Here is a 230,686-nt window from a genome sequence, read left to right on the forward strand (position 1 = left end):
ATAACCATATTCGTGCAAAAATTCTTTATTCTCCATGAAATGCTGATAAGCTTCTCGATAACAGGAAAGAGCCTTCTCATATTCCTCAAGCTCTGAATAGGCAGTTGCCGTCAGCCAATCAAATTGCGGATCCTCTTCTCCCATTTCACGAACAGAAGATATGAGGTCGATGACTTCTGAATATTGCTCCTCATGTAAATATAACTTGCCAAGGGTTAGTACAGCCTCCAAATAACCCGGGTCAATCGCGATTGCCTCAGACAGCCATTTAACCGCCGTTTGAGGATCTCCCTTTTTGGATGCTAATTCCGCTCCATACAAGAAAATCTCTTTATTGAACGGATCTTCTTTCATTCCCTCCTCAGCTACCTGGATAGCCATTGGGAGCTCCTTATTCTCCTCATAGGCCATAGCCAAATACATGTATAAAGAATGATAGGCAGGGTCCATTTCCTTCAACTCGCTGAACTTAGCAATAGCTGTGGCATATTCACCGGCATGAAAAGCAGAAAATCCATATTCAAACAGAAGGTTGACATCATGATCTTTATCATCCCGTTCAGCCTTATGGAAATAAGGAAGGGATTCTTCAAATTCCCCGAGGGATACGAGAGATAAGGCCAGCCGCTTATTAATGGATACCCCATTAATACTTGAATCATTTTGAGAAATATAAGTATATAATTCTACAGCTTCACGAAAATTTCCTTGTTGATAATAAAGTTCCGCTAAAGCAAATTTCACAATTGGCTCATCCGGCAGGATCTCATTGGCTTCCTTCAGCTTGCGGACGCTCACTTCATCCATGCCCATCGCCTGGTAAAGGTCGCCAAGCAATAACAGGGCTCCTGGGTACATAGGATCATCATTTTCTATCTTCTCCAAATACAGCAGCGCTTCTTCTTCATTTCCGAGTTCAGCTGAAACTTCTGCCAGAGAAAAAAGAATTTCTCCTTCATCTGGGTAGCGCTTCTCAAGTTCCTCATACAGCTCCTTAGCCTCTTCCATGAAACCTAATGAGGCCAGCTCTTCTGCTAATGCAAAAATATCCTCATCATTTTGGGATGCCTTAATGAAATTTATATGTGTTTTTGCTTCTTCCCATTCACCTTGCAAAAGTTTTTTTCTAATTGTTTCAATATTCATTTCCCGATAATTCCTTTCCAATTGCTCATTTCCCACTGTCAAATCGGCCAAATCGCAGCCTCAAAAGGACATTCCTTTTGCCATCTAGCAGCTTGCTTGCGAAAACCTATCTCCTTGTCCATAACCACGGCAAGGAAACTTGCATATGAGAATATTCTATATAGACTTGGTGTTTTCCTGTAGCAGTTCCAAAATCGGATAGCCATATACGAAGTTTTTTGCGGATGATATACATAGAAGGGTTCCTGTATAAACAGTATAGCCAATTTTTAAGGCGGAGAATAGAGCGAATCAATTTAAGAGGCTGTCGAATAAACCTACAATATTCATCACCCTATCAAATATTCACTCGATAGTAAAGGGCATTGGCTTATGCTTATCGGGAATGTCTTATAGACATGCTATGTATAATGAAAGAGATTTAGCACAATAGAAGGGAAAACAAACTCCTTTTTCTCGCTGTCGAAGCAATCACTGACAACAAATGCTGGCTTCCTCTTTTTCTCATCAAAAAAGCATTCAGAACTCATCGATTCTGAATGCTTTTTCCAAATCATTTAACTATTAAACGGGCCAAGTCCTCAAAGAAGCCCGGATAGGAAACAGCAATTGCCTCATCATTAACTAGTTCAACCGGTCCATCTGTCAATAAAGAGGCAATACTCAGCGTCATGCCAATTCGATGGTCTGTCAAACTGTCAACTGTACCGCCGTGGAGAGATTGTTGACCTTCAATAATTAGTCCGTCATCTGTAGGGGTAATTCTCGCTCCAAGACGTCCAAGCTGAGTCGCAATTGCATCAATCCGATTGGTTTCCTTCACCTTTAATTCCTCAGCATCCTTGATGATCGTCTGTCCTTTAGCCTGTGTGGCCATCAGGGCAATAATAGGAATTTCGTCGATTAACCTTGGAATGATATCCCCGCCAATTGTCATCCCTCGCAGTTTGGAATGACGGATGATAATTGACCCGACTTCTTCACCCGCTCCTGTCCCTTCATCCGGGATCACGTCCATATCAGCACCCATTTCCTGTAATACATCAATGATGCCTGTACGTGTTGGATTCAGGCCGACATTCTCAAGTGTGATTTCACTGTTCGGTACAATAGCTCCTGCAACAAGCCAGAAAGCAGCAGATGAAATATCGCCGGGAACAGTGATATGTCCCCCTTTTAACGATTGGCCGCCCTTTACCGTAATTCTCATTCCATCTACAGATACTTCCCCGCCGAAGGATTGAATCATTTTCTCTGTATGGTCTCTTGTCCGTTCCTTTTCAATGACCGTTGTTTCTCCTTCTGCCTGAAGCCCAGCCAGCAGAATGGCCGATTTCACTTGTGCGCTTGCTACAGGCAATTCGTATTCAATCCCCTTAAGGGCAGTGCCTTCCACTGTCAGCGGGACCAAATTGCCGTCATCGCGTCCGCTAATTTGAGCTCCCATTTGCCGAAGCGGGCTGACCACTCGTTTCATCGGTCTCTTGGCAATGGATTCATCCCCTGTGAACGTTAGGCTGAAAGGAAGAGCAGATAATAATCCGAGTAAAAGTCGGATGGATGTACCTGAATTCCCTACATCAAGGACTTCTTTCGGGGCACTTAATCCCGCATACCCTTTACCGTGCACCGTCACATTAGACCCATTTTGTTCGATGACCACTCCGAGCTTCCTGAAACAGTCTATCGTACTCAAGCAATCCTCGCCTTCTAAGAAGCGGCTGATAGTGGTGGTTCCCTCTGCAATCGAACCGAACATAACTGCTCTGTGGGAGATGGATTTATCGCCCGGTACCTCTAATCTTCCTGTCAGTGACGGACGATGTGTAAATTCCAAACTTTTTACCATGAAAATCCTCCTGACGCTTTAGTCAAAATAAGTATCATATGTAGTCTTTTGCTGCAGACATTCTACTGCAAGCACTCTATCCTCATTGCTCTGGAAAGAGATCGCCAGCACTCCGTAAATCTCTTCGCGAGTCTCAAGGATTCGAATATTCGTGATGCTGATGCTTGATTCGGCTAGATATCCGGTAATTTCTGAAATGACACCTGGATAGTCCGGCACATCCACATAAAGATCATAAGAAGAAGGAATAGCCCCCTTCTCATGCACTGGCATTGCATCCCTAAACCGCTTAGCCCCATGGAAGAAGTCATAGATTTTCTGTCCATCCTTGTTAACCATCCATTCCTTGATTTCCCCCATCTCCCGAATCCATGAATCAAGGAGCGGTACCAAAATCTCACCATTATGAAGGAGGATGTCTTTCCACATTTCCGGGCTTGAGGAAGCAATTCTTGTTGTATCCCTGAATCCTCCTGCAGCGAGTCGAGCAATCACCTCATGCTCTTTTTCAGCATCCTCAGCAAAATTAACCATAGAAGCTGCCATGATGTGCGGAAGATGGCTGATAACACCTGTCAAATAATCATGCTCTTCTGCACTGACTTCAAGAAATTTTGCCTTCGTTCCTCGAAGCCACATCTTCAATTGCCCAATTTCCTTCACGCCCGCACATTTTGACGGCGTTAACATATAGAAGGCATTTTCGAACAGCCGCTCTTTAGCAGCGGTTACACCGCTCTTATGGGAACCAGCCATTGGATGGCCTCCAATGAAGACATGCCGACTGCCAAGATGGCGCTCGGCTGCCTCCATAACCTTTTTCTTTGTACTTCCCGCATCTGTAAGGATGACTCTTTCCTTAAGCGGTACGTTTGCCAATGCTTCAATCACCTGTACAGCCGCATTTACAGGCGTACAAATCATAATCAAATCACTGGCTGCAGCCGCAGCCTTGTAATCCTTAACGGGTTCATCGATTATTTTGAGTGCTTTTGCGAGCATAGCCTGCTGCTCATCTGTATCATATCCCTGGATGAATGCATCAGGATGCTCTTTCTTGATTGCTAGTGCAATAGAGCCTCCAATCAGTCCTAAACCTATAATCAATACATTGCCGCGCATGGAGGCACCTCACTTACTTCTTCTATTTAGCTAATTCGCTCCTTTTCGTTTGGAGAAAGCCTTCAAGCTCCTTTAACACAAGAGCATTCTCTACCTCCGAACCAACCGTTACCCTGATTGATGTCGGGAATCCCAACGCCTCACCTGAACGGACAATTACGCCGCGCTCGAGCAAATATTGAAAGACTTCATTTCCCTTATATCCAACCTCCATTAAAATAAAGTTCCCTTGGGAAGGATAATAGGCTAATTGATGCTTCTCACAAAATTGATAGAATGCTTGGAGCCCATCACGGTTTCTTTGTTTACATTCAGCGATGAATGCTTGGTCTGATATAGCCTCAATCGCCGCTCTTTGGGCTACAGCATTGACATTAAACGGTTCTCTTGTCGGTTCAAGCATGCGAATGATGGTTTCATCAGCGATTCCATAACCAACCCTTAATGAGGCAATTCCATAGATTTTCGAAAAGGTATGAAGGATAATGACATTTTTATAGCGTGCAATTAAAGGAATCAGATTAGGATAATCCTCTGCATCCACATATTCATAGTAAGCCGCATCAAATACGACGAGTACATCATCTGGTACTTGGTCCAGGAAAGGAATCAATTCATCTTCTCGAATATATTCCCCAGTCGGATTATTCGGTGAGCACAGCCAGACAACGGCTGTGTTAGAGTCAATTTGCTGAAGCATCCCCGGCAAGTCATGGCGCCCGTTAACATGAGGAACTTCCCGAATCTCCGCCCGCTCTAAGATGGCATTATGACTGTATTGACTGAACGTACCTGTGGCCATGACAGTGTTTACGCCAGGTGCGAGCAAAGCTTTCGTAATCATTTGGATCAAATTGTCAGAACCGTTTCCAAAGATTACTTGATTGCCCTCCACTCCCCAAAAGGAAGAAACAGCCTCACGAAGATTGACGGCCCCTCCGTCAGGGTAAAGCGCAAGCTGCCAATCGGACTCCTTCAAGACTTTCTTAACCTTAGGTGAATAACCATATGGATTTTCATTAGAGGCTAATTTAATAATCTCAGTCAGGCCGTATTCACGCTTCACATCATCAATCGGTTTTCCAGGCTGGTATGGCTTCAGTGTGTATAAATGTTCCTTCCATTTCATCAACAAGCTCCCCCTTTATTCTCATTTCTCCAGCAAATCTGGTCTCAGCTTAATAGCCTCCTCCAAATAAATATGCTTAATCTCCCTTTGACTCTTGTCCGTATTTACATGAACCATAATCCTGATGGCAAGCGGCAGCGATTCCGGTACTGGAATCTCACGCATACACATGACAGGAACATACATAAAACCATCAATACGTCTGATTGAGGCCGCCGGAAATCCAGCATCAAGGTCATCAGTCACCGAGATAAAGACCGAGGCAATACTCTCGCTGTCCAATTCATTTTGTTCAATAATCTCGCGCATCAACCTTTCCGTTTGGCGTTCGATTTCCTCCTTGCGGTTAGCTGATACCGTGATGGCCCCTCTTATGCCTCTTAGCATTCTCTTCTCTCCTAACTTAAACTGTAAAATAGTCTTCAATGAATTCACCGAAATCTGAACGAATCTCACTCTCTTCAAATGTTGCTATGACCGGGTCGCCAAAGTCCTTCAATAGGATGGTGGCAATCTTGCTTCCTTGATTCTTTTTATCTAGCTTCATATAGGGGATAAGAAGATTCATATTCAGCACTTCGTTCGATATCCTTAAGTAGCCGAGATCAATCAGCCATTGATGAAGACTGTCCAATCCCGCATCAAATCCCGTATATTTCCTGCTTAAATATAAATCATAGAATAAGCCGATTGCAACAGCCTCTCCATGAGTCAGCTCCCCATAGCCTGCCGCACCTTCCAATGCATGGGCAAGGGTATGACCTAAGTTCAAGAAAGCTCGCTTACCTGACTCTCTCTCATCTAAAGCGACGATGGAGGCTTTTACCTTTATCCCTGTTTCAATCAGCTCACCAAGCTGCACATGCTTCTTAAGGTCCTCCATTGTTTGAATCTCTTTCTGAAGCTTTTGATAAAAGGTCTCAGAAGAGAGAAAGGCATGCTTAATTAATTCCGCAAAGCCGCTTCTCCACTCCCGTTCTGGCATTGTTCGGAGCAGCTCCGTATCATAGATGACAGCTTCTGGCTGATAAAAGGCCCCGATTAAGTTCTTCCCTAGAGGATGGTTAATCCCTACCTTTCCGCCAACAGCACTATCATGAGCAAGAAGAGTTGTCGGCAGCTGAATGAAGGAAATCCCCCTCATATAAGTAGCTGCAGTAAAACCGGCTAAATCACCGACAACTCCGCCGCCAAAGGCAAGGATAATCCCGTCTCGGCCAATATTGTGCCGGAAGCCTGCTGACAGACACTCCTCATAGCAGGCAATCGATTTAGCTTCCTCTCCTGAAGGGACAATATGAACTAGCGTATCATAACCAGATTCATTCAATAAATCGGTCAATGGTTCCGCATGCAGGGCAGAAACATGTGAATCCGTAATCAAAAATAGCTTCTTCTTCCCTGGAAACCGTTCCTGAAGAAATTCCGGAAGTTTCTTGATGGCTTGATTGCCCACATAGATTGGATAAGATTTTGATGCCGTCTTAATCTCAAAGCTTCTCATTAGAATTCCCTCGCATACCGACGCTGTTCTTCAATAGTCTCAATCAATGTATCAAGGCGGTCTGCATAGAATTGATCGACAATCGCACTTGCAAGCTCCCATGCCACTGCATGCTCGCACACAACTGCTGCTGCTGGAACAGCGCAGGCATCAGAGCGTTCAATAGATGCTGCAAATGGTTCTTTAGTCTCGATATCTACGCTGTTAAGCGGTTTATAAAGTGTAGGAATAGGCTTCATCACTCCACGTACAACGATCGGCATCCCAGTCGTCATGCCGCCTTCAAATCCTCCAAGCCGGTTCGTTTTTCGTGTATAGCCTGTCTCTTCATCCCAAAGAATCTCGTCATGGACCTTACTGCCCGGAACTCGAGCCGCTTCAAAGCCTATACCAAATTCAACACCCTTAAAGGCATTAATGCTAAGGACAGCGCCAGCGATTTTAGCATCAAGCTTACGGTCATAATGCACATAGCTTCCTACACCGCTTGGCATGCCGGTCGCAATCACTTCTACCACTCCGCCAAGTGAATCTCCGTTTTTCTTCGCCTCATCAATCGCAGCCATCATTTTCTCGCCGGCTTCCGCATCTAGACAGCGTACAGGGGATTCTTCAGCTGTCTTCCTTAGTGTCTGGATGTCTGTGCTATCTGCTTGCTTTGCTTTGACCCCGCCAATCTCCACCACATGGGATACGAGCTCGATTCCAAGCAATTGCAAGAGCTTCGTAGCAACAGCACCAGCTGCTACCCTGACCGTCGTCTCTCGCGCCGAAGAGCGCTCAAGCACATTACGTAAATCTCTATGCCCGTACTTAATTCCGCCATTTAAATCAGCATGGCCAGGTCTCGGTCTAGTAATCTTCCTTTTAATTTCTTCTTCATCCTTCTCATCAATCGGCTCTATTCCCATTACATGTGTCCAATGAGTCCAATCTCGATTCTTGACGTTTAAAGCTACAGGAGATCCTAATGTTCTTCCATGCCTTACACCTGAGGTGATCTCAGCGGTATCTTTCTCTATTTGCATCCTTCTTCCTCTGCCATATCCTTTTTGGCGTCTGGCTAAGTGTTTATTTATATCCTCCTCGGATAAAGGCATTCCGCTTGGCAACCCCTCTATGATGGTCGTTAATTGGGGACCGTGGGATTCCCCAGCTGTTAAGTATCTCATTTGGCTCCTCCTTCATCACTTTAAAGCAATTATGTACAAATATATCATAAGAAAGCTTCTTTTGCTAAATTTTCTTGTTTAACTATTGTACATCAGAATAAATTAGAAACTCCACCAATAAATAGATGTATTTTTCTGACAATTAAATGATTCTATGAAAACAAAGCCTCACTTTTCATGCAGCTATTAGACTGAAAAGAAATCAAGTTAAGAATAGGTCTGCATTTTTTCGCTCTTGCACTCCATATGAATGTGAAAGCTATTTTCAGCAGAAAAGCCAACGGACTTAGCGAACTGCATGGTAGTTACTTTCGCCACTCGCCTTCGGCAAAGTTATCTCAGCCTGCTTCCTTATCGTAGCCGAGAGTATCGCCCCTTCTGCTAAAATAGGAACCTGTACTTATAAGATGGGTTTACCTATAAAAAGGATTAAACAGGTCTTTACTACCTTAATAGTAAAGCATGAAAGGCGGTGGACAACAGTTAGGGGGATTTAAAAAAACAGTCTATGCAGGAGCAAAGCACAATTCGCTTCGATGAACCTGAAGAAAATGGGATATCGGAGAGCTATGTCAACGGAGAAAATGTCAAAAAATAAAGGGTTGAGAATATACCCATTCTCAACCCTTTCGTACAGCTGTTTTATTGAATCAGATTAATAAATCCACTCATTTACAAGCTTGCTGTATTCAGATAGTTCTTCTTCTTTAAAGAAAATGCCTAGTTCTCTTTCGGCGCTTTCTGGTGAATCAGAGCCATGAATAATATTTTTGCCGACAGTTACGCCGTAATCGCCGCGAATCGTTCCAGGAGCTGCATCCTTTGGATTAGTGGAGCCCATCATTTGACGTGCTGTAGCAATGACATTTTCCCCTTGCCAAGCCATCGCAAATACAGGACCTGATGTGATGAAATCAACTAACTCGCCAAAGAATGGACGCTCTTTATGTTCAGCATAATGCTTCTCAGCCATTTCAGCTGGAATGATCATTAATTTAGCGCCGATAAGCTGGAAACCTTTTTTCTCGAAACGGCTTACAATTTCCCCGATTAAATTGCGTTGAACACCATCTGGTTTAACCATTAAAAATGTTTTTTCCATCATTACACCTCTGTTTATATGTATCTTTTTAGTTTGTCCAGAAAAAATATACCATTTTCACCATCATTTAGCAAACAATATGAAAACGCTTAATATTTCCGTTTTCCAATAAATTCGGCGATATCATATAAATAACGAGTATTCTTCGTATCCGGCAGTTCCTTCAAGATAGCAAAGGCTTTATCTAAATATCGGTTGCTGACTTCAATTGATTTTTCAATAGCTCCAGAGCCCTTAATCTTCTCCAGGATTGGCTTCAGCTCATCATGGCTCATATTCTCATGAATCGTCCTGATTTCCTGACCAAGCTCAGGCTCTCTTAGGGCGTACAGCACTGGCAGGGTGATATTCCCTTGCCAAAGATCACTTCCTGCCGGCTTTCCAAGTACTTTCTCCGTAGCAGTGAAATCAAGGACATCATCAATAATCTGGAAGGACATTCCTACGTAGTACCCATAAAGGAATAATTTCTTATGTATGGTTTCATTGACACCTGCGCTGATAGCACCCAACTGACAGCTCGCCGCAATCAAAAGCGCAGTCTTTCGTTTAATACGAGTTAAATAGTCACGAAGATTCTGATCATAATTATACTTATCCTTGATTTGCTCAATTTCTCCAATGCTCACTTCCAGAATCGTCTTGGCCAGTACCTTATGCGCCAGAGGTTCCTCTATCCGTGTCATCAGCTCCTGCGCACGGGCAAAGATATAATCCCCAGTATAGGTTGCAATTTTATTATCCCATTTGTGGCTGACTGTAGGTGATCCTCTTCTAAGCTCTGCCTGGTCAATGACATCATCATGTACGAGAGAGGCGGAATGAATCAGCTCGAGGGCTACTGCAGGATATTTAATTCGCTCAATATCATAATCGCCAAATTTTGCCGTCAACAGGACAAAAATAGGGCGGATGCGTTTTCCTCCGGCTTTAAGCGTGTGGACCGAAGCATCCTGCAGAAGCTTCGATCTCGCTTGTATGGATGATTTCAGTTCCTTTTCTATCAACTGAATATCTTGTTTAAAAAGTTTGTATAATACTGGTAATTTCATCATTCCACATCCCGTTTAACAAGGTAGGGCAATCCCTCATTGAGATTTTTTATAACCAAAATGAGAAGCAGCTGCACCGCCTGAATACGGCTTATATTTCACCTTGACGAATCCGGCTTTCTCAAATAATTTCTTTAACTCGGGCGCACCTGGAAAGTCGGTTGCAGATTCCTGAAGCCACGAGTATTCTTCGTAGCTCTTGGCCAGCACCTTTCCCATAAGCGGCATGATATGCTTGAAATAGAAGTAATAAAGCTGTCGGTAGACCGGCATAGTCGGTTGAGACGTATCTAGGCACACGGCCATCCCGCCTGGCTTCAGCACCCGGTTCATTTCCTTCAGCACCGTCAAATAATCCGGCACATTACGGAGACCGAAGCCAATCGTCACATAATCGAAGCTGTTATCCTCAAATGGAAGCTCCATTGCGTTGCCGTGAATGAGTTCAACATTCTTCAACCCATATTTCTGTACCTTTTCTTTCCCGACTTTCAGCATATTCTCACTGAAATCAAGTCCGCACACCTTGCCTTGTGCCCCAACCGCTTCTGCAAGCGCAATTGACCAATCAGCTGTTCCACAGCATACGTCTAAAGCTTTATCGCCGGGTTTGACAGCCATTTTTTTCATTGTGTCAGCACGCCATTTCTTGTGAAGCTGAAAACTGATTACAGAATTCATCGTATCATACTGATCTGAAATCTTTTCAAACACATGATGAACTCGTTCTTCTTTCGATTGTTGTTTCATCCAAATAACCCTTTCCCCATCATGTTGGTAATATGTCCCCTGGATTCATCCAAAGCTCTTTTAACCCGCTGAGCCATATCCGTGCAAATCTCCGCCTCTAGCTCCTGCTCCACCCGATTTTGAAGGTCTTCCACTCTATTCAAAAAAGGCGGCAGCAGCATAGCAGCATAATATCGAGGCTTATTGCCTGCTCCGTATTCAACAAATTCATGCCTGGCAAATTCTCTATTCAACCGTTTCATCAGCAGAAAATCCTTTAAGAGCAGCAGGTTACATGTACTGCCGAAATAGGAACTCACCTTCTCAGCCAGCGCTGTCTCGATGGCTTCAAGATGGGCAAAAAGAAATTCGGCTGAGGTATCCTTGCATTGATAAAGCTCTACCTTCGATTCATTAATCAGTTGAATACCACGTGAAAATTCCCTGATAAAACGAATGTCCTCTGTCTGGGCTAAAATATGATAATATAAACCACTATAGTAATCCCCAGCCAGGATGGTCAATTGTCTTGTTCGCAGCTCGCCGGAATCTTCTGAATTCAATCCATTTGTTACGTTCTCATGTGTATCGAGGGCAATTTGCATGAGCATGATTGATACTATGTAATTAGAAAGTTGTTCTTCTGTTGCATCAGCATGGGATAAGATTAAAAGCATCGCCGCTATCTTATCTTCATCTATGATAGGCTCCTCTATATACCGCCACACAAATGAATCAAATATATGATTCCTAATTTCACGCTCATATTGTAATACCTGTTTCTTTGCTGATTCCACCCTCATCACCTAAACTTCCATTCGTTTCATGACTATTTCAGAATTGACTAGACATCTTTTATTTTACTATCCTTTTTCAACATTGTCGATTCATGCTGAAAAAGGATAGTTAGTCAATGAGACGTTATTCCTTACCGCTCTCCACTTGACCATATGGGGTATACATTATCGCTTTTCCCCTGATCTTGATAGCTGAGGTATGCTCAGTGAATTGGACAAAAAGGACCTCCCCTTTATCTAATTTCTCTGAATGGTGGAAGCGAGTATCTTCCCCTCTCGTAAGGCCGATGACATTTACTCCGTCTTCCTCTGCCTTAACAATCACATAATCATTCTGCGCGGGATTTCCCTCTCTCATCAAATCACTCCTCCTTCATGTGCAGCACAGATCATTTGTTGATAAAGCTCAACACTTCCTGGCGAGTGCGCGCATCTGTTGCAAGCGTTCCGCGGACAGCAGATGTCACTGTCTTAGAGCCCGGCTTCTTAACACCTCTCATAGTCATACACATATGTTCTGCCTCAACCACGACCATAACGCCATGCGGTTCAAGTTTATCCATGATGGCATCCGCTACAGTAGATGTAATTCTTTCCTGCAATTGCGGACGTCTAGAAACAGCTTCGACAGCTCTCGCTAATTTACTTAAGCCTGTGACGCGTCCACCCTTCGGTATATAAGCAACATGTGCAACCCCAAAGAACGGGACAAGATGGTGTTCACACATGGAATAGAATGGGATATCCTTTACAAGCACTAATTCCTCATGGTCTTCTCCAAAGACCGTTTCAAAGTATTCCTTTGGATCTTGGCCGAGACCTGCAAAGACTTCCTCATACATTCTTGCGACACGTTTTGGTGTATCCATAAGACCTTCCCGTGTCGGATCTTCTCCTAATGCTTCGAGAATCATGGTTACAGCTTCTTCTATTTTTCCTTTATTAACTTCATACATGAATGTCTTCCTCCTAGAGCATGCCTAAAATTCAACTATAACCATAGTAGCACATTTTAGGTGCCAGCCAAATTAATATATTCTGCACATAGAAAAAGAGCCGTTGCCCTAACGGCAACGGCTCTTAAGCGAATAGCGCTTATTCAAGTAACACATATGTACAGATTACTTAACAGCGTCTTTTAGCGCTTTACCTGGTTTGAAAGCAGGTACTTTGCTTGCACTGATTTCGATTTCCTCACCAGTTTGTGGGTTGCGTCCTTTACGGGCTGCACGCTCACGAACTTCGAAGTTACCGAAACCGATTAGTTGTACTTTATCACCATTTTTGAGTGCTTCTAAAATGGATTCGAAAACTGCGTCAACAGCTTTAGTAGCGTCTTTTTTGGAAAGTTCGCTAGCTTCTGCAACTGCATTGATCAATTCTGTCTTGTTCATGCCATTCACCTCCTCCCAAAGCAGGTTTTCTATTCTATTTCAATTACTTTTTGTAATTGTAATGAAATATCTGATATTCATCAACTTGTTTTTCACTTTATATTATTTTCGACCATAAAAAGGTATTATAAACATTGATATGTAAGGCTTTTCGCTTAGAAGTTGATTTCTGATAAAAGATTATCATAATCCCTACCCCATATCAAGTAAATTAGCGAAATTACGGGCATTTATTCGAATATTGTAGTTTATTTTTCTCATTTTATTGCGTTATGACTCCATTTGAGTTATTTTGAAATATTGGACTTTGTTCCTAGAACAAAAAAAGAGGGATTAAACGGTCTTAAAGCACCGATTCAACCCCTGATTCCTTATAGAATAATCGCAATCAAGCCACCTGATCCCTCATTAATAATTCTTTCCAACGTTTCCTTTAATTTGTATCTGGCATTTTCCGGCATTAGGCTCAGCTTAGCCTGTATCCCTTCCCTCACAATGGAGGATAGGTTCCTTCCAAAGATATCCGAATTCCAAATGCTGAGCGGATTATCCTCGAAATCCTGCATCAAATAACGGACGAGCTCCTCACTCTGCTTTTCAGTGCCAATGATTGGGGCAAACTCTGATTCGACATCTACCTTGATCATATGGATGCTAGGTGCCACTGCTTTCAGCCTGACTCCAAACCGTGAACCTTGACGGATGATTTCCGGTTCATCCAGACTCATATCCGCCAGTGACGGAGCAGCGACCCCATAACCGGTCTGCTTCACCATCTTAAGAGCATCAGCCACTTGGTCATACTCAGCCTTCGCATAGGCAAAATCCTGCATCAATTCAAGCAAATGATCCTTTCCGCGAATCTCCACGCCGACAATCTCCTTCAGCACCTGGTCATAAAGCTCATCCGGTGCGCTGAGATCCAGCTCTGCCACCCCCTGGCCCATCTCAATGCCAGCAAGACTCGCATGCCCGACAAATTCATATTCCTCGAACAATGCGACTAAACGGTCCACATCTCTCAGCCGCTTTATATCCTGGACAGTTTCCCTAATAGCATCCTGATAGCTTCCACGCAGCCAGTGATCTTCATTCAAGACCATAACCCAGCGAGGAAGATTCACGTTCACTTCCAGCACAGGGAACTCGAACAATGCCTCCCTCAAGACATTGATGACATCCCCTTCTCGCATGCTTTCAATACTCATTGCAAGAACGGGAATGTCATACTTCTCTTGCAGCTTCGAGCGCAGAACCTCTGTATCCGGATGATACGGGCTAACAGTGTTGACAATCATGATAAAGGGCTTTCCGACCTCCTTCAGTTCCTCAACCACTCTCTCCTCCGCTTCGATATAATCCGAACGTGGAATTTCGCCGATGGAACCGTCGGTCGTAACGACTACTCCTAGGGTTGAATGGTCCTGAATGACCTTCCTCGTGCCAATCTCCGCTGCCTCATGGAAAGGAATCGGTTCATCATACCATGGCGTGTGAATCATTCTCGGTCCGTTTTCATCCTCATAGCCCTTTGCTCCAGGAACTGTGTATCCTACACAGTCAACCATGCGGATATTAACCTCGAGCCCTTCATCCACTTGAATTTGCGCTGCCTGATTTGGAACAAATTTTGGCTCTGTTGTCATGATCGTCCTTCCTGCCGCACTTTGAGGCAGCTCATCAATAGCCCTTGATTTCTCCGCTTCACTATGCATGCCAGGCAAGACAACAAGTTCCATGAATTTCTTTATAAACGTTGATTTACCTGTCCGTACGGCTCCTACAACCCCTAGATATATGTCGCCGCCGGTTCTCTCGGCTATATCCTTAAATATATCGATCTTTTCCAAGAGATCCCCTCCCGATCCAAAATATATGAACCCACCTATCGATGCTTTTTTATAACTGGTAAACTTGGACATTATATGTTTATGACTCTCATGGATGTGGTTATGACAAGTTTTTTCTCTCCTCTCTATTTATGTAAACTGGCTGACAGCCGGTAAGGTGCGTATCTTGTTATTAGTTACAGGCTTTTTTTATCACAAATAAAAAAACCTTTCTTTTACAATATATTTCGTAAAAGAAAGGTTATTCCTGATTTGACAGAAAGACAGGCTTATTCTCCTTTGAATCCCATGCATATGGAAGCGAATATGCAGGAACAAATAATGCCTCTTCCATTAAATAGGGCCTAATATCAGTATTTTCTTTCGGAGACTTCTCTCCCTCAGCCAATAGATCATACAAATCCGGAGTATAATCTACGTAAAGCTCTCCTTCACCGCTCATAACAAGATGAAGGTCCTTGCCAGAGAAAGGACTCTTAACGGTTGGATCTTCACGAAAGCCCATCTTTTCATAATCAAGCTTATAGACATTCGGGCCAACTTCCTCGGCTAATGCTGGATAGCCTTGGGCATCAATTTGCAGCCTCACTGAACGAATTGTTTCCGCAATCCTTAAATCGATGAGCTTAACAGTTGGGTTCTCCTCCTCATCAATAAGGGTATACTGATAGACGCCGCCCTCTTCATAGGCATTGCTTGGAATCTCTGCTAAGTATCTCGGGACGATTTTCTTGAAATCAATGATGTATTTTATGTAATAATCCGTATCCTCTTCCTTTGTCACAATCGGCAGCAGGTTCCCATTTTCTTTCCTGAATTGATCAACCGCAGCTTCCACATTCTTAACACTTTCCTCATAGGGAATCTGGTTTTGCTGCATTTGCCCTTCCGGATATAAGCAACCGCTGAGTATCAAGGCCATACAGCCAGCAAGCAAGGCACAGATTCTTTTTTTGACTTTATGATTCATCTTCATCCGTCTGTCGGCCCGCTAATAATGGTGATGAACATGATAATTCCTGCCAGGAATAAGCAGAAATAGGCAATCGTCCCGACCAAATATTTGAAAAATCCATTCAGTTTATACCGACTTACATATATGGCCAAGGCAGCAATCGCCATAAATACCATTCCAGCAATGGAAAACCACATTTTTTGCATCGATAAACTCAAATTGTCATACCCCCTTTTCCGAGAGTATTATACCATATTTTTTCAAATACAAATATTATTTACTATTCCCCCATAAAAATCCTTACATAACAGAGCATACAAAACAAAAACGGAAGGGAAATGGACTTCCATCTCTCTTCCGCTTTGGACTAAATATATCGACTTTAATTGGCTATGTGCCTTGGTTAGTCTTTAACATCATACTATGACCTTATTGTGCTTCAAGTATCAAGCAAATGCCCATGCTGCATGAAAAAACTTTGATTATCTCTCTTCGTTTACGAGGTGAATCAATTCTTCCATTTCATGCTTCTTGCTTCTGCCCATCAAATCCTCTACTTCCTGTTTAATATCTTTCCCGTTAAACAAGACATCATAAAGGGCATTCGTGATTGGCATCTTTACATGGTACTTCTCTGATAATTGGTGGGCCGCTTTTGTCGTGCGTACCCCTTCAACGACCATCCCCATGCTTTCAAGCACTTCATCGAGGTTTTTGCCTTTGCCAAGAAGGTTTCCTGCACGCCAGTTACGGGAATGGACGCTCGTACATGTTACGATTAAATCGCCAATACCTGTTAAACCGAGGAATGTTAATGGATCTGCACCCATTTTAACCCCTAAACGCGTAATTTCCGCCAAGCCTCTTGTCATTAAGGCAGCCTTCGCGTTATCTCCGTAGCCGAGACCATCTGTAATACCTGCAGCAAGCGCAATGATATTTTTCAAGGCTCCACCAATCTCTACACCAACTAAATCCTGATTCGTGTAGACACGGAAGTTCTGATTCATGAATAAATCTTGGATTCGCTGAGCTGCTTTCATGTTTTTGGAGGCAACTGTTACGGTTGTCGGAATTCTTCTGCTCACTTCTTCTGCATGGCTTGGACCAGAAAGAACGATAATGTCATTTGTAATATCAGCAATCTCTTCTTCAAGCATTTCAGAGATTCTCATAAGGCTGTCCGGCTCAATTCCTTTGCTGACATGAACAACAGTAATCTTATGCTTCACAATGGACTTGATTTTACGAGCAACTTCCCGGAATGCTTTCGTTGGTACCGCAAAGACGATGATTTCAACGCCTTCAAGTGCTTCCTCCAGGTCATAATAGGCTCTGATTCCCTTCGGAAGCTCTACACCAGGCAAATAGCGGGTATTTGCCTGCTCGCGATTGATCTCCTCCACATGGTCTTCTTCATGACCCCATAAACGTACTGTATGGCCATTATCCGCTAGTACCATTCCGAGAGCCGTTCCCCAAGAACCTGCCCCTAAAATTGTTACCGTTTCTTTCATAGTTACTCCACTCCTCAAAACCAGTTATTTTCGTAAACGAGAGAATATCTTAATCGGCGTACCTTCAAACCCGAATGCTTCTCTAATTTTATTCTCCAAGAATCGTTCATAGGAGAAGTGCATCAATTCCGGGTCATTGACAAAGACAATGAATGTCGGCGGTTTGACGGCAGCTTGAGTTACATAGAAAATTTTCAGCCTTTTTCCATTATGGGTCGGTGTCGGGTTCATAGCAACGGCATCCATGATGACATCATTCAGCACGTTTGTCGGCACACGTCTCGCATGGTTTTCACTTGCCATATTGATCATAGGTAATAATGTATGAATACGGCGTTTTGTTTTGGCTGATAAGAAGACGATTGGAGCATAATCAAGAAACTGGAATTCTGCCCTGATTTTCTCCTCAAAGCGTTTCATCGTTTTATCGTCTTTCTCTACAGCATCCCATTTATTGACGACAATGACAACCGCTCGTCCCGCCTGATGGGCATAGCCTGCGATTTTCTTATCTTGTTCAATGATGCCCTCTTCCCCGTCAAGCACGACAAGAACAACATCGGAGCGTTCTATCGCTCTCAAGGCACGAAGCACACTGTATTTCTCTGTACTTTCATATACCTTTCCTTTTTTCCTCATCCCAGCTGTATCAATGATAACGTATTCATCACCATTATATTTATAAGGGGAGTCAACCGCATCACGTGTCGTGCCCGCGATATTGCTGACAATGACTCTTTCCTCGCCAAGAATGGCATTCACTAAAGAGGACTTCCCTACATTCGGGCGGCCAATCAAGCTGAATTTGATGACATCATCATCATAATCTGATTCATCACGGGTAGGGAAATTCTTCACGACTTCATCAAGCAAGTCCCCTAGCCCCATCCCATGGGATCCTGAGATAGGAATCGGATCACCGAATCCAAGTGCGTAGAAATCATAAATTTGGTCACGCATCTCAAAGTTATCCACCTTATTGACGGCTACGACAACTGGTTTTTTGGAACGATAGAGAATCTTGGCTACCTCTTCATCAGCAGATGTCAGTCCTTCTCTTCCACTTGTCATCAAGATAATAACATCAGCTTCATCAATCGCAATTTCCGCTTGCTGGCGAATTTGCTCTAAAAATGGCTCATCACCGATATCGATTCCACCTGTGTCAATAATATTAAAATCATGGTTCAGCCAATCACCGGAACTATAAATACGATCTCTTGTCACTCCGGCGACATCTTCTACAATAGAAATCCTCTCTCCAACGATTCGGTTGAAGATGGTTGATTTCCCTACGTTCGGCCTGCCTACTATGGCTACTGTTGGTTTTGGCATGGTCGTTCATCCTTTCAACTATCTAGCTACACTACTGTTTATTCCATAAGCTCCATCTCAATTTGTATCAAACGCCTGATACTCCCTTCTGCGTTCCGCTGCCGGTTATAAGAGGGCCATAAATAAAGCATTATTAGCAAGTTCATGTTTTATGAAAAAAGAACCCTTCTTATTCATTGAAGAAGGGTCTAACTATAATATGATAGCAAACGTTTCAAAAAGGTACAACTGTTCTCACACGACAATCGGGATATTTCTACAAAAATAGTTTCCCAATACCCTCTTTCTACTACCTCATTTCGCTATCACGCGGCTGTACCGTCATTAACGATTTCCTCGTCGACCGTTTAACAAACCATTGCTCCAATCTATATAAAAAGCCATTGAACACGAACATTAAACTCAAAAAATCCATCACTTCAAGCGAGAAAAGCCCATTGATTGGCATTCCGTTCTGCATGAGCAGAGCTGCAAAAACCACTTGACCGCATAATGAGCCGATAATGGCCGCACTTAATCGTTGATTCCAATCCTTCTGAAAAAGAGCCCCTGTCAAAACAACGAGAAGCGAGCACATTATTTTCCAGTCAACAATCAGCCATATAGGATACAGCATGGTAAGAATCTTTAAACAAGCAAAGGAAGCCGTAACTACGAAGATGGTAAAGGCCATTAAGAACAATTTTCGACTCGGGACATTCCGCCACTGACAAAGAGACCACAATAAAACAGGAACAAGGATAAAGTTTACTTGAATCTGGACGATATTCATATATATACCCGCACATACGAGGATAATGAGCACAGTAATCAAATCCCTGCTCCGCTTCCATGCAGGTCCATTCTCCATAAAGAGAATATACCAAATAGCTAACCAACTGATAAGAAAAAAGATTGTACCTTCTTGCATAACTACCTCCATTAGCATTATGCCAATCTCTTTGCCCTTTTAATCACTCTATGGCATAAAGTTACGCATAAGATACTGACATTTCAGTTTTTCATAATGGAAGGCGTAAAAAAGACAGCCCTTCCCGAAGGATGGACTGTCTTATAGATTGTTCTTTATTTCTTAAGGTTCTTTAATTGTTCCCCAATCATTTCACCTAATTGGAAGCCTTTAGTTTCTTCAGGCATTTCATAGCTGTCTGCTTCTGCAGGAGCTTCTTCCTCAAGTTCTTTAATGCTTAAAGATAAACGATGTTCATCTTCATTCACATCAAGCACTTTCACTTTGATGACATCTCCCTCAGCGAGCACCTCATGCGGAGTGCCAATATGCTTATGAGAGATTTGTGAGATATGGACAAGCCCCTCAACACCTGGGAATACTTCTACAAATGCTCCATAAGAGACTAAGCGCTTCACCGTTCCTTCTAGAATGCTGCCTTTATGTGCTTTAGAGGTAATATCAGACCATGGTCCAGGCAATGTTTCTTTAATGGATAAGGAAACACGCTCACTGTCACGATCAATGGAAAGAATCTTAACTTTCACCGTATCGCCCTCTGATACAACATCAGATGGTTTGTCAACATGCTCATGGGAAAGCTGGGATACGTGAACAAGGCCATCAATTCCGCCAATATCAACGAATGCACCGAAATCAGTGATACGTTGTATTTTTCCTTCAAGAACTTCTCCAGCTTGAAGAGTTCCAAGGATATCCATCTTTTTCTTTTCTTTCTCGTCACGAACGACATCGCGATGGGAAAGGATCAATCGATTCTTTTCTTTGTCTAACTCAACAATCTTAAAGGAAAGTGTCTTGCCTTTATAGTCTGAGAAATCCTCTACGAAATAATCTTCAACAAGAGAAGCCGGAACGAATCCGCGAACACCAAGGTCAACAACAAGGCCGCCTTTTACGACATCCTTTACTTCTGTCTCAATGATTGTACCTTCTTCAAAATCGTTTGCAAGCTCTTCCCATGCATTTTCTGCGTCAACTTTACGCTTAGACAGGATTAAGGCTTCATCCTCGATTTTGATGATTTCAAACTCAAGCTTGTCGCCTTCTTTCACGACATCTGATGCTTTTTCTACATGGAGACTGGAAAGCTCGCTGATTGGTACAATTCCATCATGCTTGCTGTTCTCGACTTCCACGACTACCTGCTTTTCTTCTACTTTCGTAACAGTGCCTGAAACATGCTGTCCCACACTGAAATCTGCTACTTCAATATTATTCATATCCTCTGTCATATGTACTCCTCCTAACAATCACGGCTTCATTTCAATTTCATTTCTCAATTTATATTTAATACCACATTTTTTAAGGAACTAAACAATTCTAAATTATTCCTTTTTTCTAACTTCTTACAAATACGGGATTTTGTCAAGCAGTAACCTTATCGATTTTTAACAATTAATTCCTTTATTTCTGCCATTATGACTTTAGTCACCTCTTCAGGAGAGGCTTTTTTACTACGGAGTTCTTCCATATCAATTGGTGTTCCATAAATGACCTTTGTCACGCTGAATGGTTTATAGGATCCGATGACTGCACAAGGAACTACCTTGGCATCTGTACGCAGGGCAAAGAATCCTGCACCAGCCAAGCCTTCCCCCAGTTCACCTGTTTTACTTCGCGTTCCTTCCGGGAACAAACCAAGGACATTTCCTTCCTTCAGTACAGCCAGCCCCTTTCTTAACGCATTCCGGTCGCTCATTCCCCGCTTAATTGGAATCGCATTAATGTGAGGAAGGATAGTTTTTAATACCGGAACCTCAAAGAGCTCCTCCTTGGCGATAAAATGAACGGGTCTAGGGGCTGTCATTCCTACTACAGGAGGATCAAGCTCACTAATGTGATTGCTGCATAACAACACTCCGCCCGTTTTCGGGAAATGCTCTCTCCCATAAACCCGAACTCGATAGAGCGGAGTGAGCACCGTTTTTACAACGCCTCTGGCAAAACCATAAAACGTCATCCACGTACTCCTTTCTCATTAGCAATACGGATAATTGCATCCACTACTTCTTCAATCGTAAGGCTTGTTGTATCAAGCTCGATCGCATCATCCGCTTTTTTCAATGGAGATACCTCCCGCTCGGAATCAAACTTATCCCGTGAAGCAATCTCCTGTTTCAGCTCCTCCAAATTGGAGTCAAATCCTTTTAGAAGATTCTCGTCATGCCGGCGTTTTGCCCGCTCATCAACACTTGCCAGCATAAAGATCTTCACCTCGGCATTGGGCATGACATGTGTACCAATATCGCGCCCATCCATGACCACTCCTCCTTGTTCTGAGAGAAGCTGTTGACGTCTCACCATTTCTTCCCGTACCAGCTTATGCTGTGCCACTGCAGATACGTTCTTTGTCACCTCTGGGGTTCTAACTGCATTGGAGACCACTTCACCGTCTACCAATACGTCTTGTCCAGTTTCATTGTTTTTTAACGTGATATCCGTATCCATCAGCAGGGAATAAAGAGAAGCCTCATCATTTGGATTAACGTTTTGTTTGAGCGCCTTATAGGTTAGTGCCCTGTACATTGCTCCCGTATCAATATATATGTAGGTTAATTTTTTAGCGATAATTTTTGCTACGGTGCTTTTTCCCGCCGCCGCAGGTCCATCGATAGCAATTGACAGTTTCTTTTCCATTTGTTCCTCCTTGTTGTCAAACAAATCTATTACATGCTTATTTTAACACAGCTTTACGAATTATAAAGAACGAACTCCATATTAAAAAAGACAAAGCACATTCACTTTGCCTTCTCTTCCTCTCTTCCGCCGCCTGATAATGCCTCCACAATCGAGGAGTAATTTTCCTTCAATACACCCTCATATTGGACAAGGGCTTTCCATTTATGAAATGTCTCATCTCGATGAAAAAACACTTGAAAAAAAAGTAAAAATATCAATTGAATGAAAATCATTTTCTTGATGATACGCTCTACCGTTTCCATGCCGCACCCCTTTAAGATAAGTGTAACCATGGAAAGGAAGATTAATCAGCAGCAACCTTATTTCTTTCCTCCAGCTGCCGTTCAAAGCAATACTTCAATAATAATTTAACCCTTCCTAACATAAAAGAAAGCCGGATGATTATTTTCATCCGACTCTTCATTGCTCATCACTTATGACACATTATTATAAACCTTGGAGGCTTCATGCATTTTCTCCACTTTTTCCTCCTGACCCGTATCCGCATTAATATAAATCCGGTAGGTATCATTCCCGATTGTGCCCATAAATTCATAGCAAAGGACATCCTCGTAAAGGTCATTGGTGATCATGGCCAGCCTTTGATCTTGAATTTTCACCTTCGAGCTGATGGTTTTTGCCGCTTCTTCCTCGCTTAGTTTCGGTTTGCCAATCGTCCGTTCCTTATGATTTTGCAGGTAATCCTCTGCAACAAGACCGACAATTGAGCCATCATCCAAGCCTACCTTGATTTTGATTGCCTCTGCATATACCGGCACGGTATTTAGCTCAGTCACAAAGGTATAAACACCGACATTTTGATATTGCGTACTTTCAAACAAGCCTAAGTTTTTGTAGCCCATTTTTTCAAGATAGCTTTTCGCTTTCTTGTACCCGTCATTCAGACTGATTGTTGCTTCGCCCACTGAGCGGTCATTAATGATGTAGATAGGATATCCGCCCTTTTTCGTTAAATCCACATCAACATTCTCACCAGTATCGGCGACCTTCATGCTCACATGATAGAAACCATAATTAGATCCGTCTTTATTCTCCGTTACCTTAATCGATTTTGCATCCTTTACATTGGCATATTCCTTCGCATGTTTGATTGCTTCCTTGCGTGTTATGGCTGCATCAGTTAAGTGTTCATAGGTGATTTTCTTAGCAGAGGATGTGAAGGTAGTACCATAATCCTCTTTCTGTCCGTAGGACTTCACATTATTCTCAATCGTCTTCAAGCCATCAATGACGAGATTGTCCTGAGGTTCATCCCCTTCAGCCTGAGCAAGCACCGTCTCTACGTCAGTCCACTTTAGGTTATTGTTCATAATTTCTCCTTGGACCTTCCGCAGCTCCTGTTGAATCTCTGTTGAATTAGCATACAGACGCTCAAGCGTCTTATATTCCTCATCTGTCAGGGGAGATTTATCCAGATCGCGCACCGAGGTTTTATAGGCGAAATCCCCGATTTTGGTCAAGAAAGCCTCAGTCTCATTAAATGGCATTAATGTTAGCGGCAGCTGTCCAACACTGCCATGGGCCGTATTCGTGATTCTCCACACATCCACGAGAGCCGGTGACAGGGATGTGCGCGAATTCATCGCAAGTGTTGTCCCAATCTTGTCATTCAATACATCCATTTCATAGGCAAGGTCATTAAAGGCACGCTGATAATTATTCTCTGCATGAATTAAAATAGCGTTCTTCTCTTGCCTTTCCGTATAGCCCCAATAGGCTGTACCAGCTAGGCCAATGGCCAATACTCCGATAAGTACATTTCTAATCAATTTACTCACCTCTAGCGGCAGAAAATATGCTTGCCGATTTGTTTTATTTGCGGTCTTGTCCATATCCAGGCGCTTGTCGCCGTTTCTGGATTAAAGTAATATTCCGCCTCACCTGTTGGATCCCATCCGTTCATTGCATCCATGACGGCTTGCTTAGCCTGTTCATTAGGTGTCAGCCAAATCTGTCCATCTGACACGGCAGTAAATGCCCCCGGCTGGAAGATAACACCTGATACGGTATTCGGGAATGAGGCGCTTTGAACGCGGTTTAAGATGACAGCTGCTACAGCGACTTGTCCTTCATATGGCTCTCCACGAGATTCTCCATAGACGGCATTAGCCATTAAATTAATATCACTTTCAGAAAATCCTGATGGGATATTCGCCGCTGTCCCGCTCGTGGAAGTGGTTGTTGCCGTTCCAGCAGTTGTGTTTTTGTTCGTTGCGGGCTTATTTGTCGCAGACGTTGTACCTGATGTAGATTTTTTGACCTGATGCTCAAGCGGCATCCCTTGATAGTACGTGAAGGTATTGCCTGAATTAATTTGCTGATGAACCCATGTCTTATTGAAATTTGATACATTAGACAATTTCTGCTTTGTCGCACTTCCAGCCAGGCCATCAATCGGCAGCCCATAGCTTTCCTGGAAGTTGCGGAGCGCCCAATAGGTGCCCCAGCCAAACACCCCGTCTATTTGGCCATGATAATAGCCGATATTCTGCAAACGCGCCTGCAGCTCGACTACATCATCACCGGTCGCCCCCTTTTGAATGACCTGGTTCGAGAATGCGGATACATCTTGGTTATAGATTGGCAGCAATGTGAGAATAACGCCAATCAATAGGCAGGAAAATGATTTTCTTGCTAAGCCTTTCATACGTATGCCCTCCTGAAATAGTAATGACAGTAAGGGTAGTTTTTACAATCTCAGATAAAATATGCAAAAGCCGCCAACTACAAAAAACTCTCCATTCAAGAATGAATGAAGAGTTAGTGACAATTATAACGTTTCAAAGGATTGCTTAAAGGCCTTCTCCGTTAGGATACGGGCTTTTTTCACCTTCCATAATCCAAGTCCCCAAAGGAAGAACATAAAAGGAATCAAGTAAACATACCAATTAACCTCTATCATGAGAATATAATTAAATAATCCATGCAGCAGGAATGGAACGACAAGGGCAATAACCATATATTTCAAGCGCTTTTCTTTTGAAAATTTGGCCTTCCCGAAATAAAAGCCCATGATTACCCCGAACAGCCCGTGACTAGACACCGGGAATAAAGCTCTGCCCCATGCATATTCAACCCCATTTGAGAACAAATAGAGAATATTTTCAAATGTTGCAAATCCAAGAGAAATGGCCACCCCATAGACAATTCCATCATATGGTTCATCAAATTCAACATGACCGAAAATGAGCAGGAGGAAGATTCCCCATTTCAGCGTTTCCTCCAAAAAACCCTTGGCTAAAAAGGAATCAGCCCATGTAGCCTGAAGCAAGCCTTCTGCATCGAGAACATATTGAAAGAACATGACTGGAATAACAATCAATGCTCCATATACAAATGCTTTTAACACAACCGATATCGGCTCTGTATTATATTGGTCTTTTAAATAGAAATAGATAAGCAGGGCTAAACCAGGAGCAACCCCTGCGGTTAATATATTTAACATGGCATACTCCTTCCTCTCCCATACTTACCATCTATCCTACCATGTACATGATAAAAATACATCCAATTCGTGCTGTATTTACGGCTAAAGTCACAGTTGAAAGGCCTGCTCAATATTTTTCTTTCCATTTGCTAATAAGACGGCCAGCTTGATTCGTGCCTTCTTACTATCATAGTCCTCCCCGAGAATGACCCCTCTCGTTCGCAAATCATGGGCACTTCCTACATATCCGTATGCCGGATATACCTTGCCCTCCTCTGCACTTGTTGTCATGACCACCTTCACACCTTGGTCTAAAGCCTTTTGGATGGAATCAACCATATAAGGAGTTACTTGTCCTCTTCCGACCCCTTCAAGAACGATTCCTTGAACACCATTATGTACGGCTGCATCGATGAATAATCCATCCGATCCGGTATAGCATTTAATAATCTCTACCCTTGGAATCTTATTCCCCAAAACCTCATATGATTCATGATAAATCGGCTTTTGGTACACACTGACTACATCATTATCAATAATGCCCAGGTATCCATACCCAAAGGATTCAAACCCTTGTAGATTGGAGGCGTGGACCTTCTTGACATATCTCGCAGAGTATATACGTTCATTAAATACTACAAGCACTCCCACATCATGAAGCATTTCATTCGCGGCAACGAAAATGGAGTTGCGGAGATTGGAATAGACATCTGTACCAACATCTTGCGGTGAGCGCTGAGATCCTGTGACCACAATTGGGCGAGGATCATTGGTTGTTAAATCAAGAAAATAGGCGGTTTCTTCAAGCGAGTCTGTCCCATGGGTAACAACGACCCCTGCCACGCTCTTATCTGCAAGCTCTGTTTCAATCGCCTCTTTAATAGCTGTCATTCGATCAAAATTAATATGCATAGAAGGCTTCTGGAACAAGTCAATGACCTTAATTTCAAATCCGTCCGGTAATTGACACAGCGAAGCGAGTTCATCACCGCTCAGAACACCAGAGTCCAGCAATCCCTTTGACATTTCTTTACTGGCAATGGTTCCGCCAGTCGTAATTAATGATATCTTCTTCATTCTTACACCTCTATCACAATCATCCATTTTATTTACTGCTTCTGTTCTTTCTCTGCGATGGATCGCGCAATTTGCCCCCCGTGAAAACGACCGTTCTCAATGAAAATCTCATTCGCGTTTCTTCCTGCCGCAATAACGCCGGCAATATATAGATTCTCCACGTTCGTCTCCATTGTTTCCACGTCGATAACAGGCTTGCCGCTTTCCTCATCATACTGGATTCCGCATTCTCTTAAAAAATTAAAATCTGGGTGATAGCCAATCATCGCAAACACGAAATCATTCTTAATCTCAAATGATTTCCCTTCTTGCACATAAATAACAGACTCAGGCTTTATTTCTTGAACTTGTGCATTAAATTCCATCTTAATCTTGCCATGACGGACAAGAGACTCAAATTCAGGCAGAATCCATGGTTTGATACTAGATGAATAGACAGATCCCCGGTAAATAACGGTTACTCTTGCGCCTGCCATTGCCAGCTCCATCGCTGCATCAATACTTGAGTTTTTCCCGCCGATGACCACGACATCTTGATTATAATAAGGATGCCCTTCCTTAAAATAATGGTAAACTTTATCAAGCTCCTCACCAGGTATACCCAACATATTCGGCTGGTCATAATACCCAGTCGCCAGAATGACATATGGAGTTTCATATTCGCCTTTTTCCGTAGTTACTTTGAAGAATCCATCTTCCCTTTTCACGGCAGAAAGGACCCGTTCAAATGTGTTAACCCGAAGCTCCTTCCGCTTAGCCACCTCTCGATAATAAGTTAAGGCCTGTAGACGAACAGGTTTGCGGTTTTGCGTAATAAACGCAACATCTCCAATTTCCAGCTTCTCACTCGTTGAAAAGAATGTCTGATGGGTAGGGTAATGATAAATAGCATTCACGATGTTCCCCTTCTCAATGATCAGCGGGCTCTTCCCTATTTCTTGAAGGCTGATAGCCGCTTGCATGCCGCACGGACCACCGCCGATGATAATTGCATCTTCAAATGCCATCTCTTTCTCCTCCTCTATCTATACTGTCTGTATGTGCATGCCATAAACATGACCGTTGTATTAATTGCCATATTAGAATAACACTTCTATTATATTAACGCATAATGCGCATACAAAAAAGCTTTCCATCATTAGACAGAAAACTTTTCTGGTTTATCTTCTATTAAATCCACCCTCTGAAACGGGATGCTTCAGCCATTTTCCGAACCCCGATCATATAGGCAGCCAATCTCATATCTACCTTACGCGTATTCGCTGTATCATAAATGCTATTAAAGGAGCGAACCATGACCCGTTCCAGTTTCTCCTCTACTTCCTCTTCCGTCCAATAATAGCCTTGATTATTCTGCACCCATTCGAAATAGGAAACCGTTACTCCTCCTGCAGATGCCAAGACATCCGGAACGAGCAAGATGCCACGCTCAGTCAGAATTTTTGTCCCTTCAAGCGTTGTCGGCCCATTTGCTGCCTCTACTACAATCTTTGCTTTAATCTCATGGGCATTCTCATCTGTGATTTGATTCTCTATCGCAGCTGGAACAAGCACATCACATTCAAGCTCCAGCAATTCTTTATTCGTAATCGTATTTTGGAACAGATTTGTCACTGTACCAAAGCTGTCGCGTCGATCAAGCAGATAATCAATATCCAATCCTTCAGGGTCGTGAAGCGCGCCATGCGCGTCTGAAATACCAATAACCTTTGCCCCGCTGTCATGCATAAATTTCGCCAAGAAGCTTCCGGCATTACCAAAGCCTTGCACAACAACCCTGGCTCCCTTTAGTTCGATGCCCCGCTTCTTTGCCGCTTCTCGTATACATATCGTTACGCCCTTAGCGGTAGCGGTTTCACGCCCATGTGACCCACCTAGCACTAACGGCTTACCTGTAATAAACCCTGGAGAATTAAATTCATCCATTCGGCTGTACTCATCCATCATCCATGCCATAATTTGCGAATTCGTAAAAACATCCGGCGCAGGAATATCCTTTGTCGGTCCTACCACTTGGCTGATTGCACGGACATACCCGCGGCTCAGTCTTTCTAGTTCACGGAAGGACATATTTCTAGGGTCACAAATAATGCCGCCTTTAGCCCCTCCATACGGCAAGTCCACAATGCCGCACTTTAAACTCATCCAAATCGATAAAGCCTTAATCTCCTTTTCAGTGACATTCGGATGGAACCTGATTCCGCCCTTTGTCGGTCCAATGGCATCATTATGCTGGGCACGAAAGCCAGTAAATACCTTTACTGAACCATCATCCATTTTGACCGGTATCTTTACGGTAAGCATCCGTAACGGCTCTTTCAATAATTCATATACTTCTTCTGGATATCCGAGTTTATCCAATGCCTTATGGATGACAGTTTGTGTAGATTTCAATACATCCAGTCTGTCTTCATTGGTTTGGTGGTCGGCTGACATTCTTAGTACCTCCTAGAGATGAATAGTAATCTATTTGTTTAATCCAGACAAAATCTATACCTCCATAACCATCTGGAAGGAATAACAAATAAATAATCCTAATCCAGCACGGCAACAAAGGCTTTCAATCTTCATATTTACCAATTTGAAATTATCTAAATATAAAAAAAGGGCCTTATCGCACTAAAAGTTTGAACATACAGACTTGTCTCTATTCACATTCAATTACAGTATACTCAAATGACCACAGGAAGTGCAAGAGGACTGTCTCCCATATCCTAACAATACTTCCCAAATCACACCAACAATCATTTTCACTCCGAAAAAAGAACCACTAATGGTTTAGTGGTCTTTAATTATTAAAGTATTCCATCATGATAGGAATAATATTATCATGGTATACCCTTAATCCCTTTTCCAGCAAAAGCTCCTCTGTCAATGTTGACAGCTCCCCATATTCAAGAAGGATGGAGGCAACTGATGCCATATCTGCCGCCATAACATTCTCAATCTTTAAATAATAACTGGAATCCAGATGATATAAGTAACCTTCCGCCTTCCATTTCCCATATAAGATCTTGCAGGCTTCCACGACATCTTCAAAATCGGCAAATTCAAATATAAAATGATCTTGTTCAACAAATTGAATGGACAAAGTATTATCCATCTCGGCATTTTCGCTGAGGATTGTGTCCTCTTCTGTTTGAATCATCATATAAATCCCGTAACCAGGATATGAATAAATATCCATTAGGATATTACTGTCAATGGAGTATTCCATTTCTTCCAACGCTTCGATTACGATTCGATAAAAAAAGAGATGGCTGTCAGGGACCTGAATCTTCAATTTAATCGGAGTCATTTCTTTTTCTTCTAACTCCTCCTGTGAAACAAAGACTTTGACGTTCTTGGCGTTTATTCTCTTCAGCTTCATAAACAAGTCCTCCTGTGAATACATCCTCCCTTGTATGATATGAGGATTGACTAAACAGGTGCCTTGTTTGCTCTTTATTCTATTGGTCCATACGTGAAAGATGAATGATATGCACTTCAGGTCTTGCGCCTAATCGCAGCGGTAATCCGCTCGTCCCATAGCCATTGCTCGTAAACACTGTCGTTTCGCCAACGTGATGAATGCCTCCATGGCGATATGGGCCAAACCCAAACACCCTAATTTGCCCGCCATGTGTATGACCGCTAAGAACAAGACTGATTCTGTCCTCTTTTTGAATTTCTTTATCTATTGAAGGTGTATGGCTCGCCAGGATTCTAAAGGTCCCCTCTTGTGCCTCAAGCATGACGTTCTTAAGACCTTCCTGCCGCTTTTCTGGCTCATAGAAGTCAACCCCAAGCAAATTGATCCTTCCGCCATCTCCCGTCTCAAGAATAACCCCCTCGTCTGTCAAAACCTTAATTCCTAAACCAACGAAAAGGGCATCCAGTTCATGAACATCTGTTTCATAATCATTATTTCCCCATATAAAATAAACCGGACCCAGCTCCTTTAGCTTAACCAGGTTTTCATATACCCGCTCGATAGGAACCCCGCTCTCTGTCAGATCTCCTCCAATCAAGACAAAGTCTACCTTTCCGAACGCAGACTGAATGAGGGCGTCATTGATCTGCCTGCGATGAATATCAGAGATAAAAAACAAACTAATACGTTCACTGCTCGGGAAATCCTCAAATGACAGCTCCACTACATTCAAAAAGTCCTTCTTCGCCAGTCTGTTCATATACACAATAAGTGCTGCGGTACCCAGCAGCATGATGGAAATTAAGATGACCCACATTGGTTTCCTCCAGAGGTTATTATGCTTCTATCCAAAAGGCTATGTTTATCATATGTGTTGATTTTCGTTGCAGGCGGCAAAACCAAAGGAGCGCCTATTTTACTATCAACATTCAACTTTAATGAACCCATCCCAAAAAAAGAGCTGCCTCTGCATAATGCATATAGGAAGCTCTTTTTAGCGTATTACATTTCCTGTATATCTAAAATTCCAAAGCCAGATTCCTCCAGCTTCTTAATGAATTTATCCACATTAGGTGATTTCGCCACCTTAATGACAATCCTTCTGACTAATTTATCGGTCTCATCAAAGGTAATTAATGCGATGATTTGCTGTTGATATTGGCGTGTCAATTCAGTCAGCCTTGCGATCCGCCCTTTCGTTTCTACCGTCTTCAAGGCAATTCTGACACCAGGCACATGAACCCCGAAGGCATGCTGGAATTCCGCCATCACATCATATCGTGTTACAATGCCAAGGAAATCACCATCCTCCTCAACGACAGCCATGAGCGGCATTTCTTTTAAGTCGACAAGGACATTCTCGAAGATTTCTTGACCTGTCAGCGTCTTATTGTGCTCAGCAATATCTGCCGCCTTAATATCCTTTAAGTATATGCTTCGAGGCAGCTCAGACAGAAATGCCTGCTTGTAAATTCGATATCGAGTAATCGTTCCTACATACTTTTCATCCTTTAATACTGGTACAGCTTCAATTTGTTTTTCATCAAGCTTTTTCAATACCAACTCTAGTGAATCATCATAAGAAACAGTATGACAATGATATTTTGATATCATGATACTCTTCACAAACATCTGACAGCACCTCCAATAATTTAGCCAATAAACGTATACTAATCTTTTTCGACACGGACTCCTTGCTTTCCTGCCAAAAGGAAGAAGCAATTATTTATTTTCGTGAAAAAGATTAATATCATACATATCCTTCATTTTCTGAAAGACAATATGCCGGTTTTTCCAGGCAGATTCACTCTTCCACAAATCCTTGCTGCGGTCCACAATCTCACATCTCAGCGCATGAAATTCCTTCTCAGCTTTGTCCATTTTCTTTTTGAAATACAGCATGGACCCATAGACACCCGCCAAGATAATTGTACCGAGTAAATGGACTGGGTTCTGGAAAAACTGCTCATACATTTCATAGAACGAATACGCATACGGTGAGATTACCGTTCGATATATATAGTAAAGAAACACACCTGCCAGCCCGAGTGTAAGATATACACTGATGAAATGCCGGCTCTTATAATGGTCATACTTCTTCTTGCGCTTAACCACATTATTCAAAATGACCTTTGTTGCTTCATCTGTGATATGATCTGCACTGCTCCGTATTGCTTCCATCCGTCCACCCCCATTAAAGCCTATGAAGCTTATCTGGGTTTTATGAGGACCTGTCCGCCCCCTTTTTATTCAAATAAAGGCCGAGAAGCAAATCAATCACAAAGTGCATGATAATGGTCGCCGGAAGGCTTCCGGTACTATCAAAAATTAATCCGATAAAAAGACTCAGCAAACATATATTCAAAAACAAAAACCAATGAGATAAATACCTGACATGAATCACCGCAAAGATGAGACTTGCAGCCCATATCCCCCAATTTGCCTGAATAACCCCGCGGAATAACATTTCTTCACTAATCGCAATCAACGCGGTCAGAAAGACAATCCTTGGCACTGATAATGATTGAAATACCCGCTCATTAATGCCTCCATCATCATAATAGGAGGCAGGCAAGTACTTCATCCCCGCCAAATCTATGGCCACAACCAATAATCCAGCTAAGAAACCATGCCACAACGGCCAACCCTCCAACCGGAGAAGAACGGTAAATTGGCCGAAATCATCAAAGGCAAAGTAACCGATAATGACCGCTGCCGTCAAAAGCAGACCTTGCGTGAGGAGCAGTTGCTTATATAACTCCTCATCCGTTAAATTCTTAATCATTTCTGCCTGTTTATTCTTCATGCTGTCCTGATTCACCCTCCTCACCAAAAAGGCGGGCAAGCTCAGCCCTCCACCCTTGATAGTGATGATCTAATACGTTTTCTTCCGGCAGGGCCTGAACCATCCTTTCAAATGTCAGCCCGCAATTATCACAGCAAAGCTCTCCTCCTCCGCTTGATTCCTGGTCAAAATAGGCGGCAATCGATTCTTTTCGGCACTTGCTTGACCGAATCCACTCCCTGAATTGCCATAGCTTACGGAGCTTATCTGAAAGGCGCTCATCAAAATAAGCAGACAGCCTATTTTTTCGCGAAGCAAGACTTTCCCCCTCGATTCTCTCAAGAATGCGGTCTGCCTCTCTCATTCGTTCAATTTTTTCATCAACTATGATACCTGATTTTGGTTCTAAAAGAGTATCACGATTAGCCAAATACCATTCAATATCCGAGACCTCAGGATAATCCTTCTCAATCATTTTCGCAGAAATCCGTTCATCCCCTTCAGAATAGAAGAGCAAGGCCAAAGATAGAAGACCATCTCTTCCAGCCCGTCCAATCTCCTGGACATACGCCTCCATGCTAGAGGGCATATTATAATGAATGACATAACGCAAGTTCTCTAGATTGATTCCCATCCCAAAAGCATTCGTCGCAACAATCAAATTGAGCTGCCCTTGGGCAAACTGCTGTTGAATTAATATTCGATCATTCGTATCCATGCCTCCATGATAGAAAGCCGCCTTATGATAGCCTGCATTAAGCAAGTCACTGCACAGGCTCTCGGCAAGCTTTCGGCTGGACACATAAATAATGCCCGGTCCCTTCAAGACACTTAAATAAGCATATAGCTTCTGCCGCTTTTCTTCGCTTCCTTCGACCGCTTCTACTAGGATTCCGATATTTTCCCTATTCACCTCATATACCATTACACGAGCGTTCGGAATAGATAAATTATCCAGAATATCCCTCCGCACTTCCTTTGTGGCTGTTGCCGTCAGGGCCAAGGTAACCGGGTTGCCTAATGCACTACGAATATCTCCGAGCCTCAAATAGCTCGGTCTAAAATCATATCCCCATTGCGAAATGCAGTGCGCCTCATCCACAACGAATAAAGAAATCTTCTGCCGGCTGATTTTCTGCAAAACGAACCTGGATTGGAGCATCTCAGGTGACACATAAATAAATTTCAACAGATGAAGCGAACGAAGGACCATCTCGCGTTCTTCCTTATTCACAAATGAGTTCAAGGCAGCCACTCTCTTCTCCCCCTTCGCCTTCATTTGCTCTACCTGATCCTGCATCAAGGAGAGCAGCGGGGAAACGACGACCACCAGTCCATCAAGCAAGTATCCCGGAAGCTGAAAACACAAGGTTTTCCCTGTACCGGTCGGCAGCATCGCCAATGTATCCTGACCACTAAGGACCGCTTCCACTACCTCCTTTTGCCCCATCCTGAAGGAAGGAAATCCAAATAATCTCGTTAATTGCTCCTCAAGCATTCCCATGCTGATCCCCTCTCTTCCATTTCGTCATGACAAGCCTAATCTTGAAATAAGGGAATCCCGGGGGCAGGAGCTCCTTAATGGACCGCAATTGGCCTGTATGAACAGAATTTGCTGCCTCCACAATCTGTCTCTGCTCCTCATCCGTCACATAATCCTCTATACTGAATCCCTCAATAAAGGAAGCAATCTCAACAATATGATCCTCAACCGTATTAATCTTCAACCTTCGAGCCCGGGCAATCTGCTCGATTGTTAACCCTTGCCGAACTAATTTCCATGTCATTTTCGTCGAATTAGTCAACACAGATTCGTTCTGCTCCTCCTGAACGAGAAGACTATTCAGAAGAGGAAATGGTTCTTTTCGCGCAGATTCCATCATATAATGCAGCGTATCCAAGAAAAGAAATTGCGCATAATAATGATCAATCCCAAGCTTTCTTGCTGCTTGTGACAAAGTCATTCCTGCCCTCTCATGCCCCGACAAAAGCATGACAAACAGCTCAGGTGAAGCCCCATGCAGCCTATCCAAGCAATGATGAAGCTCTTCATAAAGCTCCCGAGAGAACTTTCGAAGGTTTTTGCCGTGCTGCTTCAGCCAACTCTTTACAAAGCGCTGATGGTCCAAATTTCTCTGCACAGGAATAAATGAATGATTTTCGTGGACCATATTGGACAACACCTGGACAAGCAACTGAAGTCTTGCCCAAAACAAAGGAGCCGTCTCCTTAAAAAGGAAGCCATTCAAATGACTCATCGCTTCATACTGTTCTCGCCATTCGTCAAGAAACGCCAATCCGGCATCCGAACAAATATAGGTCAAATCACCCACCGGCTCAATCAGCTCTCGTTCCTTCAAAAACCTCAAATGCTCATCCCACTCTTCACGGGAAAGCTTAGGCAACACTGCAAAAAAAGGATCCAACCCATACAATCTGGCATCCTGGATTGGCTGGGAGGAACGTTTCCCATTAAGTATATGTAAAGGCGAATACACCGTCCTTTGACCCTTTAACACTTTTATTAAATACAGTATTAATCCATCGATGTATGTTATAATAAACTCACCCCATTCTACATGATTAGACATCTTTATTTTACCAAATACTTGTCTTAAATGATGCAAGTTTCCATCGGCAATGCGGCAAAAGCCTTACATAACCATGAAATATTGGCTATTGAAAAGTCAGTACTTGAGTTTTACAATAAGGTGAGGGGTTTGATATCCGGAAAGGATATTAAATTATTTATTTGCGGGAGGTATAATAGCATGGCAAAATTCACAATCGTAGACAAAGAAACATGCATTGCTTGCGGAGCATGCGGTGCCGCAGCTCCAGATATTTATGATTACGACGATGAAGGCATTGCATTTGTTACTTTAGATGATAACCAAGGAATCGTCGAAATTCCTGACGTTCTAGAAGATGACATGATGGATGCTTTCGAAGGCTGCCCTACTGACTCAATCAAAGTGGCAGACGAATCCTTTGATGGTGACCCATTGAAATTCGAATAGGTTTGAATAGAAAGAACCTTTGCTCGTGATAAGCAAAGGTTTCTTTTTTTGCGATGGAATATGTAATGATTTCCTGAGTATGGGGTACTGGGGGAGGCTGAGAAGGCCGTTGCCCAGAGGATGTCCACCCTTTCCTCATCCTATATACCCCTTGCCTGGGCATTGGGTGGGCTTTCTCTGACAATGCCCACCCTTTCCCCATCCTATGTACCCTTTGTATGGGCATTGGGTGGGCTTTCTCTGACGATGCCCACCCTTTCCCCATCCTATGTACCCTTTGCCTGGGCATTGGGTGGGCTTTCTCTGACGATGCTCACCCTTTCCCCATCCTATGTACCCATTGTATGGGCATTGGGTGGGAACTGCGTGGCTTCTCCCGCCTCTTTCCCATCCTTCTACCGCCCTATATATCCCTTGCCCGGGGAAAAGGCGGGAACTGCATGGCATCTCCCACCTTTCCACCATCCCTTTCCCCTTTCGTCTACCGCTCCATACGTAGTCAATAGCCGGGAATCCGCACGGCTCCTCTCCTCCCTGCACCAGGAGCAAGCCTTCCTACATCCCTCCGGCCAAATAAAAAAGAGAAGCAGCACAATCCCCTGCTTCTCTTCACTCTATATTATGTGCTTACTCAAGCACTTTTAATGACAGATTCTTTCGTGAGCCATCCTTGCAGCTTGCTGAATAACAATAGGAATACAACTGCGATGATGCTTCCTTTAATTAGGTTGAACGGAATAATTGCAGCGGTGATATAGGCGCGAATTTCCGGACCTGACATGTTCCAGCCAAGCAGCTTGCTGTATACTGGGAGCAAGACATAGTAGTTCATGATACTCATAAACCCTGCAAGAATAATTGTTCCGCCAATTAGACCGAGGATCATGCCTTTTTTATTACCGACTTTCTTATACAGATAGTAGACTGGCAAGATAAAGGAGACGCCTCCGATAAAGTTGGCGAAGTGGCCAACTGGGATACCTGTGTCGCTGCCTGTCATCATGAAGTCTAGAATATTTTTCAATAGTTCGACCATAATGCCGGCCACCGGCCCCATAACGAGTGCTGCAATTAATGCTGGTACATCGCTGAAATCGATTTGCAAGAATGCGGGAAATCCTGGGAACGGGAAGTTCAATATCATTAGAACATACCCGATGGCACCGAGGATGCCGATCTTGACCATTTTTTGAATCTTGCTGTTTTTTCTGTTCATTTTCCTCTCTCCTTAGGTTCTGGTGCTACCTCTTCTAGAAGAAAGGTTCTGCTAATATCCGTTCCAAAAGCATCGTCTCCATGAAAAAACCCTTTATCTTATTAGATAAAGGGAGAATTAGGCAATGTGAAAGAAACGTTTCGAAACTTTGCTTTTCGAACGTTAACAGAGACCTCCATCTTCTCCCATCCAGACTATACTGTCGGCTTTGGAATTTCACCAAATCCTGCCCCGAAAGGCTCGCGGGCTTAGAATGCATACATTCATCACCGCCGGTAGGGAATTTCACCCTGCCCCGAAGATAGACCAATATTTTATTTGGTTTGAATCTTCATTCATTATGAATGAGTCTTCAAAGCAAGAATACCATCAGGTTATGACAAACACAAGAGAAAAGTATCCTATGTCATAATTTACATATACCTTCTTTGTCAAATGTCAATGAGAATCATAGGAATATCTAAGTAAAATTTATTTTTTGAAATATCAAAATAGTAAGCGGTTACATAATTGACACATAGAATGACAGTCTTGTAGAGTGAAAACATAGCAAATTTTCCAACAGGAAGGTGACAATTTTGTTTAAAGTTCTAGTTGCAGATGCAATCAAGCCAGATGGTTTGACCCCTTTCATCGGTAGAGAAGACATTGAAGTTGTTCAAAAGACAGTCGAGAACGCAAAGAATGAGCTGCATGAATTTGATGCCTTGCTGGTTCGAAGCGCCACGAAGGTGACGGAAGCACTCCTTAATGACATGACAAGCTTAAAGATTATTGCACGAGCAGGTGTCGGGGTAGACAATATTGATGTGCCTTCATGCACGAAGCGCGGCGTCATCGTTGTCAATGCACCTGATGGTAATACCATTTCAACAGCGGAGCACACTTTCGCGATGATTGCGTCATTAGCCCGCAATATTCCCCAAGCCCATCAAACCGTTAAAAACAGCTCTTGGGAACGCAATCGATTTGCTGGAACAGAATTAAAGGGCAAGACACTCGGGATTGTTGGGATGGGCCGCATCGGTTCTGAGCTTACGAAAAGGGCGAGAGCCTTTCAAATGGATGTTTTCGCGTTTGATCCATTTTTGACAACTGAACGGGCGAAAGAACTTCATGTCACCACAGGATCCTTTGAGGAATTATTAACCGTATCTGATTTCATTACTGTACATACTCCTTTAACGAAAGACACAAAAGGCCTCCTAAATCGGGAAACGATTCAGAAATGCAAGGACGGCGTTTATCTCATCAACTGTGCACGCGGCGGTATCATTGATGAGGAAGCATTGTATGATGCTGTTGAGTCAGGCAAGGTTGCAGGGGCAGCGCTTGATGTGTTTGTGGAGGAGCCGCCTGTTGGCAATCGACTTCTCAACCTCGACCAAATCATCGTCACACCGCATTTAGGGGCTTCAACAAAAGAGGCCCAGTTAAATGTCGCAAAGCAGGTGGCTAAAGAGGTGGTTTCCTTTGTGGACGGCATACCGGTATCCAATTCTATTAACCTGCCTGCCATTCCAGCTGAACTGTTCAGCCGGATTCAGCCATACTATCAATTGGTTAGGACTCTTGGAAGCTTTCTTTCCCAATTTATTAATGAGGGTATCAAAGAGATCTCCATTACTTATGGAGGAGATTCATTTGATTATGATACGAGTATTCTCACGAAGGCATTGGTTTCCGGCTTCTTTAAAGGACGTGTTGATGTCAATGTCAATGAGGTAAATGCCCTCCTCTATGCGAAGGAGCGCTCCATAACCGTTGGAGAGAAAATTTCCAATGAGGCACATGGATATTCCTCCAGTGTGACTGTTAAAGTAGTTGGAGAAACAAAGAAAATGGAAGTGAAGGCAACCTATATTAAGGAATACGGACCACGTATTTTTGCCATCAATGATTTCAAAATCGATTTCTATCCAGAAGGGCACATCCTCTACATCCAGCATCATGACCGCCCTGGTGTAATTGGAGTTGTCGGCAAGAAACTGGGTGATTTAAATCTCAATATTGCAACCATGCAGGTGGGCCGTAAGGAGGCCGGCGGTGAAGCCATTATGGTGTTAACCTTTGATGATCCGCTCCCTTCAGATATTCCTAATGAACTACTGTCAACACTGGAAATTTCGGAGGCAACCCTGATTGAATTGCCTTTATGTTAAGCCTATAAATAAACAAATGCCCGTTCAGCTGGAACGGGCATTTGTGCTTTTCCCCATTAGATAAAATTCGGGGTATGATTCCCAAGTTACTCCATCCTTTTCTGCTGCCGCTCCATCGCTTTTCTGTGCGGTTTCTGTCTGTCTCCCTGCCAGAAATAGAAGGCTGATGCAGATTGCCAAGAGAAAAACAATAAAGAAACGTTTTGCATAACTGATCATACATAACCCTCCGTCATTTTTTCACCCTTCCATATGTATTTCCAGTCAGAGTTGAATAGAACCGTTTTTCCACCCATTGTTTCACTCTTAACCATAGTCAATGGTATTAGTGTTCGACCCTCCTTCCCCTCCGTTTGATCTTTCTTTCATCAAAGCAACGGCTTTATCAACTCATTTGTATAGAGAAAAAATAAATAATATGGAATAATTAGGGAACCTATTTCTTGAGTAAATCGTCAAACGTATAAGGTGAAAGGAGGTCGAATCATTGAATAGCCCTAAAACATCCGAATCTCGCTCTTCACAAGAAGAACAGTTAATTGAAGTGATGAATACGTATGGCGACATGGTGATCAGGCTGGCCTACACCTATGTTAAGCAGAAACAAATAGCTGAGGATATTTCACAAGAAGTATTTATTAGTTGCTATCAGAATCTTGGGAAATTCAATAATCAATCCTCTTATAAAACGTGGCTTTATCGCATTACCATCAATAAATGTAAAGATTATTTGAAAAGCTGGAATAAGAGAAAGGTCATTCCAGTTGACCATTCGAATATGGAGAATATCATGACCCACTCTGTTGTTGAAAATGTCGATTTAGATAGAGAACTATTCTGGTTGGTTATGAAGCTGCCCATAAAACATAGAGAAGTGATTATCCTTCACTACTATGAGGATCAATCAATCAAGGAGATTAGCGAAATTATTCATATTAATGAAAGTACGGTCAAGACACGAATACATCGTGCTCGACAAAAATTAAAAAAGACTTTAGGCGAGGTGGGATTAAATGAAGAAATCCTTTAAATACCCTGATTCTGACCCAATAGTCTCGGACATCCGTTTTTCTGACGATTTAAAAAAGAGTGTAATAGAGGAAGTGAGAAAAGATACTAACCCAAAAACAGCTCGTCCAAGAAGTTGGCAGAAAAAATGGGGGTATCTTGCTGCTGCTTTCGTTATAGCATTTTGTGCATTCATCGGCTCTACTTATTTCTCACCCACGATGGCTAACATTGCAGCAAAAGTACCATACTTTCAATGGTTTACGAAACAATTGGAAAATGAAGAGAATCTTTCGAAAACAATTGACGAGTTTTTATCAGGAAAGAATGTGTTTTACAGCTCGGCTCGGATAGAAGATAGAGATATTGAAATAACTTTGCTGAAAGGGGAAGATCAATCAATTCCTGATCCCCACCAAATTGAAACCTCTTTAGAAAAACATTTGCAGGATGAAGGCTTTGGTAATTACCATATCAATGTAGCGTTAGGGGAAGATACCGCTGAACAAGAGCTTGCTCCCGAACCTTCAAAGGCATTCACGCACGTATTAGAAATCCAAGACAAAATGGAAAAATATATGGATAACAATGGATATGTATTGGCAAAGCCTATTCAAAATTTCGAATCTCCATCCGGATTGGAATTCACGGTTACTATCCCAACAACGGAGAAGCGTAAGGAAGAGTTAGTCAAGGGCTTGACTGAAATCACATCGGAGTATGGAGACAATCTCAAGGTTGTAGTTGAACAGGTGGATGAAACAGTTCAAGAAGTGGAGAATAGATGGAGGGCAAATGGTATTCCTTCCATATTAGGTAGTGGTTTAATGGAGAATGAAGACTATAAAGTCGATACCTTTTCTTTTTCTTTCGATTCATTGCCAGTAAAACTAATCGTCCGATTATCAATTAATTCCTCAAGCAACGCTGAAGCAATAGCTAATGAAATTGAAGATGAAATCAACCTGTTTTTAAAGCATGACAACCAGACCAAAAATGTACGAAATGATCCTTATGAAATTGTGATTTACAGCAAGGATAAAACACAATTAAACTAAAAAAATGAGGGGTTACGGAACCCCCTCATTTTATCTTTGAGTATATTAATCGTAGAAATAAAGACTAGCATAACGGGTAGGTACAGTCATTTTTTTAACATAAATTTCTGCCTTCTTATTGTCCCCGTCCGCTTTGTCCTAGGTGCTCTTTTTGATAGTGGAATCTCCATCCCTTGGTTATTCTAGGGTAGTTCATTCGTCAGATGAATGTGAGTAGGGGGAACATTCCTTTTGGGTTTTCCACGTAATGGAGCGGGTTCCTCATCGAAACGCTTCCCAAGTTGATAATGTTTTCTCTATAATGTCGATTAACAACCTTTGAACGTAAAAGAAGAGCAAGCTCAGAAGCCTGCTCCCCGTTATCATTGCGACAGCATTCCTTTTCTTTTGACTTCTTTGAGCCAAGAAGGGAATTCATTCAGCAATTTTTCATATAACTGCTCATCGGTAATGCTACTGAGGTCATCAATCTTGAAGAAGTTGGCATTATCAATGTATCGCCCTGGAAGGTCATCCAGTCGGCTCAGGAAAGAGAAACGTTCCCGCCCAATGCCGACAAATTGCCAAAAGATCGGGTACTTAGAAACGGCTTTGATAAACGATTCCGTTTGGTTTTGGTCGAAATTGTCTCCGTCTGTAATGAAGAAGACAAATGTGGGAATATCCTTTGATAAGGAAGAGGTTCGTAATGCCACCCTCTAAATGTACCGCCTTCCTTCTCCCCTGAAGATTAATCGTTATATTAACATAATTAAAATGGTTAAAAATCAAGTAGACGGGTAAAGAATTCCAAAGATATAACTATATAAAAAAACAAAAGAGGAGTGAAGAAGATGCCCAAAATATCTCGAATTGAATTAGTTCAGCAAAACGAGCAGCCCGTACTTGCCATTCGGACGATGACTTCGATTGAAAAGCTTCCGCAATTAATCGGCGAGAGCTATCAAAAGATGGCAGATTATTTAGCGGAGCTTGGGGAATGTTTATCAGATGTTCCTTTCGTTGCGTATCATAATATGGATATGCATCATTTGGATGTGGAAATAGGCTTTCCTGTGATGAAGAAACTGCCCGATAAAGGCGATTTGAAGTCAGGATGTATTCCTGAAAGCAGGTCAATTTTCTGCATGTATCTCGGTCCATATGGCGACATAGAGCCAACTTATAATGAAATGGCTGAATTTATGAAGCAAAATGGCTATGAACCAACCGGGACAGCCTATGAATATTATTACAATGATTCTGATTTTCCGGAGAAGGTACGATTAACGAAAATTGTTATGCCGATTAAATGAGAAGTGCAATAAAAGAGGACCTCAGCGTGCTTGCTGAGGTCCTCTTTGATTTGAATGCGTTACCCATGTAACAAGATTATTCTCCCCGCTTCCCCCATAAAACACGAAATCCTACTTTTTTGTTGGGAGGAAGAAGGTAAATGTCGTACCGTGTCCTAATTTGCTCGATACCTCGATTTTGCCGCCGTGGCCATGAATAATGTTTTTCACGATGGCAAGCCCTAAACCGGTGCCAGCACGGCCTCTCGTTCTAGCCTTATCCACCTTGTAGAAGCGTTCGAATACAAACGGCAGCTCTTCAGCAGATATTCCGACTCCTGTATCCTTGATCTCAAATATGATTCCGTTAGGACCTGTACGCTGAATGATACGCACCTCTCCGTTTTGCGGTGTATGGCGCAGAGCATTATCGACAAGGTTTGTAAATACTTGCTCCATACGGTCAGGATCAAATAATAGAATAGCATCTGGCTGGGTGATTTCGGCCACAATCTTGATTTGTTTTTCCTTTGCCAGTCCTTTGAATTTCTTCACTATTCGCTCGATAAAGCTGCCAATTTCCACCTCAGATTTATTTAAGGAAAGATGACCTGCCTCCATACGGGCGAGGTCCAGCAGTTCATTCACCAATCGGCCCATACGCAAGGATTCATCATAAATGACTTGTGCCATCTCCTTCTTCTCCTCTGGCGTTTCGGCAATATCATCGATGATAGCTTCACTATACCCTTGCATCATAGCAATAGGTGTCCGCAGCTCATGTGAAACATTGGCGATAAAATCCTTCCGCATCTTATCAAGCCTCCGCTCCTCCGTCATATCGCGAAGGACAGCAACCGCACCCCGTACCGCTTGAGCATCATAAAGAGGATTCATCAGAATGACCCAATCATGACCTTGCACGCTTACTTCCGCAATCTTGGTTGTTTCTGTTTCCTTGACCTCTTGGAATAAACTCAGCAGTTTCTCCGGCACTTGATTGCCAGTTTGCAGCTCTGCCAAGTCCGTTTCATCCATTTGGATATAGCTTAGAAAATCCTCAGCAGGCGGATTGGTGACAAGTATCTCCCCGTCACGGTTAAACGTGATGACCCCATCAGCCATACTGCTCAAGATATTGGATAGATTCTCCTTCTCCTCCTGCAAGGCACTCACATTATGCTTCAGCTGCTTGGCCATTCGGTTAAAGGTTCTCGATAAGTCACCAATTTCATCATTTGATATAATCGGGACCTTCATGTCAAATCTCCCTTTTGAGAGCTCCAACGCACCCTCCTTCAGCCTTCTGAGTGGAGCTGTCACTCGAGTCAGCAGGAAGAAGGCGAAGACTGTTGTCAGAATGATTCCCGCCAAGACGGCTATCAGAATGAATTTCGTCGTGGAAGCACTCGTACTTTCACTTGAATCAACGGATTGAAAGGCATAGATGGCTCCTTCAAAATTATTTGTATCCAGCGGAATACCGACAATGGTTGCTTGCGTTACATTGTCCCCTTTCAATACGGATGGCAAGTAGGTCGTTTCCTTCACTTCTTTCTGATCGAACAAAGCGTACTTTAGTTCTTCATCCTTTTGAAAAAGCTGCGCTATCTCATCCTCATCGGCATCCTGTAAGCTCGTATAGACGGTTCCATCCTTTAAGAGAATGACAACGCCGACGCCCTCATCGGTTGTTTCCCAAATAATATCGAGTACGTCTGCGTAATTCTCATGCTCTGTAATAACCGTCTCCACTTGATTAGCTGTCAAAAAGAGTGACTGCTCTGCCTCTTGCATGCTTTGATTGTGAAAGAACTCCAAGAGCAGAACTGTCAGAATGAACAAGACGAAGGAAAAGAGCAGGATAATGGTTAACCATAGCTTGCCAACCACACTTTTCCAAAGCATCAGTCTATCTGCACCTCAAATTTGTACCCGACTCCCCAAACGGTTACAATCATTTTCGCGGCATCCTCAGACACTTTATTTAATTTTTCTCTCAATCTCTTAATATGCGTATCAACGGTTCGCAAATCTCCGAAGAATTCATAATGCCAGACTTCTTTAAGGAGTTGCTCACGTTCAAATACTTTATCTGGTGTTTTCGCCAGGAAGAGGAGAAGCTCGTATTCCTTCGGTGTGAGGGCAACCTCTTTTCCGTCAGCGAGCACACGGTGTGCATCATTATCGATTGTTAAATGATCAAAGACAATAACATCCTTTGTGGAGCCTTCAGCCTGTAAATAAGATGTCTTAGACGCCCTTCTTAAAAGAGCCTTCACTCTTAGCACAACTTCTCTAGGACTGAACGGCTTAACGATGTAATCATCTGTGCCGGCCTCAAAGCCTTGTACACGATTCACTTCCTCGCCTTTTGCTGTCAGCATGATTACAGGCGTGGCCTTCTTTTCGCGCAATTCCTTGCAGACTTCAATCCCATCCTTGCCAGGCATCATTAAATCGAGCAATATTGCATCGTAATCATTTGACAAGGCTAGTTCTATAGCATCATCACCATTTGCAGCCTCATCAATCACGTAATCTTCTCGCTCTAAATACATTTTCAACAATCTTCTAATTCGGTCTTCATCATCAACTACAAGCAATCGGATGGTGCTTTCTTCCATCACCCGAACCCCCTTCATGGAAACTATTCCAGTACTTAACAACTTATTAACCTCAAAATTCATTATACCTTGATAATATTAGTTTAGGAATATAAAACTAAAAATTCTAAGAAATAGGAACTAGAACACACCTTAATAAGATGCCTAATCCTTCATTACTATTATCATAACAATTTTTGTGAACTTTTTAAAAATAATGGCTCCCAAATCTATCTTTTCCACACAAAAAGGTCAAATCTGTTACAGATTTGACCTTTTCACCATTTATCTATTTAAGCATAGGAATGAAGACCGGCGATAACTAGGTTAACGACAATGAGATTAAACATGATGATAGCAAAGCCTGCAACGGCCAGCCAGGCTGATTTCTCACCATGCCATCCTCTTGATATACGCAAATGAAGGAACGCCGCATAAAATAACCATGTAATAAGCGCCCATACTTCTTTCGGGTCCCATCCCCAGAATCTTGACCAGGCAATCTGTGCCCAAATCATGGCAAAGATCAAGGCTCCGAGCGTGAAGACGGGGAAGCCAATGACAATGGAACGATAGCCGATTTCATCCAGTAAATTCAGATTGACTGATTTCACCAATGGCTGCAAAGCGGCTCCAATTCGCTTCCTCAATACTAAACGAAGAAGACCATAAAATACAAAGCCGGCTAAAACAGACCAAATGACTGTATTGAATTTCTTTGCATTGATGAATGCCGGCATATCGATGAGCGGTTCCATTCCTTCTCCTGCTGTCAGCTTCGCTTCATGCGGACCGAATAAAGCCGGCATTGTATAGGAGGCCGTTTCCTCTGCACCATCTTTATTCACCCAAGTATAGTCTGCCTTGTAATCTGCTAATGAGAAACCTGTGGTTACAGCGACAAATCCAACAGTTGAGATCAAGAAAAAGAGAATAGCTTCAAGCCAGAACGTTCTCTTTGAAGCCTTCGTCTGGTCAATAAACTTCAATAAATAAATCAACCCTGCTGCAAAGCTGATAGCAAGAATCGCTTCTCCAGCTGCAGCTGTCGTCACATGAATTTGCAGCCAATGGCTCTTTAATGAAGGGACCAGCGGCGAAATATCGCGCGGGAACATGCTTGCATAAGCAATGATTAAAAGAGCAATCGGCATCGTGAAGACACCTAGAATAGAAGCCTTATAAATAAAGTAAATAATAATGAAGGCACCGACCAGCATCATTCCGAAAAATGTTGTAAATTCGAATAAATTACTGACAGGTGCATGTCCTGAGGCCATCCAGCGTGTGATGAAATAACCTACCTGAGCCGCAAACCCAATAATGGTCACCGTTATTCCGGCTTTTGCCCATCCTTTGTAGTTTCGTGTATCTGCCTTCCCTTTTATGGAGCCGGCAAAAATGAACGTTGATACTAAATAAAGTATAAAAGCTGCAAACAATAAATTACTGCTTAGTTCAGCCACTCACTTCTCCCCCTTTAGTTTGACTGGATTCCTCCTCGGTTTGGTCAACCGGAAGCGGTATTGGAGTTCCCTCCAATATCTCATTTATCTCACGCTTAATTCCATACCAGTTCTTGTTCGTATGAGCTGCAACCAAGATTTCTCCATCCTTTTGCTGAAGCCAGATTCTTCGGTGCTGCCAATAGGCCCCCTGTACAACCCCAATCATGAAAATTAAGCCGCCAAGCCCCAAAACCCATAATGTAAGATCCTTCCTGACAGTCAGGTAGGTTGAGTATTGATAATCAATGCCGCTGAATTTAATGGCGTATTCATTCTCACCCATCGGCTCAAGGTTCTGCTGAATACCAATGAAGGCGACCTCAGGCTCCGAATTGCCCGGCGTATACAGGTTAAAGATGAAGGCTGGATTATTCGGATACCTAGACTTTGTGGTCGGCTGATTATTCTCGTCGAATTCAAAATCTGGGAAATAGCTGGCAAGCTGGACTTTATAGCCATCCCCGAGATCATAGGAATCTTTCGGATTCTTTAAATCAACCGTAAATTCCCCAAAGCTCTTCTCTGATGATTTATTGATGAAAGAAAAATTCATAGATGAAAATGATTCTTCATAAGAGGTTTGATAGAGGGCAAATGATTCAAATTTCAACGGATCATTAACAATGATGGGAAAATCCTTCACCTTCTCAAGCTCTGGTTCTTCACCAGGAATCGTTTCGCCGATATGTTTGTAAAGAGTCGCATTCGTCTGATAATTGCTGACAACTGAGCCTGTCCGCTCAAGCGCCGACTCAAACTTGGCGTCTGCTTCCTTATCATACGTTTCAATGATAAACTGATTATTCTTTACATAATACTCCCCATTGGTTCCAGGGACGGCGACGGTCTCCCCTTCAGGAATACGCATGTACTCATTTACATACATGCCTGGTACAAAGCGGAGCATCCCGCCAATCAAGAAGATGATCAAGCCAATATGGTTGACATAGGGACCCCAGCGCGAGAACCGATTCTTCTCAGCTAGAATATTCCCGTTTTCTTCTCTAATTTTGTACCGTTTTGCGGCAAGTCTTTCTTTAATAAGCTCATAGGTTCCGTCAACCATTTTCGTCGATTGGCCGAAAATCCGCTGTCTTCTCATGAACTGTGGATGCCTGGTGACACGCTGATTCTTCAAAGCGCGGTATAAAGGCACAAATCGATCCAAGCTCGCGATAACGAGCGATACCCCGAGCAAGGACACAAGCAGCAAGAACCACCATGAGCTGTATAAGTTATGTAATCCTAATTCATAATAAATCTTCCCGATGGTTCCGTACTCATTCTCATAAAAAGTATTTGCCGGCTCACCGGCTGGAATGAGGGCCTCCTGTGGGAAGATAGTTCCAATGGAGGCGGCAATGAGCGGAAGGATGATTAAGGTGACCCCTACTTTGACAGAAGAGAAGAAGGTCCATACCTTATCAATCACGGTTTTATTATACGTTTGGGAACGCCTTGCGCTGCCCTCGTATTTCATATCCAGTAATTTCTGCTTTTCTTCCTCTGTCTCCTTCTCTAGCACCTTGCCGCATGCTTCACACAGCACCGTTCCATATGGATTGATGTGACCGCATTCACACTTAATTTCTTTCATGAAACATTACCCCTTGTTATGGCTGAATTTGTTCCATCATCTGCTGGATCTTTTCCTCTGTTAAACTGCCAGTCGTGTAATCTACGACTTTTCCATCCTTATCGATTAAATAAGTGGCTGGCAGGGTATTAATCAAATAATTTTGCTGAACAAGATTATTCTTATCAATAACAATTGGAAATGTCAATTTATGTCTGTCTCTGAATTTCTCAACGACAAAATCCGCCTCATTCACATTGACGGCCACTACATGGACGCCTTTATCCTTGAATTGCTCATATTGGCTTTGGATATAGGGCATTTCATATTCACAAGGCTTGCACCATGTTCCCCAGAAATTAAGGAATACACCCTGCCCCTTGTACTCCTCCAGCACATGCTTCGTTCCCTCTAGGTCAGTCAAAGCAAAATTCGGCGCTTCATCACCTTTATCAAGTGACTTTTCCTTGTCCATCGTTAAGCTGGAATAGACGACATACACGACAGCACTAGCCAAAACAGCCAAAATGATCGTTCTCATCCAAAAACGCTTTTGTTTGTTCATACGTGCCTTTCCCCCATTTGTTCCTGTATGTACCCATTAAGCACCGCCTTTGTCCCCGATTGCATAAAAGCAGTGCCCTGGTTTGCTAGACAAATTATCTATTTTTATTTAGTGCCATATTACGGAGCTGTTTCACCTCATGCGGTGTTAACTCGCGGTAATCGCCTGTATTAACCCCATGCAAGGTCAAGAAGCCGTATGCCTCGCGTTTTAGTTTCATGACAGGCATACCAATTGCCTCAAACATCCTTCTGACCTGTCTATTACGGCCTTCATGGATGGTCAGCTCAATGATGGATGTCTGCTTCCTGCGGTCCATGGAAATCATTTTCGCCTTTGCAGGAGCTGTTTTTCCATCCTCAAGCATAACGCCGCGCTCTAATTGGCGCATCGCTTCACGGCTTGGAATCCCCTTTACTTTTGCCACATAGGTTTTTTCAATCTGATATTTCGGATGCATAAGCGCATTGGCGAAATCACCGTCATTCGTTAATAAAAGCAAGCCAGATGTATCATAATCCAGCCTTCCAACCGGATAGATGCGCTTTTCAACAAACGGGAATAAGTCTACGACCGTTTTGCGTCCCTTATCATCTGATACAGCCGAAATGACTCCGCGCGGTTTATAAAGAAGGTAGTAAACCGGCTCTTCCTTCTCAACTGGCACACCGCTGACCTCAATATGGTCATTCGGTCCTACCTTAACACCAAGCTCCCTGACAACCTTTCCATTCACGGTTACTTTCCCTTCCTGAATCAGTTGTTCAGCCTTGCGTCGTGACGCAATGCCGGCTTGGGCTATCACTTTTTGTATTCTTTCCATTCATAATCACCTGTCTAATTTTACTTTTTCTAGATAGTTTACACAAATCATAGGGTTTCTACCTAATTGTTCATTATACTTTGTTTTTCGCGAAAACGATATGTTCATTCATCGATATTATTTCATTCCTAGCTCGGAAACACAAAAAAATCGGCTTAAATCGCCGATTTCTATCATTTATTCCTATTTTTAACATACAAGGAGATAATTTGTCCAATTTTTGAACATTTATTGAAACATGATTGTTGCCAGTATAATGGCTGCTCCGATTCCTACCAGGTCCGCCCATAAGCCAACCTTAAGTGCATCCCCCATTCTTTTGATCCCGACTGCGCCGAAATAAACCGTCAAGACATACAAGGTCGTATCCGTACTTCCTTGAATCGTTGAAGCTACTCTGCCGATGAACGAGTCAGGACCATAGCTAGCAATCAGATCACTCGCCATTCCTAAAGCGGCATTGCCGGAGATAGGCCTGATTAAGGCAAGCGGAACAACCTCTGAAGGCACCCCCAATACATGCAAGGCAGGCTTTATCCAGGAGATGACCGCATCCATCGCACCGGAAGCGCGAAAGATTGAAATAGCCACCATCATTCCAATTAAAAAAGGGATGATTGAGAAGGTGATTTTAACCCCCTCCTTTCCTCCTTCTACAAAGCTTTCATAGGTTGGAACCTTCTTATAGGTGCCATAGGCTAAAATCAATAGAATCATGACAGGAATCATCCATAGCGACAGGGCTGAAATCCATTGCATATCACTCTATCCCCTTTCGCACCCTCTTATAATAATAGAACCGGTCAATGAAGATTGCCGCAATCGTCGCAATGACAGTAGCCAATAAAGTCGGCCCGACAATTTCTGTCGGATTGGCTGAATGATAATGGATGCGAATGCCGATGACAGTCGTCGGGATAAGTGTTAAGCCTGATGTGTTTAAGGCAAGAAAGGTAATCATTGATCGGCTCGCTGAATCCTTGTTCCCATTCAGAATTTTTAATTGTTCCATTGCCTTGATGCCAAGCGGTGTCGCCGCATTCCCGAGACCTAATGTGTTAGCCATTATATTGGAGACGATATAGCCCATTGCCGGGTGATTCGCCGGCACATCTGGGAAAAGACGGGAGACAATTGGCTTAAACAATAAGGATAGCTTCTCAAGCAAGCCTGAATGCTCAGCAATCTTCATCATCCCGAGCCAGAAGACAAGAATACTCATCAATCCAAAACAAAGGGTGACAGACTCCTTCGCACTCTTGAATATCGCCTCATTGACCTCTGCAATCGTCCCCGTAAACATAGCATAGACAATTCCTATGATACTGAGACCGACCCATATATAGTTAACCATTCCGATCAGCACCTGCAAAAGTCATAAACACATGCATCCATGTTTCCATGACCGTCTTTTTCTCTTTCTTTAAATAGATGGGCTTCTTATAGAGAACCTCCCCATCCAGTATCAGCTCGGCAACCCCAACCTTTTCAGGCCATTTCTTTTCGTTCCTCCATTTTTTCTTTGGCTTTTGCAGCTTATAAACTACTTTGACCTTTTCCTTCTCCTCATCCGTCAGCGGATAGATCAATGACGACCTCAAATGAGCCTTCTTTTTGTAAAAGCCTTTCTTAACGGCATCAATCGGTCCTTCTGGAAGCACCTCGACAAGTGAATACTGGTCAAAACCTGCCTCGTAAAGGGCGATATGGTCTGCCCAATCAGTTGAATCATCAATCGTAACCGTTATGAGGTCAACTCCGTCCTTTGAAGCAGTCGTGACAAGAGTTCGTTTAGCCTTTTTTGTATAACCAGTCTTTCCTCCTGTACAGTATTTATATTTTTCGGTAAGGAGACGGTTTTTGTTTTTCCACACGCGATCCCACGCTTCATTCGGATTCGGGGCTCTATGTATTTTCGTTCCGGCTATTTTACGGTAATTCTTATTCTTCATCGCATATTGAGTCAGGATAGCCATATCGTAAGCAGTGGAGTAATGATTATTGGAGTCATCCAGGCCATGCGGATTCGTGAAATGACTGTTCTCCATCCCAATCCATTCCGCCTTCTGGTTCATCATGGTGGCAAATCCCTCCACACTTCCTCCCACATATTCTGCAATCGCAATAGCCGCGTCATTTCCAGACCGGAGCATAAGGCCATAAACAAGATCGCTTAGTTTAATCTTCTCCCCGACCTTCAAATAGATGGCAGAGCCCTCTGCCTTCAAGATTGATTCACTCACCGTTACGGTTTTGTCCATCTTCCCTGACTCAATCGCCAGGATAGCCGTCATAATTTTAGTGATGCTCGCAATCCTTCTTTTTGTATGAGCATCCTTCTCATATAGAATCCTGCCGGTACTTTGCTCAATCGTAATCGCACTTTTTGCACCGACCTGCATGCTTTTCATTTCCTTTGCCTGCACCTGGTTCTCTTCACCTAGAATGAAGGTCATACTCAATATGCAGACGAGAAGGCTCAACAGAATCTTCTTCCCCCATGAGGAGGATTGACTGCTATCGGACAGGTTCTTTTTCTTCGACCGCGCTAGATATCTTTTCACCACACTCGTCCTCTCCAACGTTTTAGTACAAGTCTATGCAAAGACCCGACTAAACAGAATCTTTTTTCGATAGTGATGTAAACAACACTCTCCTCTTCCTGTTGGCATTTTTCTACCGCTAAAAATGTACATTTGCTGATTTTTAGCTCCAAATAGCTTGGCTTGGCCATTTTGATATACCGGACTATATAGCAGCTTCATTTTCAATTTATTTAAGATTTATCTTTTTATAAGTGTTTGAGGGCGTAATGAAAACGTGAAGAGCGAAATAACCAGACTATGGGTGCTGAATTTAATGTATGGAAGAACTATTCACCGTAAGGCGCAATCAGGACAATCCCATTTAGCGAATAGTAAACACTATGTAAGTTGACAGAAAAATATACGGAATCAAGCAAAATTATACATAAAAAAACTGACCTGAAAGCCTTACTGAACTTTCTACGGTCAGCCTCTATTTCTTACTTCCTATACACCTTCCAGCCGAGCTCCTTCGCCTTCCCAAATCGAGCACTCACATCAAGCCAATTAACGACTTCCCACCATTTGTCTACATATTTTCCCCGTTCCGTCTTGTATTGCAAATAATAGGCATGCTCCCATACATCAATGACAAGCAGCGGGATCGTATCCCATTGGGTCAGAATCATATGGCGCTCAGATTGAAGAATTTCAAGGCGATGTGCCCTTGCCGACCAAACAAGCAAAGCCCAGCCGACACCCTCTACCTTCTTAGCTGCTTCAGTGAAGTGCTTTTGAAACATACGAAAGCTGCCAAAATCCCGGTCAATCCATTCCCGCAATTCACCCTCCGGCCCGCCTCCTCCATTTGGCTTCATATTATGCCAAAAGATTGTATGCAAATAATGCCCAGACCCATGAAAGGCCGCCTCCCTTTCCCAATGCTTCAGGAGGTCAAAGTCATTCTGCTCTCTTGCTTCCTTCATCTTGAGCTCCGCTTTATTCAGGCCGTCTACATAGGCTTGGTGATGGACTGAATGATGAAGCTTCATGATTTCGCCGCTTATGACAGGCTCAAGGGCATTATAGGCATAAGGCAAGGGCGGGAGAGCGTGCTGCCCTGGCGGCACATATCCTCCATTTTGGTGAACCTGCTGAATAGCTCGCTCTAAACTATTTGCGAGAGCTTGCAGCTCAGACACGTCCTTATCGGAAGGAAACTGCTCATTCAAAGTAAATAAATAGGCATTCAGCTTCTCAAGGTTTCCTGATAGGGATTGACGGACGTCTTCCCCTCTTTTCGCCGCCCATATTTCCACCCCTGATACCCAGCGGGCAATTTCATCCACATATGATTGTATAAGTGTCACCTCCAAAGAATCCTTGCCTCATTGTATTCAAAGGAGGGGATGATTTATGATTTCTTTTGCCTTCCATTAAAAAGAGGCTCAGGACGCATCCTGAACCTCTAAAGAGCAACTGATTAGGATATTCTTCCTATTCGTTGTTCATCCTTATTTAATTAGATTGGACCATTTTTGTTTTATAGTCCGTTTCATAGTATTCAAGGTCCTCACGCATTTTCTGAACATCTGATTCAAGGGTCTTAATGACATCCTTCAAACTTTCAGGCGCCTCATCCCTAAATTTAATGCAGTTTCGCCCTGTATAAGCAGAGCGGCTGTCCTCAAACCATAAATCGCTCTTTGGTGCGAAATACTCTTCGATGCATTGGTGATAGACTCTGTATAGAACCCTTTCGGCAGCAGCCTTGTTAAACGGCTCATTTTTCAACACGATTTTGCATGCGTCAAGGCTTTCCTCACAGTATACACAAAGCTTTCGGATAGAGGATAATAACCCTCTGTAATAGTCTTCATTCCCACTCTTTTCACTCATCAAACGATCCATGGTAGTATCATTCAAGTAGGCTTCGAGGATTTGTACAGTCTTTCCTAAATATGATGCTACGTCTTCCAACTGGCTTTTCACTAATGTATTGCCCAACCGGAACCCTCCCCTTAATTTTGAAACGTTGCTTCCTGAATATTCTATTACAGATTAGCACAAAAGTCATGTGTTATTTGCCGAATACAGGAAGGTTTCACAAGGTCATCCTCGTAATCCATCATATTCCATCACCTTCAAGAATTCGTTCTACCCCATGAATATCCAGGTCTTCAAAAATATTAAAAAAATCACTCTCTGTGTTTATATACACTTTTTTCATCGACAGGAAACCTTTATTTTTTAAAACATAGAGCAAGGCTAAACAATCCTTCACTGGGTAGCGTGTGAAAAACTCCACTGTTTGCGGTGCGGCACGCTCCATGAGAAGTTCCTCAAAATAACGTACATACAGCACTTGCAGTTCCTTTATACGACCGCCGTCCCTGTATTTCACGACTGAACGACTAAAAAGATCCTCCGGTGAATTGGACTTTTCTTTCGTCAACTCATAGCCGGCACTAGTAATGATTTTCAATATTTCCCCTCCTGATTCTTAATCAAGCTCCTGGAATTTGTGAAAGAATAGATCTGCTTCTTCATCATTAAAACCATCCTCATGATTCTCATCAATCGGCGGCAGATCTTCAATTGACTTCAAGCCGAAATAATCGAGGAATTCGGATGTTGTTCCATATAAATAAGCTCGTCCAGCCCCCTCTGCCCGGCCAACTTCCTTGATAAGCGCTTTAGCTGAAAGTGTATGAATAGGCCGTTCGGATTTCACCCCTCGAATTGCTTCAATCTCAATACGGGTAATGGGCTGCTTATAGGCAATGATGGCCAATGTTTCGAGTGATGCCTGTGATAAGGTGTGGATTGATGGGGATTCAACCAGTTTCTTTAAATAAGGCGCATGTGCCTTTTTCGTCGCCAGCTGATAAACGCCGGCCATCTCCACTAAATAAATACCTCTATCTTCCTGTTCATAAGCGTGCATCAAGTCGGATACGATATCCCGTGCCTCCTCGACAGTTACCTCGAGCACGCTTGCAATCTGCTGCAAGGATAGTCCTTCATCCCCTGCTGCGAATAGTAATGCTTCCAAAATTGATTTCCAATTAACGATTTCCAACGGTCAAATCCCCCTGCTTCCATGCTATGAAAATATCCTCAAAATTATTAGTTTGTTCTACGACGACCTCATTCTGCTTCATCATTTCCAGAATGGCCAGAAAGGTCACGACGAGCTGCTCTTTATTATCATCAGCGAAAAGGCTGCTGAAAAGAACCTTTTTCCTCCTCCTGCGAAGCGTATCACGCAGTTCTCCAATCCGCTTCTCAATAGACACTTCCTGTCTTGTAATTCGTGTCTGCAGCGGTCTTTGCAGCTTCTTGCGTCTCATAAGCTTTTGGAAGGCGCCGAGCATATCATATATATTCACGTCCAAATCAGCCTTCTCAGCTGAAGTCTCAGTTGAATAAGGTGACAGGTCAATCGGGGGCTTCGTAAAGATAAGCGCCCTTTCTGCTTCAAGGTTTTTGAACTCCCCGGCAGCTTCTTTATATTTCTTATATTCCAATAGCTGCATGACAAGCTCATCACGAGGGTCCTCCTCATAGAGGAATTCCTCTTCCTCTTCATCCCACTCATCCTCATGCTTTGGCAGGAGCATCTTGCTTTTAATGGCCAAAAGGGTTGCCGCCATCACGAGATATTCACTCGCCACATCAAGTTCAAGCTCCTTCATCGTATGTATATAAGCTACATACTGCTCAGTTATCTCAGCGACAGGGATATCATATATATCAATCTCCAGCCGGTTTATTAAATGCAATAATAAGTCTAACGGTCCTTCAAAAGCATCAATCTTGATCTTATAGCTCATAATCTTCAGGCTCTCCTACGTAAATAAACTACCTTTAGTATAGTGGAAGTCCGCCTTCTTTCCAATAGCATGTCTAAGGAGAAATTTTTAAAGAGTTGGGCGTTGGCCCAAACACCTATGTGTAAATGTCATACAATGCAATGTACAGAAAAGCTTAAGAGGAGGATTTAATTATGGGAGAAGGCGGAGGTTTTGTAGGAGCAGGAGCTGGCAGCGGATTCGCTTTGATCGTCGTACTATTTATTTTACTTGTTATCGTAGGTGCGGCTTTCTGGTGCTGACACCCTGAATCATAATCATTCAGGCACGACCACTTGATAAGCTGCCGGTATGAAGCCGGCAGTTTTTATTTCTTTTCTTTCGCCTGCATTATTCTGTATAGTGAAGGTAGTATCTGCCAAGACGATTGGAGAGGAAAAGGATGAGGAATTATCCAAACGAATACATACAATATCTGGTCGAATTTCATGGGCGGAGAGATTACTTTGAATGTCACGAAATTCTCGAGGAATATTGGAAGGAGCATCCGCCGCTTGAGCGTGATTCTGTATGGGTCGGTCTTATTCAGATTGCCGTCGGCCTTTATCACTACCGCAGGGGCAATCATCCAGGAGCTGTTAGAACACTCTCTAAGGCCAGACATATCCTGATGCATCGCCGCGAGGAAACAACCACGCTTGGGCTTGATTTTCCAGCGCTAGATGACCTGCTGGCGAATTACATCCAACGGATTCAAGCCAACACACCTTATGAAAGCCCCATGCTCCCCCTAGCCGACCCAGCACTTGTCTCCATCTGCGAAGTTGAATGCAGAAGCCAAGGATTAACCTGGGGCTGCCAAAGCGACCTTACTGATACCCCATTGATTCACAGACATTCGCACAGAGACCGCACAGACGTGATTGAGGAGAGATTTAAGCAGCTCAAGATCAGACGTAATAAATAGAAGAAGCCCTTGTTTTAAGGGCTTCTTTCTATTTATGAAAGTCTATTAAATTAACAATCCAAGCATTTCGCCAAAAATTGGGCAGTTTCTCTACGCGCATCAAATTCGTAGTCTGGATAAAATCCCTTTACAGTCGTCACCATCTTACGGCCCACTCCTTGACCGCGATGTGATGGATTCACAGAAACATCTGCAAGCACAACAGTATTCCCATGGACTTCTACTCCAATCAGTCCGATGAAGTCTTCATCCTCTTTCCATAGGAATAATTGCTTGCTGTCATCTGTTTCATAATTTTTCATGCTTTGCTGCAATTTTTTTATATCCTTTTCATCCGGCATGAAGGATAATAATCCCATTGCAATTTTTTCAAAGCTTTTTTTGTACCTAATTAGCATAAATGATCCCTCATCAAATGAGAATTATAGAAATAAGTTCTTTTTTTGCAATCTTCATAATCATACTCGTTTTCACACAGGAATTCAACTGGGTCACTTTCCACCATCTAAACACCCGCTCCGCAGCACCATCTGACTCCCTACTATACCGAATGAACATCCATCTGTAAACCATCTAGTTTATGATTTTTTGCAAAAGCATCTTTCAAAATCAGAAGCTTTTGAGTATAGTATTTTTAGAGTTAGACGAAATTACGCATGTGAGAGGCAGCTCAATGCGGGGCAAAAAATCGTTTCATTCAGCTCGGTGAACGTCCAATCGGACAAGAAAATGAAACCTTTTTGGTCATCATACGTCTAATTCATACAGGAGGTTATTAAACATGAAAAAATGGATTGCACAAATGTTGTCTGCTCTCTTAATAGCAGGTTTTCTTATTCCCAGTATTACTCTCGCTGACCTGCAGCGCGGTGACATGGTTGTCACTCTTGGGGAGAATTTAACCGCTGAGCAGAAAAAATTATTGCTTGCAGAAATGGATGCACCAGATAATGTAGATATCGTAACCGTGACAAACGAAGAAGAGCATAATTATCTTGATGGCAAAATAGCCAGCCGCCTAATCGGCACAAAAGCCATCTCCTCTTCATCGATTACGATTGCCAAAAGCGGTTCAGGAATCAATGTCAAAACCAAAAATATTACCTGGGTTACAGATGATATGTACAAAAATGCCTTAGCAACTGCTGGTATCAAGGATGCGGACATTTATGTCACAGCCCCATTTGAAGTATCCGGAACAGCGGCATTAACCGGCTTGATCAAAGCCTATGAAGTATCCACCGATACCAAAATTTCTGAGGAGCAAAAGCAGGCAGCCAACGAGGAAATGGTTGAAACCGCTAAGCTCGGCGATGAAATTGGCACAGAGGAAGCAACAACGCTCGTTGAAACCATTAAAGAAGAGATTGCTGCTAACCCGCCGGAAAATGATGAAGAGCTTCGCACCATCATCATCAAAGCAGCTGACCAAATCAATATCAATTTAACAGATGTCCAGATTCAAAGTTTGATGGACCTATTCAACAAATTGCAGGAATTAGGCATCGACTGGGGTGCCGTGAATGATCAGCTGAATGCTGCCAAAGAAAAAGTAAGCAATTACCTGAAATCTGAAGAAGGCCAATCCTTCCTCGATAAACTGAAGGAAGTATTTGCTTCCCTCATCGATGCAATCAAGTCTCTGTTCTCTTAAAACTATCCAAGAGCAGTCCCATGAGGGGGCTGCTCTTTTGTAGTGCTTCTTATTTTGCTGTGCCCTATTTAAGGGATTTTCCATACAAATGACAAAGTATTTACTGGCAGGCTTTCCAAAATGATTGGTACCTATTCCTTACACAATTCCCACAGTGGGGCATTCAACAAAAAAAAGACGCCCGCAAGCTTCTTGCAGGACATCTCCTCTCATCCTCTATTTATATAAAGATAGGTCATTACGAATCAAATCATCCAGGCTTTCCCGTCTTACAACAAGCCTCGATTCTCCATTTTCCACAAAGACAACGGCCGGGCGCTGGATTCGGTTGTAATTATTAGCCATGGAGTAGCCGTAGGCACCTGTACAGAAGACAGCCAGCAGATCTCCATGCTGAATATGGGGAAGCGGCAGGTCCCAAATGAGCATATCTCCACTTTCACAGCATTTACCGGCGATAGCCACCTCCTCTTCCACCTTATCATTCATCCTGTTAGCGAGTCCCGCCTCATATTTGGCCTGATATAGTGCTGGACGGATATTATCACTCATCCCGCCGTCGACGGCCCAATACGTACGAGTATTCGGCACATGCTTTGTTGAACCGATGCTGTAAATAGTCGTTCCTGCATCACCCACAAGAGAACGTCCCGGCTCAATCCAGATTTCTGGCATGTCCATTCGGTACTGATCAAAATCCTGCTTTACCGCTTTTACAATTTCCTCGACATAGGTGGAAACGGGAATCGGTTGATCCTCCTTCGTATAGCGGATACCGAAGCCTCCGCCCAAGTTAAGCACCTTTGGAGTGAAGCTGTAGCGCTCATGCCAGTTATGAATTTGCTCACTCAGCTTTTGTGCAGCTAATATGAAACCAGTTGTTTCAAAAATTTGCGAGCCAATATGGCAATGCAAGCCCAGCACGTCGAAGCAGTCCTTTGATAAAGCAAGCTGCAAGGCTTCTTCAGCCTGGCCATTCCATAAGTCAAATCCGAATTTTGAATCCTCCTGTCCAGTCAGGATATAGTCATGAGTATGCGCCTCAATTCCCGGTGTTACACGCAGGAGAATCGGACATACCTTGCCTTTCTTTTTACACAGTGCTTCAATAAGGGAAAGCTCATAAAAATTATCCGCCACAATACAGCCGACATTCGCATCAATGGCCATTTCCAGCTCTTCGGGACTCTTATTATTCCCATGTAAATGAATCCGCTCCGGTGGGAATTCGGCCTGTATAGCCGTATAGAGTTCTCCGCTTGAGACAACATCCAGTGATAAACCTTCCTCCCTGGCTAATTGGAACATGGCGATAGAGGAGAATGCTTTGCTAGCGTATGCGACCTGAGCCTTTACACCAGACTTCTTGAATGCTTCCTGAAACATTTTGGCCCGGTCTCTAATCAAGGCAACATCATATATATACAATGGCGTGCCATATTGCTCCGCTAAGGTTACTGTGTCCACTCCGCCAATCTCCAAATGGCCATGCTCATTCACGCGTCCAGTTCCATAATAATGCATCTTCATCTTTCCCTTCTGTGCAGAAAAACGAAACAAATAGACAGCTGTATATGCTGCCTATTTTTTCGAATTGTTTGATAAATCATACTTTACCACACTAGTGCGCCATCTTCCATTAATATTGGCAAGGGTCTATTTCTTCCGATCAAGCGTATGCAAAATTCGCGGCCTTAAATGACTTCCCGGCACCGGTTTTCTGACCACAATCTGCCATAGTGCTTTTGGGGAAAATGGGATAAACGGCCATAAATACGGAGTAGACAGCGTATTTATATGGCTTAAATAAAGGATGAACAGTGTATTACCGATGATAAACCCTGGGACATGAAACGCGCCTGTCAGAATCAAGAGTACATAGCGTACATATTTATTGGCCAGTCCCAGCTCAAGACTCGGTGTTGCAAAGCTTCCAATTGTAGCGATGGAGATATAGAATAATACTTCCGGTACAATCCAGCCGACATCAATCGCAATTTGTCCAATTAACACAGCTGCTATCAAGCCCATGGCCGAGGAGAGCGGTGCAGGTGTGTGTATGGACGCAATGCGCAAGAGCTCAATCCCTATTTCAGCAAAGGCTACCTGCAGCAGAATATGAACATGTATATCATCATTTGGGCCGATGAACTCCAGTGATTTCGGAAGCAATTGCGGCTCTAGTACAAACAGCAGCCATAAGGGAATGAGAAAGAGAGAAGCAAAGATACCGATAAAGCGAAACCACCTGATAATCGTACCGACAGAAGCTGATTGACGATATTCCTCCGCATGCTGCACATGATGGAAAAAGGTCGTCGGTGCAATCATGATGCTCGGGGAAGTATCAACAAAGATAAGAACATGTCCCTCAAATAGATGATTAGCTCCAACGTCGGCTCTTTCTGTATAGCGAACCAATGGATATGGATTATAATTCTCCTTAACCAAATATTCCTCGACTGTTTTCTCTGCCATCGTCAGCCCATCCGTTTTAATGCTTCCAAGCTCTCGTTTGATGATTTCGACTAAATGAGGATTTGCGATTCCCTCAATATAACCAATCGCAATATCCGTTTTCGACCGCTCTCCGACACGCATGATTTCGAAACGGAGCCGTTCATCTCGGATTCTTCTTCTCGTTAAGGCTGTGTTCACTATTATATTCTCAACATAGCCATCACGCGCGCCTCTTGTGATTCTTTCTGTATCCGGCTCTTGCGGCGTCCTCCCCGGATAACTCCGAACATCGACAATCAACGCTTTCTCGCTTCCATCCACGATGACAGCAATCAAGCCAGAGAGAACCTGATCCACCATTTCATCCATCGTCTGCTTCACTTCAACCGATTGCTGAACAAGCCGGTTCTTCACCAGCTCATATATATTCGCATCCTTAGCCTCAATTTTTTCGAATTCATTGATGCCTAATAAGGTTTCCATAATTTCAATAATGTAAGCTGTATCACATAACCCATTCACATAATAGATTTGAACTGGAACATCTCGAAGGGTGATTTCCCTGACTCCAATATCAAAGCTGACGCCAAGTCCGACATAGTTTTCCATATATTTTTTTACTTTGGCTAAATCCCCTGGTACTTTCATCTTCTTATCTGTCAAGATACCCACTCCGTTCCAAAATCAGTTTTACTGCACTCAAGGTGATTGGGCTCCCAATCTTAATATCATCATACTTTGCCATCTTTCCAATATCGCCGATGCCGACGACAATAGGCGCATCAATGGAGTCGATGCAATAAACCGTATCTCCGTTAATGCGGCCTATATCCATCTCAGGAAGACCAAATTTATCCACACCACGCTCCGTCAGATTGCCTTCACGATCGATGCACACATCAACCTTCGTCCACTCCGCCTGCCTTGTTTTCGAGGCAACAGCAACAATGCCAAGAAGCTCGATATCGTCATGCTCGGCTACATATTTCATCATCGTCTCGCCAGCTCCTTCCCCAACGAGCCCGCTGTCATCAAACATAACAAGCACTGGGTCATTGGCAGCAGACTTGATGAGTTTTACGAGCTCAGGACCATCCACCTTTGCTGGATTGCCATAAGAGGCAGAGATACAGCGGCCGCCAATCTCTTTTGCCGCATGCTCCACGGCTCGCTTTGCATATTCGTCCCCATCTGTAATCATGATGATTTTTCGTTTCTGTGCCACTTGCGCACCGCCTTTATTCAAGCGTTATTGTGTATAAATAATCCATTGAAATAACGATCCAAGGATTCTTCCCAGCACCAATGCGATTAGTATGTAAACAAGACTGTCCTGCATCCCGATTCTCTTCGCAAGAATCGGAAATACATTCAACACTTCCGTAAGAGCTGCAGCGAGCATTCCATTAAAGATTCCGCTTAATAACCCGAAGCCCGCCAATAATAAAAAGGAAAGGTTCAGCGTGAAATCCCATAAACTAAAAATCGTCCCAATGACGGCACCAAGAATGACAGCCGCCTCATAGAAGTGCACGTATCTGACTGATTTCGTCAATTGAGTCAAGCGTGGAATAACATTCAACACGGTCAAGAAGGCTACATAGCCTGCTCCGACAGATACACCGCCGGAGAATCCGATCAGGATGGCTAAGAGCTTCTCAATCATCATCAAGGAAGGAGGAATACATCTTGTTCTCTCGCATGATTAAATACTGATCGAGTTCTTGCTGATAGTTGAACATTTCCACTTCCATCGGACTTGGTTCATCATTGAATTTCTTCTTGAATATATGGTTAAAGAATAAAACCATACCGAGCCCAAGCCCGAACGAATATGGGATTTGAAAAATGAACGGGTGCTCTGAATGCTCGCCGGTTATCATAAAATACAATCGTTCATGCATCTGCCTCATACTGACATCCTCATGGAAATTCATGATGGCAAACGCCGCTCCGACGAACAGAATCAGCCAAACCACAATGAAACCAATCTTTGATACTTTCTTTTTCTTTCGAACGACTTCAACAATTGTTTGGGAAGGCCCGTACGTGTCCATGGACATGTTCGGGAAATGACGAAATATCGTCTGCAGCACGACGGTTACATCAAGAATGAATACATCCTTATTCTTTGAGAATTCGCCTAACACCAAATTCCCGACCTTCTCAGTTACCTCGTCGGTTCCAATGATATTGGCAATATCCTTCAGCAGGATGGGCTCATTCGGCTTTATCTTCGCCCGATATTTCAGGCGGATATACACACATTCTTCCATGAAAGATTCCATCCCCATTTCTTGGTCCTTGCCATTACTTTTAGTATGGATAGAAAAATCAGGAACATACCAGAAAATCAAAAATGTCACACCGCACAAAAAAACCGCTGGATCAAAGAATCCATGCGGCCGCTCTTTCTTTTATTCAATCATGTATCCATTCGGCTTTTCATCTGCGATAATATCTTCTTCTCAAGCCGCGAAACCTGTACCTGTGAAATGCCCAGCCTCTCCGCTACCTCCGTTTGAGTTTGGTCCTTATAATACCTGAGATAGACGATTAATCTTTCGCGTTCATCAAGCAGGGCAATTGCCTCCTTCAAGGCAATCTTCTCAAACCATTTATTCTCCGAGTGGTCGGCAATTTGATCGAGCAGCGTAATTGGGTCTCCATCATTTTCATACACGGTCTCGTGGATGGATGAAGGAGTCCTGCTCGCTTCCTGCGCCATGATGACTTCCTCTGGAGTCAGCTCAAGATGAGCACTGATTTCCGATATGGTCGGCGTCCTTCCATATACCTTAGACAATTCATCCTTTGCCCTTCGAATCTTATTGGACATCTCCTTTAAGGAACGACTGACCTTGACCGTCCCATCATCACGGATGAAGCGCTGAATTTCTCCGATAATCATTGGAACAGCATAGGTAGAGAACTTAACATTATAGGAAAGATCAAATTTATCCACTGATTTCAGGAGACCAATAGAGCCAATTTGAAATAAATCTTCCGGCTCATAGCCCCGATTGATAAATCTTTGGACAACTGACCATACAAGCCGCATGTTTTTCTGGATGAGTTCGTCTCTTGCCTCTTGGTCACCTTGCTGGCTTTGACGAATAAGTGCTTTTACCTCTTCATCTTTGAGCTGGGCCGTCTTATTAGTCTTTTTGACTTCCACATCCATCGCATTATCTCCTTACTTGATGAAAGCTTTGCTTTTTGATAGATTTTTCATGAGCCTGATGGTTGTTCCTTCGCCCCTGGAGGATTCAATCATGATCTCATCCATGAAATTCTCCATAATGGTAAAGCCCATTCCAGAACGCTCAAGTTCAGGTTTGGTCGTGTAAAGCGGTTGTCTAGCTTCCTCGACATCACGGATGCCGATTCCTTTGTCCTTAATGGACAGCTCTACGGTTTCTTCCTCTAAGTCCATCGAAACAGCAATATAAATAATTCCTTTTGGATCACTTTCGTATCCATGGATAATGGCATTTGTGACGGCCTCTGAAACCACTGTCTTAATCTCGGTCAATTCATCCATCGTCGGATCAAGCTGAGCCACAAAAGAAGCAACCGTGATGCGCGCAAAGGATTCATTCTGGCTTAATGCTGAAAACTCAAGATTCATTGTATTTTTCATCTTGTGATTACCCCCAATCCATGCATGGCCGCTTCTTCAGAAGGCTCAAGCCGGAGTATTTTAAACAGGCCGGACATTTCAAACAAGCGCTCGACAGCAGGTGAGATTGCACATACCACCATCTCTCCTCCATAAGACTGGATTTGTCTATACCTGCCCAAAATAACCCCAAGACCTGAACTATCCATAAACGTCAACTCACCCAAATTCAGAATGATATGCCTGATTCCTTGCGTTTCGATGATTTGTGATGCTTTATTGCGCAAATCCTCCGCTGTATGATGATCAAGCTCACCGGCTAAACGGATGCATAACACATTTTGATTTGTTGCCATATCTACCGTAAGGCTCACTATACTTCTCCCCCTTTTTCAATCGCATAGTGGTGTTTTCGCTATTTAACAGCCCATTTCCTTCCGGAAGACAAAACTAGTGCTAAAACGCATTCATTCGCTTTATTTCTCTTATTCGCGCCCTGCATGTGTAAACATGCCGAAAGAACGCTTATATAGATCAAACCAAGTCGCCCGTTTGACATCTTCTGACGCTATCAGCGGCGTTTCGGATACCACCTTGTCCCCTAAAAGCATTTGGACCTTCCCTAGCTTCTCGCCCTTTGTCACTGGTGCCTGCACATCTTTATTCAAGATAATTTTTGGACGGATATTCAGCTTCTCTTCTCCTTTTTTGCTAAGAAGGGAAACCGGCTCGCTCGTAACTAAGCTGACCTTTTTCTTCTGCCCCTTCTCAAGCGTCAGCATAGCCAGCGGCATATCCTTCTTATAAATTACCCTTGATTGATACTTTGCAAAGGCATAGTCAAGCATTTGGGTCACCTGAGCGTTCCGCTCCTTCGGGTTGGCTGCCCCAAAGACAACGGCAATGACACGCATATTGTCCTTCTTCGCCGTAGCAGTCAGGCAATATTTCGCCTCATGGGTAAAACCAGTCTTAAGACCATCTACGCCAGGATAGAATTTTACCAGCCGGTTCGTATTCACTAACCAGAACTTCTTGTCTGTGTTCTCACGTAAGTATGACTCATACAGACTCGTAAATTTCGTGATTTCTTCATGCTTTAGAAGTTCCCGTGCCATCACGGACATATCATGGGCCGTTGAATAATGATCCTTTACTGGGAGCCCGGTAGCATTCTGGAATTTGGTATCCTTAAGACCAAGCTCTTTCACCTTCTTATTCATCAACTTCACAAACTCTTCTTCACTGCCTGCTAATTTCTCTGCCATGGCTACCGATGCATCATTACCGGAGCCAATCGCAATTCCACGCAATAATTGCTCCACTGTCATCTCTTCGCCAGGCTCCAAGAAGATTTGCGACCCGCCCATTGATGCAGCATATTCGCTCGTTCGCACCTTCTCGTCCATCGTAATCTGCTTCTTATCCAGCGCCTCCATTATCAAAAGCATGGTCATGATCTTCGTCATGCTCGCCGGGGAAAGCTGTTCATCTTTATTCTTCTCATAAATCACGGAGCCCGTGTTCATTTCAATGAGAATCGCAGACTTGGCATTGGGTGCAAGCTCCGATGTATTTGTTGTTGGTTTCTCTGCGGCCAATGCCGGTCCGGAAACACATAATGTAACTATCCCTATCAATAAAGCTGAAACAAACCGTTTCATGGACAAACCTCCTACTCATGATAAATTCCAGTTTTTCCAAATATTATCCTTTTATACCGGAGCAGAAGGAATTCACATACAGGAATCATCCACCCGCTTTGTGATTACATAGTAGATGAAGGAAATTTAGTGTAGATACCTATTCTTTTGAGAGTTCGAATCATTCGTTTTCTTAAGCTCATTTCGGCATAATAATCTATAAGACTGGAAGAACAGAGGAGACTTGTCATGCATTCAGAATTATTAAAAGAGGAAGCTGCCAGGTTCATTTCCAATTGTTATAAAGAGCTTGGGAAAGAGCAGGAGATCGCGAACCGAATAAAGGAGATTAAGAAGGAAATCAATAAAACGGGTACATATGAGCACACTTTTGAAGAGCTTGTCCATGGAGCGAAGATGGCATGGCGGAATAGCAACCGATGCATTGGCAGATTGTTTTGGAACAGCCTGCATGTCTTTGATGCAAGAGATGCCTTAGACGAAGATATTATTGCGGAAGCCCTCTTCCACCATATCCGCTATGCAACCAATGACGGAAGAATATTGCCGACCATTACCATATTTCACCCCCACCGTGTTCGAATCTTTAATCATCAATTAATTCGGTATGCTGGGTATGAGACAGAATACGGTACCATTGGCGATAAACAATCTATTCCCTTCACGAAGTTTTGCGAACAAATCGGCTGGGAGGGCCAGCAAGGACAGTATGATTTATTGCCTTTAGTATTTTCGATAGATGGATACCCTCCCGTGTGGAAACCAATAAAGAAAGAGCTTGTGAAAGAGGTTGAAATCGAACACCCTGAATTCTCACTCCATCACTTGAACATGAAATGGTACAGTGTTCCAATCATTTCCGATATGCGCTTGGAAATCGGCGGAATCAGCTACCATTGTGCACCATTCAACGGCTGGTATATGGGCACCGAGATTGGCGCACGCAATTTGGCGGATGAAGATCGGTATCATTTTCTGCCTGCAGTAGCAGAATTAATCGGTTTAGATACTTCGATGAACCGATATTTATGGAAGGATAAAGCACTCGTAGAACTGAATATTGCCGTCTTGCATTCTTTCAGGAAAGAAGGTGTTACCATCGTCGACCATCATACGGCCGCCGAACAATTTAAACGATTTGAACAACAGGAAGCAAAGAATGCTCGCAGAGTGACTGGAGATTGGACATGGCTCATTCCGCCATTATCCCCTGCTGCGACACATATTTTCCATCAATCCTATTCGGATGAGATTCAGACACCTAATTATTTTCATCAAGAAGCCCCCTATGAAAAATGGCTTATTGAGGGAATTCATAAATCAGGTGCAGCGAAATCATAAGGAGTCATAGCAAAAGGTCCATCCAATCCGTTTAAATACAAAAAAAGGCGCCTGCCATTAATCCTATTTAGGATTTAGCAGACGCCTTGCTTTTTTAGATTTCCATCTCGGCAACAATTCTCTTCACGAAGGAAAGGAAGGTTGCTTTAACTTTTTCAGTTGTTTCAATAACTTCATCATGAGATAAAGGCTGGTCAAGAATACCAGCTGCCATGTTTGTGATGCAGGAAATACCCAGCACCTTCATGCCGCCATGCGCTGCCACAATTACCTCAGGAACTGTGGACATTCCAACAGCGTCCCCGCCTAGGATACGCGCCATGCGAACTTCTGCAGGCGTTTCATAAGTCGGGCCAGTGAAGCCGATATAGACACCTTTTTTCACGTCAATCTGTTCTTTCTTCGCAATATCCTCCGCTAATGCCACAAGCTCTTTTGTGTAAGCACTGGACATATCCGGGAAGCGCGGTCCGAATTCTTTTTCGTTCGGCCCAATCAGCGGGTGTGCACCCATATAATTGATGTGGTCCGCGATAATCATCAAATCGCCCGGCTTGAAGCTTTCGTTTACTCCGCCTGCTGCATTTGTAACAAGGATATGGGACATCCCCATTGCCTTCATGACACGAACCGGGAAGGTTACTTCCTGCATTGTGTAGCCTTCATAATAGTGGAATCTTCCTTGCATCGCCGCAACAGTCTTTCCGCCAAGTGTTCCGATGACAAGCTGGCCTTTATGACCTTCTACCGTGGATACAGGGAAATGTGGAATTTCATTATAAGGAATGGCTACTGGATTTTCGATTTCATCCGCAAGGATTCCTAGTCCAGACCCGAGAATTAAGCCTAATTCCGGCTTTTGCCCAGATTTCTCCAGAATATAAGATGCAGCTTCATTTACCTTTTTTAACATCATCGTCTCTCCTCTAAATTAATTCAACTCTTTCAGGAAGCTTGTTCCATGCTCAGGCATTTTCACGCCGAAGTTCTCCGCAACCGTTGCACCGATATCGGCAAATGTCATACGAAGCGGAAGTTCTTTGCCTTGCTTGAATTGTTTGGAGTATACCAAGAGCGGTACATACTCTCTCGTGTGGTCTGTACCGGCATGAACTGGGTCATTTCCATGGTCTGCCGTGATGATTAATAAATCGTCATCGCGAAGTTTATCAAGCACTTCCTGCAGGCGGACATCGTATTCTTCCAGTGCTTTACCATAGCCTTCCGGATCGCGTCTGTGACCAAACAGGGCATCGAAATCGACAAGATTCAAGAAGCTTAAGCCTGTGAATTCCATATCAAGCGTCTGCACCTGCTTATCCATTCCGTCCATGTTTGAAGTTGTGCGAAGCGCCTTTGTTACACCTTCCCCATCGTAAATATCAGCGATTTTCCCAATAGAGATGACATCAAAGCCTGCATCCTTCAATTCATTCATAACTGTACGGCCAAATGGTTTCAGCGCATAGTCATGACGGTTAGGTGTACGTTTGAAGTCGCCTGGTTCGCCAACGAATGGACGGGCGATGACACGTCCTACCATGTATTCATCTCGAAGAGTAATCTCTCTTGCGATTTCACAAATTCGGTATAATTCATCAAGCGGCACAATGTCTTCATGCGCAGCAATCTGTAGAACGGAATCAGCAGAAGTGTACACAATCAATGCGCCTGTCTTCACATGCTCTTCCCCAAGCTCAACGAGAATTTCAGTTCCGCTCGCCGGTTTGTTTCCGATAATCTTGCGTCCGCTCTTCTCTTCAAGCTCTTGAATCAATTCAGGCGGGAATCCATCCGGAAATACACGGAAAGGCGTATCAATGCGAAGGCCCATGATCTCCCAGTGACCTGTCATCGTATCTTTTCCATTTGATGCTTCCTGCATTTTTGTATAATAAGCCATTGGCTTTTCAGCTTTTTCAATTCCCTTGATTTCACGAATATTGGAGAGGCCCAATTTCCCCATCACAGGCATATGTAATCCATTCATTCTTTCCGCAATATGACCCAGCGTATCCGCACCTTTATCGCCGAATCTTTCAGCATCCGGTGCTTCGCCAATGCCAACGGAATCCATTACTGTTAAAAACACACGTTTAAACTGCATCGTAATACCTCCAGCTTGCATAATTTCTTCTATTTATAGTTAGGTTACCCCATCTTTCGAGCCATAACCTTCTGTCACCATTTTTTCAATAAGGAACAACGAGGTGTCAGAGGTCTGACATCTTTATTCTACATCAAGTGTCAAGCGTTGCCAATTTAATATTCTGTGTCTATTTCCCATCCATCATTTCTCTCTAAAATAGCCGTTATCTTTACTAAGGAAGGAACTTCCGGCTGATTCCTCGAATCTTTTTCTCCCGCATACACATCCTCCCCATTTCCCCTGTCTGCAGCTCTTTAAAGGGAAAAGAGCTATTTAGCCAACCAAAAAATAAAGCCTGATGCAAGTGCTGCCATCAGACCTTGAAACCTCATCATTTTCTTACGCTCTTGGATGAAATTTGCTGTATACATCCTTCAAACGGACATTTGTGACATGTGTATAAATCTGAGTAGTGGAAATATCAGCGTGTCCCAGCATTTCCTGAACAGCACGGAGATCGGCTCCGTTCATCAGCAAATGGGTCGCAAAGGAATGCCTGAGGGTATGCGGCGTAAGCGGTTTTTGAATATTCGCCGCTTCAGCAAGCCGCTTGATGATCTTCCATAATCCCTGACGCGTGAGACGGCCGCCATGATGGTTTAAGAACAAAGCGTCCGTTTTCTCCTTCTTGTTCATCAGCTCGGGCCGGCCTTCAACTAGGTACATATGTATAGCCTTAAGCGCCAATTGGCCAACAGGAATAATTCGTTCCTTATTCCCTTTCCCAATGCAGCGGACAAAGCCCATTTCCATATGGACATTATCAATATTTAAATCTATCAATTCACTCACCCGCATGCCGGTTGCATAAAGAAGCTCAAGAATGGCCTTATCCCGCTTGCCGAATGCATCATTTGTGTCCGGCGCATCAAGCAGTGCCTCCGTTTCCTCAGGACTCAGCACCTTTGGCAGAGACTTCTGCATCTGCGGACTTTCAATATGAACAGATGGGTCTGTCTCAGCCACATGCTCCCGCAGAAGGAACTGATGAAAGGAACGAATCGATGCCGTATGGCGTGCGAGCGTCTTCGGCGATTTGCCGTCATCCTTCAGCTTAGATAGGAACTGAACAATATGTACGCGTGAAACCTCATTCCAATCAGGTATCCCTTGCTTCTTCAGGAATTTACGGTAAGAATCCAAATCACGCTTATAGGACAGTAATGTATTTTTGGCCAGCCCTTTTTCAATCGTTAAGTAATGCATGAAATCCTGCAATTGATCTTCCATCTTCCATTACTCCCCGTTCAAATAAAATAGAAAGAGCCTGTCTTTCCATCCGGTTTCGCCTGTATCGTGAACCGATTGGAAAACCTTTACGGCAGCTCCTTTTGGCTCTTCATAACGATGATAGCCTTCGTATTCCTCATTAAACCAAACGATGGCAAAGTAGAACAAAAGTGTGAAACCAACAAACATAATGAACACCTTGCCTGTTTGCCAAATGAACCCAAACAGCTTCTTCATAATCTCCTCCGGCCTTTTTTATCAATTTATGCCAGAGAAGACAAGTTTTATACATATTCAGGCCGATTAAAAGGATAAAACCTTTCCAGGTAAGCGGAAAGGCTCATTAAACATGTGATTTAGAGGACTCAGATTCCTCTTCCCCTTTTGCCTTCTTCTCAAGACAGCGATGGCAAATACCATGAAAGGTAAGACGGTGGTCCTTAATTTGAAAATGGTATTTCTCTTCAACAACCGCTTCAACATCCCCAAGTAGATCCTCGAGAATCTCGTCAACGGCTCCACATTCTATACATACAAGATGGTGATGGAAATGGGCTGCCCCTTCCTTACGCAGGTCATAACGGGAAACGCCATCACCGAAATTTATCTTATCCACGATTTTCAATTCAGTTAATAATTCAAGTGTTCTATATACAGTTGCCAAGCCAATCTCAGGAGCCTTCTCTTTTACGAGCAGATAAACATCCTCTGCACTTAAATGATCCTCTTCATTCTCGAGCAAGACTCTGACTGTGGCCTCTCGCTGCGGCGTCAGCTTGTAACTTGAAGAATGCAATTGCTTCTTTATTCTATCTATCCTTGATTCCAATCTATTTCCTCCTCGCCGCTTTAAGTCCCCATGCGGAAACCTGTAAAAAAATTTTGATAAAGCACATAAAGCGAGCTTTCAGTCCTTCTTATAGTATAACAAAAATACTGGTTGATTAAAATATAATAATTATAAACAATAAACAATAATTAGTCTAATTTTATAATCATTCTCAATTAAATCCATCTATCACAAGCTTCATGAATCCTGGCGAAAGGAATGCTTCAATCAATCCCGCCACAATCACTCCGCCCATGACAACAGCCAAAAAGAAGGTATACTGCATAAGCAGCGGCTTTATTGGCTCCCGTCCCGTCTTAAAGAACTGTCTTCTGATCATTTTGATACAAATAATCACCGCACAGGAAGCAAGCAAGATGGTCGATGGAACGAGAATTATATTCTGAGGCAAAACAGAGACAGCCGCAAGCAAAAAGCCGTGCCAACCTGCCTGATTGACAAGAAACCCGACCGTAAACCCGATAACAATCCCCTTAACGAACAGTAAAATGAGAATAATTGGCAGACCGATAATGGAGATTCCAAGAATCCACATGAGGATAAAATACTTTGCATTCTCCTTCACACTGTAGAAGAACATTTCACCGGAAGCGGATACCTTGCCTTGCTTAAGCTCCCCAAAAAACTGTGACAAATAGTAAAAGAGGTCCTCTTTCTGAATGAGTGACAGGCTGTTCACAATAACTGCTCCAAACACAATCCCCATCATAAATAGCACCGTCACAAAGATAAAGATAGACCGATAATCTTTTAATGTAATGAATACCGCTCTCCGGTAATAGCTCTTCTTCACGTAGACCCAGCTCCCTTTCGCTCGATTACTAGATTCTATGTTTTTAGAAGGCTATGTATTCTAGTAAATTTTAAAAGATAGTAGTCAGAATATATGGTATAATCTGTTTACTTTTACGAATGATGCCGGGTAATGCCGGCACGAGCAGGGGGAGAAAAAAATGAATCCAATCTTAGTGGACATTCCAGAAAGAATAGAAGGAGAGCGAATCTATCTTCGCACATGCAAGCCGGGCGACGGCCCTATGATCTATGAGGCCGTGATGGCATCGCTGGAGGAGCTGAAGCCTTGGATGCCATGGGCAAATATGACACAGGCGGAGGAATTGACAGAAGCCAATGTCCGCGAATCATTTGCCAACTTCATCCTGCGTAAGGACCTCAGGCTCAATATTATGCGAAAAGCAGACGACGCCTTCCTTGGCTCAACAGGCCTGCACCGCATTGACTGGGATACGCGGAAGTTTGAAATAGGCTATTGGGTAGATAGCCGCTATGCAAAGAACGGCTATGTAACAGAAGCTGTCAATCTGCTCACCCGCTTTGCCTTTGATGAACTGAACGCCAATCGGATTGAGATTCGAGTGGATACAGAGAACACGGCATCCCGCCGCATTCCAGAAAATAACGGATTTACCCTTGAAGGAATCCTGCGTCATGACAGCTATGATTCGCCAGGCACCGCCCTTAGGAGCACATGCGTTTATTCCAAAATCCGTTAGATCACTGGGCGCTCTCATAGCGCCCATTCTTTATTTAACCTCGTAGGAAAGCTCCACAAATTGATTGAACGGTCTTACTCGCTTCAGGACAAGAGCCGTTTCTACATCACCTTTTCCAAAAAGCGGCGTCCCCTTTCCAAGTATGACAGGAGCAATGGTCAAGATGAGCTCATCCACAAGATTCTCCTTCAAGAAATCATGCAGCAGCTCTCCGCCTCCCATGAGCCAAATGACTTTTCCCTCCTCACCCTTCAGCTTCTTTACCAGCTGAGCAGGCGGTTCATTCACAAAGTTCACGTATTCGGTATTTGCTTTAGCAGAACGCGTAAACACAAAGCAGTCCTTGCCCTTATAAGGAAATTCTTCCTTCTCATACTTCATGATCCAGTCGTACGTTTTCCTGCCCATGAGAATCGTATCCACAGTATCGTAGAATTCACCGATTCCATTATCCCCTTCACCTTCCACCTGAAAGAGCCATTCTAAAGATTCATTCTCTCCTGTAATATAGCCGTCCAAGCTTGTCGCAATAAATACGGTGCATTTTCGTTTTTCTTTCAATTATGTATCCTCCTTGTCATTATGAACTCATCGGCTCAACCACCCAGAGCTTATATCCATCCGGGTCAGCAATCACTGCTTCCTTTACGCCCCATTCACGAATGATCGGCTCTTGTACAATCCTTCCACCTAACCCTCTGATAGCCGCTATAGCTGCCTCAGCATCATCCACCTGAAAATCCAATCCGATTCCATAGTCTGCCGGCTCGGGCTCGGCTGTGCTATGCAGCATCAAGCTTACCCTTTCTTTTCCTGTCCCAATCGAGAAATAGGCCATCCCTTCCTCCTCCTGTTCCAGCGCAAGGCCAAGTACATCCCGGTAGAAACGGATGGAACGCTCCAATTCCTTTACATGCACGACGATCATATTCATCTTTTCAATGACAAATTCCTTCAAAGAAATCCCCTCATTTCATTTCTATCATACTCTTATACTGTTCTACCAATATCGGATATTTCCTCCTCTAAACGACATGCAATCTGATCATAGAAAAATGGTATAATAGTCATAAATTTCGAATCATCGTCATCATTTATAAAGGAGGCGAAATCATGAGAATAGAGACGGAAAGACTCATCCTCAAACCCGTTTCTGTCCAAATGAACGAAACGGCTTTGAAGCAAGGGTACAACAGCGGTTCACATATCGACTTATACTTAGGAGAGCTGGAAAAGGACCAAAGCCAGCAGAATTGGGGGCCATGGTTTGTCATGCTGAAAGAGAACGGCCAAATCATTGGAGATATTGGATTCAAGGGACGCCCAGCTGAAGAACGTATGGCCGAAATTGGCTATGGCTTTGTTGAAGAATACCGGAATCAAGGTTTTGCGACCGAATCTGCCCGTGCCCTGATTGATTGGGCATTCAAAACGAATGAAGTTCAATTTCTCGTTGCCGAAACAGCTAATGACAACCTCGCTTCCATTCGGGTACTTGAAAAGCTTGGGATGGAAAAAATCTATGAGGCAAATGGAATGATTTATTGGCAATTGCTGAAAGAGGGTATACATAAAAGCCTCATCATTCAAGATGATCAAGTTGTGGAAAAGGAGCTGTAGTAAGGCTCCTTTTGCCTATTTTAATAGCAGGCTCTGTGCAAGCAAATCTAGTATAATGACCTTAGAGAATTGAATGGAGGTTTGTTCAATGTCACGCATTCAATTTTTAGCCTCGTCCAGGCCATTAAATATCCTTGAGGAAATAGCGGAATATAATGATAAAGATTCGTATGATTCAGATATGTATTTTTCCGTGCACGATACAGATGAATACTGGTACGATATTCTGAAGCCCATTATCACCATGCCTTATATATACGAGGCTCATGGTCTGGATCAGCCCTATTTCTTTGTTTATTTAGAAAAATACATGGAGCTAGGCGATGTTTTCGAGCTATATGAGATACCTGTTCAGCATTGGTATGAAGAATCTATCCAGCGTGTTCTTGAAAAACCAGAGCCAATATTAATCAACATTGGCCAATACACCTACCAAAATCAATTTGGAACATATCAGCTTACCCCCCAAAAATGGGCAGAAGAACTCAGCCATCGAACAATCGTTTCGGAATTTGGCGTAACTACTATTGTGAAATATGACTAATGCTAGATCCATAAAAACTGAAAAAGTCAGCAGAATCCGCATGAAAAGGTATGTTCATAAATCTAATCATTGAGATTCATGTTTTCTTTATGCTTACGCTGCCTTCTTGATTCTTCTCTTCATCCCAAACAACATGAATTTCAAAGGTTCCATCTTCAAAAAACAAAGGGAATCGCCTTTTGATTGAGGGCTGCATCGGGAGATTGACCGCTTCATCCTTGTGAATCCAAACCGGCTTGCCTTCGCGCGAATCTTCCAGAAGTGTCCCGCTATAGTTCTTCGTTAAATAGTTGAAAATCATGTACCGGTCATTTTTTGCTGGATTCACGTACTCATAGATCCCTTTGTATTGGAGATGGCTCACTTCCAGCCCCGTTTCTTCCTTCACCTCTCGAATGGCTGCTTCTGTTAAGCTTTCAGGAAACTCTACTTTCCCACCCGGAGGGATAAACCCTTTAAAATCATCATGCTGCCTGTCGAGCAGCAACACATAGTCTCCCTTTTGAACCATGCAGACCGTCCAGAATTGAACATTTATCTCCACCCCATACATCCCCTTTACATAAAAAAGGTTCAATCCAAAAGAATTGAACCTCCAAAGCATTCGTTATTCATGAATCACTTTACCGTATATACCGCCACCGCCTTTTTGCAAAGCGAGACGGCCTTCCCTTGCCTGCTGAATCAGTCTGGCTATCTTCTCCGGCACGACCTCTGACAGCTCCTCAAAGGTGGCTTCATGGATGACTGCCATTTCTGACCCAAAGCGGGCAATGAGCTTATCCAGCGTTTTCGGCCCAAGTCCTGGCAGGAATTCAAGCGGGATGTGATGAATATAAGGCGGCCGATTTACTGCAGCCTCCTCCCCATCTCGGTCCGAAAGCTCCTGAATCCGCTCAGCCACCCCTTTTGTCACATGCGTAGAGCCGCAATACGGGCATCTAGCCTGATAGGCTTCAAGCGTTTCCCCGCAATTCTCGCAAACCGTTTCATGGTATTTCCCGAGATAAGGATTCAATCCGTAGTTAGCAACAATCCTGCGGCCATCTTCCCCGCGAAGCGCCTTTACCCATTCGTCAAAGCTTGGCTTTTCCAAGAGCAGCTGCTGGTATTCCCGTGCAAGCTTCGGCAAGGAATGGGCATCACTATTCGTCAAGAAAGGATAGGCATCAAGCTCACTTAAATGGGAGGCCATAGCGGTATCGGCGCTAAGGCCTAATTCAACCGCATCAATAAGTTCAGGACGAAAGATCTCTGTGAGTGATTGATGGACACCTTTTCCGAACATACTTTTATGCGGCGTGAAGATATGAGCTGGGATGAACAGGCCGCCGAGCTCTTTCACCTTCTCCTGCAGGACGGTTCCCTGCTCATAGATTCGCTGTGAGCTGAGCGTAATGTTCTTCACTCTCTCAGAGAACCAGTTCGAGAAAAGCACCATTTGTGCTAGATTCGAGAAGAAGGCAAGCACATGAACCGGCCCCTTGCAATGTTCATCATTGATTTCAATCTCGCTTCCCGGAATTAATACCGTTCCGTCCTTATAGCGCAGGCCTCCTTCTGGAAGCTCAGCCAATTCCCCCTTTTGAATAAGCAGTCTAAGCTCCTCAATGACCTCCGGAACATGGCAATCAATTACCCCGACCATATCAAGCCCCTTCTTGTTAGCCGCATAATCCAAGATGCTTTCAATCGTTAACGAGCGTGCGCCAGTGATTTTAACCGGACGGCCGCTCATCGTTCTCCCCACATGTATGTGAAAATCCCCGTAATAAATGTTCATTACTTCGATAGCGCCTCTTGCAATTGCAAGTATTGAATAGCGTACGCCGTCTTCGCGTCTTGAATTCTCTCTTCCTTAATGAGCTCAAGCGCCTCCTCAAGCGTAACCTCCATCAAGTCTACGAATTCATCTTCATCAAGGCCCTTTGCATTCTCTTTCTTCTTCAAGCCCTTCGCCACATAAATATGTATAATTTCATCCGCAAATCCAGGGGATGTGTACAGGGAAATCAGCTTATCCATGGATTCACACTCATAGCCGGTCTCTTCTTCCATCTCGCGCATCGCACAAGCGAGCGGCTCTTCACCCTCATCTAATTTTCCGGCCGGGATTTCCACAAGCGGTTTTTCCATTGGCTTACGGTATTGCTCTACTAGAACAATTTTATTGTCATCCGTCACCATGATAATCGCCACTGCCCCTGGATGCTTAATTAATTCTCTCGTAGAAGTCTTGCCATTTGGCAAAAGGACCTCATCGACACGGACATCCAAGATGCGTCCCTTGAAGATTGGCTTTGTGCTGACGGTTTTTTCTTCATATTTGTACATACTGATTCTCTCTCCTTTTTGGTCTAACAAGTGCATTTGTTCATATATTCTACCATATAGCATGTCCAAAGGGGTGGGACAATGAGAGTGAAAATTAGTGGAAATCAAATAATTATGAGCGGGAAAGCCTGGGAGGTACGGGCAAAGCTGCGGGAATACAGCCAGAAATATGTCTATGTTCTTGACATGATACGCGATGCTCAACGTATAAAATGACGGATCGCACTCCTTTCGTTACAATAGAAGCAATGACAACGATTGAAGGAGTGATTTCATGAATAAACGGCAATTGGGTCAATCCGGCCTATATGTCTCTGAAATGGGACTTGGCTGCATGTCACTTGGAACAGACGAAAAGAAAGCTGCCTCCATTCTCAGCGAGGCGCTTGATTCAGGCATTAATTATTTCGACACAGCTGACCTGTATGATTTTGGTGTCAACGAGGAAATCGTCGGTAAGGTCTTAAAGCCGCACCGAAATGATATCATTCTCGCCACAAAAGCCGGAAACCGCTGGAACGAGGAAAAAACAAGCTGGAACTGGGATCCTTCAAAAGCCTATATTAAACAAGCGGTCAAGGACAGCCTCCGCCGGCTGCAAACCGATTATATCGATTTGTACCAGCTTCACGGGGGAACATTAGATGACCCAATCGATGAAACGATTGAAGCATTCGAGGAATTAAAGCAGGAGGGACTCATTCGGGCATACGGCATTTCCTCCATTCGTCCGAATGTCATTCACGAATATGTACAACGTTCCGGCATCGTCTCAAACATGATGCAATATAGCCTTCTTGACAGGCGACCGGAGGAATGGTTCTCGCTGCTCGAGGGGCATCATGTCAGCGTGATTGCTAGAGGTCCGCTTGCCAAGGGACTTTTATCCGAGAAAATGCTCGCCAAGGCCTCTTCTAAAGTGCGTGAAGAAGGCTATCTTGATTATTCTTATCAAGAGCTTGAGGAGCTTCTTTCATCCATTAAAGAAACACTGGCAGAGCGCACGATGAACGAGATTGCCTTCCAGTACGTGCTCTCTTCACCAGCGGTCGCAGCCGTCATCCCTGGGGCCAGCAGTCCAGAACAGCTCTGTGAAAATGCGGCCGCCATTAAAAGCAAACCATTGAGCGAGAAAGAAATTGGTCTGCTCCGCTCCCTTACAAAGATGAGCAAATATGAAGCCCATCGCGTCTGATACGCAGAGGCTGGAACATAACTAAATTTGCTGTGTCCAAAACATTAAACCAACTAAAAAAAGCCGAACTATTATGAATCATGCTTAAACAGCACCTATAATAGTTTGGCTTTTTATTGTCCTAGCCTCTTATTTATACATAAAACAGCCAGTCGAAATCCTCCCGATGCAAATCCTGATAGAAATAATCATTTGTCTGCGAATCATACACATATTCCTGCTTCCACTCATCCAAATGATTCATAATCGACCTCATCGCCAGCAGGAATTCATACGCTTCCTTATTCGTCATGACCGGGTGCATGGAAAAGCGAATCCAGCCGGGTTTTACCGATAAATCTCCTGCCTCTACAGCCTCCATAATCTCATTCGATTGTTCCTTAGAAATATTAAGCAGGCAATGTCCGTATGTCCCTGCACAGGAGCAGCCTCCGCGAACCTGGATACCAAAGCGGTCGTTGAGCAGCTTCACGATTAAATTATAATGGACGCCCGGAACCATGAAAGAAATAATACCTAACCGGTCCTCCTCCTGCCCTTCAAGTACATGGATTCCCTTAATTGCCTTTAAGCCAGGCAGAATGACCTTTAGCAATTCCTTCTCCCGAGCGAGCATCTTCTCAACCCCCATCTCTTCCTTGAGTCTAATGCATAATGCGGCTCTGATGCCCTGCAGGATTCCTGGTGTCCCGCCGTCTTCCCTGACCTCAATCTCATCGTAATAGCTATGTTCCCCCCACGGATTCGTCCATTTCACTGTACCCCCGCCAGGATGGTCTGGTATTTGGTTATGATACAAGGATTGATTCAATACCATCACGCCGCTCGTCCCTGGTCCGCCGAGAAATTTATGGGGAGAAAACACAATTGCATCAAGCGCCTCAAGCGGGTCGCCGGGATTCATATCCATCTTTACATATGGAGCGGATGCTGCAAAATCAACCAGACAGATGCCATCATGCTCATGCATGATACGGGCAAGCTGGTGATACGGTGTCATCAAGCCGGTCACGTTCGAGCAAGCGGTGAACGCACCAATCCTCAGCGGCCGCTCTTTGTAGAACGGAAGCAGCTCTTCTAATGCAGCAGGGTCAATCTCTCCGTTCGCCCCCTGCGGAAGGACAACCACATCACAAACCGTCTCAAGCCATGATGTGTGATTAGAATGGTGCTCCCTATGCGTGATAAACACAACCGGCCGGTCCTCACAAGCCAGCTGTATCTGTGGCATCCATGCCTCTGGAATGCGCAGCCCAAGCATCCGCTGCAGCTTATTGATCACAGAGGTCATTCCAAATCCGTCGAAAATAAGTGCATCTGTTTCAGATGCATTGACATGCTGCTTGATAATCTTTTTCGCATGATGATACGCATTCGTCATAAATGAACCCGTCTCATTAGACTCCGTATGTGTATTCGCCATGAAAGGCGCAAACTCTTCAAGGATCTTCGCTTCAATCGGCCGATATAGACGGCCGCTCGCCGTCCAATCCGCATACATAATCGGCATTTCCCCATATGGCGATTGAAACGTCTGATTGATGCCGACAATCCCTTTCCTATACACCGAGAAATGCTGTTCCAGCTCACTAAACCATTCTACTGTCTGATCCCCAATTCGGGCCGAGAGCACCATCTTTTTCACCTTCAATCCACAATCAGTCATTGACAGTATATGTGCGGATGGGGAAAATGACATTGTCATGAAAAGGAGGCGTGCAGAAAGGTTTTTTAGCAAAAACTACGACTAAAACCACGCTCAGCTTGTTTGTTTTGACTCTTGAAGGATGGAGGAGCTCTCATCTTTGATCGGAATTATTGCGAATTCTCGGTTTAAGGGCGAAATCATCTCATTTATGGGCGAACGGCAAAATTTATGGGCGAAAGAAATAGCTTATGGGCGGAATTTCTGCGGTATGGGCGATTCCAGTCTCGCCTTAAAAAACAGTAAAGAGACGAAGAATTCCTTTCCCCGTCTCTTCCTATTGCTCATCCCTTGAACTTCTTCCAGTTCAGATTACTTTCATTTAACAGCTCTTCAAAGCTTTTGTTCTTTTCCCTGCGCTTGCGCTCTTCACGCTTCTGTCGCTCCGCCTCTTCCTGGCGTTTCTTTTCAGCCTCTTCCCATTCGCCCTTCTTCTGACGCAGCTTCCCTAATACATCATCATTGAGCAGGTCGCCAAGATGAAGGCTCGTATCCTCTTGTTTGGCAGCCGGTTTTCGCTGCGATTGTTTTTTTCTTGCCATAATGCTGTTCTTACTCCTTTTTTCTTACAGTATATCATTCTATGCCTTGTTATTTTATCAGATTGGACCGCACGTTAAAACTCCTTATTCATATAGATAATGTATGAATAATTAAAGGAGATGAGCAGCGGATGGGCAGGGAATTTGATCAATTATTTGATGAGTGGGCACCTACCTATGACGAGACAGTTTCAGGCGTTGACCCTGAGTATGCAGAAGTGTTCATGCATTATGAGGATATCTTGAATGCCGTCAGCTCGAGGGCAAGCGGTCATGTTCTTGAGTATGGTGTGGGCACCGGCAATTTGACTGAAAAGCTATTAAAGAAAGCAGAGCTGATTACGGGTGTGGAGCCTTCTGCTGTGATGCGGAAGATTGCCAGCACTAAATTACCTTCTGTTCCTGTCCTAGACGGCGATTTCTTGCATATCCCTCAAACAGACCAGCCAATAGACACCATTGTAAGTACTTATGCCTTTCATCACTTAACAGACGACGAGAAGGAGCAGGCCATCGCCCTTTACTCATCGGTATTGGCACCAGGCGGGAAAATCATCTTCGCCGATACGATGTTCCCATCCAAGGAAGCCCTGCTTAAAACCATTCATAAAGCAGACGCGGTTCATTACGATAGACTGGCCGAGGATTTGCGAACAGAATATTATACGACGATTCCTTTTCTGCAATCTGTGCTGGAAAAGCATCATTTCCGCGCTACCTTCCAGCAGCTCAATCCATTCGTCTGGCTGATGGAAGCGGTCAAACAATCATAAACTGTTCACTTAGATTCCTTTCTTTTCATTCTCATCTTCAGTTTGATTATTTTCTTTCTCTTAAGGAATGATAAACTATTGCTATATAGAAAGAATCGGAGGGATCTCATATGAAGAAAAAGAAAAAGTGGCTCGCTCTTGCGGGAGGAGTCGCTGCTTACATAACCGGGGTTGGTCTCTTCGCCTCCAGCCAAATCATGTACATGAAGAAAAAAGAGATTGATTTCGTTTTAGACCGGGAAGTACAGGCTGGCCGCTATGACCCAGAGACATTCAAAAACATCCCTCAGGAGGAAAAATGGATTCAATCGAAGCATGGCTATCGCCTGCACACCCTCTTCGCCGAACCAAATCCAGGTTCAAAAAAGTGGATGATTTTCGTTCACGGCATCACCGAGAATAAATATAACTCGATTCGCTTCCTTCGCCTATTCACGAAAAGAGGCTTCAATGCCGTGATTTATGACCACCGCCGCCACGGCCAGTCAGAGGGAAAGACGAGCAGCTATGGCTTTTATGAAAAGGATGACCTTCAGTCAGTCATCCAACAGTTAAAGGCAGATAAAGGAGACGATATCCTTATTGGGATTCACGGTGAATCAATGGGTGCCGCCACCCTCCTGCTGTATGGAGGAATGAAACCAAAGGGAGCTGATTTCTACATAGCTGATTGCCCGTTCTCCGAATTCTCCGAACAGGTCGCCCATTTAATTAAACGGAATTATCATCTGCCGAAATGGATGATTCTTCCCTTTGGCGATTGGTGGCTGAAACGGCGGGACGGCTATTCCTTAAAGGAAGTGTCTCCGTTAAAGGCAGTCGAAAACATTGACGAGCCTGTCCTATTTATCCACACCTTAGAGGATACCTTTATTCCGCCCACTATGAGTGAGGAGCTTTACGAGCACAAAAAAGGGCCTAAGCAATTAGTCCTTCTCGAGAAGGGCGCCCATGCTCAAGCCTTCAACATCAATCCAGAGGAATACGAAAAAGCAATAGATTCCTTTTTGGATACGTATGTCCCCCGCGCCTAGTGTGCGGGTTTCTTTATTTCCTTTTTTGCTCCTGTAATCGATAAGAATACAATGAAGAAAATCATGAGCGCTATGCCTGTTAATTGCCACACCCGTATGATTGTTCCGAACCAACAGACAGAGATCAACATCGAGGTTAACGGTTCAACGCTTGATAATACACTCGTTTCCACAGCCGAAATATAATGTAAGCTCATTAAAAACAGGACAAACGCAGTTGTACTAAGAAAGACTAACGCAAGCATCATCAAGAGAATCACCGGCTCCTTTAATAGCTGCCATTCATCCGATGTCCAAATACGACCGATGAAGGCTAGGACCGCACCTCCAATAACCATTCCCCAAGCAACGATTTGCAGTACACCCCATTTCGCCATAAGCCGTTTCGGATATAAGGTGTAAAACGCATAGGCAAGCCCGAGCACAACTCCCCATATCAAAGCTGTTTTACTCACTAGCAGCGATGACAGCGACCCATTCGTTAATAGTAAAAACAATCCGAAAAGCGTTCCCGCAATCCCAATCACCTGATTTTTTTGAGGCCATGCTTTATAAGCAGCCGATAGATAGGCGATGATAAAAATCGGCGCTAAAAATTGCAATAAAGTCGCAACAATAGCGTTACTTTCATCGATTGTACGAACGAAGGAGTAACTGAAAAGAGCCATACCAAGAACAGCAAATAAAAGCAGCTGCAAACGCCACGTTCGTTCCTTCCAGATCGCCAAAACCGATTTCCTTTGAACATGCAATACCGTTAAAATAATTATTCCCGCAGTCATCAATCGAATGGAAAGCATAAATATAACCGTCATTTCGGTATTATGCAGCAGCCATTCCATCATTGGACCCGTCGCTCCCCAAAACACCGAGCCAATGACAATCATCAAAATTCCTTTTAAACGTTCCACCAAAATCATCCTTCACCTATGTACAATCAAACCTATGCTGACAATACTCTCAGCGGAGAATATTATAGCATGATAAAAAAAGACAACCTAGCAGTCTTTTTAATAATTTTGGATGGATGAATGGTGTTTCAAACCAATATATAGCTAAATGCCCCATTCTTTGGTTTCGTGATTACACCCTTATCTATCAGACTATCTGTTATATATGTATAAAGAAAGTGATAATACCAAATGAAATATTCTTCAAAGGTAGTTTTGTTCTCGTACGTCGATAGATTGTGCGCTTCAATAAGCGCCGTCCTTTCCTTTTCCAACACGTGAATTAAATCCTCTGTTAGAATACGAGCCACGTTGATCAATAATTTATAATCTTCATTTGTTATAAGAGGGACCATTACATGATCATTCATCAGATAAATTTTTTCCATTCCCTTTGTCATAATTGAATCAATCTCGACTCCGGTTCTTATCCTCTTGATTAATTGACCTTCGTTTGAGATATGCAGCTCACTTTTTATTTCTTCATCATTCATCGTAATAAAATTCTTCGTACTATACCGGTCATTCCCATACATACATAAAGAAAAGTCACCGAAACCTTCACAATGATTCCCATAGATTCCAAAGGGTTCTTTTACAGCCGATGTTTTTTGCATTAACGAAAAATAATACCTGCTGCCATTTCGGCTTGGACGCTCACTTTGCAAAAAGTATTTCTCTACATAATCAATTTGGATAAAGTCTAGCATAACTCCGCTAATAATAAAGAAAGATAGCTCCTCAAATTGATAGGCGGCCAATGATTCTATTAGGCCTGTCTTTGTCCGAATTTCATCAAGATGATCAACTATTAATTTCTCTATCTTGCTGCCCGCCACTTTGCTGAGTCGATAAAATTCATCGCCTTCTTTTTGGGTAATGCAAGGAAAGGATAATACATATTCTCTCCCCTCTTCCTTAATAAGCCCTTCTCTCACCAGTTCATCTATTTTTAATTCAAACTCTCGCTCACTAATACCTAAATGACTCATTATTTCTTCTTTCTGAATTTGATGATGCAATAAGACACAGAGTTTATTAAGATGACCGTCAGAAAAATCGACCGATGGAAAATGATTGCCTTTAGAAATGATTTTATTTTCAAAATCACCAGCTGATATAAAGTTATACAATACTTTCAGTCCCCTTTAATAAATTCAATCGAACCCGTACACTTCGAAGATTCCGAATATACTGCCTGATAGCCACTCTGAAGACTACTAAACCTTATAAAACATAAATCAATCCAGCCACACCAAAAGAAACCAGCCCAACCAAACCGGAAATCATCGCTGTCTTTAAGCGGAAATTTCGTTCTTCTTTCGTTTCAACATGAAAATTTGCCCTATATTGCCGTCCATCCGTCCACGCTCCTATCGAAATACCCGAAATGAAGAAACCGATGGCACCAATAATCAAGAACACTGTCAATGGTTTTCCCCCTTACCGCTATTAAAGCCGCAAACATCTAATCTTCCTTGTTTGCGGCTTCCAGAGTATCCTATTCCTCTATCTTATTCATCGAGGTCTTCAATGCCCCCTGCTGGTCAAGATAAATATCCAAGAATGTTCCATCTGTAAATTTCATCACGACCGCCATATCTGTCACTACGATTTCTTCGACCGTGCGCCCTTGTATTTTTTCGGGCGTCACCTGGAACCTATTCATTTCCATGATTATAATCCCTTTCTCTTGAGCTTATCCTCATTTGCGCTAGTATAAATCGGCCACCACCAAAACTTCGCTCCTTGGCAAACGACAAAACGATCAACCCACAATTCAAAGTTAGATTCCAATGGTCTCGCTTCATCAAATTGGTCGATATGTCCTTTCCAGAAGAGGTAGTTTCCCTCATTTTGTGAAACACATGTTGAATGGATGACGATATTATCCTGATAGATATAGGCGATATCATAACAGCCCTCATATTCATCATATCCTTGATTGTACTCGATGATTTCTTCCAGGCTGTACAAATCTACCTCTCCTCCGTATTCCACATCGTCAAACAAACGGCATCCATTCGTGATTTTCAAGAATTCTTTATAATCCTTCGGCAGAATGTATCCGGTCTCCGACTCAAATTGTGCTATTTCTGCATCGGTTGCTGGCGGATTGAATGTACATGTGGCATTGTATACATGCCCCTCTTCCGTTTGCACTTGAATGACCTTCCCGCCATCAAATCTTTTCTTTAGAGAAGAGATTGTCTGCTTCACCATATCCCCTGTTCTTTCCACTTACACATTCACCTTCCGCCCAGCATGCTCCTCCATAAACGCCAGGATCCGTCTGAAGACGGCTATCTCGTTTTCTTTCTTCGCAAATCCATGCCCCTCATCCTCCATGACGATGTAGGTAATGTCTCGGCCCTTTTCTTTCAGTGCTTCGACGATTTGGTCGGATTCAGCCTGAACGACACGCGGGTCATTCGCTCCTTGCACAACGAGCATTGGCTTCGTCATTTGGTCAACATAGGTGCTTGGGGAGTATTCTATCAGCTTCTCACGGTCTTTTTCCGGATGTCCTACCCATGCATCCATGACAGGCTTCCAATCTTCAGGGACAGAGCTGATGAAGGAGAATAGATTGGACGGCCCGCATACATCAATGACAGCCTTGAAATAATCAGCATGACGCCCGTGTAAGAGCAAGCTCATATAACCGCCATAGCTTCCACCCATCACGATAAATTCACCTTTCGATCCATAGCCCTGTTCGATGAGCCAATCAAGGCCGGCAATATGATCAAGGCGAGGTCCTGCTCCCCATGCCCGTTCAACCATTTTGGTAAAAGCTAAACCATATCCAGTGGAGCCACGGAAATTCGGCGCGAAGATGCTATAGCCATTGCTCAAGAAATATTGGAAGATAGCATTAAATGATTTTCGTTCTGCGTGCTGCGGTCCCCCGTGCGGCCACAGGATAATTTCTCCTTTATCATACTCTTCCTTCGGCTGATAAAATAAAGCCTCTATCTCCAATCCATCAAAGGATGGATAGGTCACGACCTTCGGAGCGATGAAATCCTCCTCTGCCACGCCGGCCATCTTGTTTCGAGTAAGCTGCACCCATTCCCCTTGCTCATGTTTATAAATGTTTCCGAGCTTTGTTGAGCCTCGGCCCAAAAGATAAAGGCTGCCTGACTTAGCGACGACTAGCTTCCCAATCAAATCACATGGAATCTCTATTCTCTCCCATGTGCCATTCTCTAAATAATAGGCATACAGTCTATCCTCCACGCCCTTTTCAGCTATGATATAAAGGATTTGGTTTTCCTTATCATACGTCAGAGTCGTGAATCCCTCTTTTGACACTTCCTTCACCTTCGTAAATGTCTTTGTCTCTAAATCAAATTTGGCAAGGTACGAGAAATCTGCCTCATAGTCTGTTACGAGATAGACTTCTGTCGGTGAGACAAGCACAGCAAAGCTAACGGTATGTTCTTGATCGGTTGGAGGCGTCAATAAAATCTCTTCATCCCCAACCTTTGCATAGTAAAGGGAATTTGTATTGGTGAAGTGCTTGGAATAAAGGATGGTTGTTTCATCCTCGCTCACTTCAGCTATGTACGTGGTGCCGCCGCTTCCCTCAAGGACCGTCGTCTCTTCGCCGGTACGGAGGTCTAAGCAATAGCTGTTAAGATAGCTCGGATTTCCTTTCGAGGAGGTATAGTATAGACGCTCTCCATCCTTGGATAATAGCGGATTGAAATTACGGGTGTTTTCCTGATAGACGACTTGCTTTAATGCTCCCCCATGCGGCTTAAGCGCATAAAACTGGGTATTCTCATCACCATCCTGATCAAAGCCGGCAATCACGAATCTGCCTTCTTTGTCATACAGCAAGCCTGCACTTGGCTGATCATTAAATGTCAGCCGGTACGGAAATGCATTCGGTAAATCCATGCCCCAAAGATTGTATTTCCCGCTGAAGTTTGAACAGAACAAGAGCTGTTTTTCATCTGGACTGACAGCAAAATCGATAATCGATATAGACTGAAGCAACTCTTCTACATCTGGCTTTGGAAATGTAAACATATAACTCCCCCTCATCCTTTTCCTTACATCATATCAAAATCCCCTAAATATTTACTTATATTTTTTAGAATTTTCTCATCTTTTTTGTTACTAGTTAAACCTGGATAAAAAGGGGCGTTAGATGGACATTCTTTTCCTCCCGCCCATAAACTGACATTATTCTCTCCAACTAAACGTTTAGTTCCGTCGTTTCTTGATGCAATCTACCTCTATACGGTGGTTCCTAAGCTCCATAGACAAGTCCTTCTATCCTTGCTAAACTCTTATCAACAATTGGGATTATATGTAAAAATATGTCTCGCTAAATTCATACATCCTGGATATTCCTTCAATCCATTAAAAAACGGAAGGTGATTAGTGTATGAAAAAAGCAAGCCTTATCGTCATCAGCTTGACCCTGCTGCTCCTGTCATCCATCACTCTCCCTCACGCCGCTAATGCCAAGGCTCCGTCCACGGTAAACGCGCGAATCATGACCTACAATATCCACGCCGGAATCGGCTCAGATGGGCAGTATGACCGCGGCAGAATTGCCAAGGAAATCAAAATCTCGCGTGCTGACATTATTGCCCTACAGGAGGTTGACGTCCATTGGGGCAGCCGAAGCAATCATGAGAATATGATCAAGGAGCTCGCTGAGGAATTAAACATGTTCTACTTCTTTGCCCCCATCTATGATTTCGACCCTCTTAACACAGGCGAGCCGAGAAGGCAATACGGCGTTGCGGTTCTGAGCAAATACCCAATCTTAAAGACTGAAAATCACTCCATCACTAGACTATCAACGCAAGACCCTGACCCATCTCCCGAATCAGCCCCAGGATTTCTAGAAGTACTGCTTAATGTCAAAGGAGCTAAGCTATCCTTCTATGTCACCCATCTCGATTTCCGCCCTGACCCGTCCGTCCGGCAAATGCAGGTTCACGATATGCTTGAAATCATGTCTCATTCAAAGGATGCTTCTTTTCTAGCCGGCGACATGAACGCCGCGCCAGATGCTCCTGAGCTTGCCCCCTTATTTGCCCAATTTCAGGATGCCTGGAATGAAACCCATACTGAGCACGGGTTTACGTTTCCTGCTATAGCCCCTAACATCCGGATTGATTATTTACTTGCAAGCCGGCAAATAACCGTCAAACAGGCAAATGTCCTTTCAACACTTGCCTCTGACCATCTGCCCGTCATCGCTGACATTTCCCTTAAAAAGGGCAAAAAATAAATCAAAAGGAGAGAAAACGCCATGAAGAAAGCGCTTACTTTTCTATTTGCTATCAGCCTCCTATTCTCTTTTACCGTTCCAAGTACGACGGGCTCAGCAGCAAAGCCTGGATGGAAGGACGGAAAGATTGCCAAAGGCTGGATTCAAAGTAAAATGAAACGAATGACGACCGAAGAGAAGGTCGGCCAGCTCTTCATGATTCATGTATATGGACAAACCCCGACAGACCCGGCCTATGAAGAAATGAACCTATCCAATAATCGCGGGGTGAAAAACTTCAAGGAAGCGATTGAAAAATATCATATTGGCGGTGTGATTTATTTTAACTGGACCGATAACATCCTGACACCCTTGAATGCCCGGCAAACTCTTTCCTTGTCTAATGGCATTCAGCGGATTGCCATGAAGCAGAGAATGGAAATCCCCTTGCTCATTTCAACGGACCAAGAGGGCGGTGTGGTGGCACGAGTGACCGAGCCCGCAACCGTCTTCCCAGGGAATATGGCCTTAGGAGCAGCCAGGTCGGTGCCAAATGCATATGACTCCGCCAAAATCATGAGTCTTGAACTGAAGAGCCTAGGCATCAATATGGATCTCGCGCCCACTCTTGATGTGAATGTCAATCCGGAGAATCCGGTCATTGGGGTTCGTTCCTTTGCCGAGAACGCTGACTTAGCCGCAGCACTCGGAGCAGCCCAGGTAACCGGGTATCAAAAATCACATGTTGCCGCAACGGCCAAGCACTTCCCGGGGCATGGGGATACAAATGTGGACTCTCATTACGGTCTCCCAATCATCGACCATGACCTGGAAACCTTGCATAATGTTGACCTTAAACCGTTTAAGGCCGCCATCAAGGCTGGCATTGATGCGATTATGCCCGGTCATATCGTTGTCCCGGCATTAGATGATTCTGGGCTTCCTGCTACACTCTCTAAACCGATTCTGACGGACCTTCTGCGCAAAGAGATGAAATTCAACGGCGTCATCATAACGGATAGTTTAGGTATGTCAGGAGCCAATGTCGTGCCGCCTGACCGGGTCGCTGTGGAGGCCTTCAAAGCCGGTGCAGATATCCTCCTTAACCCGCCAAATGTCCCTGTCGCCTATGAAGCTGTATTAAATGCCGTGAAATCTGGTGAAATCTCAAAGAAACGATTAGAGCAATCTGTATACCGGATTCTAGAATTGAAGTTTAAGAGAGGCCTATTCCATCAACCGACCATGCCAGAGGATGCCATCAACCAGATTGGACTTCCAGAAAATCTGGATAAAGCAGATAAAATCACGGAATCAAGCATTACATTGGTGAAAAATGACCAGTCTGCCCTTCCCCTCAACCAAGAGGAATCCGTCTTTATAACCGGGCCGAGCACGGGGAATCCTTCCATGCTTTCACAAATGCTTGGACAGAAAGGCTTTGATTCACGCGTCTATGAAACGAGCGCAAATCCAACAGCCTCACAAATTGCTGAAGCTGTCTCCCGCTCACAAAATGCGAACAGCATCATCATCACCGCCTACACAGCCAATACCAACACTGCCCAGCAGCAATTAGTGAAGCAGCTCGAGCAAACGGGCAAAAAAATCATCGTTGCCTCTATGCGAAATCCATATGATATTCTGGCTTTTCCTGAAGTAGATGCGAATATCCTGACTTATGGCTTCCGTCCGGTTTCCGTCAAAGCGCTGGCAAAAGCATTAAGCGGCGAATTATCGCCGAGCGGTAAGCTCCCTGTCACCATTCCGGGCATGTACCCATATGGCCATGGGCTATCCTACTAATCTATGAATGAGGTGAGAATATGAAAAAGCTTTTGTTTCTTCTCTTTGCCTTCCTTTTGATGCTTTCAGGATTGCTCCCTTCCCCTGCGTCTGCTGAAACCGTCCAAGGTGAATTCCGCGCCTTTTGGGTGGATGCCTTTCATGATGGATTTAAAACAGAGGCCCAAGTGGACCAGTTGATTGAGGATGTGGAGGCCGCTAACGCGAATGCGGTCATTGTGCAGGTTCGCCGAAGAGGCGATGCCTATTTCAACAAAGCGCTGGAGCCGAGGACTCAGGATCCTGCCTTACAGCAAGACTTTGATGTTTTGGAGGATTTAATTACGAAAGCACACGCAAGGGGCATTGAGGTTCATGCCTGGTTAGCCACTTTGCCGATTTGGAATTCCCTCACCCCGCCTGCAAGCCCTGATCATGTTTTTAACACCCATGGTCCGTCTGCCGAGGGAGACGACTTCTGGCTGATGACGAATAAGGATGGAGCGATGCGCTCCGGGGCAGATTATGTACTTGACCCAGGCCATCCTGATGCATTGGACTATACGGTGGAACAGTATGTGAATGTCGTGAAGCAATACGACGTTGACGGAATTCACCTCGATTTAGCCCGATATATGGGGACAGATTGGGGATATAACCCAACGAGCATCGAGCGCTATCAGGAGGCATTCCAAACAGACATGATACCGGAACCAACTGACCCTGATTGGGCTGATTGGAGAAGGGAGCAAATTAACTCCCTCGTCAGAAAAGTTTATCTAAAGGCGATTGCCGTAAATCCTCATGTCAAGGTATCCTGCGCCACCATCGCTTGGGGAGCAGGTCCAAGAACACAGGAGGAGTACAATAATACCCGCACCATGACCGAGGTGTTCCAGGACTGGCAGGGCTGGCTTCGGGATGAAATTATTGATATAGCTATACCGATGAACTATGACAGAGAACATATCGAGAGCCAGAGACAATGGTATGATCAATGGATTTCCTTCCAGAAAACCAATCAATTCAACCGGCAGATTGTGGCCGGCCCTGCTGCTTACCTCAATTCAATTGATTCGACACTCGCCCAAACAAGACGCGCCCTCGCACCAGACGCGGAGGGACGCAAGCTTGCCGGGGTGAGCTATTACAGCTATGCGGTCACTGATATGAACAATGAGCCCCGCGGTGCCTTTTTAGATGCTCTTGTGAATGGGACGGAGCAGCAGGCTGCTGTCTTCCCTGAGAAAGCAGCAATCCCTGAAATGAAATGGAAAACAAAGCCGAAAAGCGGCTATTTAATGGGACAAGCAAGGACAATCAAAAAACAGGACCTTTCAGATGCTGTTTTAGAAATAAAGGGAGCAAAAGGATTTAAGAAAACCATTAAGACCGATGGGAACGGCTGGTTCGGCCTCAGCGGCCTAAAGCCTGGGGCCTATGTAATCAAAATCGCTGACAAACAGCATAAATCTCCTGCTTATCCCGTCATCATAAAGGCAGGAAAGGTGCGGAATATGACTGTTATCGGGAAATAAAATAAACGCTGCCGGTATCTATCGGCAGCGTTTATTTCTCTATTATACCCCAATCCTGCATGACATCATCGGATTCAAGTATTGATTTGGGCTTTTCAGCTGGAACGTCCGGGCCCCGTCCGTGTAATCAATGATGAGCAACTCATCCAAGAAAACCTCGTGGTTCGGGTTAATGTAAACCGGATACACATTCGTTTCCCACAGCTTCACACCATCCGGCACCTCACTCTCAACAAACAGATTCCATACACCGCTCATGACGCAGCCGCAGCCTTCCGTTTCATATTTCAGGAGGAAATATCCTTCTCTTCCTTCAAGCTGCTCGTTCACTTTTTCAATTGCACGCTCTGTCCATGTAATTTCCATTCCACGACCTCCTTCTTCCATGCTTATCTTGCCCTATTGACACAAAAAAGCGGCATTCCGTCTGAATACCGCCATGCCCCCACAAAAAATGAAAGCGTTTTATCATTAATGCAATTTGGTCGCTCTATGTTTTTCGATTAGGTTCTGTAAGGCTGCAACAGCTTCGTCGCCATTGTATGTGCCTTTATATTTAAAGCCGTGTTCTTCACAATACCGCTGTCCAAGCGCTACAGCATCTTGTTTCGTCATCTCTTTTTTGAGTTCTCCGATGACCATTCCGTATGGTGCTTCATAGATCGTACTATATTTTTCTTTTTCCATTTTATCCTATACCCCTTTTTATTGTGTTATCCCTTGACTAGCCTTCGAGAATCACAGGTAGCGGCATTTTTTCTCTTTATTGCCGATAGTTAACCAGCTTCCTTAAGATAGCATGGTCTTACTATAATTATAGTATACTATTATCGGGGATTTTGTCTAATTATAGGATTTTTTCTGCAGATTCCCCCTTTTTGTTCAAATTTCCATTGCGTGACGTCCATTTCCTTCTCATCCTTCTATTCTATGCCGGATTTCCACTATGCTTACCTTGTTTCGCCAATCAATTGGACATCCGTCAATTCCGCATATGGTACGAAATAGATCTCGCCGCCTTCTCCGGCTATATGCAGCTTCCTCGCCTGGTCATTGCAGAAGTGAATGTACCCTTCCACCGACTCGTACCGGCGAGCATTAGTTTTATAATAGGTGATGCGCACAGCTGTCCCGTATTCCATCGCTTCTGCAATGATTTGATTGATCTCCTCTATCTTCTGTTCATCCAGTTCATTTCTCATTTCATAGCTGTCCTCCTGGGCCCATTCCCGCAGCAGGGAGACATGCTCAGGCAGCATTAATGATGTCCATTTGATTTTCCCTCGGTCCCGAATCATCTGATGTCCCTCCAAACTTATGCTTTATGTCCGCCGACCAATGTACTTCTCTGCTTAGCCGTGCCTGCCGCGGTATAGGAAACAGCCCGCAGGATGGCATCTGATCCATACTTACGGCGCATGCGGTCCATAACAAAGCCAAGCTCTCTCCTGCGCCAGCCATCCTGGTCAAAAAGACTAATCTGCATTTCCTGGTCAGGCGTTACATTTGAGAGCGTAATGGACAGCTTTCGAACCGTCTTGCCGGTATAGAATTTCTCGAACAAGAGGAGGCACATTTCATAAATATCCATCGTAATATTGGTCGGCATCTCCCTTGTGATGGAACGGTGAAAGCCGCCGCCGAATTCATCCTTGCTGTAGTAAACGCCAAGGCTGACCGTCCGCCCGGCCATTCCGCTTTGGCGGGTCCTCCTGGCTACCTCTTCGCACATTTCCAATATCACATGCTTGATCTCTTCCCGTTCTTTATAATCGCGCAATAAGACCTGGCCCTTGCCAAAGCTGACCTGCCCTTCCATGATCGGGGCGCCTATATCAGATAAGTCAATTCCCCAGGCATGATGGTAAAGCTGATTGCCCATAATACCGAATTTCTTCTCCAGAGCAGCGAGGTCGTAGCGGGCAAGCTGTCCGACTGAGAAAATACCCATCGCATTCAACTTGCGCTCAAGCGGCTTGCCGATTCCCCACATTTCGCTCAGCGGGGAGATTGGCCACAGCTTTGTCTGGACGTCCTCATATCCCCAAGCCGCAATGCCCTTCTTCTTCGCCTCAAGGTCGAGGCACAGCTTTGCCATCAGCATGTTCGGGCCGATGCCCACTGCGCATGGCAGCTGAAACTCCCGGTCAATCTCATCCCGGATTTTCTCCGCAATTTCCCAAATATCTCCCCATAGCCGTCCTGTTCCGTTCACCTTCAGGAAGCTTTCATCCACACTATATGTATGGATGGAGTCCTTCGGTACATACCGATTGAACAATCGACTTATTTCCGTCGAGATTCGCAAATAAGTGGACATACTAGGATTGACCAGTTGAATTCGCGGATCATTCGGAATCTCATACAGCCTTGAACCCGTCTTAATGCCGAATTCCTTCTTCATCTTCGGAGAAGAAGCGAGAACGACTGACCCGCTCCGGTCCGTATTGGCGACCACCGCTAAATAACATTCAAGCGGGTCGAGTCCCATCATCACAGCTGAGCAGCTCGCAAAGAAACTTTTCATATCTATACACATCACATAATCATTTGGCAACTTGCTATAATCCATCCTAAGACCCTCTTTTTCAAAAACAGAATATATGTTCGCATTCATTATACCCACAATCATAAGCGAATATACGTTCGCATTCAATGGTAATTTATTTACAATTTGTTTCAAAAAACTTCAAGCAGGGCAGAAATTGAATTATATTGGTGAAAGAGAATGTTTTGAAAGAGGGATTGATGATGGGGTATATAATGGAATTACGCAAGATTGTCGGCAGCAGGCCGCTTTTAATGGTTGGGACAGCAGTTCTTGTCCTGGATTCAGAGGACCGGCTCCTGCTGCAGCTCCGCCAAGATAATGGCCATTGGGGGCTGTCAGGAGGATCGCTTGAGTTAATGGAATCATTAGAGGACGCAGCAGGCAGGGAATTGCTTGAAGAGACCGGACTAACCGCAGATAATTTAGAGTTCTTCGGGCTGTTCTCTGGAGAGGAGTTCCACTATACATACCCGCATGGCGATGAAGTATACAATGTCATTGCCGCCTTTCTTTGCCGAACATATAAGGGGAGACTGAAGCCGCAAACGGAAGAGGTTGCCGCCCTCCGCTTCTTCGCGCTCGATTGTTTGCCGGAGCAAATCAGTCCGCCTGATTTGCCCATCATCAAGCGGTTTATCGAGAAGCAAGAATAGCTTACAGCTCATTTCATTATTTTAATATTATAAAAGGATTAAACTAGAAGGACTGCAAATGTGCAATTGACCTCCTGATTACGCCTCTTTTCGTGCCCTTTTAGCAATTATTTGAAATTTCCGAGGAAGCCTATACAAGCTCATTTTTCTAATCTACTATACTAAGAAAACACAGGAGGACAAAAAGACATTGCAATGAAGAAAACCATCATCATCATCTCCATCATCCTCGCCCTGGTTATCGCCGGGATTATTGTTGCGAGCTTTTATTTCTACAATGTAGCGGTACAGCGTGCGGAGAAGGATTTCTTGAACTCTGACCCGAACCTTGCTGTCTCGACTCCAAAAACCTTGCAGACAGAGGCAAAAAAATGGGCAAAAGCGGTCAGCTTTGAAGAGGTAGAAATCACCTCCTACGATAACCTTACTCTAGCAGGCTATTATTTACCTGCAGAGAAGGAAACGAATCAAACCGTCATTATTGCACACGGCTACTCTGGTCGGGCCACTGGCATGTTTGCCTATGCGAAGTATTACCATGAGGTGCTTGGCTACAATGTGTTAATGCCCGATGCACGCGGGCATGGAAAGAGCGAGGGCGATTATATCGGCTTCGGCTGGCATGAGCGTAAGGATTATGCCCAGTGGATTGACTATGTGATCGAGCGAAACGGGGATAAGAGCGAAATTGCCCTTCACGGCGTTTCGATGGGAAGCGCGACCGTCATGATGACAAGCGGCGAGGAGCTTCCTGAACAAGTAAAGGCAGTAATCGCAGACTGCGGCTACACATCCGCACTTGATATCCTCAGTTACCAAATGGGCGAAATGTACGGACTGCCAAGCTTCCCGCTGATCCAAAGCACCAGTATGCTGACAAAGCTGCGTGCCGGCTATTCCTTTGAGGAGGCCTCCGCGCTTGAACAAATCAAGAAGACATCCCTGCCGATTTTCTTCATCCACGGTGAAGATGACACCTTTGTACCAGTGGAGATGGTTTATGAGCTGTATGAAGCAGCGAATGGAGAAAAGGAGCTTTACATCGTACCCGGCGCTGAGCATGGCAATGCCTATGATGCAAACCCGGAAACCTATGAGAAAAAAGTGACAGAGTTCTTAAATCTATACATGAATTAACGATCAGGCCGTCCCAAAAGGGCGGCTTTTTCTCTTTGTTTCTAATATTATGTTAAAATAGTATTAAAAAAAGAAAGAAGGAGAAGTTATGAAAAAGCTTTACTATTCTGCTGTTACTTATATGGCCCTCGCGCTAATCAGCGGCCTATTCTTCAGGGAATTTACGAAGCTGAACGGCATTTATGAAACGACCGCGCTCGGCAAGGTGCATGGCCATCTTTTTTCCTTAGGTTTTCTATTCTTTTTAGCTGCCCTCTTATTTGAAAAAATAAGTGAGATTACAAAGGATGACCTATTCCAATTCTTCTTCATCACCTATCATATCGGACTAGGTGTCTCCACGGCGGCCATGACCGTAAGAGGCGTTCTTTCTGTTCTTGAGCTGAAGGGCAGTCTCGTTTTGTCATCAGGGCTGAATGCCTCTGTCTCAGGAATTTCAGGTATGGGACATATTATCATGTCCATCGGACTCGTTCTTTTTGTCCTGATTCTAAAGAATCGCCTCTTGAAGCCTGCCGCTTAAAACAAAAACCAGGGATGTTCACATTGGAACGTCCCTGGTTTTTTTATCCATATTCTTCTTGAAAGGTTCATCTTTCATTGGGTCTTAGAGTTGATTGGCACGATTATTTTTCTTCCATTCATCACGAATTTCCTTTAAATATTCATTTTTTGTTTGAATAGCTTTAAGATGGTTATGGTGACATAAAGTGAAACTTCCATCAGCTCATCCCCGCTGATGGTTAGTTGAACCAATCGGGCTTTTACGGACAGTTGATCTACCACCCATACTTCTTGATTTGCTTAAGCGCTTTATACGGGAGTCTTACTGTCCGTTAATGCGGGGTAAATGGCAAAAACAAGTATTCCTAAATTGATCAATAGAGGAATGATTGATAAAAGAGCTATCGTTTCCATAAGCTAACGGCCTCCCGACTATATTCTAAAACTATATTACCATATTCTTCTGAAACTCTCTTGTTATTTTCAAAAATAATCAATTTATGAAAACAGCCAGGCTAACCTATAGTTTGCATGCAAAAGCTGCTTCCAGAAAGGAAGCAGCTTCACTTGTTCTTCTCAATTTGTTATTTTCCGAAATAAGGTTAGCATCCACCCAATCATTCCAATCAAGAAAATAAGAACCCCATTAGCGATTGTGACAAGTCCTAATATAGCCCCGCCAAAGCCTGCGCCTTCCCCAGTACCGCCAGAACTCCAATCATAGAAATGGAGAAATAATGCACCGCTTGAAAATCCAATCACCGGACCAAGTAGCATAATTATGATCCCTGATACCATAAGATTTACTTTTTTCTTTTTAAACAATACAAAGGAAATGATAGTAAGTGATATTAAAATGAGGATAAAAAGAGCCAGAATTAAATAATCCATGAGATTTTCCCCTTTTCAATATCGATAGTTGAATAAGCTGCCCCCTTCAGCACCAAGTCCCATCCACCAATTTAATGCGGTCCCCATAATGCACATGCCAATGCATATGCTTATTGCTTTGATATTCACCGATGTTTGTTGATACCGTACAGGCTCCATATTCATCATTTACTTGCTTTGATACTATCTGAATCACCGAGAATAGATCAATCATTAAATCCTTCTCCTCTGGTTTGACGTCAACCAATGACACAATATGCTTTTTTGGAATGACGACGATATGTACTTCATAAAACGGACGTGTATGGTAAAATGCCAAGGTGTCTTCCGTCTCCCATACCTTCTCAACCTCTGTCTTTCCGTTCAGCACTTCATCACAATAGAAATCCTCTACTCCATTCGCCATGCTACCCACTCCTTCATCATTTTTGGATTCTCTACTTTATACGACATCTCCTGCTTCATTTCCTCTTAGTTTTTCGACAAGAAGCGGAATTTCGACTAAATCATTGATGAAGATGCCTGCTTCAGGCTCTTGCCAATTAGCGTCTCTTTTCCAAATGGTCTTCATTCCTGCCTTTTGAGCGGCCCTCACATCATTGAGTGGATGGTCACCGACAAATACACATTCATGCGGAGACACCCCTAGCCGATTCGCGGCTCTTAAAAAAATATGCAGGTCAGGCTTCTTTATTCCTTCCCATTCTGATAGAAGAATCACATCAAAGAACTCCCTAATTCCTAACCCGCAAATCGCATCCATTTGAAAGCGGCCGCGCCCATTTGAAATAATTCCTAGCAGAAGCTGCTTCTCTCTAAGACTCTGGAGCATGTCCAGCATGTGAGGAAACGCAATGCACCAATCCTTGAAATGATTCAAATAATCCTGAAGCAGGCTCTCGGATGTGATTTCAGTCATGTGATACTCATGAACCAATTGCTCATATACGCGGTCTTTCCATACATAGCCCCTATTATCCAATTCAAGGAAACGAGACACGTAGACACCCTTAGAAACAGGCTTTGATGGCGAGATTAAGCGGTCGTATTGGTTCTCAACAAATTCTTTGACGGACCGATCTCGGTCGAGCAGAGTGCCGTCTAAATCAAACAAAATGGCCTTAATCATCCAATCCCCCCATATTTTCTATCTATTATATAAGAGAATAATCCCCATATGGTCTTTACTAGGAAACTTTCAAAAAATTTCAAATTAAGAATTGACAGCCTAATTGATAACGATTATCATAATTATTGATAATGATTATCATTCGCAACCATTTAAATCTTAAAGGAGGAACAACATGCGAAAAACATTCATTTTACCTGCGTTAGCCATGGCCCTTCTGCTTGGCGCCTGTGGCTCTGAGGATGCGGAAAGCTCAAATAAAACAGAAGGAACAGGAAAATCAGCTACAGCGATTGTCCTGACTGACTTTGCCGGACGTGAGGTTTCCTTTGATCAAGTACCGGAGAAGATTGTGTCCTTAAGCGGTGGAGATATGGATATTATTTATGCGCTGGGCGGCGAGGTTGCCGGACGGCCGACATCTTCTCATGAGAAAGCAGATGCGCCCTATAAGAATGCTGTACAGATTGGTTCCACTCATGAATTCGACCTTGAGAAGATTGCCAGTTTGAAGCCTGATGTCGTGATTGGAAATAACCCGATGAACGCAAAGGATATTCAGAATTTTGAATCAATCGGAGCAGAAGCTCTTCTCACATCCGCTAATTCCGTTGAAGAAATTAAGAACCAAATCACTCTTTATGGGGATTTACTGCAAAAGGAAGAAAAAGCAAAGACATTAAATGAAGAGATAGATGCCGAAATCAGCAAAGTAAAAGCCGACAGCAAGGACAACGAAAAGCGGGCCTTGCTTGTATACGGTGCACCTGGTACATACATGGCTGCCCTCCCGAATTCATTGAGCGGGAATCTGCTTGAACTTGCAGGCGGCCAAAATATCGCCTCTGATTACCCTGCACTCGAACAATATCCGCAATATGCCCAGCTTAATACAGAGCGCATTGTGGAGGCGAATCCAACCCATGTATTTTTGCTGACTCATGGCAACCCTGAGGAAGTAAAAGCCGGTTTCCTGAAGGAAATGTCTGAAAACCCTGCTTGGAATAAGATTGATGCCGTCAAGAATGAAAAGGTCGAAATTCTCCCAGCTGATTTATTCGGCACGAACCCTGGCACAAGAGTAACAGAAGCCATTTCTTATTTAGATGAAATCTTGAATGCTGGAGAATGACCATGAAGATTGAACAGCGAACAATGAGAAGAAGGATCCTCACCCTAGTATTGCCGGTTCTCCTGCTGTTTGCCTCCTTCTATGGATTGACATATGGCTCAGTGCCCATATCTTTAGGCGATGTATGGAATACGCTCACCAATCAGGGGACAGACGTGCAGGAAACCATCATAAAGGACCTTCGTCTCCCGCGAGTTATCATTGGATTGTTAGTGGGTGCCTGCTTAGCTGTATCAGGCGCCCTCTTGCAGGGTGTTATGAAAAACCCGCTCGCAGACCCAGGAATTATCGGCGTTACGGCAGGCGGCGGCTTGGCAGCTTGCGTGATTATGCTTATCTTCCCAGCCCTCTCCTATTTATTGCCGCTTGCTGCCTTTGCTGGGGCATTCTTGACATCACTCGTCATTTATTTCCTCGCCTGGGACAAGGGAGCCTCCCCGCTTAAGATCATCTTAGCAGGGGTTGCTATCAGCGCCCTTTTAAGTGCTGTTCAAAACGGCATCATGAATATTTACAGCGATCGTGTCCAGTCCGTTATTTCCTGGCTGTCCGGAGGTCTTAGCGGACGGAGCTGGTATCATCTTGAATTTATGTATCCGTATGCACTCATCGGTCTAGCTCTATCATTCTTTGCCATTAAGCCGGTCAACCTGCTCATGCTGGGCGATGATTCGGCCAAGCTGCTCGGACAAAGAGTCGAATTGACACGTCTGACCATCATTTTGCTCGCTTCCTTTCTTGCCGGTGCTGCTGTCAGTGTTGCAGGATTGGTCGGCTTTGTCGGGTTAGTCATTCCGCACATCATCCGCATCTTGATTGGAAGCGATTATCGCTACTTATTGCCGTTTTCAGCATTAGGTGGTGCGGCACTCGTTGTCTTTGCCGATACGATTGCAAGAACTTGGTTTGACCCGATTGAACTGCCGGTCGGCATATTGCTGGCAGCGCTCGGCGCCCCGTTCTTTATGATTCTATTAAAGAAAAGGAGATTGGTAGGATGAATGCCATTGAAGCGAGTAACCTGTGCCAAAGAGTAGGCTTCTTTCAGCTGAAGGATATCAGTCTTGTGATACCAAAAGGGAAAATGACAGCCATTATTGGACCAAATGGATCTGGCAAATCTACTTTCCTGAAGATTACGGCACAATTAATGGGGATGGATGAGGGAGAAATTCTCGTTCAAGATCAACCAATCCATACATACAAAAGGCGGGAATTTGCCAAGACCATATCCATGCTCCCACAATCGAAGGAAGAACTTCCGGACTTATGCGTCAGGGAACTCGTCTCCTACGGGCGCTCTCCGCATCACTCGTTTCTACACAAGGGCAGTAAAGCGGCGGATGAGGCTGTCATTGACTGGGCGTTGGATATAACCGGCACGAAGAAGCATGAAAGCCGGATGTTCCATGAGCTGTCAGGAGGAGAACAGCAAAAGGCACGCATCGCGATGGCCCTTGCGCAAAAAACGGATATCCTTTTGCTCGATGAGCCAACAACTTATTTAGATATGGCCCACCAGCTTGATTTAATGGAGATGCTGCAGGAAATTAACGATCAATATGGAATAACCATTGTAATGGTCCTTCACGACCTTCAGCAGGCCGCTGCTTACAGCCATCACATGATTGCTTTAAAGGGGGGATGTCTCATAGATCAAGGAAAACCAAAAGAGCTTCTCACTGCATCTTTTTTACAGAAGGTTTATAATATTACTGCAAAGATTCATTTTGATGAGGACTATCCAGTCATCATTCCACAACTCAAACAAAGGAGATTGATAGTATGATCGTCGTTCAAAACAAATTCCAAACGAAAAAAGGCTTTGGCGAAAAAATGGGAGCAGCATTCACGAAAAATGACTTAGAAACATTTAAAGGATTCATCCGCGTGGAAGTTCTTTTAACACAAGGCGTGGAAGAAACAGATGAACTAAGCGTCAATATGTATTGGGAAGACAAAGAAAGCTTCGAGACTTGGAGAAACAGTGATTCCTTCAAGAAATCTCACGCACGCCCGGCAGAAGGCTCTTCAGAGGCGAAAACAGAATCCCCAATCATCAGCAATAAAATCAGCATCTTTGATGTAGTGGCTGTTAAAGAGGGAGCCGTTACAAAATAATAAACCAAAAAGAACAGCGCTCAAAATCCTTGAGCGCTGTTCTTTTTATTCTATTAGCTTTTGAAAATCATACTAATAATCTTATCAACAGACATCTTGCTATCGACCTTAAACACACCTAGGCGAAGCTTGTTCGCAACACCCTTGCTTTCAACAGCCTTAACGAAGCTGGATGCATCCTTAATGATATTTCCGGCTACAAGGACTTCTGCTACATCGGACGTTGTCATGCCGCTTGCAACATTAATAACCGTTTTATAGACAACCTTCTCGGAATTCTCAGCCGCGGCCTTTTCTGCCTCAGCCTTTGCTTTCTCCTCAGCTGTTTCAATCTCGTTCAAATATTCTTCATCAGTCAAGACCACATATCCTTCCGTCTCCAACTGAGTCTTCATATCCTCTGCAGATAAAACAGGTGTCTCGGTAACTGTCTCGGTCTCTGTTGCTTTTGCCGTTTCTTTCTTTCCGGAAGTCTCTTCTGCTCCCGCATCATCGGATGAGAAGAAATAAACTCCCCCAAGAATGCATGAGGCAAGTAAGATTCCTGAGGCGAAGCTGCTCATTACTTTATGCGTCATTTGCCAGCTTCCTCCCTTTGTTCCTTCCAGATTCATAAGGAGCTAGGATCTCTTCTACTTCCTGCTCGGACAGTTTCGTTTGGACCGCGATGCTCTTAATGGAATAACCCCTCTTATAAAGGTCCAGCATCTTACGCATTGTATGGCGTTCTTCAGAATTCAAGCCCATAACGCCTGCCTCCTGAGCGGTAATTTCCTCATCCATTTCAAGTTTGCGGATCTGCTCTTTTAATTGATTTGTTTCATCCAGCATAACCGCGTAATATGTATCAATTTGTTTTTGATCGTCTTTTGCTTGTTTTCTCATCTTAACAAATGAAGCGACAAACAACACCGCGGAAGCCGCAAATAATATTACTAAAGCCATTTGCATTGGTAACCGTTCCTCCTACCTTCGAAATCTCTCATTCATTATACATGCAAAGTCGAGTTTTTTCGATGTTATTCTCAAATACCCAAAAAAACCCATCATTCTCCCTATTATGCCAGTCAATCATTCATCCCTTCTATCTATATAGTCCCCCTAATTAAAGAATACGAAAGGTAGTATCTCTTTCTGTATGTCGAAAAACACAAATTTTGTCGCATATTAGGAGGGAATATGCTATACTCGTAGAGACCTAAAACTGCATAACATTTTACTTACCATTTTACATGGCCCTGCTGGCTTCAGCAGGGCTTTTTTGTGCTTATTCAGCATTTAGTGATTTACGCAGAATTTCCGCCGGCAGTCCATCAATTTCACCAATCTTTTCTGAAATAAAACCTTGTTTCTGCAGAATTCTTCTTGAAGGAATATTATCCGGGTCGATGATTGCCTTCAAACTTGTCATTCCAGCCTCACCCGCTTTAACAAGCAGCACTCTGGCAATTTCAGATCCATATCCCTTTCCCCAATACTGTGGCAGAATCATATAGCCCAGCTCAGCCTCACCGCTTAAATCATCATCAGGGGTAATATGCCCAAGCCCAATATACTCCAGCGTCTGTTGATCATATATTTTATAGGAGCCGGTCTTCTCAGCCTGTTGATTGCGTTTAAGCAATGCATGGAAGTTAATCTCAGCCTCTTCTAAAGGAATGGCCCGCTCAGTAATCTGGGCCATAACCCGTTCTTCTGATACAAGTGCATAATACAAATCGAAATCCGCTATTTGAAACTTCTCAAGCATTATTTGCATGGTCTCTCCTCCATTAGTAAAGTCAAAAAAAAACAGACCCAAGTGATTGGGTCTGTTCCGATAAGTTAAACTTATATTAGTTTTTTTGAACGTTAGTAGCTTGTGGTCCGCGTTGACCTTGTTCTACTTCGAAAGTAACTTCTTGACCTTCGTCAAGAGTTTTGAATCCTTCACCTTGGATCGCTGAGAAGTGAACGAATACATCGTCTCCACCTTCACGTTCGATAAATCCAAAACCTTTTTCTGCGTTAAACCATTTAACTTTACCTTGTTCCATGTTTGTTGCCTCCTAGTGCGATAGCACATTGTATTACTATCCTTGCTTATCGATCGTAAAGACGAAATATTGTTCAACTTTCAACCGTAACAAACAAAAATAATTCTTCTTTATAGTAACAGGTTCTTCAGAGAAACGCAAATGTTTTATAAGCGTTTTCTTGTTTTTCTTATCTGAAAATAAAGCAGCCAGAACATAAAAAAACTGGGCAATATATTGCCCAGTAAAATGATTAAAGGATTTCCTTAAACATTTCAATGGTTTCTTCTTTAGTTGGCATATAAGGGTTGCCAGGTGCACAAGCATCCTTCAAGGAGTTTTCCGCCAAAGTGTCCAAATCTGGATTTTCGACGCCAAGCTCTTTCAAGGAAGTTGGAATGCCAACCTCTGCCGCAAGCTCTCTGATCTTCTCAATCACGAAATCACTTGCCTCTTCATCTGTCTGAGCTATTTGCGGGAAGCCAAGTGCTTCAGCAATCATGCGGAATTTCTTAGGCGCATATTTTGCGTTACGTTTCTCGACAATTGGAAGAAGCATAGCGTTACATACACCGTGTGGAAGATCATAAAGCCCGCCAAGCTGATGGGCCATCGCATGTACATAGCCTAGTCCGGCATTCGAGAAAGCCATTCCGCCCAAGAAGCATGCATATGTCATTTGCTCTCTGGCATCCAAATCATGACCGTTCTTTACAGCAGCAGGAAGATACTTGAAGATAATACGCACCGCTTCAAGCGCAGTCGCATCCGTCACAGGGTTAGCTCCTGGAGTCACCAACGTTTCAATGGCATGTGTAAGAGCGTCCATGCCAGTCGCAGCTGTAAGATCGGCCGGTTTATTAACCATTAACTCTGGATCGCTGACAGACAACAGGGCAATGCTGTTTTTATCCACACAAACCATCTTCACTCCGCGGTCTTCATCAGTGATTACATAGTTAATCGTAATCTCAGCAGATGTACCGGCTGTCGTATTAACCGCAATCGTCGGATAGCCAGGACGGCTGGATTTATGTAAGCCTTCATAATCGCGGATATCCCCGCCGTTTGTTGTAATAATGCTAATTGCCGCTGCACAGTCCTGAGGAGAACCGCCGCCGACAGACAGAATGAAATCACAATCCTCTTCCTGCAATACTTCCACACCATTATGTACCTGTCTTGTCGTCGGATTTGGACTGACTTCATCATAGACAACATAATCAATCTCTGACTTCTCAAGCTGATCTGTCACCATTTTCAGGATTCCATTCTTGCTCAATCCTTTATCCGTCACCACAAAGGCTTTCTTAAAACCGTAGGATTTGATTTCTCCTCCCAATTCATTGAGGCAGCCTCTTCCTAACAAGTTTCTGCTTGGCAAATAATACATCATCACAAATCTCCTCCAATTTGTTAAATTATTCACAATTTAATTATAATTTAAACGAATCGGTGAAGCATTGGTTAAATGTAAGTACATTTGGGAATGGGTGGGAAAGGATTGGTTCGATTTTTAATTATTCAAGCAAATCTTCTAAATGTGTCACATAACAAGCCTTAGCTAATTCTTTTAGTCTCCATTCATAATGATCTAATTTACTCCACTATTATTAGTATAAGGCAGCAAAAATTTTGATTTTCAAACCTTTTACTGCCTTAATCGTTCCTCATGCAATAACAACTTATTTTATCCAAGCTGCTCCTACCGAAATATCATATGAGATTCGAAAATTACTTTTGCTATCATGCCTGTTCATATTTTTCTTGCAAGTACGTTACGCATTGGTCAATGTAAGGATCTCTAGTATCTTCAAGCAATATATTAATAAATGGTTTATTGTGTTTGAAATACCGGAAGACTGCATCATAATTCAATTGGCCGGTACCCACCGGCACCATTTGAATCGAATTCTCCTTAACAACGACATCCTTTGCATGCACAATAACTATTCGATCACCAAATAATTCAAAGGCTTCCTCATATACATCTTCTTGATGCAAATAATTCTCCGGGGTCAAATAGTTGGCCGGGTCAAATATGACTTGAATATTATTGGATTTGATATCATCTAGTAATCGTTTCATTCGCTTAGGTGTATGAATCGGATGATTGATTCCCCCTTCAATGCCGACAATGACACCAAACTTTTCCGCTTCCTCCACAAGTTCTGTGACACTCTCTAGCACCCTTTGATATGGGGATTCCCCGAAATTATCTTCTGTATAAACAATGTCCGCATTTACATTCCCTGTTTCCGTTCCGACAATGCTGCAGCCAAAACTCCGAGCAAACCGAATATGCTCTTTGAAACGATCAAGAGCCTTCCTTCTTTCCATGTCATCCGGATGAATCATATTGATATAGCAGCCTAATACAGCGATTTGTACATCTTCTTTCTGGAATGCACGAAAAATTTGATGGGCATATCCCGGACTCAAGCATCCTGAGCCCGTATCGAAATAATCGCCAAATGACTTAGCCAGCGCTAACTGGACAGACGTTAATCCTTTCGCTGAGATTGCCTTTGTCAGCTGCTCTAAAGGCAAGCCTTCCATGTCATGAGCTCTTATGCCAATATTCGCTTTCATCATCCCACACCTCCATTTAGTCATATTTAAAAAGCCGTATCACACTCCATCATGATACGGCCATAGATTGGACCACTTTATCTTGCTAACCATCCGCCATCAACTGCAAGGATGTGGCCATTCATATAATCTGATGCTTGGCTTGATAAAAAAACAACAGCTCCCATTAAATCAGCTGGCGCTGCCCAGCGGCCTGCAGGAATACGAGATAGAATCTCCTTATTCCTTTGTTCATCTGCTCGAATTGGTGCGGTATTCGCCGTTTCCACATAACCTGGAGCAATGGCGTTAATTTGGATTCCCTTATCAGCCAATTCATTGGCAAACGCACGTGTAAGCCCTGCCACGGCATGCTTACTAGCAGTATATGGCGGTACAAATTTACCCCCTTGGAAGGAAAGCATGGAGGCAATATTAATAATCTTTCCGCTTTTTTGTTCCACCATTACCTTAGCTACTTCCTGGCTTAAGAAATACACAGCATTTAAGTTGAGGTCTATAACAGCATCCCAATCTTCTGGCTTGTACTCAACCAAGGGAGACCGCCGAATCGTACCGGCATTATTCACAAGAATATCAATACGGCCATAAGCAGACAGACAAGCCTTCACGAGTTCTTGAATGGAATTTCTATCCGACAAATCCGCTTGAAAGAATTCCACTCTTCTTCCTTGCTTTTCTACGAGCTCTTTTGTTTCATCCCAATTCGTTCCATGAGTGATAACGAAAAGATCGGCTCCTGCTTTCGCAAGTGCGACCGTATATGCTTGCCCTAACCCAGTATTACCGCCTGTTACAATAGCGACTTTCCCTTTTAAAGCAAAAAAATCCAACGAAAAATCATTGAGCTTTACTGACATATAAAATACCTCCTATAGTATTTATATTGATGCCTAAAGATAAGGTCCTTTGTTTAAAGTTCCTTATCTGCTTCAATTCTTAACGCAAATCTTCCATTTTCACATGATCCATGTCTCCATACGTAATATTTTCACCGCACATTCCCCAAATGAAAGTATAATTGCTGGTCGCAGTTCCCGTATGAATGGACCAGCTCGGAGATATAGCTGCTTGCTCATTCTTCATCACCAAATGTCTCGTTTCTTCCGGTTTACCCATAAAATGAAACACGCGCGTATCCTGCTCCATATCGAAATATAAATAGACCTCCATGCGGCGTTCATGCGTATGGCATGGCATCGTATTCCAGACACTTCCCGGCGATAGCATTGTTAATCCCATTTGCAGCTGACAGCTTTCACAAACATTCGGATGAACATATTGATAGATTTTCCGTTCGTTTAAGGTGCCGGGCTCTCCCGCTTCAAGTGGAGTGATCGCTTTAATGTCAATCTTAACCGTTGGATACTTGTGGTGCGCAGGTGTCGAATTAATATAGAATTTAGCCGGATTCTTCGGATCCTTAGAACGGAAATACACTTCCTTTGTCCCTTTTCCAACATAAAGACCGTCCCTGCGGTCCATATTATATTCTTCGCCATCTAATAAAACAGACCCCGACCCGCCTATGTTAATGATGCCTAATTCCCGGCGCTCCAGAAAATATTCGACACCTAGTTCTTTATCAAGCTTGATTGTTAATTCCTCTTCAACTGGTGTTACACCGCCGAAAATCATCCGATCCACATGTGTATATGTCAAATGAACCTTACCCGTTTCAAAAAGTGTCTCCACCAGAAAATGCTTGCGTAATTCATCAGTCGTATATCGTTTAATTTCATCAGGATGGTTAGCATAACGTGTTTCCATTTTTTCTTCCTCCTCAAATAATGATAAGCTTATCTGTTAATCACGCCGGGATTACTACTCTCGAACTGTTTAATTTCTTCTGCCTTAAAACCATTGCAGTCCCCGTAAACGGTGTGCTTTAAGACAGCGGCTGCAGTAGCAAAAGAAATGATTTCTTCCGGTTTCCAATCTTCAAGAATTCCATGCAGAATGCCTGCAGCAAAGGCATCCCCACCGCCAACACGATCCACTATCGGCTCAATCTCATACACTTTTGATTGATACATACGCCCACTTGTATAATAGTTGCCTTGCAAGTTATTTCTAGATGCAGAAAACACCTCACGGAACGTAGAATATAAGCTTTGAATATTAGGATATATTTGCTGTATTTTTTCATAGTAATAGGTCAATTTCTCTACGGCTTTTAGAGATGGTTCTGCTTGCTCGATTCCGAGCAAGTAGATTGCATCGAGTTCAGCACATGAACATATATCAACGTATGGGAGATAGGATTGAATCGTTTCTGCCGCTTCCTTCTGGCTCCAAAGCTTAGCACGGTAATTAAAGTCAAAGCTCGTTTGGACCCCGTATTCCTTCGCTTTTACTAACGATTGCAGAACAATCTCCTTCATCTTTGGTGATAGCGCTACCGTTATGCCCGATACATGAAAGAGAGTCGCTCCTCTAAAGACTTTCTCAAAATCGATTTCCTCTGCCTCAAGCTGAGATACGCTTGAATACTGGCGGTCATAGGTTACTTGAGCGCTCCTTGGTCCAATGCCAGATTCCACGTAGTAGGTTCCTAAGCGATTCCCTCCTTTTAAGAGGAAGTCCGTATGAACCCCATTGGTTTTCAAATGCTGCTCTGCTGCTTTTCCTATAGTATTTTCAGGCAACTTACTGACAAAATAAGCATCATGACCGAAATGGGACAATGATATGCCTACATTTGCTTCAGCACCGCCAAAATGAGTATGTATAAGGCCAGTCTGAAACAACCTTTCTCCCGGGGGAGTAGAAAATCGCAGCAGAATCTCCCCAAACGTAACGACTTTCTTCATTACCATTACGCTCCCTTTGCTATTCGAACTTTTTCTACATAAGCTTGAGCCATTTCTGTGATTTTCCCAAACTCGCCCGTTTTGGCCGGGGCAATTAAATTCCCTCCAACACCGACAGCCGCACAGCCCGCCTCAATCCATTGCTGTACATTGTCAAGACTCACTCCTCCTGTTGGCATGATATTCACGTCTGGAAGCGGTCCTTTTACTGCTTTGACAAATTCAGACTTCAGCGTATTTCCAGGGAATAGTTTAATCATGTCTACCCCTGCCTCTAATGCTTGAACAATTTCAGATATGGTCATGCAGCCAGGCATATAAGGGATTTGATAGCGGTTACATAATTTAGCGACTGAAATATCAAAGGCGGGACTCACAACAAACTGAGCACCGGATAATATGGCTAATCGGGCAGTAGCTGCATCTAGAACCGTTCCCGCTCCGATGACTACTTCCTGGCTATCTTTATGCAGCCGGGCTAGTTCCTTAATGACAGAATCTGCTTCAGCAACAGTGAATGTGATTTCAATCCCGCTAATGCCGCCCTCTATACATGCAGATGAAATGTTAATGGCTTCTTCCTTCGTATCCGCACGGACAACAGCCACCACACCACAATCCGTTATTTTTTTTAGCGTTTGCAACTTTTTCATCCGATCACCCCAACGCTGTATTTTAGGTATTTTAGTATATAAATTGGTATATTTTGATTATATCGGATGTGGGAAAGGAGATAAATATATGCCTGGAAATCCATTAACATATTAAACTTTATTCTAAAAAAAATGAACATTTTCACGATGCTTCTTCCGGAATTCAGCAGGTGTATAACCAGTATATTTCTTGAAACAGATACTGAAATATTGAGGGTTATTATAGCCGACGCGCTCGGAAACTTCGTACGTTTTCACATGTTCAGTTGTTAAAACTTCAATCGCTTTTTTCATCCTTAATTCAAGGAGGTAATCTCCGAAATTGAAGCCCTTTTCTACCTTAAATAAGTTGCTTAAATAAGGCGGACTTACATGCACCTGAGTTGCCACCTTTGAGAGAGTCAACCCGCTTTCATGATACGATTCCTTCATGTATTCAATGGCCTGATCAACTAATGTAAACTGATTTTTATTCTCTTTATTAATTAATGCTGCCCATTCCAGTACCAAGTGCTGAAGAATAGTCATCATTTCATTCAGTGATGTCAGTCCCATGATGTCCTTATAATATTTAGAGGAATCGAACCTACTCGTCTCTTCCTTCTTCCACTTCTCAATCTCGTAAAATAGCATAGAGCTATATTTAATGGCCAATATTTTTATTTCTGTCAAAGTCAAATTCTTGCATATAAATATCGCCTTTTCTAATTCTTCAAGTGTCTTGCTAACCACTCCAGGCAGTCCCAAACGAATCTGTTCCTCAAGCTCCGACTCGTACATCTTCACTTCTTCCTTGCCATTTTGATGGTCAGATAAAGCATCATCGATGGAGTAGATATGCCCTGTTCCCATAATATGACGAATATCCATCGCGAGCCTGCAGTCTAAGTAGGAATTGCTCAGCTCGAAGAAATGATTATATGCTCTTCCTAGTGTAATGGTCATGATAGGAGATTTTTTTCTCTTTTGGCTTATGAGCTGCTTGGCTAATTGCTCCGCCTTTTTATCATCCTTTGATTCCATCGATAGAAAAACAGCCATCTCATTCTCCCCGGCATGGAGAACGACTCCATCACTTACATTCAATAAGCTTACTATGTTTGCTGCAATCTTCATACTAAGCTCTCTAACTGATTCTTCGCCTTCCTCAAAGTGAATCAGCATCGAAGAAAAGAAAGGGCCTTCCAAATGGATACCGAGTCCTACCAATTCTCCCTCAATATCTACATGCTCTTTCCCTTGACTCGCTAATTTTTGAAGAAAATTCTTCTGAAGAAGAGAGATAGAGGCTTCTATTTTTCTCGTATCTGCTTGTTCCTTATCCCAATCAGCCGCTGCTTCCTTTGTTTTTTGAAGAAGGTGGTTTGAATCAACAGGTTTCAATAAATAATCAAATGCTCTCAATTTGATTGCTTCCTTCGCGAAGTTAAAGTCCTCATAACCCGTCAGAAAGATTATCCTCGTGGACGGACTTTTTTCTTTAACCAGCTTCGCCATCTCAATCCCATTCATAAAAGGCATATTAATATCAGAAATAACCACTTGCGGCTGCTCTTTTTCAATTAATGCAATGGCCATTTTCCCATCCCCTGCGTCACCTGCCACATAAAAATCATGCTCTTCCCAAGGCATGGTTTTGCACAAGCCACGGCGAATAATGTAATCATCTTCTACTATAATGAGTTTATACATGGTCGTCATTTCCCCTTTTGTTTTGGGAATGGTCGTTGTTATTTTCGTGTCTTCTCCAAGTCTGCCTCAGTAAGTCCATGATAATTGCATCCTTAATTGACTTTAATGGTGAAGTTTGTATCAATTATAAAGGCCGATCCATAACATTGATTATTCGAAAACCCTCAATTTTATAGATAGGCAGCTCCGAATGAATATCCCTACTCTTTCAATAATCATATCCAGTAATCTACTTAGAAACGTCTCATATTTCTATTTTACCAAAATTCACGAAAATAACCTAAATAACCTATAATTACATCAATCAAAATAATCTAGTATCCAAATATTAGATAGACGCCCCCTTTTAACAGTGGAGACAAGACTTTTTAAGTAGGAATCCCTATTTCTCTTTCCTGCTCCTCTGTGTCTTTATTTGAAAAGTGAATCCACAGACACTCCCTAATACATCTCATCTACACCCTAGGATGCAATCATTTTCAATGCCTCCTTGTCCAATTCTAAAAAGGTAATAATGTTGATTAATACCGAAGATTTAGCTGTTCAGTTCACTAAAACTCAACCCTATACCAGGCATCCCAAAAAGAATCTCTTCTACAAACCAAAGAGAAACATTCTAGTTCTATCCACAATCTATCGCATCAAGAATTTCCGCTAAACAAAGGATAGCGAGCGATTGACCATAAGGCATAGCGGTTATTCGAATTTCTTTATAGAAATCCAACGTATCCCCCATTCCTGTTCCGACAGACACTTTTTGTAAAGTACCCTCCTCATTAATTTCATTCAATATTCCTTGTACTGCGCGCAACGCATACACCTTATATTCACTACCAATCAATCTACACGAGATAGCCTTCAATATGCCAAAAGCAAATCCAGCAGAGGAGGAAGTTTCCAAATAAGAATCTGGATCATTAATCAAGGTATGCCACAACCCTGATTCAGTCTGATACTTTACAAGCGCGTCTATTTGTCTTTTCAATGTGGATACCAGGAAATCTCTGAAGAAATCACCTTCCTGTAAATCTAATATCTCAATCACTTCAGGGATAGCAATCGTGATCCAGCAGTTTCCCCTCCCCCAAAGCGCGCCGCTGTAATGATGATTTCCATCGAAAGTCCATCCGTGATACCAAAGACCGGTGTTCCTGTCAGCCAAGTATTTTATATGAATGAGAAACTGCTTTTTAGCCTCTTCAATATATTCTTGCCGGTTCAGCGTTTTGCCGATTTTCGCCAAAGGGAGAACAGTCATCATTAAAGTATCATCCCAAAGCTGTTCCTTATTTTCGGGACCGTAAGTCATATGTTGTAACCCATCTTCCTGTGTGCGAGGCATGTCATGCATCACCCATTCAGCCCATTCAATTAAATGAGGCAGATATTTCTCATTTTGTGTATCTTCATAGAGACAAGCTAAAGTTAAGAACGGCGCCATTGTGTTAATATTCTTTGGCGGAAGACCTTCCTTAAACCTTTCCTCATACCATTGTTTTAGGATGACTTCAGCTTTAGGATCCCCTGTTTTCTTCCAATATTTATAAATCCCGTACAAACCCACTCCTTGGGGCCAATTCCAGACATGCCAGCTTTTATCATCGACAATCAAACCATCAAAATTTAATAAATATTCCCCCCTACTGTCTTTAATACCAACGAGATTATCCATTAATAATTCAATGCTTTGATTGATGACATCTTTATTCAATCCTAAATGGTCACGTATCATGCTTCATCCCTCCAATATAATTATGACTCCTCTGTCAATCGGATTAAGCGGTATTCGTACTTGCCAATAGGTAAATACCCGCTATTCAGTGTTTCGTCAGTCAATAAATCAACGCCTCCTCCTTCCGGCAGGGAAACTCCGCCACCCTTTCCATCCATATTGATAACAGTCCAAAAAGTCTTGTCATTAAGCTCCCGCGGGGCAATAATCGTTCCCTCCGTTACATTACCGCATAGTCTTACCGAGGCTTCTTCAGTATAGTGAAGAAATAATTTCTTTAAGAGCATTTGTTCTTCACCTTTCGGCATGCCCCCAAGCAAAACAATCTTACCTTTTCCGATTGCACGCTCGGTTATAAAAGCTTCTTGCTCAGCCAATCCGTCTGATAAGATTCCAACAGCTATTGCCTCCAGCGGCTTGAAAACTGTTCCCCATTTGCCCAGAAGCTCCGTCTCTCCATAAGCCCGACCATACGTATGAGTGCTATCCGCAGGAAAGGAATACAGCGTTTCAACCCCTGCCACATCATCAAGCATGCCCAGACCAGCATCCGTATGAACTGTATGATTCTCAGTTCGCCCGCCGGACATCGGGCCGACAATCCATATTCCTCCACTCTCCGCAAAGGCTTTTGCTTTATTGATATAGGACGTACTGACATGATAGAGAAAAGGGGTGAATAAAATTTTATAGCCATCAAAATCCGCATCCTCAGGAATAAGATCACGATGAATGCCCATCGACAGCAGGACCTTATAAAAATCCGTCAGACAGTTCTTATAATCAAGTCCATTAAGCGGCTCTGTCTTCATGAATATTCTTCCTCTATCAGAGTATGTCACGGCAACCTCTGCTTGTTTTGGATTAGAATGAATCATGAATGGCTCAATAGCCTTTCTTGCTTTCTCTACTTCAATGACATTTTTATAGCCTATTCCTGGTTTTCCCCACGCGCTGAGGATAGAACTGTGAGGCTGCTCACATCCAGATTTTTGCTGTCTCCACAGCCAGTAGCAAAAAGCCTGTCCCCCAAGCGCATAGGCCGCTACTGCCTCTGCCTTTAAATAGCCTTCCGGATGTGGAACCGTGCAGCTTTCCAGACTTGCTGGATAAGATGGGCTTGTTTCCATAACCCAGAAGTCTTTTCCTTTCTTCAAATTTCTCCATACATCACAGTTCATTAAATAGTTTCCATACCCATCAGAAGGAGCGTATGTATCGAAGGAGGCGAAATCTAAATCGGCAAACAGCTTTTCATTATCGACCGAGAAAAAGAGCGTGCTGTTATGCGTGATCGGCCGATTGGAATATCTTCTAATGATTTCAGACTGTTCCTGTGCAAATTCCGCAATCTTCTCTGTATGGAATAGCTGATAATTTGTATGCAAGGAGGAATTATGAAGAAACGGAGCCGCTTCCGGAACAGGAATTTGCTCAAAGGAATGGTAATATTCACTCCAAATATCTGTTCCCCAGGCTTCATTCAATGCATTAATGGTCTGATATTTCTCTTCAAGCCATTGATGCCATAAATAACGGCATGTTTCACAATAACACTCAGCCACATGACATTTAAATTCATTATCCAACTGCCACGCTATAACGCTAGGCAAGTGGCTGAGCTCACTGGCAAGCGCTTCTGTAATACGAGCTGCTCGCTCTCGGAAATAAGGATGATTGGTGCAAATATGCTGTCTTGAACCATGCACCATCCTTTTGCCTGCTCGATTCACATGCATTCTCTCCGGATGGTTATGAGTCACCCAAATTGGCGGCGTAGCTGTTGGTGTACACATGACCGTTTCAATTCCATTTGAACAGAGGAGCTCTATGATATCCTTAAAGAACGACAAGTCGAATTCTCCTTCATTCGGCTCTATTTTTGACCAAGCAAATTCCCCCATTCTCACGGTATTAATGCCCACTTCCTTCATATAGCTAATATCTATCTCAACTGCTTGTACATCCCATAATTCAGGATAATAAGCTGCTCCATGAACCAGTTTCTTTTTCACCTATGTATCTTCCTTTCTGAATCAGGGATTAAGTAAGCCTCCAACCCGATCCCTAGTGTTTTAATCTCATTCGCAATAAGCTTGCCAATCTCATATGCGCCTTTTTCATTGAAATGTGTGTCATCTTGAATACCGTTTGGATAATTTTGATGTTCCCCCTTCTCGAGCCAAACAAAGAGCTTCTTGGATCCTTCTTCTCCTAAATGCTCATAAAGCTCTTTTGTCTTTGCCCACATATCAATTAACGGTACCTCCAGTTGTTTGGCTAGATGAATCATAGCCTCAGGGTAGCTACCGAGGGTATTCTCCACTATACCTTGCTCGTCAAACTTTCTACGATTGACAGAGGTCAACAAGACAGGATATGCCCCCCTTCCCCTCGCCCCTTGAATGTATTGCTCCAAGTAATAGGGGTAGGTTGTTGCTGGATCTGTTCCGTAAGATTTTTGGTCATTGTGCCCAAACTGAATAAAGAGATAATCCCCACGTCTCATCATGGCCCAAACTTCATCTAGCCGACCTTCCTCAATGAAGCTGTTACAGCTTCTTCCACCCGCTGCTTTGTTCACAACAGCTTCTTCTCCCGTAAAAAATGACTGGAACAGCTGCCCCCATCCAGCCATCGGAGCCTCATACTCCGGACAATCAGCAGCAGTTGAATCACCTGCTATGAATAAACAAACCGCTGATCCTGGATTTTGCATTTTACTCCATCCCCTTCTTTAACTGATGATAAAAATCATACTAGATTAATTTTCCGAAAATATCTCCAAACACCGAACAACGAAATTGTTGGTAAAATCAGAAATATCATTATCTGTATTTGGCTAGCATTATCATAGAAGAAAATAAATAAGGTAACTGGTATGACTCTGCCTATATTAGAGAAAATCTCTTTAGCCACAATATGTTCAATTCTAAGATTGGACGAATAGAAAGACCCTTCAATTACATTAAAGGAAATGGAAGAATAAGGAATTAGGATAAAAGGCAAAAAAATCGCATTCACGATACCAAATATCAGCAGGGAGTAAAGATTAACAGTCGAAGAAAGAATAAGCGTTCCAATTGTAATTCCTACCGCTCCGATTAAAATATACTTGCTGTGAGATTCAGTATTAATCTTCAGACCGACCAGATAATACACTAGCATACTAAGAAAGGACGTTAAGGAGGTAAACCACCCTAGACTAAGTTCGCTGGCAGTTGTCACATAAAAGAGCAGCACAATGATAAACATAAAAATTCCTTCTCTTATGCCATACATAAAGCTTCCGCATAATACACTTCGCCAATTTGCATTTCGGTACGTAGACCTCAGCACTTCTCCGAGTTTATAAGAGCTGAGTGCATCCTTTGATTTCACAAAGACACTGAGAATAGCTGATGTTGCAAAGAGAATGAGAGAAACCCAGAACACGATTACATAGCCTCTATTCCCCTTAAAAACCTCTAATAATATTCCTGAAAACAACGGCCCAAGTGCGCCGGCAAGCGATATAAGTAGCCCATTAATACCGAAGAAATAATGGCGGTTTACTGGATTGGTAGCGTCATAGGAGAGGACATTATAAGAAAGCCAGTAACAGCCAAGCGCAATCCCCTGCACAATGCCCAGCTCGATCGCGTGATAAGCCGCTTCCCCCTCTATCCATAGTAAAAGGAAATAAAAAAGACAGTGCAGGACAATGCCTGTCCGATACAGTGAAACCACCCGCCATTTCGTCATCAGCCAACCGGATATGGCATATAAGAGGGTTGAGAAAATAAATAGCATAAGATGATAAATAGCAACAATCGTGAAATCAGGCTCGAGCCTCCATAGATAGATGCTAACAAACAAGCTGGATAATGCCGTTGACGTATTGAAAACGACGTGAATCACAAGAAGAATCCTTGAATTCAAACTGAGTGATTGGTTTGGTTTTTTACTAGTCAAAAACTCACCTTTTCTATCGCTTCATTTTTATATTTTCGTAATCCTCTCGATTTTCTTTAGTCAAATACGCGATTTTGAGTACGGAGGATATCAGCCAGGAAAGCGAGGACCAGCCCTTGACCCCATCCTTGAATCCGTTTATAGGGAACTTGGCGGTATCCTTCCCTGTCCTTCATCACCGCAGTACCTGCTGATACGTCATGAACCCGCCCATCATCATCAATCCTTGCCAGAATCGCTGACAGCGCCTTTCCAACATGGCGGTCATATAATTTACCTCGTGATAGGAGAGCAGATGAAATAGCAGCAGAACCTGATACCTCCTGATAAGAGCCCGGATCATCCACAATCGTATGCCATAAGCCTTCTTCTGATTGCCGCCTGGCAAGGGAGCTTAATTGATCGCGCAAAGAACCGTCTATTACCATATAGGAAGGATGAGTAACGTCGATTAATTCAAGAGCTCTAGCCATCGTGAGAGCGGCCCACCCGTTACCCCTTGCCCAAAATACACCGGACATATGATTTTTTGTCTCATCATCCCATCCATGATAATAAAGATCTGTCTTGTTATCCTGCAATAGTATTTCGTGTGTATGGAACTGATGCAGTCCGTCCTGATAGTAATCGGTGTTCCCTGTAGCTTTCCCCACACGGAGCAGGTATAACCCGGCCATCATCATTGTATCCACCCATGCCTGCGCATGAAAAACGTAATCGGTCGAATTCACTGTATGCTGCAAGACACCGTCGCCAAAGCGCTCTGCTTCCTCCAATAAGAAATTGGCCATTTCAAGTACAGACTTTAAATAATCCTCATTCCCTGTAGATTCATAAATCGTCAGCAGGGTATGTCCAATGGAGGCTCCGTTGACAGACAGCTTGGGGAGGCCATCCTCAAGCTGCTCATCCACCCAATGGATGAGCATGTCCAGATAATCCTGCCTACCCGTGGCTTTATAAGCTTCGCCAACACCATATAGTGCAATCCCTCCAGGCCAATCCCAATTGAAATCCATTTGAAATGTCCGCTTAACGACTGCCTCTATAGCTTTCTGTATCTGATTTTCATCAAACTGTAATCGTCTCATTTTTCCTATCCTTTCTCTTATTTCAGTCCGCTCGTGCTAATGCCTTCCACAATATATTTCTGGAATAGGAAGAACACCAGGATAACTGGCAGCAAGGAAACTACAGACATCGCAAACATCCCCCCCCAGTTGGAGGCTGATTCAGAATCTAAGAACATCTTCAAAGCTAATGAAACCGGATACTTTTCCGGGCTGTTTAAATACAGAACCGGGTTAATTAAATCCTCCCATTTCCAATAGAACGAGAAGATAGCTGATGTCGCTAAAGCCGGCGTAATCAAAGGTAGGATAATGCGATAGAAGATACTGAATTTCCCGCAGCCATCCATCCTTGCCGCTTCGTCCAGTTCAATCGGGATATTACGAATAAACTGCACCATCAAAAAGATGAAAAAGGCATGGCCAAAAAATTGCGGAACGACAATCGGCAGGATTGAATTCAGCCAGCCAATCTTAGCAAAAATGATATATTGAGGGATCATGACAATTTCATGAGGAAGCATCATCGTCACCATCATGCAAGCAAACCAGAACGCTTTCCATTTAAAATTAATTCGGGCAAATCCATAGGCAATGAGAGCTGACGAGGTAACAGCTCCTATAGTTGATAACCCGACAATCACGAGGCTATTCTTAATAAACACCCAAAATGGCTGTCCGGCGATTCCTTCCCATCCTGAGGAATAATTACTCCAGACAAAGGGATCAGGTATTAATGAATGAGCCGTCACGAAAACTTGAGAACTCTCCTTAAAGGAACTCATAACCAGCCAAATAATCGGATACAGCATCAAAAAGGCAAATCCGCCCGTTACTAGATGATAAATCCACTTCTTCGGCTTAAATCTCTTTTGCTTGAATGGAATGTTTACAGAATTCCGCACTGGCGGTGTTGAAACTTCTTCTGCTATCTTCATATCACTAGCCCTCTTTCGATTCATAATGTACCCAGTATTTAGACGTCTTGAATAAGATTAAAGTCATAATGCCGACAATAAGCAGCATGACCCACGCCATAGCAGAAGCATAGCCCATTTGGAAATAGTTGAATGCCCGCTGGAATATGTACAGTGAGTATAGCAATGTCCCGTCGAGCGGTCCGCCTTCCCCTTTGGATATGATGTAGGCTGGGGTAAAAGTCATAAATGCGGATATCGTCTGCATAACGAGGTTAAAGAAAATGATTGGACTCAAGAGTGGCAGGGTAATCTTGAAGAAAATTTGAAATTTATTTGCCCCGTCCACATTCGCTGCTTCATAGTACGAAGGGGAAATGTTTTTCAAGCCTGCCAGGAAGATAAGCATTGATGAACCAAATTGCCAAACCGCCAGCAAAATCAATGTCCATAATGCCTTAGTCGGATCTTGGTACCAAAAAATCTTTTCATCGAATCCCAAAAAGAAAAGCACGGCATTCAAGGTACCCTCATTACCGAAGATGTTTCTCCACATAATCGCAACCGCTACACTTCCACCAATAATGGATGGAAGATAAAATAGAGTCCGGTACAGCCCGACCGCCCGTGAAGCCCTATTCAACAGCATCGCAACTAAGAGTGCAAACGTTAATCTAAGCGGCACTCCCGCCATAACATATGTAAAGGTAACCTTTATTGATTGCCAGTATTTATCATCATTAAAGAACATCTCTTTAAAATTCTCAAAGCCGATCCATTTAGGCGATGTAAATAAATCATAGCTCGTAAAAGATAAATATAAGGAGACCAGCATCGGCAATACCGTAAAAGCTAAAAACCCAATGATAAATGGAGAAATAAACGAATATCCTGCTAAGTTATCACTCCACGAACGTTTCTTCATGACCATCATCTCCATCCAGGATAAAGAGGTGCGGAAATTCAATTTCCATATGAATATCCGCACCATACATTCCTTAATTATTCTTTGATAGTATTTCTTCCGCCTTATCTCTGAACTGTTTAGCTCCTTCTTTCGGCGTGATTTTCTTATAAAGGACCTGATCGGACGCATCCTTCAAGGCTTTAATCACTTCTGCACTGCCAAGTGGGTCTGGAGGATCTGTTTCCCCAACGTTTTGAGAGGCTGTTTCTACATATTCAAAAACTTTAACCTCATCCTCAGTCAAGAGCGGTTTTAATGTTTCAATAACTTTGGATGAGACAGGTACGCCTCTGTCCCCTTTAATTAATTTGTTTGCTTCCTCGTCATTAATGAAGAAATCAAGGAATTTCGCTGCCTCTTCTTTTTGCTTGGAACTCTTCGGTATAGAAAAATACATCGCTGGTCTTAAAGAGAGAGCTTTTGTTTCAGCCTGCTCTGGCGGTAGATTGATGGTCAATTTGCTGTCTGTTAACTGAGAAAAGCCGATATATTGATTTGAATAGTTCCATGTCATCGCAGATGTTCCCTTTACAATGAAGTCATCCTCCATTCCCTTAATTTGAGCTGTTTCATCCGGAGTAGGGAAAGCCTTTGCATCCACAAGTTTCAACTGCATTTCGAAATAATCAACGAATAATTGATCATTCTTGTAGCCGAGTCCATTTCCTTCCTCATTATAAAAGCGCGCGTCTTGGGTCCTTAAATAATACGGGAAGAAAACATCAGACGGATACATACCGTTCGTTCCATATATGCCCGTTTCATCTGTCACAGCCATAGCTGCTTTTCCAAAGTCATCCCACGTCCACTCATCAGCATTAAGCTCCACGCCTGCCTTTTTCAACAATTCATCATTTGTAATAACCGTTAACACATTTGAGCCTAATGGAAAGCCATATAGCTCACCGTTTAGTTCGCCGCCTTTCAGGATGGATTCCTGAATATTATCCGTATTGATGGCTCCATTCTCAATATAAGTGTTCAGATTATCAAGCTGTCCCTTTAAACCATATTGAGATAAGTAAGCTGTATCCATTTGAATAATATCTGGCATCTGGTTAGCCGCAGCCATAGGAGCGAGTTTCTTCCAATAATCATCCCAGTTCGAGAACTCGGCCTCAATTTTGACATTAGGATTTTGCTTTTCATACATTTCAATGACTTTCATCGTATAATCATGCCTTGGCTGTCCACCCCACCAAGCAATTCGGAGAGTAACCTGATCCTTATTATCCGCATTGCTCGAACTGTCATTGTTGCAAGCTGCTACTGATAGCAATAAAAATAAACTAATGATGGATAAAAATACCTTCTTCATAGCACAACTCCTCCTTTTTTGTAAGTGCTTACATTACAATCATAAAATATCTAGAAATAATAAGAAGAAAAAAAAAAGAGTCGTATGTTAAAAAAACAGTGTATTGGCTATCTGACTAATGGAAGAGCGTGCCTTCCCTCTTCTTAAGGATAAATCATGACAAAAAGCCTAGAGTTCATTCTCTAGGCTTTATAACGTAACTCTTCATTAAGCAATCGTAAATTTCCGCTTATACTCTGAAGGGGTACATCCAAGATATTTTTTAAAAACCTGACTGAAATATTGAGGATTATCACCGAATCCAGCACGTTCAGCCAAAACAGTAATCTGAACATCTCCCTTTTCCTGTATGTATAGGACTGCCTTTTCAAGACGAAGCTTTGTCAAATAGGAGGAAAAACGCTCACCAGTTTCTTGTTTAAACAATTTGCCTAAATAATCAGGATTCATGTATAGCATATGATTCGCAACTAATTTCAAAGTAAGATCTGGATCACTAAACTGTTCATTCATGATATCAATGACTCTTTCGATTATGGTCGTTTGCTTCCTATGCAGCTTTCTCGAGAACTCTTTTGTAATCTCAGAAACCGTTGCTAAAATACGCTCCTCAATTTGATTCATAGTCCACTTATTTAAAACACCAATAAACTCGCTCCAATAGCCCATCATTCGCTTAAATCCAACCAAGTGAATGACAGATAAATACAGTTCTGAATAATAGGATTTAGCATCTTGGATACAAGGTTGATTACGCTTAACTTCAGCGAAGTATCCCTTAAGCAATGTAGTGATTTCAGCCGCTTGGCCCGATTTAATATACAAAGTCATCTTATGCTCGTCAATTTCCGGCTTCGCCGATGCATCAGAAATGAAACGTTGTATGCAGTTTTTCGTAATAATCTGACCTTCCCCTAAATAAAAACGGTATTTCAAGCATTCTTTTACTTCGTCATACATTTTTTTCGTATGACGAATCAAATTGGCATCACTGAGAGCGATTGTAACATTCACATGGTGCAGGGTATAATATTGCTCTTGAATCTTGCGCAACCTTTCCATAAGCCCATCTTCCTCGGCAACCATATATATCACATAATCTCTGATATTCGCGTTTAACAAGGGAGTTCCAAGCATTTCTTTTCCAAGGCGGTTCATCACCAGGTAATGTTCGAATTCCACCTCTCCTTCAAACTGAATCAAACAGAGCTGTACCTTCACCGTATCGACATTCAAATCCAACCATTCCTGAAGTGGAAGGTCTTGTTGTTTCTCTGTTTCCTGCAGCAGGTCTATGAGCAACTGGGATTGAATATAAGGCTTTATCTTAACTAGATTCTCCTTCAGCCGGCTAGTTCTTTGCTGATTTTCTTCTAATACTACCAGATCATTCTTTGCTTCAGAGACAGCCTGAGCAATTTGGTCTTCGTTACACGGCTTCAGTAAATAATTTTTAATACCGTACTTCATTGCTTTTCGGGCATATTCAAATTCACTATACCCAGACAAAAGGATAAATTGGATACAAGGGCATGTATCCTGCACCTTCTCAATCAAACCTATACCATCCAGACCAGGCATTTGGATATCAGTAAGGACAATATCTGGTTTTAAAAGCATAATTTTCTCATAGGCTTCTATTCCATTACTAGCCGTTCCTATGAGTTCGACATTTAGCGAAGCCCAATCAACACTATTGGATATACCTTCTAGAATAATTTTCTCATCATCCGCTAAAAGCAATTTATAAGACAAACTGCTCACCCCAATTAATAAAAGGTAATATTACTTTCACCACAGTGCCCTTACCAAGCCTTGTTTCTATGGATATCCCATATTCTTCTCCATAGCTCAGCCTGATTCTCTCATCGATATTATTTAAGCCAATCCCGTTTCCCTTTGAATTCACATTACTCTCCTTAATTTCATCGAGTCGTTGGCTACTAATTCCGGGTCCGTTATCCTCTATGCTGATGATTAACCTGTCCTCTTTATGTGACACTAGAATACGAATCTCTCCTTTCTTCAAAGAGGGCTCTACAGCATGCTTAATCGCATTCTCAACAAGAGGTTGCAGGGTGAATTTAGGAACCATGCACGACATTAAGGAATCTGGCACATGAGATTGGAACGAAAGACGCTCATCAAAGCGAAATTTCTGAATCGTTACATAACTATTGACGATATCCAGCTCACTCTTTAAAGTAATTTGGCTTTCCTTAAAATTAATCGATTGGCGCAGCAAATGACCAAGTGACTGAACCATCTGTGATATTTCAGTTTGCTTATTAGCCTTTGCCTGCCAATTAATTGATTCAAGCGTATTAAATAAGAAATGCGGATTCACCTGTGCCTGGAGGGCATTAAATTTGGCATCCTTAATTGAAATCTGTTTCTCATAATTTTCCTTAATTAAATCATCTATCTGCTCTATCATTCTTTTAAAGGATGAAAAAAGCATCCCAATGTCGTTCTCATAATATTTAGGCGTGTCTATCTGCTTAATGACCCAAGAGCTCCCTTTAGGCACTTCCTGCATCATGACCACTAATTTATCCAAAGGCCGTGTCACTCTTCTGATAAAATATAACGCCGTTAATATAAGCATGATAAGCATAATCGATAGAAGAAGAATGACAACCACCTTAATGGCTTGGATGTTTGAAAACATCACATCAAATGGAACAACATTCCAATAGGTCCATCCTAAATAGGACGATTGCACATAACTGACAAAGTACCTTTCCCCTTTAACACTCTGAATAGAATAGCCTCTGCTTGCGGGTGCATCAAAATCATATTTATCGATATGCTCGATTTTGCTTCCCGGTTGGAATATCTCTTCGCCGTTCGTAATAATCACTTTGCCGTCTGCTTCTGATCCCATATCAGGAAGTGCTTTTACAATTTTGCTTAAATCAACTCGTATGATCAATCCACCAATGTTATTGAGATTCATATTATTATAGGAGCGAATTTGCCGTACAGCCGTGGCAAATCGATTGAAATCGCTATCGAGAACCCACTTATTTCCACCCTCATATACAGCAGCCTCGTCCATAAGCTCCTGTATACGTGAAGCATTCAATTTCATACTACTAGAACCAGCTAGATACTCCTTTCCCTTTGTATCAACAATCATCATTGAATGAACATATTTTTCTGAACCGGCATAGGCACTTAACTTTTCAATTAGTTCTTGATTTGTCTGATACCTCTCATAACCTGAGTCTTCTTCAAGACGCTGAAGTCCCTGCTGAATAACCGGATCCGCAACAATTGAATAACTAACTTCTTCTATTTCCCTGAGCTTTTCTTCCACGCTGTTCGCTGACATGGTTAGCACCTGTGATGTTTTTTCATAAAGATATTGATCATAGAGTGTATAAACATACTGTAAGCCAATAAGGATAAACACGCAGAATAACAAAATGATTGATGATACAACCGTATAAATCTTGACCTTTAAGTTGGAATTAAGATACAAACTTACCAGAGAAGAAAAAGGATTTTTTTTCATCAATCAGAATCTCTCGCTTTCTCAAGACACATGCTGATATTTCGATTTGGCGACTTCAATGCTTCGAAAAGCCTTTTGGCATAAACCGGTCATAACAAGAGCTATTAAACTGCCGCTGAAAAACAGAACAATCGTAATATGATAGAAAACAATATACGATAATCCAAGCACACTCATAATCAGTGTGAACGTATGAAAGGGTTTAGCCACGCTAATAAGGAATGCATTCTTAAATAGCTGCAAATAGGTACCTTTATAGTGCACATAGACCGGAAATAAATAGAGAAGGATTACACTGCATATAATCAGCAAGCTTAGAAGCGGAATGCCGACATAGTAGGCATCATCCGTCATCATAGTAAGAATTTTTAAGTCCACATAAAAGACAAGGGAAATACCGGTAATGATGATGCCTAATCCATTTGACCTCCAGAATTCCTCTTTAAATGTGTGATAAAACGTCTTAAATAACCGCACATCCTCTCCTTCTTCAAGCCATTTTTTTGTCACTGTAAACATAGCAGTTGTTGATGGAAATAAGCCAAACACCCCCAGTCCGGCAATCGTAAACATAAGCCATAAAAGATTCAAGCAAGCAAGCTTCGTTATCCACTCGCAAAAACGGTAAAGACCGTTTGTGATAATTTGAAACACAGGACATCCCCCCCTTTTGAATAAAGCGCTTTCTTTTTGTTGTTATATTAATGTTAATAAAATTCAGTCTATTTCAGGTTTAAATATCCGATAAATTTGTTTAAATAACCGATTTTATAAAAAGTGCTAGCCAGATGTCCAACTTCTGCATATATGTAAATTTTAGCATTTAAAAAGTCGTTAAGAAATAACTTTCGACAAATGATGATAAGCTTTCCCTATAGATATAGGAATAGCTTATCATCAGCATGTCTTATTATAGAGCACCTGTCAGTGGCGTCACCCCAAAGGCCTGCGCCAGCTCCTTCAACTCTTCATCTTTAATCATCTGTTTGACACCGCCATGATGCGAATGAATTAATGTATAAATCTGAGCTGCCTTTTCGGCTGTCTCGATGAGTCCAAATGTTTCATCCATTGAGTTTCCAGCACCGAAAATGCCATGATGTGGCCAAATAACCAAGCGGTGTTTAGCCATCTTTTCAGCTGTCCGCTTTCCGATTTCATCGGTTCCGGGAACCATCCAAGGGAGTACGGCGAGTCCGTCCGGGAAGACGACAATACATTCTGTACACATTTGCCATAATGTTTTCGTAAAAGCCCTTTCTTCTAACTCATGTGTAAAGGTCATGGCCACAATATGCGTCGCATGGTTATGCATAATAACGCGATGATGTTCATCCTGCTTCAAGCGGGCGATATGGCCCATGAAGTGAGACGGAAGTTCACTAGTCGGGTTACCCCCGTCATTAAAGCCCCATAACAGCTCAATTTGATTTCCATCCTGGGTGACGCGAATGATTCCTAATGTCTCTTCTGGATTACTCTTGACGTTTTTGAAGTATTTCCCCGAACCAGTAACAATGAAATAACGGCCAGCTAGCTCAGCGACGGAGAAGGGGAGATCAATAACACGTACAGTCTCATTAAGTTTAAGATAAGGTTTTACCTCTTCTTCTTTTAATAAATAGCTGATATTCCCGCCATTACGTTCATCCCATCCTAAGCGCCACATATTATCGGTCGCCTCCATCATTTCATGTAAAAATGGTGCATTCTCGATTGCTAACTTCTCCATCACATATGCCATTTCAATACGCCTCCGTTTATAAGTTCTTATAGGTTTATCATAAAATCAAAACATAAATAAATCAACATATTCAAAAATAAAAACAACATAATTATCTGTTTATTTCTTTGTTTGTAACAAAATTTTCACAAAAAGAAAAAGCATGGATATACCATGCTTTTTCTTCTTACACCTGTACTACCTTGACACCGAGTTCTTCAAGCCGGCTGCAGATGGACGCATCTAACTTCTTATCTGAAATCACCTGGTCTACTTTCATTATCGGGGCAATCTGCGCAAATGTCCGTATCCCGAATTTGCTTGAGTCCGCCAAGAGAATTCTCTCATCAGCTATGTCAAGCAGCTGTTTCTTTAACAAAGCCTGCCATTCATTTGAATCACTTAAGCCTCTATCCATATCAACACCCTTACAGGACAAGAATGCTTTATTCACATGGTAAGCACCCAATGAACGTTCTGCAAGCGGGCCTACATAAGACAGTGACTTAGAAAGCAATTGACCACCGCTCGAGATAACTTTTATCTGCTCTTTTTTGCTAAGCTCAATCGCTACTTTAATGGAATTCGTCAACACCGTTAAAGGCATATCAGGGAGCTCTTTCGCCATATACCAAGCTGTTGTGCTGGCATCAAGACCAATCTGATCGCCCGGCTCAATCTGCTTTATCGCCTCGATCGCAATCCTCTTCTTCTCCTCAGCATGCATGATTTCTCGTTCTGCATAGGAAACTTCATTGTGTTCCGTTTGAATACTGACGGCTCCGCCATGACTGCGTTTAAGCAGATTATCCTTCTCTAATTTTTCTAAATCGCGCCTGATTGTTTCCTCTGTAACAGAGAAGATTTTAGCTAGCTCTGTTACCCTTATGCTTACGCGTTCATTCACAAGCTCAACCAGTTTACGCTGCCTTTCTGCTACTAGCACGTATCTGCACCATCCTCAATTTCCACAAGTTTATGTTTGTTTATGTTTGCTTATGCCTATATTGTAACATATCTTTCATGATGATTTATATGAACAAAAAAGCAGCAGACATTACTTATTTGCCAGCTGCTCACGAATCTTCTTAGGTGTATAGCCATATTTGCTTTTAAATATGCGGTAAAAATAGCTAACATTATCATAGCCAATAAACTCGGCTATCTCTGCTACTGGCATAGCCGAACCTTCTAATAGATTCTTCGCAATAAACAACCTCTTCTCCTGCAATAATTCCTTAAATGTGTTGCCTGTTGCCTTTTTGATTTGCTTGCTTAGCGAATAATGCGGCTGATTTAAGCTTTCGGCCAACTCATACAAGGTGATTGTCCGGTACTGCTCATCAATACATTTCAAAACCTCTGCGATAAGAGATTGTTGATACGTATCTATCTTACTATTCTTCAACTTATCAGAATGCTTAATGAGTTCAATCATGACAAGGCCCATATAAAGCTTCATAGATGATTCTGATAAATAGCTCTTCTCCGTCATTTCATACATCATCTTCTTGACTAATTCCTGAATGCTTTTCACTTCAGAGACCTGGTAATATAAATACTGGCCCTTCTGCGTATGATTATATAAACTGTCAATAATGAAATTACTCATAAGATTATTATTAGATAAATACGTGAAGATAAATTCAAAAAATTTAGGCTCGATGATGAAGTTAATGACGATGTCCTCTTTCCCGCACGCCTTTATTTCATGGTCGATATGCTGATTTAAGAATAAGAGCTCCCCCTTCTTCAAGAAGATCTCATCTTCACCGACCTTTTGCTTCAATGACCCGCTAAACACATAATTCACTTCAATATAATTATGCCGATGCCTTGGAAAATCAATGAAACGTGTATGCTTTCGTAACACGATCGTATCTCCGTTAGTCAGAAACTTCTCGCTCTCAATAATAAAGTTTGGCTGATTCGTATAAAGGTCCCTCTTAATCTCGACTCCCTGAAGGATAAACTTTTCTTCCTCCGTTAATGGCAGGAATAATTCAAATAATTGATCGTCCATGATTTTATCAACCCCTCGGAGGTAAATAAGAACAAATTGATAATTTTTACTTTAACATCATTCAGCCAAAGGAACCTCCCCATTGCTCACCATATCCTGCATAACGAGAAGAGAAAACCCGATTAAAACCGGGTTTTCTCTATTGCTGCCTATTATTTTGCGTTTGCGACAGATTGTGATTCTCCATCCACATTTCCGTAACGCTCTTTCTCAATTTCCTTTAGCGTCTTGCCTTGTGTGTTAGGAGCAAGCATTATTCCAATAATCATATGAATCGCCAGGAAGATAATCATTACAATACCAGCCACTTTAAATCCAAGCGTTAGCATCAATGTCGGCAAGATAAATGACCAAACAGCAATACCGGTACGAACAATAAAGTACATCGTCCCTTGTGCACTAGCGCGATATCTCGTTGGGAACAATTCACTTGTCCATAATGCATAGAATGCCTGTGCACCAATCCCTGCAGAAAGACCCCATAATACGGTAAAGGTAATGAGCGTCGGCCATGTCATCGGCATAAAGGTTAAGATAATCCAAGCAACAAGTCCCATTACTGCCCCTAAACCGAACAAGAAGCGCCTGCTGATTTTGTCAGCCAATTTCATAAATCCAAAGTATGTTGCCACAACTGTGCAAAGCCATAAGAATGCTTGAAGCAGATTGGCTTCTCCAGAAGTTAAGCCGCCGACATTTTCATAAATGTATGGCATGAAATATCCCATTGCTCCCGCAGTCAAATTCCAAAATAGATAGATGCCCATTAAGAGGAATAAGGCTTTTCGATTTACCGCGAGTGTGAATAGTTCTTTAAATGAATTACGTTGTACCTTGCCTTGTGCAATTTCTTTCTTATCTTGGTCTTTCTGCTCTTCCCAGAGCTTGGATTCATCTAAGCCCCGTCTCAAATACCAAGTAATCCCTGCAATAATGAATAAATGAATAAAGATAATTCTAGAACCTAAAAGGCCTAATGGTGCCAATAATACCGCTAAGAAGAACGTGACCATCGGTCCGATTGACCAGGCTAGCTGAGCGGTTCCAACATGCGCCGCGCGTTTTTCCTTCGGCGACTGTTCCGCAATATATGTCCAAGAAACCGGCACACCTGCTCCTACTGCAATACCTGTGATGACAGTTCCAATCAAAAGCATCGGGAAACTAAATGATAAGGCAATTAATAGAACACCAAGCATATAGAATAATAAGTCATAAGTAAAAATGAATTTCCGGCCAAATTTATCCGTAAGCGGTCCGCCAATCAAGGCACCGATAGCCGCTCCAAAAGCATTCGCACTGAGGGCGCTTAATAAACCGACACCTACGCTATCGATATTCAGATAAGTTTGCCAAAGCGTTAAGCTTGATGCAGCCGCGATGATAGAACCTGCTTCAATATAATTTGCCATCGCGACAGAAATGGTCGCTGTCCAGCCAGTTGTTTTTTTGGCTCCAATCCTCTTTGTTCCCATGATTAATCCCCCTATTCTGTTTAATCCATATGAAATACTTCTGGCAAATCGACTGAAACCGGGCTGGAGTCTGGCTTCGTTTCCATAATATCCTCCATATATCTCCACCACTTTTGATTTACCTCGGCTTCAGGCATCTTAGACCACAGCTCTTCATCGGTAATTTCAAGGTAACCGAATAATCTGCTGGATTTCTTATCTAAGAAGATGGAATAGTTCTTAGCCCCGTGATTATGCAGCTCCTTCACCATCTCCGGCCAAATCTCATTATGGCGCTTTTCGTATTCTTCATGCTTATCTGGATATACATTCATGATAAAAGCCTTCCTAATCATCAAATCCCCCCGAAGTCATTAGCTTGTGTATACTGCATGATTAACGATTCAGCAATACAGCTTTCTCGTAATCTTTCACACTCTTAAGCCAGCTTTCTTTCACAGGAACACCCATCTCCTGGCAATAATAGTCCCATACGGCGCCGAATGGATAGGTTTTGAACTCCTCCATAAGCGCAAGCCGCTCCGTATATTTTCCCTCCTCTTGCAGCTGTTTCAAATAATCATTCGGAGTAAGGAGCGCATATAGCAAAGCCTTAATCATATTGCGCGTTCCAATGGTCCAGGCTGCGACGCGATTAATGCTCGCATCAAAGAAATCAAGGCCAATGATGACACGATTCAGCGCATCATTCCGAACAATCTCCAGCGCAATTTCCCGCAGCTCGTCATCCAGAATGACGACATGATCGCTATCCCAGCGCACCGGACGTGACACATGCAGCGCAAGCTTATCGCTATAGAGCAGCATGGAGGATATTTTGTTCGAGACCGTCTCTGTCGGATGGTAATGCCCCGTATCCAAAAGACAGAGCTTATTATTTTTCAGCGCATATCCCATATAAAATTCATGTGATCCGACCACATACGATTCAGAGCCGATGCCGAACACCTTGCTTTCCACCGCATCGAGGTTATAGGTCTCATCAATATCCTCTTGGAAAATCTCATCTAAGGAATCTTTTAAACGCTTTCTTGGGGTTAAGCGGTCGCTCGGAATATCTTTATAGCCGTCCGGAATCCAAATATTTGTTAGCGCCGGCGTACCGAGCTCCTGCCCAAAATACTCACCTATTTTACGGCTTTCAATGCAATGTCGAATCCAGAAATCACGGATGCCCTTATCTGGATGTGCCAAGGTTAAGCCGTCCTCCGCCTTCGGATGAGAGAATAAAGTCGGATTGAAATCAAGCCCAAGTCCCTGTTCCTTCGCCCAATTGACCCAGTTCTTGAAATGCTCAGGCTTAATCTCATCGCGCTCTACAACTTCGCCGTCAGTTTCGGCATAGATGGCATGCAAATTAACTCGGTGCTTGCCGGGAATGAGTGACAACGCCTTTTCAAGGTCCTGCCTCAATTCTTCTGGGTTAGTCGCTTTTCCAGGATAATTACCAGTTACATCAATTCCACCTGACAACTCGCTTTGGTTTACTTCAAAGCCACCGATATCATCCCCTTGCCAACAATGTATAGAGATGGGGATTGTTTTTAGTTTTTCGATAACTTCATCTGTATTTACACCCCATTTTTCGTAAATCTGTTTGGCCAAATGGTAATTCTCTTCTATGCTCATTTTCGATACCCTCCCTCATAAATTAACAATTTTCGTGTTTGATAAATACGTTTTCAACTCAAATGATTGCTTAATAATAGAACGGGCTTCTTGAATATCAGATATTTCTCCTAGAGCGATTAATTGCGAGACCAGATTGCCGATGGCTGTAGCTTCGACAGGTCCTGCATAAACCTCTTTACCAGTTGCATCCGCAATCAGTTGGTTGAGCATTTCATTTTGGGAACCTCCGCCGATCACATTAATTTGTTTGAAATTCTTTTCAAAAATCTCTTCAATTTCATTTACAACTGTTTTATAGCAATCAGCCAAACTATCATATACACACTTAGCAACTTCTCCAGGAGTGTCAGGAACCTTCTGATTAGTCTCTTGACAGAATCTTTTGATTTCTAAAACCATATTATCTGGCTTTAAGAAGCGATCATCATTCACATTAACCTTTGAGTTGAAAGTATTTGCTTTGTTGGCAAGCTCCACAAAATCCGCGAAAGAGTACTTATCATCATAATTGCGCTTCACCTCTTGAATCATCCAAAGACCCATGATATTTTTCAAGAAGCGAAAGCGGTAATCGACGCCCCCTTCATTGGTAAAGTTATAATTCAATGCCTTCTGGATTGAGATTGGGAAGCGGTTTTCCACACCCATCAGCGACCAAGTACCCGAGCTAATATAAATGGTCTCTTCTTGCTCAGGAACAGAAATCACGGCAGAGCCTGTATCATGCGTAGCAGGCAGAATGACCTTCAATGAATATCCAAGCTCAGCAGCAAGCTCGCTCTTCAAGTTCCCAAGAACCGTTTTCGGAAGCAAAATCTCCTGAAACATCTCCTTGTTTAAGCCTGTTAAATCCAGAATCTTATCATCCCATTGCTTCGAGAAACCATTGACCAATTGAGTGGTCGTCGCATTTGTGTACTCATTTGCCTTTATTCCTGTCAAAAGATAATTGAAGTAATCGGGGATCATCAAGAAGGTTTTCGCCTTTTCAAGCACCTCAGGATTCTGCTGTTTCAGCGCATACAGCTGATAAATCGTATTGAATTTTTGGAATTGGATTCCCGTCTCCAAGTACAATTCCTCTTTTTGCAGCAGCTTAAAAATTTCATCCATCATCCCATTTGTCCGCGGATCGCGATAGGAAACCGCATCCGTTATGCGCTCGTCGTTCTCATCAAGAAGAACATAATCCACTGCCCATGTATCGATGCCGATGCTTTCCGGCTGAAACCCTTCCTCTCCGCATTTGCGTAGCCCTTCTATAATCTCTTGGAATAGCCTATCAACATCCCAACAAAACGAACCGGACCTCTCTATGATTTTATTTTCGAATCGATGGATTTCTTTTAACCTCAATAAACCGCTTTCAAGATAACCCAAAATCAATCTTCCGCTCGAAGCGCCAATATCGATAGCCGCACAGTATTTTGTCATTTTCCATCACCTCGCATTGAAAGCGTTTTCCATATAATCATCATACTAGATATCAAAAAGAATCCAATGTCTCCATTCGGCTAATTTTATGTCTTTATTTGCCTTTTTGCTAACTAGCTGTTATTAACTGGTTCAAAGATAGTAAGACATGATATACGGGCATTTATAATACTTTTTGTAATAAATCAATCAAAAAGGATGACGTTCCACTTGAAGGACACATGTCCTATTTTGCCTTCAAAAATAAGAGATGGCCTAGGAATAAGCCATCTCTTAAATCTAGCAAGCTTAGCGCGTAAATGCAGCCGGCACTCCACCATCAACTGTTAGCATGCAGCCGGTTGTCCGGTCAGATTTAGAGGAAGCAAAGAAAGCAATGGCATCTGCGATGTTGCTTGGATAGATATTCACCTTCAATGTCGTTCTCTGGCGGTAATGCTCTTCAAGCTGATCAGGTTCAATTCCATATGCCTCTGCACGCTCCTGACGCCATCTTGAATCCCAAATTGCTGATCCTTGCAGGACAGCATCCGGAAGCACCGAATTTACGCGAATGCCAAACTCGCCGCCTTCTGCTGCAATGCATCTCGCCAAATGAGTTTCCATCGCTTTGACGGAGCTGTAGGCTGCAGCATTCTTACCAGCATAGACTGAATTCTTCGAGCCTACAAACACCATATTTCCGCCGTTCCCCTGCTGCTTCATTTGCCTGAAGGCTTCACGAGCAACTAGGAAATAGCCAGTTCCAAGCACATTCATATTCAAATTCCACTCTTTAAGTGTTGTTTCATCAAATGGGCTTCCAGTCGCAAGGCCAGCATTATTAACGACAATATCCACGCCACCGAAGCTTAAGGCTGTTTGTTCAAAGGCAGCCTGGACCTGCTCTTCACTTGTTACATCCATCTTGACCGCAATCGCGCGTCCGGATCCATACGTTTCATTGATTTCAGCAGCGACCTTTTCCGCTCCTTCAAGGTTTAAATCAGCGATAACGACATTCCCGCCTTCCGCTGCAAAACGGCGGCAGGTTTCACTGCCAATTCCGCCGGCTCCGCCAGTGACAAAGGCTACCTTTCTCGAGAACTCGGCTTCTTTTGGCGCAAGGCTTAATTTATAGAGCTCAAGCGGCCAGTATTCAATATTGTAAGATTCGTTTTCATTCAAAGACACGAATTTCCCGAGTGCTGTCGCGCCTTTCATGACAGCGATGGCACGATGATAAAGCGCTCCGCTCACATTTGCATTCGCTGTATCCTTGCCTGTGTTTACCATCCCAAGACCGGGAATCAAGATCACGCGCGGTGCAGGCTCAAACATGCTGTCCCCATCATTTTTGTTTCGTTCAAAGTACGCTTTATATTCCTGTTTAAATCCTTCGATACCAGACTTAACCGCCTCAATGAGAGCATCAGCATCTCTTGTTTCCGGATCCCATTGAACATAGAGAGGAACCCGTTTTGTATGAACAAGATGATCCGGGCAGGCTGCCCCAACTTGAGAAAGAACAGGCGCATGAACACTATTTACAAACTCCAAGATGTCCTCGCTACGGTCATAGGCAAGAATCATTTTCTTCTCATCGCTGACAGCACCTCGGATTATTGGCAGCACTTTGGCAAAGAGCGTCATTGCTTCCTCATCCTCGATGGATGCATATTTTGAACCGCCGAACACAGCATCCTTATCTATTTGACTCGTAATATATTGTTCTGCTTCATTAATAATCGAAATCGTTTTATTATAACTTTCCTCCGCGGTCTCTCCCCAAACAACCAGGCCATGCTTTTCCATTAACACAAGCTCAGCCTTGGGATTGTTACGGACGCCCTCTGCAATCATCTTTGAAAGAGTAAAGCCCGGACGTACATACGGCACCCATACATAACGGTCTCCGAAAATTTCCTCCGCAATCTGTCTTCCATTATCAGCACAGCAGATGCTGATAATCGAATCCGGATGAGTATGATCAACATGCTTAAATGGAAGGAAAGCATGCAGTAATGTCTCGATAGACGCACGGGGATGCTTGCTGTCGATCATGCAATGAGAAAGATAGGCAACCATCTCCTCATCTGACATCTCCTCACGTTCGATTAACGGATGGATATCCTCTAAATTTAAGCCGGTGAAGTTATGCGCTTTCATTGTCGCCAGGTCAGAGCCGCTCCCTTTCACCCACATAACCTCAATGTCACGGCCGCGAAAATCCTTTTCGATTGTTTTCATAGATGTATTGCCGCCGCCCCAATTGCAGACTGCACGATCTGAACCAATCAGATTGGAACGGTATACCAATTCCCCTAACCCCTTCTCAATCTGTGAAGCCTTGTCTTTATCCCATAAATTCTTGACCAATTCCAAAACCTCCGTTTGCATTCGTATGTTTTTTATTTGTTTACTTCTTTTATAGTATATATTATTTATATTTATTTTTGAATATTTTTGTTTTATTTTTGTTTTTTGTTTTAAATGTCTGATTATATATCATTTACTACAATATACGCTGCCTTTACTGGCCCATGCACCCCGACGACCAAATTCAGCTCTATATCAGCAGAATTACTCGGCCCTGTGATGAAATTGATGCAGGAAGGCACTCTCCCTGTCTGATTATGTAACTCCCTCATTCGTTGCGCTGCCTGCGTCATCCGCGGAACAATGGAGCTCTTCGGTACGATGGCGATATAAGAAGCCGGCAAAAAACTGACAGTCCGGCCTTTATTCTCATCACTGAAATGGACAACAGTTCCGGACTCCGCCAAGGTTATTTCGCTGATTGTGATACCAATATTAGCTTCCTCCGCTTTAGCAACATTCTCTCGTCCCACGGCCGGATTCCATTGGCTGACATGAAGCTCATCATTGAACAGCGAATCTAGCCCCCACTGAGAGAAGCGCTGATCCTTCCACGCTACAATCGGGCCTCCCCCAAAGGTTTCAACAACCTCCTTCAGCTTCGCAGACAAACCATCCAGTTCAGTAAGAAATAAACTTGTGTGAATGCGAAGACATTGGTCCTTTAATACCTCAACAAGCCCGTCAAGCGACACATCCTTCAGTACCTCATCCTGTGGCCGGAACGCCCATTCAGGCCGCTTAACGGGTTGTTTGATTCGCTCTCTCCCAAGCCTTGAGGCAATGTTTTGCAAAAATTTATCCTTATTATGAACAGTGCCGCTCATCTCACTTCTCCTCCTTCTCACGGTTCTTGAACCAATCCCTGAACCGCTCCTTTCCTGGTGCAGGAAAATCCCGAATCTCCGTCCAGGCTTTGAGCGGTCCAGGTCCATTCGTGATCCTGTCGCCGTCCTTAAATGAATTCAAGGCAGCGGGTGCAAACTTGGTTCCCATTTTATACAGCATAGGTGAGGCAGCCCCGATGCCGAACGCTTTCATAAGAAGCTTCTCTGAAATCGGCGCCTTCCCTTCCTCCTCGACAATAACCTGCCTATGTTTGTGGAGAAGTTCATGAAGCGGAATCTTGACTGGACACACTTCTGTACATGCACCACAAAGCGTGGAGGCATATGGAAGCTCCTTATAATCTTTATAGCCGCCCAATAGCGGCGACAGCACCGCTCCAATTGGACCTGAATAGATGGAACCGTACGAATGTCCGCCCACATGACGGTAAACCGGGCAGGCGTTTACGCACGCAGCACAACGGATACACTGAAGGACAGACTGAAACTCGCCCCCTAGTATTTGAGAACGCCCATTATCGAGAATGACAAGATGGAATTCTTCCGGTCCGTCTGTATCAAGCTTTTCTCTAGGACCGGTTAATACGGTAATATAGCTTGTTAACTTTTGTCCTACCGCACTCCTTGTGAGCAGGCTGACAAGCACCTCCATTTCCTCAAAGGTAGGGACAATCCGCTCCATGCCCATCACTGTTATCTGCGTTTTCGGCAGCGCTGTCACCAAATCAGCATTTCCTTCATTAGTAACCAGACTAATGGAACCTGTTTCCGCCACTGCAAAATTACAGCCGGTGATACCGATATCAGCGGTCATATATTCATTCCTGAGCATTTCACGTGCATGCCATGCCAGCTCTTCCGGCTTGGAGGTCTGTTGATAACCCAGCTTTTCCGCAAAAACCTCCTTAATTTGTTCTTTGTTTTTGTGTAGAGCCGGTACGACAATATGGGACGGCGGGTCATGATCGTCTACTTGAAGAATGTACTCACCGAGGTCGGTTTCAATCACCTCACAGCCCTCTTCCTCCAATACAGCATTCAGGCTGATTTCCTCAGTAACCATAGATTTTGATTTAACAATTTTCTTTGCTTCTTTCTTTTTAACAACAGAGCGGATGTACTCATTTGCCTCTTCCTTCGTTTCAGCAAAGAAGACATGACCACCGAGACTAGCGACCTTGGAACTAAGTTGTTCTAAGTAATAATCCAAATGCTCAAGCACATGCTGGCGGATTTCTTCACCATGAGAACGCCAATCCTCCCAGTTTGGCAGCTCCTCAGTTGCCATTCTCCGCTTGATTCCCATACCGTCCTGGGCCCCTGAGACAGCTCCGCGCATGAACACATCATGAAGGCCTTTATCCACACGGTCCTTAAATTGTTCATTGCTGATTTTCATTGCCATTTATTATCTCCCCCTGTACGATTAATGCCCTTATCGGTATATCGATCATGTATAAAAGGTCCTTACTGACTGTTAAGAACCTCAGCAATATGAAGGACCTTGATTGGCTTCCCTTTCCGATTGATGCGTCCCCCGATATTCATTAAGCAGCCTGCATCTGCCCCAATCAAATACTCAACTTCGGTTTCCTCAATATGGCACACCTTCTCATCGACCATTTGCTCAGAAATTTTGCCCATCTTTACGGAGAAAGTCCCGCCAAACCCGCAGCATTGCTCCTTACCAGGAAGCTCCGTGTAAGTTAACCCTTTGACATGGCTTAATAAGGTCATCGGAGCCCTTCTGACACCCAATAATCTCGTCATATGACAGGATGTATGATAGGTAACCGTTCCATCGAAATGCGCCCCGACATCTTCAACCTTCAGTACATCAACTATAAATTGCGTTAATTCAAATGTCTTTTCGGCCAGAAGCTTTGCCTTCTCTTCCCAGACGGAATCTCCCGCGAAAATATGCTGATATTCATGAAGCATATAAGCACATGAACCAGAAGGGCAGACCACATATTCAGATGCCTCAAAGGAAGCAATCATCCTCTTCATCGCTTCCTTTGATTCTTTCACATAACCGCTATTATAGGCCGGCTGCCCGCAGCAAACCTGCGACTCTGGAAAATCAACCTCACAACCCAGCCTTTCTAACAATTCTACTGTCGCTTTTCCAACATTGCTTTGGAATAGGTCAGCCAAACAAGTTACAAACAAACTCACTTTCATATCTCATTCATCCCCTTTATTTCTGACCACATAATCATTGTTACTTTTGTTTATTTTTGTTTACTTTTATTATATGACCGTTTAACCTTAAAAACAAATATATTACAAGAATACCATTGTTTGGTCATGATGACTATATGTATAAGAGATTCGAATAGACGGAAAACAAAAAAGACCATTCAATCTAGAATGGCCTCCTCAGCTATATGTTCTCTCCTATTCTACCTGTTCAATCCCTAACTCTTTATACATCAGCACATGTGGAATCCCGTCCTCCATAAACACCTCTGAGGCTGTCTCATACCCGAGCTTATGATAAAAACCTTCCGCCTGCGTTTGCCCGTGCAGCTTTACTTTACCTAGTCTTTTTTCTCTCGCCCTTTCTTCTAATGCATGAATAATGACCTTCCCCAATCCAAATTTGCGGTAGGGCTCCAAAAGGCAGATCCTCTCCAATTTGCCGTATCCATCATGAGGTCTTATTCTTCCTGTGCCGACCGGCTGACGCTCGTGATAGACTAAGATATGGTCACAATTCCCGTCGAGATGATCCATTTCATCGAATTCATCCTCCAGCGGGACACCCTGCTCTTCTACAAACACGGATTTTCGAATATGAAAGGCGTGCTGTAAATCCTCTTCTACTGTAATTCTTTTATAATTCACGTATATTCCACCTCTCTGGAAGCAGCTTGCTTAATGAGTATGTCATTAGTATAAGGACGTTTTATTGCAAATACAACAAAACAGAGGTGAAAAAGAGATTGATAACTGAAATAACTGCCCCACATCCAAGTCCAGCCCTGTTCAGATTATTATCCTATGCTGCATCACAGCGGAGTGTTGAAGTGTATAAAGAGTACCTCGAGTCGGCTGACCGACAGCTATTTAGCTGTATACTAAACAATCAATTAGTCGGCTGCATCGGAATAGAACGAAATGGACAACGGTGCACCATCAAACATATTGCCGTTGTTCCAGAGTCAAGGGGCAAGGGAGTTGGCAGCAGGATGATTAAGTTTCTACTTATAAATAATGCTATAGAACAAATCACCGCTGAGACTGACAAGGAAGCCGTCGCCTTTTATCGCAAGTTCGGCTTCAGCGTCTCCTCATTAGGTGAAAAATATCCTGGGGTTGAGCGATTCCATTGCTGCTATTCTCTCAAATAGCCTTGCGGATAAGCTTCACAGAATACAACTGGCCCAGCACCCCTAGAGCAAGTACAACACTTATTGCTGCCATTATGACAGCTACCACCTAAAGATTGAAGATCTCGGCGAATAAGCCGAGAAAAAGGTTAATAGGATTTAGATGCTGCCAAAAACAATCGTGGCCGCACTGTCAAAGCGGCCCATCAAATGTGATGGGCCGCTTTTCTGATAATAGGTTTCATATCAGGTATTGCAAAAGGACATGACAAGCCCCAGCAGGATAAAGCCTGCCACACCCATCCATAGGATATTGGTCGCATAAAGAATCGTATAGAAAACCATCGTGAACAAAAAAACTGAATCCAATATAAGCTTTTACAGACAATTTTGCTGTCATAGAAGCAGTTGCAATTCCGCCGACACCCGCTCCGCCTCCAGTTAAAGCGACAATAATTCCATATAAGCTGTCTGAGGCACCAAGATTTTGCTTAATGAATGTGACCTCCTGAGAATCAAGAGCAAATGCCATCATTAAGGTCATTTGGAAGCCCGCATAGAACAGGGCAAAGGAACGGTTCCCGATCAAAAACCGCCCCACCCCCATAAAGTCATTTCGTATGGTTGCAAACGAAACAAGGCTCCCTTCCCACTCTCATCATCTCCCACCTTTGGCAATCGAGAAATGATGAGGGCACAAATAAAGAAGCTGAGACTGTTCAGCCAAATGGCCATATCGGTGTTATAAAAGAAAATAATAAGTCCAGCCAAGGCAGGACCGAGTAAAAAGAAACCGGCATTAAATGTCCCGAGAATGGCATTAAAACGCTGCCTTTCCTCAACAGGTATGTATTTCGTAATATAGTAAGTACTGCTCGGTCCGAAGAAGCTTCCGGCCACACCATCAATTTTTGCTTGTCCATCTGATCAATGAAAGAACCGGCAATAAAGCTCGTCAATATTTTTGCCGTCGGTCCAACAATGTAAAGTGAAACTTCTATCAGAAGGGTTTTCTTCATCCCTGCTGATTGTTAGTTAAACCAATCGGGCTTTTACGGACAGTTAATCTCCCACCTATGCTTCTCGATTTTCTTAAGTGCTTTTACGTGGGAGTCTTACTGCCCGTTACCGCTTCGGGAGATTGGGTTAAATTCAGGACATATACATTCAAGGCGACAAGATACACCCAATTTCCCAAATAAGACACACCAAGCCCGCTGAGCAGCCAGTGATACTTTCTCCAGATCACCGAACTCCCCTCTCTCTTTAAATACGATTCACCCAACTAATGAAAATCCCCTTCCGCCAGATGAAGAAAGACTCTCCAAAAAGGAGAGTCTCTACTCATCTTCTCTATTAACAAATCTCAGCGCCCGGCTCATGACTGTCGGCACAACCGATAGATGATTCTCCCCGGACGCTTCCATAAATTCCACCTGAATCTTGCTAGAATCATATAGTCTGGCAAATAACTCAGCCGCATCCTGAATTAAATAATCCTTCTCTTCTGACCCGACTGCCATGAAAAGACGGTGATGATTATCCGCAGAGCAAATCAAGTAATCATGCTCAAGCCCCCTCATCAAGGAGCGGTTCCACCAAAGCGAAGGACTGATTGCGATATAGTGCTGATAGGCATCAGGCTTTGTGTAAAGGGCATAAAGTGTCAGCAGTCCTCCAAGTGAATGCCCGAATAGTGTTTGGCTTAATCGGTTTACCGGATAATGAGCTTCCACAAACGGCTTTACGACCTCTTCCATCGTTCGAAGAAATTGATCTGCTCCCCCTGACGCTGGCCATGGCTGTCCATTCGGTCTCTTCGGTGCATGTAAAGTGTCCTGGGGCGGCGTATAATCCCAAAAACGCCTTGGATGAAACGGGGCATCTCCTGGATAACCAACCGCACAGACAATTGCCGGAATGACCCCTGTTTTTTCCTGCCTTCTTGCTTGAAGATGAATTAAATCAGAAACGGTATGAAAGAAAGCATTCCCATCAAGCACGTATAGCACCGGAAAGCCGGCAGAAGGCGGAGCGATGTCTGGGCTGTAGATAAATAGCTCATAATCCTCCAGTTGATACTGTTGTTGTGTCATGTCCTTGCCTCCTAGTTCGATAAGACAGCCTCACGCGTTGTTACGGAGTCATATCCAAGACAGATTGGAACACCATCATAAGGGTCCTTAATAATACGAGCCTCAATGTCAAATACGGCACGAAGCACTTCAGGCGTCATGATTTCCTCCGGCTTGCCGATTGCCTTGATTTGGCCGTCCTTCATCGCCACAAGCTGATCAGAAAACCGGGCAGCATGATTGATGTCATGCAGGACCATGACAACCGTGCATGCTTGATTTTGGTTTAAATCCCGCACGATTTTCAACACATCGAGCTGGTGTGCCATATCTAAATAAGTGGTCGGCTCATCTAAGAGAAGCAGATCAGTCTCTTGCGCGAGAGCCATGGCCAGCCATACCTTCTGCCTTTGGCCACCGGATAATTGGTCCATCTCCCGCTCGCGGAATTCGAGCGTTTTTGTGACCTCCATTGCCCATTCCATCACATCAAAGTCTGCCGCACTTAAGCTGTGTCCCCTTCTTTGATGCGGGTATCTTCCATAAGAGATGAGCTCCTCCACCTTAAGCTGGGAAGGAGCGACAGGGTTCTGCGACAGGAGGGCAAGCTTCTTTGCAATTTCCTTCGTCGACATCTGACTCAAGCTCTTGCCAAGCAAGGATACTTTTCCCGACTTCGGCTTCAAGATTCTCCCCATCGTCTTTAGCAAGGTTGATTTCCCGCAGCCATTCGGGCCAATGATTGTCGTCACACTTCCCTCTTGAATCGCCATGCTCAATTCACGGAAAACCGTGCGTTCCTCATAACGGGCTTCTAATTGTTCGACGGATAAAATCGTTGCCATATGCGCTTCCCTCCTATTGCTTTCTTTTCACGAGTAAATATAGAAAATATGGTACGCCAATGATTGAGACGACAATTCCCACCGGTATTTCAAGCGGTGAAAACGCCGTTTTGGCGATAAAGTCGGATAGCAGCACCAACAGCATCCCAACTGCCCCACTCACTGGGATTATGGCCCGATGCCTTGTTCCAACAAGGCTTCTGGCGATATGCGGGGCCATGAGGCCGATGAACGAAATGCTGCCTGATACGGATACACAGCTGCTGATGACCCCAATGCTTGCCAGGAGCAGAATCGATTTCTCCCGCTCCACCCTGACGCCGATGCTCGTTACGGTCGCTTCCTCAAGCTGAAACAAGTCAAGCAAATGGGCCTTATGGTAAATGATCGGCAGCAGGATCAAAAGCCATGGCAGCATGGATAAAATATATATCCAGTTCGCATTATAAATGCTTCCAGAGATCCACACCGTCGCCATTTCAAAATCAGCTGATTTCATCTTCAAGGACACATACAAGGACAGCGCCCCAAAGCCGGAGCCAATCGCTATCCCAGTCAGTAAAAGGCGTTCCGTATCAAGCCGCCCCCCTTTAAAGGAGAAGAAATAGATCAATAAGGCGGCTAGCAATCCGCCGGCAAGGCCGAATAACGGCTGCAGCATAATGCCGGCTGTGCCCAGATTGCTGAGCTGTCCTTGAAAGAAGAACATAAAGATGACAATGGCAGCACCAGCTCCGGCATTGATTCCGAGGATGCCGGAATCAGCGAGCCCATTGCGCGTGATGCCTTGAATGACGGTTCCTGCCACTCCAAGCCCCATGCCGACAAGAGCAGCAATAACAATCCGCGGAAGTCTGAAATCAAAGATAATCAAGTCAAATTTCGGGTTACCCTCGATGCGGAGCAATGTCCGGACGACCTCGCCGACCGTCATATCAAAGGCACCGTTTGTCAAACTGATGTAAATCGTTACGGCGATTAACAGAACAAACACAGACAGGATGCCGAGAAGATGCGTTTTCTTCTTACGCATGCTTTCCGCCTCCCTTCGTCCGGATTAAATAGAGGAAGAACGGAACACCAATAATGGCGGTGACCACACCAATCGGCGTTTCAAATGGATAATTGATAAAGCGGCTTGCCAAATCACAGCAGGCCAGGAATATGGCCCCGATAACGCCTGCACAAGGAATGACCCAGCGATAATCAACCCCAATCAAAAAGCGCGTGATATGCGGAATAATCAGTCCAACGAAGGCAATCTTCCCAACAAGTGCGACGGCCGTACCCGTCATCGCAATGACAGACACCATGGCCAAGGCCTTCACGACTGTTGTGCGCAGGCCTAAGCTAACGGCCGTCTCATCCCCAAGCGAGAGAATCGTCAAAGACCCGGAAAGCAGCAAGGCCAGAATGAACCCAACAAGACCTAGCGGCAAGGCTAAAAGCAGCATATCCAAATCAGCCTGATGGAGCTTGGCATTATACCAGAAGCTAATATCCTGCGAGATTTGGAAATAGGTCGCCATCGCAGCTGATAGGCTGCTTAGGAAGGTTCCAATCACCGTACCAATGATTGCAAGCCGGACCGGGGATAAGCCTCCACGGAGCAAGGAACCAAACCCGAAGACAATCAACGCCCCAAAGGCAGACCCCGCCATCGACAGGAGAATCATCGTCAGATTGGAGGCTCCAGGGATAAGAATCATCGCGATGGTGATGAAGAAAGCTGAGCCATCGGTGACACCCATAATAGAAGGGGAAGCAAGATAATTCCGGGTCATCCCCTGCATGACAGCCCCCGAAATAGCCAGGAATGCTCCAACCAACAAGGCCGCCAATACTCTTGGCAGCCTTGAGGTCACAATGATCGCATGGTCCACATTCTTCGGGTCATAATGGAAGATGGCATCCATGACGATAGAAATATTGATATCCTTTGCCCCATACAGGATTGATAAGATGACCACCGCTGCCATGATAAAGGGAGCGGCAATCAATATCATCATTGGAGGGGCAGTCTTCCATGGCTTATCCATACGCATTATTTAGTCAAATTTTGCTGAACCGCATCAAGGAATTGTGTCTTGCTCCAAGCTGTTCCGCCTTGGGCTAACGGTTCGACGCTATTGATGAATACGTGATCTGCTTTGACGGCATTAAGTCCGTTCCAAATCGCATTCTTTTGAAGCTCATCGAGTGCTTCCGGTTTATCTGCATTTTCACTTTCCTCAAATTGAAGGAAGATATAGTCCGGATTCATTTCCGCCAATTTCTCAAGTGAGATGGCTTCCTGTGCTTTTGCAGCAGCCACTTCTTCCGGAACCTCTAGACCTAAGTCAGTGTATAATACCGGGTTTAAATATAAGTCCTGTCCATAAATCATCAAATTGCCGGCACGCAGGCGGATGATGACCACGTCTTTATCCTTCATGGATTCAGATACAGATTTCTTCACTTCCGCAGCATCAGTCTTGTACTCTTCCAGAATCTTTTCAGCTTCCTCTTCCTTGCCAGTCAGCTCAGCAACAGCTGTTAAGTTTGCTTCCCAGTCTGTCGATACGTGGGAAATCGGCATCATCGGGGCAATTTTCTCAAGCTGTGATTTCACATCCTCCTGGAACTTGGATGTACCAAGAATAATATCCGGGTCTAATCCTAGAATCGTCTCATAGTTCGGCTGCATCTTGTCCCCTATGAGCTCAGCGCCCTTTAGGTCCTCAGCTAAATAAGAAGGCAGCTCTCCCCCGACAGCAAGTGCACCGGCCGGCTTCACATCCAAAAGGGCCAAGTCTTCCATTGATTCAAGACTTGCAGCCACGATGGTCGGATCCGCCGGAACTTTATACTCCTTATCCATGTAAGTAACCGTCTTTTCCTTTGCCTCAGTATCTGCCTGTTTTGCCTTACTGTTTGCTGTCTCGTCCTCACCGCATGCAGCCAAGCTCAACGCTAACGCAGCAACGAAACCTGCTTTCCATAGCTTCTTCATCTGTCCTAACTCCTTTTGCTAATATGTATTGATAGTGATAATCATTATCAATTATATACTTTATCACTCTTTCAAATCTTTTCAAACAGAAATAATCACTCTATTCAAAAAATGGTTAAATAGACTCATTACGATTCTGCTCCAAAAACGTGAATAGGATAGGAAAACAGACCGACCTTGTCGAATATCATGTAGAATAAAGGAGTGATGGAGATGAAAAAGTGGATTGCAGCTGCAGGATTATTGATGGTTATCCTATTGATTCCGTACATCATGTTTAAGGATTATCTGCGTTTCGACCATACAAACGCCGCTGGAGGATTGGTGGCACCTGAAGGAAAGTATCATATCTTATTAATCGGTGCAGAGGCTGATGGAGATTTTGAAGATATACTCGGTTATCCGCTGATTGATGCGATTGAGCACGCTGAGAACTTCTCCGAAACAGCGGACAGACTGCCTGGTCTTGACCTAAAAAAAGAACCTGCCTATGTTTTATTTGATTCCAAGGAACCCCTCTTTATCTCCTATGATCAGGCCGAATTTATCCACTATATTCAAAAAGAGGTTCTAACCAAATAAGAAAAAGACCGGAAGCATTGTTTGCCCCCGGCCCATATCATTATTCTTATAAGGAAACGCCATTAACTTCCCTGATTTTATCCGCTACCGCAACGGTTAGCTCTTCAGCCGTTTTCGGCACGAAATTCTTCAGGATCGTATTGACCATCGGCCCCATCGCACCGCCTGCTGTAATATCAAGACTGCCCGTCATTTGTGTGTTATTTTCATCAATAGCTTCTGCTTGGAAATAGCCGCCGCCCTTGAAATTATCAGATAGACCCTTCAAATTAAACGTTACTGTCGTTGGCTCTTTCCATTCAGTAATATCGATTTTCAATTTAACGGTTTTCTTCATGAATCCAAGGTCTCCCTTGAATGCCCAAGTGGATTCACGGTCATTGATGATTTCATGCTCGATATATCCTGGAACAAGCGGCGCCCACTTATCCATATCGCTCACGAATGTCCATATTTCTTCGATTCCTACTGGTAATTGTACTGTATGTGTACCTGCTGGCATATACTACACGTCCCCTTTGTTTTTATAATAAATGATTTGGTTTCCTTTTTACTCTGCCTTGCCGATAGCAAGTCCGGCAAGATAGCCGAATGTGATAGCTGGGCCAATTGTCCCGCCGGCACTGACATATGCTTGTCCAAAGATACCCATTGCGGCATTTCCGGCTGCATACAATCCTTTAATGGTCTTTCCTCTATGGTTGAGTACTTGGCCATTTTCATTGATGCGCGGTCCGCCGTTTGTGCCTAATGAACCATAGTAGACAGGCACTGCGTAGAATGGGCCTTTTTCAATCTTGCCTAAATTCCGTTCTGCTGTTCCTCCGCCAATTTCAAGCCCTTCAAAGAAGGTTGTACCGCGGTGGAAATCCGTATCCTCGCCTGCTTCAACCTGAGCGTTCCAACGGTTCACCGTTTCCTCAAGAGCATCTGGGTCAATATTGATTTTCTCCGCCAATTCACGAATGCTTTCGGCCTGCGGCACCCAATCAGGAGCCTCTTCGCCCGGCATCATCGTAATAATCATTGTGCGGTCCTTTAACTGCTGGTCAAAGACCATCCAGTTGTTCTTCTCATTCGGCCATTCCACATTGACTGGGTCATAGTGATGGAAAGCTTTTGGAAGATCATTATAAGTAGTCCCTTCATGGACGAAGCGTTTACCCTTGCTATTGACGAAAATACTGTTCGGGCCGAAACGTCCGCTGCCGCCCAATTGGTTCATGACACGGTCCTCATATTCGAATGTTGGGTCCTGCATGGCTGGATACCACCAGGCTTCACTCATATTCCCAAGTGATGCGCCTGCCTCCATTGCCATAATCAGCCCGTCACCCTCGTTACCCCAAGGAGTAAGCGGGTGCGTGATTTCCCCTTTTAAGAACGTCTTGATTAATTCTTTGTTCCATTCGAATCCGCCGGAGCCCATGATAACGCCTTTAGATGTACCGATGTAGATTTTCTTATCCCCTTGCTCTGCGACAAGTCCGATTACGTCTCCCTCATCATTTAAGACAAGCTCTTTCCCCGGCGTTTCAAGAATAATCTCGATATCTCGGTCCAGGCAGCCCTTCACCATGGAGGCAATAAGGGAACGTCCCATTGTGACGATATTGTTCTCCATCCGCTCGGCAATCTTCATGAAGTCAATGCCGCCCTTTGCTCCGCCTTCTTCAAGAGTCAATGGAGGGAATGCCGGGTTATTTCGAATTAAAGCACCGTATTCCCCGATTTCATTCATGTCATATGGAAGCGGATCGAGTGAACGACCAGTCTTCGTTCCATCGAAATACCCAAAATACTCAGGGTAGCCTTTCGGTACAGCGAACCGGACCGGTGTATTTTCATGCAAGTAATCAATTGCTTTGTAAGCGTTATCAACATATGTTTCAAGAAGGTCTGGATTTGGTTCTTTTCCTCCAGTGATTCTGCGAATATATTTCAAGGCATCCTCTCGTGTATCCTCGATTCCCGCTTCCTTCATGTAGCGGTTCATCGGAATCCAAGGCACTCCGCCTGAAAAGGCTGTCGTTCCGCCGATTTGATGTGTTTTCTCTAATACTAGTACTTTTAACCCTTGATCATGTGCCGTGATAGCAGCGGTTAAAGCTGCACCGCCTGTTCCCATGACTACAACGTCAACTTCGCGATCCCATTTCTCTGGTTTTCTCGCTGGCATAACCGTTCTCCCCCTTGTTAGGTAAAAGATAAATAGATTTTTTGATAAAAATGATAGTGTCACTATCACTTTATAAACATCCTATCAGAAGATTCATACACTTGTAAATTAATTCGCTTACATTTGTTTATTTTCGAAAAACTCGAGTTTATGATAAGGTTGAAACGATGGAATAAAGATGCCATCTTTCTATTTATTTATGAGGTGATCGAGGAATGCCCAGCCATTTAAGCAATAGAGAACGAGCTAAGAAGAAACGAAGAGAAACCATATTGAAAGCGGCAGAAAACTTATTCCTCCACCAAGGAATCGACAATACAACGATGGATGAGATTGCGAAGGAAGCTGAGATCGGAATTGCCACCCTTTTCCGGTACTTTCCGAAGAAGGAGCTCATTATCCAGGAGGTGGCGACGGCAAAGCTCCGCATCCTATTGGGTGCCCTAAAGGAGATTGAGGAATGTACCTCCACCTGCATGGAGATGATGACGGCTGTCATGGATTTCTTTATCGACCAAATGGCCGAGCAAGATGGCGCGATGCCGAAGCTGCTCGATAATTTCGTCAACTATAAAGCCGTCGCAATCGATTCATTTGATGACCTGAATATGTACAATGAAATGCGGGATGAAATATCCATCGTGTTTACTCGAATGATTGAAACCCGCAAGAATGACGGTACGATCAAGCAAGAGTTGCGTGCTGCCCAAATCATATCGACGATTCTGAGTAATTTCTCTGTATTCACCTTTAAGCTTTCTCTGAAAGGAAATGAGGATTTGCCGGCGCCTGAAATAACGTCTGAGGAGCAATTAGTCATCATGAAACGCATCTTCCTTGATTATTTAAAGCCTTGACTCATTACCAATAAGTTGCCGAATTAGTACAATTTACTAATCCCTGCTATAATATTCTTTTGTAAGAGAACAGTATCTGAAAAATCACCTTTTTAATACGTATATCTTGCAAATATAAATTTAGGGTGGTAAGAACACATGAGTAAGTACAGAGTATTGCTGTATTATTACTACACTCCCATTGAGGAGCCGGTAGAATTTGCAGCGGAGCATTTGGCCTTTTGTAAGGAGATTGGCCTAAAGGGCCGAATCCTCGTCGCCAATGAAGGCATAAACGGTACCGTGTCCGGGGATTACGAGCAGACACAGGCCTATATGGAGAAGATGCAAAACGACCCGCGCTTCAAGGATATCGTCTTTAAGATCGATGAAGCAGACGGACACGCATTTAAGAAAATGCACGTGCGCCCGCGTCCGGAGCTTGTCAATTTAAGCTTAGAGGATGACATCAATCCGAATGAATTGACTGGACGATATTTAAGCCCGAAGGAATTCTTTGAAGGCTTGCAGGATGAGAACACAATTGTCCTGGATGCACGGAATGATTATGAATATGAGCTTGGCCATTTCCGCGGCTCCATCAAACCGGATATCCGCAATTTCCGTGAGCTTCCGCAATGGGTGCGTGATAACAAAGACATGTTTGAAGGCAAGAAAATCTTGACCTACTGCACAGGCGGAATCCGCTGTGAGAAATTCTCCGGCTGGCTCGTGCGTGAAGGCTTCGAGGATGTCGGCCAGCTTCATGGAGGCATCGCCACTTATGGGAAGGACCCAGAGGTAAAAGGCCAGCTATGGGACGGACAAATGTATGTCTTCGACGAACGGATTGCCGTGCCAATCAACCAAGTCGAACATGTCGTCGTAGGTCGTGACTTCTTCACAGGAGAACCTTGCGAACGCTACGTGAATTGCGCCAACCCTGAGTGCAATGACCAAATCCTCTGCAGTGAAGAGAATGAGCATAAATATATGCGCAGCTGCAGCCACGAATGCCGCACACATCCACGCAACCGCTATATTGTCGAGCATGGATTAACGGATGAGGAAGTAAAGGAACGCCTAGCTAAGCTTGAAACATCATCTGTCAGCTGAACAGCATGATCCTAAAGAAGCAGGAATGTTGGAAACAACGTTTCTGCTTCTTTCTTTTTATCTATTGACTCCTCGTGATTCCCACAAAATCAAAACAGCGTAATTAAGGGTATTTTTGCAGAGAAATACCTTGAAAAGTTCGATTTCCTTAAAAAATACTTTAGCTTGTCTATTTCTGTTATTCCAGCATGGAACAGCCTTCTTTTTAGAATGAGGATTCCCCCGTTTTCTTGGTTTAAGGGGCGATTTCCACTCGTTTAAGGGCGAAAGAGTTCAGTTTATGGGCGTAACTCCTATGGTAAGGGCGATAGATAAGCCTTATGGATGAAATCTCCTCTTCTCCCCTGTTAGATTTCCTTTATGTCTGCATCAATCATGCTTCCTTTCATACCATATTTCACGAAAACATACATTCCACTCCTTTTGGGTCAAAAAGGATTATTTTCTATTATTTAGGGGTATTTGCAAAAAGGGAGGATTTCTCGCATGGGTATTTGGTCGTGGAATCTCTCAAATATTCAACAACAATTGATAGGAGGCTACATGAAGAACAGTATTAAAATTGCCAGTGCCTTCATCGGGATTATTATCGGTGCAGGCTTCGCATCTGGGCAAGAAATTCTGCAGTATTTCACAAGCTTTGGCATGATGGGAACAATCGGTGCTGCCCTTTCCATCGTATTATTCGGGTATTTAGGAATGGTCTTAACGAAGATTGGCAGCAGGCTTGAGACTGATTCCCATAAGGAAGTTATTTATCAGATCAGCGGACGATTTTTAGGATTTGTGATTGATGCCATCCTCGTCTTTATCCTTTTCGGTATTGGGGTTGTGATGATTTCCGGATCAGGCTCTATTTTTGCGCAGCAATTTGGGCTGCCATCCTATGTCGGGATCATTCTTATGACCGTTCTCGTATTGATTTCCATCCTCTCCAACGTGGATCGAGTCGTGAAAATCATCGCCTCCATTACCCCTTTTCTCATCTTAGGGGTCGTGTTCCTGTTTGTTTACAGTGTGGCTACGAAGGATTATTCCTTCATGGAGCTGGACGCTATTGCGAGGGAGCAGCCTTCTGCTACTGGTCATTGGTTCACTTCCGTCATCAATTATGTTTCACTCGCCATCACGATGGGCGCCTCCATGACACTCGTGATGGGAGGAGATGAATCTAAGGAGCGGATTGCTTCATTTGGAGGGATGCTCGGCGGTGTCGGTGTCGGTATCTTGATTGTGATTCACCACTTGGCCATTCTCTCCAAGGTGGATGTGGTCGGTGATTATGATATGCCGTCACTTGGATTGGCCAATCTTATATCGCCTATTTTCGGTATCATCTACTCCATCATTTTGTTCGGGATGATTTTCAATTCAGCCGTCAGTATGTTCTTCTCTTTTGGAACCCGCTTCTTTACACCGAAAACAAAGAAGTTTAATTGGTTTGTCATCGGCGCCTTGATAATTGCCTTTGGTGCCAGCTTCTTCGGCTTCAAACAATTGGTCTCCTTCTTCTACCCGTTATTCGGCTATATGGGACTGCTTTTAATAACCGTCCTGATTATCGCATTCATCAAGATGAAACCATTAAAAGAAGTGGAAAAGAAATAAGAACCGCGGGACATGGAAAACCATGTCCCTCCCCCTTCCTAATTTCGCTTAACCCTTTTTGCTTTCAATTTCCATAAAATTACTTTACCCTATAGATAAGCCTTTCCCTATATTCAGCAGTTCTGAATTATGCTAGTATAGTAATATTAATAATCTGAAATCTCCGTGATTTCAGGCAAAAAAAGAGGTATCTTACATATGAAAAAAAGCATCTATTTAGCTGGAGCTTTTGTCGGGGTCATTGTTGGCGCCGGATTTGGCTCCGGGCAGGAAATCCTGCAGTTCTTCACTAACTTCGGGATGTACAGCATTCCTGCGATTCTATTATCTACTGTCCTGTTCGCATTTATCGGTATGCAGGTTGCCCAGCTGAGCAGCCATCTGCAAGCCACATCTCATAAAGAAATTATTACGGTCCTTTGCGGCCGCGTTCTTGGAAATGCGCTTGATATCGTGTTATCGTTCTTCTTATTTGGCGTTGGCGTCATCATGATTGCCGGGGCGGGCTCCATTGTTGAGCAGCAATTCGGCATCCCTGCATTTATCGGTGCCTTAGGAATGACCATCATCACCGTATTGACGATGCTGTTGAAGATTGAACGGATTATCGGGATTATCAGCTCCATTACTCCATTCCTGCTCATAATCGTTATTGTGATTGTCGCTTATGCCCTCATGAAGAATGGTATTAATCCAGATGAGGTAAATCGTTATGCAGACGTCACGAAGGCTTCCGCCTCCAACTGGATGATGAGCGGACTCCTGTATGTATCCTTTAATGTTGCCGTTGGTTTCTCAATGCTCTCTGTCATCGGCGGAACCTTCAAGGATAAGAAGCAAGCTGGTGTCGGGGGCATTATCGGAGGCATCCTTCTTGGAGTGCTGCTCCTTCTTATCAATGCAGGAATGATGACCAACTTTGCCGTCACTCAAAAGATGGACATGCCGACCCTTTATTTGGCTAACAACATCTCCCCGATTGTCGGGCACCTGTTATCCATCATTCTATTGGCCATGATCTATAATACATGTGTCGGCATGTTTTATTCCTTTACTGTCCGCTTTGTACCGCAAGGACGCTATTTCGGTATCTCCGTAAGTGCAGTCGGTCTCATCGGGTTTGCACTCAGCTTTGCCGGGTTTACAACATTAGTGAACACAGTCTATCCAATTATGGGCTATGTCGGCTTCGTACTGCTCGCTTCGGTTACATGGTCATGGATCCGCTCCACTCACCATGCCCCGCTGCCGATTGGCTCCATACCAGTTCACCCGCAGAAACTGGATTAATCATCTATACGATTTAGAAGGCGCTGGGAAAATCCCGGTGCCTTTTTTCTTTTCCCTTCGACTAAATCAGCGAATTCATCCATCGACATGGAGCCTGTCACATACAGCCTTGGCAATTCAGCGTTTTCTTCTTTCTTTCCACCAAGCATATAATACTCTGGTGTAGTCGTCAGGCCGAACTCATACACTTTCCTTGTCTCACGAATCACTCGCTCATTAAAACTGCCAAACGGATAAGAAAGAGCAACCACCGGCTTGCTCGTAATTTGCTCAATGGTTTCCTTCGAGCCCTTTAATTCATCCTCCAGATTCTCTGTCTTCGTCAAATCTGGATGGGTCGCTGTGTGGGATTGAACTGAAATGAGATTAGAGGAAGCGAGCCTTTTCAAGTCGTTTTCCGATAACCGGTTCTTGCGTCCGATAAAATCCGATATAACAAAGAAGGTCCCTTTTGGCAGAAAATCGTTTGTTTGCAGCTTTTGAAAAACAGCAAATGCCTGCAGATTATTTTTGTATCCATCATCAAAGGTGAGGAAGATTGGCTTCTCGACTTTATCCAATTTCCCCCAATCCTCGAAGGTAAGCGGGGTAAATCCATGCTCACGCAAATACAGGACCTGTTTTTCAAAAACATCCGGTGCGACATATAATTCTTGGTCTCCATGCCCTTTATATTCAGCGATGGAATGATAAACGAGAATGGGAATCTTCTCTGCAGCCTGTGCATTCAACGGCATAAATATCGTCAGTAAGATAAGAAGTCCACAGATTCTTTTCAAAGGTACGTCCTCCATTTTTTGCTTTTAGCATACGCAAAATGACTCATACTAAACAAGCGCATTCATAAGACTGTAAAGTTTCCTAATTCAGGAAACAGGAGTATAATGAGTTCAACTTAATACGAGAACCTACAGAAAGAAGCGTGCTTATGGAGAGAGAAAAGAAGATTGGAATATGGATTGGTGCAGGCTCCTATTTCATTTGGGGAATCCTGCCGATGTATTGGAAGCTTGCCGGGGAGATCGATGCTGTGGAGATATTGGCGCATCGTATGATTTGGTCCTTTGTATTCATGGTCGTACTGATTGCCATCTTTGGCAGGTGGAAAAGTGTCATGACCGAGCTCCGTCAGATTACTCGGCAGCCGAGAACTCTTTTGGCCATGACAGCGGCCACTTTGCTCATATCTATCAACTGGTTCCTGTTCATTTTTTCGGTTAACGGCAATCATATTTTATCCGCCAGTCTTGGCTATTACATAAATCCGCTCGTCAATATTGTGTTTGCGATGCTGCTGTTGAAGGAACGGCTGCGCTCAGGTGAGATGGTTGCAGTTGTCATTGCAGCAATCGGGGTAGTACTTTTATCCATCAGTCAAGGGGCTGTCCCATGGGCGGCTATCAGCCTGGCGATTACGTTCAGTTTATACGGGCTGATCAAGAAGAAGGTCTCTGTGAGCACATGGACAGGATTGACCATTGAAACCTTAATCATCTCCCCGTTCGCACTCATTTATTTGCTCTTTTTTGCCGAACATGCTTTCATGGGCTACGGGTCGGGCTTGAATGCGGTAGCGATTGGGGGCGGACTTGTTACGGTCGTACCGCTTCTTCTCTTTTCTTCAGCCGCTAAACAAATCAGCTATGTAATGCTCGGATTCCTGCAATATTTAGCGCCGACTCTTATGCTGATTGTCGCCGTTTCCATTTACGGAGAGACATTGACCGCTTTTGAATGGGGATCCTTCCTAAGCATTTGGATTGCCCTTATCATTTACACAACGAGCAATATCCTATATGCCAAAAGACAGAAGAAAATCACTCAATATGAGATCAAGGCTCATCATTCCCTATAAATAAACAGCGGCGGACAGTGTATTCTGTCCGCCGCCTTTTATGCGAAAAAATAAATAAGCATCCGTGAGCAGATGCTTTTCTCGAAGGGTGTCCGATTCAGGGAGGCTTAATGGATTCGTGTAATAAATAATTTCAGAAGACCTGGTATGCTCAAACGTACCCAGATTCTCCCTGCGATGAATCCGCACAGCTTCAAACGCTGAATCATTCGCACGCTAAACAATTCTCTCAAGGCAGCTTGTATGTCAAATGCCTTGGTTGTGCCTTCGTTTCCTTTCACTACATCATTTTTCTTGTTTGTTGTATCCATTTTTCACCTATCACTCCACCTGGATGACCAGGAATTTTTATCTGCTAAAACATTATATCACAATATCACCTTACCTCTCTCTTGTCTATTAAAATTGTTAGATTGAAAGGGAGAAAAAAGAAAACTCTCCAAAAGCAGGATAGTAATTGCTTTTGAAGAGTTCCAAATTGTCAGCTGACGCGTCTGCGCCAAAGTGCATCCATATCCTCGAGTGTCTTGCCTTTTGTTTCCGGCACCCATTTCCAGACGAAAAGGGCAGAAAGAACACTCATAACGCCGTAGAAGCCATATGTCATCGCTCCGCTGTATTCCATCATCATCGGATACGTGGATGAGATGAAATAATTGGCTGCCCATTGGGCCGCTACCGCAATGGCTACTGCTTGCCCGCGAATCTTATTCGGGAAGATCTCTGAAATGAGCACCCAGCAGATTGGTCCCCATGACATCATAAAGGACGCTGTATAGATAATAATGAACACAAGGGTAGAAACCCCTATGATTTCAAAATAAGCAAGAGACGCTACACCAAACATCCCAATCGCCATCCCACTGGACCCGACGATCAAGAGCGGCTTTCTTCCCCACTTGTCCACCGTCATGATAGCGAGGATGGTGAAGATAACATTAACCAATCCCATGACGATGGTTTGCAGCATAGAGGCATCCTTTGCCGCACCCATGCTTTCAAAGATTCTTGGTGCATAATAAAGTGCCACATTGATTCCGACAAATTGCTGGAATACAGACAGCAGGATTCCGATGATAATGACCAGCTTGCCATAGGCAAATAATTTCCCCCGAGCAGCATTGGTTCCAAGGGTTCCTTTAATGTCGGCAAGAATGCCTTTAGCTGCCTTCGCTCCATTAATCTTCGTCAGAACAGATAATGCTTGGCTGTCCTTCTTCTTAAGAGCGAGATAGCGCGGTGTCTCCGGAACAAAGAATAAAAGCAAACCGAAAAGAATGGCTGGCACAGCCTCTGAGGCAAACATATAACGCCAGCCAATATCATTGATCCAGGCGACTGTTTGTCCGCTCGCGATCAAATAATTGACGAAATAAACGACCAGCATCCCAAAGATGATGGCGAATTGGTTGAAGGAGACTAAGCGGCCGCGTATATCTGCCGGCGCAATCTCTCCTATGTACATCGGTACGACTGCTGAAGCAAGACCGACGCCGATTCCTCCGATAATCCGGTACGCATTAAACATCAGCAAAAGCGAAATGCTCGGTTCCCCTTTTGTGAAGAATAAGAATTCCGGATAAGCTGAACCCAGCGCTGATAGAGTGAAGAGGATTGCCGCAAAGATCAAGGAATTCTTCCGGCCGAATTGACGGGAAAAATACCCGGAAATGATTCCTCCGATAATACAGCCAATCAAGGCGCTGGACGTTGTGACACCATGGATGAATGAGCTGAGCCCAAGGCTTTCAATGAAATATACCTCTAAAGAGCGCTCAGCCCCGGATATGACAGCTGTGTCATATCCGAAAAGCAATCCGCCGAGCGCGGCAACCATCGTAATCGTAATGATATAGCCTAAATTTCGTTTTTCCTTCATGATTGTCCATCCCCTTTATTCTGCCTGAACCTTAACGAAATTCCATTAACCCCTTACACAATTCCCTCGTTTGCGGGTAAACCTTCTGATAGAGCGCATATAGCTTGCGGTATTGTTCCGCCCTTTCAGGATTTGGGACATACTCATCCTTATAGGAGGTGAACACTTTTGCACATTCCTCTAAGCTGGCAAAGATACCGCTTCCATAGGCAGCCAGAATAGCCGCTCCAAGCGCAGGTCCCTGCTCTCCTCTCAAGGTCACGACTTTAGCCTGGAAGATATCGGCCTGCATTTGCAGCCATGCGGGATTCTTGGCTCCTCCGCCAATGGAGACGATGGTATCGATTTCTTTTCCCTTCTCCCGGAAAATCTCAATCGATTCATTCAGAGAGAACGTGATTCCCTCCATGACAGCCCGAGCCAAATCTGTTCTCGTATGTGTCGCATCAAGGCCGATGAAGCTTGCACGAATCATCGCATCCGGATGCGGCGTCCGCTCACCTGTTAAGTATGGAGCAAAGAGAAGTCCATGTGCTCCAGGCGGAATGTCTCCTACACCTTCAAGCAATTGCTCCATCGTCTCCTCTTTGGCAAACTGCTCCTTGAACCAGCTGAGCGAGTGACCGGCAGATAAAGTTACCCCCATTGTATAGAAGGCATCTTCCTTCCCATGATTGAAATAATGGACGACTCCGCCGAAATCAAGATCCTTCTCTGCCTCATAGGAGAGAATGACTCCGGAAGTACCGATGCTGCATAGGGTTGCGCCTTTTGCAAGGATATTTGCTCCAATGGCGCCGCACGCATTATCCGCTCCACCGGCGAACACCTTCGTTTCAGGTGAGAGCCCAGTGCTTGCTGCGAAAGCGGCAGTCAATGTACCGGCAAGCCCGTGAGATTCCAGTAATGGCGGACAGAGACTTTCCTTTATCCCGAAGATCTCACAAATCTCCTTGCTCCACTTCTTATTCGGCACATCCAGCAGCAGCGTACCAGCCGCATCGGAATATTCACTGTGAATCGTGCCGGTCATTTTGAAACGGACATAATCCTTTGGCAGCATAAACACCGCTGCCTTCTCAAACAGTGCTGGTTCATGCTCCTTCACCCAGAGAAGCTTCGGCAGGGTGAATCCCTCCAAAGCAGGGTTTTTCGTAATGGAGAGAATTCTCTCCTTCCCTGCCGTCTTGTAGATTTCCTCACATTGCTTTGTCGTTCTTGTATCATTCCAGAGGATGGCTGGGCGGAGAACCTCATACTCCTCATCAAGGAGAACAAGTCCGTGCATCTGCCCGGAAAAGCTGATTCCGGCTATATCGCCAGGCTCGCCGTCAAAACGCTTGATAAGCTCAGCCAGTGCCTCTTTCGTCTGCTTTACCCAATCCTCCGGCGATTGCTCGCTATATCCCGGCTTTGGATGATAAAGAGGATAAGGCTTTGATACCTCTAAAGAAACCTCTCCAAGTTCATTGACAAGCAAGGCCTTGACCGAGCTCGTTCCAAGATCGATTCCAATTACATACTTCATTGTCCGGCTCCCTCCTGCCTTGTCCATTAGCGAAGAATATCAAGTAAGTAAGAATTAACGATGGCTCTTAGTTGTTCCTGTCTGCCGGATTGATTTTTGATTTCGCCAAGACCGAGTGCATACTGCTCCAATGATTTCAAATCAGCTTTTCCTTCAATGATTTCAAGGCCGATTCCATCTTTGAAGCTGCTGTAACGGTTATCAATGAAATTCTCAAGAACCTTGTCATCAATTAGTTTCTGAGCAACCTTTGCTCCAATTGCGAAGCTGTCCATACCGGCAATATGGGCGTGGAATAAATCTTCCGGATCAAAGGAGCCCCTTCTTACCTTCGCATCAAAGTTCAGACCGCCTCTGCCAAGTCCGCCGTTCTTAATAATTTCATACATCGCTAATGTCGTAGAGTACAAGTCTGTTGGGAATTCGTCCGTATCCCAGCCAAGAAGCGGATCTCCTTGGTTTGCATCCACAGAACCTAGCATGCCATGAATGCGTGCAACGCGTAATTCATGCTCGAATGTATGGCCAGCCAAGGTTGCATGGTTTGCTTCTATATTAAACTTAAAGGAATCAGCTAAATCATAAGCCTGCAAGAATGATAGAGCTGTCGCCACATCATAATCATATTGGTGCTTTGTCGGCTCCTTCGGTTTCGGCTCAATCAAGAACTGGGCATCAAAGCCGATTTCTTTCGCGTAATCAACCGCCATATGGAACAAGCGTGCCAGATTATCGAGTTCGAGCTTCATATTTGTATTTAATAAAGTCTCATATCCTTCACGACCGCCCCAGAACACATAGTTCTGCGCACCAAGCTCTTTACCGACTTCAAGACCCTTCTTCACCTTAGCTGCTGCATAAGCAAACACATCTGCATTCGGGGCTGTACCTGCACCATGCACCCAGCGAGGATGAGAGAACATATTCGCCGTGTTCCAAAGAAGCTTTGTTTTGCTCGTCTTCATATAATCCTTGATCATAGCAACAATCACATCAAGATTCTTATTCGTTTCAGCTAAGGTTGTTCCTTCCGGTGCAATATCGACATCATGGAAGCAGAAGAATGGTGCCTGCAATTTTTCGTAGAATTCAAATGAAGCTTCGACACGTGCTTTCGCAAGATCTAATCCAGTTAAATGGTTGTATGGTCTCTTCATTGTTGCCTGACCGAATGGATCGGTGCCCTCAGCCGTAAATGTATGCCAATAAGACACAGCGAAACGAAGCAGGTCCTCCATCGTCTGACCATTTACTTGCTCGTTCGGATTATAATAACGGAATGAAAAATCATTTTGACTGTTTGGCCCTTCATATTGAATCTTCTGTACATTTGAGAAATAGCTCATCATTTCTTCCTCCTTGAAAATCTATGTAATCGTTTACAACTCACAAGGAAATTGTAGCATGGAAAACTTTGTTTGTCTAACGAATAAACAAAGTTTTTCAAATCGTTGCACTTATGGTATAAATAAGAGTAGCGAGTATATGAAGGAGAGGAAATGATGAAGTGGAATCAGCAAGTCGTTAAGCTGAACAATAAACAAATCATCCTGCAAGCCATACGTGATAAGGCACCAATCTCACGAGCCGACTTATCCCAAACACTCGGGTTGACGAAAGGCACCATCTCCTCCTTAGTGAACGAATTGCTTGAGGAGAAGTTATGTGTAGAATCAGGTCCTGGGGAATCAAGCGGCGGCAGAAGACCTGTCATGCTTCTGTTTAATGACCGGGCCGGCTATACGATTGGCATCGATGTCGGCGTCAATTACATACTGGGCATCTTAACTACGTTAAATGGCGATATCATACGTAAGGAGAAACAGAAAACAGACAACAAGGATTATCAAGCCGCTGTCGGAAGAATCATCTCTATGATCAAGGATCTTTATCAATCCGTTCCAGAAAGCCCTTATGGAGTGGTCGGAATCGGGATTGGGATTCCTGGAATTGTGGATAATGAGGGAGATATCCTGCTTGCCCCGAACCTTGGCTGGGAGTACAAGAATCTCAGGAAGGAAATCGAGGCAGCCTTCTCCATTCCCGTCATTATTGAGAACGAGGCTAACGCAGGCGCTTATGCCGAAAAAATCCTCGGCGCCGGCCAGGATTGCGACAATATGGTCTATGTCAGTGCCGGAATTGGGATTGGGGCTGGATTTATCTTGAATGGGCAGCTCTTTAAGGGGGCAAACGGGATATCTGGAGAAATGGGCCATATGTCCATTCAATATGACGGACTTCCTTGTCCATGCGGGAATAAGGGCTGCTGGGAATTATACGCCTCAGAGCGCGCCCTGCTGACAAAGGCAGAGGCCATCCATCCAAATCAAGAAGACCTCTCCCTTGAGGATTTGATTGAGTTATGTAACGCCAATCGCCAAACGAAGCCTCTATTTGAGGAGGTCGGAACCTTTCTCGGAATTGGGATGACGAATATCGCCAACACCTTTAATCCCGAGAAGATCATCATCGGCAATCGGCTCGCAATGGCGAAGGATTTGCTGATAGAATCCATCCTGGCAAACGTAAAGGAACGAAGCCTGAAGAACAGCCAAACTGATTTGCAGATTGTTTTTTCCAATCTATCAGTCTATTCCGCCGCATTAGGGGCAGCCGCACATGGGGCGGAACATTTTTTATCCATTGATTTACACAAAAAAAGTGTAAATGCATACTAAAACCGTCGATATATATGATGTAACAGTCATCGCAGCATTCTCCATTCTTTGGAACCCTCCTCCCCACCAGGGCTTGGAGGGATTTTTTTGGTGCAAAAAAGAGGCCGGCTCTGAGGTGAGCACGGCCCATTTTTCATTTATTGAAACTTTATGGTTTTATTCATATCTGCTGGGTCAGTTTCATCGTTGCCTGTCATTTTCTTGAATAAGTTGACAGCATTCTTCGTCACGCTTCCTGTTTCCCAATATTCTGCCGACCGGACATTTACCTTGAGCAAGACAACATTTGGGTCATCATAGGAGGTGTCCAGCATCTTCTCATAGGCTTTATTCCAAAGCTCGCGTTTCTTATCCATATCCTCTACTACTTCTACTTTACCGCTGACAGAGACATAGGATTTACCCGCATAGGAAACATTCACGTCACTTTCATGCAGAATCTCACGGTATTTTTCGGTATCCTTCATTGTAAAGAACCAGAGATCCCCGTCGAATTCAACTTCCTGCGTCATCATTGGGCGTGAAATCAGCCCTTCCGATGTGCTTGTTGTAAACATGGCTGTATCGATATCTTTAATTAAATCTCTCAGTTTTTCAATTTCTTCTTGATTATATTGATTGTTCATCATCTAGTCCTCCCTTATCGTTTATACGTATATTACCCTTGCATTTTCCTCTTAATCCTTTTATTAGGACTTATCAATTTCGAGCATAAAAAAACAGCCAAGCAAATTGCTTTGACTGTCAGATTATCCGATAAAAATATCTTCCTCCGGATAGCGGATTTTTGCTGTCCTTGTTCTGGCGAAGGAGAAAGCCAATGTGAGCGGACCAATCCGTCCAATAAACATGAGAATAATGATAAAGAGCCTGCCGGCATTTGATAAGTCAGGCGTCAGTCCCATGGAAAGCCCCACTGTCCCAAAGGCCGAGAAGGACTCAAAAAGAATCATCGACATCGGGGCATCCTCTGTGACGGTCAGCAGAAAAGCGGTCAAAAAGACAAAGAAAAGCCCAATCATCGTCACGGCCAATGACTTAAAAACAACCGTCTGATGGATTGTCCGCTCAAACATGACCGGCTCCTTCCGTCCACGTATGTAGGCAAACACGGACCAGACAATGACGATAAAGGTTGTCACCTTAATACCTGAACCGGTAGAAGCACTGCCTGCCCCAATAAACATGAGAAGCATGATGAGAAGAAGCGAGCCATCCGTCATCCCGCCAATATCAATCGTATTGAAACCAGCCGTACGCGGGGAAATCCCTTGAAAATACGACACCCACAGCTTCTCTCCAAGCGGCATAGAGCCAATGGTTGCCTCATTCGAATATTCAAGGAGGAATAAGAACAGAATGGCTGTCACATTCAATACAAAGGTCCCGATAAGCATGATTTTGGAATGGAGCTTTAAGTTCTTGAAGTTTCGTTTATTTGCCAGATCAACCAATACGGTAAACCCCAGTCCTCCCGTGATAATCAACAGCGTGATAACCAAGTTAACAAGGCCATCATGCGAATAACCCATCAAATTATCGGAAAATAAGGAAAAACCCGCATTATTGAAGGCTGAGACGGAATGGAATAAGCTATAGAACAATCCTCTAACAACCCCATACTCTGGTATCCATTTCAGCGAAAGGATGATAGTCCCGGCAAGTTCAACGGCTATCGTGAAAATAAATAAAATCTTCACCAAACGAATGACTCCCCCAATGGAGGTTTGGTTAAATGACTCTTGCACAATGAGCCTTTCTTTAAGCCCGATTTTCTTACCGAGAAGGATCAGGACAAAGATGGCAAATGTCATCAAGCCAAGTCCTCCAATCTGCATCATCACAATCATGACACATTCCCCAAATACAGAAAGTGTTGTCCCTATATTAATCACACTTAAGCCGGTCACCGTTGTGGCGGATGCGGCCGTAAAGAAGGCGTCCATCCAAGAGATTTCCACCTTCGTTGAAATCGGCAGCTTTAAGAGCACTGTTCCCAAAAGAATGACGAGCGCAAACCCAAGCGCCAGAACTTGAGGAGGTGTGAGTTGGATGGTTTCCCACTTGCTGTGATTCATGGATATTCCCCCAAGCTATAGTTCTATTTCACTAAATTTAGTGAGAGCTGATTTCTTGCCAATCATCATCAAGACATCCCCCTTTTGAATCACTTCATCAGGAAGCGGTGTCATAATTAAGTCGGAATTCCGCCAAATGGCCACAACCGTGCATCTGTATCGCTGACGAATATTGACCTCAACAAGGGTTTTCCCAGCAAGCTTGTCGGTCGCCATAATCTCCATCATGCTATGCTCTTCTGATAGAGCAATATAGTCAATAATATGCTGGGAGATAAGATGTTGGGCAATGCGCACACCCATATCCTTCTCCGGATGAATGATGCGGTCTGCCCCAATTTTCTCAAGCACCTTGTGATGATACTCATTCTGGGCTTTCACCCATACATTCTCCACACCTATCTCCTTCAAGATCAACGTCGTCAGAATGCTAGCCTGAATATCATCACCGATTGCAACAATGACATAATTGAAGTTCTTGATCCCAAGCGCCTTCATCGTCGCTTCATCTGTTGTGTTGGCAATCATGGCATGCGTGGCGCATGAAGAATATTCTCGAACCAGATCTTCATTTATATCAATAGCCAAGACTTCATGTCCCATCATGAACAATTCTCTCGTTACCGCTCCACCGAATCGCCCCAGCCCGATGACTGCGTATTGTACTTTCGATCCCATCATCAACACTCCCCGTCCTGATTAGTATATTGAAAACACAATAGGTTTATCCGAATTTTTTAGGCTTTTACTTGATACTGAATGGTACGCCTCAAATTTTTGAAAATCAATGTACAGAAAATCTACAGTTTTCTAATTTTTGTAATTTTTAAGAGAAACCGGGTTAGATGTGCCACCCAGCTTCTCTTTTCGTTTGCTACTTTTCCTTTTTCTTCGATAATCTGCTCATGAACTCTCTGTTCCCGGTTACTTTCCTGTTTTTCCTATGTTGAATCATTGATCATCAACGGAATTACCCGATTATAAACCTCTTTTCCCGCCATCCGTTTGGGAAGCTTCTTCAGTTCTTCATAGAATTTTGCCTTTATCTCATTTTCTGAACGAATTTTATTCAGCGGATTCTTTCTAGACTGGCTGTCAATATCAAACACATGATAAGCAGGAGCGTCCAGAACAGCAGCCTTCTTCTCTATCGACTCATTGCTCGCTTGCTCTGCTTTCTTGCCGGATTCTTCTGCCTCATGAACAGCCAAACAGCAGAATCATTCAGAATATAACGATTAAAGAACCTATTAATCTTAATCTCTTCATCCTATCTCCATCCCACACATTCGACCCAACACACCCCCTTTATTTTCCAAATTATCAAATGAAAGCTGATAAGATAGGGATGAAAGGATGAAATAGGAGCAATTTCTTATCTGTACAAGATTGATAATTGAAAGATTAGTTTTGCTAAAAAAAGGGTAAAGATATATATATAAAGTTCGACCAAATTCGACATAAAGGATGTTGAGAATCATGAAAACATTCAAAGTTGGTGACCGAGTCTATGTTAAAGAAGAAAACGAAATGGTAGAGGGCACAGTTGCCAAGGTCGATGCTGGCAAAGAGATTGCAACTGTATATTTCGAGAAGCCTTACTACAATCTACGAACAAGAAAATTTCATTTTACTGCATTGCACGCAATGGATGAAACAGACTTAACATCTGACGATTATCTAGATTTGATGAACCTAGCCCTCTCACTCGGGGATGAAGAGCTATTTGCATCCTTCAAGAAAGAATTGAATAACTGCAGGACACTCAATTAACATCCCTTATACACATACAATAATCAGATTAAATCATCAGGCGGAGTTATCTCCGCTCTTTTTTGTTGATAAGGAAAAAAGAAAGGATGGCGGCTGAACACTCAGCGCCATCCTTTCTCACTTACCAGTTTCATTCATGTTTATGTTTTTTTCTAGTGTAATATAAACCGAAACCGGCAAGCATAAACACGGCTAATGCCAAGAAGATGTTGACGACATCTTGGCCTGTTTTCGGATTAACGAAATCCGTTACCGCCGCCACGATTTTTTTCGCAACAGTAGGTTCTTCTTTATCCACCGCTGCTGCTTTCACTTCATGAACCGTTACAGTTGCTTTAGCTTCATGGACGATTTCCTCGCCATCCATGGTTACCTTCGCTACTGCAACGTTTGTTAATTCACCGATATCCTCCGCAGTTGCTTTGTGAGTAACAGTGAATGTTTCGGTTTTTCCAACCTCAAGCTTGCTGATGACTTCGTCAAGGCCGACCATTTCGTCGACTACATTAATGTCTGTCAACGCTTTATTGCCTGTGTTGGTGACATCGATGGTGTAAGTGATGCTTTCGCCCACTTTTACTTCATCTTTGTCGGCTGTTTTGTTGATTTCAAATCCATAAGTCGGATCAACGACGATGGTTACTTCATCTTTTTCGGTAACATCATCATTTTTCACTGTGACGGCATTTGTATAAACTGTGTCAGCGAGATCAGATTCCGGAATCACATAGGATGCATGGAATGTCTCCGTTTGTCCAGCAGCTAAATCAAATGCGCCTTCATAGCCTTCCACTGATAATTGATCGATTGTAGAGTCTCCGTCTTTAGAGAAGACATCTTCAAGGGTCAATCCGTTCAAATCAATGTTACCATCGTTCGTTACCTTGATAGTGTAATTGACGGTTTCACCTTGTTCATAGTTTGTTTTATCAGTGGTTTTTTCGACTGTTAGGCTAGGATTTTCTTTTGTGTTTTCGATCGTTACTTCTACAGGTTTTTCTTTACTATCAATCTTAATTGTCCATTCATTCTTTTCTGAAAGAAGGTAGCCAGTTGGAGCTTTACTTTCAACTAAAGTGTATTCTCCATATTGTAGTTCATCAAATTTCGCTAAACCATTCTTATCAGTTTTTACTGTTTGGACTTTACCATCTTTGTCAGTGAGAGTAAATTCTGCACCTTCTAATACTGTAGAATGATCTTCGGAATCCACTTTCAAGACTTCCACGCTGCCAACTGGAGTGTTGGTTACTTCCACTTTTTCCACTTGACCGGCTTTGGTGATTTCAATGGTTTGTTTAGAATCTTTGGTCAACACATAACCATTTGGCGCTTTGACTTCTTCCAATGTGTATGTGCCATATTCCAATTCCTTGAATGTGGCTGTACCATTTTTATCAGTCGTTTGTGTTTGATTGAATTCTTTGTCTCCCTCTTTGGTCAACTTGAATTCGACTCCTGCCAAGGTTGTGCCATCTACGGCATCTACTTTGGCCACTTCCACGCTGCCAACTGGAGTGTTGGTTACTTCCACTTTTTCCACTTGACCGGCTTTGGTGATTTCAATGGTTTGTTTAGAATCTTTGGTCAACACATAACCACTTGGCGCTTTGACTTCTTCCAATGTGTATGTGCCATATTCCAATTCCTTGAATGTGGCTGTACCATTTTTATCAGTCGTTTGTGTTTGATTGAATTCTTTGTCTCCCTCTTTGGTCAACTTGAATTCGACTCCTGCCAAGGTTGTGCCATCTACGGCATCTACTTTGGCCACTTCCACGCTGCCAACTGGAGTGTTGGTTACTTCCACTTTTTCCACTTGACCGGCTTTCGTGATCTTAACAGTTTGTTTAGAACCGTCTGTCAACACATAACCATTTGGCGCTTTGACTTCTTCCAATGTGTATGTGCCATATTCCAATTCCTTGAATGTGGCTGTACCATTTTTATCAGTCGTTTGTGTTTGATTGAATTCTTTGTCTCCTTCTTTGGTCAACTTGAATTCGACTCCCGCCAAGGTTGTGCCATCTACGGCATCCACTTTGGCCACTTCCACGCTGCCGACTGGAGTATTGGTTACTTCCACTTTTTCCACTTGACCCGCTTTCGTGATCTTAATGGTTTGTTTAGAACCGTCTGTCAACACATAACCATTTGGCGCTTTGACTTCTTCCAATGTGTATGTGCCATATTCCAATTCCTTGAATGTGGCTGTACCCTTTTCATCAGTCGTTTGTGTTTGGGTGAATTCTTTGTCTCCTTCTTTGGTCAACTTGAATTCGACTCCCGCCAAGGTTGTGCCATCTACGGCATCCACTTTGGCCACTTCCACGCTGCCGACTGGAGTATTGGTTACTTCCACTTTTTCCACTTGACCCGCTTTCGTGATCTTAATGGTTTGTTTAGAACCGTCTGTCAACACATAACCATTTGGCGCTTTGACTTCTTCCAATGTGTATGTGCCATATTCCAATTCCTTGAATGTGGCTGTACCCTTTTCATCAGTCGTTTGTGTTTGGGTGAATTCTTTGTCTCCTTCTTTGGTCAACTTGAATTCGACTCCCGCCAAGGTTGTGCCATCTACGGCATCCACTTTGGTCACTTCCACACTGCCGACTGGAGTGTTGGTTACTTCCACTTTTTCCACTTGACCCGCTTTCGTGATCTTAATGGTTTGTTTAGAACCGTCTGTCAACACATAACCATTTGGCGCTTTGACTTCTTCCAATGTGTATGTGCCATATTCCAATTCCTTGAATGTGGCTGTACCCTTTTCATCAGTCGTTTGTGTTTGGGTGAATTCTTTGTCTCCTTCTTTGGTCAACTTGAATTCGACTCCCGCCAAGGTTGTGCCATCTACGGCATCCACTTTGGCCACTTCCACGCTGCCGACTGGAGTATTGGTTACTTCCACTTTTTCCACTTGACCCGCTTTCGTGATCTTAATGGTTTGTTTAGAACCGTCTGTCAACACATAACCATTTGGCGCTTTGACTTCTTCCAATGTGTATGTGCCATATTCCAATTCCTTGAATGTGGCTGTACCCTTTTCATCAGTCGTTTGTGTTTGGGTGAATTCTTTGTCTCCTTCTTTGGTCAACTTGAATTCGACTCCCGCCAAGGTTGTGCCATCTACGGCATCCACTTTGGTCACTTCCACACTGCCGACTGGAGTGTTGGTTACTTCCACTTTTTCCACTTGACCCGCTTTCGTGATCTTAATGGTTTGTTTAGAACCGTCTGTCAACACATAACCATTTGGCGCTTTGACTTCTTCCAATGTGTATGTGCCATATTCCAATTCTTTGAATGTGGCTGTACCCTTTTCATCAGTCGTTTGTGTTTGGGTGAATTCTTTGTCTCCCTCTTTGGTCAACTTGAATTCGACTCCCGCCAAGGTTGTGCCATCTACGGCATCCACTTTGGTCACTTCCACGCTTCCCACTGGTGTGTTTTTCACCTGAACTGAGATCGCTTCTTTGTTTTGGTCTACGACCACTTCACGAGCTGCCGCTTTCACGTACCCCGCTGGTGCCTCAACCTCTGTCAGGATGTAAGTGCCATATTCCAATCCATCGAAAGTGATTGTTCCTTCGGCATTTGTTTCCTTCGTCACTGGCTCGAAGTCTTTGTCATCCTTCTTCGTCAAGGTGAACTTGACTCCTTCCAGCTTGATGGAGCTGTCCTGGCCGTCCACTTTCTCTACGACCACACTTCCCACTGGCGTGTTTTTCACCTGAACTGAGATTGCTTCTTTGTTTTGGTCTACGACCACTTCACGAGCTGCCGCTTTCACGTACCCCGCTGGTGCCTCAACCTCTGTCAGGATGTAAGTGCCATATTCCAATCCATCGAAAGTGATTGTTCCTTCGGCATTTGTTTCCTTCGTCACTGGCTCGAAGTCTTTGTCATCCTTCTTCGTCAAGGTGAACTTGACTCCTTCCAGCTTGATGGAGCTGTCCTGGCCGTCCACTTTCTCTACGACCACACTACCAACCGGAATCTTTTCCCAGATGGCTGTCATTGTGACGTTTTTATTTGGCATAGAGAATGTCTGATTTGGCTGCATAGTGGTAACGCCATCGTAACCCTCATAAGTATATTTCCATCCAGCAAAGGTGTATCCCAGAGCCTCAGCCTCTGCAAGTGCAGCCTCAGCGGCAGCTTCGACTGTAACCACAGAGCTGACTAAATAGCTCTTCTCTGCAGGGACATCAGTATTAATCTCACCTTCTAAATCGCCCCAATTGTAAGTAACCTTATACTTGGTGTTGTCCTGTTTAACATTCAACAACAGCCAATAAGGTTCTTTTTTGCTGGAGTGTCCAAAAGCAGTCTTGGTGATGCCGTCATCACTATCTAGCATGATAGAGGCAACTGTTGCACCTTCCATAACTTCTGCCTTAGAAATAGCATTACCGGAAGCATCTGTCCGGCAGCTATACTTATCACCACAGACTACCTTATAGCTGTCCAAATAATAGCCTGGAGTGAATGTGATAAGAATACCATTTTCCACAGCTGCTCCTGTTGTGGATGAAGCAACACCCTCTTTCAGTGTCGTTCCATTGACAGACACAGTTGCTCCAGTCACAGTACCACCATTGGTCATACTATCGTAACCAAAAGCCTGTGTTTCGTCGTAGTATTTTTCGTCAGGCTCCATACCACCAGGGCCGGCTTTAGCGGATGCATTTGCTCTTTCGCTTGAGCTGTCATCTGATTGAGCCACTGCCTCAGAAGATGATTCATCTACTGTCTCTTCATTAGAAGCGGCTGTCTCATCAGCAGCTTTCTCGGAATCTGGTTGGTCTTCAGATTCAGTAGTTTGTTCTTCAGTTTCTTTCTCTGTACTTTCTTCCGAAGCTGCTGCTACCTCTTCTTCAGGCTCTGTTGCTTCTTCAGACACTACTTCTTCTTGGGCTGTGACCTGAATCGCAACAGATGAAGTACCTCCATTCTCAGAAGTTAAGGTCGCTGTACTGCTCCCTTTTTCGTTTGCAGCGACATTGACCTTAATTGTCTTGTTGCTGCCTTCCTTCCATGTAAAACTCAAGGTTTTGTCTTGCTGGGCTGCGATGTCAATATTCCCTTGACCATCCGCAATGCCCTTAATGCTTAATCCGCCGTCAACGGTGAATGTAAGCTTACCAGAGTCTTCTCCTATATCAGACAGTGTAGCTGTCAGCGTGTCGCCTTCTAGAGCTTCTGTTTGATTAAAGCTCAATGCAACATTCGTGTTTTCTGCGCTGACATACTGTGCGACAGGAGATAGAACAGTTTGTACAAGAAGAAAGACAAGTGTCAGAATGGAGAATGCCCTCTTCTGCCAGCTCTTCTTGTAGGTCTTCGTCCTTGACGTCTTCATTGTTCACACACCCTTATGAAGTTTTTTTACTGCTGTACTGCCTAACACTCCTTTTTTTCTTTATAGGCATCGCCTCTTTTTTGTCATATTGGCTAAAATATTTTAAAATAAATATAATTAAATAATATTTAAAAATAATATTTTAGCCTTCGACCTTATTATAAAGATTTTTCTAAAAATTTTCACTATAAATAACATTGGTAATTATTATTTTTGTATAAATTTTTCTGTAAATATATTATTAATTTGGATGTTCTCCCGATTGCTGCCATTACATACAAAAAAGAGCATGAAAACATCGTTTCATACTCTTTCATGTCAATAACATGACTATTCATTCAAGATGAGCCTGCTGCATGATAAGAAATAAGATAAAGACGTAAAACCACTCACGCTTATTTGATGTTGCTCTAGGAGAATTTTCGCTAAGACAAGCAACCTTCAAATCTGCTGTTCGTTATTCTTAAAAGCTGAATACAAATCCCTGGTGTTGGAATGCATTCTTATTATTTGTTCATACAAATAGTCCAAACCATATTTATGTATGTTTCTTGAATAGCCCGAGTGTCGAGGAGAGCTTATGAAGGAAATCCCCTGCAACTACTTTATCTGCAAGAATGGTTTCTGCATTTCTCTCAAGACTAACCCAAGATGCCATGAGGCCTTTGATAGCATTCGTCTGTTGCTTATCCTTCACCTTTTCTCCCACTTCCTCCAAGCATTCACAGAAGAGAGAGACATAACGAAGAACATCCTTTTCCCTGATTTCCTCTCGGTCGTAATGGATCAGCATCGTATGCGCCGTTGGTTCCAGCTTTACGAACTTAATCCCGATCATAGAACGGAGCATCGCTTCAATCGCCGCCGGGTCATTGACCTTTGTCAACAAAGGGATGAATAATTGTATTCTTCCTGGGATGGAATGAAGTATGGCCGGCTTTTCACTCAATTGGTACTCCTCCTTTCAATCGTAATCCCACATTATTATAGAGCCTGACCGAAATATAAAGCAATGACCAAAAAGCCTGTCATCTAACATGGCTTATCCCCTTCACGATATGTAAAAAGCTTAAGGTCAATTGCAACCATAAGCTTAAAGGCTTGTTCATTCCCCTTCATGTTCGGCAACCAGCTCAGCCAATCGTTCATTTTGGGCTACCATTTCCTCCATCATTGGTTCAGCTTCCGGAATATCATCCTAGCATTCTTCATATTCGTCCACTAGACGGCTCAAGTCACCGGTGTTATGCTCGTAAAGGCGATAGCCAAACCGCACCAAACACCGTTCCTATCATAAAGCCAGCTAAGAATTCTATATTCAGTGCCATAATCAATATCTCTCTGTTGCTAATCGTGATATAAGATACGGAAGAAAAATCATCTCACTATAATTTAATTCCTAAAATGAATTGCGATTCACGATTATTCTTCCTCCTCATCTTCGGATAGATATTTCGTTTTCTTTAAGATGAGTTCATTTTTCTCTGTATCATAATAATAGATTTTTAATTCGTAACCGGTATAAATACCAAAATAACCATCACCAAGATCCACCATTTCCTCCGTCCCCGTTTCACTGATTACCTCTATCGGTTCATCCGGTACCACGATCTCATCCATCCTCCCGCAGCTCCCGAACAAAATGACGACCATGATGATCAGCAAAGTATTATTAATCCGTTTCAATTCAAATGATAGCTTATCCATTACACGCCTCCCTTTCCTGTTCAACCTACCTAATTATCTTATCACACAAAAAGGGATTATTTACCACACAATTCAATCATTTGGGGGTACTGGATTATTTTTGATATAATAAAGACAGACCGGTTGGTATGGGAGGTGCCTATTAGTTGGAAACAAAATCACGAATCATTGAAACTGCGACGGTCCTTTTTCAGCAAAAGGGCTATAAAGGAGTGGGATTAAACGAACTCCTCCGAGAATGCAGCATCACGAAAGGCTCACTATACCACCATTTCCCGAACGGCAAGGAGGAGCTGCTCATTGCATGCCTCCATTCATTGAACGAATCAATCACCAGCCAAATTGAGGACATCTTCGCTCAGCACACGAGTGCGCTTGTAGCCGTTACGGCCATGATTGACATGCTGATCGCCCAGTATGAGGAGACAGGCGCGATCACCGGCTTCACCGTCAGCAGCATGGTCAGCGAGATGGCTAGTTTAAGCGACCCGGTTCGTGCGGCATGCGCCCAATTGTATGAGAACCTGCAGGTCATCTATTCACAGAAATTAATGGCTGAAGGATTCACAGAAACAGCAGCACAGACAACCGCTGTGAGCTTAAGTGCCATCATTGAGGGCGGCATGATGCTTTGCCTTGCCCAGAAATCGGCTGAGCCGCTGCGAATCGTTGCAAATACGATTGCCAAGATGTTAAGGGATTGACAAAGGAACGGCAATGGACTGCCGAACAGAAAAGACGGCTATTCATCTATTATTTTATTAATATACGGTTACTTGGAAAGAAGGTAACCAACAGGGAGGCAATATTTATATGTATTCGATTGGGGAGAAGGTCTTTTACGGAATACACGGCGTATGCATCATCGAAGATATTCAGGAGCAGAGCTTCATGGGGCCAAAGGCGCCTTACTACACCTTGCGCTCCTACCAGAATGAGTCACTGCAATTATACCATCCAGTAGAATGTGAGAATTCAAAGCTATCGCCGATCATTACGGCTAAGACAGCTGAGGAGATTCTTCAGGTCTTCACGCAGCCTGCAAGCGAGTGGAATGAGCGTCCGACATTCCGGAACCATAAATACCAGGATGCACTGGACTCAAGTGATCATTTTGAGATCGCCCAAATGGTCAATACGATCATCCGCAGGAAATACGAGCTTGCCGCGATCGACAAGAAGCTGCCAAGCCAGGATGCCCAGACGCTTATGAAGGTATCCCCTATCCTCTATGAAGAACTAGCCCTCAGCCTCGAGACAACAGCCGAACGAATCGCCAAACGGATTGAAGAGCTGATCCGCCAGAACCCTTAAGAAACGAACAAAACCAGATTCCCTGTTTGAGAATCTGGTTTTTTCATGGTTTCTTATAGTTTTTCTACATTCGCAGCTTGAGGACCACGTTGTCCTTCTTCTACCGCGAAGCTAACAGACTGGCCTTCTTCTAAAGTCTTGAAGCCCTCGCCTTGAATCGCAGAATAGTGCACGAATACGTCAGAACCTGCTTCGCGCTCGATGAATCCAAAACCTTTTTCTGCATTAAACCATTTTACTTTACCTTGTTCCATATCTTTCTTTCCTCCTAGTGCCATAGCACATAAAGTGTTACTATTCCTGCTCAGGCGCTTTAGATCATGTGAATCTAATACAAAAGAACAAAAAATAATACTCTTTAAGTATAATGTGAAATCGCTTCCAAATCAAAGGAAACTTTTCGCCACTTTTCGCAAAAGATAGAAGATTTTTGTCATTTTAAAAGACTACCAGTCAATCAAACCTGCAAAAAAAGAGACGTAAACCCTTGATATTATTAGGTTTTCAGCTCACCCCTCCTTTTGGACCTACTAACAGGATATCCTCATCCCTTTCATATCTAACAAATTTGTCATTAAGCCTATACACCCGAATAAACCCTATATCAAGCACTGGATACGGGCTCAAGTGCACTTTTGCCTCCCGCTCCATCTCCCATAAGTCATGTTTCGACATTCCTCTTGAAATCTCCCTGCCGTACCTCTCCTTTCCAAGAGTCCGATGGGGAACAAAATCACCCAATTCAAAATTACGCGTAACCAGCTCCGGCGAGAGCGAGACTGCCTGCAGATTGTCCGCTTACATACAGAATCGATCGATTCCCCGAAATATGCCGGTTACCCATCACCACACGGAAAGGCTTAACCCACTTACATACCTCGCGAACCCGTTCAAGCCAGGCTAAATCGTGTGAGAGCCCGCCCTTTGTCTTTAAGGTAAGGTGATATGTGGCTCCACGCCTGATTTTTCCATCCGTCTGCTCTGGAACTGCTCAACGAGACAAATAACTAAAAACTCCTCGCTGGTATCGGTCGGAGAGCCAAAATGATTCCAATAATGGTTTTTAAGCTGACATGATTTGATGAATTTAAATAAACCTATAACCGAGTTTGAAACACAGGGAAAATTACTTCAAAGATAAGCTTGATTTATGAAAAGGATATTTTCGTAAACACTATATTTTAAAATTAGTTGGATTAATTTGGAATCAACAATATATAATGATAGTATATTGAAAATAGGAGGCTTAAAATGAAAAATAGTTCATCAATTATTATCGGTTTAGCAATAATAATAGGTTTCACTATTTTAGGTATTTTTCAAATGGTCATATCCGAAGATAAATCAAATGAAGCGGGTGTTAGCGGTGAATACAGGTATGATCTGGTTCCTGCTAATGACAATAATATCATTATTTTTGACAAGCAATCAGGAGAATATTGGAATAAATTTATACCACTTGATGAAGGACCTACAAATTGGGAAAAGGGCGATTCTCCAATAGAAAAGTAGTGAAAAATACCATAAAGATTCAATCAAATACTTAAATTAAAGTAGGCTCACCTAAATAGATCAGAGAAATGAAAACACCTCTCGTAGCTGGGACCTTTTGACTCTATGACACTCTTAATTCGTTCCTTCATATCCACACAATCACTCTATAAAAATAGAGCGCCCACCCGCTTTGAACAGGTTGGCGCTCTGATTACTTATATTTCTTCGTCAATGCCATTATCACGCCGATTGGAAAGTACAAAATCGCCGCAATCCCGAACAGCAAACCTTTTTTCTTCATACTATCCCTCCTTATATACCCGGTACGATTTCCTTGATTCCACACAAAAGCCTACTGGCTTTCTGCATCATACTGTTTTCCTCCAGGTATTCCATTCCCTTCATCGTGATTTTAGGAGATAGGTGCCCGTCACTCCTCGGATCATATCAAGAATGTGATATGGATTAATTATGATTAACACACATATCCATCAAATCCAATATTACCCTAGTATATTATATCACTATTTTTTTGAATATCGAATAATTGACATTTCCGCTATAGTAGCAAAAAGATGAATGTCTCAGCTCAACCGAGGATCAAACACCACCTAATTCAAAGTAATCTACGTGTAATCAAGTAGGCAATACGGAAGTCGTAAGGAAGTGAGGGAGATTTGCTACCTCTATATTTCTCATTCTAATAATCTCAACAAAAAATCATCAGCCCAATAATTCTATCTCTTCATGTATTTCGTATCGGCTAATCATGTGATTAAGAACATAGACTCGGATAAATGTCACCTCAAAAGAAGGATATGGGGTTAAGCTTATCTTGGCCAGCCGCTCCATCTCTCGTAAGTCATGTTTCGACATACCGCTTGAGATTTCATTGTCGTACCGCTCCTTCCCAAGCGTCATGTGAGGAACGAAATCATCCAGCTCAAAATAACGCTTAATCAGCTCTGGCGAGGGTGAGACTGCCTGCACGATTCTCCGGTGCAGCTCCATCAGCTCTACTGATTGTGCGCTTAAATACAGAATCGATTCCCCGAAATACGCTGGTTCTCCTATCACCACACGGAAAGGCTTAACCCTCTTACATACCTCCCGAACCCGTTCAAGCCAGGCTAAATCGTGCGTAAGCCCGCCCTGTGCCTTTAAGGTAATATGAGGCTCCACGCCTGACTTATCCATCCATCTGCTCTGAAGCTGCTCAATCCGCCCCTTGTATCCATCCGGCGGAACAATCCCGATAAAATAATCCATGCCTTCCCCTCCCTTTCCTATTACAGCCTACAGCCCGTTCAGCTCGCTCTCGAGCACCTCGCGTAGAAACGGCCATTTCGGACGAGTATCCTCTGTAAAGAAATCATCGACAGCCCTCTCATTTGCCGGCAAATAGACCAATGAAGCAAACTCCGGCCTCATTCCCCGGTCACGCAAGGACTGCTCAAACTCATGATACCGTGCTTGAAGCTCCCCGGCACTGAGCGTCAGCTGCACCAGATAAATAAGGGCAATATGCCCCCAATCAACGAGATAGCGCGGTTCCACGGATGACACGAGACTACGGTCATCAATCTTAATCCCGGTTTCCTCCTTCGCCTCCCTCATCAGGCTGCCAAGCATGTCAACCTCATTTCTCTTCACATCCGCAGAGTCAATTCCGCCCGCAACGAACTGAATATAGCCTGGGTTGGCAGTATTCTCACTCATCTGCCCCAGCACATAAAAGCTGTCTGCCGTGACAATCAGTCCATTTGCCGCCACAATCCGGCATTGATACGGCTCAGGCAGGCCGCAATGCTTCCCATAGATGAAATGAGCGAAATCTGTCCTCTCCAAGATGACGTGCAGCTCTTCCACCGTCTCCGTCATTCCCTTGATGGAGAAAATCTCTCCTCTATGAAACGAATGACCGCTTTCTTCAAGAGCGATCCAATAAGCCTCAATCGACTCCTGCAGTGATGGCGGCAAGACCATCCTCTCCCCAGAAACCGTGATCTTCAACCCCGGTGGTATTTTGCGAATCTGAATCGAATCCATAGCAACTGCACTCCCTTCTCATGACGTACTCATTCGCCCTCATGGCAGCCGATTCCTTCTATACTGCCATTAGTGCTTTAATGGAATGACAATCTCCTTCTGTATCCCCATGCTGCCAAAGCCATAGGTGACCGTCACCTCATCCTCTCCCCATTCGAGCTGATAATCATCAGCTTGGAACGGCCGGTAGCCGTCATCGGTCGAATAACCCTCAGCCCGTTTCATAAAGAAAGCATTCTCCTTCACATAAATGCTTCCATATCCCGCAAGCAGGAACGCTTCCTCCTTAATGACAATCGCATCCTGCTGATTCGGAGAATGATAGACATAATAGCGCGGCTCCGTAATGAACCCCACCCATAAGCAAACAAACAAGACCGCCAGCACAATAAACCCGCCGCTCACCTGCACGAACCAATAGAGAAGGGCATGAATTTGTCCCTTCCCCTTCATACGCCATAGAAACATGCTAAGGAAAACAGCCAAACAAACGACGCTGATCATAACAGAAACGCTCATGATTCCTTGCGAATCCATATGAAATAAATAGAGCGTTAGATTCCATTTGTCTTCTAACAATTTCAAGGCTCCTGCAAAAATCAGCAGCAGGATACCGGGTGCAATTAATATGATATTACTTTTCTTCTTCATGATTGTCCCCTCAACTCTCTTATGGGGTAGTGTAGCAGATGGGGAGGGGGTGGCGCATGGATTTGAGCTTATTAAAAACCGTCTTTTGATTTCTTTGTATATACTTTGCATCTTTACATCCTTACTTAATAGCTCCCATAGGATTTATGCTTATTGGTATCGAAAAAAATAATACTATCTCCTGCGGTTTCTAACTAAATGATTTTGTGATAGGATTTCTTTATATTAAGTTAAAGGGATGAGTTTTGATGAAGAAATATGTCAAAGTTGTTGGTGCTGTAATAGAGAATGAACAAGGAGATATCTTATGTGCACTTCGTTCACCCATAATGAGTCTCCCTAATTTGTGGGAGTTTCCAGGTGGTAAGATTGAAGAAGGAGAAATACCTACGCAATCACTTGTACGTGAAATTCAAGAGGAATTAGACTGTGATATTGAAGTGGGCGATTTAGTAGCAGATATCGTACACGAATATCCAACATTTATTATTAATTTGATTACATATAAAGCAAAAATTACGAATGGTACACCAATCGCGAAAGAACATGCCGAATTTAGGTGGGTAGCTCTACAGGATTTAAGAGAATTAGAATGGGCACCTGCAGATATACCTACCATTGACGAATTGCTAAAAATAACGAAATAACAAAAGCGGGAGCCATTTAACTCCCGCTTTTCCTATTACTAGACTTTCTCAGTGAATTCAATATATAAATTAGATGGCACCTCATGTTCTAACTCCATTACCACGGTAATTGGTTTTTCCCCTTCATATTTGACCGTATTACCTTTCCCAATATAAATATACGGTTGAATTTTACGATCAATTTCTTTGTATTTTCTCACAAACAAATGAAGATTAATGCCTCTCTCTTTATTAAAGATAATATTTTTTCCTCTATCCGAACTTTGAGCAGTACTATTAGGTGTTTGCCATTGAAATACCTTTTCATTGATAAATTCATCATGATAGTTAATGCTCTCTTTTATATCAGCCTCTTTATGGAGATCTATAAACAAGAAATAGTCATTGCCATGCGCTAATAACCCCTGACCTCTAAAAGAGCTATGCATTTTACGATAATTCGATAGCAGGGCAGCATCCGCCATTTGATATTGTTCATATAATTTAAAATGCGGTACTCCATAATATTCTTCTTTAAATTCCTTCTCATAACGGAATATACCGTACAGAATAATATCCTCAATAAACCTCTTGAATTCCTCATTCGCCAATAGCTTTTGATAAGTTGGTGTTTTCGATAGGTGATTATTATCCAGATTAAATAGCTTAATTGTTCGTGCTTTTTTAGCCTCATCATAATAATCCTGATTCCAGCATTCAAAGGCATGCAACACACTATCATCATCCACTTCTTTTACATGTTTCAATATCTCTTGTTTTGCAATATCTAAAGAAATCACTTCATGATCAAGTAAGTATTTCGCGATGACAAAGTCATAAACACGTTTAAGCGGTAACATGCTAGATAATTCTTTCATAGCTCTGTCCAAGTCCTCGTTGAGTAGCATGCCCTTCAAATGGTGATTCTTCTCAGCTTTTGCAACAAATTGAAAATATGTTTTTTCTTTGTCGATGAATTTAACCGGATCAGGGGCACCATCATATTTCATATAATCCATTAAATAAAGTGGTACATGTCCCCCATTCATTTTCTTAAATTCTAAATATTCTTCTCTCAAGTATTTGGAAGAATAGAAGTTTTCGCGATCAATTTGAGCTAAGATTCGTTCTTGTGCTATTTTATCCATCTGAATATGGGTAGCACCTGGAATATTTGCAAAACCTGTGGAAATGGCTACTTTTAAACTTTCCTTATCATAATAACGGCTACCATTTAAAGCAATCGCAATTAAAAAGGTTTTATTATGGTTTCCAATAAAGTCTAACACCGTTAAGAAGCTTTTATCCTCATGCTTACGAAGGCCACGTCCAAGCTGCTGGATAAAGACAATTGGTGAATTCGTCGGCCTTAACATAAGAACTGTATTGACAGACGGAATGTCAACACCCTCATTAAAAATATCTACTGTAAAAATGAATTCTAGCTCATCATCATCATTTTCTAATCGATTAATAAAGGTAGAGCGCTTCTCTGCTGAATCACTCCCAGTCAGACAAATACTAGGATAGCCTCTTTTTGTGAATTCGTCGGCCATGAACTTAGCATGATCAATGGTTACGCAAAACCCAAGCCCCTTCCTTGTAGTTCCATCAAATCCATAGAAATTCATCTGCTCTATTATATAATCTACTCGTTGATTAACCTTCAAACGTTTCGCAATCTCAGCAAAATCATCAATATCCACATCACTCAAGTCAATATCCTCAATATCAGTGATACCAAAATAATGGAATGGAATGACTAACTCGTCATCCAATGCATCATGCAAACGTACTTCTAGAGCGATATTATTATCAAACAACTCAAAGACATTCAGCTGATCACTTCTCTCAGGTGTTGCTGTCATACCAAGTGTGAATTGTGGTTGGAAATAATCAAAAATCGCTTGATAACTTGGACTAGTCGCATGATGAGCCTCATCAAAGATTATATAATCAAATTCATTCGACTTAAAACCTCGATAACATTTAGAGAGAGTTTGAATGGTTGAGAATAGGTAATCTGCCTTATCTTGTTTTGTATTACCTGTTAAGAGACCAAATGAAATCTTCTCATTCGGCATTAATTTTTCAAATGTTTCCTTTGCTTTTCTTAAGATTTCTTCTCGATGAACAATAAACAGCAATCTTTTAGGTTTAAAGGCCTTCACATCGAAAGCAGACATATATGTCTTCCCCGTACCAGTAGCTGCAATAACAAGTGCCTTTTTTTCTCCATATGAACGAAGTCGATCTAAATTCTCTATCGCACGTCTCTGCATTTTATTTGGTGTAATATATTCGGAGCTTTCGTAAAGAAACATTTGTCTCTTGGCATACCCAGTAATCTTACTTAAAAACTCCTCATATTGAGCAATAAATTCATCATCTGCCTCAATACTTCTCTCCCATAAGTATTGATACTCACTTAATATGCTTTCAATAAAGGACGTATCCTCTTTAATAATCATTTCTACATTCCACTCAATATTACTCTTCAATGCACTCTGCGTTACATTGGAAGAACCAATAATCACCTTATAGAAATCTTCATATTCAAAGATATATGCCTTCGTATGAAAGCCCACATCCTTATCTGTCTTAAAAATCCTCAAATGAATATTATCAAACTCATTTATACGCTTAAGCGCCTTCGTCTCTGTAAAATTGAGATAAGTTGAAGTGATAATTTGTCCCTTGACTCCTCTTCTCTCTGCTTCTTTAAAAGCCTCTAACAAAAGCTGAAGGCCACTAAAATTAATGAATGCCACACTAAAATAAAAACGTTTACAGTTATGGATAGATGAAATTAATTCATTTAATAGGTTGCCTTTATCTGAATTGACGATTAGTTTTTTCTTGGTGTTCATAAGCCACTCCTTAAACGTTTATATCGTTTCATATGTTTATTATAGTAAACTATCAATCTTCAAAGCAATTTAAAGTGCTTTATGATAGTTCAAAAAAATCTCCTTTTACCATATGGTTAAGGAGATATAGTCAAACATCATATTTACAATTTATTATAGTAATTTCGTATTTTTTCAACGATTAGCTTTCTTCTTTCTTCTAAGAAGGCACTAAAATCACCTGATTCCATGTCAAATATGGATTCTGGAATACAGTTCATTTTCAAATTTTGCTTTAGGTCGTTCAAATTACTGATTTCACCAATTCTTAGTTGTCCATCAGTCACTTGTTCCATAATCAAACCCATATATTCTTTGGGCGACTTTGCTTTAATCGCCAAATTTATCACTTGTTCAGTATATGCATAGTTTGCAATCTGATTATATATACCCCTACTGTTATAGCCATTTAACTGTAGATATTTTTTGGGGAAAACATGGTGAACATCTCCTCTTTCCTCAATTAACTGTTGTACAGTAATTGATTTCGATAAGAAGGCATTATCTTTATCATAGATTTGAGACATTACAAACAAATGAAAATACGGACTGCTTGAGACTGATGTGTTTAAATTAGTTATCATGATATTCTCCCAAAATGCTTCTGATAGTTCACCTGCTTCTACATTACGTACATATTCCAATGGATTTTCATGCATTGCAAATCGTTTTATATCAAAATCAAACATTGATTCTGGTGATCCTGAATAACGTTCCGTTAGTATAGATGCTACAAGCCATTTTCGTACAATTTGATTTATTAGTGAGTCATTTATATTTTTCTCTCGTAGTAGCAAAAATAATGCATAAGCAAAGTTTAAAGCATTCTGAGAACGAACAATATTTTGGTTAATAACCCCGGCAGATTTTAATATCATGATGAACCTTTTGAAATTGGTTTCATTTACAAATTTTAATACGCCATCATGCAATTTCTCAAAAGAATCCTCAATTATTTCATCTCGATATTCCCTCGTATCAAAATCTCTTCCAGATAATAAACTGACTAAGTTAGCTAATTTCCCTCGCAAGAACTTAAATGTAAAAGCAACTCTTAATAAATCTGAATAGCTAGGCTCATAAATATTTGTGTTGTATTCTTTAACCCATTTTATTTTGTTAAAATCAGTTGATTGAACATAGTCACTGTCATTATTAATTATATTTTCATAAATAATTGGACTTTTAATTAAATGACAAAAATAATCAATGGTTTTCCGTATTAGTGGACCGTTGTATTGATCATTTACCGATATTTTTGACATGGCAAAATCAGCTTGACTAAGATTAACACCCGCTGAATTTATTCTTATAAATATCTCAGTAACAGTCTCAATATCAAGAGTATAAGATAATTCAATAACCCCAATTGAACTATGTCTAATACCGATAAGTTTTTGTATGACCTCATTTAACTTATTATGACTTATATCTGGGTTTTTGGAACAAAAACTATTAATGAAACCGAATGTATCAAAACCATTGTTAAATACTTCTGATATATCAGGTATCCACCTCTTATCTTTTATGATTGCCGGGTTTTGGACCTCAAAGATTTGATCTATTGGGTTAAATGAAATAATGATTCTTCTTTTACTGTATTCTTTCGTCACTATTTCTTCACCTGAAATGGCTGCCATAAGGGCTGTAATCCGTTGCTGTCCATCTATCAAAATTCTTTTACCATGTGAAATAGACCCATCTTTAAGCCGTGCATCAGGATTTTGCCAGGTAATAATATAACCTACTGGATAATCATTATATAGGGAATCTAACAAATCCCTTACTTTTGATGGTTTCCAAACAAATGGGCGCTGAATCTCTGGAATAGCTACAATACCTTGATCTATCCAACTCAATAGCACATTAATAGTTGTATTGTTAACTTGATAGTTTGACAAAGTACCACCAACCTAATCTAATTTGAAGATTTAACCTTTATCGATATGTCCTAATAATAAATTTATATACCCATATAAATTTTCCTATAAATAGGACATAAACCTTAATTACATGCACCTTTTCTCTCAAAATAAAATTGCAACCTATATTCACATATCTCTTTGGTCATATGATATAGACTCTTTTTATCTTTCTCTTGGATATCAAAATTCATACTCAATTCAAGTCCATTAACCGTTAAAAGACCCTTCGAACTTCCGCTCCACTTCGTCATCGGCATCCGTACAATCAAGGCTGCTATTTTTCGCTCATCATACTCCCACAAAGCTTTCGTCGTCTTATCACTGAAATCAATTCGTTTGCGATATGGTTTTTCGGTCAGATATTTATGGAAGAATGGTGCTGCTTCTTCAGCTTTAATCGGGTCTGCCCAATGCTCCGGTCCTCTATCAAGCATCGCCAGTAAGAGAACCATCTTATAGCTTTTCGACATACCGGTCCTCTCAACTTCATATATCCAGTCTGAATAGGTCTCCAGGACATTACTTTCTACATTTGACAACTCATCCGCCCATTCCAGAAAACTGAAATAAGATTTAAATTCCTGCTTAAAGAGCCTACTGTCTTCCGAGCCATACATATGCATTTCCAAATAGGTTGGCCTTCTGCCTAAATCGGATTTGACCTGATGATACGCTTGCAAAAGCTGCTCTTTACGCGGCATTTTCTTCTTACTCATCTCAATCAAGAGATTCTTAGCTGCAAGATCAAAATCCACTTCACACCCATCAGGCAAGACAGGAACAGTTTGCTTTCTCCCTTTTTGCTTTTCATGCAGGTAGAATAAGGATTGCTTTACATCGGCATTGCGGTAATTGGCAATCAAGTCGATAATGACGCAGTGACTCTTCCCTTCTGCCAGGCGGAGACCACGGCCGATTTGCTGGGTGAAGACCGTCAAGGATTCAGTCGGTCTTACAAATAGGAGTGTGTCTGCCTCTGGTATGTCGACCCCTTCGTTAAAGAGGTTGACGGTCATGATGGCATCAATTTGCCCCTTTTTTAGCTGTTGGATGGCTTTTTTACGCAATCTAGGAGACGATTGTGAATGAAGGCTGATGGTCCGGTATCCCTTCTCATTGAAATAACTAGAAAGGAAATCTGCTTGCAGGATGCTTGAGCAGAAGACCAGTGTCCTCGTTTGCTTGCGTGCTTCCCATGCTTTGAGAATCTTCTTCGCAAGACTTGTCTTCAATTGTGCTTCTGCTAATTCATCTGCATCATATCTCGTTCCAAGCCATCTGATGGTTGAATAATCCGTTTCATCATACACCCCGTAATAAGAGAAAGGGGCAAGCCATTTCTTGTTTACCGCCTCAATAAACTCAATTCGGTATGCGACATTTCCCTCGCAAATGGCATAAATATCTCGGTAATCGTTCCGGTCAGGCGTGGCCGTTATCCCCAACAAAAATTCGGGATTGAAATAGGCTAATACCTTTTGATATGAAGTGGCAGCAGCGTGGTGAAATTCATCTACGATAATCAAATCAAAGGCATCTGGAGAGAATCTCTCCAAATGGGTTTTCCTGCTCAATGTTTGAACGGAGGCAAAGATAATATCGGCAGAAGGATTCTTTTCCTTGCCATTATAGATGCCTGTACTCGCATCCGGTAAAACACGCTTAAACGATTTCTCTGACTGATACAAAATTTCCTCTAAATGGGCAATGAATAAGACGCGCTTGAAGGATTTTGCAAAGAAGGCGGCCAAGTAGGTTTTGCCGAGCCCAGTCGCCATGACGACCATTGCCTTGTTGTATCCTTCTTCCTTGCTGTTTTGCAGCTCTTCTAGTGCTGGTATCTGCGCAAATCTTGGCTGAATCGTGTCATATCCGGCTTTCTCTTCAATAATCTTTCCTGAGATACCTGTTTCCTCTTCATCCGATAAGGTAAGCTGGATTTCCTCTTGCTTCGTCCATTTACGATGTAAAACAGGGTGATTTTTGTGGAAACTCTTGTACTCCTTTGAGTAGCTTTCTATGGTGACTGGATTCACTGGAATAGTTGATTCATGATGGAATAACGAGAAATACTCCTTCAAGGCTTGTTCAAATATATCCTCATCTGTTCCATCCTTCACTTCCAGATTCCATTCCACCCCTGTTGTCAATGCTGAGTTTGACATATTGGAGCTACCAACATACAAGGTGTTTGTCGATTCAGATTCCAACAGATAGGCCTTCGGGTGAAAGGAGACACCGTTACTCTTCCATAAACGGATTTCAATATCTTCATGAATGTCATGAAGTAAGGTAAGAGCTTCAGGCTGGGTGATGTATAAATAATCACCCGTGCATATTTTGATTTCTGTTCCCTGCTCTGTTGCCTCTTTCAGGATTGGCTCAAGAAGTTTGACACCTGACTTCATGACAAAAGAAGTGAGGATATAGCATGACTTTGCTCCTTTGATGTTCTCCTTGAGGTGTTGAAGCAAGTCATGCGTAATTAACTGAACCTCAGTCATCCTGTACCTCAATCAAGAATACTCTTTCCTCAAAGCCTCCGCGCTTCTCCACCTTCTGCTTGCGCACTTCCTCCACCTTATTGAAATCCGCTCCATGAACCTTACTTAATGCATGAATAATTTCTAAAAGATCAGCCAGCTCTTCAATAGCGCTGTCATTATCTTTCGCATCCAAATATTCCTGCAGTTCCTCCTTGCTTTTGATTCGCAGCTCTTTCACGTATTCTTCTTCACCCAGGATTCTGGTAGTGAATGCTTTCCCGGTTCCTTCTATTATATTTGGTATTAAGTCACGTACTAGTTTGTTATGTACTGGCATTTAAATGGTACTCCCTTCGATAAATAACTACCTTCAATTTTACCATTTCTTATATTTATTTAGGAGATAAGCCCGACAATTTTCTACATAGCCTCAAAATGTTACCGAGGGACAAAAAAACAGCAGTCACTCCCTTCCCTAAAAAGGTTCATGCCTGCTGCAAAATCTCATATTAAATAGTCCTTAAGCAAAGTTCTCCCTCTGCTCCTCTTCCCTTAGCATATGCTCCTTCCAATCCCCATGCGGGATGTAGACAGCACTGCGATCAAAGAGTTCGTCCTTTTCCTTGTTGTAGAAGTAAACAAAGCAAGGTTCCATTTCGTTCGTTTCGAGGTTTTGGACCTCAAGAACGACTTTATGGTATTCATTCTCCGGGTTTCCTCCACTAATGAAGCCTTCCATTTCGTCCATGGCTTTCATCGTTTCCTCGTAGCGATCTTCATGGAGGACCATGATCTCACCCGTAACGGTGTCCTTGCCGAACATGATGGCTGGGTAGCCTTTGTAGGGCATGTGGTACAGCTTCATGTTGGCGAGCTTGGCCGCCTTCTTTTCGGCGACACGGCCTTCGAGGTATTTCTCGTAGTTGAAGAAGCCTTCCCTTAGCGATCCGTAGACAAAGAGATTGATGCGTTTCATCAGCAGATCTCTCCACCGATGGCTTCGATGTCCTTGTCGTTCAGGATGGCTGCCTCAATCGCCAGCTCCAATCCTTTGACGATTTCGTCAAGGGACATGAATGGTGTATTCTTCTTGTCCATCACTTGGGAGGTCATGTATGGGATATGGATGAAGCCGCCCTTCATGTTCGGATACTTCTTGTCAATCATGTAGAGGATTCCGTACATGACATGGTTGCAGACGAATGTGCCGGCTGTGTTGGACAGCGTTGCTGGGACACCGTTGTCGTTCATGTGCTTGACCATCGCCTTTACAGGGAGATTGGAGAAGTAGGCTGCTTGGCCGTCTTCTTTTATAACAGCATCGATTGGCTGGTTGCCTTCATTGTCCTTGATGCGGTAGTCATCGATGTTGATGGCGACGCGCTCAGGGGTGATGTCGAATCGTCCGCCTGCCTGCCCGATTGAGATGATAATATCAGGGCTATGCTCTTCGATGGCGCGCTCAATCGCTTGGACGGATTTTGTTTGAACAGTCGGGATGATGACCTTGATGATTTCAGCGCCTTGGATGCGGTCGCTGACTTTCTTGACGGCTTCTTCAGCTGGATTGACGGGTTCTCCGCCAAAGGCATCGAATCCTGTGATTAATACTTTCATCGTCTGATCTCCTTTTGCTGATTATTCTATCTTAAAATCCTAAGAAGTACATAAGCAGAATGTGAACGGCCAGCAAGGAAAGTGCGATTGGCGCTTGCGCTTTGATGACGCCGTTCTTGTCTTTCATTTCAAGCAAGGCCGCTGGCAGCATATTGAAGTTTGCTGCCATTGGCGTTAATAATGTTCCGCAGTAACCAGCTGTAAGGGCGAGCGTTCCGCAGATGATCGGGTCTCCGCCGATGGCGAATACGAATGGTACCCCGATACCAACAGTAATGACCGCAAATGCAGCAAAGGCGTTCCCCATGATGATCGTGAACAAGGCCATACCGATGCAGTAAGTAGCCACACCAACTAAAGCATTTCCTGTCGGGATGACGTTTGAGATGATAGAGGCAATCTTGTCTCCTACCCCCGCTGCCGTGAACAACACGCCGAGGGATGCCAATAATTGCGGCAGGATGGCGAATGAACCGATGGATTGATACGTTCTGTTTGTGTCTTCCAATAGTTCCTTCGGTTTCGCTTTCGTAATGACAAAGGCAATGAGCAATGCACAGATGGCTGAGATTCCGATAGCGACCGTTCCTGGGAATGGTGTGAAGGTAGCAACGAGCATCGCGATCAGCGCGATGGATAAGGAAGGAATGAAGATCTTTAACCCAAGCTTCTCGGCCTTAAGCGTTGAGAATGTCTCGCTCAATTGAGCCAATGTACCGATATTGATTTGTTTTGTTGCGGAAAGGATCGCAATAATCACGACCAAAATACCGACGACCATGCTTGGGATGTAGTTGCCCGCCATGAAGATGACGGCCAGGATACCCCAGAAGATAGCTGTTCCGATTCTTGTCTTATGCTGCTTATCCTTTAGCGTAAACACCATGGTGATGCCCATGCATAGACCAATCATGATGTAGAATACTTCAAGTAGTATATTGGAAAGTTGTGTTACATCCATTCTTGCTCACCTCTTACTTTGCTTTGCCTTTTGTGGCGTATTTTTGTTGCAGTTTTCTGTCAACTACGGTTGTTTGAACGACCCAGAAGATAAATGCGATGACCGCTACCGGTACCGCCACCTTTGAAATTTGCAAGGTGTCAACGGCATAGCCCATGCCTTCTAATGTGGAAGCAATCAATAATACGCCGGCATTTGCCATAAACACATTCTGTGCGAAGAAGTTCCCAACATTATCAGATGCCGCGGAGTAGGATTTAATTTTCTCGATATCTTTCTCTTCAACGTTTTCTCCGTATTTCGCCACAACCGCACCTTCTGCCATCGGGCTGACGAGCGGGCGAACGAATTGCGGGTGACCGCCGAGTGTGACACCCATTCCGATTGTGACTTCACGGATGAATGTGTAACCAGCCAATAGTTTGCCTGCTGATAGTTTGCTAGCTTGCTTGATCAGCATAACGGCTTTTGCTTTTAGACCGTAACGCTCACACAAACCAATGACCGGAATGGTGATCATGAAGAGGCATGTTACGCGGTTGGCCACGAAAGCATCTCCTAATGTCGTGAGGATTTCCGCAATATTCATATTCGCGACAAGCCCAGTCGAAATACCTGCTACAACGACTACCGCAATCGTGTCCAGCTTCATTGCGAATCCAATGATGATGATAAGGATTCCTAGTAATTCCATCTGAATTTCTCTCCATTTCTAACATTTTTGTTATTTTGAAATAATTTTATCTCATTATATAATCCATTTCCTCCAATTGGGAATGGCTAAAAATTGTCAATCTGTTCAGACAGAATGAGAGTTTTCGTGAAAAGGAGGACAAAAGACTTGTTATTAGCGGGTTTGCAGCGTTTTAAGAGGAGATGATTCTTCCTGAAAAAATGGGTTGTCAAGTGTTTTTTTAAGAGGGCTGATGCAGTACGGTAAAATCATTGTTTTCTAGAACATAAAGCTCCCCATAAGGGAGCCCTTTATCCATTCACGATTGTCTTTCTGTTCACTATAGCGGCAATCGGGTTGATCAACATTGCCCCGATTCCTTGGATAATTGTTTTCACGATGACTTGGCCGAGGATAGCCGCTGGGACCGCTTCCCATGGAAGCATGCCGGCACCAATCGGGCTTAAGCCGATGATGACAAAGATGGCAGAGTCAAGCAGTCCGCCGACGATGCCGCTGTAGAATACGCGCCAGCTCATCGGTAATTTCAATCGAGAGTAGATTTCCGTATCGGTCGTCTCAGCAACGGCAAAGGACAGAGCCGAGGCCATCACGATAATGAGCGTGTCGCCGAGCAGGTATGAAACGAGTGCTGACAACAGCAAGGCTGCAGTGATGAATACATAGGTCCGCCTCCGTCCATATTTGTTTTGAACGAGGTCACGCAAAATGAATGTGGCTCCGATGAAGAGCGATCCCATCGGTATGATAAAGATGCCAAACGCAATCGGCACGAATGCTGCTGTCACGACATTGGCCGTCACAATGGACAGTAAATAGAATAGAATTCTCATGCTTTCCCCTTCCTGATCGATGATTCCAGTCATTTACTGTACCACCTTTTAACAAATCTTTCCACCACAATCATTCGCTTCATTTTTCTCTTCTATGCTTTATTAGTATAATGAAAATAGATATAGGCAACATTCATCCCATCAAGTTATGGAGGTCATAGACATGACAGATCATGAATACAGACAGATGGTTGAGAAGAAGTACGGAATGCCGCTAAAGGATTTGATGTATGAGGTTTGCATTAGGAGCGAGATGGATAATTACGAGGCGGCTGAGGAGCTCGGGGTTCCCCATGCCACATTTATGGAATGGCGGGCAGCCTTTCATTTGGGACCTTATCATTCTGACACGATGAAGGATCTTCCAATTAGTCAGGACCCTGTCATTTCTGCCGCAGCAGAGGAGAGCCTTCAATATAGCAATGAGGAGAGCCTGCGCGGTTTTGAAGAGCTTTCCCGTCAGATGCTTGCCTTAGCAAAGGAGCATCATGATAAGAGGAAAAAAACGGATGCCAGCCCGCTCGACCGGGTCAATATTGTTCTATGGGAATCGGTTCTTTATTGTTTGGCCAATTATAAGGATGGAACCTTGCAGAAACAGTATAAGGAATTAAAGAAGAAAATGAAGTAATGGACAAGACATACCCCTGCTTTCCTAAATAGGGGCATGTCTTGTCTTCAGTTTTCAGGACTTACATGATCTAAATGGCAATCAGGTATAGGCGTGTGGCGGCTGGCTAAACCGGACCATCCTCTTTTACTTTTAGCAATACGAGAAAAGCCGATTGCCTATTGCTGCAACCGGCTTTTGATAACTATTCTATTAGTGACTCCTGATTTCCGCTTAATGCTTCAAATACTTGTGGATTACGCGTTCAATTCCCTTGGTAATATCAGGCCAGTCAGCGTTCTGATCCATTTGGTCGACAACGGATACATACCCCCAAAAATCGAGACTTCTGTCTTGGGGAGCTTTGCAGAGTTCATATGTAATGGCATCTAAATCCTCCTTCGTGAATTGTTCGTATGTGAGACCCATGTCATGATAGGCAATTTTCTCAACAGCAGGCTCCAATTTACCATACAGATCATATGTATACTCATCCATTTTTCTCATAACAGACTCTCCTCCAATTAATATATTAGAATAATTATTTCTTCTATATTTTTACCCAGCATGCCCGTAAATAAACGCGGGTGCAGCATGAAAAAAGCCGACCTGGCTGAAAACGCAAATCGGCTTATTATCTCTGTATTTATCTATCTATTATGTGAACCCCCAGGTTTCGTAAGGCGCCTGTTCTTTAATCCCTCTACCATCTTGCGCTGGATGCGCAAATATTCTTCCAGCTCGTTCTCGGTCAATTCTTGAAATAGCTCTAAGTAAATATCCTGACCGAGCTTTTCTGCTTCTGCCAAAGCCGTGCTTCCTTTATCCGTGATCTTTAAAAAGACCGTTCTTCTGTCTTCCTCTGTATACTGCCGCTCAGCGAGTTCTTGGGTGACGAGCTTAGTGGAAATATGGGTCACCGCCCCTTTCGTATAGCCAAGCATATCAGCAAGCTCACTTGCTCTTAGCGGTCCTCTTAATCGAAGCTCCGCAAGCACGAGAATAGCCGATATCCCGATTGGATACGAGAATTGAGAGGTGAACCGGACGATATGCTCATTTGAAATGAGCTCGATGGAATGAATCAAGTCGAATAAATTTTCCTGTTCCATATGATGACCTCAACGAAGCTTCGTAGCTCCGCCGTCAACCATGATGGTTTGGCCGGAAATATAGCTAGAATCCTCACTCGCAAGGAAGACAGCGACACGGCCGATATCTTTTTCGACGTCACCGAAGCGTCCCATTGGGATTTTTTGTACGACAGCTTCATAATATTCAGGCTGTGCCTTTTTCCAAGCCTGTACGCCTTCAGAATTTGCGATTGGGCTGATCAAGTTGACGTTGATGCCGAAGCGGCCCCATTCATTGGCTGCTACACGCGTAATCCCGCGAATGGCTTCCTTCGCAGCTGCATAAGCGCCCTGTGTCTCGTCCCCATTGATTCCGGCACCAGATGCGAAGTTAATGATATTGCCTTGTGTCTCCTTCAAATATGGCAGAGCGGCCTTCATTAAATAGAAGGTTGGATAGAATCCTGTTCCAAAGGAAAGATCAAGATCTTGCTGTGTAGTATCCTCTAGCAGCTTCTGCTTGGAAGCATGTGCATTATTGACAAGCACATTTAATTTGCCATATCGATCAATGACTGTTTGGATGATATACGGCAGGTTCTCACGGTCCAGCAAATCTGCTTGAACAAACATAGATTCTGGAGAGATTTCCTGCAATATCTTCTCACTCGCTTTGCCCGCCTTTTCGTTCACATCGACAATAGCAAGAACAGCCCCTTCCTTAGCCATTGCTTTGGCCATGCCGAGCCCGATTCCTCCAGCTCCTCCTGTAATGATGATGACTTTACCCTCTAGTTTTCCCATTTTTCAACACCCCAATATTTCGTTATTCAAGTATATTTTAACAGTAAACTATTTAATTAGAAACTAAAACGCTTCCAATATCTTTATCTCTTGCTAAATTTTAAGGATAAAAGAAAATGATAGCATCCATTGGACACTATCTTTCTTCTTACAATATATCGAGCCAGATCTTCACTGCCGTTCCGGCAATCAGCAAGGCTAGAATCATCTGGAGTACCTTTGTGTTCATGTTCTTGGATAGCTTCGCCCCAAGCGGTGCGGCGATGACACTTGCAATGATCATGATAATGGCAGGACCGTAATCCACTTGCCCTGTCATCAGTTTGCCGGCTGTTCCTCCAATCGAGGAGATGAACGTGACGGCAAGGCTTGTCGCGATGGTCATCCTCGTCGGAATTTTCAAGACAGTGAGCATGATCGGCACGAGCATGAATCCGCCGGCTGCACCGACAATACCTGAGCCAACCCCGACAATCAAGGCAAGAATAGCGGCAAGCGGCTTATTGAAGGTCACTTCATTGAGCGGAATGTCGTCTACCTGCTTCTTCGGAATAAACATCATGACAGCTGCCACTACGGCAAGAACACCATAGACGATATTGACCCCTTCCTCAGAAAGGAAAGAGGAGCCATAGCTTCCGATGAAGCTCCCGATAAGGATGGAAACACCCATATAGACGATGAGTGATTTATTTAAATAGCCGCCTTTACGGAATGCCCATACACCGGCAATGGAGGCGAACAGCACCTGTACCGCACTGATGCCAGAAACCTCATGAGCGGAGAAGGCTGCCAGTCCGAATAATGGCGGGATGTATAAGAGCATGGGATATTTAATGATGGAACCGCCCACTCCGAGCATGCCAGAGACAAACGATCCGATAAAACCGATGAGAAAGATGACGACGATAAACGTCAAGTCCATCTTCATTCCTCCTTTTTATGAAAGACAGCGGGCTACGAACATCGCTGTTCGAAAACCCGCCATAGCTTTACGCTTTTTGGATGTAAAATTTAAGGACGCCGTCTTCTTCTTTTTGTTCTAGAATCGTGTGTCCGCCTGAAGCTGTCCAGGCTGCGAAATCATTCAAGGCACCTTTGTCAGTAACGAGGACTTCCAATACCTCACCGGAATTAATCGTTGCGATTGTCTTCTTTGTCTTTACGATTGGCATTGGGCATGCCAGGCCTTTTGCATCTAATGTTTTTGTGATATTCATGAATCATTCTCCTTTTAGGTTGAATTATGGTTTTGTTCTATTAGCGTACGGCACAGCGGTTCGGGCCGATTTCCATTTCGGTTTGCTCGTCATTGTCAGGGTTGATTTTACCCATATTGACTTGACGGATTTGCTGATAAGCGTTTGGCTGCGGCGGCAGGTTTTCTGTAACCGTCTTACGGAATACTTCCTCATCCTCAATGTTCAAGCCATGGTTTTCTGCGAACAAATCCCCTAAACGCTTAGCCACGGAGCCATTTTCGTTCAATTCGTCAATAATCATGAAGTGTGCAGGAAGCACAATCAAATCATCAGCGAGCGCACGGTAGCGTTTATATAAAGTTTCACGAAGGTCAGACACCCAGTCCTCTGCAAGACCGGCTAAGTCTGGTCTGCCGATGGAATCAATGAACAGGATATCTCCTGTCAGCAAGTAGCTGGAATCAATCACGAATGATGTCGATCCGATTGTGTGTCCTGGAGAGTAAAGCGCTCCGACTTCAATCTTCGTTGCACCTAGGTCAACCGTTAGACCGTCTTCAAGCGGTGTGTAGGCAAATACGACCTCTTCTGCATCCTTTGGAGGCAGGTAGTAAGCTGCCCCTGTTTTCTCTGCGATCTGACGTCCACCAGAGATATGGTCTGCATGTAAGTGTGTATCAAATACATGCTTGATCTCTACCCCTTTTTCCTTCGCGAAATCAACGAAGATATCTGCGAAGCGGACCGCATCAATGATGGCTGCTTCTCCGCCGGAGATGGCCATGTAAGAGAGACATCCCTTGCCAAGACGGACGAATTGATACAACTCTCCGCCATCCTTCAAGTCGCCGACCTTAACCGGCTCAAGATACATACTCCAAGACTTCATGCCGCCTTCAAGATAAGCAACGTCGCGTCCAGCTTCTGCCATCATATCTGCAACCATGATGGAGGAACCTTCCTTCGCACAAACAACGAGAACGTCTTGATCTTCTGGGATTTGCGGAAGAATTTCCTCTACTCCGTCCAGCAAGTCAAAGTATGGGATATTTAGGTATTCAAATTTGTGTCCTTCTATTTTCCAATCCTCAAATGCGTCCTTATTACGAACATCCAGGATGAATAATTTCTTGTCTTCGATTACGTAGCGGGCAACATCTGCCGCTGTCCACTTAGATACTGTCATGTTTAATTACCCCCATAGGTATAATTTAGATTTTTATAAAAGAGGGCTTGGATATACCCTCCTGACAAATTCGGTTATTCTGTTTCCTTCACGACCGGCCCGTTCCAATCCTTCATACCAGGCAGAACATTATAGACTTTGCTGAATCCTTTGGCCGCAAGCTTCTGAGCTGCAAATTCACTTCGTTTGCCTGTACGGCAAATGACGTAGATTTCTTGATTCGGATCTAGTTCATTAAGGCGTGACTCCAAGTCCCCAAGCGGAATGGATTTCGCCTTCTCGATATGTCCAAAGGCATATTCCGCCTCTTCACGAACATCCAGAATAAGACCATCCTTATCCATGATTTCCTCGTTGGAGATAGTAGGCTCATACGTCTTCTCCACTGCATCTCCTTCTTCACATTTACGGATGTAATGGTAAAGAACGCCGCCTTCTTCATTTGTGCCAATGTATTGATGGCCGGTTGATTCAGCCCAAGCGGCTAGATCGGCCTTTGATCCTTTATCAGTTGCTTGAACCTCAAGTACTTGACCATCTTCAAGGTCTTTGATTGCTTTCTTCGTTCTGACGATTGGCATCGGACATGCCAACCCTTTAGCGTCCAGATGAACGTCTGCTTTTATTGCCATTCATAATCCTCCTATACACCATAGGGTATATTTTATTGAAAATTTTTTAGGCGATTTCGCCTTCCCATGCCATCATGCCGCCATTCATATTAATGGCTTGATAGCCCATTGCTTCCAGGTAGGCAGTCGCCTTGCTGCTGCGTGCTCCTGAACGGCACACCATGATATACTCTTTATTCTTATCAAGTTCGCCAATCCGCTCCTCTAATTCACCAAGCGGAATAGGAGTGATCCCTTTAATATGGCCCTCTTCCACTTCAAACGGTTCGCGTACATCTATAATATGAAGGGTTTCCCCTGCTTCTAGTTTTTGCTGTACTTCTTTCGCTGACAAAGCTGTCATATGAATCATCCTCTCCAACTATTCATGCCGCCGCGTACATTTGTCACATTGGCATAGCCTAATTTCTTTAATTGCTTACAAGCCGTCTGGCTTCTCATGCCGCTCTGGCATATGACGATAATCTCCTTGTCATGCGGAAGCTTCGAGTAATCGCTGCCAAGCGGGATATTCTTGAATCCGCGGATGTGCCGGCCCTTAAATTCGCCGTTCGTTCGCACATCGAGGAAGAATGCATTCCGATCATTCAACCGGTTTTCAAGCTCTGCGGCCGTAATATTGCTGACCCCTTTTGCCCCTCGCATCTTGAGGAGATAAAAGAGAACAAGCGCTGCCGCTAAAACAATCCACTCCATAAGCTCCTCCTTAGATGAACAAGTTTACTGCGCCATTCTCAGCATCCGCCAAGTAAGCAGCAACTCCTGCATATTGAACGCCGTCCAATAACTCTTCCTTATCAAGTCCCAATAGATCCATTGTCATCGTACAAGAGACTAGGTTGATTTCTTGCTCCTGTGCCATCTCGATCAACTCAGTCAATGTAAGTGCATTATGCTTCTTCATGACATGTTTGATCATTTTCGGACCCATACCAGCCATATTCATATTTGATAAGGCAAGCTTTTCTGCACCGCGCGGCATCATTTTGCCGAACATTTTCTCAAGGAAGCCTTTCTTCACATCAACTGGGTGCTGCTTTCGAAGAGCGTTAATACCCCAGAATGTGTGGAAGATTGTTACCTTATGATCGTAAGCTGCCGCTCCGTTCGCAATAATGTAGGCGGCCATCGCCTTGTCATAATCTCCGCTGAATAAAATGATATTGGTTGATTTCTGTTCCATATTTCCTCCTTGAAATTGCTTTATACTTATACCCCCATGGGTACCATACTAACCAAAAAAATATAGGGCGTCAATCTATCTGCTCTTCACTAATAATTTCACCGCTTCAGCAATTGACTCATTCACCTGATCCTCATTGCCATCGGCTGCCCTTACACATTCCACCAGGTTCTCACTGACAATGAGACCGATTGTACGCTCGATTCCAGAACGGACGGCTGACAGCTGTGTAATGACATCTTGGCAATCTTTTTCCTCTTCCATCATGCGATGAATTCCGCGAAGCTGGCCTTCCATCCTGCTCAAGCGATTCTTCACTTTATCATCATAGTTCATGGTTGTCGTCCCCCTTCCGTTTTGTTTGATAGGACTATCATATACCCCTATGGGTAATAGGTCAACCGGAATGGTCCTTTTTTATTTCTGCCGAAAAATTGTCCCACCTGCCAAAAATTTGGCGTAATTGGACGAATATTTGACCACACTTGGATATCCATGACTGAAAAGATTGATATTGACGGGCTTTTACTGCTTGGTCTGAATCTTGCAACTGTATAGATTGAAACCATTTATTCTAGGAGGATTGATTGCTCATGAAAGCAGCTGTTGTGAATGAATTCAAGAATACCCTGGAAATTAAAGAAGTCCCGAAGCCAACACTTGAGTTTGGCGAGGTATTAGTTAAGATTGAAGCCTGTGGAGTCTGTCATACTGATTTGCATGCAGCCCATGGGGATTGGCCGGTTAAACCGAAGCTTCCCCTCATTCCTGGACATGAAGGGGTAGGAATCGTTGAAGAAGTAGCTGACGGGGTTACAAATGTTAAGATTGGTGATCGCGTTGGCATTCCATGGCTCTATTCTGCCTGCGGAGAATGTGAATATTGTTTAACAGGCCGGGAGACATTATGTCCTGATCAATTGAATGGAGGCTATTCTGTTGATGGAGGTTATGCTGAATATTGCAAGGCACCAGCAGCCTATGTAGCCAAAATTCCTGATAATGTCGACCCTGTTGAGATTGCTCCCATTCTTTGCGCAGGTGTAACCACCTATAAAGCCTTAAAGGTTTCAGAAGCGAAGCCTGGCGACTGGGTGGCGATTTACGGTATCGGGGGATTGGGTCATGTTGCCCTGCAATATGCGAAAGCGATGGGCTTCAATGTCGTCGCGGTCGATATAGCAGATGAAAAGCTTGACCTCGCGAAGAATCTAGGGGCAGATATCACAATCAATGGCAAAAGCGTCGATCCAGCTCAAGCCATTCAGGAGCAGGTTGGCGGAGTCCAGGCTGCTATCAGTGTAGCCGTCACAAAGACAGCCTTTGAACAAGCTTATCAATCCGTGAAGCGCGGCGGAACATTGGTGGTGGTAGGTCTTCCACATGATGACCTTCCAATCCCGATCTTTGACACAGTGTTAAATGGCGTGACCGTCAGAGGGTCCATTGTAGGGACTCGAAAGGATATGCAGGAGGCACTTGAATTCGCTGCACAAGGAAAAGTGAAAACCATCATTGAATCTACTCCGCTCGATTCCGTGAACGAAGTATTCGATAAGATGGAAAAAGGACAAATCAACGGCCGAATCGTCCTAAAGATGTGAACAAATGATTGACTTAAGCTAGGGTACGGTCATAAACCGGCACCCTAGCTTTTTTCACTTAATAAATACCGCAGCTGGCGAGTCGATATCTTCATCCTCTCAGCCGCTGCTTTTCGGTTGCCCATTGTTTCTTTCATGACCTTCGTGACGAATGCCCTGCCTACCTCCACTTCAAGCTCTTTCACACGCTGAAGCACTTCGTCCAGGGCCGTTTCATTCTCACTTTCCCATAACTGCACGATCCCCTTCTTCCAGTTGTCAATATACGATTCCAAGGGAGAACCCTTTATCTGATCCAGCGGTTGATTCTCCAAGAGAATAGGAAAATTGTTCATTTTCTCCGGCAAATAGGACGGGGTCATCAATGAAACCTCTCCTTCAGCAAACGTGATTGCCCGCTTTACCACATTCGATAATTCCCGAATATTGCCTGGCCATGAATAATCCATCAGGATTGTCATCGCTTCATCCGAAAAGATTAGGGAGGATTGATGAACATTCAAGAAGTGCTTTACCAAAAGGGGGATGTCCTCTCTCCTATTCCGTAAAGGAGGAATTGTCAGCTTCACCACCTCCAGCCGGTAAAGCAAATCCTCCCTAAAACGATTTTCTTCGACAGCCTTCGAAAGATTCACATGTGAAGCCGCAATGATACGGGTATTTGTCCGTCTGAGTTCTTCATCCCCAATTCTTCTAAATTCCCCTGTTTCAATGGTTCGCAATAGTTTCACTTGCGTAGCTGAAGAAGCCTCCGCAATTTCATCGAGAAACAACGATCCATTATGGGCAATTTCAAACACCCCTTTACGGCTCTTAACCGCTCCTGTAAATGCTCCTTTTTCATGGCCAAACAATTCACTCTCTAACAGAGATTCGGATAGAGCGCCGCAATTGACAGCAATAAAGGGGGAATCCGCACGACGGCTTGCCTGATGTATGAACTGAGCGAGAAGATCTTTCCCGCTGCCGGTTTCCCCTTCTATTAGTACATTGATATTCTTTCGGGCAATCTTATAAGCGAGAGTAAGCAAATGCCGCATATCTTCACTTTCTCCAATGATCAATCCCAATTTATTGGCTAAATGCTGAATATCCGCATCGCCTGGCGCTTCAGGGTAATCCAGCAAATGCTCTATTAAGGCTTCCACTTCCTCGATCTGGTCAAAGGGCTTTTCCATATAATCATTGGCTCCAAGCTTTATGGCCTCTATGGCTGTTTTTACCGTGCTGTAGCCTGTCATGATAATCGTCTTACAGGTAGGAAATGCTTGTTTCAGCTGTTTCAAAAGATCCAAACCGCTCGCATCTGGCAGCTTAACATCAATCATCGCTAAATCGACCGATAATTCCGGCAGCATCTGATGAAAATCACGCCCGCTCTTACATAGCGTGACATGATACCCTTTCTGAGTCAGCAGATAAGAGAGAAAGTGCCTGATTTCCGGCTCATCATCAATAATCAAAATGTCTTTCATGGCTCTCCCCCTTCTGATTCTATCTTCGGGAGCTTCAACGTAAATCGGCTTCCCAAGCGTGGCTCACTCGTCATCTCAATAAAACCCCCGTGTGCCTGGGCAATCCCTAGACTAACCGATAAACCGAGGCCTGTTCCTTGACCGGCCGGCTTGGTCGTAAAGAAAGGGTGAAAGACTTCTGATTGATGGTCCTTCCGTATCCCTTCCCCGGAATCTGAAACAGATAAATACACGAAGTCCCCCTCCTGACCCGTGGCAATCATGATTTTCCTCTTATCTGAAGACATGCCCTCAAGTGCATCCTTTGCGTTCAAGACGAGATTGAGAACAATTTGGCTCAATTGCTGCACGCTGCCATTGATCTTAGGCAATGTGTAATCCAATTGTACATTCATGTTGATTTCCTGCATGTGAATTTGATAACCAACTAGACTCATAACCTGTTCAACCGCCTCATTTAAGGAGCATGCTTCAAAGAGGTATTCATCCTGTCTGGAGAAGGTAAGGAGATTTTGAACGATATTCTTGCATCTTCTTCCGCTATTCGTGATTCCATTCAACAAACTGCGGGATACCGGGTCTATTCTGTCATCCCTCTCAAGGAGCTGTGAATTTCCAAGAATGGCTGTTAAAGGATTATTAAGCTCATGGGCAACCCCTGCCGCTAGTTCTCCAATGGCTGCAAGCTTTCCCGAATGAATCAGCTGGGATTCAATTCTTTTTTTCTCCGATATGTCTTTCATGTAAAGAATGAATCCATACATTTGCTGCTCCTCATTAAAAACCGGATTTGAAAACGTTTCAACAATCCGGTTGTCTGCTAAACGGATCTCCCGAAAGCAAGCCACTTGAGATTGATAGCTTTCATGCAAAAGCTCGGAGATCTCTTTTTCTTGAAGGAAAAGATCATGGATATTCTCACCGACTAATGGAGGATTTCGAGGCTGGAAGAATCGAGTGGCTTGTTCATTCACCTTCATGATCACCCCTTGTAAATCCACAACAAAAATCATGTCAATGACGGCTCGGAATGTATCCTCCCATTCCTTCTGGGTGGTAAGGACTTCATTATATAAACGGACATTCTCCAAACAAACCGCAAACTGATCGGCTAATTGCTGCAGGAACGCCACATCTGCCTCATCATAGCTAAGGATTCCAAAACTGCCGATACTCACAATCCCCGTTACCTTTCCTTTACTATGAAGAGGAAAGAGAAGCGCACTTTGAATACCATTCACCCGGAAGATTTCATTTTCAATGAATTCACCCTCCTCTTTTTCAAAGGGGATTGTGTGAAAGAGCATGTTTTTGTTTTGGATAACCGTCCAATATACCGAATTCTCCTTCTCCAAGGTCACATTCCGAGGAAGATAGCCTAATTTCTTCGGGTATACATTTGATAGAATAAGCTCATTTCCTTTCCGAATCAAGAGACTAATACGATCAAAAGGAAAGATGGTAATCAGTTTATCCATGATGTTTCTTAGCATGTCATCCATCGACATTTCTACATTGAGGTTCTTCATGACCTCATGTATGATTTCAAGCTGCATGTTTTTCTTTTGCAATTCGGCTACTGTATTCTTCAGCTCCGTATAATAGCTTCGCTTGGATGATTGAACCCCTGTTAATCGTTCAATCATCATCTGCCTTTCATACACAAAAACCACTCCCTATAAAGCCTGCTGAAACAATCTTTTCACATCATCCAACGTAATATCCCGCGGATTGGTGATCATACAGGCATCCTCTATCGCAATCTGGCTCATTTCCTCTATCATGTCCCCATTCCATCCCATATCAGATAATCTCTGCGGTGCACCGATATCAAGAGACAGTTTCTTGACAAACTCAATCGCCTTTCCGCCAGCTTCAATCTGTGTCAGCGTATCCGTAGAGATGCCGCAGATTTCCGCTATTTCTTTATACTTTTGCGGAACAGCAAGAAAATTAAATTCCATCACATGAGGAAGCAAGGCGGCATTCACCTCGCCATGTAAGAGCGGGAAGCGACCGCCTATCGCATGTGACATCGCATGCACGGCACCTAATATCGCATTTGAGAAGGCTAGTCCCGCTTGAAGACTCGCCATCGCCATTTGAGCTTTTGCCTCTTCATTCATGGTCGATGCAACTGAGGGCCGTAAGTAATTTGCTGTTAGGTAAATCGCATTCTTTGCTTGCACATCTGTCAGAGGTGTTGCCGCAATGCTGACATACGCTTCTATCGCATGTGTCAGGACATCCAAGCCGGTTGATGCAGTCAATTGCGGGCTTTTCGTCGTGAGTGTATGGGGGTCGATGATGGCGATATCCGGTACAAGGGACTTAGAGACAATCGTCATTTTCTTCTTCCGCTCTGAATCCACTATCACGGAAAACTGGGAAACCTCAGAGCCTGAGCCGGCAGTGGTAGAAATCATGACTAAGGGAGGAAGCGGCTCCTTGATTTTGTCTACCCCTTCATAATCATGGATATGTCCCCCATTCGTAACCAGGATGGCAATTGCTTTCGCTGTATCAATCGCACTTCCTCCCCCAACCCCAATCACGGCATCACACTCATGATCCACATAGACATTTCGGCCCGCCTCCACTTCATAATCCTTAGGATTCGTCGTTAAATCGAAGAAAACCGAAGAGGTCAGCCCAGCCTTTTGGCAGCTATCCAACACAATATCGAGCCAGCCTGCATGCAGCACCCCTTGATCACTCACGACAAGGACTCTTCTAGCTCCGAGCCTCAAGCAGCTTTCTCCAACTTGATGGATCGCTCCAGACCCGAAAATCACCTCTGGCATGACAAACTTATTGATCTTCATAGAATGCCTCCTTTTAAGCTATTACATTCGGCGAACGGCGGATGATTTCCTTGTTTTCCCATAAAGGACGCTTGCTTCGCAGGAAGAATCATATAGATTATTCGGTTTTGCACAGATTGATAGGTGGAACAAATGGGAAAAGGTATATAATAAAATGATAAAGAGCCATTAAGAAGATAAGGAGATTACAAATCAATGAAAAATATTCTCGTATTAGGCGGAACTAGATTCTTCGGCCGCAAGCTGGTCGAGCTCTTACTAGACGATGGCCACAAGGTAACGATAGTAACCCGAGGCCAATCCAGCCATCCCTTTGGTGACCAGGTTGAGCATGTGATAGCTGACCGTTCTGACAAGAATGAATTGGCTAAAGCCGTAATAGGCCGCCATTTTGACATTGTTTATGATAATATTTGCTACTCCCCGAATGAAGCCTATGAGTTTTGCGAGATATTTAATGGGAAGATTGATAAGCTCGTTTTCACCTCCACTCTCTCCACCTATCCGATGGATGGGAAAGAAAAGAAAGAATCGGATTTTAATCCTGCACAGTATGAGATTCAAATGGGGGATAAAGCGGACTTCACCTACGGCGAAGGAAAGCGGCTGGCGGAGGCTGTCTTCTTTCAACACGCAAAATTTCCTGTGACAGCTGTCCGCCTTCCAATTGTAATGGGAGAGGATGATTACACAAGGCGCCTGCATTTCCATATTGAGCGTATCGCCAATGAAGAACCGATCGGCTTTGTTAATTTGGAGGCAGAGATGTCCTTTATCCAGGCGGAAGAAGCGGCGAATTTCCTGAAATGGGCTGGAATGAATGACATCGAAGGGCCGGTCAATGCAACAGCAAACGGGAAAATCTCCTTGGCTCAGTTGATTCACTTAATAGAAAAGGCAACCGGAAAATCAGCCAAATTATCATTACTGGCGACAGACGAAATCCGTTCTCCTTATGCCATCTCGGACTCTTGGTATATGTCAAATCAAAAAGCAGCCGATCATGGATTTCGATTCACAAATTTGGATGATTGGCTTGAACCCTTAATTGAGAGCATTGCTGCCGAGACGACATGAATCTAAAAAAAGAACATCCAATAATGATTGGATGTTCTTTTCTTGATTTGTGGTTACTCTTAGCATCTCACATACTTTCGTTTAAACCCTAGCCTTCCTTTGGCCATATCTTTTTGAATGTTTTCATAGGCATGTAAGTAGCTGCTCTTTTTCTTTTCCCGCTTAATCTCTACCTTCCCTACTGCCGCTGCCGTCTCAAGCGCCTTTTCATTCAGCGGGACAAAGGAAATTCCAACCGTATAGAGGAATAGATTCATAGCCGCTTTTGTTCGCTCAGGTGCTTCATGAATCTCCTTCTTCACAATTTCAAGCATATGGGCGATCTTTTCTTTAGAAAACTGATCGTCTGGGCGGTTTCCTAAAAGCCAGCAATAGCAGCTCCATCCCGCAGACATTCTCAGCTCGTCCCCGCTCGCGATCCACTTATCCGCCATTTCCTGTGCAAGCTGGGACTCCGATAAGGTCACGGCCACTACATAATCGGACAGCATATAGAAATAGGCCTTATCCATCCAGCGATTGAAATCTGTCTCTGTCATGGACTTCGGGTCGGCAATAATCCCCGCGAAATACATGGCATCATAGTTCCCAGTCGCATAAAGCTCCTCAGCCAATGGTTGGTTGATGCCTATTTTTTTGGCGATTGGCTTCATGGCACCTGTGGCCACGCCAAATAGCGGTTCGTGCGCACCATTTGAAAGATATATTTTTTTCGTTCGCTCCTTGCCCAACGCTTTAAGCTCCTGCATAACGGTTTCGGCATCCATTCATCTACTACTCCTTTTTTCTTCTATCTTATACAACAATACTCTGTGCGTATACATTGTATTGTTCGTTCATAAGAAAAAGGCCCTCCACTACGGACAGCCCTTTATTGTATGGATTTATTATGCCTGCGGGTTAAGCTCAAGCTCTAAATTGATCTTAATATCTTTTCCGACCAATACGCCCCCTGTTTCTAACGCTGCGTTCCAAGTCAATCCGAAGTCTTCGCGATTGATGGTTGTTTCTCCTTCAAAGCCATATACTTCAACGCCCCAAGGGTTTGTTCCCTTTCCGTTGTAGGTTACATCAAAAGTGACAGGTTTTGTGACATCCTTAATCGTAAGGTCGCCTGTTACTTCATAGTCAGATTCAGCGCCAGTTATGGATGTAGAATGGAATTTAATAGTTTCATATTTCTCCACATCAAAGAAGTCCGGTGATTTCAAGTGATTATCGCGGTCGTCGCTTTTCGTGTTGATGCTTGCGACATCAATCGTGAAGCCAATCTCTGCTGTAGTCAAATCTGCTAAATCTGCCGCTTCTACTTCAGCCGTATACTCCTCGAAGCTCCCTTTTACCTTGGATACCATCATGTGTTTCACCTGAAAACCGATGTGTGAATGTGAGTTATCAACTGTGTACTTTGCCATTTTTATCTACTCCCTTTGTTTGTTTACCTCGAATTCGAGATATATTAGGATAAAAAACCCCTTCATTTGTTTATCCCATTGTTTATTTCCTATATAGCTAACTATAAACCTTTTATATCTTGAAGTCAAGATATTTTAATTCGAATTTTTATTCTCGTTATCTCTTTCGTGAAATTCATGTCAGAAAATTGTAAAATAAAGAGAGAAAGAGATTAGATAAAGGAAGTCTTGGCCATGAAAATCATTTGTTTTGGAGACAGTATCACACGCGGGGTTACCTATATGAAGGGACGGCTGCGCATCATAAAACAAAATTATCCAACTATCCTTCAAGATTGGTTCGGACAGAAGGAAGGTCCACCTATCGAGGTGGTAAACAAGGGTGTCTTTAATGATAACTCAGCACACCTCTTAGAACGGCTGGAGAAAGATGTACTGGCGGAGCATCCTGCTATCGTACTGATTGGCATTGGCGGAAACGACTGTAATTTCAAATGGGCTGAGGTGGCCGAATTTCCAAGAGGTGACCATACACCAACCGTGCCTCTTGATTCTTATATCGAGAATATCAAAACCATCATATCGAAAGTAAAAGAGGAAGGTATTACCCCTATCCTGCTTGCCATGCCGCCTCTAGATCCGGTGCGCTATTATGAATACACTGCCCATCTATTCAGCTCTAAAATCAGTGAATGGATCTGCAGGACTGGCGGGATTGAGCATTGGCATGGTATGTACAACCGGGCATTGAAGAAGACGGCAAAGGAACTCGGCGTGAAATTTATTGACATCCGCACCGCCATGAAGAAGGCCGGCGAGCTTAAAGTACTAATCAGCGATGACGGCATTCACCCGACTGAGGCGGGTTATCAAGCGATTGCTTCAGAAATCTACCACTCTCTTCTCTCCATCCTAAAGAAGGAAGAGGATGCAGCAAAACCTTACAGCCTTTCATGAATAAACAAGACCCACTTCAAAATAGGCAGGTCTTGTTTATTCTTCTGCCCTTCCAACAATTTCTGGCGGATAGAACATGAATCGTTTCATCCTGGCGTAATGCAGCAAGCGCGGTTCAATCGGTGGGGTTCCATCCTCCATAAAGCGCAGCATCGTGTTGGCATGAATGTGTGCACTCACGCCTGATACTTTCCAAGCATCATGGTGAATATCACCGCGCAGAATTCGGTTGCCATAATAGGAATATAGGCAATATCGCTCAAGCAGCCAGTAATCCAATGTGTTTGGCATGGGCTCCTGCATTCTCTCCTCTCGGGTATAGCTGACCTCGAAATGATAGTCCCCCTTCCCTCTTGTCCGCTCACTCTTCATGTAGAAATCATTTCCAGATTGCCTGAATTCCATTTTCGCAATCTTATAAGGAAGCGCCGTTGCTGCCCGCGCCCGCTTACAGAAAACATCTTTCCCACTGTTTGCCGGTTGCTTTCTGTAAGCACAATCGACTCTCATATAGTAGAATAAAAAGGCAGACTCTCTTTGCTGGAGAAAGAGATATGCATGGCTTACATAGGAAAATTTATTGATTTGAACGGGCACCCGCCCACATGCCTTCCTTATCTCAAGATGACCACAAAATTTGACGGCGAGGAGAATGAGCATGAACAAAATGAACCTTGGCACCAGCAGCTTAGCGGTGCCGCAAATCGCTGTCGGATGCATGAGGATTGATGCATTGGACAGTCATGAATTAGAAGCTCATTTACGTTTTTGCTTGGAAAATGAGCTGAATTTCTTTGACCATGCCGATATTTACGGGCAAGGAATTTGCGAAACAAATTTCGGCATAGCGTTAAAGCGCATAGGGTATAAGAGAGAAGATGTGATTCTGCAATCGAAATGCGGCATCAAGCCGGGGACCATGTACGACCTCTCCAAAGAGCATATTGTTCAATCGGTTGACGGAATCCTGAAACGGCTGGATACCGAGTATTTGGACATCCTCCTGCTTCACCGTCCGGATGCATTAGTTGAGCCGGAGGAAGTTGCAGAAGCCTTCGATGTCCTGGAGAAGTCCGGTAAAGTACGTCACTTCGGCGTATCCAACCATAAACCGATGCAGATTGAATTGCTCAAGAAATACGTCCAGCAGGACCTCATCATCAATCAGCTTCAATTAAGTCTTCCATTCTCCAGCATGATGGCAAGCGGAATGGAAGTAAACATGCAGACAGACGGTGCGGTCGACCGTGATGGAAGCGTTCTCGACTATTGCCGTCTTCACGACATGACCATCCAGGCTTGGTCGCCTTATCAGTATGGCTTCTTTGAAGGAGTCTTTATCGGTAACCGCGACAAGTTCCCTGAACTAAACAAGGCACTCGACGAAATGGCAGAGAAATACGCTGTCACACCAACGACGATTGCAACTGCCTGGATTTTGCGCCACCCTGCTAAGATACAAGTCATTGCCGGCTCAACCAACCAGCAGCGGATCCGTGAAATCAAGCAAGCCAGCAATATTCACCTCACACGAGAAGAATGATACCGCCTCTATATGAAGAGCGGCCACATTCTACCGTAAAACAGAAATCTACTAGACTATGGAGATGATCAGTTTGTTCGAGAAATCAAGCAACTATACATTAAGCAATGGCTATGAAATCCCTTGTGTCGGCTTCGGCACTTGGCAGACTCCTGACGGCGAAACAGCCGTAGCCTCTGTCAAAAAAGCGATTGAAGCCGGCTATCGTCATATTGATACTGCGGCTGTTTATGGCAATGAAGAGAGTGTTGGCAAGGCCATCCGTGAATCCGGTGTTGCCCGTGAGGACTTATTCATCACAAGCAAGGTCTGGAACACAGAGCGCGGCTATGAAAGTACGCTGAAGGCATTTGACGTGACAATGGAAAAGCTCGGTCTTGACTATCTTGACCTCTACCTAATCCACTGGCCTGCCTCCTCCTCCCAATTCGACAACTGGGTTGAATTGAACAAAGAAACATGGCGCGCCATGGTCGAGCTTTATCAAGCTGGCCGCATCCGTGCAATTGGTGTATCCAACTTCCTCGTTCACCATCTTGAACCATTAATGGACGCTGAGGTGAAACCGATGGTTAACCAAATCGAATTCCACCCTGGTCAAATGCAGGAAGAAACCGTCCGTTTCTGCAAAGAAAACGGGATTCTCATTGAAGCATGGAGCCCGCTCGGCACAGGCAGAATGCTGACGAACGAAACCTTAATGGCCATTGCCAAAGAATACGATAAATCCGTAGCCCAGCTATGCGTACGCTGGTGCCTGCAAAACGAAGTGCTTCCGCTTCCTAAATCGGTTACACCATCCCGTATCGAGGAAAACCTTAATGTATTCGATTTCACGATTAAGGATGAGGATATGGAAACCATCAATGCCATGGAATATTTCGGCGGTTCTGGTTCACATCCGGATGAAGTGAAGTTCTAAGAGAAAAAAGGATGCATGGCATTAATCTGCCGTGCATCCTTTTTCGATTTGAATGAAATTCCTGCGCCGGTAAACACTCAGCACAATCCCCATCAAGAAGGCATTCAGCATGGTTGGCATCCAGCCATAGCTGATAAAGGGCAGGGAGACAGCCATGATTGGCAATATCCCCAAAATCATCCCGAGATTATAAAAGAATTGCAGCCCGAAAAGCGAAATCGCCCCGACGACCAGCAATCTTCCATAACGGTCTCTCGTTCCTATTGCAATCATCCCCATGCGCAAAACAAATAGGAGAAGAATGAAAATCACGCCTGCCGCAGCTGCATATCCATAGTTGGCCGTGACATTAGCCAAGGCAAAATCAGTATGAGGAGATGACAAAAAATCTAACTGACTGGCAGATGCACCAAACCAGTTAGCGCCGCTCATTACCTCTGATAATCGAATATACATATATCCTGAACCTTGTGCATAGCTCTCCGGGTTTAAGAAAGCGAGAAGACGCTTAAATTGGTAATCTTTCACAAATCCTAATAAGACAGCTGTCCCGATTATCCCTGGACTTACACCAATCGGAACAATCGTCAGCCATAAGACCGTTCTCCTCCCCAAATGGCTCCACCAGAGCATAATCATAACCATGGCTCCATAAATAAACGTAATGTACAAATTAGGAATCGTCATAAAGAGATACAAGGTATAGACAAACAACAAGGCAAGCTGCCACGCCTTCCTATTCTTTCTGGTGAAAAACCTTGCCCATGCAAGTAAGAAAAACGGCAGGGCAATCCAGCAGCCCACTGCCCCAATGCCCGGAATACCAATGAAAGGCTCCCCATTAATCGTGTAGGATGGGATAAAACGCAGCACATACAAGATGAGGACGCCAATTCCGAAGAAAATCCACCCCATCCTCGCAAGCTTGCGATAATCAACGAACATAAGCCCAATGGCCGCTCCTATTCCAAACAAACCGAAGATGAGTTTTTTCTGCAAGAATTGTTCGGTCAGTTCACCCGGATCGTTCATAGGCAAAATCGGCAGTACTCCAAGCGCCATAACCATTAACAGCAGGCCGAGGAGAAACCAATCCACCTTTGGACGATACAACTTATTCATCTTCATTCCAATCTTAAGCGGGTCACCCATCTGCCGAATGGCTTTATCTTCAGCCTCTTCAGCAGACAATCCTCTCACTAGCCAATCATTCTTCGTTTTCTGTAAGTGACATTGCAGCTCCTGTTCAACGAGCTTCCTTGCTTCCTTTGATTGAATATGGCCGGTGACCTCCTTCAAGAATTGTTCTTTCTGCTCACCCATTCAGCCTCACTCCTGTCCCTGTTCTTTAAAGGAAAATCGTGATTGACGAAGCTGCTTATATTTCCTCTCCAGCATCCGTTTCCCTTTATTCGTCAATCGATAATGTCTTTCCCCAGACGGATTGCTGCTTGCGGCAATGGTTCCGGCCAGCTCCTGTTCATGAAGAAGGGTATAAAGGAGACCTTCTTCCCCCTCCCATTTTCTTACTCCCCTTGCAAGAAGGAGCTTCATCAATTCATAGCCTGTCTTTTCCTGTATTAAGAGCTCAAAGATATGGAGAATGAGTTCTTCCTCACTCATGGATTCTTTTTGTATAGCTTTATGGACTTGACTTTTCATTCTTTCCGAAAAGTTCAGCTCATGAAAGGCGGACTTTTCCATCACCTTGCGCAGTCTCTTCAGTTGGTCATCCATGCTTACTCCTCCCACCTTTCCTTCAGAAGGGATTTAGCCCTTCTCAGTCTAGTCTTGACTGTATTGGGATTCACGGATAGAATCCGCGCCATTTCCCGAATCGGAATATCTTCATAATAATGGAGATAGATAACCTCTCGGTAAAGAACAGGCAGTCCCATAACCGAGTGAACAAGACGCTCGTCCTCCTCCTGCTGAATGGCCGCCTCTTCTGCACTCCCTTCCCTGTTCACATCATAAATATAGCCGTCTTCTACTGGAATGACATGATTGTTATACCAGCTTTTCAAATAATCCTTACAATGATTAATCGCAATCTTCCAAAGCCAGGTCCTTAAGCTTGATTTTCCTTTATATGTATGAAGAGATTTATAGCTTTTCACGAAAATATCCTGTGTGAGGTCTTCCGCAAGCTGATAATTATGGACATAGGAATAGACGAGTCTTAAGATCTCGGTCCCATATCGGTCCATCAATTCATCAATCAGTGTCTCCCTCTCCTCTGCGGAGACACGCTCCATGATCATTTCATCCACCATTTCCCCTCCTTCATCTATATGGACGAGGCAGTCGGTCATTTCGGTTCCTTTTCGCATAAAAAAATGCCTAAATAATTAAGGCGCTATTGTTTCCTGCGGCTCCTCTAACTTCTTGCTTAATTGATTAATATGATAGTACCCGTAGAGGATAGCCAGACCTAAGCCCACTCCAATCACTCTCTTAATGATGATTCCCTTCGTGAAAGCATCCACCCCATATTGCATAATCAGCCATGAATTAATTCCTGCGGGCACAAGGCAGCTTAAGGCCATCGCACAGGCAATCAGCTTAAACACCTTCAGAATCTCCGGCTGATAATATACACCTTTCAAAAACTGTCGATCATAGCCTTGTATTTCCGTTAAATCAAGGGCAAACAGCAAGGATACCGGCTTATTGACGAAAATCATCACAAGATGGAAGAGAGCTATTACAAAAGAATACACGACATTGTTCCACAGCATTTGAATGGCTGAACCTGAAAGCATATCCACTAGCGTTCCAATCATTAGTGTTCCTATCATGAAGAGACCAAAAAAATTAAGCCGTTTAAATCGGATAAATCTTATAATGCTATAAATAATGCCGGGCACGGTAGAAATAAGCATCGCATAATATTCATCAATCCGTTCATTTAGGGCATTCCAAATGACAAGTGGAAAGATAACATAGCAAATCAAATCCCACATAACCGTATTCTTCATATTTTAAGCCCCCTCCACCTCCCTTATATTACCATTTTTTTCGCATCAACATCACTAGTAAAATGAATATTCTCATAATTAACAGGGGACGTTTTTCCCTTTCACATAGAGAAACAGAGGTTGAGACGAAACGAAATAAATAATCCTCAAAAATGCATGCTGGTAACTAATAGCAGTTGGAAAGACAAATTCGTTCCATTCCGCGAAATGCACTCGCTTTCCGCCGGGGAGGAAGCTGAGCCTCCTCGATGCTTACATCTGTGGGGTCTCAGCCTTTCCTCTACTATCCACAGGAGTCGAGTCCATTTTGCTCCATTCCACTAGTCACTAATAATAGAAGGTCACAACCCACTAATATATGGAAAACAACAAATAAAGACCCGAATGATTAGACGATAGAATTCATTCCTTTATCGTCTAATCATTCGGGTTTATCATTGGCTGTAATATTTATGTCCCAGCCTCGCTTATTTAGATATCTTACCTTTTAATGACAACCTTATCGCCATTCAGGTCAAATCCTTGTACGGCTTGTTTGCTTGCAACTTGGAAATCTCCTACAATCGTATGCTTCAAGGCAAAGGAGGATAAAGCGAAATCTAACGTATCTTGAAGACTATAAGAATTCGCCAAACCGTACAATGCACCGGCAACAAAGGAATCCCCTGTGCCAATCCTCTCCAGTACATTCACTTTAACGGGTCCAAGGCGATGAACCTCCGTACCGGTTATGACTGCACAGCTTAGCTTTTGTTCATTATCATCAAGGATTTCCCGCTCCGTCGTAAAGATTTGATCAAATTGATATTCCTTTTGAAGCTCCTTGAGCAATTCGATTTTTTCATCAAAGGAGTGAACCTTTCTCTTCTCCTGGCGGAGAGTGAGAACATCCATGTAGCTGCCGAAGCAGACATTCACATATGGCAGGATGTCCATAAATGCCTCTCTTGCTTCCTCGATGCTCCATAATTTTGCCCGATAATTGAAATCAAAGCTCACCTTTATCCCTTTTTTACGGGCAAGCTTCACAAGAGCCATCGTTGTTTCGCGCGCTTGCTTGCTCACGCCTAAGCTAATGCCGCTGACATGCACCCACTTCGCTTGATCGAGCATTTCCTCTAGCTGATAATCACTCGGTACAGCATCAACAAAGGCTGAATTTTGTCGGTCATAGGTAACCTCTGTCGGACGGATGGAGTGTCCTTCTTCAACGAAGTAAAGCCCCATTTTATGACCTTGTTGGATGACAAAATCCGTATTCACCCCAAATTGACGAAGCTGCATGATAGCCGCCAAACCGATGTTGTTATCAGGCACACAAGTTGCATAAGAAGTTTTTTCCCCCCAATTGCTTAAAGCGACCGCAATATTTGCCTCAGAACCGCCATAAACCATATTCAACTGGCTAGCCTGAATAAACAGCTGATGATTTGAAGGTGTTAGACGTAACAGCATTTCTCCAAATAGCAGCATTGACTTCATCATTACACCATCTCTTTCATTATTAGTCCAAAGAACGACTAGATTGTGAACCTAGCCGTTCAGGTTCATGCATTCATCCAGCACGATGTTATTATGCTTTTTTGATTTTTGTCAGATCTTTATTCAGCATATACATCAATTGCTCTGAGAACATATCCGCTGCCATGGAAGCCAGCATGTCAATTTGCATGCCTTCTGCCATACCAAACATTGGATGTTCCTCTGAGAATCCGTTTAAATACTTTTGCACGACAGCCTTTGCTTCAGGGTTCGCAAATAGTTCCCCAAATGTGCAGCGAGTTGAGTACACATCATCCGTGATTTCCAATTCTTCGATTACAACATCTCCAAGATCTTCAGGCATTTCGAACCAGTTATCTACTACTCCGCCAGCCTCTGACTCAGGAAGTACATAGCTTGGGTTAGCCTCTTCCACTTTATTGAAGAATGCTGTGTCTTCTACATCGCCAGATACGGCTCTTACTTCATTCAAGCCTGGCTGCAGAGCAACATTTTCAAAGATGAAGATTTTATCTTCGCCTTTTTGTGTCGCTACTTCTGAGCCGTTCACATATAGTGTTACTTCATCACAGTTGGAATAGATTTTCAAAGTGATTGCATCATCTGCACGGTCAATATAGCGTTTGCTTGTGATATGAAGAACTTTTTCTTCTGACCAGTTTGCTTTGTACATGAAGAAAGCATCTTTCTTAATTTTGCGGTCGTATGTGATTAAGCCTTTGTTGTTTCTTCCCTTTACGCCGCCTTCATCACGGATGTTCGCACCGAAGTCAAACATGTTCCATACATATGTTGACCAAAGGAATGGGCGCTCAGAGAAGATTTTCCACACTTTTTCGTGGTATAGTGCATGATATTCTTCTGTATAGTCCTTCACCTTTGCATCATCTGTGTGGTATTCGATGATTCCTTCTGCACCGTATTCAGAAATACCTAAAGGAACAGTAGGGTTTGTCGCATGGTACCCATCAATCCAAGGACCAAAATCTTCTGCCTCCCCTTGGTACCAGCCATAATATTTATTGTAACCAATGATATCTGTCATATAGTTATACTCATCATTATCAGGTACAAACATAACGTTTGCTTGTGTTGTTAAACGTGTTGGATCTTCTTTTTTCGTTAATTCTGCTAGTTCTCTTACTAACTTTCTAACCTCTGGACGGTTACCGCCGATTTGGATCTCATTTTGCACGCCCCAGAACATAATGGATGGGTGGTTGAAGTTCTGTCTGATTAGCTCAATCATTTGCTGCTTCGCATTGATGCCTTCTAATTCTGTTTTAGACATAATGGAAATGAACGGAATTTCAGCCCATACAACCATACCTTCTTGGTCACACAGATCATAGAAATATTGATCATGCTGATAGTGAGCAAGGCGAATGGATGTCGCGCCAACCTCTTTGATCAATTCCATATCTTCTTTATGTTCTTTCTTCGTAATCGCCCAGCCCATGTCTTTTCTATCCTGGTGGCGGGACACACCATTTAGGCGTAAAGGTTGACCATTAAGGATGAATCCTCTTTCAGGGTCTACTTCGAAATATCTCACACCGAATGGGATGGAAATTTCATCGATTGTGTCATTGAAGCTAGTCAATGATACGTTTGCTTTATACATATAAGCATTTTTTCTGCCGTTCCAAAGAGTTGGATTCTTAATGACAGCAGGCATGTCAACTTCTTGAGTTTCACCAGCCGCGAGAACGACTTCTTTTGCTGCATAGGCAACTACCTTGCCTTCAGCGTCAAATAGGTCTGCCCATAGGCGTACTTTCTTTTCCACATCTAAATCATTCGTGATTTTTGATTTAATCGTCAAAGACGCTTTCTCTTCGTTCACTTCGTCTTGAACAATATAAATCCCTTGTGAACCATAATCCATCAAGTCAAAGTGAACATGATTTGTGATAACCAGATTTACATCACGATACATTCCGCCATAGAAAGTGAAATCTGCCATTTGCGGATAAACATCTTCCACAACTGTGTTATCAACTTTCACCGCTACTGTGTTTACTGTTCCAAACTCTACCACATCAGTGATATCGAAGCGGAAAGTAGAGTATCCGCCGCGGTGCTGTCCCATATGGTGACCATTGATATATACGTCCGTAATGCTATTAGAACCGTTGAATTCAATATATACACGGTTTCCTTGTTGTAATGAATCAATCATTAATTCTTTACGGTACCAGCAAGCACCCTTGTAGAAATCAAAACCATTCGCTCCATCAATCGCATTCCAAGTATGCGGAACGCTGACTGTTTCCCAGCTAGTATCGTCAAAGCTTTTATTGTAAGCGCTAACTTCATCTTGTTTAATAAATTTCCATGAGTCATTCATGTTAATTATTTTTCTCATTCATTTCTCTCCCTTGATAGTCATAGATAATTTGTGAAAAAATGAACATGTAAACTTAAAATTAATATATCCTTAACTTCCTGTTCTTAGTATAGTATAGAAAACAGAATATTTATCGCACAATTTTGCTTTAAATCGTATTATTTTTGCCTATTTTACACAATAATACAGAAAATGAAAGAAGAGATGATGAAATGCTGGAAAATAGACTACATAATCTTCAAAAAATCTGCCGAATGATTTCTTCCATCAGCCACATGGATGTCCGCTTAATTAATCAGGAAGGAGCCGCTCTGCTTCAATTAGTGAAACAGAATCTTCCGGCTGCCCTGCAAAACTTTGAGCAAGACTTCAGACAAATCAACCAAATTCTCGAGGAACATCCTGCACATTCCTATTACTACTACATCAATAGTTTCGGTCTGCAGTATATGGCTGCCGGCATTTGGGAAGAAAATCATTATGTTGGCGCCATTATGGTTGGACCCTTTTTATCCAGTGTACCTGGAACGGATTTCGTCAGCGAAATGATTTCTGCCAATCAACTACCCATTAGTGAAAGGAGACAGCTGCAAGAATTTTATGCCTCCCTTTCCATCGTTAATAATAGTACGAGTAATAGTATAGGTGAATTGCTCGTCAATTTATGCTCGAATTCTTTTATTGAGGCACAATTAATCACTACTGACCCAGTCCAGTCAAATCAGAGCAAGGAATCGATTAAAACGATGATTGATGAAAGCAAGGAAATGATTGAATTACGTTACCATACTGAACAAGAACTCATGCATGCCATCATGACCGGTGATAAAGAAACCGTAGAGAAATTGAAAATCAATATAGGAGATACTTATTTAGAAGATCGCATACCAGAGAGTCCCATCAGATCGTCAAAAAACTTAATTTCCGTATTAAACACCATATGCCGAATGGCCGCCAGAAAAGGCGGTGTCCACCCTGTCTACCTTCACGAAATATCAGATAAATTCGCCATCTTAATTGAACGGGCACCCAATCTGCCTTATCTAAATAAGCTAGTGGAGGTCATGCTGCATGATTATTGTGATTTAGTAAGAGAATTTTCTACTCGCCAATATAGTGAACTAATAAAAAAAGCCGTGGATTATATTCGAATGAATATTGACAGTCCTATTACCTTGCAAAGCATTGCGGATTCCATCCACGCTAACCCATCACATCTGTCCAGGAAATTCAAACAAGAAACTGGGCAAAGTGTAACAGATTTCATCAATCTGAAACGAGTGGAATCTGCCAAGCTCTATCTGCAAAGCGGCCAAAAATCAATCACGGAGGTTGCCTTCATGGTCGGCTTTAATGACGTCAATTACTTCAGCAGGGTTTTCAAGAAGGTTACTTCCATGACCCCTTCACAGTTCATGAAAGAGGTAAATAAAGAAGATTAACCGGGATTCCTCAAATGGAAATCCCGGTTTCTTAAATGAGCTGGACTTTTAAAAAGAATATTCAAATAATTCAACCTATAATCTATAATAGAGGTTACCATTTATAACGAAGGCACTATATAGAGCCAGAAAGGCGGCATAGCATGGAGAACTTTTATCTTTATATCCTCATGTGTATTTTCTTGATCATCCTTCCCGGTCCCGATACGGCTGTCGCGACCAAAAACACCCTAAGTCAAGGTAGCAGCGCCGGCCTCAAAACGGCACTCGGCACCTGCTGCGCTCTCCTGATTCATACATCTGCGGCTGTTCTAGGTCTGTCCGCGATTATCGTGAAGTCAGCCCTCTTATTCTCCGTTTTTAAATATGTCGGGGCTATTTACTTAATCTACCTTGGAGCCAAAACCCTCTGGTCCCTGTGGAAGAAAGAAGAAGCCGCAACGGCAGAAACAGAGACAAAGATACAGTTTGAGAAGTCCTCCTGCTTTAAGCAAGGCTTCCTCACCAATATCCTTAACCCAAAGGTCGCCGTCTTCTTCCTAACCTTCCTGCCCCAATTCGTCGAGGCGGGAAGCAACACATTTGTTCCATTTCTGCTTATGGGCATCACCTACACCGCATTAACAGCTGTCTGGTTCCTGTTCTATGTTTACTTAATTCACCAAGTCAGCACCTTCATGAAAAAACCGAAGGCACAAGCAGCGATTGAAGGAATAACCGGTACGATACTAATTGGTTTTGGGATCAAGCTCGCTTTTGAGAAGGCATAGCATTAATCCATTTCGTTTAAAAAGCTCAGAGTGAATCGCTCTGAGCTTCATTTTCGAAGTAAACCCTATCCAAAAATATAATAAATACGACCGCACAATAAAATAGGGGGAGTGATTTCCATTTAGAGGATATTGGCATGTACGGTCTTTACCGCCTTCCTATGACTTTGTTTTCCAGTTCACCCGTTTGAATAGGCCCCTTTTTATGATCGAATGGTCGGCTTTCTTTGAATATATGGGAAATTTTAATAAAGAGGCTTGAAAGCCTTGTTGCTTTTACCATAATTAGTTAGACTAGTTCTACTATTACTTGATATGAAGTATATATTTACATGGAAATAGAAATTTGATTTTTATAGAAGGGGAGAAATGTATGTCAGAAACTCTGCCCAATTGGTTTTGGACAATCTATTATTTGTTTTTATTAGTGACATTAGGCACCGCCCTCTTGAGTGTGATAAAAAGGAAAATGAGCAGATTATCCTTTATTGCCATTGTACTCACCTTAACAATTCCACTAGTTAGTCTGATCAATAGTATTGGAAGACCAGAAGAAATGAATGAATTCGAATATTTGGTCAGTCAATTGCAGCAGGGGGCTATTTGGTCTGTTTTTATTATGGTTGGTTATTTATTTTTAATCGTTTGGTGTGGTTTATTCCTATTCAAAAGCAAAACTAAGAAGTAAGGCATCGTAACAGAAAAGAGCAGCTTGCCTTTAAAAAGACAAACTGCTTCATCATTCTTATCCGCGATGCTGCACCTGTTTCATTAAATATTCTACAAACTCATCATCCTTCACAAGCCATGCCGCATGGGTCCGTTTCAAATAATGGTCCCCTTCATCAAAGCTCTTGAAACGAGCATCAATGGTTTCACCATTATAATCAATTCTCCATTCACTGCCCTTTGGATACAGGAGATAAGCGTCATTCTTATTGCCGTGATAAAGGGCGCCAAAGGAGGAGTGCTTAACATTATACTGATTGCGCTTCGCATCCTCGCGCAGCGGCGCAAGCGCAAAGGTATCTGCTACATATTCCTTGTAGGCTGTATCTGTCAACGAACAGCCAGCCGCCTTCGCATGACCTCCGCCCCCATGCTTGGCCGCAATCTCGGACACATCGACATGATCGTGGACAGTCCGAAGGGAAATCCGCCGTCCGCCCATATTCATAATGGCGATATAATCAAGATGGGCGAACTCCTTCCCAAGCTCGCTCCCAAGCTCGGATAAATAGGATTCTGCATAAACGACACCCGCCAAAAGTCCGCTGACCTCGGTCTGCACAACCTCCCGCTTCTTCCGGCGAAGATAGCGTTCCATCTTGTCGTATTCCATCTTCAATAATTTTTCCTCAAAATCATCGAACTGAAATCTCTCCCCGCCCTGCAGCCTATCGACCATTCTCTCCTCAAAATCATCAATCGATGTTAAATAAAGAAGGGAATTAAGGCGATGCGCCCGCTCATTCTCATTCTTCTCCCACTCCCATGTATCATATTGGCGGACAAGTTCTACGAATTCGGCCAATCCTTCTGTCGGCTGTAAAAACTCATGGCGAATGAGATAGTCATAAAAAAGAGAAGTCGCACTCGTTCCCTTCCCCTCTTCATCCTCAGAAAGCACAAATCCCCATTTATATTCATTCAAATGCTCCGCTGTTTTATGATGATCAATCAGCTGAATCTTGCCCTGTTTCGCAAACCGTTTCTGCAGCTTCTTCTCATTCTCTTCATTCGGTGACATATCCGTAATCAATAAAAAAGTATCCGAATCATGCTCCAGGAAGGATTCAATCTCCCGGTTCAAGCTCCCAATTGAATTGTACCGGATCTTCACACCATCCCCGAAAGCCAACCTCGCTAAGATGCCGCAGCCGACACCATCCAAATCATTATGCGTCAGTAGTTTGTACATTGTGTTCACCTCATGGATAGTATGTGTTTTCAGGTGGATATTACTCTAATGATGACCACCCTTTGTCCACCCTTCGACCCCTTTGCCTGGGCATTGGGTGGGCTTTCTCTGACAGTTAATCTGTCATTTCAATAAAATAGTTTTCCCATTTGGAATAACCATCTCATCAGACCTACCAACATTCAAATAAGAAATACTTCGTTTAAGAGTCAATTGCAGCGAAAGACTGAATCAATTCGCTGCATAGTCTTATGCTATCATAAGAGTGAATTTATTCTATATTCTAAGTATTCTATTTTGCAGAAGCACTTAAAGGGGAGATAACGATGTCTTGGAAAGATGTATAAGCTCAGTATTCTAATCACCAAGAATCACTTATTGTAGGTAACAGAGATGGACTCATTAAACTACGGAGGTTCATTGATCAAGCGTTTGATCATGTTCTTTGCTTCCGATGAGGAAGGATATCCATTATACGTAGGAGTAGTTGAAGAGGAAGCCATATATAATTCTATAGAGCTTCTTTATACAGAACTAGTCGTTGATCGTCATAGCTATCCTTACTTTCACCATTTGAAAGATAAAAAAGAGCCTCCATATTCTTCTGTTATCTTATTTCCAATGATGATCCAGAAAAAGAGGAAATATGATTCCTTTTTTCTATCAAATAGAAAACATCGTCTATTATGATTTAAAGTACGGACTCTCCTCAATTCTCCCCCTGCCGAGACACATGATAAAATAAACTCAACACCACTTCATAAAGGGGAATCCAACATGCAACCACTGCCAATCTGGTCAGATAAGATTGATTTACATGAGGAAGCACCAATTATTGTCCCTTATATGGCAGAGCAAAATCCTGCCCGCTCCGCTGTGATCATTTGTCCTGGAGGAGGCTACCGCATGCGTGCTTGGCATGAGGGCGAGCCTGTGGCTGAGTGGCTGAATACGCTTGGCATTACGGCGTTTGTCCTCCATTACCGAGTCAATCCTGCCAAGCATCTAGAGCCGCTTGCTGATGCGCAGCGCGCCATTCGTTATGTGCGTTATCATGCAGAGGAATGGGGAATTGACCCCGATAAGATTGGGCTTCTTGGCTTTTCTGCAGGCGGCCATCTAGCAGCCTGTGCCGCAAATATGTCGGATTATCCTGCGTATAAGAAAATCGACAAAATCGATTCAGCATCCTGCAAGCCAGATATCGCTATTCTCTGTTACCCCGTAATCACGATGCTTGAGCATACTCATGAAGGCTCACTCACCTGTCTGCTCGGGGAAAACCCGAAGCATGAAGCACGCGAACTTCTTTCCATGGAGCGTCATGTCAGCACGGACACGCCGCCGAGTTTCCTTTGGCATACGGCTGACGATCAGTCTGTTCCGGTCATCAACAGTCTTCTGTATGCCAACCAATTGAGCACAGCCCAGATTCCATATGAGCTTCATGTGTTTCAAAATGGACGGCATGGGCTTGGCCTTGCAGAGGAGGAACCAGACACCGCAAAATGGACAGGACTTTGTGCAAGCTGGCTGTCAAAACAAGGATTTTGCAAAGCATAAAAAAGGAAGGCAGTCCCCCAATATTTTGGGTGCTGCCTTCCTCGTCTTTATCCTCTTCCGCCTTGGAAGCTTGGATATAACGTCATTCCGCCGTCTGCATAAAGAGACAGTCCAGTAACATAGCTTGCTTCATTAGAGGCGAGCCAGGCCGCACAGGCGGCAATTTGCTCCGGCTGGCCGATCATGCCGAGCGGAATCATCTCCTCTACCTGCTCCCTTTGTTCAGGATCATCGAATTTTTCTGCATTAATCGGCGTTTTTATCGCTCCCGGACAGATGCTGTTCACCCTGATGCCATGAGGGGCATATTCCATTGCCAATGTTTCTGTCATTAACTTCACTCCGCCCTTACTTGCTGCATAGTGGACGAATTGCGGCCAAGGAATTCGGTCATGCACAGAGGACATATTAATGATAGAGCCCTTGATTTTATTTTCAACCATGTATTTGAGGGCTTCGCGGGATCCGAGGAAGGCACCGGTCAGATTGATATCGATGACTTTCTGCCAATCCTCTAATGATAATTCGTGGGATTCCACTTGATTTTCCATTCCCGCGTTATTGATCATGACGTCAAGTGTGCCGAAGGTTTCTACCGCACAATCAATCATTTTCTTGACGTCCTCTTCCTTTGTAACGTCACCCTGGACCGCCACGGCATCACCGCCGTATGATTTGATCGTCTCAATAATGGCATTATGATCATGCTTGTCTGAATGATAATTAATGACGACCTTGGCTTGTTCTTTCCCGAACCGTTCTGCCATCCCTTTTCCTAGACCTGTTGCAGCACCTGTGATCACGACAACTTTCCCTTTTAAACTATCATACATAGTCTATTCCTCCTTCATTATTCTTTCGTGAAACCGAGCATAACTCCGCCGGCAATGACGAGCGCACACCCGATGATGATAAATGTAAGCTGCTTCTTAGATTTCTTCTCACCAAGGAGGAAAATGCCCCCTAGGGTGGAGATGATAATGCCCATTTGGGAGAAAGAGAATCCAATCGCGACTCCAACTAGCGGATTGGCGAGCAGAAGACCGATATTCCCGATTGCCCACATAATCCCTGTCAGTACATTGCGAACCATATATTTATTGAACGGATTATCCTTGATGGAGAGCAGAAGCGTGGCAATGAACATGCCAACCCCTTGCGGCAGGATAGCCGCCCATCCATCGATATCGTACCAGCGAACAATCACGACATAGAGGACAAATCCTACGGTGGATATCCCGAGGAACATGGCACCTTTTTTCTTATTACCTTCCTCTGAATCCTTTCCTTGTCCAACACCTGTCATGATAATCCCGGCAATGATGGCAGCGATCGCCAGCAGACCGAGGACAATGGTCATCGTACCGGACCATTCCTTAAAAACAACTACCCCGAAGAAGGTCGTACCGAGTAACTGAAGTCCTGTCGAAATAGGCACTGTTTTCGAGACACCGATGTTTTTCACACTGTTGAACTGGTTGAGCTGTCCGACCGCCCAGCCCGCACCTGAGATTATCCCGACAATCCAGACTGTCATACTCATATCCGGCTGCTGGATGAAATACATGACAAGTCCAAACAGGAGTGAACCCGTCGTAATCCCTAGCGTCTGCGATTTTGGATCGCCGCCCAGTTTTTCACTGACTAGCACTAAACTTCCCCACGCAAGCGCAGGCAATAGTGCATATAAAATTCCTTCCATGTGCAATACCTCTCTCAAATGTAATCAATTTTAGGAATAAATGTTGTAATATCCACGAATAGTAATCCATTCCCTTATCCGGTAAAAAAGAAACATATTAGAAAGCTAGCACCTTCCATTGGAAACAAATGTTAAAATGGTTGTTATAGAATTCATAACAGGAGATGAAGCTTAAGATGAAGCCATATAATTGGGAGAATGAATACAAAAATAGTGAACTACTATGGGGATTAAAGCCGAATAGCACATTAATGCAATATGCTGAGCTCGTTCCAGCGGCTGGCAAGGTGCTCGATATTGGCATTGGGGAAGGAAGAAATGCCTTCTTTTTTGCCCAAAAAGGATGTGCCGTTGAAGGGATCGATCTATCAGAAACGGCCATTGAGCGTTGTAAAACTCTTTCAAAACAATATCAACTTAATATAGAAGCACATGTCGAGGATGTAGCAACGTTTGACATCAAGCCGAATCAGTATTCTCTGATCATCCTCTCAAATGTGCTCAACTTCATACCTGAACCAAAGATTGCCCCTCTTCTCGACCAAGTCAAGAGAGGCTTAACAGAGGATGGCTTCGTCTATGTGAATGCATTTGATATAGACGAGCCTAGCAGGCAAAAGGCTGTGCGCGAATATGAACGATTAGGAGAAAACTCCTTCTTCATCCGCAAAAATGGAATGTACATACATTATTTTAGGAAAGGAGAACTAGAAGAATATTTTCGTACCTACAAAACGATTAAAACGGGTTATTCCTATGCCTTAGATCTGTCCCACGGGGAACCGCATTATCATAGTACGATTGAAATACTAGCCCAAAAACAACGAGGCTTAGACGACATAGATTTTTAAGAAATAAGAAATACTATGTCGGATACAGAAAATTCAGTAGGTCTATTTCCTTATTTTCCCTAAACTTAATGTCGAAGCTCTCTAAAACTATTTATAATCGGAATTGAGGCCATGAAAATGGTCATATTGAATAAAAGGGGAGCGGTATATGAAATTTCGATTAAAGTTCTATCGTATGATTGCCACGTTCACAATGATTGCGGCACTCGCCGGAACATTGATTGTACCGGCAGCTGGAGCGAAGACAGCTGACCGGCAAGGTGAAGCTGGCTTTATTCAGGAATTGGGGATTTCACAGCAAAGCGTCAAGAAACAAACCTCCATCACCCGTGCTGATGCAGCAAGCTTGATGGCCCGTGCCTTAAAGCTTGATAAGAAAAAAGCACCGAATGCCGGGTTTACCGATGTACCAAAATCATCCCAGAAGGCTATTAACAGCCTGGCTTATGCCGGCATCCTTGAAGGAAAGAACGGCAAGAAATTCGGAAGCAATAATCTGCTGACACGCGGAGAACTCGCCGTCTGGATTGCGAAAGCGTTCGATTTGAAAGGAAGCACGGAAATTCATTTCACCGATGTACCAGCAAAGCATAAAGACCTGATTGGCGCTGTCATTCTATATGATATTGCTGATGGAATCTCTGAAACAAAATTTGGCTACAGCCAAAGAGTCAGCTTGTCCGAATTCCTAACGATGCTCCAATCAGCCATTAAAGCACCTGACTATCAGCTGCGTGTCCTTCATGTGAATGATACACATGCCAATATTGAAAACACACCACGACAAATCAGCGCGATTTATGACCACCGCAAAGGAAACACGAACAATTTACTGCTTCATGCCGGTGATGTATTCTCCGGTACCTTATATTTCAATGAATTCAAGGGTCTGGCTGATCTTGAATTGATGAATCTCGCCGGATTTGATGCAATGACATTCGGCAACCATGAATTTGACCTTGGAAGTGAGGCGCTGGCACCCTTTGTGCAAAAAGCCCAGTTCCCATTCGTAAGTGCAAACGTTGATTTCAGCGCGGATACACTTATGAAGAACCTTGAGCTAAATACGTACACCAATAAACCAAAGAACGGCAAAATCTATGACGGCATCATCAAAAACGTCAATGGGGAGAAAGTCGGCATCTTCGGTTTAACCACTGCTGAAACAGCCAGTATTTCAAGCCCTGGGGACGTAAAGTTTGATGACTATATCTCTTCAGCTAAAGCATCCGTGAAAGCTCTTAAGAAACAAGGTGTTGATAAGATTATCGCCCTCACTCATATCGGCTATAATGATGGCGGCGGGGATAATGACCTCGAGCTTGCCAACCAAGTTGAAGGCATCGACGTCATTGTCGGCGGCCACTCTCATACACAGCTTGATAAGCCTGTTGTGGTCAAAAAGTATAAAGAACCGACTGTCATCGTCCAAGCAAACGAGTATTCTAAATTCCTTGGCGAGCTTGACGTCAGCTTTGATAAAAAAGGAAAGGTCATCGCCTATGAAGGTGAGCTCATCAGCGTTGATGCCAAGAATGCCGATGGCTCCTATATCTTTGCAGATGATCCCGTAGCCGCGCAAATTCTAGCTAAGTACAAGCCAATTGTTGACGCAAAGAAAAATCAGGTCGTTGGCTCCACAACCGTTGACCTGATTGGAGGCAACCCTGCCGCAAGAACCGGAGAGACAAATCTCGGAAACTTGATTGCGGACGGCATGCTGGCTAAAGCCAAAACCATCAACCCGAATACCGTGATTGCCCTGCAAAATGGCGGCGGAGTCCGGACAACCTTGAAGGCTGGACCGATCACATTGGCAGACGTGATGACTGTGCTTCCGTTCAGCAACGCCCTAGCGATTATGGAAATCAGAGGATCTGAGCTGAAAACAGCACTTGAGCACAGCGTGAAAGATGCACCTGCAGCAAGCGGCGGCTTCCTTCAGGTTTCAGGCATGCGCTTTACGTATGACAGCTCCAAGCCAACTGGGCAGCGTGTTCAAACGGTCGAAGTACTGCAAAACGGTGAATACAGCGCCCTCTCTGACACAGAAACCTATTATGCAGCCACGAATATCTTCACCGCTAAAGGCGGAGACGGCTACAGTGTCTTTGCGGACATTTATGCTGACGGACGTGTAAGTGAGCCAGGCTTTGTTGACTGGGAGATCTTCTCTGACTACATTCAATCCTTCCCAGACCAAACCGTTGCACCGGGTGTGGAAGGCCGAATTATAGATGTTAAACAATAAATAGGTTTTATAGATGAGACTGATCCTGAAGACGGCATTGGCTTCTGGATCAGTCTTTTTATGTGGAGTTGAAATTATGCAGCGATAGGTAATGAGAATCTCTGTCGGCTTTCGCCCTTAAATGAAGAAAGGGCGATGATTTCATTCAGAAATCATCGCCATCCAAGTACGAACAATCAGAAAAGACAAGCTAAGGTTCATTTTTTAACCAAAACCCGGATTTTTTATAAGATATTTGCTAAAAACCAACCCCTTGATGACATTTTTACTTTTCAGAGCCTCTGAAATCACTCGGCATTGTCACTTCCTTCATCACATCGACTGTCCATGTTAGGATCGTCGTACTGTCCCTCACTCCATTTTCCTGGATAGTCTTTAACATTGAAAGCACATTATGTTGTTCCCCTTCATCATCAAATGATTCCGTAATTCTCATAGGATCAGCAAACGGTTCATTCGGGCATTCGACCAGACCATCTGTTGTGAGAAAAAGGCGGTTCTCTCCTTTCCTCAATTCCCTGATTCCCGTACTGTAGCATGGAACCTCCTGCTCGAACGTATTCACTTGCCCAATCCATTCATAGAACTGCCGCTGATTCACCTGATATTGGCCGAGCGCAGCCAAGTCTGGATGGAACAGATAAAGAAGGCAGTCTCCAACAGAAAACCACCATATATACTTATCCTTTCTCACCAATATTAAGCAGGCTGTTTCCCCTTGTACTTTTCGGCAAATGGATAGGAAATCTGGCGATTGAAACATACATACAATCTTCTCTTCTATCTTTTTAAAGGTTTGCAGAACAGTTTCAGATAATAATAGCTTTTGAATTTGACTTTTTTCACGGGTAAACAGTTCAATCATTTGTTCCGCACTTTCTGCTGTGTTATGCGCATCTACTATCATCGTGAATTCCCAATTCTCATCAGAATCCACCCAAATGAGGCATCCATCCTCATTTTTATACTGGCCTGCACTGGAATTCCCGCCATAACGTCCAACCACAATCGGTCCTATCTGATGGACAGTGGGCTTATCCAGAAAAGCTTCGATGCTTCCAACCCAGCTTAATTCATTCTTGCTCATATGGATGTTCCTCAAGATAACTGGCTATACGACGGCATAGTTCCACAACAGCCTGATTCCTTCCCATCGGAGCCTCTTCCCAATCGTACACATCCATGGGTCCCCAATATTCTTTCGGGGTATTCGGATAGCGTGCAACGAGATGCATATGCAGATGCGGAACGGAATTTCCAGAGACGAGTGAATAAATATGCTCTGCCCCTTCTGACTCCTTCAGTGCTTTACTGACCCTTGACATCATGACACCGAAAGCCTTAGCTTCGTCGATGGTCATCTCTGCTAGTGTCGGGACATGTCTTTTCAAATCAATCATGATATGCCCTAAATAATTTGGTCTGCCGTTCCGGTCAATATGCCCAACATAAAGATACTGGTCTTCATAAATGGCCACTCCAGCCGTTTCGATGTTACCTGCATGCTTCTCACATATAAAACAACTCTTCACAACTATCCCCCCTTATATAGTTGAAAAGAATTTTAACACATCATGCAGAATATTCCATTTGTTTTCACAAAAAAACACGCCACAAAGGCGTGCTTTTCTCAATGATGATGATGGTGATGATGGCCGTGTCCGTCTTCCCCCTTCGCTTTGCAAAGAAGGGAATCCTCATGAAGATGACCAGGGGTTTCGAGCTGGATCGTGACATGCTGAATGCCGATATGACCGAGGTCATGCTCGATATCCTGGAGCATTTTTTCACTTTCTGCAATGGTTAAGTTGCTGTCTACGACTGCGTGGCAGGACATCGCGTTAAATCCGCTCGTGATGGACCAGACGTGAAGGTCATGAATCCCTTTGATGCCCTTCTTCCCTTCAATCGTCTCGATGACGTTCTGAACATCTACATTCGTTGGTGTCCCCTCCATTAAGACGTGCAAGCTGGATTTTGTGACATAATACCCACTGCGAAGCACAAGCACGGCCACAATGACACTTGCAAGCGGATCCGCCCAGCCCCAGCCGAAGAACATCATGAGAAGGGCCGCCGCAATTGCTCCTATCGACCCAAGCATATCACTAAGCACATGCAGGTAGGCTCCGCGCATATTCAAGTTTTCTTCTGTCCCTCCGCCTCTCATCATGAACCAGGCAACAAATATATTAACCAATAATCCGATGATGCTAATCGCAAGCATGCCTGAAGTCGCAACCTCAGGTGGATTGGCGAACCGCTCAATCGCTTCATAAAAAATATAAAGGGCAATTAAGATGAGGGTTACCCCATTCAAAACAGCGGCCAATATTTCAAAGCGTTTATACCCATATGTCTTGCTTTGACTTGGTGTCTTTTCCCCTAACATAAAAGCAAGGAGGGCAATTCCAAGTGATACGGAATCACTTAGCATATGTCCCGCATCTGATAAAAGGGCCAAGCTATTCGTCAAATAACCTCCAACCGCTTCCACAAACATAAAGGCCGTTATAATGATAAAGGATACTAGCAGCACCTTTTTATTCGATGTATGTGCATGTGAATGGTCATGATCATGTCCCATGTAAATCTCCTCCTTGATGTTTCTTTAATGATGGGCAGCATGTTCGATTGCCTGCATTAAAAGATGCATAATATGATCGTCATCCTTAGAATAGTATAATGTCGTGCCCTCTCTCCTGAATTTCACTAAGCGGAGCTGCTTCAAAAAACGCAATTGATGGGATACGGTTGATTGCCCTAAGTTTAGAAGATCGGCAATTTCTGTGACGGAATGTTCCTCTGTACAAAGCAAATTCAAGATACGAATTCTTGTCGGATCACTCAACGCCTTAAAGGTTTGTGACACAAGAAATAATGTTTCTTCATCCAAATCTCCACAAGGTTTATTTTCCTCCATCAAGATAAGTTACACCTCCAGCCTGCTACTATTTATATGTGAATATATGAGTATGTGTTCATATATAAATTATATGCCTCTTATCTCGTCTCATCAACCCGATTAGTGAAATAAATGAAGGTAATAATTCGTTCATAATAAAAAGGGGCAAATTCTAGTTTTCACCGAATTTGCCCGCATAATTCATTTTATTGTTGAGTTAGAATTGGTTTATATCGGAAAAAGCGTCCCCAACTCGATTTCCCTTTTTGCTTTAGAGAATCCCTATAATCATGATGGAAGCGAAAAATCACGCTATAAACATTTTTTAGGCATAATATCCTTTTGGTGTTTATCACGGTGAAAACGCTTCATTTTCAACCCCTTTATCCTTCCAAATGCTCTAAAAATTAACACAAGCAATTATTTTGCAAATCTTATTACGCTATGTATATAATAAATACATAATCTAACGGGGTATTAGCTTAGCTGGTAGAGCAGTTGACTCTTAATCATCAGGTCGTAGGTTCGAGTCCTACATACCCCATTCATAAAGAAGGAGCCGATTCTTATTAAACGAATCGGCTCTTTCTTTATCCTCAAATCTTTTCTCTCCTCTGTTCTCAACGATTCCCTCTGCCAGAATCAGTGATTTTCATACCTGCACCATTCTTTTCCATAACGCCCCACGCCTTGTGTGAAGGCCCGCACCACCCATTGACATTTCCCTGGAAATATATTCTCCCTTTTGCGTGGTACTTATCTTATAGATTTAGTTACCCCTTAAATAAAACCTCTAAAATATCGAGTAAATTCTTTCCGAACTCCTATATTTCGCCACAACGGTAAGCCGTCATTAAATTAGCCCTGATTCCATTTATGCCCTTCCAATCAGCAAATTCCTTAGGC

The 230,686-nt window shown here is 43.4% G+C and carries 243 protein-coding genes, 1 tRNA gene and 1 riboswitch (2 of these 245 running past the window's edge); of the genes, 53 read left to right on the forward strand and 191 right to left on the reverse strand.

Translation table 11 applies throughout. The features are described from left to right. From ACY8DX_RS12980 to ACY8DX_RS13160, 37 genes are all read right to left on the reverse strand, one after another. On the reverse strand, positions 1–1,197 hold the 5' portion of the coding sequence (locus tag ACY8DX_RS12980; RefSeq protein WP_049670567.1) for a tetratricopeptide repeat protein. The gene continues 108 nt to the left of window position 1, outside the view; the window shows 1,197 of its 1,305 coding nt (coding positions 1–1,197); it begins with the start codon at positions 1,195–1,197; the stop codon falls past the left edge of the window. 502 nt (positions 1,198–1,699) lie between these two features. Beyond that, positions 1,700–2,995 carry a 3-phosphoshikimate 1-carboxyvinyltransferase gene (gene aroA, locus ACY8DX_RS12985; protein ID WP_462405350.1) on the reverse strand — a complete coding sequence of 432 codons (1,296 nt, stop codon included), beginning with the start codon at positions 2,993–2,995 and terminating at the stop codon, positions 1,700–1,702. An 18-nt stretch (positions 2,996–3,013) separates the two neighbouring features. Further along, positions 3,014–4,117: a prephenate dehydrogenase gene (locus tag ACY8DX_RS12990; protein WP_049670565.1), complete on the reverse strand. Its 1,104-nt coding sequence runs from the start codon at positions 4,115–4,117 to the stop codon at positions 3,014–3,016. A 22-nt stretch (positions 4,118–4,139) separates the two neighbouring features. Further along, complete coding sequence (gene hisC, locus ACY8DX_RS12995; RefSeq protein WP_462405351.1) at positions 4,140–5,246, reverse strand: histidinol-phosphate transaminase; 1,107 nt, start codon at positions 5,244–5,246, stop codon at positions 4,140–4,142. Positions 5,247–5,267: 21 nt separating this feature from the next. Then, a complete protein-coding gene (gene aroH, locus ACY8DX_RS13000; protein WP_462405352.1) occupies positions 5,268–5,633 on the reverse strand; it encodes a chorismate mutase in 366 nt (121 codons plus the stop codon). A gap of 16 nt (positions 5,634–5,649) precedes the next feature. Continuing rightward, positions 5,650–6,750, reverse strand: coding sequence for a 3-dehydroquinate synthase (aroB, locus tag ACY8DX_RS13005; RefSeq protein WP_049670562.1), 1,101 nt, complete (start codon positions 6,748–6,750; stop codon positions 5,650–5,652). Then, complete coding sequence (gene aroC, locus ACY8DX_RS13010; RefSeq protein WP_462405353.1) at positions 6,750–7,922, reverse strand: chorismate synthase; 1,173 nt, start codon at positions 7,920–7,922, stop codon at positions 6,750–6,752. Before aroC ends, aroB begins: the two co-directional genes overlap by 1 nt. A gap of 655 nt (positions 7,923–8,577) precedes the next feature. Continuing rightward, positions 8,578–9,024 carry a nucleoside-diphosphate kinase gene (gene ndk, locus ACY8DX_RS13015; protein ID WP_049670560.1) on the reverse strand — a complete coding sequence of 149 codons (447 nt, stop codon included), beginning with the start codon at positions 9,022–9,024 and terminating at the stop codon, positions 8,578–8,580. 89 nt (positions 9,025–9,113) lie between these two features. Continuing rightward, positions 9,114–10,076 (reverse strand): heptaprenyl diphosphate synthase component II, encoded by a 963-nt coding sequence (hepT, locus tag ACY8DX_RS13020; protein WP_462406941.1) that lies wholly within the window; start codon positions 10,074–10,076, stop codon positions 9,114–9,116. A 36-nt stretch (positions 10,077–10,112) separates the two neighbouring features. Then, positions 10,113–10,826, reverse strand: coding sequence for a demethylmenaquinone methyltransferase (locus ACY8DX_RS13025; protein ID WP_049670558.1), 714 nt, complete (start codon positions 10,824–10,826; stop codon positions 10,113–10,115). Further along, on the reverse strand, positions 10,823–11,608 hold the full coding sequence (locus ACY8DX_RS13030; protein WP_049670557.1) for a heptaprenyl diphosphate synthase component 1: 786 nt from the start codon (positions 11,606–11,608) through the stop codon (positions 10,823–10,825). Before ACY8DX_RS13030 ends, ACY8DX_RS13025 begins: the two co-directional genes overlap by 4 nt. A 118-nt stretch (positions 11,609–11,726) precedes the next feature. Next, positions 11,727–11,960 (reverse strand): trp RNA-binding attenuation protein MtrB, encoded by a 234-nt coding sequence (mtrB, locus tag ACY8DX_RS13035; RefSeq protein WP_049670556.1) that lies wholly within the window; start codon positions 11,958–11,960, stop codon positions 11,727–11,729. A gap of 31 nt (positions 11,961–11,991) precedes the next feature. After that, a complete protein-coding gene (folE, locus tag ACY8DX_RS13040) occupies positions 11,992–12,558 on the reverse strand; it encodes a GTP cyclohydrolase I FolE (protein WP_462405354.1) in 567 nt (188 codons plus the stop codon). A 165-nt stretch (positions 12,559–12,723) separates the two neighbouring features. Next, positions 12,724–12,996: an HU family DNA-binding protein gene (locus tag ACY8DX_RS13045; RefSeq protein ID WP_049670554.1), complete on the reverse strand. Its 273-nt coding sequence runs from the start codon at positions 12,994–12,996 to the stop codon at positions 12,724–12,726. A gap of 371 nt (positions 12,997–13,367) precedes the next feature. After that, a complete protein-coding gene (spoIVA, locus tag ACY8DX_RS13050; protein WP_049670553.1) occupies positions 13,368–14,846 on the reverse strand; it encodes a stage IV sporulation protein A in 1,479 nt (492 codons plus the stop codon). Positions 14,847–15,087: 241 nt separating this feature from the next. Continuing rightward, positions 15,088–15,822: a hypothetical protein gene (locus ACY8DX_RS13055; RefSeq protein ID WP_462405355.1), complete on the reverse strand. Its 735-nt coding sequence runs from the start codon at positions 15,820–15,822 to the stop codon at positions 15,088–15,090. After that, a complete protein-coding gene (locus ACY8DX_RS13060; protein WP_049670552.1) occupies positions 15,819–16,019 on the reverse strand; it encodes a DUF2768 domain-containing protein in 201 nt (66 codons plus the stop codon). Before ACY8DX_RS13060 ends, ACY8DX_RS13055 begins: the two co-directional genes overlap by 4 nt. Before the next feature lie 264 nt (positions 16,020–16,283). Continuing rightward, the gene (locus ACY8DX_RS13065) at positions 16,284–17,318 is read right to left on the reverse strand and encodes an NAD(P)H-dependent glycerol-3-phosphate dehydrogenase (RefSeq protein WP_049670551.1); all 1,035 of its coding nucleotides are present in this window, start codon (positions 17,316–17,318) and stop codon (positions 16,284–16,286) included. A 24-nt stretch (positions 17,319–17,342) separates the two neighbouring features. Further along, a complete protein-coding gene (der, locus tag ACY8DX_RS13070) occupies positions 17,343–18,653 on the reverse strand; it encodes a ribosome biogenesis GTPase Der (RefSeq protein ID WP_049670550.1) in 1,311 nt (436 codons plus the stop codon). Positions 18,654–18,942: 289 nt separating this feature from the next. Next, the gene (locus ACY8DX_RS13075) at positions 18,943–19,563 is read right to left on the reverse strand and encodes a YphA family membrane protein (RefSeq protein ID WP_462405356.1); all 621 of its coding nucleotides are present in this window, start codon (positions 19,561–19,563) and stop codon (positions 18,943–18,945) included. Between the two features lie 155 nt (positions 19,564–19,718). After that, complete coding sequence (gene rpsA, locus ACY8DX_RS13080) at positions 19,719–20,858, reverse strand: 30S ribosomal protein S1 (RefSeq protein ID WP_462405357.1); 1,140 nt, start codon at positions 20,856–20,858, stop codon at positions 19,719–19,721. A gap of 146 nt (positions 20,859–21,004) precedes the next feature. Continuing rightward, entirely contained in the window at positions 21,005–21,586 is a 582-nt protein-coding gene (locus tag ACY8DX_RS13085; protein ID WP_462405358.1) for a lysophospholipid acyltransferase family protein, read from the reverse strand. Beyond that, positions 21,583–22,263, reverse strand: coding sequence for a (d)CMP kinase (gene cmk / locus ACY8DX_RS13090; RefSeq protein WP_439802298.1), 681 nt, complete (start codon positions 22,261–22,263; stop codon positions 21,583–21,585). Before cmk ends, ACY8DX_RS13085 begins: the two co-directional genes overlap by 4 nt. A gap of 101 nt (positions 22,264–22,364) precedes the next feature. After that, complete coding sequence (locus ACY8DX_RS13095) at positions 22,365–22,598, reverse strand: DUF5359 family protein (RefSeq protein WP_462405359.1); 234 nt, start codon at positions 22,596–22,598, stop codon at positions 22,365–22,367. Positions 22,599–22,739: 141 nt separating this feature from the next. After that, positions 22,740–24,104 carry a germination protein YpeB gene (gene ypeB / locus ACY8DX_RS13100; RefSeq protein ID WP_439802568.1) on the reverse strand — a complete coding sequence of 455 codons (1,365 nt, stop codon included), beginning with the start codon at positions 24,102–24,104 and terminating at the stop codon, positions 22,740–22,742. Between the two features lie 2 nt (positions 24,105–24,106). After that, complete coding sequence (sleB, locus tag ACY8DX_RS13105) at positions 24,107–24,973, reverse strand: spore cortex-lytic enzyme (RefSeq protein ID WP_049670543.1); 867 nt, start codon at positions 24,971–24,973, stop codon at positions 24,107–24,109. 123 nt (positions 24,974–25,096) lie between these two features. Then, on the reverse strand, positions 25,097–25,771 hold the full coding sequence (prsW, locus tag ACY8DX_RS13110) for a glutamic-type intramembrane protease PrsW (protein ID WP_049670542.1): 675 nt from the start codon (positions 25,769–25,771) through the stop codon (positions 25,097–25,099). 90 nt (positions 25,772–25,861) lie between these two features. Next, positions 25,862–26,830: an asparaginase gene (locus ACY8DX_RS13115; protein ID WP_049670541.1), complete on the reverse strand. Its 969-nt coding sequence runs from the start codon at positions 26,828–26,830 to the stop codon at positions 25,862–25,864. A gap of 32 nt (positions 26,831–26,862) precedes the next feature. Beyond that, positions 26,863–27,837 carry a YpdA family putative bacillithiol disulfide reductase gene (locus ACY8DX_RS13120; protein ID WP_462405360.1) on the reverse strand — a complete coding sequence of 325 codons (975 nt, stop codon included), beginning with the start codon at positions 27,835–27,837 and terminating at the stop codon, positions 26,863–26,865. Between the two features lie 163 nt (positions 27,838–28,000). Further along, positions 28,001–29,266: a Glu/Leu/Phe/Val family dehydrogenase gene (locus ACY8DX_RS13125; protein ID WP_049670539.1), complete on the reverse strand. Its 1,266-nt coding sequence runs from the start codon at positions 29,264–29,266 to the stop codon at positions 28,001–28,003. A gap of 352 nt (positions 29,267–29,618) precedes the next feature. After that, positions 29,619–30,200, reverse strand: a complete 582-nt coding sequence (locus tag ACY8DX_RS13130) for an adaptor protein MecA (protein ID WP_049670538.1) — start codon at positions 30,198–30,200, stop codon at positions 29,619–29,621. Between the two features lie 79 nt (positions 30,201–30,279). Then, complete coding sequence (locus ACY8DX_RS13135; protein ID WP_462405361.1) at positions 30,280–31,059, reverse strand: metallophosphoesterase; 780 nt, start codon at positions 31,057–31,059, stop codon at positions 30,280–30,282. A 185-nt stretch (positions 31,060–31,244) separates the two neighbouring features. Next, complete coding sequence (locus ACY8DX_RS13140; protein WP_462405362.1) at positions 31,245–31,874, reverse strand: CBS domain-containing protein; 630 nt, start codon at positions 31,872–31,874, stop codon at positions 31,245–31,247. Positions 31,875–31,964: 90 nt separating this feature from the next. Next, on the reverse strand, positions 31,965–32,423 hold the full coding sequence (locus ACY8DX_RS13145; RefSeq protein ID WP_439802566.1) for a YpbF family protein: 459 nt from the start codon (positions 32,421–32,423) through the stop codon (positions 31,965–31,967). Positions 32,424–32,463: 40 nt separating this feature from the next. Beyond that, a complete protein-coding gene (locus ACY8DX_RS13150; protein WP_462405363.1) occupies positions 32,464–33,048 on the reverse strand; it encodes a CPBP family intramembrane glutamic endopeptidase in 585 nt (194 codons plus the stop codon). Continuing rightward, positions 33,038–34,531 carry a RecQ family ATP-dependent DNA helicase gene (locus tag ACY8DX_RS13155; protein ID WP_462405364.1) on the reverse strand — a complete coding sequence of 498 codons (1,494 nt, stop codon included), beginning with the start codon at positions 34,529–34,531 and terminating at the stop codon, positions 33,038–33,040. Before ACY8DX_RS13155 ends, ACY8DX_RS13150 begins: the two co-directional genes overlap by 11 nt. Further along, complete coding sequence (locus ACY8DX_RS13160) at positions 34,518–35,432, reverse strand: YpbB family protein (RefSeq protein ID WP_462405365.1); 915 nt, start codon at positions 35,430–35,432, stop codon at positions 34,518–34,520. Before ACY8DX_RS13160 ends, ACY8DX_RS13155 begins: the two co-directional genes overlap by 14 nt. Before the next feature lie 366 nt (positions 35,433–35,798). On the opposite strand from ACY8DX_RS13160, the gene ACY8DX_RS13165 reads away from it, so the two are divergent. Further along, on the forward strand, positions 35,799–36,047 hold the full coding sequence (locus ACY8DX_RS13165; RefSeq protein ID WP_049670532.1) for a ferredoxin: 249 nt from the start codon (positions 35,799–35,801) through the stop codon (positions 36,045–36,047). 631 nt (positions 36,048–36,678) lie between these two features. On the opposite strand, the gene ACY8DX_RS13170 is transcribed toward ACY8DX_RS13165, so the two are convergent. Beyond that, the gene (locus ACY8DX_RS13170; RefSeq protein WP_462405366.1) at positions 36,679–37,263 is read right to left on the reverse strand and encodes an ECF transporter S component; all 585 of its coding nucleotides are present in this window, start codon (positions 37,261–37,263) and stop codon (positions 36,679–36,681) included. A 173-nt stretch (positions 37,264–37,436) separates the two neighbouring features. Continuing rightward, positions 37,437–37,570: riboswitch (FMN riboswitch) on the reverse strand. A gap of 271 nt (positions 37,571–37,841) precedes the next feature. On the opposite strand from ACY8DX_RS13170, the gene serA reads away from it, so the two are divergent. Then, positions 37,842–39,425, forward strand: coding sequence for a phosphoglycerate dehydrogenase (serA, locus tag ACY8DX_RS13175; protein ID WP_049670529.1), 1,584 nt, complete (start codon positions 37,842–37,844; stop codon positions 39,423–39,425). Positions 39,426–39,449: 24 nt separating this feature from the next. Here serA and ACY8DX_RS13180 read toward each other — a convergent pair whose 3' ends face one another. Continuing rightward, positions 39,450–39,644 (reverse strand): hypothetical protein, encoded by a 195-nt coding sequence (locus tag ACY8DX_RS13180; protein WP_049670528.1) that lies wholly within the window; start codon positions 39,642–39,644, stop codon positions 39,450–39,452. 268 nt (positions 39,645–39,912) lie between these two features. On the opposite strand from ACY8DX_RS13180, the gene ACY8DX_RS13185 reads away from it, so the two are divergent. Beyond that, a complete protein-coding gene (locus ACY8DX_RS13185; RefSeq protein WP_462405367.1) occupies positions 39,913–40,455 on the forward strand; it encodes a sigma-70 family RNA polymerase sigma factor in 543 nt (180 codons plus the stop codon). Beyond that, entirely contained in the window at positions 40,439–41,491 is a 1,053-nt protein-coding gene (locus tag ACY8DX_RS13190) for a DUF4179 domain-containing protein (protein ID WP_462405368.1), read from the forward strand. The genes ACY8DX_RS13185 and ACY8DX_RS13190 overlap by 17 nt, the downstream gene beginning before the upstream one ends. 362 nt (positions 41,492–41,853) lie before the next feature. Here the strand turns inward: ACY8DX_RS13190 and ACY8DX_RS13195 are convergent, their stop codons facing one another. Beyond that, positions 41,854–42,186 carry a VWA domain-containing protein gene (locus ACY8DX_RS13195; RefSeq protein WP_462405369.1) on the reverse strand — a complete coding sequence of 111 codons (333 nt, stop codon included), beginning with the start codon at positions 42,184–42,186 and terminating at the stop codon, positions 41,854–41,856. A 138-nt stretch (positions 42,187–42,324) separates the two neighbouring features. Here ACY8DX_RS13195 and ACY8DX_RS13200 point away from each other — a divergent pair, with 138 nt between their 5' ends. Further along, the gene (locus ACY8DX_RS13200; RefSeq protein WP_049670527.1) at positions 42,325–42,786 is read left to right on the forward strand and encodes a GyrI-like domain-containing protein; all 462 of its coding nucleotides are present in this window, start codon (positions 42,325–42,327) and stop codon (positions 42,784–42,786) included. A gap of 111 nt (positions 42,787–42,897) precedes the next feature. Here ACY8DX_RS13200 and ACY8DX_RS13205 read toward each other — a convergent pair whose 3' ends face one another. The 14 genes from ACY8DX_RS13205 to ACY8DX_RS13270 all read right to left on the reverse strand — a co-directional run bounded on the left by ACY8DX_RS13205 (position 42,898) and on the right by ACY8DX_RS13270 (position 56,204). After that, the gene (locus tag ACY8DX_RS13205) at positions 42,898–44,673 is read right to left on the reverse strand and encodes an ATP-binding protein (protein WP_462405370.1); all 1,776 of its coding nucleotides are present in this window, start codon (positions 44,671–44,673) and stop codon (positions 42,898–42,900) included. Continuing rightward, a complete protein-coding gene (locus ACY8DX_RS13210) occupies positions 44,673–45,392 on the reverse strand; it encodes a response regulator transcription factor (RefSeq protein ID WP_049670525.1) in 720 nt (239 codons plus the stop codon). Before ACY8DX_RS13210 ends, ACY8DX_RS13205 begins: the two co-directional genes overlap by 1 nt. A gap of 272 nt (positions 45,393–45,664) precedes the next feature. Beyond that, positions 45,665–46,837 carry a c-type cytochrome biogenesis protein CcsB gene (gene ccsB, locus ACY8DX_RS13215; protein ID WP_049670524.1) on the reverse strand — a complete coding sequence of 391 codons (1,173 nt, stop codon included), beginning with the start codon at positions 46,835–46,837 and terminating at the stop codon, positions 45,665–45,667. Continuing rightward, entirely contained in the window at positions 46,830–48,476 is a 1,647-nt protein-coding gene (gene resB / locus ACY8DX_RS13220; protein ID WP_049670523.1) for a cytochrome c biogenesis protein ResB, read from the reverse strand. The genes ccsB and resB overlap by 8 nt, the downstream gene beginning before the upstream one ends. Positions 48,477–48,492: 16 nt before the next feature. Beyond that, positions 48,493–49,020: a thiol-disulfide oxidoreductase ResA gene (gene resA, locus ACY8DX_RS13225; RefSeq protein WP_439803216.1), complete on the reverse strand. Its 528-nt coding sequence runs from the start codon at positions 49,018–49,020 to the stop codon at positions 48,493–48,495. A 94-nt stretch (positions 49,021–49,114) separates the two neighbouring features. Then, positions 49,115–49,843 (reverse strand): 23S rRNA pseudouridine(2605) synthase RluB, encoded by a 729-nt coding sequence (gene rluB, locus ACY8DX_RS13230; RefSeq protein ID WP_049670521.1) that lies wholly within the window; start codon positions 49,841–49,843, stop codon positions 49,115–49,117. A gap of 228 nt (positions 49,844–50,071) precedes the next feature. Next, positions 50,072–50,602, reverse strand: a complete 531-nt coding sequence (locus ACY8DX_RS13235) for a spore maturation protein (protein WP_049670520.1) — start codon at positions 50,600–50,602, stop codon at positions 50,072–50,074. A 1-nt stretch (position 50,603) separates the two neighbouring features. Next, a complete protein-coding gene (locus tag ACY8DX_RS13240; RefSeq protein ID WP_049670519.1) occupies positions 50,604–51,197 on the reverse strand; it encodes a nucleoside recognition domain-containing protein in 594 nt (197 codons plus the stop codon). Continuing rightward, positions 51,190–52,299 (reverse strand): D-alanyl-D-alanine carboxypeptidase family protein, encoded by a 1,110-nt coding sequence (locus ACY8DX_RS13245; protein WP_049672842.1) that lies wholly within the window; start codon positions 52,297–52,299, stop codon positions 51,190–51,192. The genes ACY8DX_RS13240 and ACY8DX_RS13245 overlap by 8 nt, the downstream gene beginning before the upstream one ends. 569 nt (positions 52,300–52,868) lie before the next feature. Then, a complete protein-coding gene (locus tag ACY8DX_RS13250; protein WP_462405371.1) occupies positions 52,869–53,738 on the reverse strand; it encodes a superoxide dismutase in 870 nt (289 codons plus the stop codon). A gap of 148 nt (positions 53,739–53,886) precedes the next feature. Continuing rightward, entirely contained in the window at positions 53,887–54,375 is a 489-nt protein-coding gene (locus ACY8DX_RS13255) for a YpuI family protein (protein ID WP_049670518.1), read from the reverse strand. Positions 54,376–54,496: 121 nt separating this feature from the next. Then, entirely contained in the window at positions 54,497–54,853 is a 357-nt protein-coding gene (locus ACY8DX_RS13260; RefSeq protein ID WP_462405372.1) for a hypothetical protein, read from the reverse strand. Positions 54,854–54,871: 18 nt separating this feature from the next. After that, a complete protein-coding gene (scpB, locus tag ACY8DX_RS13265) occupies positions 54,872–55,450 on the reverse strand; it encodes an SMC-Scp complex subunit ScpB (protein WP_049670516.1) in 579 nt (192 codons plus the stop codon). Next, positions 55,437–56,204, reverse strand: coding sequence for a segregation/condensation protein A (locus tag ACY8DX_RS13270; RefSeq protein ID WP_049670515.1), 768 nt, complete (start codon positions 56,202–56,204; stop codon positions 55,437–55,439). The genes scpB and ACY8DX_RS13270 overlap by 14 nt, the downstream gene beginning before the upstream one ends. 173 nt (positions 56,205–56,377) lie before the next feature. Between ACY8DX_RS13270 and ACY8DX_RS13275 the strand changes: the two genes are divergently transcribed. Together ACY8DX_RS13275 and ACY8DX_RS13280 are read left to right on the forward strand one after the other, a co-directional pair. Next, positions 56,378–56,485 (forward strand): YjcZ family sporulation protein, encoded by a 108-nt coding sequence (locus tag ACY8DX_RS13275; RefSeq protein ID WP_082197062.1) that lies wholly within the window; start codon positions 56,378–56,380, stop codon positions 56,483–56,485. A 140-nt stretch (positions 56,486–56,625) separates the two neighbouring features. Next, positions 56,626–57,150: a DUF309 domain-containing protein gene (locus ACY8DX_RS13280; RefSeq protein WP_462405373.1), complete on the forward strand. Its 525-nt coding sequence runs from the start codon at positions 56,626–56,628 to the stop codon at positions 57,148–57,150. A gap of 50 nt (positions 57,151–57,200) precedes the next feature. Here ACY8DX_RS13280 and ACY8DX_RS13285 read toward each other — a convergent pair whose 3' ends face one another. Beyond that, positions 57,201–57,548 (reverse strand): GNAT family N-acetyltransferase, encoded by a 348-nt coding sequence (locus ACY8DX_RS13285; RefSeq protein WP_049670513.1) that lies wholly within the window; start codon positions 57,546–57,548, stop codon positions 57,201–57,203. Between the two features lie 383 nt (positions 57,549–57,931). On the opposite strand from ACY8DX_RS13285, the gene ACY8DX_RS13290 reads away from it, so the two are divergent. Further along, positions 57,932–58,804, forward strand: a complete 873-nt coding sequence (locus tag ACY8DX_RS13290) for a DUF1002 domain-containing protein (RefSeq protein WP_462405374.1) — start codon at positions 57,932–57,934, stop codon at positions 58,802–58,804. Between the two features lie 216 nt (positions 58,805–59,020). Here ACY8DX_RS13290 and lysA read toward each other — a convergent pair whose 3' ends face one another. The 9 genes from lysA to ACY8DX_RS13335 form a co-directional block, all read right to left on the reverse strand. Next, positions 59,021–60,328: a diaminopimelate decarboxylase gene (lysA, locus tag ACY8DX_RS13295; protein WP_462406942.1), complete on the reverse strand. Its 1,308-nt coding sequence runs from the start codon at positions 60,326–60,328 to the stop codon at positions 59,021–59,023. 132 nt (positions 60,329–60,460) lie between these two features. Beyond that, positions 60,461–61,912, reverse strand: a complete 1,452-nt coding sequence (locus ACY8DX_RS13300; RefSeq protein WP_462406943.1) for a spore germination protein — start codon at positions 61,910–61,912, stop codon at positions 60,461–60,463. Between the two features lie 4 nt (positions 61,913–61,916). After that, entirely contained in the window at positions 61,917–62,465 is a 549-nt protein-coding gene (gene spoVAEA / locus ACY8DX_RS13305) for a stage V sporulation protein SpoVABEA (RefSeq protein ID WP_049672838.1), read from the reverse strand. 48 nt (positions 62,466–62,513) lie between these two features. Next, complete coding sequence (locus tag ACY8DX_RS13310; protein ID WP_049670511.1) at positions 62,514–62,933, reverse strand: stage V sporulation protein AB; 420 nt, start codon at positions 62,931–62,933, stop codon at positions 62,514–62,516. Beyond that, positions 62,923–63,540, reverse strand: coding sequence for a stage V sporulation protein AA (locus tag ACY8DX_RS13315; RefSeq protein ID WP_049672837.1), 618 nt, complete (start codon positions 63,538–63,540; stop codon positions 62,923–62,925). Before ACY8DX_RS13315 ends, ACY8DX_RS13310 begins: the two co-directional genes overlap by 11 nt. A gap of 149 nt (positions 63,541–63,689) precedes the next feature. After that, positions 63,690–64,448 carry an RNA polymerase sporulation sigma factor SigF gene (gene sigF / locus ACY8DX_RS13320; protein WP_049670510.1) on the reverse strand — a complete coding sequence of 253 codons (759 nt, stop codon included), beginning with the start codon at positions 64,446–64,448 and terminating at the stop codon, positions 63,690–63,692. A 12-nt stretch (positions 64,449–64,460) separates the two neighbouring features. Further along, positions 64,461–64,907: an anti-sigma F factor gene (spoIIAB, locus tag ACY8DX_RS13325; RefSeq protein ID WP_049670509.1), complete on the reverse strand. Its 447-nt coding sequence runs from the start codon at positions 64,905–64,907 to the stop codon at positions 64,461–64,463. Then, the gene (gene spoIIAA / locus ACY8DX_RS13330) at positions 64,904–65,260 is read right to left on the reverse strand and encodes an anti-sigma F factor antagonist (protein ID WP_049670508.1); all 357 of its coding nucleotides are present in this window, start codon (positions 65,258–65,260) and stop codon (positions 64,904–64,906) included. The genes spoIIAB and spoIIAA overlap by 4 nt, the downstream gene beginning before the upstream one ends. Before the next feature lie 111 nt (positions 65,261–65,371). After that, a complete protein-coding gene (locus ACY8DX_RS13335) occupies positions 65,372–66,550 on the reverse strand; it encodes a D-alanyl-D-alanine carboxypeptidase family protein (RefSeq protein WP_462405375.1) in 1,179 nt (392 codons plus the stop codon). Positions 66,551–66,778: 228 nt separating this feature from the next. Here ACY8DX_RS13335 and ACY8DX_RS13340 point away from each other — a divergent pair, with 228 nt between their 5' ends. After that, complete coding sequence (locus ACY8DX_RS13340; RefSeq protein ID WP_439803212.1) at positions 66,779–67,891, forward strand: nitric oxide synthase oxygenase; 1,113 nt, start codon at positions 66,779–66,781, stop codon at positions 67,889–67,891. Between the two features lie 94 nt (positions 67,892–67,985). Here ACY8DX_RS13340 and ACY8DX_RS13345 read toward each other — a convergent pair whose 3' ends face one another. The 6 genes from ACY8DX_RS13345 to spoIIM form a co-directional block, all read right to left on the reverse strand. Beyond that, positions 67,986–68,807: a purine-nucleoside phosphorylase gene (locus tag ACY8DX_RS13345; protein ID WP_439803211.1), complete on the reverse strand. Its 822-nt coding sequence runs from the start codon at positions 68,805–68,807 to the stop codon at positions 67,986–67,988. A gap of 15 nt (positions 68,808–68,822) precedes the next feature. Continuing rightward, the gene (deoB, locus tag ACY8DX_RS13350) at positions 68,823–69,998 is read right to left on the reverse strand and encodes a phosphopentomutase (protein WP_462405376.1); all 1,176 of its coding nucleotides are present in this window, start codon (positions 69,996–69,998) and stop codon (positions 68,823–68,825) included. A gap of 381 nt (positions 69,999–70,379) precedes the next feature. Next, positions 70,380–71,270 carry a site-specific tyrosine recombinase XerD gene (gene xerD, locus ACY8DX_RS13355; protein ID WP_439803209.1) on the reverse strand — a complete coding sequence of 297 codons (891 nt, stop codon included), beginning with the start codon at positions 71,268–71,270 and terminating at the stop codon, positions 70,380–70,382. Between the two features lie 6 nt (positions 71,271–71,276). Next, complete coding sequence (locus tag ACY8DX_RS13360; protein ID WP_049670502.1) at positions 71,277–71,507, reverse strand: YqzK family protein; 231 nt, start codon at positions 71,505–71,507, stop codon at positions 71,277–71,279. Positions 71,508–71,613: 106 nt separating this feature from the next. Then, complete coding sequence (gene fur, locus ACY8DX_RS13365) at positions 71,614–72,099, reverse strand: ferric iron uptake transcriptional regulator (protein ID WP_049670501.1); 486 nt, start codon at positions 72,097–72,099, stop codon at positions 71,614–71,616. Positions 72,100–72,271: 172 nt separating this feature from the next. Further along, a complete protein-coding gene (gene spoIIM, locus ACY8DX_RS13370) occupies positions 72,272–72,913 on the reverse strand; it encodes a stage II sporulation protein M (RefSeq protein ID WP_049670500.1) in 642 nt (213 codons plus the stop codon). A 160-nt stretch (positions 72,914–73,073) separates the two neighbouring features. On the opposite strand from spoIIM, the gene ACY8DX_RS13375 reads away from it, so the two are divergent. Beyond that, a complete protein-coding gene (locus tag ACY8DX_RS13375; RefSeq protein ID WP_462405377.1) occupies positions 73,074–73,634 on the forward strand; it encodes a GNAT family N-acetyltransferase in 561 nt (186 codons plus the stop codon). Positions 73,635–73,664: 30 nt separating this feature from the next. Here ACY8DX_RS13375 and ACY8DX_RS13380 read toward each other — a convergent pair whose 3' ends face one another. Together ACY8DX_RS13380 and ACY8DX_RS13385 are read right to left on the reverse strand one after the other, a co-directional pair. Continuing rightward, complete coding sequence (locus ACY8DX_RS13380) at positions 73,665–74,195, reverse strand: dihydrofolate reductase family protein (protein ID WP_049670498.1); 531 nt, start codon at positions 74,193–74,195, stop codon at positions 73,665–73,667. A gap of 19 nt (positions 74,196–74,214) precedes the next feature. Continuing rightward, complete coding sequence (locus tag ACY8DX_RS13385) at positions 74,215–74,592, reverse strand: VOC family protein (RefSeq protein ID WP_439803020.1); 378 nt, start codon at positions 74,590–74,592, stop codon at positions 74,215–74,217. A 155-nt stretch (positions 74,593–74,747) separates the two neighbouring features. Here ACY8DX_RS13385 and ACY8DX_RS13390 point away from each other — a divergent pair, with 155 nt between their 5' ends. Then, positions 74,748–75,254 (forward strand): GNAT family N-acetyltransferase, encoded by a 507-nt coding sequence (locus ACY8DX_RS13390; RefSeq protein ID WP_462405378.1) that lies wholly within the window; start codon positions 74,748–74,750, stop codon positions 75,252–75,254. A gap of 88 nt (positions 75,255–75,342) precedes the next feature. Continuing rightward, on the forward strand, positions 75,343–75,798 hold the full coding sequence (locus ACY8DX_RS13395) for a hypothetical protein (RefSeq protein WP_462405379.1): 456 nt from the start codon (positions 75,343–75,345) through the stop codon (positions 75,796–75,798). A gap of 76 nt (positions 75,799–75,874) precedes the next feature. Here the strand turns inward: ACY8DX_RS13395 and ACY8DX_RS13400 are convergent, their stop codons facing one another. The 3 genes from ACY8DX_RS13400 to ACY8DX_RS13410 are packed head-to-tail and all read right to left on the reverse strand — an operon-like array spanning position 75,875 to position 78,132. Beyond that, positions 75,875–76,351, reverse strand: a complete 477-nt coding sequence (locus tag ACY8DX_RS13400) for an 8-oxo-dGTP diphosphatase (protein WP_462406944.1) — start codon at positions 76,349–76,351, stop codon at positions 75,875–75,877. Positions 76,352–76,405: 54 nt separating this feature from the next. Next, positions 76,406–77,581: a TIGR00375 family protein gene (locus ACY8DX_RS13405; protein WP_462405380.1), complete on the reverse strand. Its 1,176-nt coding sequence runs from the start codon at positions 77,579–77,581 to the stop codon at positions 76,406–76,408. Then, positions 77,581–78,132, reverse strand: coding sequence for an NUDIX domain-containing protein (locus ACY8DX_RS13410; protein WP_049670493.1), 552 nt, complete (start codon positions 78,130–78,132; stop codon positions 77,581–77,583). The genes ACY8DX_RS13405 and ACY8DX_RS13410 overlap by 1 nt, the downstream gene beginning before the upstream one ends. Before the next feature lie 81 nt (positions 78,133–78,213). On the opposite strand from ACY8DX_RS13410, the gene mciZ reads away from it, so the two are divergent. After that, a complete protein-coding gene (gene mciZ, locus ACY8DX_RS13415) occupies positions 78,214–78,348 on the forward strand; it encodes a Z-ring formation inhibitor MciZ (RefSeq protein ID WP_082197061.1) in 135 nt (44 codons plus the stop codon). A gap of 58 nt (positions 78,349–78,406) precedes the next feature. Then, entirely contained in the window at positions 78,407–79,327 is a 921-nt protein-coding gene (locus ACY8DX_RS13420; RefSeq protein ID WP_462405381.1) for an aldo/keto reductase, read from the forward strand. 133 nt (positions 79,328–79,460) lie between these two features. Here the strand turns inward: ACY8DX_RS13420 and ACY8DX_RS13425 are convergent, their stop codons facing one another. Together ACY8DX_RS13425 and ACY8DX_RS13430 are read right to left on the reverse strand one after the other, a co-directional pair. After that, a complete protein-coding gene (locus tag ACY8DX_RS13425; protein WP_462406945.1) occupies positions 79,461–80,963 on the reverse strand; it encodes an aminotransferase class V-fold PLP-dependent enzyme in 1,503 nt (500 codons plus the stop codon). A 353-nt stretch (positions 80,964–81,316) separates the two neighbouring features. After that, a complete protein-coding gene (locus ACY8DX_RS13430; RefSeq protein WP_462405382.1) occupies positions 81,317–81,574 on the reverse strand; it encodes a YqkE family protein in 258 nt (85 codons plus the stop codon). A gap of 131 nt (positions 81,575–81,705) precedes the next feature. Between ACY8DX_RS13430 and ACY8DX_RS13435 the strand changes: the two genes are divergently transcribed. Together ACY8DX_RS13435 and ACY8DX_RS13440 are read left to right on the forward strand one after the other, a co-directional pair. Beyond that, on the forward strand, positions 81,706–82,347 hold the full coding sequence (locus tag ACY8DX_RS13435; RefSeq protein ID WP_462405383.1) for a class I SAM-dependent methyltransferase: 642 nt from the start codon (positions 81,706–81,708) through the stop codon (positions 82,345–82,347). Positions 82,348–82,457: 110 nt separating this feature from the next. After that, complete coding sequence (locus tag ACY8DX_RS13440; RefSeq protein WP_462405384.1) at positions 82,458–83,381, forward strand: alpha/beta hydrolase; 924 nt, start codon at positions 82,458–82,460, stop codon at positions 83,379–83,381. Here ACY8DX_RS13440 and ACY8DX_RS13445 read toward each other — a convergent pair. The 6 genes from ACY8DX_RS13445 to ACY8DX_RS13470 all read right to left on the reverse strand — a co-directional run bounded on the left by ACY8DX_RS13445 (position 83,378) and on the right by ACY8DX_RS13470 (position 88,372). After that, a complete protein-coding gene (locus ACY8DX_RS13445) occupies positions 83,378–84,292 on the reverse strand; it encodes a DMT family transporter (RefSeq protein ID WP_462405385.1) in 915 nt (304 codons plus the stop codon). The genes ACY8DX_RS13440 and ACY8DX_RS13445 overlap by 4 nt on opposite strands. 128 nt (positions 84,293–84,420) lie before the next feature. Beyond that, positions 84,421–85,464, reverse strand: coding sequence for a hypothetical protein (locus tag ACY8DX_RS13450; RefSeq protein WP_462405386.1), 1,044 nt, complete (start codon positions 85,462–85,464; stop codon positions 84,421–84,423). A 94-nt stretch (positions 85,465–85,558) separates the two neighbouring features. Further along, entirely contained in the window at positions 85,559–85,756 is a 198-nt protein-coding gene (locus ACY8DX_RS13455) for a DUF5316 family protein (protein ID WP_231589595.1), read from the reverse strand. 76 nt (positions 85,757–85,832) lie between these two features. After that, positions 85,833–86,006, reverse strand: a complete 174-nt coding sequence (locus ACY8DX_RS13460) for a hypothetical protein (protein WP_197089911.1) — start codon at positions 86,004–86,006, stop codon at positions 85,833–85,835. 2 nt (positions 86,007–86,008) lie between these two features. Then, positions 86,009–86,572, reverse strand: coding sequence for an SMI1/KNR4 family protein (locus tag ACY8DX_RS13465; RefSeq protein WP_462405387.1), 564 nt, complete (start codon positions 86,570–86,572; stop codon positions 86,009–86,011). Next, positions 86,573–88,372, reverse strand: coding sequence for a S9 family peptidase (locus tag ACY8DX_RS13470; RefSeq protein WP_462405388.1), 1,800 nt, complete (start codon positions 88,370–88,372; stop codon positions 86,573–86,575). Positions 88,373–88,733: 361 nt separating this feature from the next. On the opposite strand from ACY8DX_RS13470, the gene ACY8DX_RS13475 reads away from it, so the two are divergent. Genes ACY8DX_RS13475 through ACY8DX_RS13485 form a run of 3 tightly spaced genes read left to right on the forward strand, consistent with a single transcriptional unit; the run spans position 88,734 to position 92,893 of the window. Beyond that, entirely contained in the window at positions 88,734–89,591 is an 858-nt protein-coding gene (locus ACY8DX_RS13475) for an endonuclease/exonuclease/phosphatase family protein (RefSeq protein WP_462405389.1), read from the forward strand. Positions 89,592–89,612: 21 nt separating this feature from the next. Continuing rightward, positions 89,613–91,376: a glycoside hydrolase family 3 protein gene (locus ACY8DX_RS13480; protein ID WP_462405390.1), complete on the forward strand. Its 1,764-nt coding sequence runs from the start codon at positions 89,613–89,615 to the stop codon at positions 91,374–91,376. Positions 91,377–91,396: 20 nt separating this feature from the next. Further along, positions 91,397–92,893, forward strand: coding sequence for a family 10 glycosylhydrolase (locus ACY8DX_RS13485; protein WP_462405391.1), 1,497 nt, complete (start codon positions 91,397–91,399; stop codon positions 92,891–92,893). Between the two features lie 42 nt (positions 92,894–92,935). Here ACY8DX_RS13485 and ACY8DX_RS13490 read toward each other — a convergent pair whose 3' ends face one another. From ACY8DX_RS13490 to ACY8DX_RS13505, 4 genes are all read right to left on the reverse strand, one after another. Beyond that, positions 92,936–93,259: an iron-sulfur cluster biosynthesis family protein gene (locus ACY8DX_RS13490; protein ID WP_053103729.1), complete on the reverse strand. Its 324-nt coding sequence runs from the start codon at positions 93,257–93,259 to the stop codon at positions 92,936–92,938. Between the two features lie 105 nt (positions 93,260–93,364). Next, a complete protein-coding gene (locus ACY8DX_RS13495) occupies positions 93,365–93,580 on the reverse strand; it encodes a hypothetical protein (protein WP_049670477.1) in 216 nt (71 codons plus the stop codon). 263 nt (positions 93,581–93,843) lie between these two features. Further along, on the reverse strand, positions 93,844–94,191 hold the full coding sequence (locus tag ACY8DX_RS13500; protein WP_462405392.1) for a YolD-like family protein: 348 nt from the start codon (positions 94,189–94,191) through the stop codon (positions 93,844–93,846). A gap of 17 nt (positions 94,192–94,208) precedes the next feature. After that, positions 94,209–95,465 (reverse strand): Y-family DNA polymerase, encoded by a 1,257-nt coding sequence (locus ACY8DX_RS13505; RefSeq protein WP_462405393.1) that lies wholly within the window; start codon positions 95,463–95,465, stop codon positions 94,209–94,211. Positions 95,466–95,644: 179 nt separating this feature from the next. Between ACY8DX_RS13505 and ACY8DX_RS13510 the strand changes: the two genes are divergently transcribed. The 3 genes from ACY8DX_RS13510 (at position 95,645) to ACY8DX_RS13520 (ending at position 97,757) form a co-directional block, all read left to right on the forward strand. After that, positions 95,645–96,097, forward strand: a complete 453-nt coding sequence (locus tag ACY8DX_RS13510) for an NUDIX hydrolase (protein ID WP_049670474.1) — start codon at positions 95,645–95,647, stop codon at positions 96,095–96,097. Between the two features lie 195 nt (positions 96,098–96,292). Beyond that, the gene (locus ACY8DX_RS13515; RefSeq protein ID WP_462405394.1) at positions 96,293–97,234 is read left to right on the forward strand and encodes an alpha/beta hydrolase; all 942 of its coding nucleotides are present in this window, start codon (positions 96,293–96,295) and stop codon (positions 97,232–97,234) included. 88 nt (positions 97,235–97,322) lie between these two features. Further along, a complete protein-coding gene (locus ACY8DX_RS13520) occupies positions 97,323–97,757 on the forward strand; it encodes a DUF2871 domain-containing protein (protein WP_462405395.1) in 435 nt (144 codons plus the stop codon). A 134-nt stretch (positions 97,758–97,891) separates the two neighbouring features. On the opposite strand, the gene ACY8DX_RS13525 is transcribed toward ACY8DX_RS13520, so the two are convergent. The 4 genes from ACY8DX_RS13525 to ACY8DX_RS13540 form a co-directional block, all read right to left on the reverse strand. Further along, entirely contained in the window at positions 97,892–98,020 is a 129-nt protein-coding gene (locus ACY8DX_RS13525) for a hypothetical protein (protein ID WP_462405396.1), read from the reverse strand. Positions 98,021–98,314: 294 nt separating this feature from the next. Then, positions 98,315–98,629: an inner-membrane translocator gene (locus ACY8DX_RS13530; protein WP_462405397.1), complete on the reverse strand. Its 315-nt coding sequence runs from the start codon at positions 98,627–98,629 to the stop codon at positions 98,315–98,317. 46 nt (positions 98,630–98,675) lie between these two features. Further along, a complete protein-coding gene (locus ACY8DX_RS13535) occupies positions 98,676–99,035 on the reverse strand; it encodes an HIT family protein (RefSeq protein ID WP_049670470.1) in 360 nt (119 codons plus the stop codon). A 36-nt stretch (positions 99,036–99,071) separates the two neighbouring features. Further along, positions 99,072–99,758, reverse strand: coding sequence for an HAD family hydrolase (locus ACY8DX_RS13540; protein ID WP_049670469.1), 687 nt, complete (start codon positions 99,756–99,758; stop codon positions 99,072–99,074). 175 nt (positions 99,759–99,933) lie between these two features. Here ACY8DX_RS13540 and ACY8DX_RS13545 point away from each other — a divergent pair, with 175 nt between their 5' ends. From ACY8DX_RS13545 to ACY8DX_RS13560, 4 genes are read left to right on the forward strand one after another with little or no spacing between them, the layout of a single operon-like run. Then, positions 99,934–100,890 carry an ABC transporter substrate-binding protein gene (locus ACY8DX_RS13545; RefSeq protein ID WP_439801961.1) on the forward strand — a complete coding sequence of 319 codons (957 nt, stop codon included), beginning with the start codon at positions 99,934–99,936 and terminating at the stop codon, positions 100,888–100,890. Then, positions 100,887–101,891, forward strand: coding sequence for a FecCD family ABC transporter permease (locus ACY8DX_RS13550; protein WP_439801960.1), 1,005 nt, complete (start codon positions 100,887–100,889; stop codon positions 101,889–101,891). The genes ACY8DX_RS13545 and ACY8DX_RS13550 overlap by 4 nt, the downstream gene beginning before the upstream one ends. After that, positions 101,888–102,679, forward strand: coding sequence for an ABC transporter ATP-binding protein (locus ACY8DX_RS13555; protein ID WP_049670466.1), 792 nt, complete (start codon positions 101,888–101,890; stop codon positions 102,677–102,679). Before ACY8DX_RS13550 ends, ACY8DX_RS13555 begins: the two co-directional genes overlap by 4 nt. Further along, positions 102,676–103,011 (forward strand): antibiotic biosynthesis monooxygenase, encoded by a 336-nt coding sequence (locus tag ACY8DX_RS13560; RefSeq protein ID WP_049670465.1) that lies wholly within the window; start codon positions 102,676–102,678, stop codon positions 103,009–103,011. The genes ACY8DX_RS13555 and ACY8DX_RS13560 overlap by 4 nt, the downstream gene beginning before the upstream one ends. Before the next feature lie 53 nt (positions 103,012–103,064). On the opposite strand, the gene ACY8DX_RS13565 is transcribed toward ACY8DX_RS13560, so the two are convergent. The 34 genes from ACY8DX_RS13565 to ACY8DX_RS13730 form a co-directional block, all read right to left on the reverse strand. Next, on the reverse strand, positions 103,065–103,589 hold the full coding sequence (locus ACY8DX_RS13565; RefSeq protein WP_049670464.1) for a hypothetical protein: 525 nt from the start codon (positions 103,587–103,589) through the stop codon (positions 103,065–103,067). Next, entirely contained in the window at positions 103,579–103,962 is a 384-nt protein-coding gene (locus tag ACY8DX_RS13570) for a hypothetical protein (protein WP_049670463.1), read from the reverse strand. The genes ACY8DX_RS13565 and ACY8DX_RS13570 overlap by 11 nt, the downstream gene beginning before the upstream one ends. A 316-nt stretch (positions 103,963–104,278) precedes the next feature. Continuing rightward, positions 104,279–104,770, reverse strand: coding sequence for a GNAT family N-acetyltransferase (locus tag ACY8DX_RS13575; RefSeq protein WP_462405398.1), 492 nt, complete (start codon positions 104,768–104,770; stop codon positions 104,279–104,281). Positions 104,771–104,846: 76 nt separating this feature from the next. Next, complete coding sequence (locus ACY8DX_RS13580) at positions 104,847–105,047, reverse strand: cold-shock protein (RefSeq protein WP_049670461.1); 201 nt, start codon at positions 105,045–105,047, stop codon at positions 104,847–104,849. A 232-nt stretch (positions 105,048–105,279) separates the two neighbouring features. After that, positions 105,280–106,422 (reverse strand): iron-containing alcohol dehydrogenase, encoded by a 1,143-nt coding sequence (locus ACY8DX_RS13585; protein WP_462405399.1) that lies wholly within the window; start codon positions 106,420–106,422, stop codon positions 105,280–105,282. Positions 106,423–106,772: 350 nt separating this feature from the next. Then, positions 106,773–107,618 (reverse strand): sugar phosphate isomerase/epimerase family protein, encoded by an 846-nt coding sequence (locus ACY8DX_RS13590; RefSeq protein ID WP_462406946.1) that lies wholly within the window; start codon positions 107,616–107,618, stop codon positions 106,773–106,775. Positions 107,619–107,695: 77 nt separating this feature from the next. Next, a complete protein-coding gene (gene kduD, locus ACY8DX_RS13595) occupies positions 107,696–108,478 on the reverse strand; it encodes a 2-dehydro-3-deoxy-D-gluconate 5-dehydrogenase KduD (RefSeq protein ID WP_462405400.1) in 783 nt (260 codons plus the stop codon). A gap of 79 nt (positions 108,479–108,557) precedes the next feature. Next, positions 108,558–109,388: a 5-dehydro-4-deoxy-D-glucuronate isomerase gene (kduI, locus tag ACY8DX_RS13600; RefSeq protein ID WP_462405401.1), complete on the reverse strand. Its 831-nt coding sequence runs from the start codon at positions 109,386–109,388 to the stop codon at positions 108,558–108,560. A 29-nt stretch (positions 109,389–109,417) separates the two neighbouring features. Beyond that, positions 109,418–110,431, reverse strand: a complete 1,014-nt coding sequence (locus tag ACY8DX_RS13605; protein ID WP_462405402.1) for a PfkB family carbohydrate kinase — start codon at positions 110,429–110,431, stop codon at positions 109,418–109,420. A 5-nt stretch (positions 110,432–110,436) separates the two neighbouring features. Further along, positions 110,437–111,084: a bifunctional 4-hydroxy-2-oxoglutarate aldolase/2-dehydro-3-deoxy-phosphogluconate aldolase gene (locus tag ACY8DX_RS13610; RefSeq protein ID WP_462405403.1), complete on the reverse strand. Its 648-nt coding sequence runs from the start codon at positions 111,082–111,084 to the stop codon at positions 110,437–110,439. A 123-nt stretch (positions 111,085–111,207) separates the two neighbouring features. After that, positions 111,208–112,776, reverse strand: a complete 1,569-nt coding sequence (locus tag ACY8DX_RS13615) for a response regulator (protein ID WP_462405404.1) — start codon at positions 112,774–112,776, stop codon at positions 111,208–111,210. 622 nt (positions 112,777–113,398) lie between these two features. Further along, a complete protein-coding gene (gene bglB / locus ACY8DX_RS13620; RefSeq protein ID WP_462405405.1) occupies positions 113,399–114,508 on the reverse strand; it encodes a beta-galactosidase BglB in 1,110 nt (369 codons plus the stop codon). A gap of 20 nt (positions 114,509–114,528) precedes the next feature. Then, positions 114,529–116,523, reverse strand: coding sequence for a beta-galactosidase (locus tag ACY8DX_RS13625; RefSeq protein ID WP_462405406.1), 1,995 nt, complete (start codon positions 116,521–116,523; stop codon positions 114,529–114,531). Continuing rightward, the gene (locus tag ACY8DX_RS13630; protein ID WP_462405407.1) at positions 116,520–117,227 is read right to left on the reverse strand and encodes a rhamnogalacturonan acetylesterase; all 708 of its coding nucleotides are present in this window, start codon (positions 117,225–117,227) and stop codon (positions 116,520–116,522) included. The genes ACY8DX_RS13625 and ACY8DX_RS13630 overlap by 4 nt, the downstream gene beginning before the upstream one ends. A 35-nt stretch (positions 117,228–117,262) precedes the next feature. Next, positions 117,263–118,462: an MFS transporter gene (locus ACY8DX_RS13635; protein WP_462405408.1), complete on the reverse strand. Its 1,200-nt coding sequence runs from the start codon at positions 118,460–118,462 to the stop codon at positions 117,263–117,265. 56 nt (positions 118,463–118,518) lie between these two features. After that, the gene (locus ACY8DX_RS13640; RefSeq protein WP_462405409.1) at positions 118,519–119,553 is read right to left on the reverse strand and encodes a glycoside hydrolase family 88/105 protein; all 1,035 of its coding nucleotides are present in this window, start codon (positions 119,551–119,553) and stop codon (positions 118,519–118,521) included. A gap of 17 nt (positions 119,554–119,570) precedes the next feature. Continuing rightward, entirely contained in the window at positions 119,571–120,470 is a 900-nt protein-coding gene (locus ACY8DX_RS13645) for a carbohydrate ABC transporter permease (RefSeq protein ID WP_462405410.1), read from the reverse strand. A gap of 4 nt (positions 120,471–120,474) precedes the next feature. Then, positions 120,475–121,389: a carbohydrate ABC transporter permease gene (locus tag ACY8DX_RS13650; RefSeq protein WP_462405411.1), complete on the reverse strand. Its 915-nt coding sequence runs from the start codon at positions 121,387–121,389 to the stop codon at positions 120,475–120,477. 58 nt (positions 121,390–121,447) lie between these two features. Continuing rightward, on the reverse strand, positions 121,448–122,734 hold the full coding sequence (locus ACY8DX_RS13655; protein ID WP_462405412.1) for an ABC transporter substrate-binding protein: 1,287 nt from the start codon (positions 122,732–122,734) through the stop codon (positions 121,448–121,450). Between the two features lie 207 nt (positions 122,735–122,941). Next, on the reverse strand, positions 122,942–124,489 hold the full coding sequence (locus ACY8DX_RS13660) for a response regulator transcription factor (RefSeq protein WP_462405413.1): 1,548 nt from the start codon (positions 124,487–124,489) through the stop codon (positions 122,942–122,944). Then, positions 124,479–126,254: a cache domain-containing sensor histidine kinase gene (locus ACY8DX_RS13665; protein WP_462405414.1), complete on the reverse strand. Its 1,776-nt coding sequence runs from the start codon at positions 126,252–126,254 to the stop codon at positions 124,479–124,481. Before ACY8DX_RS13665 ends, ACY8DX_RS13660 begins: the two co-directional genes overlap by 11 nt. A gap of 21 nt (positions 126,255–126,275) precedes the next feature. Then, positions 126,276–126,908: a YesL family protein gene (locus tag ACY8DX_RS13670; RefSeq protein WP_462405415.1), complete on the reverse strand. Its 633-nt coding sequence runs from the start codon at positions 126,906–126,908 to the stop codon at positions 126,276–126,278. Positions 126,909–127,164: 256 nt separating this feature from the next. Beyond that, on the reverse strand, positions 127,165–127,998 hold the full coding sequence (gene rhaD / locus ACY8DX_RS13675; RefSeq protein WP_462405416.1) for a rhamnulose-1-phosphate aldolase: 834 nt from the start codon (positions 127,996–127,998) through the stop codon (positions 127,165–127,167). A gap of 166 nt (positions 127,999–128,164) precedes the next feature. Then, complete coding sequence (locus ACY8DX_RS13680) at positions 128,165–128,923, reverse strand: DeoR/GlpR family DNA-binding transcription regulator (RefSeq protein WP_462405417.1); 759 nt, start codon at positions 128,921–128,923, stop codon at positions 128,165–128,167. Between the two features lie 111 nt (positions 128,924–129,034). Next, positions 129,035–130,000, reverse strand: coding sequence for an AraC family transcriptional regulator (locus ACY8DX_RS13685; RefSeq protein ID WP_462405418.1), 966 nt, complete (start codon positions 129,998–130,000; stop codon positions 129,035–129,037). Between the two features lie 152 nt (positions 130,001–130,152). Then, positions 130,153–131,475, reverse strand: a complete 1,323-nt coding sequence (locus tag ACY8DX_RS13690) for an MFS transporter (RefSeq protein ID WP_462405419.1) — start codon at positions 131,473–131,475, stop codon at positions 130,153–130,155. A 20-nt stretch (positions 131,476–131,495) separates the two neighbouring features. Further along, the gene (gene rhaM, locus ACY8DX_RS13695) at positions 131,496–131,810 is read right to left on the reverse strand and encodes an L-rhamnose mutarotase (protein WP_462405420.1); all 315 of its coding nucleotides are present in this window, start codon (positions 131,808–131,810) and stop codon (positions 131,496–131,498) included. 40 nt (positions 131,811–131,850) lie between these two features. After that, complete coding sequence (gene rhaA, locus ACY8DX_RS13700) at positions 131,851–133,104, reverse strand: L-rhamnose isomerase (RefSeq protein ID WP_462405421.1); 1,254 nt, start codon at positions 133,102–133,104, stop codon at positions 131,851–131,853. A 15-nt stretch (positions 133,105–133,119) separates the two neighbouring features. Next, positions 133,120–134,541: a rhamnulokinase gene (rhaB, locus tag ACY8DX_RS13705; protein ID WP_462405422.1), complete on the reverse strand. Its 1,422-nt coding sequence runs from the start codon at positions 134,539–134,541 to the stop codon at positions 133,120–133,122. Between the two features lie 288 nt (positions 134,542–134,829). Next, positions 134,830–136,899, reverse strand: a complete 2,070-nt coding sequence (locus ACY8DX_RS13710; RefSeq protein WP_462405423.1) for a bifunctional aldolase/short-chain dehydrogenase — start codon at positions 136,897–136,899, stop codon at positions 134,830–134,832. Between the two features lie 122 nt (positions 136,900–137,021). Beyond that, positions 137,022–137,726 (reverse strand): LutC/YkgG family protein, encoded by a 705-nt coding sequence (locus ACY8DX_RS13715; protein ID WP_462405424.1) that lies wholly within the window; start codon positions 137,724–137,726, stop codon positions 137,022–137,024. Position 137,727: 1 nt separating this feature from the next. Next, positions 137,728–139,152 carry a LutB/LldF family L-lactate oxidation iron-sulfur protein gene (locus ACY8DX_RS13720; protein ID WP_462405425.1) on the reverse strand — a complete coding sequence of 475 codons (1,425 nt, stop codon included), beginning with the start codon at positions 139,150–139,152 and terminating at the stop codon, positions 137,728–137,730. A 62-nt stretch (positions 139,153–139,214) separates the two neighbouring features. Then, complete coding sequence (locus ACY8DX_RS13725; protein WP_462405426.1) at positions 139,215–139,931, reverse strand: (Fe-S)-binding protein; 717 nt, start codon at positions 139,929–139,931, stop codon at positions 139,215–139,217. A 216-nt stretch (positions 139,932–140,147) separates the two neighbouring features. Then, a complete protein-coding gene (locus ACY8DX_RS13730; protein ID WP_462405427.1) occupies positions 140,148–140,597 on the reverse strand; it encodes a GNAT family N-acetyltransferase in 450 nt (149 codons plus the stop codon). A gap of 98 nt (positions 140,598–140,695) precedes the next feature. On the opposite strand from ACY8DX_RS13730, the gene ACY8DX_RS13735 reads away from it, so the two are divergent. Further along, complete coding sequence (locus tag ACY8DX_RS13735; RefSeq protein WP_462405428.1) at positions 140,696–141,103, forward strand: GNAT family N-acetyltransferase; 408 nt, start codon at positions 140,696–140,698, stop codon at positions 141,101–141,103. Between the two features lie 220 nt (positions 141,104–141,323). On the opposite strand, the gene ACY8DX_RS13740 is transcribed toward ACY8DX_RS13735, so the two are convergent. The 7 genes from ACY8DX_RS13740 to ACY8DX_RS13770 all read right to left on the reverse strand — a co-directional run bounded on the left by ACY8DX_RS13740 (position 141,324) and on the right by ACY8DX_RS13770 (position 146,994). Further along, positions 141,324–141,671, reverse strand: coding sequence for a hypothetical protein (locus tag ACY8DX_RS13740; protein ID WP_462405429.1), 348 nt, complete (start codon positions 141,669–141,671; stop codon positions 141,324–141,326). Beyond that, positions 141,668–141,982 (reverse strand): MFS transporter, encoded by a 315-nt coding sequence (locus ACY8DX_RS13745; RefSeq protein ID WP_462405430.1) that lies wholly within the window; start codon positions 141,980–141,982, stop codon positions 141,668–141,670. The genes ACY8DX_RS13740 and ACY8DX_RS13745 overlap by 4 nt, the downstream gene beginning before the upstream one ends. A gap of 440 nt (positions 141,983–142,422) precedes the next feature. Then, positions 142,423–143,178, reverse strand: coding sequence for an alpha/beta hydrolase (locus ACY8DX_RS13750; protein WP_462405431.1), 756 nt, complete (start codon positions 143,176–143,178; stop codon positions 142,423–142,425). 11 nt (positions 143,179–143,189) lie between these two features. Continuing rightward, on the reverse strand, positions 143,190–144,002 hold the full coding sequence (locus ACY8DX_RS13755; RefSeq protein WP_439802934.1) for an ABC transporter ATP-binding protein: 813 nt from the start codon (positions 144,000–144,002) through the stop codon (positions 143,190–143,192). A gap of 13 nt (positions 144,003–144,015) precedes the next feature. After that, positions 144,016–145,035 (reverse strand): FecCD family ABC transporter permease, encoded by a 1,020-nt coding sequence (locus tag ACY8DX_RS13760; RefSeq protein WP_462405432.1) that lies wholly within the window; start codon positions 145,033–145,035, stop codon positions 144,016–144,018. After that, positions 145,028–146,041: a FecCD family ABC transporter permease gene (locus ACY8DX_RS13765; RefSeq protein ID WP_439802936.1), complete on the reverse strand. Its 1,014-nt coding sequence runs from the start codon at positions 146,039–146,041 to the stop codon at positions 145,028–145,030. Before ACY8DX_RS13765 ends, ACY8DX_RS13760 begins: the two co-directional genes overlap by 8 nt. 5 nt (positions 146,042–146,046) lie before the next feature. After that, a complete protein-coding gene (locus ACY8DX_RS13770) occupies positions 146,047–146,994 on the reverse strand; it encodes an ABC transporter substrate-binding protein (protein ID WP_462405433.1) in 948 nt (315 codons plus the stop codon). A gap of 213 nt (positions 146,995–147,207) precedes the next feature. Here ACY8DX_RS13770 and ACY8DX_RS13775 point away from each other — a divergent pair, with 213 nt between their 5' ends. Further along, positions 147,208–147,576 (forward strand): hypothetical protein, encoded by a 369-nt coding sequence (locus ACY8DX_RS13775; RefSeq protein ID WP_049670453.1) that lies wholly within the window; start codon positions 147,208–147,210, stop codon positions 147,574–147,576. Positions 147,577–147,622: 46 nt separating this feature from the next. Here the strand turns inward: ACY8DX_RS13775 and ACY8DX_RS13780 are convergent, their stop codons facing one another. Beyond that, complete coding sequence (locus tag ACY8DX_RS13780) at positions 147,623–148,078, reverse strand: SRPBCC family protein (RefSeq protein ID WP_462405434.1); 456 nt, start codon at positions 148,076–148,078, stop codon at positions 147,623–147,625. A 48-nt stretch (positions 148,079–148,126) separates the two neighbouring features. After that, positions 148,127–149,755: an FAD-binding protein gene (locus ACY8DX_RS13785; protein WP_439802937.1), complete on the reverse strand. Its 1,629-nt coding sequence runs from the start codon at positions 149,753–149,755 to the stop codon at positions 148,127–148,129. Positions 149,756–149,970: 215 nt separating this feature from the next. Here ACY8DX_RS13785 and ACY8DX_RS13790 point away from each other — a divergent pair, with 215 nt between their 5' ends. From ACY8DX_RS13790 to ACY8DX_RS13805, 4 genes are all read left to right on the forward strand, one after another. After that, positions 149,971–150,612 (forward strand): TetR/AcrR family transcriptional regulator, encoded by a 642-nt coding sequence (locus tag ACY8DX_RS13790; RefSeq protein ID WP_049670450.1) that lies wholly within the window; start codon positions 149,971–149,973, stop codon positions 150,610–150,612. 138 nt (positions 150,613–150,750) lie between these two features. Further along, complete coding sequence (gene trhO / locus ACY8DX_RS13795; RefSeq protein WP_049670449.1) at positions 150,751–151,707, forward strand: oxygen-dependent tRNA uridine(34) hydroxylase TrhO; 957 nt, start codon at positions 150,751–150,753, stop codon at positions 151,705–151,707. A gap of 543 nt (positions 151,708–152,250) precedes the next feature. Then, on the forward strand, positions 152,251–153,315 hold the full coding sequence (locus ACY8DX_RS13800; RefSeq protein WP_049670448.1) for a YkvI family membrane protein: 1,065 nt from the start codon (positions 152,251–152,253) through the stop codon (positions 153,313–153,315). A gap of 198 nt (positions 153,316–153,513) precedes the next feature. Further along, positions 153,514–154,605: a YkvI family membrane protein gene (locus tag ACY8DX_RS13805; RefSeq protein WP_049670447.1), complete on the forward strand. Its 1,092-nt coding sequence runs from the start codon at positions 153,514–153,516 to the stop codon at positions 154,603–154,605. Here ACY8DX_RS13805 and ACY8DX_RS13810 read toward each other — a convergent pair. Continuing rightward, positions 154,602–155,384 (reverse strand): polysaccharide deacetylase family protein, encoded by a 783-nt coding sequence (locus tag ACY8DX_RS13810; protein WP_462405435.1) that lies wholly within the window; start codon positions 155,382–155,384, stop codon positions 154,602–154,604. The genes ACY8DX_RS13805 and ACY8DX_RS13810 overlap by 4 nt on opposite strands. 149 nt (positions 155,385–155,533) lie before the next feature. On the opposite strand from ACY8DX_RS13810, the gene rarD reads away from it, so the two are divergent. Beyond that, positions 155,534–156,460 (forward strand): EamA family transporter RarD, encoded by a 927-nt coding sequence (gene rarD / locus ACY8DX_RS13815; RefSeq protein WP_049670445.1) that lies wholly within the window; start codon positions 155,534–155,536, stop codon positions 156,458–156,460. A gap of 107 nt (positions 156,461–156,567) precedes the next feature. Here rarD and ACY8DX_RS13820 read toward each other — a convergent pair whose 3' ends face one another. From ACY8DX_RS13820 to xylA, 4 genes are all read right to left on the reverse strand, one after another. Then, on the reverse strand, positions 156,568–156,771 hold the full coding sequence (locus tag ACY8DX_RS13820; protein WP_049670444.1) for a hypothetical protein: 204 nt from the start codon (positions 156,769–156,771) through the stop codon (positions 156,568–156,570). Between the two features lie 170 nt (positions 156,772–156,941). After that, positions 156,942–158,339: a D-xylose transporter XylE gene (xylE, locus tag ACY8DX_RS13825; protein WP_462405436.1), complete on the reverse strand. Its 1,398-nt coding sequence runs from the start codon at positions 158,337–158,339 to the stop codon at positions 156,942–156,944. A 31-nt stretch (positions 158,340–158,370) separates the two neighbouring features. After that, a complete protein-coding gene (gene xylB / locus ACY8DX_RS13830; protein WP_462405437.1) occupies positions 158,371–159,867 on the reverse strand; it encodes a xylulokinase in 1,497 nt (498 codons plus the stop codon). 26 nt (positions 159,868–159,893) lie between these two features. Continuing rightward, positions 159,894–161,213 carry a xylose isomerase gene (xylA, locus tag ACY8DX_RS13835; RefSeq protein ID WP_462406947.1) on the reverse strand — a complete coding sequence of 440 codons (1,320 nt, stop codon included), beginning with the start codon at positions 161,211–161,213 and terminating at the stop codon, positions 159,894–159,896. A 153-nt stretch (positions 161,214–161,366) separates the two neighbouring features. Between xylA and ACY8DX_RS13840 the strand changes: the two genes are divergently transcribed. Further along, on the forward strand, positions 161,367–162,548 hold the full coding sequence (locus tag ACY8DX_RS13840) for an ROK family protein (protein WP_462405438.1): 1,182 nt from the start codon (positions 161,367–161,369) through the stop codon (positions 162,546–162,548). 137 nt (positions 162,549–162,685) lie between these two features. On the opposite strand, the gene ACY8DX_RS13845 is transcribed toward ACY8DX_RS13840, so the two are convergent. The 4 genes from ACY8DX_RS13845 to ACY8DX_RS13860 form a co-directional block, all read right to left on the reverse strand. After that, a complete protein-coding gene (locus ACY8DX_RS13845) occupies positions 162,686–163,174 on the reverse strand; it encodes a pyridoxamine 5'-phosphate oxidase family protein (protein ID WP_462406948.1) in 489 nt (162 codons plus the stop codon). A 123-nt stretch (positions 163,175–163,297) separates the two neighbouring features. Next, positions 163,298–164,626, reverse strand: a complete 1,329-nt coding sequence (locus tag ACY8DX_RS13850) for a TrkH family potassium uptake protein (RefSeq protein ID WP_462405439.1) — start codon at positions 164,624–164,626, stop codon at positions 163,298–163,300. Between the two features lie 15 nt (positions 164,627–164,641). Continuing rightward, positions 164,642–165,304, reverse strand: coding sequence for a potassium channel family protein (locus tag ACY8DX_RS13855; protein ID WP_462406949.1), 663 nt, complete (start codon positions 165,302–165,304; stop codon positions 164,642–164,644). A 263-nt stretch (positions 165,305–165,567) separates the two neighbouring features. Next, a complete protein-coding gene (locus tag ACY8DX_RS13860; RefSeq protein ID WP_462405440.1) occupies positions 165,568–165,837 on the reverse strand; it encodes a hypothetical protein in 270 nt (89 codons plus the stop codon). A 268-nt stretch (positions 165,838–166,105) separates the two neighbouring features. On the opposite strand from ACY8DX_RS13860, the gene ACY8DX_RS13865 reads away from it, so the two are divergent. Then, positions 166,106–166,399 (forward strand): KOW domain-containing RNA-binding protein, encoded by a 294-nt coding sequence (locus ACY8DX_RS13865; RefSeq protein WP_049670433.1) that lies wholly within the window; start codon positions 166,106–166,108, stop codon positions 166,397–166,399. A 130-nt stretch (positions 166,400–166,529) separates the two neighbouring features. On the opposite strand, the gene ACY8DX_RS13870 is transcribed toward ACY8DX_RS13865, so the two are convergent. From ACY8DX_RS13870 to ACY8DX_RS13880, 3 genes are all read right to left on the reverse strand, one after another. Continuing rightward, on the reverse strand, positions 166,530–171,767 hold the full coding sequence (locus ACY8DX_RS13870; RefSeq protein ID WP_462405441.1) for a SpaA isopeptide-forming pilin-related protein: 5,238 nt from the start codon (positions 171,765–171,767) through the stop codon (positions 166,530–166,532). A gap of 538 nt (positions 171,768–172,305) precedes the next feature. Beyond that, positions 172,306–172,716 (reverse strand): HMA2 domain-containing protein, encoded by a 411-nt coding sequence (locus ACY8DX_RS13875; protein WP_462405442.1) that lies wholly within the window; start codon positions 172,714–172,716, stop codon positions 172,306–172,308. A gap of 473 nt (positions 172,717–173,189) precedes the next feature. Continuing rightward, on the reverse strand, positions 173,190–173,474 hold the full coding sequence (locus ACY8DX_RS13880; RefSeq protein ID WP_049670428.1) for a hypothetical protein: 285 nt from the start codon (positions 173,472–173,474) through the stop codon (positions 173,190–173,192). A gap of 146 nt (positions 173,475–173,620) precedes the next feature. Here ACY8DX_RS13880 and ACY8DX_RS13885 point away from each other — a divergent pair, with 146 nt between their 5' ends. Both ACY8DX_RS13885 and ACY8DX_RS13890 read left to right on the forward strand, forming a co-directional pair. Beyond that, positions 173,621–174,178, forward strand: coding sequence for a TetR/AcrR family transcriptional regulator (locus tag ACY8DX_RS13885; RefSeq protein WP_462405443.1), 558 nt, complete (start codon positions 173,621–173,623; stop codon positions 174,176–174,178). 109 nt (positions 174,179–174,287) lie between these two features. Next, entirely contained in the window at positions 174,288–174,788 is a 501-nt protein-coding gene (locus ACY8DX_RS13890) for a CarD family transcriptional regulator (protein ID WP_049670427.1), read from the forward strand. Between the two features lie 53 nt (positions 174,789–174,841). Here ACY8DX_RS13890 and ACY8DX_RS13895 read toward each other — a convergent pair whose 3' ends face one another. Beyond that, positions 174,842–175,042, reverse strand: coding sequence for a cold-shock protein (locus ACY8DX_RS13895; protein WP_049670426.1), 201 nt, complete (start codon positions 175,040–175,042; stop codon positions 174,842–174,844). A gap of 997 nt (positions 175,043–176,039) precedes the next feature. Here ACY8DX_RS13895 and ACY8DX_RS13900 point away from each other — a divergent pair. Then, positions 176,040–176,300, forward strand: a complete 261-nt coding sequence (locus ACY8DX_RS13900) for a hypothetical protein (protein WP_462405444.1) — start codon at positions 176,040–176,042, stop codon at positions 176,298–176,300. Positions 176,301–176,594: 294 nt separating this feature from the next. Here the strand turns inward: ACY8DX_RS13900 and ACY8DX_RS13905 are convergent, their stop codons facing one another. The 4 genes from ACY8DX_RS13905 to ACY8DX_RS13920 form a co-directional block, all read right to left on the reverse strand. After that, positions 176,595–176,687 carry a YjcQ family protein gene (locus ACY8DX_RS13905; RefSeq protein ID WP_462405445.1) on the reverse strand — a complete coding sequence of 31 codons (93 nt, stop codon included), beginning with the start codon at positions 176,685–176,687 and terminating at the stop codon, positions 176,595–176,597. 318 nt (positions 176,688–177,005) lie between these two features. Next, complete coding sequence (locus ACY8DX_RS13910; protein ID WP_462405446.1) at positions 177,006–177,551, reverse strand: 2'-5' RNA ligase family protein; 546 nt, start codon at positions 177,549–177,551, stop codon at positions 177,006–177,008. Between the two features lie 27 nt (positions 177,552–177,578). Beyond that, positions 177,579–178,331 carry an NUDIX hydrolase gene (locus ACY8DX_RS13915; RefSeq protein WP_462405447.1) on the reverse strand — a complete coding sequence of 251 codons (753 nt, stop codon included), beginning with the start codon at positions 178,329–178,331 and terminating at the stop codon, positions 177,579–177,581. Between the two features lie 69 nt (positions 178,332–178,400). Continuing rightward, on the reverse strand, positions 178,401–178,982 hold the full coding sequence (locus ACY8DX_RS13920; protein ID WP_462405448.1) for a hypothetical protein: 582 nt from the start codon (positions 178,980–178,982) through the stop codon (positions 178,401–178,403). 248 nt (positions 178,983–179,230) lie between these two features. Here ACY8DX_RS13920 and ACY8DX_RS13925 point away from each other — a divergent pair, with 248 nt between their 5' ends. Further along, entirely contained in the window at positions 179,231–179,629 is a 399-nt protein-coding gene (locus ACY8DX_RS13925) for a (deoxy)nucleoside triphosphate pyrophosphohydrolase (protein ID WP_462405449.1), read from the forward strand. Between the two features lie 38 nt (positions 179,630–179,667). On the opposite strand, the gene ACY8DX_RS13930 is transcribed toward ACY8DX_RS13925, so the two are convergent. From ACY8DX_RS13930 to ACY8DX_RS13970, 9 genes are all read right to left on the reverse strand, one after another. Beyond that, entirely contained in the window at positions 179,668–182,478 is a 2,811-nt protein-coding gene (locus ACY8DX_RS13930; RefSeq protein WP_462405450.1) for a DEAD/DEAH box helicase, read from the reverse strand. 143 nt (positions 182,479–182,621) lie between these two features. Then, complete coding sequence (locus ACY8DX_RS13935; protein WP_462405451.1) at positions 182,622–184,418, reverse strand: GmrSD restriction endonuclease domain-containing protein; 1,797 nt, start codon at positions 184,416–184,418, stop codon at positions 182,622–182,624. A gap of 104 nt (positions 184,419–184,522) precedes the next feature. Then, positions 184,523–186,946, reverse strand: coding sequence for a DEAD/DEAH box helicase family protein (locus ACY8DX_RS13940; protein WP_462405452.1), 2,424 nt, complete (start codon positions 186,944–186,946; stop codon positions 184,523–184,525). Further along, on the reverse strand, positions 186,939–187,265 hold the full coding sequence (locus ACY8DX_RS13945; protein ID WP_462405453.1) for a nucleoside triphosphate pyrophosphohydrolase: 327 nt from the start codon (positions 187,263–187,265) through the stop codon (positions 186,939–186,941). Before ACY8DX_RS13945 ends, ACY8DX_RS13940 begins: the two co-directional genes overlap by 8 nt. A 183-nt stretch (positions 187,266–187,448) precedes the next feature. Continuing rightward, positions 187,449–187,904: a gamma-glutamylcyclotransferase family protein gene (locus ACY8DX_RS13950; RefSeq protein WP_462405454.1), complete on the reverse strand. Its 456-nt coding sequence runs from the start codon at positions 187,902–187,904 to the stop codon at positions 187,449–187,451. Next, positions 187,904–188,545 carry a pyroglutamyl-peptidase I gene (gene pcp, locus ACY8DX_RS13955; RefSeq protein ID WP_462405455.1) on the reverse strand — a complete coding sequence of 214 codons (642 nt, stop codon included), beginning with the start codon at positions 188,543–188,545 and terminating at the stop codon, positions 187,904–187,906. Before pcp ends, ACY8DX_RS13950 begins: the two co-directional genes overlap by 1 nt. 31 nt (positions 188,546–188,576) lie before the next feature. Then, the gene (locus ACY8DX_RS13960) at positions 188,577–189,506 is read right to left on the reverse strand and encodes a DUF979 domain-containing protein (RefSeq protein ID WP_439802355.1); all 930 of its coding nucleotides are present in this window, start codon (positions 189,504–189,506) and stop codon (positions 188,577–188,579) included. Positions 189,507–189,519: 13 nt separating this feature from the next. Beyond that, a complete protein-coding gene (locus ACY8DX_RS13965; protein WP_049670403.1) occupies positions 189,520–190,200 on the reverse strand; it encodes a DUF969 domain-containing protein in 681 nt (226 codons plus the stop codon). A gap of 290 nt (positions 190,201–190,490) precedes the next feature. Continuing rightward, positions 190,491–191,033, reverse strand: coding sequence for a VUT family protein (locus ACY8DX_RS13970; RefSeq protein ID WP_462406950.1), 543 nt, complete (start codon positions 191,031–191,033; stop codon positions 190,491–190,493). A 163-nt stretch (positions 191,034–191,196) separates the two neighbouring features. Between ACY8DX_RS13970 and ACY8DX_RS13975 the strand changes: the two genes are divergently transcribed. Continuing rightward, positions 191,197–191,664: a hypothetical protein gene (locus ACY8DX_RS13975; RefSeq protein WP_462405456.1), complete on the forward strand. Its 468-nt coding sequence runs from the start codon at positions 191,197–191,199 to the stop codon at positions 191,662–191,664. A 213-nt stretch (positions 191,665–191,877) separates the two neighbouring features. Here ACY8DX_RS13975 and ACY8DX_RS13980 read toward each other — a convergent pair whose 3' ends face one another. The 11 genes from ACY8DX_RS13980 to ACY8DX_RS14030 form a co-directional block, all read right to left on the reverse strand. Then, on the reverse strand, positions 191,878–192,150 hold the full coding sequence (locus tag ACY8DX_RS13980; RefSeq protein WP_462405457.1) for a hypothetical protein: 273 nt from the start codon (positions 192,148–192,150) through the stop codon (positions 191,878–191,880). Positions 192,151–192,293: 143 nt separating this feature from the next. Continuing rightward, positions 192,294–192,755 carry a MarR family winged helix-turn-helix transcriptional regulator gene (locus ACY8DX_RS13985; RefSeq protein WP_439802353.1) on the reverse strand — a complete coding sequence of 154 codons (462 nt, stop codon included), beginning with the start codon at positions 192,753–192,755 and terminating at the stop codon, positions 192,294–192,296. 9 nt (positions 192,756–192,764) lie between these two features. Beyond that, positions 192,765–193,520 (reverse strand): SDR family NAD(P)-dependent oxidoreductase, encoded by a 756-nt coding sequence (locus tag ACY8DX_RS13990; RefSeq protein WP_462405458.1) that lies wholly within the window; start codon positions 193,518–193,520, stop codon positions 192,765–192,767. 148 nt (positions 193,521–193,668) lie between these two features. Next, on the reverse strand, positions 193,669–194,445 hold the full coding sequence (locus tag ACY8DX_RS13995) for a sulfite exporter TauE/SafE family protein (protein WP_049670398.1): 777 nt from the start codon (positions 194,443–194,445) through the stop codon (positions 193,669–193,671). A gap of 67 nt (positions 194,446–194,512) precedes the next feature. Next, entirely contained in the window at positions 194,513–194,740 is a 228-nt protein-coding gene (locus ACY8DX_RS14000) for a sulfurtransferase TusA family protein (RefSeq protein WP_049670397.1), read from the reverse strand. A gap of 40 nt (positions 194,741–194,780) precedes the next feature. Further along, positions 194,781–195,908: an MBL fold metallo-hydrolase gene (locus ACY8DX_RS14005; protein WP_462405459.1), complete on the reverse strand. Its 1,128-nt coding sequence runs from the start codon at positions 195,906–195,908 to the stop codon at positions 194,781–194,783. A 74-nt stretch (positions 195,909–195,982) separates the two neighbouring features. Continuing rightward, positions 195,983–196,540: a sulfurtransferase TusA family protein gene (locus tag ACY8DX_RS14010; RefSeq protein WP_439802350.1), complete on the reverse strand. Its 558-nt coding sequence runs from the start codon at positions 196,538–196,540 to the stop codon at positions 195,983–195,985. 46 nt (positions 196,541–196,586) lie between these two features. After that, positions 196,587–196,883 carry a rhodanese-like domain-containing protein gene (locus tag ACY8DX_RS14015; protein WP_462405460.1) on the reverse strand — a complete coding sequence of 99 codons (297 nt, stop codon included), beginning with the start codon at positions 196,881–196,883 and terminating at the stop codon, positions 196,587–196,589. A gap of 5 nt (positions 196,884–196,888) precedes the next feature. Next, positions 196,889–197,236: a rhodanese-like domain-containing protein gene (locus tag ACY8DX_RS14020; protein ID WP_439802348.1), complete on the reverse strand. Its 348-nt coding sequence runs from the start codon at positions 197,234–197,236 to the stop codon at positions 196,889–196,891. 10 nt (positions 197,237–197,246) lie between these two features. Then, positions 197,247–197,723: a DsrE/DsrF/DrsH-like family protein gene (locus ACY8DX_RS14025; RefSeq protein WP_049670393.1), complete on the reverse strand. Its 477-nt coding sequence runs from the start codon at positions 197,721–197,723 to the stop codon at positions 197,247–197,249. 75 nt (positions 197,724–197,798) lie between these two features. Next, the gene (locus ACY8DX_RS14030; protein WP_049670392.1) at positions 197,799–198,059 is read right to left on the reverse strand and encodes a metal-sensitive transcriptional regulator; all 261 of its coding nucleotides are present in this window, start codon (positions 198,057–198,059) and stop codon (positions 197,799–197,801) included. Between the two features lie 257 nt (positions 198,060–198,316). On the opposite strand from ACY8DX_RS14030, the gene adhP reads away from it, so the two are divergent. Then, positions 198,317–199,327: an alcohol dehydrogenase AdhP gene (gene adhP, locus ACY8DX_RS14035; RefSeq protein WP_049670391.1), complete on the forward strand. Its 1,011-nt coding sequence runs from the start codon at positions 198,317–198,319 to the stop codon at positions 199,325–199,327. Between the two features lie 44 nt (positions 199,328–199,371). Here adhP and ACY8DX_RS14040 read toward each other — a convergent pair whose 3' ends face one another. Genes ACY8DX_RS14040 through ACY8DX_RS14050 form a run of 3 tightly spaced genes read right to left on the reverse strand, consistent with a single transcriptional unit; the run spans position 199,372 to position 203,627 of the window. Then, positions 199,372–200,802 carry a sigma-54-dependent transcriptional regulator gene (locus ACY8DX_RS14040; protein WP_462405461.1) on the reverse strand — a complete coding sequence of 477 codons (1,431 nt, stop codon included), beginning with the start codon at positions 200,800–200,802 and terminating at the stop codon, positions 199,372–199,374. Further along, positions 200,799–202,466, reverse strand: a complete 1,668-nt coding sequence (locus tag ACY8DX_RS14045; protein WP_462405462.1) for an ATP-binding protein — start codon at positions 202,464–202,466, stop codon at positions 200,799–200,801. Before ACY8DX_RS14045 ends, ACY8DX_RS14040 begins: the two co-directional genes overlap by 4 nt. Positions 202,467–202,478: 12 nt before the next feature. Beyond that, positions 202,479–203,627: an iron-containing alcohol dehydrogenase gene (locus tag ACY8DX_RS14050; protein ID WP_462405463.1), complete on the reverse strand. Its 1,149-nt coding sequence runs from the start codon at positions 203,625–203,627 to the stop codon at positions 202,479–202,481. Positions 203,628–203,822: 195 nt separating this feature from the next. On the opposite strand from ACY8DX_RS14050, the gene ACY8DX_RS14055 reads away from it, so the two are divergent. Then, positions 203,823–204,704: an NAD-dependent epimerase/dehydratase family protein gene (locus tag ACY8DX_RS14055; RefSeq protein WP_462405464.1), complete on the forward strand. Its 882-nt coding sequence runs from the start codon at positions 203,823–203,825 to the stop codon at positions 204,702–204,704. Positions 204,705–204,763: 59 nt separating this feature from the next. On the opposite strand, the gene ACY8DX_RS14060 is transcribed toward ACY8DX_RS14055, so the two are convergent. Next, complete coding sequence (locus tag ACY8DX_RS14060; protein WP_462405465.1) at positions 204,764–205,471, reverse strand: DNA alkylation repair protein; 708 nt, start codon at positions 205,469–205,471, stop codon at positions 204,764–204,766. A gap of 120 nt (positions 205,472–205,591) precedes the next feature. Beyond that, complete coding sequence (locus ACY8DX_RS14065) at positions 205,592–206,119, reverse strand: YceI family protein (RefSeq protein ID WP_462405466.1); 528 nt, start codon at positions 206,117–206,119, stop codon at positions 205,592–205,594. 234 nt (positions 206,120–206,353) lie between these two features. Here ACY8DX_RS14065 and ACY8DX_RS14070 point away from each other — a divergent pair, with 234 nt between their 5' ends. Continuing rightward, positions 206,354–207,076 carry an SGNH/GDSL hydrolase family protein gene (locus ACY8DX_RS14070; protein WP_462405467.1) on the forward strand — a complete coding sequence of 241 codons (723 nt, stop codon included), beginning with the start codon at positions 206,354–206,356 and terminating at the stop codon, positions 207,074–207,076. Between the two features lie 36 nt (positions 207,077–207,112). Here ACY8DX_RS14070 and ACY8DX_RS14075 read toward each other — a convergent pair whose 3' ends face one another. Further along, complete coding sequence (locus ACY8DX_RS14075; RefSeq protein WP_462405468.1) at positions 207,113–207,586, reverse strand: DUF2071 domain-containing protein; 474 nt, start codon at positions 207,584–207,586, stop codon at positions 207,113–207,115. A gap of 148 nt (positions 207,587–207,734) precedes the next feature. Between ACY8DX_RS14075 and ACY8DX_RS14080 the strand changes: the two genes are divergently transcribed. Beyond that, positions 207,735–208,619, forward strand: coding sequence for an aldo/keto reductase (locus tag ACY8DX_RS14080; protein ID WP_462405469.1), 885 nt, complete (start codon positions 207,735–207,737; stop codon positions 208,617–208,619). A 58-nt stretch (positions 208,620–208,677) separates the two neighbouring features. Beyond that, entirely contained in the window at positions 208,678–209,541 is an 864-nt protein-coding gene (locus ACY8DX_RS14085) for an aldo/keto reductase (protein WP_462405470.1), read from the forward strand. 21 nt (positions 209,542–209,562) lie between these two features. Here ACY8DX_RS14085 and ACY8DX_RS14090 read toward each other — a convergent pair whose 3' ends face one another. From ACY8DX_RS14090 to ACY8DX_RS14115, 6 genes are all read right to left on the reverse strand, one after another. Beyond that, on the reverse strand, positions 209,563–210,864 hold the full coding sequence (locus tag ACY8DX_RS14090) for an FtsW/RodA/SpoVE family cell cycle protein (protein WP_462405471.1): 1,302 nt from the start codon (positions 210,862–210,864) through the stop codon (positions 209,563–209,565). Positions 210,865–210,870: 6 nt separating this feature from the next. After that, positions 210,871–211,278 carry a PadR family transcriptional regulator gene (locus ACY8DX_RS14095; RefSeq protein ID WP_462405472.1) on the reverse strand — a complete coding sequence of 136 codons (408 nt, stop codon included), beginning with the start codon at positions 211,276–211,278 and terminating at the stop codon, positions 210,871–210,873. 2 nt (positions 211,279–211,280) lie between these two features. Then, positions 211,281–211,814 carry a sigma-70 family RNA polymerase sigma factor gene (locus ACY8DX_RS14100; protein ID WP_462406951.1) on the reverse strand — a complete coding sequence of 178 codons (534 nt, stop codon included), beginning with the start codon at positions 211,812–211,814 and terminating at the stop codon, positions 211,281–211,283. Between the two features lie 78 nt (positions 211,815–211,892). Continuing rightward, positions 211,893–212,522, reverse strand: coding sequence for a VC0807 family protein (locus tag ACY8DX_RS14105; protein ID WP_462405473.1), 630 nt, complete (start codon positions 212,520–212,522; stop codon positions 211,893–211,895). Between the two features lie 480 nt (positions 212,523–213,002). Beyond that, complete coding sequence (locus ACY8DX_RS14110) at positions 213,003–214,007, reverse strand: PfkB family carbohydrate kinase (protein WP_462405474.1); 1,005 nt, start codon at positions 214,005–214,007, stop codon at positions 213,003–213,005. A gap of 88 nt (positions 214,008–214,095) precedes the next feature. Next, entirely contained in the window at positions 214,096–216,393 is a 2,298-nt protein-coding gene (locus tag ACY8DX_RS14115; RefSeq protein WP_462405475.1) for a glycoside hydrolase family 2 protein, read from the reverse strand. A gap of 194 nt (positions 216,394–216,587) precedes the next feature. On the opposite strand from ACY8DX_RS14115, the gene ACY8DX_RS14120 reads away from it, so the two are divergent. The 3 genes from ACY8DX_RS14120 (at position 216,588) to ACY8DX_RS14130 (ending at position 219,275) form a co-directional block, all read left to right on the forward strand. Beyond that, entirely contained in the window at positions 216,588–217,817 is a 1,230-nt protein-coding gene (locus tag ACY8DX_RS14120) for a helix-turn-helix domain-containing protein (RefSeq protein WP_049670373.1), read from the forward strand. Positions 217,818–217,960: 143 nt separating this feature from the next. Continuing rightward, positions 217,961–218,587 (forward strand): LysE family translocator, encoded by a 627-nt coding sequence (locus ACY8DX_RS14125; RefSeq protein WP_462405476.1) that lies wholly within the window; start codon positions 217,961–217,963, stop codon positions 218,585–218,587. Between the two features lie 373 nt (positions 218,588–218,960). Continuing rightward, on the forward strand, positions 218,961–219,275 hold the full coding sequence (locus tag ACY8DX_RS14130; protein ID WP_462405477.1) for a hypothetical protein: 315 nt from the start codon (positions 218,961–218,963) through the stop codon (positions 219,273–219,275). 57 nt (positions 219,276–219,332) lie between these two features. On the opposite strand, the gene ACY8DX_RS14135 is transcribed toward ACY8DX_RS14130, so the two are convergent. Then, a complete protein-coding gene (locus tag ACY8DX_RS14135) occupies positions 219,333–220,508 on the reverse strand; it encodes a DHH family phosphoesterase (RefSeq protein WP_462405478.1) in 1,176 nt (391 codons plus the stop codon). A 393-nt stretch (positions 220,509–220,901) separates the two neighbouring features. Between ACY8DX_RS14135 and ACY8DX_RS14140 the strand changes: the two genes are divergently transcribed. After that, positions 220,902–221,198, forward strand: a complete 297-nt coding sequence (locus ACY8DX_RS14140) for a hypothetical protein (RefSeq protein ID WP_462405479.1) — start codon at positions 220,902–220,904, stop codon at positions 221,196–221,198. A gap of 87 nt (positions 221,199–221,285) precedes the next feature. Continuing rightward, complete coding sequence (locus ACY8DX_RS14145; RefSeq protein WP_462405480.1) at positions 221,286–222,071, forward strand: alpha/beta hydrolase; 786 nt, start codon at positions 221,286–221,288, stop codon at positions 222,069–222,071. Positions 222,072–222,118: 47 nt separating this feature from the next. Here the strand turns inward: ACY8DX_RS14145 and ACY8DX_RS14150 are convergent, their stop codons facing one another. Next, positions 222,119–222,904 carry a glucose 1-dehydrogenase gene (locus tag ACY8DX_RS14150; protein WP_049670364.1) on the reverse strand — a complete coding sequence of 262 codons (786 nt, stop codon included), beginning with the start codon at positions 222,902–222,904 and terminating at the stop codon, positions 222,119–222,121. Positions 222,905–222,921: 17 nt separating this feature from the next. Then, complete coding sequence (locus ACY8DX_RS14155) at positions 222,922–223,773, reverse strand: GRP family sugar transporter (RefSeq protein WP_049670363.1); 852 nt, start codon at positions 223,771–223,773, stop codon at positions 222,922–222,924. A gap of 176 nt (positions 223,774–223,949) precedes the next feature. Between ACY8DX_RS14155 and ACY8DX_RS14160 the strand changes: the two genes are divergently transcribed. Together ACY8DX_RS14160 and ACY8DX_RS14165 are read left to right on the forward strand one after the other, a co-directional pair. Then, entirely contained in the window at positions 223,950–224,624 is a 675-nt protein-coding gene (locus ACY8DX_RS14160) for a class I SAM-dependent methyltransferase (protein ID WP_462405481.1), read from the forward strand. Positions 224,625–224,772: 148 nt separating this feature from the next. Continuing rightward, the gene (locus tag ACY8DX_RS14165; RefSeq protein ID WP_462405482.1) at positions 224,773–226,875 is read left to right on the forward strand and encodes a 5'-nucleotidase C-terminal domain-containing protein; all 2,103 of its coding nucleotides are present in this window, start codon (positions 224,773–224,775) and stop codon (positions 226,873–226,875) included. A 265-nt stretch (positions 226,876–227,140) separates the two neighbouring features. Here ACY8DX_RS14165 and ACY8DX_RS14170 read toward each other — a convergent pair whose 3' ends face one another. The 4 genes from ACY8DX_RS14170 to ACY8DX_RS14185 form a co-directional block, all read right to left on the reverse strand. Then, positions 227,141–227,962, reverse strand: coding sequence for a PP2C family serine/threonine-protein phosphatase (locus tag ACY8DX_RS14170; RefSeq protein ID WP_462405483.1), 822 nt, complete (start codon positions 227,960–227,962; stop codon positions 227,141–227,143). Further along, the gene (locus tag ACY8DX_RS14175) at positions 227,949–228,407 is read right to left on the reverse strand and encodes an HIT family protein (RefSeq protein WP_082197048.1); all 459 of its coding nucleotides are present in this window, start codon (positions 228,405–228,407) and stop codon (positions 227,949–227,951) included. The genes ACY8DX_RS14170 and ACY8DX_RS14175 overlap by 14 nt, the downstream gene beginning before the upstream one ends. A gap of 98 nt (positions 228,408–228,505) precedes the next feature. After that, a complete protein-coding gene (locus ACY8DX_RS14180; protein WP_049670359.1) occupies positions 228,506–229,462 on the reverse strand; it encodes a cation diffusion facilitator family transporter in 957 nt (318 codons plus the stop codon). A 24-nt stretch (positions 229,463–229,486) separates the two neighbouring features. Beyond that, on the reverse strand, positions 229,487–229,798 hold the full coding sequence (locus ACY8DX_RS14185; protein ID WP_049672825.1) for an ArsR/SmtB family transcription factor: 312 nt from the start codon (positions 229,796–229,798) through the stop codon (positions 229,487–229,489). Between the two features lie 453 nt (positions 229,799–230,251). On the opposite strand from ACY8DX_RS14185, the gene ACY8DX_RS14190 reads away from it, so the two are divergent. Beyond that, positions 230,252–230,324 (forward strand) — tRNA-Lys (locus tag ACY8DX_RS14190). Positions 230,325–230,604: 280 nt separating this feature from the next. On the opposite strand, the gene ACY8DX_RS14195 is transcribed toward ACY8DX_RS14190, so the two are convergent. Next, positions 230,605–230,686 carry the 3' portion of a hypothetical protein gene (locus ACY8DX_RS14195; RefSeq protein ID WP_462405484.1) on the reverse strand. The gene runs 68 nt beyond the window's last position, so the window shows 82 of its 150 coding nt (coding positions 69–150); its start codon lies off the right edge, out of view; it ends in the stop codon at positions 230,605–230,607.

It is taken from the genome of Gracilibacillus sp. Marseille-QA3620, from assembly GCF_054950035.1.

Bases quoted from the DNA above. Each gene is read 5' to 3' on its own strand.
- ACY8DX_RS14165 (WP_462405482.1), top strand. From the start codon at position 224,773: ATGAAATTTCGATTAAAGTTCTATCGTATGATTGCCACGTTCACAATG.
- ndk (WP_049670560.1), bottom strand. From the start codon at position 9,024: ATGGAAAAAACATTTTTAATGGTTAAACCAGATGGTGTTCAACGCAAT.
- ACY8DX_RS13820 (WP_049670444.1), bottom strand. From the start codon at position 156,771: ATGGATACAACAAACAAGAAAAATGATGTAGTGAAAGGAAACGAAGGC.
- ACY8DX_RS13120 (WP_462405360.1), bottom strand. From the start codon at position 27,837: ATGGCATTTGAAGATGCAATTATCATCGGCGGTGGTCCGTGCGGCATG.
- ACY8DX_RS13435 (WP_462405383.1), top strand. From the start codon at position 81,706: ATGGGCAGGGAATTTGATCAATTATTTGATGAGTGGGCACCTACCTAT.
- ACY8DX_RS13870 (WP_462405441.1), bottom strand. From the start codon at position 171,767: ATGAAGACGTCAAGGACGAAGACCTACAAGAAGAGCTGGCAGAAGAGG.
- ACY8DX_RS14070 (WP_462405467.1), top strand. From the start codon at position 206,354: ATGAAAATCATTTGTTTTGGAGACAGTATCACACGCGGGGTTACCTAT.
- mciZ (WP_082197061.1), top strand. From the start codon at position 78,214: ATGAGAGTGAAAATTAGTGGAAATCAAATAATTATGAGCGGGAAAGCC.
- ACY8DX_RS13995 (WP_049670398.1), bottom strand. From the start codon at position 194,445: ATGGACTTGACGTTTATCGTCGTCATCTTTCTCATCGGTTTTATCGGA.
- ACY8DX_RS13970 (WP_462406950.1), bottom strand. From the start codon at position 191,033: ATGAGAATTCTATTCTATTTACTGTCCATTGTGACGGCCAATGTCGTG.
- ACY8DX_RS13555 (WP_049670466.1), top strand. From the start codon at position 101,888: ATGAATGCCATTGAAGCGAGTAACCTGTGCCAAAGAGTAGGCTTCTTT.
- bglB (WP_462405405.1), bottom strand. From the start codon at position 114,508: ATGATACGTGACCATTTAGGATTGAATAAAGATGTCATCAATCAAAGC.
- ACY8DX_RS13165 (WP_049670532.1), top strand. From the start codon at position 35,799: ATGGCAAAATTCACAATCGTAGACAAAGAAACATGCATTGCTTGCGGA.
- ACY8DX_RS13750 (WP_462405431.1), bottom strand. From the start codon at position 143,178: ATGACACAACAACAGTATCAACTGGAGGATTATGAGCTATTTATCTAC.
- ACY8DX_RS14080 (WP_462405469.1), top strand. From the start codon at position 207,735: ATGAACAAAATGAACCTTGGCACCAGCAGCTTAGCGGTGCCGCAAATC.
- ACY8DX_RS14085 (WP_462405470.1), top strand. From the start codon at position 208,678: ATGGAGATGATCAGTTTGTTCGAGAAATCAAGCAACTATACATTAAGC.
- ACY8DX_RS14060 (WP_462405465.1), bottom strand. From the start codon at position 205,471: ATGGATGCCGAAACCGTTATGCAGGAGCTTAAAGCGTTGGGCAAGGAG.
- ACY8DX_RS13480 (WP_462405390.1), top strand. From the start codon at position 89,613: ATGAAGAAAGCGCTTACTTTTCTATTTGCTATCAGCCTCCTATTCTCT.
- ACY8DX_RS13715 (WP_462405424.1), bottom strand. From the start codon at position 137,726: ATGAGCGGCACTGTTCATAATAAGGATAAATTTTTGCAAAACATTGCC.
- mtrB (WP_049670556.1), bottom strand. From the start codon at position 11,960: ATGAGAGAGGGAAATCCCGCGCAGAATGATTATGTGATTGTTAAGGCA.
- ACY8DX_RS13430 (WP_462405382.1), bottom strand. From the start codon at position 81,574: ATGGCAAGAAAAAAACAATCGCAGCGAAAACCGGCTGCCAAACAAGAG.
- ACY8DX_RS13990 (WP_462405458.1), bottom strand. From the start codon at position 193,520: ATGGGAAAACTAGAGGGTAAAGTCATCATCATTACAGGAGGAGCTGGA.
- ACY8DX_RS13590 (WP_462406946.1), bottom strand. From the start codon at position 107,618: ATGAAAGCGAATATTGGCATAAGAGCTCATGACATGGAAGGCTTGCCT.
- ACY8DX_RS13340 (WP_439803212.1), top strand. From the start codon at position 66,779: ATGCATTCAGAATTATTAAAAGAGGAAGCTGCCAGGTTCATTTCCAAT.
- ACY8DX_RS13650 (WP_462405411.1), bottom strand. From the start codon at position 121,389: ATGGAGATGATGGTCATGAAGAAACGTTCGTGGAGTGATAACTTAGCA.
- ACY8DX_RS13045 (WP_049670554.1), bottom strand. From the start codon at position 12,996: ATGAACAAGACAGAATTGATCAATGCAGTTGCAGAAGCTAGCGAACTT.
- spoIIAB (WP_049670509.1), bottom strand. From the start codon at position 64,907: ATGAAAAATACAATGAATCTTGAGTTTTCAGCATTAAGCCAGAATGAA.
- ACY8DX_RS13335 (WP_462405375.1), bottom strand. From the start codon at position 66,550: ATGAAACGGTTTGTTTCAGCTTTATTGATAGGGATAGTTACATTATGT.
- ACY8DX_RS14105 (WP_462405473.1), bottom strand. From the start codon at position 212,522: ATGAAGAATACGGTTATGTGGGATTTGATTTGCTATGTTATCTTTCCA.
- ACY8DX_RS13205 (WP_462405370.1), bottom strand. From the start codon at position 44,673: ATGCTTTGGAAAAGTGTGGTTGGCAAGCTATGGTTAACCATTATCCTG.
- ACY8DX_RS13645 (WP_462405410.1), bottom strand. From the start codon at position 120,470: ATGAAGATAGCAGAAGAAGTTTCAACACCGCCAGTGCGGAATTCTGTA.
- ACY8DX_RS13405 (WP_462405380.1), bottom strand. From the start codon at position 77,581: ATGAACATTTATTACGGGGATTTTCACATACATGTGGGGAGAACGATG.
- ACY8DX_RS13490 (WP_053103729.1), bottom strand. From the start codon at position 93,259: ATGGAAATTACATGGACAGAGCGTGCAATTGAAAAAGTGAACGAGCAG.
- ACY8DX_RS13965 (WP_049670403.1), bottom strand. From the start codon at position 190,200: ATGGAATTACTAGGAATCCTTATCATCATCATTGGATTCGCAATGAAG.
- rpsA (WP_462405357.1), bottom strand. From the start codon at position 20,858: ATGACAGAGGATATGAATAATATTGAAGTAGCAGATTTCAGTGTGGGA.
- ACY8DX_RS13190 (WP_462405368.1), top strand. From the start codon at position 40,439: ATGAAGAAATCCTTTAAATACCCTGATTCTGACCCAATAGTCTCGGAC.
- ACY8DX_RS13690 (WP_462405419.1), bottom strand. From the start codon at position 131,475: ATGGGAACAAAGAGGATTGGAGCCAAAAAAACAACTGGCTGGACAGCG.
- ACY8DX_RS13685 (WP_462405418.1), bottom strand. From the start codon at position 130,000: ATGGACGATCAATTATTTGAATTATTCCTGCCATTAACGGAGGAAGAA.
- ACY8DX_RS14025 (WP_049670393.1), bottom strand. From the start codon at position 197,723: ATGGAACAGAAATCAACCAATATCATTTTATTCAGCGGAGATTATGAC.
- ACY8DX_RS14135 (WP_462405478.1), bottom strand. From the start codon at position 220,508: ATGTACAAACTACTGACGCATAATGATTTGGATGGTGTCGGCTGCGGC.
- ACY8DX_RS13945 (WP_462405453.1), bottom strand. From the start codon at position 187,265: ATGCCAGTACATAACAAACTAGTACGTGACTTAATACCAAATATAATA.
- ACY8DX_RS13800 (WP_049670448.1), top strand. From the start codon at position 152,251: ATGAAGAACAGTATTAAAATTGCCAGTGCCTTCATCGGGATTATTATC.
- ACY8DX_RS14075 (WP_462405468.1), bottom strand. From the start codon at position 207,586: ATGAGAGTCGATTGTGCTTACAGAAAGCAACCGGCAAACAGTGGGAAA.
- cmk (WP_439802298.1), bottom strand. From the start codon at position 22,263: ATGGAAAAGAAACTGTCAATTGCTATCGATGGACCTGCGGCGGCGGGA.
- ACY8DX_RS13720 (WP_462405425.1), bottom strand. From the start codon at position 139,152: ATGGCAATGAAAATCAGCAATGAACAATTTAAGGACCGTGTGGATAAA.
- ACY8DX_RS13655 (WP_462405412.1), bottom strand. From the start codon at position 122,734: ATGAAGAAGGTATTTTTATCCATCATTAGTTTATTTTTATTGCTATCA.
- ACY8DX_RS13150 (WP_462405363.1), bottom strand. From the start codon at position 33,048: ATGAAGAATAAACAGGCAGAAATGATTAAGAATTTAACGGATGAGGAG.
- ACY8DX_RS13610 (WP_462405403.1), bottom strand. From the start codon at position 111,084: ATGAAAAAGTTGCAAACGCTAAAAAAAATAACGGATTGTGGTGTGGTG.
- spoVAEA (WP_049672838.1), bottom strand. From the start codon at position 62,465: ATGATTACAGATGGGGACGAATATGCAAAGCGAGCCGTGGAGCATGCG.
- ACY8DX_RS13125 (WP_049670539.1), bottom strand. From the start codon at position 29,266: ATGTCAGCCGACCACCAAACCAATGAAGACAGACTGGATGTATTGAAA.
- ACY8DX_RS13540 (WP_049670469.1), bottom strand. From the start codon at position 99,758: ATGATTAAGGCCATTTTGTTTGATTTAGACGGCACTCTGCTCGACCGA.
- ACY8DX_RS13845 (WP_462406948.1), bottom strand. From the start codon at position 163,174: ATGAACAATCAATATAATCAAGAAGAAATTGAAAAACTGAGAGATTTA.
- aroH (WP_462405352.1), bottom strand. From the start codon at position 5,633: ATGCTAAGAGGCATAAGAGGGGCCATCACGGTATCAGCTAACCGCAAG.
- ACY8DX_RS14150 (WP_049670364.1), bottom strand. From the start codon at position 222,904: ATGTATGATAGTTTAAAAGGGAAAGTTGTCGTGATCACAGGTGCTGCA.
- ACY8DX_RS13085 (WP_462405358.1), bottom strand. From the start codon at position 21,586: ATGACGTTTTATGGTTTTGCCAGAGGCGTTGTAAAAACGGTGCTCACT.
- ACY8DX_RS13770 (WP_462405433.1), bottom strand. From the start codon at position 146,994: ATGAAGAAGCTATGGAAAGCAGGTTTCGTTGCTGCGTTAGCGTTGAGC.
- ACY8DX_RS13470 (WP_462405388.1), bottom strand. From the start codon at position 88,372: ATGTTTACATTTCCAAAGCCAGATGTAGAAGAGTTGCTTCAGTCTATA.
- lysA (WP_462406942.1), bottom strand. From the start codon at position 60,328: ATGCATTATTATGGAACTGGACGCGTGAATGAGCATGGCCATTTGGAG.
- rhaD (WP_462405416.1), bottom strand. From the start codon at position 127,998: ATGGCATATGTGATGGAGAAGTTAGCAATCGAGAATGCACCATTTTTA.
- ACY8DX_RS13985 (WP_439802353.1), bottom strand. From the start codon at position 192,755: ATGGAACAGGAAAATTTATTCGACTTGATTCATTCCATCGAGCTCATT.
- ACY8DX_RS14095 (WP_462405472.1), bottom strand. From the start codon at position 211,278: ATGGATGACCAACTGAAGAGACTGCGCAAGGTGATGGAAAAGTCCGCC.
- ACY8DX_RS14140 (WP_462405479.1), top strand. From the start codon at position 220,902: ATGGACTCATTAAACTACGGAGGTTCATTGATCAAGCGTTTGATCATG.
- ACY8DX_RS13520 (WP_462405395.1), top strand. From the start codon at position 97,323: ATGAAAAAGCTTTACTATTCTGCTGTTACTTATATGGCCCTCGCGCTA.
- ACY8DX_RS13510 (WP_049670474.1), top strand. From the start codon at position 95,645: ATGGGGTATATAATGGAATTACGCAAGATTGTCGGCAGCAGGCCGCTT.
- ACY8DX_RS13425 (WP_462406945.1), bottom strand. From the start codon at position 80,963: ATGGTGCTCTCGGCCCGAATTGGGGATCAGACAGTAGAATGGTTTAGT.
- ACY8DX_RS13315 (WP_049672837.1), bottom strand. From the start codon at position 63,540: ATGGAAGAATGTGTGTATATCCGCCTGAAATATCGGGCGAAGATAAAG.
- ACY8DX_RS13580 (WP_049670461.1), bottom strand. From the start codon at position 105,047: ATGGAACAAGGTAAAGTTAAATGGTTTAACGCAGAAAAAGGTTTTGGA.
- aroB (WP_049670562.1), bottom strand. From the start codon at position 6,750: ATGAGAAGCTTTGAGATTAAGACGGCATCAAAATCTTATCCAATCTAT.
- adhP (WP_049670391.1), top strand. From the start codon at position 198,317: ATGAAAGCAGCTGTTGTGAATGAATTCAAGAATACCCTGGAAATTAAA.
- ACY8DX_RS14005 (WP_462405459.1), bottom strand. From the start codon at position 195,908: ATGACAGTATCTAAGTGGACAGCGGCAGATGTTGCCCGCTACGTAATC.
- ACY8DX_RS13950 (WP_462405454.1), bottom strand. From the start codon at position 187,904: ATGAAACGCATCAATCTCTTTGTCTACGGATCGCTAAGGGAAGGCTTC.
- ACY8DX_RS13400 (WP_462406944.1), bottom strand. From the start codon at position 76,351: ATGTATGGGGTGGAGATAAATGTTCAATTCTGGACGGTCTGCATGGTT.
- ACY8DX_RS13360 (WP_049670502.1), bottom strand. From the start codon at position 71,507: ATGAAGAAGCTGTTTGGGTTCATTTGGCAAACAGGCAAGGTGTTCATT.
- ACY8DX_RS13545 (WP_439801961.1), top strand. From the start codon at position 99,934: ATGCGAAAAACATTCATTTTACCTGCGTTAGCCATGGCCCTTCTGCTT.
- ACY8DX_RS13280 (WP_462405373.1), top strand. From the start codon at position 56,626: ATGAGGAATTATCCAAACGAATACATACAATATCTGGTCGAATTTCAT.
- rhaB (WP_462405422.1), bottom strand. From the start codon at position 134,541: ATGACAAAATACTGTGCGGCTATCGATATTGGCGCTTCGAGCGGAAGA.
- ACY8DX_RS13300 (WP_462406943.1), bottom strand. From the start codon at position 61,912: ATGAAAGTACCAGGGGATTTAGCCAAAGTAAAAAAATATATGGAAAAC.
- ACY8DX_RS14185 (WP_049672825.1), bottom strand. From the start codon at position 229,798: ATGGAGGAAAATAAACCTTGTGGAGATTTGGATGAAGAAACATTATTT.
- ACY8DX_RS13310 (WP_049670511.1), bottom strand. From the start codon at position 62,933: ATGATGATTGAGAAGCTCTTAGCCATCCTGATCGGATTCTCCGGCGGT.
- ACY8DX_RS13235 (WP_049670520.1), bottom strand. From the start codon at position 50,602: ATGCAATGGATTTCAGCCCTGTCGCTATGGATGATTCCTGTCATGATT.
- ACY8DX_RS13855 (WP_462406949.1), bottom strand. From the start codon at position 165,304: ATGGGATCGAAAGTACAATACGCAGTCATCGGGCTGGGGCGATTCGGT.
- ACY8DX_RS13395 (WP_462405379.1), top strand. From the start codon at position 75,343: ATGTCACGCATTCAATTTTTAGCCTCGTCCAGGCCATTAAATATCCTT.
- ACY8DX_RS13245 (WP_049672842.1), bottom strand. From the start codon at position 52,299: ATGACCTTCATTCTAGGTGAAGAGAACCAGGTGCAGGCAAAGGAAATG.
- ACY8DX_RS13615 (WP_462405404.1), bottom strand. From the start codon at position 112,776: ATGTATAAACTCATTATAGTAGAAGATGATTACATTATTCGCCGTGGC.
- ACY8DX_RS14125 (WP_462405476.1), top strand. From the start codon at position 217,961: ATGGAGAACTTTTATCTTTATATCCTCATGTGTATTTTCTTGATCATC.
- ACY8DX_RS13200 (WP_049670527.1), top strand. From the start codon at position 42,325: ATGCCCAAAATATCTCGAATTGAATTAGTTCAGCAAAACGAGCAGCCC.
- ACY8DX_RS13345 (WP_439803211.1), bottom strand. From the start codon at position 68,807: ATGATGTTAAAAAAGGTAAATGAAGCTGCATCTTATATTCTGGAGAAA.
- ACY8DX_RS13270 (WP_049670515.1), bottom strand. From the start codon at position 56,204: ATGAGCTATAAGATCAAGATTGATGCTTTTGAAGGACCGTTAGACTTA.
- ACY8DX_RS12990 (WP_049670565.1), bottom strand. From the start codon at position 4,117: ATGCGCGGCAATGTATTGATTATAGGTTTAGGACTGATTGGAGGCTCT.
- aroC (WP_462405353.1), bottom strand. From the start codon at position 7,922: ATGAGATACTTAACAGCTGGGGAATCCCACGGTCCCCAATTAACGACC.
- ACY8DX_RS14160 (WP_462405481.1), top strand. From the start codon at position 223,950: ATGAAGCCATATAATTGGGAGAATGAATACAAAAATAGTGAACTACTA.
- rhaM (WP_462405420.1), bottom strand. From the start codon at position 131,810: ATGATTAGGAAGGCTTTTATCATGAATGTATATCCAGATAAGCATGAA.
- ACY8DX_RS13960 (WP_439802355.1), bottom strand. From the start codon at position 189,506: ATGGATGTAACACAACTTTCCAATATACTACTTGAAGTATTCTACATC.
- ACY8DX_RS13550 (WP_439801960.1), top strand. From the start codon at position 100,887: ATGACCATGAAGATTGAACAGCGAACAATGAGAAGAAGGATCCTCACC.
- ACY8DX_RS14115 (WP_462405475.1), bottom strand. From the start codon at position 216,393: ATGAGAAAAATAATTAACATGAATGACTCATGGAAATTTATTAAACAA.
- ACY8DX_RS13805 (WP_049670447.1), top strand. From the start codon at position 153,514: ATGAAAAAAAGCATCTATTTAGCTGGAGCTTTTGTCGGGGTCATTGTT.
- ACY8DX_RS13570 (WP_049670463.1), bottom strand. From the start codon at position 103,962: ATGCAAATGGCTTTAGTAATATTATTTGCGGCTTCCGCGGTGTTGTTT.
- ACY8DX_RS13850 (WP_462405439.1), bottom strand. From the start codon at position 164,626: ATGAATCACAGCAAGTGGGAAACCATCCAACTCACACCTCCTCAAGTT.
- ACY8DX_RS13460 (WP_197089911.1), bottom strand. From the start codon at position 86,006: ATGGAAATGAATAGGTTCCAGGTGACGCCCGAAAAAATACAAGGGCGC.
- ACY8DX_RS13575 (WP_462405398.1), bottom strand. From the start codon at position 104,770: ATGCAAATAATGCTTGAGAAGTTTCAAATAGCGGATTTCGATTTGTAT.
- trhO (WP_049670449.1), top strand. From the start codon at position 150,751: ATGAGTAAGTACAGAGTATTGCTGTATTATTACTACACTCCCATTGAG.
- ACY8DX_RS13500 (WP_462405392.1), bottom strand. From the start codon at position 94,191: ATGATTCGGGACCGAGGGAAAATCAAATGGACATCATTAATGCTGCCT.
- ACY8DX_RS13765 (WP_439802936.1), bottom strand. From the start codon at position 146,041: ATGGATAAGCCATGGAAGACTGCCCCTCCAATGATGATATTGATTGCC.
- rhaA (WP_462405421.1), bottom strand. From the start codon at position 133,104: ATGAGCATAGAAGAGAATTACCATTTGGCCAAACAGATTTACGAAAAA.
- ACY8DX_RS13410 (WP_049670493.1), bottom strand. From the start codon at position 78,132: ATGTACAAATATGAAGAAAAAACCGTCAGCACAAAGCCAATCTTCAAG.
- ACY8DX_RS13980 (WP_462405457.1), bottom strand. From the start codon at position 192,150: ATGAGAAAAATGGATGAGTATACATATGATCTGTATGGTAAATTGGAG.
- ACY8DX_RS13665 (WP_462405414.1), bottom strand. From the start codon at position 126,254: ATGAAAAAAAATCCTTTTTCTTCTCTGGTAAGTTTGTATCTTAATTCC.
- ACY8DX_RS14020 (WP_439802348.1), bottom strand. From the start codon at position 197,236: ATGGAGTGGATTGTTTTAGCGGCAGCGCTTGTTCTCTTTTATCTCCTC.
- ACY8DX_RS13375 (WP_462405377.1), top strand. From the start codon at position 73,074: ATGAATCCAATCTTAGTGGACATTCCAGAAAGAATAGAAGGAGAGCGA.
- ACY8DX_RS13055 (WP_462405355.1), bottom strand. From the start codon at position 15,822: ATGAAGATGAATCATAAAGTCAAAAAAAGAATCTGTGCCTTGCTTGCT.
- ACY8DX_RS13240 (WP_049670519.1), bottom strand. From the start codon at position 51,197: ATGGTTAACTATATATGGGTCGGTCTCAGTATCATAGGAATTGTCTAT.
- ACY8DX_RS13890 (WP_049670427.1), top strand. From the start codon at position 174,288: ATGTATTCGATTGGGGAGAAGGTCTTTTACGGAATACACGGCGTATGC.
- ACY8DX_RS13290 (WP_462405374.1), top strand. From the start codon at position 57,932: ATGAAAAAATGGATTGCACAAATGTTGTCTGCTCTCTTAATAGCAGGT.
- folE (WP_462405354.1), bottom strand. From the start codon at position 12,558: ATGTATGAAGTTAATAAAGGAAAAATAGAAGAAGCTGTAACCATGATT.
- ACY8DX_RS14130 (WP_462405477.1), top strand. From the start codon at position 218,961: ATGTCAGAAACTCTGCCCAATTGGTTTTGGACAATCTATTATTTGTTT.
- ACY8DX_RS13275 (WP_082197062.1), top strand. From the start codon at position 56,378: ATGGGAGAAGGCGGAGGTTTTGTAGGAGCAGGAGCTGGCAGCGGATTC.
- ACY8DX_RS13760 (WP_462405432.1), bottom strand. From the start codon at position 145,035: ATGCGTAAGAAGAAAACGCATCTTCTCGGCATCCTGTCTGTGTTTGTT.
- ACY8DX_RS13910 (WP_462405446.1), bottom strand. From the start codon at position 177,551: ATGGATTATTTTATCGGGATTGTTCCGCCGGATGGATACAAGGGGCGG.
- ACY8DX_RS13785 (WP_439802937.1), bottom strand. From the start codon at position 149,755: ATGCCAGCGAGAAAACCAGAGAAATGGGATCGCGAAGTTGACGTTGTA.
- ACY8DX_RS13475 (WP_462405389.1), top strand. From the start codon at position 88,734: ATGAAAAAAGCAAGCCTTATCGTCATCAGCTTGACCCTGCTGCTCCTG.
- prsW (WP_049670542.1), bottom strand. From the start codon at position 25,771: ATGTTAAATATATTAACCGCAGGGGTTGCTCCTGGTTTAGCCCTGCTT.
- ACY8DX_RS13440 (WP_462405384.1), top strand. From the start codon at position 82,458: ATGAAGAAAAAGAAAAAGTGGCTCGCTCTTGCGGGAGGAGTCGCTGCT.
- kduD (WP_462405400.1), bottom strand. From the start codon at position 108,478: ATGTCAGTAAAGCTCAATGATTTTTCGTTGGATTTTTTTGCTTTAAAA.
- aroA (WP_462405350.1), bottom strand. From the start codon at position 2,995: ATGGTAAAAAGTTTGGAATTTACACATCGTCCGTCACTGACAGGAAGA.
- ACY8DX_RS13030 (WP_049670557.1), bottom strand. From the start codon at position 11,608: ATGAGGGTGGAATCAGCAAAGAAACAGGTATTACAATATGAGCGTGAA.
- ACY8DX_RS13170 (WP_462405366.1), bottom strand. From the start codon at position 37,263: ATGAACAGAAAAAACAGCAAGATTCAAAAAATGGTCAAGATCGGCATC.
- ACY8DX_RS13780 (WP_462405434.1), bottom strand. From the start codon at position 148,078: ATGCCAGCAGGTACACATACAGTACAATTACCAGTAGGAATCGAAGAA.
- der (WP_049670550.1), bottom strand. From the start codon at position 18,653: ATGCCAAAACCAACAGTAGCCATAGTAGGCAGGCCGAACGTAGGGAAA.
- ACY8DX_RS13630 (WP_462405407.1), bottom strand. From the start codon at position 117,227: ATGCAAAATCCAGGATCAGCGGTTTGTTTATTCATAGCAGGTGATTCA.
- ACY8DX_RS13560 (WP_049670465.1), top strand. From the start codon at position 102,676: ATGATCGTCGTTCAAAACAAATTCCAAACGAAAAAAGGCTTTGGCGAA.
- ACY8DX_RS13210 (WP_049670525.1), bottom strand. From the start codon at position 45,392: ATGGAAGAAAGCACCATCCGATTGCTTGTAGTTGATGATGAAGACCGA.
- ACY8DX_RS13975 (WP_462405456.1), top strand. From the start codon at position 191,197: ATGACAGATCATGAATACAGACAGATGGTTGAGAAGAAGTACGGAATG.
- ACY8DX_RS13865 (WP_049670433.1), top strand. From the start codon at position 166,106: ATGAAAACATTCAAAGTTGGTGACCGAGTCTATGTTAAAGAAGAAAAC.
- ACY8DX_RS13585 (WP_462405399.1), bottom strand. From the start codon at position 106,422: ATGATGTATTATTTGCCAAGCAGAAACTTGTTAGGAAGAGGCTGCCTC.
- xylA (WP_462406947.1), bottom strand. From the start codon at position 161,213: ATGAGCTATTTCTCAAATGTACAGAAGATTCAATATGAAGGGCCAAAC.
- ACY8DX_RS13180 (WP_049670528.1), bottom strand. From the start codon at position 39,644: ATGATCAGTTATGCAAAACGTTTCTTTATTGTTTTTCTCTTGGCAATC.
- ACY8DX_RS14120 (WP_049670373.1), top strand. From the start codon at position 216,588: ATGCTGGAAAATAGACTACATAATCTTCAAAAAATCTGCCGAATGATT.
- ACY8DX_RS13065 (WP_049670551.1), bottom strand. From the start codon at position 17,318: ATGAAAGAAACGGTAACAATTTTAGGGGCAGGTTCTTGGGGAACGGCT.
- ACY8DX_RS13930 (WP_462405450.1), bottom strand. From the start codon at position 182,478: ATGAACACCAAGAAAAAACTAATCGTCAATTCAGATAAAGGCAACCTA.
- ACY8DX_RS13895 (WP_049670426.1), bottom strand. From the start codon at position 175,042: ATGGAACAAGGTAAAGTAAAATGGTTTAATGCAGAAAAAGGTTTTGGA.
- ACY8DX_RS14040 (WP_462405461.1), bottom strand. From the start codon at position 200,802: ATGAAAGACATTTTGATTATTGATGATGAGCCGGAAATCAGGCACTTT.
- ACY8DX_RS14145 (WP_462405480.1), top strand. From the start codon at position 221,286: ATGCAACCACTGCCAATCTGGTCAGATAAGATTGATTTACATGAGGAA.
- ACY8DX_RS13880 (WP_049670428.1), bottom strand. From the start codon at position 173,474: ATGGATAAGCTATCATTTGAATTGAAACGGATTAATAATACTTTGCTG.
- rluB (WP_049670521.1), bottom strand. From the start codon at position 49,843: ATGGAAAGAATACAAAAAGTGATAGCCCAAGCCGGCATTGCGTCACGA.
- ACY8DX_RS13515 (WP_462405394.1), top strand. From the start codon at position 96,293: ATGAAGAAAACCATCATCATCATCTCCATCATCCTCGCCCTGGTTATC.
- xylE (WP_462405436.1), bottom strand. From the start codon at position 158,339: ATGAAGGAAAAACGAAATTTAGGCTATATCATTACGATTACGATGGTT.
- ACY8DX_RS13140 (WP_462405362.1), bottom strand. From the start codon at position 31,874: ATGTTTGTGAAGAGTATCATGATATCAAAATATCATTGTCATACTGTT.
- ACY8DX_RS13535 (WP_049670470.1), bottom strand. From the start codon at position 99,035: ATGGCGAATGGAGTAGAGGATTTCTATTGTGATGAAGTGCTGAACGGA.
- sleB (WP_049670543.1), bottom strand. From the start codon at position 24,973: ATGAAAGGCTTAGCAAGAAAATCATTTTCCTGCCTATTGATTGGCGTT.
- ACY8DX_RS13145 (WP_439802566.1), bottom strand. From the start codon at position 32,423: ATGGAAGCAATACGGAGCAGTGCAGATCATATCACAGATGAAGCAACA.
- rarD (WP_049670445.1), top strand. From the start codon at position 155,534: ATGGAGAGAGAAAAGAAGATTGGAATATGGATTGGTGCAGGCTCCTAT.
- ACY8DX_RS14030 (WP_049670392.1), bottom strand. From the start codon at position 198,059: ATGAACTATGATGATAAAGTGAAGAATCGCTTGAGCAGGATGGAAGGC.
- ACY8DX_RS14055 (WP_462405464.1), top strand. From the start codon at position 203,823: ATGAAAAATATTCTCGTATTAGGCGGAACTAGATTCTTCGGCCGCAAG.
- ACY8DX_RS14050 (WP_462405463.1), bottom strand. From the start codon at position 203,627: ATGAAGATCAATAAGTTTGTCATGCCAGAGGTGATTTTCGGGTCTGGA.
- ACY8DX_RS13905 (WP_462405445.1), bottom strand. From the start codon at position 176,687: ATGAAGGGAATGGAATACCTGGAGGAAAACAGTATGATGCAGAAAGCC.
- hepT (WP_462406941.1), bottom strand. From the start codon at position 10,076: ATGAAATTACCAGTATTATACAAACTTTTTAAACAAGATATTCAGTTG.
- deoB (WP_462405376.1), bottom strand. From the start codon at position 69,998: ATGCAGTTTAAACGTGTGTTTTTAACAGTAATGGATTCCGTTGGCATT.
- ACY8DX_RS14000 (WP_049670397.1), bottom strand. From the start codon at position 194,740: ATGAATATCACAAAAACATTAGATGCAAAAGGCCTGGCATGCCCAATG.
- ACY8DX_RS13755 (WP_439802934.1), bottom strand. From the start codon at position 144,002: ATGGCAACGATTTTATCCGTCGAACAATTAGAAGCCCGTTATGAGGAA.
- xylB (WP_462405437.1), bottom strand. From the start codon at position 159,867: ATGAAGTATGTAATTGGAATCGATCTTGGAACGAGCTCGGTCAAGGCC.
- ACY8DX_RS13420 (WP_462405381.1), top strand. From the start codon at position 78,407: ATGAATAAACGGCAATTGGGTCAATCCGGCCTATATGTCTCTGAAATG.
- ACY8DX_RS14010 (WP_439802350.1), bottom strand. From the start codon at position 196,540: ATGGCAATAAAAGCAGACGTTCATCTGGACGCTAAAGGGTTGGCATGT.
- ACY8DX_RS13725 (WP_462405426.1), bottom strand. From the start codon at position 139,931: ATGAAAGTGAGTTTGTTTGTAACTTGTTTGGCTGACCTATTCCAAAGC.
- ACY8DX_RS13130 (WP_049670538.1), bottom strand. From the start codon at position 30,200: ATGAAGCTGAAGAGAATAAACGCCAAGAACGTCAAAGTCTTTGTTTCA.
- ACY8DX_RS14065 (WP_462405466.1), bottom strand. From the start codon at position 206,119: ATGGCAAAGTACACAGTTGATAACTCACATTCACACATCGGTTTTCAG.
- ACY8DX_RS13115 (WP_049670541.1), bottom strand. From the start codon at position 26,830: ATGAAGAAGATATCATTAATTACGACTGGCGGAACCATTGCCAGTAAA.
- ACY8DX_RS13920 (WP_462405448.1), bottom strand. From the start codon at position 178,982: ATGAAGAAGAAAAGTAATATCATATTAATTGCACCCGGTATCCTGCTG.
- resA (WP_439803216.1), bottom strand. From the start codon at position 49,020: ATGAACAAACAAAAGCGTTTTTGGATGAGAACGATCATTTTGGCTGTT.
- ACY8DX_RS13605 (WP_462405402.1), bottom strand. From the start codon at position 110,431: ATGAAGAAAGTCGTTACGTTTGGGGAGATTCTGCTGCGATTTTCTACT.
- ACY8DX_RS13915 (WP_462405447.1), bottom strand. From the start codon at position 178,331: ATGGATTCGATTCAGATTCGCAAAATACCACCGGGGTTGAAGATCACG.
- ACY8DX_RS13840 (WP_462405438.1), top strand. From the start codon at position 161,367: ATGATGAAGTGGAATCAGCAAGTCGTTAAGCTGAACAATAAACAAATC.
- hisC (WP_462405351.1), bottom strand. From the start codon at position 5,246: ATGAAATGGAAGGAACATTTATACACACTGAAGCCATACCAGCCTGGA.
- ACY8DX_RS13775 (WP_049670453.1), top strand. From the start codon at position 147,208: ATGAAAAAGTGGATTGCAGCTGCAGGATTATTGATGGTTATCCTATTG.
- ACY8DX_RS13790 (WP_049670450.1), top strand. From the start codon at position 149,971: ATGCCCAGCCATTTAAGCAATAGAGAACGAGCTAAGAAGAAACGAAGA.
- ACY8DX_RS14015 (WP_462405460.1), bottom strand. From the start codon at position 196,883: ATGACAGCTTTGTCAGCGAAAGAAGTACAGCAAAAACTAGAAGCAGGG.
- xerD (WP_439803209.1), bottom strand. From the start codon at position 71,270: ATGGAAGATCAATTGCAGGATTTCATGCATTACTTAACGATTGAAAAA.
- ACY8DX_RS13495 (WP_049670477.1), bottom strand. From the start codon at position 93,580: ATGGAAAAAGAAAAATATAGTACGATCTATGAAGCACCATACGGAATG.
- ACY8DX_RS14090 (WP_462405471.1), bottom strand. From the start codon at position 210,864: ATGGGTGAGCAGAAAGAACAATTCTTGAAGGAGGTCACCGGCCATATT.
- pcp (WP_462405455.1), bottom strand. From the start codon at position 188,545: ATGAAAGTATTAATCACAGGATTCGATGCCTTTGGCGGAGAACCCGTC.
- ACY8DX_RS14180 (WP_049670359.1), bottom strand. From the start codon at position 229,462: ATGGGACATGATCATGACCATTCACATGCACATACATCGAATAAAAAG.
- ACY8DX_RS13485 (WP_462405391.1), top strand. From the start codon at position 91,397: ATGAAAAAGCTTTTGTTTCTTCTCTTTGCCTTCCTTTTGATGCTTTCA.
- ACY8DX_RS13940 (WP_462405452.1), bottom strand. From the start codon at position 186,946: ATGACTGAGGTTCAGTTAATTACGCATGACTTGCTTCAACACCTCAAG.
- ACY8DX_RS14155 (WP_049670363.1), bottom strand. From the start codon at position 223,773: ATGGAAGGAATTTTATATGCACTATTGCCTGCGCTTGCGTGGGGAAGT.
- ACY8DX_RS13925 (WP_462405449.1), top strand. From the start codon at position 179,231: ATGAAGAAATATGTCAAAGTTGTTGGTGCTGTAATAGAGAATGAACAA.
- ACY8DX_RS13565 (WP_049670464.1), bottom strand. From the start codon at position 103,589: ATGACGCATAAAGTAATGAGCAGCTTCGCCTCAGGAATCTTACTTGCC.
- resB (WP_049670523.1), bottom strand. From the start codon at position 48,476: ATGAAAGAAATTAAGTGTGAATGCGGTCACATCAATCCATATGGAACG.
- ACY8DX_RS13390 (WP_462405378.1), top strand. From the start codon at position 74,748: ATGAGAATAGAGACGGAAAGACTCATCCTCAAACCCGTTTCTGTCCAA.
- ACY8DX_RS13285 (WP_049670513.1), bottom strand. From the start codon at position 57,548: ATGCTAATTAGGTACAAAAAAAGCTTTGAAAAAATTGCAATGGGATTA.
- ACY8DX_RS13900 (WP_462405444.1), top strand. From the start codon at position 176,040: ATGAAAAATAGTTCATCAATTATTATCGGTTTAGCAATAATAATAGGT.
- ACY8DX_RS14170 (WP_462405483.1), bottom strand. From the start codon at position 227,962: ATGAGCAAGAATGAATTAAGCTGGGTTGGAAGCATCGAAGCTTTTCTG.
- ACY8DX_RS13135 (WP_462405361.1), bottom strand. From the start codon at position 31,059: ATGTGGGTCATCTTAATTTCCATCATGCTGCTGGGTACCGCAGCACTT.
- ACY8DX_RS13155 (WP_462405364.1), bottom strand. From the start codon at position 34,531: ATGGGAATGCTTGAGGAGCAATTAACGAGATTATTTGGATTTCCTTCC.
- kduI (WP_462405401.1), bottom strand. From the start codon at position 109,388: ATGGAAACACGTTATGCTAACCATCCTGATGAAATTAAACGATATACG.
- ACY8DX_RS13530 (WP_462405397.1), bottom strand. From the start codon at position 98,629: ATGGATTATTTAATTCTGGCTCTTTTTATCCTCATTTTAATATCACTT.
- ACY8DX_RS13095 (WP_462405359.1), bottom strand. From the start codon at position 22,598: ATGGTTACACTTATCTTAAAGGGGTGCGGCATGGAAACGGTAGAGCGT.
- ACY8DX_RS13640 (WP_462405409.1), bottom strand. From the start codon at position 119,553: ATGAGACGATTACAGTTTGATGAAAATCAGATACAGAAAGCTATAGAG.
- ACY8DX_RS13025 (WP_049670558.1), bottom strand. From the start codon at position 10,826: ATGAAACAACAATCGAAAGAAGAACGAGTTCATCATGTGTTTGAAAAG.
- ACY8DX_RS13505 (WP_462405393.1), bottom strand. From the start codon at position 95,465: ATGGATTATAGCAAGTTGCCAAATGATTATGTGATGTGTATAGATATG.
- ACY8DX_RS14110 (WP_462405474.1), bottom strand. From the start codon at position 214,007: ATGATGAAGTCAATGCTGCTATTTGGAGAAATGCTGTTACGTCTAACA.
- sigF (WP_049670510.1), bottom strand. From the start codon at position 64,448: ATGGATGTGGAAGTCAAAAAGACTAATAAGACGGCCCAGCTCAAAGAT.
- ACY8DX_RS13075 (WP_462405356.1), bottom strand. From the start codon at position 19,563: ATGCAAGAAGGTACAATCTTTTTTCTTATCAGTTGGTTAGCTATTTGG.